The 230,686-nt window shown below is 45.4% G+C and carries 189 protein-coding genes, 1 riboswitch and 1 other annotated feature (1 of these 191 cut by a window edge); of the genes, 44 read left to right on the top strand and 145 right to left on the bottom strand.

Going from position 1 to position 230,686, the window contains the following annotated elements:
- The 3 genes from BM210_RS19190 to BM210_RS19180 form a co-directional block, all read right to left on the bottom strand.
- Positions 1 to 1,167, bottom strand: partial view of an ABC transporter permease gene (locus tag BM210_RS19190; protein WP_091171464.1) — the 5' portion only. Its footprint begins 501 nt before the window's first position; the window shows 1,167 of its 1,668 coding nt (coding positions 1-1,167); it begins with the start codon at positions 1,165 to 1,167; the stop codon falls past the left edge of the window.
- 124 nt (positions 1,168 to 1,291) lie between these two features.
- Positions 1,292 to 2,401, bottom strand: coding sequence for an ABC transporter substrate-binding protein (locus BM210_RS19185; RefSeq protein WP_256223830.1), 1,110 nt, complete (start codon positions 2,399 to 2,401; stop codon positions 1,292 to 1,294).
- A 71-nt stretch (positions 2,402 to 2,472) separates the two neighbouring features.
- Positions 2,473 to 3,438: an ABC transporter ATP-binding protein gene (locus BM210_RS19180; RefSeq protein WP_091171463.1), complete on the bottom strand. Its 966-nt coding sequence runs from the start codon at positions 3,436 to 3,438 to the stop codon at positions 2,473 to 2,475.
- 283 nt (positions 3,439 to 3,721) lie between these two features.
- Between BM210_RS19180 and BM210_RS19175 the strand changes: the two genes are divergently transcribed.
- Positions 3,722 to 4,627: a LysR family transcriptional regulator gene (locus BM210_RS19175; RefSeq protein ID WP_091171460.1), complete on the top strand. Its 906-nt coding sequence runs from the start codon at positions 3,722 to 3,724 to the stop codon at positions 4,625 to 4,627.
- Positions 4,628 to 4,685: 58 nt separating this feature from the next.
- Entirely contained in the window at positions 4,686 to 5,555 is an 870-nt protein-coding gene (locus tag BM210_RS19170; RefSeq protein WP_091171457.1) for a hypothetical protein, read from the top strand.
- Positions 5,556 to 5,670: 115 nt separating this feature from the next.
- On the opposite strand, the gene BM210_RS19165 is transcribed toward BM210_RS19170, so the two are convergent.
- The 15 genes from BM210_RS19165 to BM210_RS19095 form a co-directional block, all read right to left on the bottom strand.
- Positions 5,671 to 6,840: an MFS transporter gene (locus BM210_RS19165; RefSeq protein ID WP_177237898.1), complete on the bottom strand. Its 1,170-nt coding sequence runs from the start codon at positions 6,838 to 6,840 to the stop codon at positions 5,671 to 5,673.
- Between the two features lie 172 nt (positions 6,841 to 7,012).
- Entirely contained in the window at positions 7,013 to 7,228 is a 216-nt protein-coding gene (locus tag BM210_RS19160) for a hypothetical protein (protein WP_256223820.1), read from the bottom strand.
- 197 nt (positions 7,229 to 7,425) lie between these two features.
- A complete protein-coding gene (ald, locus tag BM210_RS19155) occupies positions 7,426 to 8,541 on the bottom strand; it encodes an alanine dehydrogenase (RefSeq protein WP_091171452.1) in 1,116 nt (371 codons plus the stop codon).
- A gap of 96 nt (positions 8,542 to 8,637) precedes the next feature.
- The gene (locus BM210_RS19150; protein ID WP_091171449.1) at positions 8,638 to 9,102 is read right to left on the bottom strand and encodes a RidA family protein; all 465 of its coding nucleotides are present in this window, start codon (positions 9,100 to 9,102) and stop codon (positions 8,638 to 8,640) included.
- 42 nt (positions 9,103 to 9,144) lie between these two features.
- The gene (locus BM210_RS19145) at positions 9,145 to 10,221 is read right to left on the bottom strand and encodes a mandelate racemase/muconate lactonizing enzyme family protein (protein ID WP_091171447.1); all 1,077 of its coding nucleotides are present in this window, start codon (positions 10,219 to 10,221) and stop codon (positions 9,145 to 9,147) included.
- Positions 10,208 to 11,290, bottom strand: coding sequence for a serine hydrolase domain-containing protein (locus tag BM210_RS19140; protein WP_091171445.1), 1,083 nt, complete (start codon positions 11,288 to 11,290; stop codon positions 10,208 to 10,210). Before BM210_RS19140 ends, BM210_RS19145 begins: the two co-directional genes overlap by 14 nt.
- Before the next feature lie 4 nt (positions 11,291 to 11,294).
- Complete coding sequence (locus BM210_RS19135) at positions 11,295 to 12,455, bottom strand: M20 family metallopeptidase (RefSeq protein WP_177237897.1); 1,161 nt, start codon at positions 12,453 to 12,455, stop codon at positions 11,295 to 11,297.
- A gap of 57 nt (positions 12,456 to 12,512) precedes the next feature.
- Complete coding sequence (locus BM210_RS19130) at positions 12,513 to 13,766, bottom strand: threonine synthase (RefSeq protein ID WP_091171440.1); 1,254 nt, start codon at positions 13,764 to 13,766, stop codon at positions 12,513 to 12,515.
- Between the two features lie 138 nt (positions 13,767 to 13,904).
- Positions 13,905 to 14,741: an ABC transporter permease gene (locus tag BM210_RS19125; RefSeq protein ID WP_218184946.1), complete on the bottom strand. Its 837-nt coding sequence runs from the start codon at positions 14,739 to 14,741 to the stop codon at positions 13,905 to 13,907.
- A gap of 27 nt (positions 14,742 to 14,768) precedes the next feature.
- Positions 14,769 to 15,686: an ABC transporter permease gene (locus tag BM210_RS19120; protein ID WP_256223818.1), complete on the bottom strand. Its 918-nt coding sequence runs from the start codon at positions 15,684 to 15,686 to the stop codon at positions 14,769 to 14,771.
- A gap of 26 nt (positions 15,687 to 15,712) precedes the next feature.
- Positions 15,713 to 17,257: an ABC transporter substrate-binding protein gene (locus BM210_RS19115; RefSeq protein ID WP_091171438.1), complete on the bottom strand. Its 1,545-nt coding sequence runs from the start codon at positions 17,255 to 17,257 to the stop codon at positions 15,713 to 15,715.
- A gap of 100 nt (positions 17,258 to 17,357) precedes the next feature.
- Positions 17,358 to 18,458, bottom strand: a complete 1,101-nt coding sequence (locus BM210_RS19110; protein WP_091171435.1) for an amidohydrolase/deacetylase family metallohydrolase — start codon at positions 18,456 to 18,458, stop codon at positions 17,358 to 17,360.
- Entirely contained in the window at positions 18,455 to 19,441 is a 987-nt protein-coding gene (locus BM210_RS19105; protein ID WP_091171434.1) for an ABC transporter ATP-binding protein, read from the bottom strand. The genes BM210_RS19110 and BM210_RS19105 overlap by 4 nt, the downstream gene beginning before the upstream one ends.
- 17 nt (positions 19,442 to 19,458) lie before the next feature.
- On the bottom strand, positions 19,459 to 20,424 hold the full coding sequence (locus BM210_RS19100; protein WP_091171431.1) for an ABC transporter ATP-binding protein: 966 nt from the start codon (positions 20,422 to 20,424) through the stop codon (positions 19,459 to 19,461).
- 110 nt (positions 20,425 to 20,534) lie between these two features.
- Positions 20,535 to 21,200: a helix-turn-helix transcriptional regulator gene (locus BM210_RS19095; RefSeq protein ID WP_091171430.1), complete on the bottom strand. Its 666-nt coding sequence runs from the start codon at positions 21,198 to 21,200 to the stop codon at positions 20,535 to 20,537.
- 391 nt (positions 21,201 to 21,591) lie between these two features.
- On the opposite strand from BM210_RS19095, the gene aroC reads away from it, so the two are divergent.
- Positions 21,592 to 22,647 (top strand): chorismate synthase, encoded by a 1,056-nt coding sequence (aroC, locus tag BM210_RS19090; protein WP_091171427.1) that lies wholly within the window; start codon positions 21,592 to 21,594, stop codon positions 22,645 to 22,647.
- A gap of 168 nt (positions 22,648 to 22,815) precedes the next feature.
- Here the strand turns inward: aroC and BM210_RS19085 are convergent, their stop codons facing one another.
- The 5 genes from BM210_RS19085 to BM210_RS19065 all read right to left on the bottom strand — a co-directional run bounded on the left by BM210_RS19085 (position 22,816) and on the right by BM210_RS19065 (position 29,618).
- Positions 22,816 to 23,772 carry a D-2-hydroxyacid dehydrogenase gene (locus BM210_RS19085; protein WP_091171425.1) on the bottom strand — a complete coding sequence of 319 codons (957 nt, stop codon included), beginning with the start codon at positions 23,770 to 23,772 and terminating at the stop codon, positions 22,816 to 22,818.
- 175 nt (positions 23,773 to 23,947) lie between these two features.
- Positions 23,948 to 24,613, bottom strand: a complete 666-nt coding sequence (locus BM210_RS19080; RefSeq protein ID WP_091171423.1) for a Rossmann-fold NAD(P)-binding domain-containing protein — start codon at positions 24,611 to 24,613, stop codon at positions 23,948 to 23,950.
- Positions 24,614 to 24,632: 19 nt separating this feature from the next.
- Positions 24,633 to 27,266, bottom strand: a complete 2,634-nt coding sequence (locus BM210_RS19075) for a PAS domain S-box protein (RefSeq protein WP_091171419.1) — start codon at positions 27,264 to 27,266, stop codon at positions 24,633 to 24,635.
- 228 nt (positions 27,267 to 27,494) lie between these two features.
- Complete coding sequence (locus tag BM210_RS19070) at positions 27,495 to 27,881, bottom strand: VOC family protein (protein ID WP_091171416.1); 387 nt, start codon at positions 27,879 to 27,881, stop codon at positions 27,495 to 27,497.
- Positions 27,882 to 27,995: 114 nt separating this feature from the next.
- Complete coding sequence (locus BM210_RS19065) at positions 27,996 to 29,618, bottom strand: sensor domain-containing diguanylate cyclase (RefSeq protein WP_091171414.1); 1,623 nt, start codon at positions 29,616 to 29,618, stop codon at positions 27,996 to 27,998.
- 127 nt (positions 29,619 to 29,745) lie between these two features.
- On the opposite strand from BM210_RS19065, the gene BM210_RS19060 reads away from it, so the two are divergent.
- Complete coding sequence (locus BM210_RS19060) at positions 29,746 to 30,519, top strand: sulfite exporter TauE/SafE family protein (protein WP_091171411.1); 774 nt, start codon at positions 29,746 to 29,748, stop codon at positions 30,517 to 30,519.
- A 140-nt stretch (positions 30,520 to 30,659) separates the two neighbouring features.
- Here the strand turns inward: BM210_RS19060 and BM210_RS19055 are convergent, their stop codons facing one another.
- The 8 genes from BM210_RS19055 to BM210_RS19020 form a co-directional block, all read right to left on the bottom strand.
- Positions 30,660 to 30,947, bottom strand: a complete 288-nt coding sequence (locus BM210_RS19055) for a hypothetical protein (protein ID WP_091171408.1) — start codon at positions 30,945 to 30,947, stop codon at positions 30,660 to 30,662.
- A gap of 88 nt (positions 30,948 to 31,035) precedes the next feature.
- Positions 31,036 to 33,933, bottom strand: coding sequence for a GAP1-N2 domain-containing protein (locus BM210_RS19050; protein WP_091171406.1), 2,898 nt, complete (start codon positions 33,931 to 33,933; stop codon positions 31,036 to 31,038).
- A complete protein-coding gene (locus BM210_RS19045; protein WP_091171405.1) occupies positions 33,933 to 35,198 on the bottom strand; it encodes a TRAFAC clade GTPase domain-containing protein in 1,266 nt (421 codons plus the stop codon). The genes BM210_RS19050 and BM210_RS19045 overlap by 1 nt, the downstream gene beginning before the upstream one ends.
- 67 nt (positions 35,199 to 35,265) lie before the next feature.
- The gene (locus BM210_RS19040) at positions 35,266 to 35,901 is read right to left on the bottom strand and encodes a hypothetical protein (RefSeq protein ID WP_091171402.1); all 636 of its coding nucleotides are present in this window, start codon (positions 35,899 to 35,901) and stop codon (positions 35,266 to 35,268) included.
- A gap of 79 nt (positions 35,902 to 35,980) precedes the next feature.
- Positions 35,981 to 37,258 carry a vWA domain-containing protein gene (locus BM210_RS19035; RefSeq protein WP_256223815.1) on the bottom strand — a complete coding sequence of 426 codons (1,278 nt, stop codon included), beginning with the start codon at positions 37,256 to 37,258 and terminating at the stop codon, positions 35,981 to 35,983.
- A gap of 370 nt (positions 37,259 to 37,628) precedes the next feature.
- The gene (locus tag BM210_RS19030; RefSeq protein ID WP_256223814.1) at positions 37,629 to 39,983 is read right to left on the bottom strand and encodes a hypothetical protein; all 2,355 of its coding nucleotides are present in this window, start codon (positions 39,981 to 39,983) and stop codon (positions 37,629 to 37,631) included.
- A 925-nt stretch (positions 39,984 to 40,908) separates the two neighbouring features.
- Positions 40,909 to 44,298, bottom strand: a complete 3,390-nt coding sequence (locus BM210_RS19025) for a tubulin-like doman-containing protein (RefSeq protein ID WP_091171401.1) — start codon at positions 44,296 to 44,298, stop codon at positions 40,909 to 40,911.
- A 139-nt stretch (positions 44,299 to 44,437) separates the two neighbouring features.
- Positions 44,438 to 46,186: a VWA domain-containing protein gene (locus BM210_RS19020; protein ID WP_091172512.1), complete on the bottom strand. Its 1,749-nt coding sequence runs from the start codon at positions 46,184 to 46,186 to the stop codon at positions 44,438 to 44,440.
- 254 nt (positions 46,187 to 46,440) lie between these two features.
- Between BM210_RS19020 and BM210_RS34885 the strand changes: the two genes are divergently transcribed.
- The 3 genes from BM210_RS34885 to BM210_RS19010 are packed head-to-tail and all read left to right on the top strand — an operon-like array spanning position 46,441 to position 49,344.
- On the top strand, positions 46,441 to 46,593 hold the full coding sequence (locus BM210_RS34885; RefSeq protein ID WP_177237896.1) for a hypothetical protein: 153 nt from the start codon (positions 46,441 to 46,443) through the stop codon (positions 46,591 to 46,593).
- Positions 46,583 to 47,521 (top strand): hypothetical protein, encoded by a 939-nt coding sequence (locus BM210_RS19015; protein WP_091171398.1) that lies wholly within the window; start codon positions 46,583 to 46,585, stop codon positions 47,519 to 47,521. The genes BM210_RS34885 and BM210_RS19015 overlap by 11 nt, the downstream gene beginning before the upstream one ends.
- 53 nt (positions 47,522 to 47,574) lie before the next feature.
- The gene (locus BM210_RS19010) at positions 47,575 to 49,344 is read left to right on the top strand and encodes a hypothetical protein (protein ID WP_091171397.1); all 1,770 of its coding nucleotides are present in this window, start codon (positions 47,575 to 47,577) and stop codon (positions 49,342 to 49,344) included.
- 161 nt (positions 49,345 to 49,505) lie between these two features.
- On the opposite strand, the gene BM210_RS19005 is transcribed toward BM210_RS19010, so the two are convergent.
- The 3 genes from BM210_RS19005 to BM210_RS18995 all read right to left on the bottom strand — a co-directional run bounded on the left by BM210_RS19005 (position 49,506) and on the right by BM210_RS18995 (position 53,231).
- Entirely contained in the window at positions 49,506 to 51,179 is a 1,674-nt protein-coding gene (locus BM210_RS19005) for a ribonuclease J (RefSeq protein ID WP_091171394.1), read from the bottom strand.
- A gap of 118 nt (positions 51,180 to 51,297) precedes the next feature.
- Positions 51,298 to 52,698 carry a DUF4179 domain-containing protein gene (locus BM210_RS19000; protein ID WP_091171393.1) on the bottom strand — a complete coding sequence of 467 codons (1,401 nt, stop codon included), beginning with the start codon at positions 52,696 to 52,698 and terminating at the stop codon, positions 51,298 to 51,300.
- The gene (locus BM210_RS18995; protein WP_091171390.1) at positions 52,695 to 53,231 is read right to left on the bottom strand and encodes an RNA polymerase sigma factor; all 537 of its coding nucleotides are present in this window, start codon (positions 53,229 to 53,231) and stop codon (positions 52,695 to 52,697) included. The genes BM210_RS19000 and BM210_RS18995 overlap by 4 nt, the downstream gene beginning before the upstream one ends.
- Positions 53,232 to 53,475: 244 nt before the next feature.
- Between BM210_RS18995 and BM210_RS18990 the strand changes: the two genes are divergently transcribed.
- Positions 53,476 to 54,915: a hypothetical protein gene (locus BM210_RS18990; protein WP_091171387.1), complete on the top strand. Its 1,440-nt coding sequence runs from the start codon at positions 53,476 to 53,478 to the stop codon at positions 54,913 to 54,915.
- 170 nt (positions 54,916 to 55,085) lie between these two features.
- On the opposite strand, the gene BM210_RS18985 is transcribed toward BM210_RS18990, so the two are convergent.
- From BM210_RS18985 to BM210_RS35745, 7 genes are all read right to left on the bottom strand, one after another.
- Entirely contained in the window at positions 55,086 to 55,886 is an 801-nt protein-coding gene (locus BM210_RS18985; RefSeq protein ID WP_091171385.1) for a M48 family metallopeptidase, read from the bottom strand.
- 208 nt (positions 55,887 to 56,094) lie between these two features.
- Positions 56,095 to 57,396, bottom strand: coding sequence for a serine hydrolase domain-containing protein (locus tag BM210_RS18980; RefSeq protein WP_256223813.1), 1,302 nt, complete (start codon positions 57,394 to 57,396; stop codon positions 56,095 to 56,097).
- Positions 57,397 to 57,562: 166 nt separating this feature from the next.
- A complete protein-coding gene (locus BM210_RS18975) occupies positions 57,563 to 58,699 on the bottom strand; it encodes a sensor histidine kinase (protein ID WP_091171382.1) in 1,137 nt (378 codons plus the stop codon).
- A gap of 29 nt (positions 58,700 to 58,728) precedes the next feature.
- A complete protein-coding gene (locus BM210_RS18970) occupies positions 58,729 to 59,304 on the bottom strand; it encodes a chemotaxis protein CheB (RefSeq protein WP_091171381.1) in 576 nt (191 codons plus the stop codon).
- A 35-nt stretch (positions 59,305 to 59,339) separates the two neighbouring features.
- A complete protein-coding gene (locus tag BM210_RS18965; RefSeq protein ID WP_091171378.1) occupies positions 59,340 to 60,170 on the bottom strand; it encodes a CheR family methyltransferase in 831 nt (276 codons plus the stop codon).
- A gap of 2 nt (positions 60,171 to 60,172) precedes the next feature.
- The gene (locus BM210_RS18960; protein ID WP_256223812.1) at positions 60,173 to 64,084 is read right to left on the bottom strand and encodes a response regulator; all 3,912 of its coding nucleotides are present in this window, start codon (positions 64,082 to 64,084) and stop codon (positions 60,173 to 60,175) included.
- 27 nt (positions 64,085 to 64,111) lie between these two features.
- A complete protein-coding gene (locus BM210_RS35745) occupies positions 64,112 to 64,330 on the bottom strand; it encodes a hypothetical protein (protein ID WP_256223811.1) in 219 nt (72 codons plus the stop codon).
- A 398-nt stretch (positions 64,331 to 64,728) separates the two neighbouring features.
- On the opposite strand from BM210_RS35745, the gene BM210_RS18955 reads away from it, so the two are divergent.
- A complete protein-coding gene (locus BM210_RS18955; RefSeq protein WP_091171376.1) occupies positions 64,729 to 65,316 on the top strand; it encodes a TetR/AcrR family transcriptional regulator in 588 nt (195 codons plus the stop codon).
- A gap of 43 nt (positions 65,317 to 65,359) precedes the next feature.
- Here the strand turns inward: BM210_RS18955 and BM210_RS18950 are convergent, their stop codons facing one another.
- On the bottom strand, positions 65,360 to 67,186 hold the full coding sequence (locus BM210_RS18950; RefSeq protein WP_256223810.1) for an ABC transporter ATP-binding protein: 1,827 nt from the start codon (positions 67,184 to 67,186) through the stop codon (positions 65,360 to 65,362).
- Positions 67,183 to 67,752 (bottom strand): spore protease YyaC, encoded by a 570-nt coding sequence (gene yyaC / locus BM210_RS18945; RefSeq protein ID WP_256223809.1) that lies wholly within the window; start codon positions 67,750 to 67,752, stop codon positions 67,183 to 67,185. Before yyaC ends, BM210_RS18950 begins: the two co-directional genes overlap by 4 nt.
- Before the next feature lie 141 nt (positions 67,753 to 67,893).
- Between yyaC and BM210_RS18940 the strand changes: the two genes are divergently transcribed.
- From BM210_RS18940 to BM210_RS18910, 7 genes are all read left to right on the top strand, one after another.
- Positions 67,894 to 69,132, top strand: coding sequence for a glycosyltransferase family 2 protein (locus tag BM210_RS18940; RefSeq protein ID WP_091171371.1), 1,239 nt, complete (start codon positions 67,894 to 67,896; stop codon positions 69,130 to 69,132).
- Positions 69,133 to 69,619: 487 nt separating this feature from the next.
- Entirely contained in the window at positions 69,620 to 69,943 is a 324-nt protein-coding gene (locus BM210_RS18935; protein WP_091171369.1) for a hypothetical protein, read from the top strand.
- Positions 69,944 to 70,305: 362 nt separating this feature from the next.
- Complete coding sequence (locus tag BM210_RS18930; protein ID WP_091171366.1) at positions 70,306 to 71,001, top strand: response regulator transcription factor; 696 nt, start codon at positions 70,306 to 70,308, stop codon at positions 70,999 to 71,001.
- Positions 70,994 to 72,577 carry a sensor histidine kinase gene (locus tag BM210_RS18925; protein ID WP_256223808.1) on the top strand — a complete coding sequence of 528 codons (1,584 nt, stop codon included), beginning with the start codon at positions 70,994 to 70,996 and terminating at the stop codon, positions 72,575 to 72,577. Before BM210_RS18930 ends, BM210_RS18925 begins: the two co-directional genes overlap by 8 nt.
- A gap of 196 nt (positions 72,578 to 72,773) precedes the next feature.
- Complete coding sequence (locus BM210_RS18920; protein ID WP_091171365.1) at positions 72,774 to 73,265, top strand: RNA polymerase sigma factor; 492 nt, start codon at positions 72,774 to 72,776, stop codon at positions 73,263 to 73,265.
- A gap of 1 nt (position 73,266) precedes the next feature.
- Positions 73,267 to 75,156, top strand: a complete 1,890-nt coding sequence (locus BM210_RS18915) for a TolB-like translocation protein (RefSeq protein ID WP_091171362.1) — start codon at positions 73,267 to 73,269, stop codon at positions 75,154 to 75,156.
- A 233-nt stretch (positions 75,157 to 75,389) separates the two neighbouring features.
- Entirely contained in the window at positions 75,390 to 75,848 is a 459-nt protein-coding gene (locus BM210_RS18910; RefSeq protein ID WP_091171359.1) for a double zinc ribbon domain-containing protein, read from the top strand.
- A 35-nt stretch (positions 75,849 to 75,883) separates the two neighbouring features.
- Here the strand turns inward: BM210_RS18910 and BM210_RS18905 are convergent, their stop codons facing one another.
- The 21 genes from BM210_RS18905 to BM210_RS18805 form a co-directional block, all read right to left on the bottom strand.
- On the bottom strand, positions 75,884 to 77,134 hold the full coding sequence (locus BM210_RS18905; RefSeq protein ID WP_091171357.1) for an LCP family protein: 1,251 nt from the start codon (positions 77,132 to 77,134) through the stop codon (positions 75,884 to 75,886).
- A gap of 173 nt (positions 77,135 to 77,307) precedes the next feature.
- Positions 77,308 to 78,489 carry a chromate efflux transporter gene (gene chrA / locus BM210_RS18900; protein ID WP_256223806.1) on the bottom strand — a complete coding sequence of 394 codons (1,182 nt, stop codon included), beginning with the start codon at positions 78,487 to 78,489 and terminating at the stop codon, positions 77,308 to 77,310.
- 92 nt (positions 78,490 to 78,581) lie between these two features.
- Positions 78,582 to 79,328: a type I methionyl aminopeptidase gene (gene map, locus BM210_RS18895; protein ID WP_091171353.1), complete on the bottom strand. Its 747-nt coding sequence runs from the start codon at positions 79,326 to 79,328 to the stop codon at positions 78,582 to 78,584.
- A 258-nt stretch (positions 79,329 to 79,586) separates the two neighbouring features.
- Positions 79,587 to 79,904, bottom strand: a complete 318-nt coding sequence (locus BM210_RS18890; protein WP_091171351.1) for a hypothetical protein — start codon at positions 79,902 to 79,904, stop codon at positions 79,587 to 79,589.
- A gap of 97 nt (positions 79,905 to 80,001) precedes the next feature.
- Positions 80,002 to 81,459: a stalk domain-containing protein gene (locus BM210_RS18885; RefSeq protein ID WP_218184945.1), complete on the bottom strand. Its 1,458-nt coding sequence runs from the start codon at positions 81,457 to 81,459 to the stop codon at positions 80,002 to 80,004.
- Positions 81,460 to 81,463: 4 nt separating this feature from the next.
- A complete protein-coding gene (locus BM210_RS18880) occupies positions 81,464 to 81,988 on the bottom strand; it encodes a dihydrofolate reductase (RefSeq protein WP_091171347.1) in 525 nt (174 codons plus the stop codon).
- 105 nt (positions 81,989 to 82,093) lie between these two features.
- Entirely contained in the window at positions 82,094 to 82,888 is a 795-nt protein-coding gene (gene thyA / locus BM210_RS18875; RefSeq protein WP_091171345.1) for a thymidylate synthase, read from the bottom strand.
- Between the two features lie 322 nt (positions 82,889 to 83,210).
- Complete coding sequence (locus BM210_RS18870; protein ID WP_091171342.1) at positions 83,211 to 84,014, bottom strand: nicotianamine synthase family protein; 804 nt, start codon at positions 84,012 to 84,014, stop codon at positions 83,211 to 83,213.
- Positions 84,015 to 84,280: 266 nt separating this feature from the next.
- Positions 84,281 to 85,636: an MATE family efflux transporter gene (locus BM210_RS18865; protein ID WP_091171341.1), complete on the bottom strand. Its 1,356-nt coding sequence runs from the start codon at positions 85,634 to 85,636 to the stop codon at positions 84,281 to 84,283.
- 366 nt (positions 85,637 to 86,002) lie between these two features.
- Complete coding sequence (locus tag BM210_RS18860) at positions 86,003 to 87,742, bottom strand: hypothetical protein (RefSeq protein WP_091171338.1); 1,740 nt, start codon at positions 87,740 to 87,742, stop codon at positions 86,003 to 86,005.
- A gap of 1 nt (position 87,743) precedes the next feature.
- Complete coding sequence (locus BM210_RS18855; protein WP_091171337.1) at positions 87,744 to 88,700, bottom strand: sugar phosphate isomerase/epimerase family protein; 957 nt, start codon at positions 88,698 to 88,700, stop codon at positions 87,744 to 87,746.
- A 148-nt stretch (positions 88,701 to 88,848) separates the two neighbouring features.
- Entirely contained in the window at positions 88,849 to 90,555 is a 1,707-nt protein-coding gene (locus BM210_RS18850; RefSeq protein WP_091171334.1) for an extracellular solute-binding protein, read from the bottom strand.
- 60 nt (positions 90,556 to 90,615) lie between these two features.
- Positions 90,616 to 91,488, bottom strand: coding sequence for a carbohydrate ABC transporter permease (locus BM210_RS18845; protein WP_091171331.1), 873 nt, complete (start codon positions 91,486 to 91,488; stop codon positions 90,616 to 90,618).
- A gap of 13 nt (positions 91,489 to 91,501) precedes the next feature.
- Positions 91,502 to 92,425 carry an ABC transporter permease gene (locus tag BM210_RS18840; RefSeq protein ID WP_091172503.1) on the bottom strand — a complete coding sequence of 308 codons (924 nt, stop codon included), beginning with the start codon at positions 92,423 to 92,425 and terminating at the stop codon, positions 91,502 to 91,504.
- Positions 92,426 to 92,635: 210 nt separating this feature from the next.
- Positions 92,636 to 94,192, bottom strand: a complete 1,557-nt coding sequence (locus tag BM210_RS18835) for a response regulator transcription factor (RefSeq protein ID WP_177237893.1) — start codon at positions 94,190 to 94,192, stop codon at positions 92,636 to 92,638.
- Positions 94,179 to 95,987, bottom strand: a complete 1,809-nt coding sequence (locus BM210_RS18830; protein WP_091171327.1) for a sensor histidine kinase — start codon at positions 95,985 to 95,987, stop codon at positions 94,179 to 94,181. Before BM210_RS18830 ends, BM210_RS18835 begins: the two co-directional genes overlap by 14 nt.
- Before the next feature lie 537 nt (positions 95,988 to 96,524).
- On the bottom strand, positions 96,525 to 97,283 hold the full coding sequence (locus BM210_RS18825; RefSeq protein ID WP_091171324.1) for an MgtC/SapB family protein: 759 nt from the start codon (positions 97,281 to 97,283) through the stop codon (positions 96,525 to 96,527).
- Between the two features lie 162 nt (positions 97,284 to 97,445).
- A complete protein-coding gene (locus BM210_RS18820) occupies positions 97,446 to 98,189 on the bottom strand; it encodes a glycerophosphodiester phosphodiesterase (protein WP_091171321.1) in 744 nt (247 codons plus the stop codon).
- 40 nt (positions 98,190 to 98,229) lie between these two features.
- On the bottom strand, positions 98,230 to 99,603 hold the full coding sequence (locus BM210_RS18815) for an ABC transporter substrate-binding protein (protein ID WP_091171320.1): 1,374 nt from the start codon (positions 99,601 to 99,603) through the stop codon (positions 98,230 to 98,232).
- Between the two features lie 78 nt (positions 99,604 to 99,681).
- Complete coding sequence (locus BM210_RS18810; protein WP_091171317.1) at positions 99,682 to 100,506, bottom strand: carbohydrate ABC transporter permease; 825 nt, start codon at positions 100,504 to 100,506, stop codon at positions 99,682 to 99,684.
- Entirely contained in the window at positions 100,503 to 101,357 is an 855-nt protein-coding gene (locus tag BM210_RS18805) for a carbohydrate ABC transporter permease (RefSeq protein ID WP_371263504.1), read from the bottom strand. The genes BM210_RS18810 and BM210_RS18805 overlap by 4 nt, the downstream gene beginning before the upstream one ends.
- Positions 101,358 to 101,967: 610 nt before the next feature.
- On the opposite strand from BM210_RS18805, the gene BM210_RS18800 reads away from it, so the two are divergent.
- A complete protein-coding gene (locus BM210_RS18800) occupies positions 101,968 to 102,768 on the top strand; it encodes a Cof-type HAD-IIB family hydrolase (RefSeq protein ID WP_091171313.1) in 801 nt (266 codons plus the stop codon).
- Positions 102,769 to 102,863: 95 nt separating this feature from the next.
- Here the strand turns inward: BM210_RS18800 and BM210_RS18795 are convergent, their stop codons facing one another.
- The gene (locus BM210_RS18795; protein ID WP_091171310.1) at positions 102,864 to 103,577 is read right to left on the bottom strand and encodes a cyclase family protein; all 714 of its coding nucleotides are present in this window, start codon (positions 103,575 to 103,577) and stop codon (positions 102,864 to 102,866) included.
- 309 nt (positions 103,578 to 103,886) lie between these two features.
- Between BM210_RS18795 and BM210_RS35740 the strand changes: the two genes are divergently transcribed.
- Positions 103,887 to 104,021 carry a sporulation protein YjcZ gene (locus BM210_RS35740; protein WP_091171308.1) on the top strand — a complete coding sequence of 45 codons (135 nt, stop codon included), beginning with the start codon at positions 103,887 to 103,889 and terminating at the stop codon, positions 104,019 to 104,021.
- Between the two features lie 147 nt (positions 104,022 to 104,168).
- On the opposite strand, the gene BM210_RS18785 is transcribed toward BM210_RS35740, so the two are convergent.
- Positions 104,169 to 104,816 (bottom strand): cell wall hydrolase, encoded by a 648-nt coding sequence (locus tag BM210_RS18785; RefSeq protein ID WP_091171305.1) that lies wholly within the window; start codon positions 104,814 to 104,816, stop codon positions 104,169 to 104,171.
- A gap of 42 nt (positions 104,817 to 104,858) precedes the next feature.
- A complete protein-coding gene (locus tag BM210_RS18780) occupies positions 104,859 to 105,692 on the bottom strand; it encodes a CAP domain-containing protein (RefSeq protein ID WP_256223826.1) in 834 nt (277 codons plus the stop codon).
- A 5-nt stretch (positions 105,693 to 105,697) separates the two neighbouring features.
- A riboswitch (cyclic di-AMP (ydaO/yuaA leader) is annotated at positions 105,698 to 105,832 on the bottom strand.
- A gap of 226 nt (positions 105,833 to 106,058) precedes the next feature.
- Here BM210_RS18780 and BM210_RS18775 point away from each other — a divergent pair.
- The gene (locus BM210_RS18775) at positions 106,059 to 107,663 is read left to right on the top strand and encodes a hypothetical protein (RefSeq protein WP_091171300.1); all 1,605 of its coding nucleotides are present in this window, start codon (positions 106,059 to 106,061) and stop codon (positions 107,661 to 107,663) included.
- Positions 107,660 to 109,603, top strand: coding sequence for a TOMM precursor leader peptide-binding protein (locus BM210_RS18770; protein ID WP_091171297.1), 1,944 nt, complete (start codon positions 107,660 to 107,662; stop codon positions 109,601 to 109,603). Before BM210_RS18775 ends, BM210_RS18770 begins: the two co-directional genes overlap by 4 nt.
- Before the next feature lie 147 nt (positions 109,604 to 109,750).
- On the opposite strand, the gene BM210_RS18765 is transcribed toward BM210_RS18770, so the two are convergent.
- From BM210_RS18765 to BM210_RS18700, 14 genes are all read right to left on the bottom strand, one after another.
- Positions 109,751 to 110,158, bottom strand: coding sequence for a J domain-containing protein (locus tag BM210_RS18765; protein ID WP_091171295.1), 408 nt, complete (start codon positions 110,156 to 110,158; stop codon positions 109,751 to 109,753).
- 134 nt (positions 110,159 to 110,292) lie between these two features.
- Entirely contained in the window at positions 110,293 to 111,018 is a 726-nt protein-coding gene (locus BM210_RS18760) for an SDR family oxidoreductase (protein WP_177237892.1), read from the bottom strand.
- Between the two features lie 93 nt (positions 111,019 to 111,111).
- Entirely contained in the window at positions 111,112 to 111,768 is a 657-nt protein-coding gene (locus tag BM210_RS18755; RefSeq protein WP_091171290.1) for a ThuA domain-containing protein, read from the bottom strand.
- Positions 111,769 to 111,801: 33 nt separating this feature from the next.
- Complete coding sequence (locus BM210_RS18750; RefSeq protein WP_091171287.1) at positions 111,802 to 112,500, bottom strand: SDR family oxidoreductase; 699 nt, start codon at positions 112,498 to 112,500, stop codon at positions 111,802 to 111,804.
- Positions 112,497 to 113,009 carry a VOC family protein gene (locus BM210_RS18745; RefSeq protein ID WP_091171285.1) on the bottom strand — a complete coding sequence of 171 codons (513 nt, stop codon included), beginning with the start codon at positions 113,007 to 113,009 and terminating at the stop codon, positions 112,497 to 112,499. Before BM210_RS18745 ends, BM210_RS18750 begins: the two co-directional genes overlap by 4 nt.
- Positions 113,010 to 113,038: 29 nt before the next feature.
- The gene (locus BM210_RS18740; protein WP_091171282.1) at positions 113,039 to 113,500 is read right to left on the bottom strand and encodes a VOC family protein; all 462 of its coding nucleotides are present in this window, start codon (positions 113,498 to 113,500) and stop codon (positions 113,039 to 113,041) included.
- A 370-nt stretch (positions 113,501 to 113,870) separates the two neighbouring features.
- Positions 113,871 to 114,740: a carbohydrate ABC transporter permease gene (locus tag BM210_RS18735; protein ID WP_091171279.1), complete on the bottom strand. Its 870-nt coding sequence runs from the start codon at positions 114,738 to 114,740 to the stop codon at positions 113,871 to 113,873.
- Between the two features lies 1 nt (position 114,741).
- On the bottom strand, positions 114,742 to 115,701 hold the full coding sequence (locus BM210_RS18730; protein WP_091171277.1) for an ABC transporter permease: 960 nt from the start codon (positions 115,699 to 115,701) through the stop codon (positions 114,742 to 114,744).
- A 65-nt stretch (positions 115,702 to 115,766) separates the two neighbouring features.
- The gene (locus BM210_RS18725) at positions 115,767 to 117,296 is read right to left on the bottom strand and encodes an extracellular solute-binding protein (RefSeq protein WP_091171272.1); all 1,530 of its coding nucleotides are present in this window, start codon (positions 117,294 to 117,296) and stop codon (positions 115,767 to 115,769) included.
- A 165-nt stretch (positions 117,297 to 117,461) separates the two neighbouring features.
- Entirely contained in the window at positions 117,462 to 119,261 is a 1,800-nt protein-coding gene (locus BM210_RS18720) for a sensor histidine kinase (RefSeq protein WP_091171271.1), read from the bottom strand.
- Entirely contained in the window at positions 119,258 to 120,271 is a 1,014-nt protein-coding gene (locus BM210_RS18715) for a response regulator transcription factor (RefSeq protein ID WP_091171269.1), read from the bottom strand. The genes BM210_RS18720 and BM210_RS18715 overlap by 4 nt, the downstream gene beginning before the upstream one ends.
- A gap of 488 nt (positions 120,272 to 120,759) precedes the next feature.
- Positions 120,760 to 121,287: a YfiT family bacillithiol transferase gene (locus tag BM210_RS18710; protein ID WP_091171267.1), complete on the bottom strand. Its 528-nt coding sequence runs from the start codon at positions 121,285 to 121,287 to the stop codon at positions 120,760 to 120,762.
- A gap of 42 nt (positions 121,288 to 121,329) precedes the next feature.
- Positions 121,330 to 122,103, bottom strand: a complete 774-nt coding sequence (locus BM210_RS18705; protein ID WP_091171265.1) for a Cof-type HAD-IIB family hydrolase — start codon at positions 122,101 to 122,103, stop codon at positions 121,330 to 121,332.
- A 107-nt stretch (positions 122,104 to 122,210) separates the two neighbouring features.
- Positions 122,211 to 122,948, bottom strand: a complete 738-nt coding sequence (locus BM210_RS18700; protein WP_091171262.1) for a phytanoyl-CoA dioxygenase family protein — start codon at positions 122,946 to 122,948, stop codon at positions 122,211 to 122,213.
- A gap of 144 nt (positions 122,949 to 123,092) precedes the next feature.
- On the opposite strand from BM210_RS18700, the gene BM210_RS18695 reads away from it, so the two are divergent.
- Both BM210_RS18695 and BM210_RS35390 read left to right on the top strand, forming a co-directional pair.
- Positions 123,093 to 123,950: an AraC family transcriptional regulator gene (locus tag BM210_RS18695; RefSeq protein ID WP_091171260.1), complete on the top strand. Its 858-nt coding sequence runs from the start codon at positions 123,093 to 123,095 to the stop codon at positions 123,948 to 123,950.
- A gap of 508 nt (positions 123,951 to 124,458) precedes the next feature.
- Complete coding sequence (locus BM210_RS35390; RefSeq protein WP_218184944.1) at positions 124,459 to 124,584, top strand: YjcZ family sporulation protein; 126 nt, start codon at positions 124,459 to 124,461, stop codon at positions 124,582 to 124,584.
- A 206-nt stretch (positions 124,585 to 124,790) separates the two neighbouring features.
- Here the strand turns inward: BM210_RS35390 and iolB are convergent, their stop codons facing one another.
- From iolB to BM210_RS18650, 9 genes are all read right to left on the bottom strand, one after another.
- Positions 124,791 to 125,603: a 5-deoxy-glucuronate isomerase gene (iolB, locus tag BM210_RS18690; protein ID WP_091171259.1), complete on the bottom strand. Its 813-nt coding sequence runs from the start codon at positions 125,601 to 125,603 to the stop codon at positions 124,791 to 124,793.
- Between the two features lie 137 nt (positions 125,604 to 125,740).
- Positions 125,741 to 126,784, bottom strand: coding sequence for an inositol 2-dehydrogenase (iolG, locus tag BM210_RS18685; RefSeq protein WP_091171256.1), 1,044 nt, complete (start codon positions 126,782 to 126,784; stop codon positions 125,741 to 125,743).
- A complete protein-coding gene (gene fba / locus BM210_RS18680; RefSeq protein WP_091171255.1) occupies positions 126,781 to 127,659 on the bottom strand; it encodes a class II fructose-1,6-bisphosphate aldolase in 879 nt (292 codons plus the stop codon). Before fba ends, iolG begins: the two co-directional genes overlap by 4 nt.
- A gap of 69 nt (positions 127,660 to 127,728) precedes the next feature.
- A complete protein-coding gene (locus BM210_RS18675) occupies positions 127,729 to 129,174 on the bottom strand; it encodes a CoA-acylating methylmalonate-semialdehyde dehydrogenase (RefSeq protein WP_091171252.1) in 1,446 nt (481 codons plus the stop codon).
- A gap of 30 nt (positions 129,175 to 129,204) precedes the next feature.
- Positions 129,205 to 130,215 (bottom strand): 5-dehydro-2-deoxygluconokinase, encoded by a 1,011-nt coding sequence (iolC, locus tag BM210_RS18670; protein WP_091171250.1) that lies wholly within the window; start codon positions 130,213 to 130,215, stop codon positions 129,205 to 129,207.
- A 47-nt stretch (positions 130,216 to 130,262) separates the two neighbouring features.
- A complete protein-coding gene (gene iolE, locus BM210_RS18665; RefSeq protein WP_091171248.1) occupies positions 130,263 to 131,168 on the bottom strand; it encodes a myo-inosose-2 dehydratase in 906 nt (301 codons plus the stop codon).
- A gap of 37 nt (positions 131,169 to 131,205) precedes the next feature.
- Positions 131,206 to 133,071, bottom strand: a complete 1,866-nt coding sequence (iolD, locus tag BM210_RS18660; protein WP_091171246.1) for a 3D-(3,5/4)-trihydroxycyclohexane-1,2-dione acylhydrolase (decyclizing) — start codon at positions 133,069 to 133,071, stop codon at positions 131,206 to 131,208.
- A gap of 444 nt (positions 133,072 to 133,515) precedes the next feature.
- Positions 133,516 to 134,262 (bottom strand): MBL fold metallo-hydrolase, encoded by a 747-nt coding sequence (locus BM210_RS18655; protein WP_091171244.1) that lies wholly within the window; start codon positions 134,260 to 134,262, stop codon positions 133,516 to 133,518.
- 4 nt (positions 134,263 to 134,266) lie between these two features.
- On the bottom strand, positions 134,267 to 135,085 hold the full coding sequence (locus BM210_RS18650; RefSeq protein ID WP_256223803.1) for a TetR/AcrR family transcriptional regulator: 819 nt from the start codon (positions 135,083 to 135,085) through the stop codon (positions 134,267 to 134,269).
- A 267-nt stretch (positions 135,086 to 135,352) separates the two neighbouring features.
- Here BM210_RS18650 and BM210_RS18645 point away from each other — a divergent pair, with 267 nt between their 5' ends.
- Positions 135,353 to 138,370, top strand: a complete 3,018-nt coding sequence (locus BM210_RS18645; protein WP_256223802.1) for a hybrid sensor histidine kinase/response regulator — start codon at positions 135,353 to 135,355, stop codon at positions 138,368 to 138,370.
- Positions 138,371 to 138,480: 110 nt separating this feature from the next.
- Here BM210_RS18645 and BM210_RS18640 read toward each other — a convergent pair whose 3' ends face one another.
- The gene (locus BM210_RS18640) at positions 138,481 to 139,875 is read right to left on the bottom strand and encodes an MFS transporter (protein ID WP_091171242.1); all 1,395 of its coding nucleotides are present in this window, start codon (positions 139,873 to 139,875) and stop codon (positions 138,481 to 138,483) included.
- A gap of 194 nt (positions 139,876 to 140,069) precedes the next feature.
- Between BM210_RS18640 and BM210_RS18635 the strand changes: the two genes are divergently transcribed.
- Together BM210_RS18635 and BM210_RS18630 are read left to right on the top strand one after the other, a co-directional pair.
- Positions 140,070 to 140,684, top strand: coding sequence for a hypothetical protein (locus BM210_RS18635; RefSeq protein WP_091171240.1), 615 nt, complete (start codon positions 140,070 to 140,072; stop codon positions 140,682 to 140,684).
- A 164-nt stretch (positions 140,685 to 140,848) separates the two neighbouring features.
- A complete protein-coding gene (locus BM210_RS18630; RefSeq protein WP_177237890.1) occupies positions 140,849 to 141,910 on the top strand; it encodes an acyltransferase family protein in 1,062 nt (353 codons plus the stop codon).
- A 99-nt stretch (positions 141,911 to 142,009) separates the two neighbouring features.
- Here the strand turns inward: BM210_RS18630 and BM210_RS18625 are convergent, their stop codons facing one another.
- The gene (locus BM210_RS18625) at positions 142,010 to 143,326 is read right to left on the bottom strand and encodes a deoxyguanosinetriphosphate triphosphohydrolase family protein (protein WP_091171235.1); all 1,317 of its coding nucleotides are present in this window, start codon (positions 143,324 to 143,326) and stop codon (positions 142,010 to 142,012) included.
- A 244-nt stretch (positions 143,327 to 143,570) separates the two neighbouring features.
- The gene (locus tag BM210_RS18620) at positions 143,571 to 147,041 is read right to left on the bottom strand and encodes a cadherin-like beta sandwich domain-containing protein (RefSeq protein WP_091171232.1); all 3,471 of its coding nucleotides are present in this window, start codon (positions 147,039 to 147,041) and stop codon (positions 143,571 to 143,573) included.
- 470 nt (positions 147,042 to 147,511) lie between these two features.
- Here BM210_RS18620 and BM210_RS18615 point away from each other — a divergent pair, with 470 nt between their 5' ends.
- Complete coding sequence (locus BM210_RS18615) at positions 147,512 to 148,870, top strand: FAD-dependent oxidoreductase (RefSeq protein WP_091171229.1); 1,359 nt, start codon at positions 147,512 to 147,514, stop codon at positions 148,868 to 148,870.
- A 271-nt stretch (positions 148,871 to 149,141) separates the two neighbouring features.
- Here the strand turns inward: BM210_RS18615 and BM210_RS18610 are convergent, their stop codons facing one another.
- Positions 149,142 to 150,050, bottom strand: a complete 909-nt coding sequence (locus tag BM210_RS18610) for a family 43 glycosylhydrolase (RefSeq protein ID WP_256223801.1) — start codon at positions 150,048 to 150,050, stop codon at positions 149,142 to 149,144.
- Between the two features lie 35 nt (positions 150,051 to 150,085).
- The gene (locus BM210_RS18605) at positions 150,086 to 150,934 is read right to left on the bottom strand and encodes a TerD family protein (protein ID WP_091171227.1); all 849 of its coding nucleotides are present in this window, start codon (positions 150,932 to 150,934) and stop codon (positions 150,086 to 150,088) included.
- 260 nt (positions 150,935 to 151,194) lie between these two features.
- Here BM210_RS18605 and BM210_RS18600 point away from each other — a divergent pair, with 260 nt between their 5' ends.
- Entirely contained in the window at positions 151,195 to 153,300 is a 2,106-nt protein-coding gene (locus tag BM210_RS18600; protein WP_177237889.1) for a methyl-accepting chemotaxis protein, read from the top strand.
- A gap of 233 nt (positions 153,301 to 153,533) precedes the next feature.
- Positions 153,534 to 155,459, top strand: a complete 1,926-nt coding sequence (locus tag BM210_RS18595) for an aliphatic sulfonate ABC transporter substrate-binding protein (RefSeq protein ID WP_091171221.1) — start codon at positions 153,534 to 153,536, stop codon at positions 155,457 to 155,459.
- A 145-nt stretch (positions 155,460 to 155,604) separates the two neighbouring features.
- Here the strand turns inward: BM210_RS18595 and BM210_RS18590 are convergent, their stop codons facing one another.
- Complete coding sequence (locus BM210_RS18590; RefSeq protein ID WP_091171218.1) at positions 155,605 to 160,089, bottom strand: S-layer homology domain-containing protein; 4,485 nt, start codon at positions 160,087 to 160,089, stop codon at positions 155,605 to 155,607.
- 897 nt (positions 160,090 to 160,986) lie between these two features.
- Between BM210_RS18590 and hmpA the strand changes: the two genes are divergently transcribed.
- On the top strand, positions 160,987 to 162,192 hold the full coding sequence (hmpA, locus tag BM210_RS18585; RefSeq protein WP_091172497.1) for an NO-inducible flavohemoprotein: 1,206 nt from the start codon (positions 160,987 to 160,989) through the stop codon (positions 162,190 to 162,192).
- Here the strand turns inward: hmpA and BM210_RS18580 are convergent.
- Both BM210_RS18580 and BM210_RS18575 read right to left on the bottom strand, forming a co-directional pair.
- Complete coding sequence (locus BM210_RS18580; RefSeq protein WP_091171217.1) at positions 162,156 to 162,680, bottom strand: Crp/Fnr family transcriptional regulator; 525 nt, start codon at positions 162,678 to 162,680, stop codon at positions 162,156 to 162,158. The genes hmpA and BM210_RS18580 overlap by 37 nt on opposite strands.
- A 49-nt stretch (positions 162,681 to 162,729) precedes the next feature.
- On the bottom strand, positions 162,730 to 163,731 hold the full coding sequence (locus BM210_RS18575) for a Gfo/Idh/MocA family protein (RefSeq protein ID WP_091171214.1): 1,002 nt from the start codon (positions 163,729 to 163,731) through the stop codon (positions 162,730 to 162,732).
- A gap of 223 nt (positions 163,732 to 163,954) precedes the next feature.
- On the opposite strand from BM210_RS18575, the gene BM210_RS18570 reads away from it, so the two are divergent.
- Positions 163,955 to 164,536, top strand: a complete 582-nt coding sequence (locus tag BM210_RS18570; RefSeq protein WP_091171213.1) for a hypothetical protein — start codon at positions 163,955 to 163,957, stop codon at positions 164,534 to 164,536.
- A gap of 243 nt (positions 164,537 to 164,779) precedes the next feature.
- On the opposite strand, the gene BM210_RS18565 is transcribed toward BM210_RS18570, so the two are convergent.
- The 4 genes from BM210_RS18565 to BM210_RS18550 form a co-directional block, all read right to left on the bottom strand.
- On the bottom strand, positions 164,780 to 165,799 hold the full coding sequence (locus BM210_RS18565; protein ID WP_091171210.1) for an aldo/keto reductase: 1,020 nt from the start codon (positions 165,797 to 165,799) through the stop codon (positions 164,780 to 164,782).
- Between the two features lie 152 nt (positions 165,800 to 165,951).
- Positions 165,952 to 167,595 carry an anti-sigma-I factor RsgI family protein gene (locus BM210_RS34345; RefSeq protein ID WP_177237888.1) on the bottom strand — a complete coding sequence of 548 codons (1,644 nt, stop codon included), beginning with the start codon at positions 167,593 to 167,595 and terminating at the stop codon, positions 165,952 to 165,954.
- A 1-nt stretch (position 167,596) separates the two neighbouring features.
- The gene (gene sigI / locus BM210_RS18555) at positions 167,597 to 168,397 is read right to left on the bottom strand and encodes an RNA polymerase sigma factor SigI (protein ID WP_091171209.1); all 801 of its coding nucleotides are present in this window, start codon (positions 168,395 to 168,397) and stop codon (positions 167,597 to 167,599) included.
- 264 nt (positions 168,398 to 168,661) lie between these two features.
- Positions 168,662 to 169,090, bottom strand: coding sequence for a hypothetical protein (locus BM210_RS18550; protein ID WP_091171207.1), 429 nt, complete (start codon positions 169,088 to 169,090; stop codon positions 168,662 to 168,664).
- A gap of 260 nt (positions 169,091 to 169,350) precedes the next feature.
- Here BM210_RS18550 and BM210_RS18545 point away from each other — a divergent pair, with 260 nt between their 5' ends.
- Complete coding sequence (locus BM210_RS18545) at positions 169,351 to 169,563, top strand: hypothetical protein (protein ID WP_091171205.1); 213 nt, start codon at positions 169,351 to 169,353, stop codon at positions 169,561 to 169,563.
- Between the two features lie 190 nt (positions 169,564 to 169,753).
- Positions 169,754 to 171,718, top strand: coding sequence for a glycoside hydrolase family 15 protein (locus BM210_RS18540; RefSeq protein WP_091171202.1), 1,965 nt, complete (start codon positions 169,754 to 169,756; stop codon positions 171,716 to 171,718).
- A gap of 84 nt (positions 171,719 to 171,802) precedes the next feature.
- On the opposite strand, the gene BM210_RS18535 is transcribed toward BM210_RS18540, so the two are convergent.
- The 7 genes from BM210_RS18535 to BM210_RS18505 all read right to left on the bottom strand — a co-directional run bounded on the left by BM210_RS18535 (position 171,803) and on the right by BM210_RS18505 (position 178,761).
- Positions 171,803 to 172,762: a BadF/BadG/BcrA/BcrD ATPase family protein gene (locus BM210_RS18535; protein ID WP_091171201.1), complete on the bottom strand. Its 960-nt coding sequence runs from the start codon at positions 172,760 to 172,762 to the stop codon at positions 171,803 to 171,805.
- 140 nt (positions 172,763 to 172,902) lie between these two features.
- Positions 172,903 to 173,286 carry a glycine cleavage system protein GcvH gene (gene gcvH, locus BM210_RS18530; RefSeq protein ID WP_091171198.1) on the bottom strand — a complete coding sequence of 128 codons (384 nt, stop codon included), beginning with the start codon at positions 173,284 to 173,286 and terminating at the stop codon, positions 172,903 to 172,905.
- A 228-nt stretch (positions 173,287 to 173,514) separates the two neighbouring features.
- Entirely contained in the window at positions 173,515 to 174,063 is a 549-nt protein-coding gene (locus BM210_RS18525) for a peroxiredoxin (RefSeq protein ID WP_091171196.1), read from the bottom strand.
- Positions 174,064 to 174,179: 116 nt separating this feature from the next.
- A complete protein-coding gene (leuB, locus tag BM210_RS18520; RefSeq protein WP_091171194.1) occupies positions 174,180 to 175,259 on the bottom strand; it encodes a 3-isopropylmalate dehydrogenase in 1,080 nt (359 codons plus the stop codon).
- A 275-nt stretch (positions 175,260 to 175,534) separates the two neighbouring features.
- Positions 175,535 to 176,335 carry an alpha/beta hydrolase gene (locus BM210_RS18515; protein WP_256223796.1) on the bottom strand — a complete coding sequence of 267 codons (801 nt, stop codon included), beginning with the start codon at positions 176,333 to 176,335 and terminating at the stop codon, positions 175,535 to 175,537.
- 13 nt (positions 176,336 to 176,348) lie between these two features.
- A complete protein-coding gene (locus BM210_RS18510) occupies positions 176,349 to 177,128 on the bottom strand; it encodes an alpha/beta hydrolase (protein ID WP_091171192.1) in 780 nt (259 codons plus the stop codon).
- Between the two features lie 25 nt (positions 177,129 to 177,153).
- A complete protein-coding gene (locus tag BM210_RS18505; RefSeq protein WP_091171190.1) occupies positions 177,154 to 178,761 on the bottom strand; it encodes a hypothetical protein in 1,608 nt (535 codons plus the stop codon).
- A 673-nt stretch (positions 178,762 to 179,434) separates the two neighbouring features.
- On the opposite strand from BM210_RS18505, the gene BM210_RS18500 reads away from it, so the two are divergent.
- Positions 179,435 to 180,499 carry a dienelactone hydrolase family protein gene (locus BM210_RS18500; RefSeq protein WP_091171188.1) on the top strand — a complete coding sequence of 355 codons (1,065 nt, stop codon included), beginning with the start codon at positions 179,435 to 179,437 and terminating at the stop codon, positions 180,497 to 180,499.
- Positions 180,500 to 180,643: 144 nt separating this feature from the next.
- On the opposite strand, the gene BM210_RS18495 is transcribed toward BM210_RS18500, so the two are convergent.
- The 24 genes from BM210_RS18495 to BM210_RS18385 form a co-directional block, all read right to left on the bottom strand.
- Positions 180,644 to 181,444 carry an ABC transporter ATP-binding protein gene (locus BM210_RS18495; protein WP_091171185.1) on the bottom strand — a complete coding sequence of 267 codons (801 nt, stop codon included), beginning with the start codon at positions 181,442 to 181,444 and terminating at the stop codon, positions 180,644 to 180,646.
- Positions 181,444 to 182,472: an ABC transporter ATP-binding protein gene (locus tag BM210_RS18490; protein ID WP_091171183.1), complete on the bottom strand. Its 1,029-nt coding sequence runs from the start codon at positions 182,470 to 182,472 to the stop codon at positions 181,444 to 181,446. Before BM210_RS18490 ends, BM210_RS18495 begins: the two co-directional genes overlap by 1 nt.
- Positions 182,473 to 182,478: 6 nt before the next feature.
- Entirely contained in the window at positions 182,479 to 183,315 is an 837-nt protein-coding gene (locus BM210_RS18485) for an ABC transporter permease (protein WP_091171182.1), read from the bottom strand.
- Between the two features lies 1 nt (position 183,316).
- Positions 183,317 to 184,327 (bottom strand): ABC transporter permease, encoded by a 1,011-nt coding sequence (locus BM210_RS18480; protein ID WP_091171181.1) that lies wholly within the window; start codon positions 184,325 to 184,327, stop codon positions 183,317 to 183,319.
- 123 nt (positions 184,328 to 184,450) lie between these two features.
- Positions 184,451 to 186,298, bottom strand: a complete 1,848-nt coding sequence (locus BM210_RS18475) for an ABC transporter substrate-binding protein (protein WP_091171179.1) — start codon at positions 186,296 to 186,298, stop codon at positions 184,451 to 184,453.
- 193 nt (positions 186,299 to 186,491) lie between these two features.
- The gene (locus BM210_RS18470) at positions 186,492 to 187,658 is read right to left on the bottom strand and encodes a response regulator (RefSeq protein WP_091171177.1); all 1,167 of its coding nucleotides are present in this window, start codon (positions 187,656 to 187,658) and stop codon (positions 186,492 to 186,494) included.
- Positions 187,655 to 189,547, bottom strand: coding sequence for a cache domain-containing sensor histidine kinase (locus BM210_RS18465; protein WP_091171173.1), 1,893 nt, complete (start codon positions 189,545 to 189,547; stop codon positions 187,655 to 187,657). Before BM210_RS18465 ends, BM210_RS18470 begins: the two co-directional genes overlap by 4 nt.
- A 66-nt stretch (positions 189,548 to 189,613) precedes the next feature.
- Positions 189,614 to 190,945 (bottom strand): extracellular solute-binding protein, encoded by a 1,332-nt coding sequence (locus BM210_RS18460; RefSeq protein WP_091171171.1) that lies wholly within the window; start codon positions 190,943 to 190,945, stop codon positions 189,614 to 189,616.
- 289 nt (positions 190,946 to 191,234) lie between these two features.
- A complete protein-coding gene (locus BM210_RS35385) occupies positions 191,235 to 191,357 on the bottom strand; it encodes a YjcZ family sporulation protein (RefSeq protein ID WP_218184943.1) in 123 nt (40 codons plus the stop codon).
- A 101-nt stretch (positions 191,358 to 191,458) separates the two neighbouring features.
- A complete protein-coding gene (locus BM210_RS18455) occupies positions 191,459 to 193,108 on the bottom strand; it encodes a stalk domain-containing protein (protein ID WP_091171168.1) in 1,650 nt (549 codons plus the stop codon).
- A 214-nt stretch (positions 193,109 to 193,322) separates the two neighbouring features.
- Positions 193,323 to 194,879, bottom strand: a complete 1,557-nt coding sequence (locus BM210_RS18450) for a 2-isopropylmalate synthase (RefSeq protein ID WP_091171166.1) — start codon at positions 194,877 to 194,879, stop codon at positions 193,323 to 193,325.
- 193 nt (positions 194,880 to 195,072) lie between these two features.
- Complete coding sequence (gene ilvC / locus BM210_RS18445) at positions 195,073 to 196,065, bottom strand: ketol-acid reductoisomerase (RefSeq protein ID WP_091171164.1); 993 nt, start codon at positions 196,063 to 196,065, stop codon at positions 195,073 to 195,075.
- A 156-nt stretch (positions 196,066 to 196,221) separates the two neighbouring features.
- Entirely contained in the window at positions 196,222 to 196,710 is a 489-nt protein-coding gene (gene ilvN, locus BM210_RS18440) for an acetolactate synthase small subunit (RefSeq protein WP_091171161.1), read from the bottom strand.
- Positions 196,707 to 198,446, bottom strand: a complete 1,740-nt coding sequence (gene ilvB / locus BM210_RS18435) for a biosynthetic-type acetolactate synthase large subunit (protein WP_091171158.1) — start codon at positions 198,444 to 198,446, stop codon at positions 196,707 to 196,709. Before ilvB ends, ilvN begins: the two co-directional genes overlap by 4 nt.
- Before the next feature lie 418 nt (positions 198,447 to 198,864).
- Positions 198,865 to 199,236, bottom strand: a complete 372-nt coding sequence (locus BM210_RS18430; RefSeq protein ID WP_091171156.1) for a GtrA family protein — start codon at positions 199,234 to 199,236, stop codon at positions 198,865 to 198,867.
- Positions 199,233 to 200,213 carry a glycosyltransferase gene (locus tag BM210_RS18425; protein WP_091171153.1) on the bottom strand — a complete coding sequence of 327 codons (981 nt, stop codon included), beginning with the start codon at positions 200,211 to 200,213 and terminating at the stop codon, positions 199,233 to 199,235. Before BM210_RS18425 ends, BM210_RS18430 begins: the two co-directional genes overlap by 4 nt.
- A complete protein-coding gene (locus BM210_RS18420; RefSeq protein ID WP_091171151.1) occupies positions 200,210 to 201,808 on the bottom strand; it encodes an ArnT family glycosyltransferase in 1,599 nt (532 codons plus the stop codon). The genes BM210_RS18425 and BM210_RS18420 overlap by 4 nt, the downstream gene beginning before the upstream one ends.
- A gap of 5 nt (positions 201,809 to 201,813) precedes the next feature.
- Positions 201,814 to 203,925: a cyclic di-GMP-binding domain-containing protein, MshE-related gene (locus tag BM210_RS18415; protein ID WP_371263503.1), complete on the bottom strand. Its 2,112-nt coding sequence runs from the start codon at positions 203,923 to 203,925 to the stop codon at positions 201,814 to 201,816.
- 224 nt (positions 203,926 to 204,149) lie between these two features.
- Positions 204,150 to 204,398, bottom strand: coding sequence for a hypothetical protein (locus tag BM210_RS18410; protein WP_091171145.1), 249 nt, complete (start codon positions 204,396 to 204,398; stop codon positions 204,150 to 204,152).
- Positions 204,399 to 204,430: 32 nt separating this feature from the next.
- Positions 204,431 to 205,747, bottom strand: a complete 1,317-nt coding sequence (locus BM210_RS18405; protein WP_091171142.1) for a sugar phosphate nucleotidyltransferase — start codon at positions 205,745 to 205,747, stop codon at positions 204,431 to 204,433.
- 299 nt (positions 205,748 to 206,046) lie between these two features.
- Entirely contained in the window at positions 206,047 to 206,406 is a 360-nt protein-coding gene (rplT, locus tag BM210_RS18400; RefSeq protein WP_091171139.1) for a 50S ribosomal protein L20, read from the bottom strand.
- A gap of 43 nt (positions 206,407 to 206,449) precedes the next feature.
- Positions 206,450 to 206,653, bottom strand: coding sequence for a 50S ribosomal protein L35 (gene rpmI / locus BM210_RS18395; protein ID WP_076229692.1), 204 nt, complete (start codon positions 206,651 to 206,653; stop codon positions 206,450 to 206,452).
- Between the two features lie 24 nt (positions 206,654 to 206,677).
- Positions 206,678 to 207,193, bottom strand: a complete 516-nt coding sequence (infC, locus tag BM210_RS18390; protein WP_076229691.1) for a translation initiation factor IF-3 — start codon at positions 207,191 to 207,193, stop codon at positions 206,678 to 206,680.
- 20 nt (positions 207,194 to 207,213) lie between these two features.
- Positions 207,214 to 207,356, bottom strand: a sequence feature (ribosomal protein L20 leader region).
- A 45-nt stretch (positions 207,357 to 207,401) separates the two neighbouring features.
- Positions 207,402 to 208,637, bottom strand: a complete 1,236-nt coding sequence (locus BM210_RS18385) for a glycosyltransferase family 2 protein (RefSeq protein ID WP_091171136.1) — start codon at positions 208,635 to 208,637, stop codon at positions 207,402 to 207,404.
- 582 nt (positions 208,638 to 209,219) lie between these two features.
- On the opposite strand from BM210_RS18385, the gene BM210_RS18380 reads away from it, so the two are divergent.
- Positions 209,220 to 209,747 carry a phosphatase PAP2 family protein gene (locus BM210_RS18380; protein WP_091171133.1) on the top strand — a complete coding sequence of 176 codons (528 nt, stop codon included), beginning with the start codon at positions 209,220 to 209,222 and terminating at the stop codon, positions 209,745 to 209,747.
- Between the two features lie 74 nt (positions 209,748 to 209,821).
- Entirely contained in the window at positions 209,822 to 210,955 is a 1,134-nt protein-coding gene (locus BM210_RS18375; RefSeq protein ID WP_091171130.1) for an MGDG synthase family glycosyltransferase, read from the top strand.
- A 108-nt stretch (positions 210,956 to 211,063) separates the two neighbouring features.
- Here the strand turns inward: BM210_RS18375 and trmB are convergent, their stop codons facing one another.
- Both trmB and BM210_RS18365 read right to left on the bottom strand, forming a co-directional pair.
- Positions 211,064 to 211,780, bottom strand: coding sequence for a tRNA (guanosine(46)-N7)-methyltransferase TrmB (gene trmB, locus BM210_RS18370; protein WP_091171128.1), 717 nt, complete (start codon positions 211,778 to 211,780; stop codon positions 211,064 to 211,066).
- Positions 211,781 to 211,936: 156 nt separating this feature from the next.
- A complete protein-coding gene (locus tag BM210_RS18365; protein ID WP_091171125.1) occupies positions 211,937 to 212,620 on the bottom strand; it encodes a WGxxGxxG family protein in 684 nt (227 codons plus the stop codon).
- A 181-nt stretch (positions 212,621 to 212,801) separates the two neighbouring features.
- On the opposite strand from BM210_RS18365, the gene BM210_RS18360 reads away from it, so the two are divergent.
- The 5 genes from BM210_RS18360 to BM210_RS18340 all read left to right on the top strand — a co-directional run bounded on the left by BM210_RS18360 (position 212,802) and on the right by BM210_RS18340 (position 217,109).
- Positions 212,802 to 213,755, top strand: coding sequence for a tRNA modification radical SAM protein MnmL/YtqA (locus tag BM210_RS18360; protein WP_091171123.1), 954 nt, complete (start codon positions 212,802 to 212,804; stop codon positions 213,753 to 213,755).
- Between the two features lie 154 nt (positions 213,756 to 213,909).
- Positions 213,910 to 214,680 (top strand): c-type cytochrome, encoded by a 771-nt coding sequence (locus tag BM210_RS36105; protein ID WP_143101067.1) that lies wholly within the window; start codon positions 213,910 to 213,912, stop codon positions 214,678 to 214,680.
- Between the two features lie 20 nt (positions 214,681 to 214,700).
- A complete protein-coding gene (locus BM210_RS18350; protein ID WP_256223773.1) occupies positions 214,701 to 215,279 on the top strand; it encodes a tRNA 5-(aminomethyl)-2-thiouridylate-methyltransferase MnmM in 579 nt (192 codons plus the stop codon).
- A gap of 65 nt (positions 215,280 to 215,344) precedes the next feature.
- Positions 215,345 to 216,313 (top strand): type I phosphomannose isomerase catalytic subunit, encoded by a 969-nt coding sequence (locus BM210_RS18345; protein WP_091171118.1) that lies wholly within the window; start codon positions 215,345 to 215,347, stop codon positions 216,311 to 216,313.
- Between the two features lie 178 nt (positions 216,314 to 216,491).
- Entirely contained in the window at positions 216,492 to 217,109 is a 618-nt protein-coding gene (locus BM210_RS18340; protein ID WP_091171117.1) for an NUDIX hydrolase, read from the top strand.
- A gap of 134 nt (positions 217,110 to 217,243) precedes the next feature.
- Here BM210_RS18340 and BM210_RS18335 read toward each other — a convergent pair whose 3' ends face one another.
- Both BM210_RS18335 and BM210_RS18330 read right to left on the bottom strand, forming a co-directional pair.
- The gene (locus BM210_RS18335) at positions 217,244 to 219,007 is read right to left on the bottom strand and encodes a B12-binding domain-containing radical SAM protein (RefSeq protein ID WP_091171115.1); all 1,764 of its coding nucleotides are present in this window, start codon (positions 219,005 to 219,007) and stop codon (positions 217,244 to 217,246) included.
- Between the two features lie 113 nt (positions 219,008 to 219,120).
- Positions 219,121 to 219,351, bottom strand: a complete 231-nt coding sequence (locus BM210_RS18330; protein WP_091171114.1) for a hypothetical protein — start codon at positions 219,349 to 219,351, stop codon at positions 219,121 to 219,123.
- A 278-nt stretch (positions 219,352 to 219,629) separates the two neighbouring features.
- Here BM210_RS18330 and BM210_RS18325 point away from each other — a divergent pair, with 278 nt between their 5' ends.
- Positions 219,630 to 220,622, top strand: a complete 993-nt coding sequence (locus tag BM210_RS18325; RefSeq protein WP_256223769.1) for an RluA family pseudouridine synthase — start codon at positions 219,630 to 219,632, stop codon at positions 220,620 to 220,622.
- A gap of 111 nt (positions 220,623 to 220,733) precedes the next feature.
- Here BM210_RS18325 and BM210_RS18320 read toward each other — a convergent pair whose 3' ends face one another.
- Complete coding sequence (locus BM210_RS18320; protein WP_091171111.1) at positions 220,734 to 221,033, bottom strand: 50S ribosomal protein L33; 300 nt, start codon at positions 221,031 to 221,033, stop codon at positions 220,734 to 220,736.
- 112 nt (positions 221,034 to 221,145) lie between these two features.
- Positions 221,146 to 221,370 (bottom strand): DUF1128 domain-containing protein, encoded by a 225-nt coding sequence (locus BM210_RS18315; RefSeq protein ID WP_091171109.1) that lies wholly within the window; start codon positions 221,368 to 221,370, stop codon positions 221,146 to 221,148.
- 154 nt (positions 221,371 to 221,524) lie between these two features.
- Here BM210_RS18315 and BM210_RS18310 point away from each other — a divergent pair, with 154 nt between their 5' ends.
- Complete coding sequence (locus BM210_RS18310) at positions 221,525 to 221,926, top strand: secondary thiamine-phosphate synthase enzyme YjbQ (protein WP_091171108.1); 402 nt, start codon at positions 221,525 to 221,527, stop codon at positions 221,924 to 221,926.
- 96 nt (positions 221,927 to 222,022) lie between these two features.
- Here BM210_RS18310 and BM210_RS18305 read toward each other — a convergent pair whose 3' ends face one another.
- The 3 genes from BM210_RS18305 to BM210_RS18295 all read right to left on the bottom strand — a co-directional run bounded on the left by BM210_RS18305 (position 222,023) and on the right by BM210_RS18295 (position 224,838).
- Positions 222,023 to 222,610, bottom strand: coding sequence for a TetR/AcrR family transcriptional regulator (locus tag BM210_RS18305; protein WP_091172492.1), 588 nt, complete (start codon positions 222,608 to 222,610; stop codon positions 222,023 to 222,025).
- A gap of 108 nt (positions 222,611 to 222,718) precedes the next feature.
- Positions 222,719 to 223,378: a YigZ family protein gene (locus BM210_RS18300; protein ID WP_091171106.1), complete on the bottom strand. Its 660-nt coding sequence runs from the start codon at positions 223,376 to 223,378 to the stop codon at positions 222,719 to 222,721.
- Positions 223,379 to 223,482: 104 nt separating this feature from the next.
- Entirely contained in the window at positions 223,483 to 224,838 is a 1,356-nt protein-coding gene (locus BM210_RS18295) for a glucose-6-phosphate isomerase (RefSeq protein WP_091171104.1), read from the bottom strand.
- A 127-nt stretch (positions 224,839 to 224,965) separates the two neighbouring features.
- On the opposite strand from BM210_RS18295, the gene BM210_RS18290 reads away from it, so the two are divergent.
- Positions 224,966 to 226,228, top strand: a complete 1,263-nt coding sequence (locus BM210_RS18290; protein WP_091171102.1) for an NAD(P)-binding domain-containing protein — start codon at positions 224,966 to 224,968, stop codon at positions 226,226 to 226,228.
- 116 nt (positions 226,229 to 226,344) lie between these two features.
- Here the strand turns inward: BM210_RS18290 and BM210_RS18285 are convergent, their stop codons facing one another.
- Together BM210_RS18285 and tkt are read right to left on the bottom strand one after the other, a co-directional pair.
- Positions 226,345 to 226,662: a pyrimidine/purine nucleoside phosphorylase gene (locus BM210_RS18285; protein WP_091171101.1), complete on the bottom strand. Its 318-nt coding sequence runs from the start codon at positions 226,660 to 226,662 to the stop codon at positions 226,345 to 226,347.
- Positions 226,663 to 226,867: 205 nt separating this feature from the next.
- On the bottom strand, positions 226,868 to 228,874 hold the full coding sequence (gene tkt / locus BM210_RS18280) for a transketolase (RefSeq protein WP_091171099.1): 2,007 nt from the start codon (positions 228,872 to 228,874) through the stop codon (positions 226,868 to 226,870).
- 270 nt (positions 228,875 to 229,144) lie between these two features.
- Here tkt and BM210_RS18275 point away from each other — a divergent pair, with 270 nt between their 5' ends.
- Positions 229,145 to 230,257 carry a GGDEF domain-containing protein gene (locus BM210_RS18275; protein WP_091171096.1) on the top strand — a complete coding sequence of 371 codons (1,113 nt, stop codon included), beginning with the start codon at positions 229,145 to 229,147 and terminating at the stop codon, positions 230,255 to 230,257.
- 102 nt (positions 230,258 to 230,359) lie between these two features.
- Here the strand turns inward: BM210_RS18275 and BM210_RS18270 are convergent.
- Positions 230,360 to 230,686, bottom strand: a 327-nt coding sequence (locus BM210_RS18270; RefSeq protein WP_143101066.1) for an IS3 family transposase, incomplete at its 5' end; no start/stop codon positions are given.

Genomic DNA, 230,686 nt, shown 5'->3' with positions numbered 1-230,686 from the left:
AATCCGCTGCGGCCACGATTGCGACTTGCGAATCATCAGAGCAAAGTACGTTCCCAAAATTACCGCAATCGTTGCGGCTATCAACGACAAGCTGAGGCTGTTCATTAACGCCTGCATGCTTTTGGAGCCCCACGTGAGCAGGTCGATATAATATTGAAAGGTTAGATTATTCCACTGCAGCCCGACCCCGCGCAGTTTCATCAGCGAAGCGGAAATAATCGAGAAATAAGGGACGACTATCGCAAGTCCAAGCAGGCCAGCTATATATCCCCATGCCAGAAGCTGCTTCCATACGCCCATACGATATATTTTGCCCCGCACGCCTTTACCGCCAACGAGCGCATAAGTGAACCTTTGGCTAACTACTGTCTGCATATACCAGATCAGCAAGCATGTGCTTAAAAGGATGGAAGCTAGCGCCGTTGCTTTGCCAAAATCAATCGGCCAGCTGGATATATATTTATGAATTTCCGACGTCAGAACATAAAAGCCGATCTTCCTGCCGAAGGTGGCCGGTGTTCCGAATTCGGCAATCGTTTTAACAAAAATCAATAAAGCACCCATCGCATAGCTAGATAGAAGCAGCGGAATGATGATACGTCGGAAGCTGTATAGAAATCCGCCGCCGTGCACACTTGCCGCCTCTTCCTTGGTACCCCCGATTTGCAGCAGCGCGTTACGCAGAATCAAATACAGGAATGGGAATAAATGCAGACACATGATCACAACCATACCGAACATACTGAAAAATACAGGGGTGAGGAAGGCAGCCTTTGGGAGCAGCTGCTCCAGATAACCATTTTTCTGCATGAACAAAATCCAGCCCATTGATCCAATATAAGGAGGCGTCATGAACGGAATCAGCATTACCACATCCAGCCATGTATGCCTGCTTAGCTCTGTACGGGCAAATATCCAAGCCAATGGCAGCGCCAGCAAAGTCGTTCCGGCTACCACACAAATACCGAGCAGGATCGAGTTCCAAAATACCTCTGCCAGCTCATTTTCCATAATGGCCCTGATTGGAGCCAGCAGATCAAGTTCACCGCTTGGATAAACACTGGTTATAAATATGAAAAAAAGAGGGACGACCACAAGCATCGCCAGCAGCAATAAGGCAAGGGCCATCCCGAGTTTTTTATAGGAAAACGAACTAGTATGTTCCATGAGATCACTTCTCTATCTGGTTTCTGGTTACTACAGGTCGGTTATTACAGAGAAAAGGTATACCTCCGGCCGCTGTTGAAATCGCGAATTTTGAATGTATAAAGTGATATATTTGATTACATTCTTATTTAAACAGCTGCGTGAATTTCTTTGTTACAGCATCACCATTCGTGTCCATCCAGGTCCAGTCGATTTTCATCTGTGGAATTTGATCAACACCAGGACGGTTCTTGGCTTTGATATCTTTGCGTCCTGGCAGCAAATAAGTGTCAGCGATCATCGCTTGTGCTTCATCCGACAGCAGGTAGTCGATGTACGCTTTAGCTGCATCCGGGTTTTTGGACGTTTTAATAATCGATGCTGGACGCGGACTAATTACAGTACCGCTGGCAGGGTAGATCATATCGATCGGCTCACCCTTAGCTTTAGCCTGATAGGTAAGGTAATCCACACCAGCTACTACAATGCTTTTCGCGCCGGTAATAACTGGATCTAATGCTTCTTGGTTAGCGCCTGCCATAGCCACGCCATTTTTCTTATACTGCTCTAACAGCTCCCAGCCGCTTTCACCCTTGCCGCTCAAGTAACCCGTAACGAAATCAAGTGCCGAACCGGATAAGGCTGGATCTGGAATGTTTACTTTACCTTTCCATTCCTCTTTGGTCAGGTCAGCCCATTCCTTCGGAGGTGTTGGAACCAATTTCGTATTGTAGCCGATACCGAGAGCAGATGCGCTGTAGCCGAAGAAATGACCTTCTTTGTCCGACCATTCCGGAATCAGCTTATCGGCATTCTTGGCATCCTTGTATTCCAAGGTTAAACCGTTTTTCTTCAAGCCTTGTGTAGCCGGAAGTGATGCAAGAATGACAACGTCAACGACAGGATTCGCTTTCTCAGCTTCCATCCGGGACAATACTTTCCCCGTGGTGCCTTGGAACATTTCGATTTTCACGCCTGTTTTTGTTTCATAGCCCTTTTGGATCGCTTCAGCCAATTCTTTCGGTCCTGCGCTGTATACAACGAGCTTGCCGCTCAGTTTCTTTTCTTCCTTCTTCTCTTCCTTCTTCTCTGCAGGCTTCGTATCTGTGGAAGCAGCTGCTGCCGGTGCAGCCTTCGGAGCGGCTCCATTACTCGCTGTGCTTGCCGTCTGGTTCGCTGTTCCACAACCTGTAACCCCAAATCCTACCATTGCCGTTAGCAGTAATAATGCGCTGTTTTTTAACCCTTTTGTCATTTTCAATTGAATACGCCTCCTCATATTGTGTGATGAATAAGCATCGCTTAGCTATGTATTCACCGCATCGTTCATTCTGCAATTTCGTGAATATGCTCACGATTTATATACATCTCAATTTCTTCGCCTATCGGCTTGCGTTCCCTGTCATAAGCCATCCACAATCCCAAGCTGCCCATATCAAGCTGAATTTCATAACGGTCTCCCAGATAACTGACGCTCTGCACTTTACCCCGATAAGCATCTGCTGATCCATTCTGCACCCACTGAATATGCTCCGGGCGAATGAGCAGCTTGTCCTTGACCAGCCAATTTGATTTACCGATAAATTGTGCAATGAACGGATGCTTGGGTTTGTTGTAGATTTGCTCTGGAGTTCCCTGCTGCAAAATCTGTCCAGCCTTCATCACCACAATTTCGTCTGACATCGACATCGCCTCTACCTGATCATGCGTTACATACAAGGCTGTTAGCCCGATATCTCGCACAAGTCCGGTCAGCTCGATTCGCATTTCGTCCCGCAGCATCGCATCCAGCGCACTCAGCGGTTCATCGAACAAGACGAGCTGCGGCTTCATGACAACGGCCCTTGCAAAAGCAACCCGCTGCTGCTGTCCACCCGAGAGCTGATGCGGAAAACGCTGCTCCATTCCCTGCAGACGCACCATATCGACCGCTTCCTGAACAACCCGCTTAAGCTCCTTCGTCTTACCTGTGGCTCGAAGACCAAAAGCAATATTCTCGAATACCGTCATATGCGGCCACAAGGCAAAATCCTGAAATACCATGCCAAAATTCCTGCGGTGTGTCGGCCGATCAATCCGTTTGGCACTGGAGAACAAAATTTCATCCCCAAGCCTCAGCTCGCCCTGGTCCGGTGTTTCAAGCCCGGCAATCATGCGCAGCAAGGTCGTTTTGCCGCAGCCTGAGGGTCCGAGCAACGTCGTAAAGCGCCCTTGCCTAATGTTTAAGTTCGTTGTATGCAGCGCTTGAACGCGATTGAAGCTTTTTTCCAAGCCTTGAATCACCAGATCCATGCCATTACCTTCCTTTTTCCCCTTAATCCCGATACTGCTTGAATATTACTTGTTGGCGTCTTTCTAAACTCATTGTAGAGCCCAATATTCATCCAAGTGTTATCGTCACGTAAATGTTTTGTTAATTTTATCAATAGTATCTATTCAAACCTATAGATTTTATCTATACTAGTGCTCGAACCAGATCGTAAACCATAAGGGTGCTTACGATACTCGAGAATTAAAAACACTTTGAGTTCGCATGCGATCCCATCTTATAAATAAGCTCTGAGGAAGGTGTTCTATGAACCTGCTTAAATTACAAATGGTCGAATTGATTGAAAAGCATAAGAAGGTGACAACTGTTGCTGATGCAATGGGACTCAAGCAGCCTACCGTATCCTTTCACATGAAAAACCTGGAACAGGAGCTTGGCGTACAGTTGTTCGAATCGCGTTCGGGGAAGGTACACTTAACCGAGGCCGGCAGGTCGTTATATCACTACTCCGTGAAAATCAATGCATTGGCTCACGAGGCTGAGCGTGTTGTGAAGGAATATGATCAGTTGGGTCGCGGCACCTTGAAGATCGGCGCAAGCTACGTACCGGGTACGTACATCCTGCCGCGCCTGCTCAGCAGCTTTACCCAAGCTTACCCGAGAATTCAGCTGTCCCTGATCGTTAAGACAGCCCCCGTGATCAAAGATCTCCTGATCAATCACGAGATTGATCTCGGCATCATGTCGTGCGAGCCTTTTCAAATGCCGCCGCTCATGGGAGAAACCTTTTGTGAGGATGAGCTGGTACTCATCTGTTCACCACATCATAAGCTGGCAAGCTGCCCGCAGCTTTATCCAGATCAGTTGGAGGGAGTCCCTTTTCTTCTTCACAGCCCTGATTCCAGCACTCGTCAATTGACGATGAAATGGGCGCAGAGCAACCGAATCGAGCTGAACGGGCATATCGAGATGGATTCGCTGGAGGCGATTAAGCAGGTAGCCATGCTTGGCGAAAGTATTTCGTTCGTATCACGTTTGGCTGTTCTGCGCGAGGTGGAGCGTGGCGAGCTCGTATTCCGGCCGATTCCACAAAATCCATTCAAGCGTTATGTTTATTACGCCTACAATCTGGACCGCCGACAATCCGCCTTGCTGGAAGGGTTTATCCAGCATCTGTTAAATCCGGTTTACAATATCAACACAGGGCGCTAACATTCAGGTAACAATCCATCTTTATAGTCTACCTTGTAAGCAGCTGTCTATAAGGGAGATGAATATAGTGAAATCAAGCAAGTGGTTAGGCGGATTAGCAACCATGGTATGTACAGCGGTTCTGGCAGTAAGCATCACCGTACCCGCACCGGTTCAGGCAGCAAGCAATATGGTACCGGATTATGAGGTTAAGCTGCTTATGCAGCCAAGCGCAGTATTGGGTTCCGACGGCAAGCTGACAAGTGCGGTAAGAACAGCCTTCGGCATGCCGAGCACCGTCACCAAAATGAATATCGAGTTTCTCGATACCAATGCTAAGGACATCTATACGAATAACTGGATTCCTCGTATCCGCAAAACCGAAGGCGAAAGTGATTTCGAGCTTACCTACAAAAAACGTTACCCGATCGTTAACGACAACATTACGGCAGCATTGACATTGGCTAATCAGGAGGGCTTTGATTCCACTGACACTAATTACGATGCACAGATCGAATGGGGCTATTTGAATAAAACCTTAAGCATTTCCAACAAAAAAACCGGTAAAAAATCAGGCTACAGCGGCATGGACCTGCCGTCCGCAAGCGATTCTCGCAAGCTATTAAAGGACAACATTCCAGGAAAAATGGACAAATGGTTGTACACTGGCTGGGGCACAGCTATGCTGGATGCGTCCCGCGTCTATGGTCCCGTGCTGGCAAAACGCTCGATCGGCACATGGAGCGGTCTAGAAACGTATATCGAAGTATGGCCAATCAAGGATGCCGCTGGAACAGGCATTGATAACGTCGTTGAAATTTCCTTCAAAACCAACAGCAGCACAACCGCTTCAACGAAGCACGATCAGTTGATTACCTACCTGCAAAGCCAAGGCTGGTTCCTGGCACAGGATTCGTTGAAAACCCAGCTGATTATGGATCGCTACTAGAGTTATAAGAAGTAAAACCAAAAAGCCAGCATCATGCGAAAACATGATTACTGGCTTTTTATTGTATGGATGATGTGAGCCGCAGCGTTGTCTTGCTGTCCATCAATGATTTTTGTTAAAGCTGACTGATATCTGGCTTCGCAAACACGCCATAACGCCGATCCACCATATAAAAGGCTAAGGTCGAGAGTCCTCCCATTACCGCTAGCACCAAAAATGCGCTTTGAAAACCGAACTGAGCTGCATAGACGCCGCCGAGCATTCCTCCAATAATTTTGCCGACACTTAACTGAATCAGTGAATTCAGCATTTGTCCGGATGCTTTCAATTCCTTAACCACATAAGTATTCACATACTCGGCCAAACACATATAGAATAAAATATACGTCCCACCATGAAGTACCCAACTCAGTATGTAGGTAAACGGTGTTAATGCAAACGCATACAAGAACCACCTTAACGTATGGATCAAACCTGAAAAAAGTAAAATATTGCGGATACCGAAGCGATCATAAAAGCGCTGGAAAAAGATCATAAACGGAAATTGGCTGAATGAGCCTATAGCGAGCCCAATCCCGATAACCTCCATGCTGATACCTTGTTCTTTACTATAAATGGCCTGAAAGGAAAATAAAAAACCCATTGAAATGGACAAGGCTAACGTATAAGCATACAAAATAACCAACTGCCTGTTTTTGAAAATACTGACCAGGTTCACCTTCTTGCCGCCGCTTTGATGGCCAGCGACCTTCGGAATGCCCAGCGACAGCAAAAAGCAGCCAAACATAATGAGTGAGGTCACCAAAAATATCGTATTCAGATGTTCTGCGAACAACCAGCCGGCCGCCACCGAAACAAACGCATAGCCGACTGAGCCGAAGGTCCGAATGCTGGAAAAACGTACGACGCCTTTGGAGGAAAGCTCCAGTGTTATTGCATCACTAAGCGGATTAATCGCGATCTGAAACAGACTGAATAAAGCCATTGCGATTAGCAGCGGCACAAACAGGGTGCCCGCCCATGGAATGAGCCATACAGTCAGACTGGCACACAACGTACAGATCATCAAAATTCGATTTTTCGTCTTGGCCCTGTCGCTCATTACTCCCCATATCGGCTGTGCAACTAATCCGATAACGGCACCAATAGAGGTAAGGACGCCAATTTCCGAGTGCCCTATACCCGCTTCCGTCATATAAATACCGATATAAGAAGAAAACGTCCCGATACTCATATAAACAAAGGCATAAAATATCGCCAAAATTGTCACATTTTTGCTGGGCATGCTGAGCTTCCTCCCTATTCTTTTTTCTTCCATGGTACCATAGATTGGCGTGCAGCGTCATGCATTGTCTGTTCCAACACAAAAAGCTTCCGCACTGACCGACAGGGAATCAGCAGGAAGCCTTGCACATGATTAATACTCAAGTCGAATCAGGTTAACATATCTTATCGCTTTAAAATATGGGGATCCGGTATTTGTTCCCATCCATAGCATAAATATAAGCCTCCGAATCAAACAAATCAATTTTAACGAGGGGCTGTTCTATCGTTGATACGGTAAGTGTATTTTTTCTTAGCGCATTAAGTAATGAAGGAATCTGCTTTTGATCGGTACCCATTAAATTAACATTTACCAATGACTCATTGAACGTAATATCTGCTTTCTTCATAAGAAGCATTCCTCCTTAAAATAGGTTGCAAAAAAAGCATGGACTTAACATCCATGCTTCTGGTCTACCAGTCAGCTTCAATAAAACCAAGTTAACATCTATGTTTTATATGATATAAATATAATTTAACATTATTATTTCCCTCTGTCAATTTGTGGATGCGGATTATTCAAAGATATTTAATATCCTTATGCGGACTACACCGCTTGGTCAACGGGTACATAGGGAACATTGAGTTCCTGTGCTATTGCTTCATAAGTGACAAATCCATTAGCCACATTGACGCCTCTGGAAAGTGCTTTATTGTCGATAACAGCTTGTCGTATTCCTTTATTGGCAATGAGTACCGCGTAAGAAGCCGTCACATTGGTCAAGCCGAAAGTCGATGTTCTTGCGACAGCACCAGGCATATTGGCAACGGCATAATGAACAACGCCATGTTTGACATAAATGGGGTCAGAGTGAGTCGTCACCCTGTCTATCGTTTCGATCGAGCCGCCTTGATCAATAGCCACGTCTACAATGACAGACCCCGGAGCCATTCCTTGAATCATATATTCTTTTACAATCTTGGGCGCACGTGCGCCGGGAATAAGAACGGCGCCGATCAATAAATCAGCCTTGTTCACCGCCTGCTCAATATGATAGGGATCGGAAATCAAAGTAGTGAGACGCCCGCCAAAAATATCGTCCAAATAACGAAGCCGATCCGCATTCACATCAAGCAGTGTAACACGGGCCCCCGTCCCCAGCGCCATCTTGGCAGCATTCGTTCCGACAATGCCTCCCCCGACAATCACGACCTCAGCGGGCTGCACACCCGGTATACCTCCAAGGAGAATCCCCTTCCCCCCATACGGCTTCTCAAGAAATTGAGCTCCGATCTGTACGGCCATTCGTCCAGCCACCTCACTCATTGGAGTTAACAACGGAAGGGAGCGGTCATCCAGTTGGATCGTCTCATAAGCGATTGCAATCATCCCTTGATTAACCAATGCCTTCGTTAATTCCGGCTCTGGGGCAAGATGCAGGTAAGTAAACAAAAGGAGACCTTCTCTGAAATAGGCATACTCTTGAGGAATCGGCTCCTTCACTTTCATAATCATATCCGCTTTTGCCCAAACCTCTGCTGCAGTGTCCAGAATCCGTGCGCCTTGTACACGATATTCCTCATCCTGGAATCCGCTGCCGAGCCCAGCCCCTTGTTCGATATAAACCTCGTGGCCATTGATCCTTAACACTTCGGCGCCAGCAGGAGTCATCGCAACACGATTCTCATTATTTTTCAGTTCTTTCGGTATACCTATAATCATCGTTTCACCCTCCTTGGCTATATGGTAATCATTCATATGATTGCTAAAATATGAGGCCGATAGCACGAACACAGAAATGGGAGCAGCCTGTACGTCCTAGGCCTTGATTTGAACGATCATTTCAATTTCAACAGGCGTGTTAAAAGGTAACTCTGACGTACCGATAGCCGATCTAGCGTGTCTGCCTTCTTCCCCGAACAACGTTTGCAGCAGCTCCGAAGCCCCGTTAATAACATAGGGCTGATCTGTAAACCCCTCTGCACTGTTAACAAAGGCCAATAATTTAACAATTTTTTCCACTCGATCCAGATCACCCAGATGAGCCTGTAAAACACCGAGCAGGTTAATCATGGTTTGGCGGGCTGCCTGTTGTCCCTGTTCTATGGTTAGATCCTTGCCCAGCTTCCCTTCAAAGATAAGCTTTCCATTAATACGGCAGTCATTACCTGATGTATAGACCAGATTATTAACTGTGACCGCCGGGATATAAAGTGCTGCCGGAGCTCCTGGCAGCGGCAGCTCGATTCCTAATTCCTTTAATCTATCCGATATAATACCCATGATGTTCCTCCTGAAAATTCACGTTTTTATTTTCTTCGTTCTTTACCAATCGATGTCGACAATACCTATTCCCGGAGTATCGGGAAGCTTGATGGTTTTCCCATCATACATAACTCCGCCTTGAACGGCATCCCGCACCATCATAAGGGGAGTATCAAAATCGAATCGGGTTATATTCTTTTTACTCGCAGCAAAATGCACGGCTGCCGAGATGCCAATCCGCGATTCGATCATACTTCCGACCATACAGGCCACTCCACATGTTTCTGCCATACGGTTTATCGTTTCTGCACGGTAAATACCGCCCGCCTTCATCAATTTGATATTGATTAAATCGGCAGCGCGATGTTTCAATACCTCGAATGCATCCAGAGGACTGAATACACTCTCATCTGCCATAATTAGCGTGTCTACAGCATCAGTAACTTTTTTAAGACCGGTAAGATCATGAGCTTTGACCGGCTGTTCGACCAGCTCGATATCCAAACCTCTGTCTTCCATCGTACGGATGGCGCGAATCGCCGACTTGGCTTCCCAACCTTGATTGGCGTCAAGCCGCAGCTTGATCGTATAGCCGATACGATTACGAATCTCCTGAACCCGTTCCAAATCCTTATGAATGTCGTCAAGACCAACCTTGATCTTCAGCACCGTAAAGCCGCTATTCACGTAATCAACAGCATCCTCTCCCATTTCTTCGGGAGAATTAACGCTTACCGTATAATCGGTTTGGATCTCTTTGCGATAACCACCCAACAGCTGGTATAGAGGGAGCTTGCAGTATCGCCCGATCAAATCATAGAGAGCCATGTCAACTGCCGCTTTGGCGCTGTTATTTCCTACTGCTGCCTGCTGCAATAAAGGGAATACCCGTTCATACTCAAGCGGATTTTGCCCGATAAGGACCGGCTTGATGATTTGAATAAAGGCCTCGATGCTTTCCAGACTTTCTCCGGTAATAGCCATCGTCGGGGGCGCTTCCCCTATGCCCTCCAGCCCATTGTTACAGCGTATTCGAACCACCACCGATTCGGCGATATGTACCGTACGGAGCGCAGTTTTAAATGGTTTTTTCAAAGCTACGGCCAGCCGTCTAGTTTCAATCTCAGCTATCCGCATAAGCTTCTCCTTGCTTGCTCTCGGAATTTCCCATTGATAGCACAGCCAGATTGTGAAAAATGGATCGGATCCTTTTAATAGTCTGATTCGCACGTGTCGGATGTACACGATTCGTCAGAAGCACAACGAAAACGTCCGCTTCCGGGTCCATCCATATGCTTGTTCCTGTGAATCCGGTATGCCCATAGGAGGACAAGGAAAACAAATCTCCGGCCGGAGAATCATGTCGATCCCTCCCCTGCCATCCCAGCCCTCTGCTCAATTTTAAGGAGGGTGTCTCATTGCAAGTCATCATACGAACGGTCTCTGGCTGTAAAAAACGCCCTTGAGCGGTTTCACCTAACCGGAGCATCGTTTGACAAAGCAGACTCATATCATCGACCGTGCTGAACAAACCCGCATGTCCGGCGATTCCCCCCAATACGACAGCATTTTCGTCATGCACCTCACCCTTTACGACAGCATGACGCCATTCGCAATATTCGGTTGCGGCAATACGATGATGCAGGCTTTTCGGCGGATTGAACATCGTTTGACACAAGCCAATCGGATCCAACACCATTTGCTGCAAAACGATATCGAGACTGGCGCCGGCAATTGATTCTATAATGTCACCTAGAATCATATAGCCTTGGGATGTATATTCAACATCGGTACCCGGCGAATATCGTAGTGGAAGGGACCTCACAGCAGCCATCAGATCCTGTTTCGTAGGCGATGTTTGGTACAATGGCTGCTGCCCCGGTATTCCACTGGAATGCGACAGGAGCTGCCGTAACGTAATATTGGCTTTATCCGTATCTTTGTACTCAGGTAAAAAATGAGTGATAACATCATCTAAGTAACACTTGCCCTGCTCCAGCATGACCATTAATGGAAGTATCGCGATTGGCTTGGTCACGGAGGCTAGGTCCCATAAACTATCCGATTCCACGGAGGGTCCATCCCAGGAAAGGGTCCCAACCGTACCTCGCTCGACGATACCTGCGGAATTACCAACTGAATATGCAGCCCCGGAAAATGATCCGCGATCACGGGATTGCTGCAAAAAATGTTTAAGTTTACTCATAGAATCACCTACCTAAAAATTGTCGGGCAATACGCTCATATATTTGTGCCGCTTGCTCAACCTGAGCAATCTCGACAAATTCATCTGGCGCATGCGCCTGATCTAGACTGCCGGGTCCCAATATAATGGTGGGAATGCCTGCGATCGTGACCAGCTTGCTCATATCACAACCTGCTCTGAAACCATGGGCATGCTGCTGCTCCCCTAACACATGCTCCACTGCTTCAAGAGAAATACTTACGATTTCCTTGTCTGCCAAAGTTTCTGATGGAATCGTTGCCACAACGACTTCAATCGGATCTATCGTAAGCTCGGGTATCGTTTCTTGCATCACACCGAGAATTTGCTCCAGCTCACGATCAGCATCAGCATGAGTTTCACCCGGTATCAACCGTCGGTCAATGATGATTTCTGATAGATTGGGAATTGTATTTTGACGCGTTCCACCTTGTATAATCGTCACGGCTGCACTTGCCGGCCCAAGCAGCGGATGCGCATTTAGCGACAGCTTGCTGTTCAGCTTCTCATACTCAACAATAAATTTTGATGCATGGACAATAGCATTGACGCCCAGCTCCGGCCGTCCGGAATGTGCGGCACGTCCACGAAACCGCAAGCGCCGCATGTAAGTCCCTTTGTGGGCAATTGCAACGGCCAAACCAGTAGGCTCGCCTACGACAGCCCCATCCGCTTGCATTCCCTGCTGAACCAAGAATAAGGAACCGATACCTCCAGCCTCTTCTCCCATTACTGCGGTAAGTACGAGCTTGCCCTGCAAATGCTCATGCTCTTTGGCAACTTGTTCCATCGCAGCCATCATGCTGACCAAGCTGCCTTTGGCATCGCAAGCGCCAACACCATACAATCTGCTCTCATCCAGACTCAGCCTCGGTTCAAATGGGGGAGTCGACCATACTTGTCCTGACGGATCGTTAACATCCATATGAGTATTGAACACAAGACAAGGCCCTGGGCCCAAATCCAGCGTTATTATCACATTGTCTTTGCCTGGTTCCACGGTCTGCCGCACGACCTGAGCGCCAAAGTTTAATGCCCAAACCTCCAGCCAATCGGCAACAACAGCAACTTCACCAGGAGGATTCGGAGTAGGACGCGATATACATTCCATTAATGCTTTAATTACAGGGCTTGGCTGCTGCATCATAATCATCTCCAACCTCAATTTTCAAAAGACTGTGCTTTGAAACAGCTTATCCGGTATTCAAGGCCACAGTTTGGCCAACAACTTATTCAAATCATCAAAGCTTGCATTCAACTTCAGTTCAGATTCAGCTGCCGCCTGCTGAATTACCGACGGCTGTTTCAAGCCGCTTCCGGTAATCACGCATACGACGCAATCATCAGGCTGCACAATACCTTGATCCACAGCGCGCTTCAAAGCCGCAAGAGAGGCAGCGGACGCAGGCTCGGCGCAAATTCCTTCGCTGCCCAGCCATTGCACCGCTTCGATAATTTCCTCATTTGTTACGGATTCCGCGAAGCCCCCAGAATCGTAAACAGCGTTTAATACCCTACGACCGCCTTGAATGGGAGCATCAGCCGCAATACTTTGCGCAATGGTTTGCGTAGGATCGCCATACTTTTCAGCATGTCTGGCCCCTTGCTTGAATGCCCGAACAATCGGTCCTGTAGCATACGGCTGCACAGCGACCATTCGGGGGAGCGCATCGATCCAGCCCAACTGCTGCAGCTCACGAAATCCTTTCCAAGCTCCCCAAATGCCGCCACCTGTACCAACAGGATGAATCATTACATCTGGAGCCTTCCAGCCCAAAGCCTGACTGATTTCATAAGCATAGCTCTTCATCGCTTCATGCCTTGTCGGATTAATAAAGTTAACAAACTGATATAATCCGAGCTCCCGTACTGCCTGCTCAAGCATCTTAGTAATATCGGTCATGCTCTCAAAATACAATGCAGCCGTATGTGCGCCATACAAGCTTATAATCGACTTTTTTATAGGATTAGCCAAATATTCAACCAGCACCGTCGCGTCTAATCCGGCACGACTGGCATAAGCGGCAAAGGAGGCTCCCGCATTCCCAGAGCTGTAAGTAAGACCTCGTGAGATCCCAAGCTCCCGGGCAAAGCTGACCGCCAGACTGAATCCGCGATCCTTGAAGCTGCCTGTTGGCATCAAAGCATCGTTCTTGAAATAGAGCCTGGACAAGCCAAGCTTACGACCGGCGTAGACAGAAGGTAGCAGAGGTGTGCCGCCCTCACCCATCGACACCATGTTACTTGGGTGCTTCAGGGGATAAAATTCATGCCAACGCCACATCGACGGCTCGCGTGCGTTAAAATGCTCCGGCTGCAGATCAAGCTTCATCCGGTCCAGATCATAATGAATCTCCAGCAGTCCACCGCAGCTCGGGCACGTATTTAATGGTTGTGATAAATCGAAGCGCTTCGCGCAATCATCGCATGAATAATCAGTTGCATACGACCAAGCCATCTGCTTTTGTCCTCCTTAGAGCTTTCCTTAGGAAAGCTGACTTTAAGAAAAGCCTCTACGAAGCCCTTACGAAGAAGGGCATTCGTGTCTTGTCAGCTCCACTGAAAACGTATAAATTGTGATATTAGTATCGTCCGTCTAGCGACCTTTTGCCTTGGGGTTCAGGATATCTCTCCAGACATCACCCATAATGTTAATGGACAGCACAATCAGCATAATGGACAAGCCCGGAAACACCGATATCCACCAAGCCGATTCCATATACAGCTGGCCTTGATTCAGCATATTCCCCCAGCTAGGCACACTGACAGGGACACCTAGTCCCAGAAAGCTCAGTGAGGACTCGGCAATAATAGCAGATGCTACTTGAAATGTGGCTATCGTAATAACCGGTGAGAAAATATTCGGAAGAATGTGCCTGAAAAGCAGGCGAAAATCACTGACTCCAATGGTTTGCGCTGCAACGACAAAATCACTGGAGCGTATACTTAAAACCTCAGAGCGGATAACCCTTGCATAAGGTACCCATCCTGTAATTCCAAGCACAATGATTAAATTATTCAAGCCGCCGCCAATGACAGCTACGATAGCTAGAGCCAAAAGTATCGTGGGAAACGCTAATTGGATATCTGCGATCCGCATCATAATATGATCCAATGCATTATAAAATCCCGATAACAAACCAATAACCGTACCCAATACACCTGATATCACCACGGCTGCCACACCCACGAGTATGGAAACCTGACTGCCATAAATGATTCGGCTCAGCAGGTCCCGCCCCAGATTATCGGTGCCTAACCAATAGCCGGCTTCGGAGCCGCTCAGCCAAAAAGGCGGTTTAAAACGCATTAATAAATCCTGAACGTTCGGATCATGAGGCGACAACTTTGCTGCAGCCACAGCCATAATCAGAAAACAGGCAAGCACGCACATCGAAATCCAGCTAAACAGGCTGCCATACTTCCCTTTCAATATTCGATTTAACGTAGGTACTCCCCCCTATTTATATTGGATACGAGGATCAACCAGCACATAACAGATATCAACAATCAGATTAACCAATACAAAGATAGCAGCTAAAATAATGATTGCTCCTTGAACCAGTGGGTAATCGCGATTATAAATTGATTGAACCAACAGTTGTCCGACACCAGGCCAAGCAAATACGGTTTCTGTCACTACCGAGCCTCCCAATAAAGATCCGATCTCCAAGCCGACAATCGTAATAACGGGAAGCAGACAATTTCGCAGCGCATGCTTCGAAATCACAACCCGCGAAACCAGCCCCTTGGCTCTGGCTGTACGAATATAATCGGAATCGAGAGCTTCAATCAAAGATGATCTTAGCAACCTGGCCACAAGCGCCAGAAGATGTATACCAAGCGCAAAAGCAGGTAAAACCAGATGGCTGATACCGCCGATACCACCAGTTGGAAACATTCTCCATTGGACGGAGAATAATAATACTAACAGAATCCCCACCCAAAAGACGGGCATCGATTGTCCAAGTACAATTAACGACATCAATCCTTTTTCGATCACCGTACCTCTTTTAATGGCTGAGATAATCCCGGCAGGAATAGCAACGACAAGTGAAAACAGCAAGGCTGCACCAGCGAGCTGAATTGTTGCCGGCATTCTTTCCATAATAAGCTGCAGTGTGGATTCACCATAGCGTAGTGAAACTCCGAAGTTTAATTGCAATAGGTTCCAGATATAAATCACATACTGCTCAAAGACCGGTTTATCCATACCCAGAGAATGCCGGAGCGCCTGCTCCTGCTCAACAGTGGCATCGGGAGTCAGCATGATAGCTACCGGATCTCCGGTCAGCCTTGTAATAAGAAAGACGACAGTCGCTACCCCAAATAACACAAATATGGCATAAAAGCAGCGACGCAATATATAAGATAGCAATAGATGTCACCCCCGCAGCAGACAAATCATTTAATGGATGCTTTGTACATGGACAAGATGCCGACCGGATTTGGTTTCCATTCGATATTGTTACGGATTCCATATAGGCCATTAATTTGATACAAATAGATGAAAGGCGCTTCTTCTTTCAAAATTGTTTGCAGCTTTGTAAATGAAACTTGGCGTTTTTGCGAATCAATCGTTTGTTCTTCCTCATCGACTAGCTTATCAATCTCAGCATTGACAAATCTGTTATAGCGTCTGTCGCTCTTGAGGTACGATTGAAAATTACTCAGGGCATCCATCGTCCATCCAGTATTTCCGATAAAGTACATAGGTGAAGTCTTTTTAGCAACCAGATTAGCCGATAAAGTTTTGCTGTCCATCAGGTTCAGTTGAACCTTCACTCCTATTTTCTCCAGCTGGGCGGCAATGACCTGAACGTTGTTCACCTCAAGATTGTCAGCATCCAGCGTCATTGCGAACCCTTGCGGATAACCTGCCTGCGTCAGCAACTGCTTGGCTTTCTCGATATTGTATTCATACGGTGCAATAGCCGGATCGAATCCGAAGTTTTCCTTAGGAATTAAGGTAGATACACGTACAGCGTTTCCGTCCAATACAGTTTTAATCATCGTATTTACATCAATTGCATAGTTGAGCGCTTGGCGCACTTCCTTCTTGGCTAAAGGACCTTCCTTTGTATCCAATGAAATATAGAACGTTCGGATCCCAGGACTGGATACGACTTTAAGCTCTGTTTGACTTTTCAGCTGCGTAGCCACATCCGGCTTAATACCAGCTGCTATATCAACTTCTCCTGCACGGATCGCTGCTGCCATGTTGGAGGGATTTGGAATGATTTTGAAAACCAGCTTCTTGAATTTGGCTGCTCCCTGCCAGTAATCAGCATTGGCTTCCATCGTGATTTGACTATCTTTTTGCCAAGAAACGAATTTGAAAGGACCTGTTCCTACCGGATTTTTGGCAAAATTGTCATCACCTTTTTCCTTTATGTATTGAGGAGGTACTATGGTTCCGCCGAACAGCGTCATTTTGTTGGGTAGAATCGGATCAGGACCCTCAGTAATAATTTTCACCGTCTTGGCGTCAACAACAACAACCTCTTTGACGGTTTTCAGCTCAACAATCGGTGATTTGGTATCCGGATTATTAAGACGATCCATACTGAATTTTACTGCTTCTGCATTAAATGGCTCACCGTTATGAAATTTCACGCCTTCTCTAAGCTTGAATTCCCACGTAGTATCATTTACTGCCTTCCATTCGGTAGCCAGAGATGGAGCCAATTTATTGTTCTCATCGCGAGTAACCAGTGTGTCAAACATGTTAATCAAGATACTCATATCCGGTATTTTGCCCTGCTTTTGCGGGTCCAGGGTCCCTGCGTCGATTTCCTGCGCTACCGTTAACGTATCCTTGCCCGGTTTGGAGGGAGTGGCTCCGTTCCCTTTGTCAGCGACAGGAGTAGACGAACTGCCACCCGAGTTCGTACAAGCGGATAAAACGATCATCAAACACAGGGCTGCCAGAAATAGCTTCAATCTCACAATAATTCCTCCTCTAATGTATTAGCTGAATGATATTGCCTCTTCATGACTTGTCTGAAATGCAATCTGCACGCTTATATAATTACGGATCCTACAGCAGCTAGCACGCTGTATATTGACCTGCAGTTATAATCCCGGTTGGTTGAATGTACTGCTGAGGTACAAGGGTATTGCCTTGCGAATCGCGATAATCGCGTCCTTCCGGACGTTGACCATCAACACGGAATAGGGTCGCCCGCTCAATGCTGCCATCCAATCTACACCAATGATCCAGCTGTAAAATTTGCGAAGGAGCAGCCGTGACGGCGGCAATGACCTGTTCAAGCGTCATCCCACAGGCTAACAGCTTGGTCATCGTTGTCGGTAGATCATAAACGGGACCGCGGATATTGCGAATATGAACATCCGTACTGATCGTATGCGGATAGAAGCCGGCTGCCAATGCATTCTGGCATACTTCGATATTGAAGCTCGCTGCCCCATGTCCCACATCAAGCTTCACTCCCCGGTCAATGGCATTCTGCAGGGCTGCTGTAGGCCTGCCGTCCTTGTTCCAAGGGGTTCCTGTTTTCCCGTGAAAACAATGGGTGATTACATCCCCCTCATCCAAAAGATCCAGAACGCCATCGATTAGCGGGGGTGCTTCTCCGATATGGACCATAATTGGAACACCGGACTCTCGTGCTGCTAGTTTAGCCAGTTGAAGTGGCTGAAGCCCCATCGTACCTACAATAGCACCGCTTGAGCGGACTTTGATGCCGCATACAAAATCGCGATTATCCAAGACAGCTTTTACCGTTTTATCGATATCAATATGATCCAGGGTAGCCACCTCACGAAGATGCACCAGTCCAATCGAGCTAATATTGAGCCATGCCTTAATATCCGTTCGGGAGGTCGGGGCCACATATTTGCGTAGTCCGGATAACGTTGCTTCGCCGGCACTTCCTGCATCAACAACCAGATGAACACCGCTGTGAATACCAGCTGCATCGGCCGGCACACTCAGGTTGGCAACACCGTCATATACATGCGCGTGCAGATCGATCCATCCCGGACTCAAATAAAACTCCGGCTCCTGAAATGGATGGTTGGTAATTGAACGGTCAAGACGATAGCCTTCAGCCGTCTTTTTCAGAAGAGCCTTATAGGTCTGCTGCTGTATAGGGTCAATAACTTGTACCAAAATCGGATCACTCATAACTGCACACCTACCGTTTCGTATAAATGACAAGCTGTGTAATGCCCTGGCTTTATTTCCTGCAGCTGCGGCCGGGCCGTTCTGCAAACATCCATCACCTGCGAACAGCGTGTATGAAACGGACAGCCTTGCGGTGGATTAGCAGGGCTCGGGACTTCCCCCTGTAAAATAATTTTCTCCCGCTTTGCCCCTCTTTTCGTAACGGGTGAAGAGGATAAAAGCGCTTTTGTATAAGGATGAAGTGGTTCTTGGTACAAACTGTCCTTATCCCCGATCTCCACCAGATGTCCTAAATACATCACACCGACGCGGTTGCTGATATGCTTGACTACGGAAAGATTATGCGAAATGAAAATATAAGAAAGTTTAAACTCCTTCTTCAAATCCATCATCAGATTCAGAATCTGTGCCTGAATGGATACATCCAGAGCCGAGACCGCCTCATCCGCCACTATCAGCTTTGGGCTTAAAGATAAAGCCCGCGCAATACCAATACGCTGTCTTTGGCCCCCGGAAAACTCATGCGGGTATTTCCTTAAATCCTTTTCACGCAAGCCAACCAGATCCAATAGTTGATTGACCTTGACCGATGCTTCGCTGCGATTCATAATTCCATTTACGAGAAGCGGCTCTGCAATAATATCCGCAACCGTCATTTTTGGATTCAACGATGCATACGGATCCTGGAATACCATTTGGAAATTACGACGGGTGCGGCGAAGCGTGTTTCCGTGCATTTGAGTAATATCCTGTTGATCGAATAGGATACTTCCTGCTGTCGGCTCCAGAACGCGCATGATCATTCGACCCAAGGTCGATTTCCCACAACCCGACTCACCGACTATGCCAAGCGTTTCACCATAGCCTAATTGAAAGGAAACATCATCTATCGCTTTCACATGCCCTATGGTTTTACGAATGAGTCCTGCTTGAATCGGAAAATACTTTTTGAGATTGGAAACTTCCAACAACTGATTGCTCATAGATTCCCTCCTTTCTGCTAGATGAGATCACATCGGGCGAACTGTCCGGGCTTTACTTCGCGCAGCTCCGGCATTTTTTCAATACAGGAAGGCTGTGTCCACTCGCAGCGTTCCGCAAACCGGCATCCTGTCGGATACTTTGAAGAATCCGGAACCGTACCTGGAATCGAGTACAATATTTCCTTCTCTTCATCAAGCGACGGAATGGATTTCAACAACGCCTGGGAATAGGGATGAAGAGGATCCTCAAACAGATGATCGGCAGATGCACTTTCAACAACCTGACCCGCATACATAACGACAACCTGATCAGCGATTTCAGCTACCACACCCAAATCATGGGTAATCATCATCACCGAGGTTTCAAATTCATCACGCATCCGTTTCATTAGATCAAGCACTTGTGCCTGTATGGTCACATCAAGAGCTGTTGTAGGTTCATCCGCAATCAGCAGCTTTGGCTCGCAAATCATAGCCATACCGATCATCACACGCTGGCGCATGCCACCGGAAAATTGATGCGGATACTCCTTCACAATATCTTTCGCTCTCGCTACACCAACGAACTCCAGCATTTCAATAACTTTTTGAAGCGCTTGCAGCTTCGATATGTTACGGTGCCTGAGCAGCACCTCTGTCATCTGATCCCCGATCGTCAACACAGGATTCAACGAAGTCATCGGTTCCTGAAAAATCATCGAGATATCGTTCCCACGGATCGTAGACAGTTGGCTTTCCGTCATTCCCAGTAAATTCTGACCTCCGAACCAAATCTGTCCATCGACCACACGTCCATGCGGCTTCGGAACCAATCCCATAATAGATAAGGACGTCATGCTTTTGCCGCAGCCTGATTCTCCGACAATACAGACGATTTGCTTCGGGTAAATCGTGAGATCGATGCCATCTACAGCATGAACCTCTACATCCCCCTTAATAAAAAATGTTTTTAAATTTTCAACCGATAGAAGTGGCTGAACCATAGAGGAACCTCCTTTTTCCATAATTACTCAACATTCTTACTATGTAACTTATTTATGAATCAATAAACAAAGTCAAATTGCTGTATAAGGAAGGAAATGAAGCTCCCCCCTTATAATTTAGATTGAAGCATATCCTTTTGTGTGGTACGAACATCATCCAGGTAGTTGTACAAGGTGAACTTGGAAATATCAAAAAATTTACACACTTTATCTCCAGCCTTTTTGATCAAAAACGCACCTTTATTATCGAGATATTGGATTGCTTTAAGCTTTTCTTCCTTGGACATATGGGTGACAGGCTTTCCGATTTCATTCTGGCATTCCTGCAGTAAAAAATCCAAAAGCTCATTCACATCTTTTACAAATACTTCTTCTACCTCTGAGGTATTATTGCGCATCGTAATTGATTTGATCGTGTTCTCGGCCAAAATGAAATCAGAAATATCCAGATTCATACAGACGGCGCCAATCGTTTCACCTTGACTATTTTTAATATATACGGAAGAGGACCTCAAAATTTTCCCCTCCTTCGTTTGCGTCAGATAATTGTAACGGTCTCCATCCTTAACCGTGCCCCGAAGTACCTCAAGCCCTAGATTACTGCCGCAATCACCAATTCTTCTACCTGTAATATGGCCGTTTTTGATGGCAACGATAGTACTATCGTAATTTTGAGTCAAATCATGCAGAACAACCTCGCATTTATCTCCGAACTGAGCGGCGATCCCATTAATCATTGAGGTTAAAAAATCAAGTTCAAGTTTGACACTTTCCATTTCACATCACACACCTATATTAAAATTTTTTAGATGATCTAATTTTTTTTCTTTATATTAATATATATTTAAAAACATTCACAGTCAACACTTTTTTAAAAAGAAAACCCTTTCATTAGTAATTAATATAACATATATATAACACAATAATATTTATTTTTGATATAATCCATTTTTAAGTCTTTATATATCACAATACGTTAGATTATATATCATTAAAATCCAATCACGTAAGTAAATATCTCTGTAATACCATTTATCAATTCATTGTGATATTGAAATTATCTATGTCATGCCTTTAAAATTTCGATTTTATTTATCTCAGAATGGAATGGTATTATTAAGACTATCACAACAACGAGCTGCAGCCGTATATCAGGAGGTTTTAATCATGGCTGGAAATTCATTCGGCGAGGTTTTTAAAATTACGACTTTTGGTGAATCCCATGGTGCCGCTGTTGGCGTCATTGTCGATGGGGTTACGCCAGGTATTGAAATCGATGAGGCTTATATCCAAATCCAATTGGACCGTAGAAAACCGGGGCAATCCACGGTTACTTCACCACGCAAAGAATCAGACATTGTGCATATTCTTTCCGGAATGTATGAAGGCAAAACTACAGGAACACCGCTATGTATGGTGATGCATAATCACGATATGCAGTCTTCAGCCTATAACGATATCCAGCATGCTTTTCGCCCGGGACATGCTGACTTTACCTATTTGCAAAAATATGGAATTCGTGATCATCGGGGAAGCGGCAGAGCTTCGGGACGGGAAACAGCAGGACGTGTTGCAGCAGGAGCCGTGGCACGCAAGCTGCTGGAACGCAGAGGCGTCAGTATTGTTGCTTATACAAAAGCAATCGGCGGAATTCAATGTGAGACGTTTGATGAGCAAGAAATAGAGCGCAATGCCGCCCGTGCCTGCGACCCCATGGCAGCAAAAGCCATGATTGCGAAGATTGAAGCGCTGGCCGCTGTCGGAAATAGCTGTGGAGGCATTGTGGAATGCAGAATCCGTGGTGTCCTGCCGGGTATAGGAGAACCGGTGTTTGATAAGCTGGATGCCGAGCTGGCACGCGCGATGCTCTCAATTGGCGCAATTAAAGGCATTGAATATGGAGCGGGTTTCGCGGCAGCGGACATGTTAGGCAGTGAGCACAATGATCAGATGCAGACATCTGGTTTTATGAGCAATCATGCAGGCGGAATTATTGGGGGAATCAGCACCGGGGAAGAAATTGTGTTCCGTGTTGCGGTAAAACCCACCTCCTCCATTTCAGTCCCGCAGCAGACGATAAACGTTAACGGTGAAGAGCAATCCATCGTTACTGAAGGCAGACATGACCCTTGTATCTGCCCTAGGATTGTTCCTGTAATTGAAGCTATGGCTTGTCTCGTACTGGAGGATCAGTTCAAAAGACAAGCAGCTATGCACGACTAATTGGGGATGAAAGAACAAAGATCGATGATCGTCAGGCAGCCAGAACAAGTAATAACACGTTATGTTTGCGAATGAATCTATAAGCCAAGCAAGTGATGTTCTCAGCAAAAACATCCCTAACTGCTAATTGCCGCAGCCTGGGATGTTTTTGCCTTTACAGCTATTCAATTAATATTGCTGTGCCAAGTTAACCCGATTGAGCTGAGGCTCTCTGCCCTCTACATAATCCATTAGATTACGCAGAAATATTTGCATGGCCCGCTCCTCATAATATTGGGTAATCCCCGTATTGTGGGCTGAGATGATGACATTATCCATATCCCATAGCACATGATCCGCTGGCAGCGGCTCTACTTCAAATACGTCAAGACCTGCCCCGGCAATCGTGCCATGCTGAAGCGCTTCAACCAAGGCTTCCGTATCTGTCGTCCCGCCTCGTCCGATATTGATATAAAAAGCCGAATCCTTCATGGCAGCAAACTGGGCGCGTCCCATCACATGGTTCGTCTCTGAGGTGTGTGGCAATGTATTCACAATATAATCACTCTCGCGCAGTACCTCTTCCAAGCTATCCATCAATACCATACGGTCCACGTATACCGATTCGGATAATGTACGTTTAACGCCAATAACGTTCATCCCGAATACTTTGGATATTTTGGCTACCTCCAAGCCTATCGAGCCGACCCCGAGAATGCCAATTGTTTTTCCATGAATTTCACCAAGATCTTTCAGCTGTTTCCACTTATGCTGCAGCTGATTACGTATCGACCGCTGCAGCTGACGGGTTAATCCAAGCATCATGGCAAAGATGGATTCTGAAATCGGATTCGGATGTACGCCGCTGGAATTGGTTAATAGAACCCCATATTCGCCTATTGCAGTTAATGGCATTGTATCTACGCCAGCACCCCAGCTTTGTATCCAACGTAACATGGTATCCGATTGCAGACACTCCTTAGCTACTGTCGAATTCCAACCTACCACAATCTCAGCTTCCGCCAGATGAGGCAGCCACAGCTCTTGATCCTTGCCGCTGATTAGCTCCCAATCACGTGCAATGCTGCGGATCTGCTTTTCATGTGTTTCGGTAATTTCCTGAATAAAAACAATCTTACGTACCATTCTGATTCCTCCTCAAAGTTTTCGAAGAAAACTTACTTCGTAAGCATCCAGCTCCAGAGTTTTCGAAGAAAACTTACTTCGTAAGCATCCAGCTCCAGAGTTTTCGAAGAAAACTTATATCGTAAGCATCCGCGGCGCGGCCAAATATCGTTCCGCAGGCTGACGTTTCGCAGGCTTATTTAGCGGCAAGCTCTTCGATCTGCTCGTATTGATACCTATGTATTCCTCTATTACCCAATAAAGCCGTATGAAGCATTGCCTTGGCAACGGTTTTTACATGAATGGGCTTATATTTTTGCAGGCCTCCTATGAGTAAAGGTGTCACGGCAACGGATAAGACAGCTCCGATCCTTTCGCCAGTACGTACATCCGATCGTTCTCCGAGCAGCAAGGAGGGACGAAATAGGTGTAACGCTGGTAGCTGCAGCTGCTCAAGATCAGCCTCTACCTGCCCTTTCACCTGACTGTAGAAAATAGAAGATTGGGCATTAGCCCCTAAAGCTGTAACTATTCCAAAATATGCTGCATGATATGTCTTCGCCAGCTTACCCAGCCGCATCGGATATTCAAGGTCAACCTTGCGGAACTGCTCCTTCGTCCCAGCTTTCTTGATCGTAGTGCCCAAGCAGCAAAAAAGATCCGATTCCGCCATATACGCTTTGATCTCGTCTTCAAGCTGCTCGTAATTGGTTATCACCTGTATGCATTTGGGATGCACGATATGGATAGGCTTCCTCACCAAAATTACCACCCGCTCATAGGAGGGCTCGTTCATCAGACATGCAACGAGCTCAGTTCCTATCAGTCCTGAAGCTCCAGCAACGATCGCTGTTCTCCCCATAGGCTATCCTCTATCCTCCCTAATCCGGGAAAAATTTGCCAATCCTTTCAGAAATCATCTCACGCTTGTAAGGCTTGCTAATATAATCGTCCATACCTGCTTCTATACATTTTTCCCGGTCACCCGTGAGAGCATTGGCAGTAACCGCTATAATAACGGGGCAATCTCCGTTCAACAAGCTGCCTTTAATGGCTTTTGTAGCTTCAAGGCCATTCATAAGCGGCATTTGCACGTCCATAAAAATCAGGTCAAATGCTTCGAAGGTTACGGCGTTAACAGCCTCTTTACCATTTTCAACGATTGTGATGGTATGGCCCATCTTCTCCAGCATTTTTCTCAGCACCAGTTGATTGATCTCATGATCTTCAGCAACCAGGATTTTCAACGATTTTTTTATAACCTTTTCTTCCATCAACAACTCGTCTGGATCAACCTCTTTTATCGGCTTCTCTTCTTTAAGGGCAACCGTAAATACAAAGGTCGCTCCCGGGCCAATCGTAGGCTCTATCCAGATGTCTCCACCCATTTTTTCTACAAGCTTCTTGCTGATCGCGAGCCCAAGTCCCGTTCCCTCAGATTTGCGGGTCATGTAATGATCCAATTGATAAAAGGGCTGGAACAGCTGATTTATTTTGTCCTCGGGAATCCCGATTCCGCTGTCTCGGATCGTAAATTGAAGATGCAAGGAGTTCAAGGTGTGCAGCCATTTCTCAACGGTAATAGAGACACCGCCTGTGTAGGTAAACTTAACTGCATTCCCAATGAGATTCAACAGCACCTGTTTCAGACGATCAGCATCACCAACAAGTACACTTGGCACATGAGAATGAACGGAATAGGTCATTTCCAGATTCTTCTCAGCAGATTTAGAAGAGAGAACGTCTAGCGTTTCAGCTATACATTCGCGGATATCCATAGGAGCTTCCACCAGATCTGTCTTACCCGACTCGATTTTGGAAAAATCCAAAATATCATTGATGATCGACAGCAGCGAATCGCCGCTTTTTCGAATAATATCGACATAGATTTCCTGTTGGGCATCCAGTTCCGTTGTATCCTGAAGCAAATGCGTCATCCCGATAACCCCATTCATGGGGGTACGGATTTCATGGCTCATCATAGCCAAAAACTCACTTTTCGCCTTGTTTGTTTTTTCTGCGGCTTCCTTGGCAACCAACAGCTTCTTCTGTTCCGTAATATCTTTGGCAATAATATAGTAACCAACGGTTTCTTCATTAACGATAATAGGCGCTACCGTTGTTAACACTTCCATGATTTGTCCATTCTTTTGTGTAATTTTATCGATAACCTTCTCAGAACTGCCATCTCTCACTAATGCGGAAAGCTTTCTCTTGAGGTTACCGATGCCGATGAATCTGGAAAAGTTAAGTCCTGCCATCTCCTGTACAATAAAACCGGTAAATTGCTCGGCCTTTTGATTCGTATTAATGATATTACCTTCCAAATCCAGCGAAAATACGGCATCATGGTTATATTTCTTTAACGAAGTGTAGCGTTCTATGCTTTCTTGCAGCTTGAGCTCGACACGCTTATGCTCCGTAATATCCTGAATGGTTCCGATTAATTTCACTGCGATGCCGTTGTTACCCATTGTCGTAACTCCACGCACATTCAAATATTTGATCGTCCCGTCCAAATGCAAATGGCGGAATTCTTTGTCTAATTCATGCCCTTTTTTGGCATTCTCCAGTTCTTCTATGAATTGTTGTTGATCCAGAGGGTGAATCAGATTAATGAATTTGTGTATGCTGTTAGGCTTCGGATCGCGAGTCAGATTGTAAATGTTGTAGATTTCATCGGAAAACACCAATTCTTCCCTAGCAATATCCAGCTCCCAGCTGCCCAATAAAGCGATCCGTTGTGCCTCTGACAGATTCTCCTCATGCTTCTTACGTTCCGTAATATCTCGACCAATACCAAAAACCGATGTCATATTGCCTTGTTCATCCCGAATTTTTTTATATGAGGTTTCGAACCACAAATATTTGCCGTTCTTGTGCCGAACTCGGCAAGTGTAAATACCTGTTTCGGAACAGTTCTTGTCCACCTGCCCTCCCACATCGTCGGGATGGTAGATGTCCATATTAGTCTTCCCTATAATCTCTTCCGGTCTATACCCTAGTAGATCATAAATAGAAGGCGAGCAGTAGCCTATAATTCCATCTGGGGTTGAATAAGTGATCACATCCTGAGCATTGTCCAATATCATCGTATACAGTCGCTCGATTTCCGATAATTTGTGCTCGGTTACTTTTTTGTTGGTAACATCACTCAGATGTGTAACGAAATAAAGCGGTGTGCCTTCATGTTCGTCTCGTACGAGGGATACGTGCAACGAAGCCCAAATGATACTGCCGTCTTTTCGGATAAACTGTCTCTCCAGTTCATAAGATACAGCAGTACCAGTCCTTAATTGTTGAATATGATGATCGTCTATGAACATGTCGTGGTTATACAGTACTTCCTTAGAGGATCGATTGATTAATTCTTCCTCGTTATATCCCAAGATGCTGCACAGGGCAGGATTAGCTTTCAGCCATTCGCCTTGAATGGACATGATTGCAATTCCTATAGGTGCACATGTATAGACATGTGCAAAAAAAGATTGATAATCCACTTGTGCCTTCGCCACACGAAGCCCTCCTATCTAAAAAATATACTTCTATTATAAGCTTATTCCAAGCTAAGTTGCGACAAAATATGATGTTGCGGCTGTAAGATTAGTAACTCTTCTTTTATTTACACCTTGTATGCTTTCTGAAACAGCAAATATATGAATAAAATGGAATGAACAAAAACCGCCCCAAGGAAACTGAACTCAGGACGGCTTTTTTTTATAAATAGTTAGTTATACAAATATTTATTTTGCAGCGGGCTGAAAAAATTCCAAACGCTCGCCGTCAGGGCCAAAGAAGAACGCTATAAGATCACCATCCAGGATAGTTCGGGGAGTCTCGTCAAGCAGCTTGACTCCGTGGCTTTTTAACTTGTCGATCTCTACTTGAATGTCGCTCACAGTAAATGCAATATGATGAACAATTCCATTGTCCGGAAGACCATCATGGCCGCGTCCGATCAATTCTATTTCCACTTGGTCCGAATCAGGAAACGATAAGAAACCCAATTCCACTCCGTCAGCAAGCGCTTTGCGCTTAACGAGCCTCAATCCCAATACCTCGGTATAAAAACGGATCGAGGCATCCATATCCTTAACCATAACGCCAATATGCTCCAGCTTGTGAATCAACGTGAACAACACCTTTCCAAGTTATAATTCGCCTGCGGCGCACCCGCATAAGCAGGTTACGCATGAAGAATACCATGTCCGAGGGGATTGTGCAATCGAAAAAACGCTGACTGTCTAAGCTTGTATCCAATCTGAATGAGACTCTATCCGGTTGCGCCCGCTCTGCTTCGCTCTATACAAAGCACGGTCAGCAGCTTCGGCGAGACTACTTAGTCGAGTATCCGCCGTCATATCTGTTTCAGACAAAAACGGCAGCTGGGCAATACCTACGCTGGCTGTCAGAGGTATAAGAAACTCTTCTTCCCTGTAAGGCTCATTTTCAATTTTTTTACGGATCGCTTCACCTATCAGAATCGCCTCATCCAGATCGGTATGCTGCGCGAGCACTGTAAACTCTTCACCTCCGTAACGCGCAACCAAATCAGACGGTCGGGTTTGCAGCTTTAGAATTTTGGCAATATGGAGCAGCACGCGATCCCCAACCTGATGCCCGTAAGTATCATTCACTTTTTTAAAATAATCGACATCGATCATCATGATCGTACATGGCTGCTGTGTCTCGACGCATTTTTCAATGATTTTACTGCCTTCCTGTGCTAAATAACGACGATTATGCAGTTCAGTCAACGCATCAATCAAGGCATATTCTTCGAGCAGCCTAACTGTGCTTTTTAACTTAAAACTCATCATGTTGAAGGTGTCACACAATTCTTTCAGCTCGACAGGCGCATGCTTGAATACACTCGGGTCAATCCGATAATCATAATGCCCCTCGTTCAATACCTTCGTTCCTTGCTGCAAAAACTCCAGAGGTCTTTCCACACGCCGCGTTACCAGCACAATGCCATATAAGCTCGCGACTAGAAAGCACAATGTGATAAAAACAAAAACCCACATAATATTGGAGCGGGCAGCAAACACTTCACTGGTCCTCAGCTCAGCTACAATAATCCAGCGCCGATCCTTCGTCCATTGATAAGAACCGATCACCTCTTCCCCACGATAATTGGTGTAGATCGAATCGTCGTTTGAATCCGTCAATGCTCTTTGCAAAATTTCCGTATCGATTTTATCCCTGCCATATACTTTACGCATATCCAAACGCGCTTCCGTTATTAACATCCCTGAGCCGTCAATCAAATATTGCTCACCTGCTTGTCCAAAATGCACCGATCGTATCGTCCGGGAAATTGTTCCCAGCCTGACTGACCCATATATCATTCCCTGCGGTTCGCCGTTGGCATTATAGACAGGTGAGGAAAAGATGATGATCGGTTCTCCGGTAACTCTGGGAAACATGACTTCAGAAATATACATTTTCCCCTTCATGGTCTGCTCAAAATATGCCTGATTCCTGACATTCATTTTCGATTGCGGGTTCATGGCACTGATGATGATATCGCCAGACATATTAACAAAACCGAGGTCTCCGAACTCCGACTGATTTTTAATAAAGGTCAAAAAATCATTTCGCATAAGTTCCAAGTTCAGTGACTTTACATCTTGTCTTCCAGCAATCTGATTAATATCGGCCGATCTCTCATCCAGCCAACGATTAATGTAGAGAGACTGCAGTGTCAGCTTCTCAGCTAGCTGGTCGTTGACCTCTTTATGAATATTGTTGGTATAGATCCAATAAAATGCTGCATTAATAAACAAACCAAATACAACAATTATCATAATCGACCAAATCAGAAAATGCTGCTTAATCGTGCGTGATCGAAATTTGAACAACATCTTGTGTTCACCTGCTCTGGATTGGGTATTGTGCAGCCATCTAACTTTACCTATACTTGGTTATACAGGTTGTTCAACACATATTAATACAATATCAAGAATTAGCAACTTACAGAGGAGCACGACCATGGAATTTCCATCAACCGATATGCTGTTGTTTTTACTCGCAGCCGGCTTTATCGCAGCATTCATTGATTCGGTAGTTGGGGGTGGTGGGCTCATTGCCGTCCCCGCACTTCTGCTTACTGGATTATCTCCAAGCATGGTGCTTGGCACGAATAAGCTGGGCGGCACCTTAGCTTCGATGACCAGCACACTGTCTTTCTTATTTTCCGGAAAAATAAATGGCAAGCTGACGCTAGCTTTGTTTCCCTTATCGTTTATTGGCGCCATCCTTGGAACGTATACTGTGAATCTCGTCCCGTCCGCATTTTTAAGACCGTTAGTGGTTTGTATGCTCGTCCTACTGCTAATTTACACCTTAATACGTAAAAACTGGGGAGCACTCACGAAACCGCGCCCGATGACAAGGACTATCAAGCTGGCCACTGCTCTGTGCGCCTTCGCTCTTGGGTTCTATGATGGCTTCTTTGGCCCCGGAACCGGCTCATTCCTGCTGTTCCTGTTTTTGCTGCTTGGCTTTGATTTTGTTAGCGCATCGGGCAATGCCAAGGTATTGAATTTGGCCAGCAATATGGCGAGTCTGTGTGCCTTTGCGCTGCTCGGCTCCGTTCATTTCGGTTATGGCCTTCCAATGGGCATTGCTATGATTGCGGGTGCTCTTGTCGGCTCTCGTATAGCGATCCGTCATGGAGCCAGTTATGTCAAACCACTCTTTATTGCTGTCACGACCATTTTAATTGGCAAACAGCTCTATGACCTCTTCTCTTCAATATTATAAGTACGTATTTCGACAATATATGTCAAATTCCTGCCTCGTGCTGCGTTTTCCAATAACTACACAAAAAGCGATGTCCAGTCCCCTTATGAGGAGACTAGGCATCGCTTTTTTTAGATGTATGTCTAAGTGTTTTGTTTATCTCAAACGCAATAGGAAGTACGCTGACTCCAATTTTCCTGAAACACTACACGTCTCTGATTTGAAATAAACTCTCTCGCCGGATCAATAACTATATGTGGGTTACTGACATTGCGTACATCCTCCCACGCACACTCGACCCCGCGTCCGTCTGCGGTACCAGCGAACATTTTACAGCTTTTGCAAAATTGCTCTTGCTGCGCTTGATTGAGTTTCACAACCCGATTTCGTAAACAGCAGTATATGTTGTCATTCTGGTCCGTATAGTTAATATGATTAATAAGTTCCATAAGATTCATCCTTTCAGGTAAGGTATCCAACATTCTATTAGTATATAAACCAAATGTTAAATGTATGAATCTTTTTTGTTAATTTTAATCATCGTCCAGCTGACTCATATTTAATTTTTTTGAGAATCGGCTCACTCATTTTGCCTTGCTTGTTCGCTGCTTTAATTTCAATAATATTTTCTCCGGCTTTAAGCTCAATCGTTTTGCTGACACTGGTTTGCCCGACAGCCTGCCCATTCACAAAGATGGTGGGGCTTGGATCCTGAATGTCGGCGGCACCTACTTTGAGCTGGATTGAACTGTTGCGTGTTGTCTCAGGCAATGCTTCAATCGTCACAATAGGCGCTGGCATCGCATATGTAACCTGCTTCTTGACCACCTCGGAGGCCTTCCCGCCGCGGTTAACCGCCTTGAACTCAAATACATTGAGGCCATCCTTCAGATCAATCGTTGTGCTGATCTTGCCGTTTCCGATCAACTGGTCATTCACATAAAGCTTGATCTCAGGGTCGGCATTGCTCGCACTTGCTTGCAAAGTCACGGTAGAGGCAGTAGCTTCCGCAGGCAATGCTTCCACCACAATCACAGGCGCAGGTCCCAAATAAGCGATTAGCATCGAAATGGGGTTGCGGAATACGAATAGTATAATGACAAGAGTAGCGATAACAAGTCCGGTCCTGACAAGCTTACGTCTATTTTTGATAGCAAAACGAATCAGCTTGCCCGACTGCCGGAGCTTGACTGCTTTGAAAAAGGTGACAAAGCTTTCATTCGGAGTCGCCAGCAGCTTTTGTTTAACTTCTTTATCCCTGAACGCCCGGGGATCATGATTATCAAAGTATTTGCTGACCGCAGCCTTGTAATTGGCATCCATCACTTGTCTCATGTTTAAAAATCGCGTGTCTTCCGCAGACCAAACTAGAAAATCATAGATCGTATGAGAGCCTCGGGTTGTCGAGGCGATATAGTCCAGCAATCCATAGTAATCAAATTCAGCCTCATAACCGGAGGCTTGCCCCAGACTTGGTCGATAGAAGGCGTAGACGATTTTACTGAAATGCTCGGGACCGACTTTCGTAAACAGCAGCTTTTTTAAATACTCCTGAATTCTTTCGAGATCCAGCGTATCCAGCCTGTCAATGGCCTTCACAAGCTCGGAATCCTCTTTTTTGGACATTAGCAGCACTTTGTAAATCGTACTGAGCAGGTGAACCGTCTGCTTCTGACGCTTGTCGAGATGACTGTTCAGCTCCTGGTCTACTTTTTCCAGCATAAAACCCAGCTGAACGATATCCTCATACTCCAGATTGCCTGGCTGCAGAGAATCCAACAAATCCAAACGGATTTCAAGCTTCAACTGGCCGCAAAAATCCTCGTACTGCTGATTGCCTGATCGCTCAGGCAGCTCGTCAAAATATCGGTACAAGGCATTCGCTGTTTCCAGCTGCTTGTGAACGGAGTCCGTCTGCAGCAGCTTTTTCACCCTTTTCAGTACCTCATTGGCAAAAAAACGCTGCTGCACGATACTTTCACTATGCTGTATCCAGAAGCGGATTTCTTCCATAAGCGCTTTGACCGATACTGCCTTCGCCATACGGTAAGCAACATAACGTTCCGCCGTTCCAGCCTGCTGTGTGTAAAGTCCCATCATAACTGAATCAAACATTGATTCCCGTCCGAGCAATTGATCGAAAATTTGTGCAGCCTCGCTCATGCCGTCATCAGAACGATTCGCAGCCCGATTGATGAAGATCATAAAGCAGTTGTCCAGCAGCGATTTGACACCCTCATCGGCGAATGCATAATATTGGAGCAGGCAGTTCACATAATCTGGTGAAGGCAAAAACTCGCCGTTCATTAGGTCCCTGCGCGTTAGCGTGATGAATAATTGGTTCAGCCTTACCTTGCTGCTCAGTGTCTCCGCGTTCACATAGGTAACAATTCCTTGCATTGCGGCGTCACGATTGGCCTCATACAGCACCTCATTGCCCTGCTCGATTTCATACAAGGTGTACAGCTCATCATAGGTCTGTACCTTCACCGCCGTTTGACTGTTTATTCCCTGCAGCGCTTCCTCAATAAATTCAAATAAAGGATCAAGCTGATCCTGTGTATGCCGCTTCTTCCAGATCATATCTAGAAAGAAATGCTCCTGTGCCGGAAGTTCTGTATTCAAGAATCGTTGATTGGAAAAATCGAATAAGTGCTCTCGCTCCACATTGCGGTCCGGCTGCCGAATACCGCCCTTTTCCACAAAAACGATATGTAAGCCCTGCTTGCCCTCCGGCTCACTGTTAAATGTCATAAAGCCCAGCTGGCGGCGTGTTGAATAAGGAATACTGCGATAGAGCAGATCCAATAAATCTTTGGCCAGCTCCGCGCTATCCGTAACATCTGTATCCAGCACGATATATATCTTTTTCTTGTTGGCGACAGATGACATCACGGCGTATACAAGCTGTTGGAACCGGATTTGATCAATACCTAACCGGGTTAGCAGCAGCTCGGTTCGATCGATGCTGCGGCTGCGGGCAGCCTCGCGGTATCCGATATCATTAAGCTCTGGAAGCACCTTGCCCTCCCGGATGTCATACGCACTTTGAAAGCTGTTAATTTGCAGCAATCGCTCCGGCTCACGCAGGAATTCTTCCTTACGATCCTTAGGCACCACGAATTGATGCGTGAACGAAGTGCTGCGCTGTCCGGTAAAATCAACCCCAACGTAGCAGCTGCGGCTTATAACCATATCTCCATTCTCTGCGTGAAAGACGACAAGAGCTTCCGGATACAGAGCCTCATTCTCCTCATTCCGTCCCAAAAGCTCCTTTGGAGCCTTATAGACGCAGTAGGGGTTTAAGGTTGTTTTGATAAACGCAGCATCCAGTCCTTCCGACTTGGCTACGGTATCGAAGCCCTCATTCGTCCGAAAAACACCTTCGCGATCCCGTGTAAAATATTGCTGCTGTATCGGTTTACGCGACTCCATCACGTTGCATCTCTCCTAGCCACATAATCAAGCTGGTACAAAAGCCATATGAAAGGCTCATCAACCCGAATCGGATTGATCACTCCGGCAAGCTGGCTTTTAACCGGATTTGCACCTAATGCCGACACAGCGAAATAAGCTGTATTTTTGAAATAAACATCAACCGCATCCTTAAAAGGCCTATCTACCTTTTCAATAAAACGGCTAATTTCCCCATTAATATTTTCAAATTCCGTGCGGTTCAGGAACCCTTTGTGCACGACATTACGGAAGACGTTGCTGTTCGGTTTGATGTATTCACTATCCTCTTCCATCAAATGTGTCAGCATATCGCTTTTGGTCAGCACAATCGCCGTTGGAATATCCGTTTTGCTGTTATGCTGGTGGGCGATGAAATTTTCGAACAGGCTGATAACGACCTCTCGCGGCTCGTCATATCGGTTGGCAAATTCGCCTTCCCCTTCCCCAATATGGATACGCGCCTTATCACGAATACTCCGAATTTGCAGCGGATCGACCAGAAACAAAATACCTGATGAATTTTTCACATGCGCCGCATAAATATCCAGATAATCGCGTTCGACCATACCTTCGCCAGCTACATCAAAAAATACAAGCGTCAGCGGCGCCTCACGTTCATCCTTGAATACAAATTGAAAAATGAACGGCTCCTGCTGCTCATTCGGGTTCGTGGATTGCAGCATACTGCCGCGCTCGAAAATCGGTTCGTGGTAATTTTGCCTGAACTTGCGGCTGATCTCTGCACTTAGCGGCATGCAGGCCGCGTTAAAGTTGGAAGCTGTCGTATTTTGCAGCGTATGGATCAAAGACGTCATATAGACCGATTTGCCCACTTGGGAGGCACCGACAATTGAAATGATATTGCTCGGAACCTTGCCGGCCGAAATCGGCAGCTCGTTATGACAGTTCGGACAAAGGCGGCGTCTCGTTTCTTCACCATAACGATCGGTAATGGCTACCAGCACGTTCTGAATGTAGGTTTTATTCTCTTCTGGAATCGTGAGCGGGTCAATGATCGCTTCCATATCCACCTGCGACAAATTGAATTTGCGGCGCCAATCAGCCAGCTTGCGATCCTCCTGCAGCATAAAATCATCATCATGCTCCTTGACATGACTCGCTCGGAATACCACTTCCTCCGGTTCAAACTTGCTGAAGCAATGTGGGCACACAATACTGTAATAAGGAGGCCGTTCCTTGATAGGCGGCTTTTTATCAAATATTTTTTTAAAAAAATCCAACATGGCTTTACCTCCTTAGAGTGTTTGCCTTAGCAAAACTGATTTCACATGATTATATCGTAAGCCATCGCTATTCAGCGATTAGTTCATACAGCGTCCCAAAGGCTTTACCATCGGTAAAAAATAGTCGGATAAACTCATTCTTCCCAATTTCAATTTCTGGAAGCCGATGACTGCCTGCGGCAAAATCATTAAGAAAGGGGTAAGCAATACCGTCTTCCTTGTTCGCAGGCGACGCCCCCTCCTTTTTTACATAACACAGCGCGTTCTGCGGAACCGCCATTTCACAAAAAAGCTGAATCTGTACCGATTTATATTTACTAAACCATTTATTTCCATATTTAATTGAATAACGTAGACTAGCCTTTCCACCGCTAACACGCGAATAATTATCACGGTCCATTTGCTTTAACGGAACAGGCTGACCGCCTCGAATCAGGCAAGGAAATATCCGATAGCCCTGCACACCGATATGCTCGATGCGCTCCCGATAGCCTGACCTTGTTTTATATTCCTCCCGGGTAAACAGCTTCAGTCGCTTGGATTCCAGCTGCTCTGGATCCTGCTCTGTTCCGTCCCGGAAGCTGTACACATATACAGCCTCCACATGCTTCGGCCATTGCCAGGTGACGATACTCTCCCCATCCAAAGCCTGGCTAGCTGCTTTCACAATTCGGTACTGCATTTCAGGCTCTTCCCATTGCAAAAGAAATCAGCCTCCCATTTAATTACTCCATTAAAGCCATGTAACCAAGCCCACGATCCGATAACAACACAAAGACCGGTTAACGAAATTGCTTGCGTATCGTCTCACCGCCTTGGCGTTCCCCACGAATCGGCTGCTCCAAGACTGTTTTGCGAAATCCATTTCTTCCAGTTCCTGATCCGCCTGGACCCCCTATTGCTATAATAAGGGTAGACAATGAGAGCACCAAAGCGAGAGCCACATCAGCGAACACTCTGACCATATAAGGCTCTACCGATCCTTGTAAACCCGTTTCCAGCATAACGCCTGCAATCAGGCCTCCCAGAGCTCCACCAATGGCAAAGCATTTCGCCAAGAAACGATTATCGAATACGATGCCCAGCGACAAACCAAGCAGTGCGCCAATCATTAGAATCATCATGACTCGCAGCCAGCCGTAGTATCCATCTGCTGATGCACCTGCACGCTCATTCATCAAATGCCAGCGTTGTCCATTTTGATAAATTTGATCGAACGCATTGGTGACACCTTCCACCCGTTTCACATCATGAAAGGTACCCCCTGTCTGCGCAGCAATACGCTGAAGCAACTGATTACCCACTACCTCTGTGGAATCAATGCCCACGGTATGGATCTGAGTCCGCTGCTGCTGATACGGAGTAAGTACCTTGACTTCATCTATATCGCTATATCCGTCAGAAATTAAAATGACAGCTGCTTTACGATTGGCTGCTCGCTCCTTGGTCAGATGCTCCATCGCTGTATTCAGCGCTATGCCAATATCCGTTTGGCCTATCGGCGCTCCAATCGCGTTCAGCTTAGCTGTAAGCTGCGCTCGCGCTGCGGGATCCTTTAGCTTGGTCAATGGAGCAATCAATTGGGTTTGTTCATTAAATGTGAACACCGCAACCTGCTTCCCATCATCCATTTTATTAATTAAAGCTTGTGCGGCTTGAATACTTTGCTTCTGCGGATCATTCGTCTTCATGCTTTCTGACATATCAATGAGCAGAACGTAATCCTTAGGTTTGTCATTGTTTCCCAACTGTAAACCATAAACCCATTGGAACAGGACCCCCGCAGCGAATAACAGCAATAGTGTCGCAGGAACGAGAAATTTCCAGCCCTCGTTCGCATAACGCAGCCTCCAGCTTTTCCCGTTCAGCTGCGGCGAGATGATCTCGGCCAGCAAACAGCCCAAACCTACGACCAATGCAAATTGGCCGAAGTATAAACCCATCAGCAGTGTTTCGTGTATGGTTCCTGACCAGCGGTCGAGGATAAACTCTCCGATTATAAATCCGATTATACCGCTGATTAAACTGAATATGGTTAGTAATCCGTTCCATTTACGCAAATTAATTCTCCCTCCCAAACCCTCCCTGTAGGGAGGGCCCCAAAGGGCGCTGCCCTCTGGACTCCCTTTTTGTATACGCGACTTTTGTGTTCTCGGGCCGCTTTCGTCCCGTTGGGACACGCTTGATTTGTGGTGTGATGCTCGTGTGCTATACTTCCTGTTCTCGGGGCGCCTTCGTCCCGTTGGGACAAGCTCGACTTTGGTGCTTGTGCTGGTTTTGTGTGAGACTTTACTGTTCTTCAATATGGTACTAATTGACTATATCATACCAAATGTTTGTTATTCTTTGAACGAATGTTTGGTATTTGTATATGATTTGTGTCCAGATAGCGACAGCAATCGCCGAAGCGCTGTGCTAATTGAAGCTATTTTACACATTGTCCATGCTATGAAAGGCAAAACCATTTTGCAAATACGTATCGTAATAACGTTTGCCATTTCGGTAATACATCAGATCCTCGATGCGAAAGCCGCCCATAATGTTGAGCTTTTCTATACCGCTATGCTTCATTTCCTGAACACAGCCCAGCTTGTAGGCACGACTGCCCTGATCAATAGCAAACGCATAGCGAATAAATTCACTTTCGTAATCACCAAAAAAATATTTTTCAATATAACGGTGTTTATGTGTTGAATGGTAAACATCAGCACGTATGGCGGCCTCGTTCTCAAGCGTGCTGTACAAATCGCGGAACAGGTCTTCCTTGGAAAGTACCTCTCGGTTATCATAGCTGGCAGCTACGTTCGCCCGTTCCAGCAGCTCATCTTCGAATGTTTTTTGAAACAGAGGCTGCACAAATACTTCACGCCGCGCCATCGCTATCAACCGCTCCAGCAGATGGTCCTCACCTTGAATCAGCAGCTGCGAAACGTTACCCATTTGCCGCTCTTCAAAATAAAACTGCGCACCCCGACGGGTCTCCAGCTCCATTAAAATCCGCTCAACTCCATGCCTGTAGTACTCATTGATGTTGCGATTTAGATAGTCACTAGTCATCGAAATACTGTTTCGGCTTACATCCTGTAAAACTTTCTCCATTTGTTGCAGCCGCGCTACGAAGGGTTTTGCCCGTTCATGCAGATTCTCTAGCTCTTGCAGGTACAGCTTCAATAACTTCAGCTTCATTCCCTGTAGCAGCAAATCCAGCTTCAATCCATAGATCAATTCGAGCAAAGAGCGACTGAGGCTTTTGACCGAGGTTTTGTTGGCTATCCGACCCCAGAACGATACTTTGGCAAAAGGCTGAGCATCCACACGCTCCGCATACAGCTGCTCCAGCTCTTCTTGTCCTTGCTCCAGAAGCTTCGCAGCTTCCTTCACCTGCTCCTGAAGCGCATGGATCAGACTGCCATTCACACCATCCGCGGAGCACAGATAGGCAGCGTAAAACCCGTACAACGGATGATCAATCAACCGGCTATCCAGCTTCTTCTTCAGCCCTCCGCCAAAATCCCGCTCGACAAAAGCCTTTTCCAGCACTCTTACCATATTTGTATCAAAAAAGAATTGTGCATTCCCTCCATACAAAGCCGACTCTGCCTGACGAAGCGTCATCGAATGCAAATCGGACAAGGAAACATGATCATGCAAAAGACCAAACATTCCGGCTACGGCTCGCTCACGATCCGGTAATAATGAGCGAATATCGTGATCCCACCGCTGTGGCTCCAGATCAAGCAGTTCTTGAACAAACCCAGGTTCCAGCTGCGCATTCTCCTTCATCCGCTCCAGCAGGTGTCTATACATATGATAAACAACGGTCAGCGCTATCGCCGAATTCGGCCGCTTCACCTTGGAAAATCCAGCTGACGCATAAAAACGTCCGTCTCCGTCCGGCGGCGTTGCATTTTGCTTAAAATGCTGATTATTGTAAGCACCGTGCTTTGGATCCAACTCATTCATGGTTTTACGGTTTTTTAATAGATTGAGGTTGCAAATGGTTTCATAGCTGCCTTGCATCCCATGATCCGCGAATATTCCCCGTTCATCCTTATCGCTCAGCAAATATACCACATCGAATAACGGTGATGCCGAATGAACAACAGGAAGACGTACGCCTTCACCCGTCACCTGAAGCATCCCGTCAAAATGATAATCCCTGCTCTGATACACATCCAGCTCCCGCAAAAAACTGACACCTAACGAGGCTTGCAGCGCAAACTGCTCACCGACTGCTTTTTCTTCAAGCAAACCGTACAGATCGATAGCAACGGAACGGAATTGCTCTCCAAAAATCGTTTGCATCAACACCGAAATTTCTGGCAGCAATACATTGGAGGGGGCATCCAGAGAGGTCACAACAGCAATGTTCAAGCGCTGCAGGTGCGTATACATACGCCCAAACTCGGAAATCCGGCTGTTCATCCTGCGTAAAGTGACGTTCAACTCAAGCAGCTTCGTCTCGTCTGCATAAAACTGCTCATGGATCGAGGGTCTGAGGCTTCTCTTGTCTTCCAAAGAGACCGGCAAGCTCCATCCATATACATTATCCAGCGCCGCGGGAGCTTTTGTTCCTATATGCAGATAAACAACACCTGCGGAGTTATTCCACTTTGTGCTGTTCAATGCATGCACTGCCTCCAAGGCTTCCAAGGACTGATCCCCTAAAAAAACAAAAACGATAGGATGGTTGATACTGCGCAGCTCATCCTCATCGATACCCGTGTGATCCATTTGGGCCGTATATGTATTCGCGAATGAGAGCAGCTTTTCGCGTAAATTCACTGTTGTTCAACCTCCCGTCCTTACATTAAGGCTTCCTATTTCTATACTAACGGATGATTTCCCCTCAATCTGAGGCTTCTACCCTCCCAAACCCTCCCTATAGGGAGGGTCCCAAAGGGCGTTGCCCTCTGGACTCCCTCTGCCGTATGCATACTATCGTGTTCTCGGGGCGCTTATCGTCCCTACGGGACACGCTTGGCTTTGGATGTTGCTGTTTCCCAAGCTCTAGTAGGTTTGAAGCGCTTATCGTCCCTTCGGGACACGCTTACTTAAGGCGCTATTACAGACTTTGATATTGTTGCTGTTTCGGGCTAAAGCAGTTCTGGCCAATGAGCGAAAGATAGTATGGAATTGCCTGGGCTTTAGGCTAGTGTTTCTTAAAGAGGTACACCTAGTTGAGCTATACTCCTTTGTGTTGTACTTCTATGAGTTGACTTCTGTATGATGTGCTTCTTTGTGTTGTACTTCTTGGCCTCTACTAAACTGCCAATTTTCTGAGCAATACCTGTTTTTCCTCCAGCATTGCTTCTGTATTTACTCTTGTTCTCGGTTCAAGAACGCTCGGGCTCTTGGGCTCTTAAGTCTTTAAGCGCTTGCGTCTTTAAGCTCTTAGCCTTAAATGCTCTTGTGCTTTAAGCACTTTAAGCACTTAGACGCTTAACCCCTGCTCTGCTGGGTTACAGTCGCCCTTCTACCTTTTCACTAAAAGAAGTCTGTTTGAGGGATTGATTAGGTGAATATGGATTCATGGAGGTTATGGAGGGAAAGGGAATGGTATGGAAAGTGTAACGGCCGCCTTTGAAGTTCGAGTTGTTACCTCTAAACATATAATCAAAACAACTTGAACTTCAACAGCGGTGGAATACCATCCCTTTCCCGGAATAACCGCCACGATGAATCCATATTCACCGAGCCCCACAAAGACTTATTTTAAACTCTTCAAGATGTCATTCACCCTGCTCGACACCTGCTTATAGAACTGATACATCGCTTCGCCGTTGGCCAGCTCGGCACGTTCGTAATCAAGCGCGTCTTTCGATTCCTGATAAGTCTCGGCCATTTGGCGCAGAGTTTCGATCAGCAGCTTGATATCATCCGATGCGCTCAGGCTTTGGCTGCGTCTTGATGCTTTGCGCTGCAGCAGGTTTTGTTGTTTATCGGTAAGCTCACGGAGCTTGCTGTAAATCTCGAAATCGACAAATTTATTGACCTTCATCAAATTAATGAACGGCTCCCAAGGATCTTCATCGGCGTCGTGATCATATACGTAAAGCGCACCTTTTTTGGTGATAGTCGAGGTATAAATAGCTTCAATAAAATTCGTAATCAGCCTCTCCTCGTCCTTATGGGCGTTCAGCAGCTTTTCCAGCTCGGCGATTTTCGCAGCAATTTGGTCGTATTTGTGCAGCTCTTCCTTAACCAGCTTCAACAGCTCTGGTGAACGGATCAGGTTTTCCTTGGCCATATCGGAATTCACGCTGCCAAAAATATCCTTCGTGCGTTCAACTTCAAGGCCTTTTTCTAGCAGCTGCTTCAAATCGCCCACGCAGCGCTGGAGCTCACCCAGATTCGGTCTGGATGCAGCAAGCTGCAAGGAATAACTCTCCAAATAATGGTTCAGATCAAAAGGTTTCGTAAATAAACATTCATAGCGGTTAATCGTCCCGCTGTCTGCCCCTTTTTGGCGGATCACATGAAGGGTTAAAGCACGCTCGAACGAAAAACGCACCTCGGCATTGTAGTTTTTCACCCTTCCGTTCTGATACGTATCGCCCCACGATTTTTCCGGGATCGGCGATGGCAAATAGGTCCAATTGATTTTATCCGTCTGTACCAGATGCCGCCCGACACCCTCCGGCTCAAGAATGGTTCGCTCATAGCTTTCCTCGTATACCTTCATCGGTGTGTAGAGGAATAGCGGGACCCCATTTTGTGTGTTCAACCAGAATATGCGGTTTTTCACTTGGCTTTCCTTAATCGTGAAACGTGAATTGGCAATCGCATTATCCTGGAAATTACGAATACCCTTAAAAATACTTGGCGCTTTAAACGGTACGGAAACAAAACCCCATGAAGGGAAATTAAAATGTCCCGAGCTGTTGCTCAAATGAAAGACTGGCTTTGCTTCTTCATAGAGGCGGCTCGCAATTCGCTGCTCAACAAGCTTCTCGATGGAATCCTCGTGTCCATACTTGATGATCAGGTAATCCTCCATCGATTTAGTGATCAAATCGCCAAAATGATCGGTCAAAAACTCGGAGATCGAGCTGATCACGTCCACTTCCTGCTCCTTGATCCAATGGTTCGATTTGGCAAGCAGCTCACTGGTAAAGTCACGGATCAATTCATTGACGTTCTTCTCATTGGTCACTTCGCCGACTAGCGAAGCAATATCCGGAATACTGACAACGTTCCAGTAATAGGTGCGATTCCCTTTATGATCGACGGCTTCCTCACCATTGGTCAGAATACGGCCATTTTTCTCAAATATTTTATTAAGCTCATTTAACAGTTCAGAAAACACCTGATAAATCCGTGAATTTTCATCATTGATCAATTTATATAAATCCTCATAAAACTCGACCATCTGCTCCATCCGCTCACGGTCGGCATGCAGCAGGTATTCCTGAATTTTGGACTCGATAAAAGCGTCCTTTTTCCGATCCTTGGAGATGAACGCGCTGCGGGCTTCGGTCATTTTCTGCACCGACTGCTCTTCGGCAGACTCCACATCACGAGGGATCCGATAGATGCTTTCACGCAATGCTTCTATATAGGAAGAGATCAGCTTGAGTAAGCAAAAGCCTTTGTCCTGCAAAATAATCCGTGACACGTAGAAAGGGCCTTGCTCGGGATTCCCGAAAATTTTCGTCATTTGCTCAGTGAAGTTTTCCTTGATCTGACCAGGAAGCTGCTTGCGGCTCTTGATGTATTCCTCACGAGCACGTGACAGGAAGCTTTGCTCAAGCTCCGTATCGATATTCACCACCTGCTGCTTGATCACATTGGTATAGCTTAACCGCTCGCTGTTCTCATAGCCGGGAATGGGTTCGGGAACACGTTTGCCGAATTCGCGATGCACGGAGTCCGGATCTATGCCCAGCTTGTGCGCAAGCTTCTCCACTTCTTCCTGCGTGGGTCCAGCATCAAACATCTTTTCCATGCGCTGGAATACTTTATACGCCAAATATGTCGTCATTTCCTCAATCGGCAGCACCGCAGAGGACGCACCCAAAATATTGTATTGGTAGTTGGCGGCATACGTCTTCGGCATTTGATTAATATTCGTACGGATGTTACTGATATAGTCATGGATCGCAAATTCCTCACCGGAGCTTTTGTCCTCGCTGGCCATAAAGTTGGTGATATTCTCCGCCGTTACATTCATACAGTAGTCGTAAGCATTTTCCAGCAGCTTGCCTTCGAGATTGGTAGCTGAAATGAGATGCGCCAAATTAAATGGAGGCATGGGCGAATTAACGTTCAGGATACTAGCGTATTGCTGCTTGAACCGCTCACTGCGCTCATCGACATTCATCCAGTAGTCCAGTTCCTTCATCGCCGCATAGCCGTTCTTTTTAATATATTCGCGTGAATGCTCGGTCAGGCTTTTGTTGGCCAAATTGACGTCAGGCGTGAACAAATAGCCAAGCACATTGACCTTATCTACACCTGCGGAGCCGTAATCGCGCTCCATGATACCCCGTACGATATACGCGATATCGAGGAAACAGCCACTGCCTGTACCTCCGGCAAGGCCCGTCAGTAGGAATACCATCAGCTTCTTGTTCGTGCCTACGGATAGCGATTTTATTTTCCGCTCAATCGTTTGCACAACCTGTACAATTTTCGTAAACAGCAGCAAACGCCCCGCCTGTCTGACACCCGATGCGCCATTAATGCCGTCTGTGATCGTCAGCTCCGGTGACAGCCATTCACGAATGTAAGGCTCCAGAATGCTGCGGTTTTGCAGCACGCTGCCGATCTCGGCATTGGAGAGCAGCACAAATTCGGTTAGCGGATCGAGACCGATGCCTTTATATTTTTTGTTGCGGTCATGCTCATTCGTTTCCAGTGCGAGAAATTCGACATTCGCCGGCTTCTCCTTTTTCTTCTTCGTGAATGGATCCTCCGGCAGCTTGAATCTGCGATTGATCTGGTATTTCAGACGCAGCAGCGCGTCAATCCCTGTACCGCCAAGCCCGATTACGAGCATCGGATTGTCTATCGTATCGACACGAATCTTGTCGCTGATAATGCCTCCGCCCAATGACACATCCAGCTGTTGAATATGCTCTCTGACAACTGCTTTCATTTCGCTTGTCCCCCTATAAGATGACTTGTCCAAATCAGGAAAGTTCAGGATAAGGAGGTGTGTCTTCGACCGTGTCAATTGTCCACATCTCCTACTGCGATATAATGCCGCATCCTGTTTCATGGTTTGCACATGGATTTTATTTAATAAATTCAACCGTGATGGATTTATTTATATTTTGTAATAAAATTTTAATGCGATCGTTGTTTTTAAGCTCCTTGCCATTCACTGCGTCAAATACACGACCGCCTTTTTCGATAACACAACCGGATTGATTGTACAGAACGACTGTGTCACCAGGACCCGGCTTGAACACAATCTGCCTCGTTTCGGCAAATTCCGGCGCCAACTGCAGCAGCTGGTGAAGCTCCACCTTGCCCTTGAACGCATTCAGCTTGCGGTACTGCGGAGTCGTTCGCTCTCCGGTGTCCTCATCTTTGATTTCAACGACCAATTGCCCGAAAAAGCCTTTGTTCGCTTTCTTCCAGCGGGATATTGCGAACAACCCGGCAGCGATCAACACAAGCAGAATACCCGCAATCCAGGCGATAGGCCCAACTAGCGCATTAGTGCTTCCCGCAGTCGCTTCACTGCTACCAGCAGGCGGGGTCGGTGCAGGCGCAGGTGCGCTCGATCCTGCTTTTTTGGCGGATACGGTGACCGGTTGTGATTCGCGAACAAAGCTCGCATCCTCCGCCTTTACCTTGATTTCATAATCATGCGCCTCAGCAAACTTGAATGTTCCTTCTATCCCTTGAACGGAAGCGGTAAGTGGTGTTTCTGACGTTTTTTTCGTATCGAGATCGGTTACGACCAGCGCCGCCTTTAGATTTTTGTATAATTCGGCATCGGTTATCTTGGCGCCGTTGGACTCCAAAAATGCTTTAATCGGCACCGTGTCGCCAGGCTTATAAGAATTAGACGACAAAACCTCCATCGACACCTGCACATCGTAGTTATAAATTAAATTAATGTCGATTTTTTCTTTTGGTACGCCTTTAATTTGCAGCTTCCAATCGCCCTGAATCGGGCTTAACAGCTTGATTAGCGTATATGCGGAGGAAGCGGAGTAAATAATTTTGTCGGAAGGGATCGTTTGCTGCTGACCGGCCGGATTAATTAGCTTCGCCTCAACAGGCTTGGATGACATCATGGAAATGTTGGCTTCCAGCACACTCGCATTAGGAATGTTGATCGTTACATCCTGAAACTGGCCGTTCGCCGTAATGCCTGTGAGCGGCACCACCTTAAGCTTCAGGTGACTCGCATAAATTTCACTTAAGATTTGCGGCAGCTTGTCAGCCGTCGAGGTAATAAACAGCTTTCCGCCTGTGTCAGCCGAAATGCGCTCCAAAACATCCTTGTTCAACGTACCGTCTGCATTCAAGCCAATCGTGTAGATCGGTATGCCCTTATCCTTGGCTTTCTTGACAGCTTCATTCAACACTTGATCTGACTGCTGCTGACTCTTTCCGGCATTCAGTGAGTTGTTGCCATCTGTCAGCAGAACAATCAAGGGTACATGCCCAGGCTCGCTGCCACCGGATTCAAGGATTTTTACAGCTTCATTGACTCCAACAGCTATGTCCGTATAAGGTCCTCTCGTCAGCTGATCGATGAATGTTTTCAAGCTTTGCTTGTCAGCTGCACTGCCGATCTTAAGCAGCGCCTTTTCACGCAATATTTGATCTGTGTACGCCACCACACCGATCTTGTCACCCTGGACTGAAGCCATATCAATGAACATTTTCATCGCTTCATAGCTTACCTTGTTCACATCACTTTCGTTCATGGAGCTGCTGACATCCACCGAAAGCACAGCATCGATCTTCGTATCGCTGCCTGCTGCCTGAGTAAGATGCGGAAAAGCAAGCACCAACGCAAGCATGGCGGCAGCGATCGTTATGAGCGTTCTATTATTCTTCACGTTATTAATCCTCCAAAACTTTCAATTACGATTAGACTATCTACTCACCATCTTAATCTTTTAGAGCATAAAATTCCACTGTCCCATTTCTTATGATATTCTTAAGGTTACTTACAGCCCACATATCGAAAAGGAAACGAGCCTTGTCGGACGAATCATAAGGTACCGGACCGTTCAACCTGATATCTGTGGTCGATACATTGGAGGTGCATGAAATGCTGACCTATACCTTGCTCGCGTTAAGCGTTATTTTCGTTTTGAATCGATGGATCCAGTTTCATAAAAGCAAGCGGAATGAGCTTTCCCTGGACCGCATAGATGCTGAATTCAAAAGTCAATTAAATCAGGGTGACGCCCATGAAAAATAAAATCGCTGCCCATTTCCGTCCCAGCCGTCGAACCAGCCATACCTTTGAACGTTTGAAGCAATGCAAAGGTTGCGGCAGCTACTCCTCATTGTGGGACAATACCTGTATAAACTGCGGAATTGAAGGCAAGTTCACTCCACTGCTGCCCTTGCTGCATACGATTCTGAAACGCCATGCCCAAAGAGACGTATTGATTCTTGGTACGGGAGCCCTTGCAGCAATAGTGCTGGGTAAAAATCTTATGGAAATGCTGATTTCGCTGCTGGCAGGTATTGCACTTATTGTGCTGTATGTCCTGCTGCGCAAAAAATATACGCCCCATCTGGAGAAAAGCTTGCTCAACCAACTACTGCAAAGCGAAAACCGCACGATTCGTGAAGGGCTGCTGCTGGATACTGAGGATGCTGCCGCCGATTTGAAGGCAGAGAATTATAAGCAAGCTTATGAAAAGCTGCGGGAAATCGGTTATTTATTTTCCGGCAATCAAGTGAAAATTCTCAAGATCATATGCCTGAACCACTTTAATCTGCGTAAGGATATGGACCTCGAACTCAGCACGCTGCTGCCTGAAGCGTTCGATGCCGATTTTGTCCTGTATTTATTTGAGGTCAGCAAGGTCAGTCCCGAGCTTGTCAAACGTGACGCTATCGATTACGTTATCCGCTATCGACCAGAAATCGAAGCCCTGCCAGGTGGACGGGCCGCGCTCGCGCTCGTATTCACAGCAGCGTTACGCGTGAAAACTTATGTGGTTCAGTATCAAGATCAAATCGCCGATTTTATCGATGACCTGCCTCGTGAACGTTTGATCAGACTGTTGCAACTGGTCGCCGAAAGCCCGGATTCTTTTCCACAGCTTTACCCAAGACTTACAGCTTTGCTGAAACAGAAGTACGAGGCTGATCCAGAACTTCAGGGGATCATCTAGAACTGTGGTGAATATGTCCCGCTGTTGAAACATGAAAAAAGGAGGGGTGCCCATTGGCTTCTTTCATGTATAAACGCTCGAAACGATCTCGCGATGCGGCTGTTATTGTATTGGCTGCCGCATTGTGCCTGGCCGGATACAAAGGCTATATAAGCTGGCAAAAGACAGAACTATACGCCAAAGGTGTGCAGCTGCAGGCCGCGGGCAACGAGCTGGCTGCTCAGCAAGCTTACTCCAAGGCTCAGCAAATTCGTATGATTGATTATAAAGAGCAGGAAACCGCCGCGGCGCTGACTGCACTGAATCCCGCTGCAGCCCTTAAGGGCTGGTTCACTTCACTTTCCGCCGACCTGAAAGCTGCCGAAAACGTGAACGATATTACACTGCTTCTCAAAACCTATACTACATATCAAGCAAAAGCCACAGAGCTGGCGGGACTTAACGAAGCTTCGCAAAAACGTTTTGCCGAAATGTCAGCCTCCGAGCAAATGGATGAGCGTTTTACCAATGCGTTCGCCTACGCCAAACAGCTTCTGATCAAGAGTCTGGAAAGTGACATCAGCAAAAAGACATTTAATGGAGATAATGCTATCGCTTATTTACTGCAGCTGCCAGCCGCTTACTTTAAGGATGAAAATACGAAGAAGCTGGAGCTGAATAAGCTGCTCGAACGTTATGATCAAGCCCGGCTGGATGCCAGCTTCAAAACCAAAACGGTCGGGGAGGTGTTGAAGGAGGTAGCGGGTATCCGCAAGTTCTACGATGCTTACCATGTCGAGGCCGCATGGCTGCAGCCAAAGCTTGAGACCTATGCTCAATCAACACTTGCAAAGCAGGAAAAAAACGATTTGAAGGGCTTTATTGCTAACGTCCTTCTGTTTCAATCGTCTAAAGAGCTTGGCGGTCCTTCATCCAAAACAAACACTTACATTCAAACGACGATCCGCAAGCAATTTGAACGCGCCGAGCAGCTCGCTTCCACTCAAAAGTTCGCAGATGCCATAGCCTTGTATAAGGTTTTGAACGAATACAAGGACACGGATAAGGAAGTGAGTGAGCTTGAACAGCGTTGGCTCGAAGCTGATCCGCTGCAATTGCTGCGTAAAGCGGCAGGCACTGAGCTTGCCTTTACCAATGTGATTAGTAACAAAGGACAGGCCGGAGCCAAGCTGACAGCTGTAGGAGTGCTTGATAACAAAACTCTGGTGCTGGCCCGCCTGCTTCCTGATCAAAAGATCGAAACCTCGAAGACCGCTATCGATCAGGGCGTCACCATAAAATCGATTCAATGGTCAGACCGGATTGGTGCCAAAAAAGACATCTCGTCCTTATTGCTCGAAGCAGCTTCCAAAACCCGTAAGGCCCGATATATTGCCTACGAGGTTAATGCGCCAGAGCTGTTTAAAGTTCTCGATGTTGAAGCTGATAAATTGGACTACGATCCCACGGGAGCACTCCTAATCGATAATCCGACAGGTGAGGGTGCCGGACAAAAAGCTGTTTACGAGTATCGTAATGGCCGTTATGCCTTTGTCAGGGCGATAGTCGATACCAAGCCCGGTGGAGCAGCGCTGGATATTCCGTTAACCGAGATGACACTCCACAAAAACGAAAAGATCCGTTTCCAAGGCACGATCACCTCGGTTGATGATAACAAAGCGATGATCCAGCTTAATAACGGCTATGTGCTGCTGACCGGCAATGTCCGCTTCAAACAGGGGCCTGTCACGATTACAGGCATATACACAGGGAGCGAGGAAGTGAAGAAGACCCCTGCTCCCGTAACCGAATATAAGGTAACAGTTTTGGAATTGACTCCATAGGGGACTTGTTCGCGGTAGAGGAGCTGCGTAATACCAGATACATCACTATTAAGTAACCGAAAGCAAACAATCCTGCAAATGTTGCAGGATTGTTTGTGTGATATTCGAGGATTTCAAAGATTAGTGGCAATTGAGCTTTGCAGGCCGTGTTCACCGGACTTTCAAATCTCCATAATAATCGGCAGAATGACGGGACGCCTACCTGTCTGCTCATATAAAAATCGCCCTAACACTGCCTTCACATTGATTTTAAGTGAGTTCCATTGATTCACATTTTGGGCCTGTAATTGGGTAATGGTGTTTTTTACGATAAGACTTGCTTCCTCCATCAAATCCTCCGACTCACGAACATAGACGAAACCCCGGGAGATGATATCGGGCCCGGATAAAATTTTACCGTCCATTTTGCTAAGTGTAACCACGACGACAAGAATCCCATCCTCCGACAGATGTTTACGGTCCCTCAATACGATATTACCAACATCACCGATTCCCCAACCATCTACAAGGGTATTGCCTGACGGTATTTTTCGAGTTTGACGGGCCACTTGATTCTCAATGTCAACGACTTCACCGTTATCAATGATGAAAATATTGTCCTTGTCCACTCCCACAGATTCAGCCAGCCATTTATGCTGATGAAGCATACGGAATTCCCCATGAATTGGAATGAAATATTGGGGTTTCATCAAGGTAAGCATTAATTTCAGCTCTTCCTGACTCGCATGTCCGGAAACATGCATCCCTGTTACCGATCCTGACCCGTAAATTACTTTAGCACCGATTCGAAATAAATTATCTACGATACGCGCAACATTTCGTTCATTGCCTGGTATGGGTGTAGCGGCGAGAATGACGGTATCCCCAGCTACAATTTCTGCCTGCCGGTAATTAGAACTGGCCAATCGGGCTAAAGCAGCCATCGGTTCGCCTTGGCTTCCGGTACAGAGGATAGCTACTCGATCAGAGGCCATTTTATTGATATCGCCTGCTTCAATCAGCATGCCTTCAGGAATATTGATATATCCGAGCTGTGATGCGATATTAACTACATTGATCATACTTCGACCCAGCAAGGCCAGCTTGCGATTCGTTATAAATGCCGCATCTACAACTTGCTGAAGACGATGGACATTGGAGGCAAAGGTAGAAATAAACACTTTTTGCTTAGCCTTGCTGAAGGCCTCTTCAATGTGTTCACCTACAATTCGTTCCGATGGAGTAAATCCGGGACGCTCCGCATTGGTGCTTTCGGATAATAAAGCTAATACGCCATTTTTCCCAATTTCGGCCATCTGATGAAAGTCAGGATACTGCTCATTGACAGGAGTCAAATCGAATTTAAAATCTCCCGTATGTACAACTGTACCTTCTGGTGTCTGAAATACGACGCCCAGACAATCAGGAATACTGTGATTGGTTTTAAAAAAGGTTGTAGTCATGGAACCAAGCTCAACACTGGAATCCGAATGGATCTGTATGAGACTAGCTTCGGCAAGCAGACCCGCTTCTTTTAATTTATTTTGAATTAATCCAAGTGTTAGCCTTGTCGCATAAATGGGGATATTCAATTGCTTCAAAATGTAGGGGACCCCACCGATATGATCTTCGTGCCCGTGTGTAATAATCAAAGCCCGCACTTTATCCCTATTTTCCAATAAAAAGCTGATATCCGGAATAATTAAATCAATCCCTAATAAGCTTTCATCGGGAAATTTGGAACCGCAGTCGATGACTACGATGTCATTATCGTATTGTATGATGTACATGTTCTTGCCAATTTCATTGACTCCGCCCAAGGCTGCAATAGATAGCTTATTGCCTACAGTACCCAAATAAGGTCCCCCTATCCAAAACTTCTTTCACTAAGTGTGCGTAAAGTCATAATTTTTATACGCTTGCAGCAAAATCAACAGGCCCACCCATGGGAGAGCCTGACCTTAACATCGATGCTTATGGATTTGGTTTGGACGTGATATGTTCCCAGTCAAGCGGAATCTTGACTTCCATCGGCTTGGGCGGTACCTTCTTGTACTCTTCGACCATATTGACGAAGTGAGTTATGGACCCAGATTCTAGCCTTGGGAATTGTACACTATAAGCAAATTTGTCCCTTTCCACACGAATGGGACGCTTGTTAGGCCGAATTCTTTTGCCGGTGGAGTCCTCCAGCGTAAGCGTTGGAAGCTGATTCACAGCATCACTCGATTCGTAATCCACTACGGTTGTATCATCAAGAAACTGAACGCCTGTAATCTTAATGGTTCCCCCGTTATTCCCTTCCATTACTACAGGAAATATGCCTGTATAATCTGCAAAAACGTCTCTTTGTGTCCAATCACCTGCTTCCATCTGATAACTATTAATCATCATCGTTATGAATGGTGGCTTGGGATTAATCGCAGACGTGGGACCAAAGTTCAAACGATTCTCTCCATTTCCTCCCTGTCCGCCTCCAGATTCAAACTGAGTCTCCAGATCATCTTTGATCCAATAAAACAGCTTGTGATCCAAATCATCGTTTTTTATGACTAGTTGAGTGGATACCGGTGTGAAGATGATTTCATCCACAGTAAAATGTTTATCGAAATAAGTGCCCGAAATCTGAGGCCGAAATTTGGTAGTTAGAGACGCCGTCTTCTCCGTAGATAAAGGAATCGTAAAGTTCCAATTGCCCTGAATACTGCCAATTCGTTCTACCCGCATGGTCAGCCTAGGATGCTCGGGCAGTACAGAGGTATCAATCAAAGTCGTTCCCACAAAGGTATGTTCTCCGGTAATCGTAAACACATGGGTCCACATCATCGTAGGTTTAGCTTCTTCTATCTCAAGCTTGTAATACACCGCAGCATCGTCAGGGGTCAAGTTCTTCTTGCCCTTAAGAAATTCCACCTCATAATTAACCACAATTTGAATACCATCATAAAAGGCATCGGCTACAGTCAATCGGATGTCCTTATCGGTCACTGAAATGTTCGTTTGGATACTCAGGTTCTGTTTTTCAATCTGTTCAAGTCCATTGCCAAAACTAGTACCCGTGCTCTTATACAGCAGCTCTATGAATCGGGATTTTTGAAGAGCATCACCTACCGCTGGTGACAAGAGCCATGCTCCCATAATGATCACCGTACATAAGACGAATGCATGGGCAACCAAAAGCCTTTTTCTGCGTACAAGCTTGGGATTCGGACGATTCCCATTCGGATTATGGAAGTCGGACGGTTGATACCGCTGCCACATAGTCTCGAAAGAGACAGGGGGGCGTAGTTGATTCAGGCGATTCTGGACAGCATCGGCAACATCAGGTGGTAAATCCGTACCAAGGTCTTGTCTAGATTTGGAATCCAGAGTCATTTCACATTCTCCTTTACCTTAATGAAAAGATGGTGTTCCTTACTGTCCTTTCGCAATTGTTTCAAAGCTGCATGAAGCCTAGATTTGCATGTCCCCTCAAGAATCCCGAGAACAGCTGCGGTTTCGCGCAGAGACAGTCCGGTATAATAATGCATAATGACAACCTCTCTCCTTTTGCCCGACAAGAGATTAACAGCCATCCATAATTCTTCTTCACGTTCATTTTGCATAACGAGATCTTCCAACGATTGAGAGGATTCCGTCTCCGGGACCTGACCCATCCAGGTAAGCCATCGCTGCTTTCGCAGCGTACCTCTGATGATGTTCATCGTGATTCTGAATAACCACGGACGCAATGGCTTCAATGGATCATATAGATGATATTTTTGATAGGCACGGAGGAAAACTTCCTGCACGATATCATCGGCGATTGCCTTTGACTTCGTCATCATAAGTGCAATTCCGTATACATAAGGGGCATGCTCCTCATACATCTCTCTCGCTTGCTCTTCAGTTATGGGTAATCCCCTCAAATTGTTCCCTCCCTTCCCTAACACTCGTAGTAAATATGCTTTCAACAACAAAAAAGTTCGATTCAATATTTTTATAGTTGGATATTTTTACATTATTTATATTTATTGCTTAATGGAGAAATCCCATCATGGTCCTATCAGATTTACATACCCACCTTAAGGTTAAATTATCGTTTTCAATTTAGAAACTTTTTCCAGAAAGCACTCGTCTAATTAATAAAACGTCCTGTAAAGGAGAATCGGTATGCCATACCTCGATCGTCTCATTAAATTTGTTGTTTGCCTGACGCTTTTATTTACGTTTGGTTCCCAAATAGCTGCTCAGGCTTATGCAGCTCCCAAACAAGTAAAGGTGCATATTCCTACATTTAACGTTGAGTTGAATGGAGTTATGATTGATAACGAGCATCAGGAGTATCCTTTGCTGGTTTATAATGATATTACTTATTTTCCTATGACTTGGAATTACAGCCGTGCCTTGAGCTTGTCCGTTAACTGGGATCAGGAAAGCGGACTGAGCATTATGCGTAACAATCAGTTCAGGGAAAAAATGAAGCAAACTCTGGGCTCTAACAATGACTTGAACCGGGATTACACAGCAACAGTCGCTGACTACCCGATCCATGTGAATTGGAAACAGATCGATAATGCCAATGAATCCTATCCGGTTCTGCAGTTCCGGGATATCACTTATTTCCCTATGACGTGGCGCTTTACCCATGATGAATTTGAATGGGACACAAGTTGGATGAGTAAGGCAGGCTTCAAATTAACGACTATCCAGCATAAAGTTCTTTATCAACTTTTTTATGAGGAGGGTGACTTCCTCTATGCCTACGGCAACCAAAATGATGTGTATCAAATAAATAAGTCATTGGAAGGAACTCCGATTCGGCTTGCGAAAGAAGCTGGGGAAGAGATCTCTAAACATGAAAAGGATCGCTTCAAACCTTATCAGGCCGCCAACTTTGAGAAAAAGAATGAAAAAGTAGAATTGAAAGATCATACGATTGAATATAAACAGCTCGAATTGCTGTCATTTTCGTCCGGCACGGCGGATAAGCAAGAATCGAAATCCGCGTCGGTTTCCTTGAATAAAAAGGTTTTTTCTGCTGAAAGTGCAATTATCCCTGTGAGCAATGATATCACTTTTGTATTTCTCACTGTATATTATGCAGCACAGGATATTTACACGCCTCAAGACAGCTTTGCGTTTATTGTAAAAGACGGAAAAGCGGTACGCGTTCCTGAATTTAACCAAAAACCCGATTATGTGATTAACAATAAGGATGGTTCCAGTTGGCTCATTAGCCAAGCTCCCTCCTCATCTTCTGCACGTACTGCCAGACTTCGCGGGCAGATCCTGCATATTGCCCCTGACGGCGCTACGACATCTATGAACAATCAGATGCAAGCAGATAATCTTGACCTGCTGTTTGCCGATCAGGGTGTTTTGACAGTCAGAGCTTACAGTGAGAAACAAATCAAGGAAACGGATGGCATCTATTTATTGAATGGAACGGCCCCTGCGACCAAGCTGCACGATTATGTACCAGGAAATTTCTATATCGATGCCAGCCATACCTTGTATGTGGTGGACGGGATGAAAAACCGCATAACCAATTTAACAAATAATACGTCCAAATATTGGTGGGATTATGAATTGATGACTCAATTATATTAAAATGAAAACAACCACATGCATACGTGATGCTTGTATTCGTCACATTCAGGATATTTGAATTCGTCTCCAATTGTTTGAGTTCAAATAAAAATGACCCATAAGAGGGCACTTTTTTCAAAGTGTCCATCTTACGGGTCACCATTCATCGTTTGCGAAGAGACCCTCTTTCTTTATGAAGAGAGTTTCGTATCCTCAGTCTCAAATCGAATCGAATCATACCCAAATAAATGGGGATGCGCTTGGAAACGCAATATTTCGTCTATACGATTAGGCAGTGGAGGATGCGTCGAAATCAAGCGATACCACCCTATGAAAAAACCGCGCTCTTTTTCGCTCTGCTCCAAATAATCTGGGATGTTTATCTGGGGAAACAATTTCTTCCCTACAGCCAGGATCGTAAGCCCACGGACTGCTGTTTGTGCATCCCCGATATAAGCCGTAGCGATACGGTCGCACGTGAATTCGCATGCTCTGGAGTATGCATTCCCAAGAAAGGGAATCCACAATGCAGGTAAAATCCAAAGATGCTTCGTCATATGCTTTCGCTGAATATGAGCTAGTTCATGAGCCAGAACAAATGAAAGTTCATCTTCGTTTCCCTGCTCAATTAATTCAAATATTTCTGAATACAGCACTACAAAGTTACGACCAAAAAAACGCGTGGCAAAAGCATTTAACACACCACCAGATTGAACAATGAATACATCCGGCACCTGAACGATACCCATCTGTCTGCATAGATCTTGCACATGCCAGTACACCTCCGGAAACTGCCGTTCTGTCAGTTTCACACCCGAACTGCGTATCCCAGCAACCATCAAACCGTGTAAAATCAGTGTGATGATTATTCCAATGACAATGTAAATAATTCCCACCACAGAAAAGATCAAAGATATGTAGCACAATAAACTAATTACTAAACATATGACATACCATGTGGTCTCATGTTCATGCACCAACCGACTATTCATTACGTAACTTCTTCCTCTCATTCTCATTCAATCCTATCTAATTTACCACAACTTCAGCTTTCTGGAAATGATAGGGAAACAACTCATAAAACTGAGGTAAAACCCAAAACCATCGAGGTAGTAGAGACAAAAAACAAGTGGGAAGCTGCAGCTCGAATAAAACGATAACCTTTAATTATCATCTGGCAATGGCATCAATTTAATTACTTTAGTGCTTGTACACCCTGTGATTTTTCCCGAAATAATCCTTATATTCGACCTGTTCAATTTGACCTGACTTTGAATAATAAAACACAAGCTGCTCATGAATCATCTCAGTGACAAAAGTGGTTTGGATGGAGTCATGACTGACGGGAACAAGCTTGAATTTATACAACACTCCGTACATTTTAGGAACAGTTAGATACAGCTCATCATTTTTTACAGAAATGTCCAGCATCTGCTTTGTCTCATTTTCAATTAGATAACTGCCTGTCACAGATTCAATCTCTGTAAATAAGATCGGTACAGCAGGAATAGGTAAAGACACATTTTCCTCGAAAATGGTCTTGGCTATTTCTCGGCTTAAATGTGTTACAGGCGTAACATTCATATTGCTTAAAAAAATAATCGTAACTTGATCATCTGGAAATCTGAGAAAATCGCTAAAATACCCACTAATATCTCCATAATGGTGAACACATTTTCTCCCTAATATGTCCGACACCATCCAACCACAAGCATAAGAACCAAGATTCGAAGTAAACATGGTCTCCATCAGTTCCTTGCTGAGCATTTGAGACGATGTTAATGCCTGATCCCAAATATACAGATCTTCTGTCGTAGAATATAAACCGTAGCCGCCTAATGGAAATGATAAGTCCGCGTATGCGGGATGAATCGGTTCTTCCCAGAATGAATACCCCGAGGCCAAATCTGCAATGACCTTTACACCATTATCACAGCCTGTATGGACCATTCCTAAAGGGAGGCAGATGTGAGCGGATATATAGTCAGCATAAGACATGCCCGAAACGATTTCGATAATCGCTGTCAGCAGCGCGTATCCTGAGTTTGAGTACCTAAACCTGCTACCGGGCTCGAAGTCCAACTCTCGATCTTGAAATGAACCGATAAGCTGATGTAAAGTCGAAGGAAGTCTCATGGTGCGAGACCAAAAATCAGGGAAACTTGTATAATTGGCAATGCCTGAGGTATTCGTCAAGCAATGATAAATCGTGATTTGATCCCCATTAGGATAATCAGGCAAATACTTATCCATATAATCGTTTATGTGCAGCTTCTTCTTCTCATGCAATTGCAATATACACATTGCAGTGAAAGCCTTGGTCATGGAGCCGATGCGGAATTTGTTTGTAGGCGTATTGGGTATCTTATGTTCCCAGCTTGCCAGTCCAAAGCCTTTATCTACAAGTATATTCCCGTTAGACGCAATAAGTATGGAACCATTCAAATATCCGTTTTGATCATAGGATTCAATCCATTTAAATATCCGTTCCTCTAGTATCATGTGAGTTCTCCTCCTGCATAAGCACTCCATTCAAGCAACGTATTGATACCATCAGTTAAGAGTTTACTTAAGCAAACTGGCTTCGTAAGAACAATCTCGGAAGGATACTTGGCCGCGCAGCGAGACTTATTCAACGGACTTCTTGAGCGCACCAAACGGCAGCAATCTAAATCTCTTCCTTCGACACATACATTTTAATCAAAAAAGCAGTCCCTTGACCAAGTTCACTTGTGACTTCAATCGAGCCTTGATGCCGATCGATAATTTTCTTAACGGTGGCCAGTCCAATCCCGGTGCCTTCGTAACCCTTGGCATTATCGAGCCTTTTAAAGGCCGTGAAAATATGGGGAATATCTTCGCTTTTCATTCCGATCCCATTATCCTCGATCAGGAGCGTAAAAGCCCCCTCCTCCTCGTTATGTACCATGGAAATTTGAATGATCGGGGGGACTTCAGCACGATGGTATTTAATCCCGTTCCCGATAATATTTTGGAAGAGCTGATACATTTGTGTGGAATCCGCTTGAATAATCGGCAATCTCTGCCTAAGAATGATTTGCCCGTTGTTTTGTTCTATTGTACTGGATAAATCCGTAATCACATGGTTAATAACCTCATTCAAATCCACTTCTGTATAAGAGCTTGCATTGGCATTCAGCTGTGCATAAGACAGCAAATTCGTGATCAGATGGGTCATCCGCTCAGCCGTGACGGAAATTTTTGAAATATATGACTGTCCCTTCTCATTCAATTCCGAGCTGTGTCGCGCCAATAGAAGCTCACTGAGACCCGTAATGACATTCAGGGGATTTTTGAGATCATGAGAAACGACCTGAGCAAATTCCATCAGGCTTTCATTGCTTCGTTTCAGTTCGGTTTGCATCGCTTCCAGCTCGATTTTCCTCAAGTTTAGCTCCAGGAATACTCTTACTTTGCTTAACAAAATATCGGGATTAACCGGCTTGAACAAATAATCCACGGCCCCGCTCTCATAGCCTTTGAATACACTTTGGTCCTCTGTATCGCTGGCCGTTACAAAAATAATCGGAATTTGGCTGGTCTCATCGTTACTGCGCAGCAGCTCTGCAAGCTCGAATCCATCCATTTCTGGCATATTGACATCCAATAAAATAAGGGCAAAATCGTGTCTTAGCGTATACGATAAGGCTTCATTACCGGATTCAACGATAAACACCTCACAATCAAGCGCACGAAGTATTTTTTGCATGGCGAATAAATTTTCCTTGCGGTCGTCAACGACCAAAATTTTTAATGTCTGATTTTTATCATTTCGATTGTTCATAGGCTCCTCCTCTTTGTATTAGTATTAAATCACGTATTGGAAGGCTGCAGCTCCAGAAGGTACTTCCCTATTTCATCTAAAGTTAAAATGTGATCTGCCTTGACTGCACTCATTGCCGCCAAAGGCATAATATTGTACTCCGCCGTTTCGGGGTCCTGTATGATGGCTTGACCCCCGTTCATCTTGATGTTGCGCAGTCCTTCGCTGCCATCGCGATTAGCTCCCGTTAGAACAATACCCAAACACTTCTCTTGAAAAACAAACGCGGCACTGTCAAAAAGCACATCAATCGATGGACGCGAATAATTAACCTTGGGGTCAATCGAAAGACTAAACAATCGGTCATCTTCAACCAACAGGTGATAACCAGGTGGGGCCACATAGACGAAGCCGGAACGGATCGTTTCTTTATCTACCGCTTCTTTCACACGGATCCCAACCTGATCATTCAAATAATCGACAAGAAAGCTATCGCTACCCTCTAGCAGATGCTGAACTATGATGACAGGAAGGCTATAATCTACCGGGAGATAAGCTAGTATGGTTACCAAAGCCTTAAGTCCCCCTGCAGAAACACCTATAACGACCGCTTCCAATTGATCCATAACCTTATGCCTTCCTTTCCAGGTGTCTGATCCATTTACTTGGGCAATTGTTTTCGATAGATTCTCCACTTGCTTGAGAGCGCCTCAAAATAAGGATTAATCTCTGAGAATTCGATGGATTCCTTGCTGCCGACACATAAAAATCCGCGTGAAACGAGACTGCTGTTAAAGAGCTGAAAAACCTGATTTTGCAGCTGCTTATCAAAATAAATCAGTACATTACGGCAAATGATCAAATGCATTTCGCCAAAGGCTTGATCGGTAGCTAAATTATGCTGCGAGAACACAATATTCCTTTTCAAGTCCTCATTGATTTTACCCATTTGATATTTGGCGTGGTAGTAATCGGAAAAAGAGGATTTGCCTCCGCTCTTTTGATAATTCGATGTGAACTTCCGAATATTCTCCAGCGAATAAATGCCTTCCTGGGCAATGTGCAGAGATTCCTGATTAATGTCGGTTGCATAGATCTGAACACGATCATAGAAGCCTTCTTCTTCAAGCAGGATCGCCATGGAATACACTTCTTCACCCGTCGCACAACCAGCATGCCAAATTTTCACGAAAGGATACGTCATGAGCAAAGGAATAACCTGCTTGCGCAGCTCCGCAAAAAACTCCGGGTCCCGAAACATTTCAGTAACCGTCACCGATAAATCCAGCAGCAGCTGATTAGTAAATGCTTCATCATACAGCACCTTCGGAATCATATCGGAGATGTGCTGCAGGCTGTTTTTTTGTCTGACATAGTGCAATCTTCTCATCAAAGAGGAACGGGCATAATTACGAAAATCATACCCGTGGCGCTGAAAGATGGCATCGAGGAGAAGATCAATCTCAATCTTTTCCGATAGCTTATCACTCATCGTTATTGAAAGAGCCATACTCTGATTAATGATAATAATTTGTCGGTATCCACAGGTTTGGTCATGTAATCATTGGCTCCCCTTTCTATACATTTTTCCCGGTCGCCCGTCATCGCCTTTGCTGTCAGCGCAATAATGGGAAGAGATTGAAACTTGGGCATTTCACGTATTCGGCTGATCGCCTCATAGCCGTCCATCACCGGCATCATAATATCCATAATAACCAGTTCTATGCCATTCTCGCTTTCCAGCTTGTCCAAAGCCAGCTTGCCGTTATCTGCCATGACCACTTCCAGCCCGTGCTTCTTCAAAATTTTGGACAGGGCGAATGTGTTCCGAAGGTCATCATCGACAAGCAGCACTTTACGTCCTTTCAGCGTCTCATCGGAATCACGCACCATCCGAATCATTTCCTTTTGCTCAGGTGGCAGTAATTTGTGGATGCTATGCAGGAATAACGAAACCTCGTCCAGCAAACGGTCCGATGAGTTGACACCCTTGATTACAATACTGTCCGTAAAGCGGTTAAGCTCCTTAAATTCCTCTTGGCTGAGCTCCTTACCCGTATTGATAATAATAGGCGGCACTGGATTCTCCTTATCCGTGACCAGCTCTTGCAGCATCTCAAAGCCTGTCATATCCGGCAGCGTCAGGTCAAGAATCACACAATCAAAGGTCTCTGAACGCATCCGTTCTAAACCTTCTTTACCTGTATACACACTGTGGATTTCGACCTTCTTATGTTTCAACAGCTCACGAATCGCCTTTTGATTGTTGTAATCATCTTCGACGACAAGCACCTGCTGAATACGTTCGTGCAGCACGTTCTCGATCTTGGCAAATATGGAATCAAAGTCCTCCGACTCCAACGGCTTGGATAGAAAACCGATGGCTCCACGCTGCAGGGAATCCGAATTTTTATCTCTTCCCGAAATAATGTGAACCGGAATATGACGCGTTTCATTGTGATATTTTAAATGGTCCAGCACCTTGAGCCCATCCATATCAGGAAGGCCCAGATCGAGCAGAATCGCGCTCGGGATATACTGCTTGGCAATTTGCAGAGCACTGAAGCCATCTCCTGCCGCAAGACATTTAAAGCCTTTTTTCCGTGACATATCCATCATAATTTTAGCGAACTGATGGTCATCCTCCACGATCAATATCGTTTTTTCCTGAACGGGCATTTGCAGCTGCTCACGGTCATCAGGCAAAAACACTTTGATTTGGGGAACAAAATCATCCTCAAGTGCAGCGGCAGCCTGGGACTCACTCGCGCTTCGTACATTGGACTCGTATGCTGCATCCCTGATTGCTGGCTGATCAAGTCCGTCGGATTCCTCAGCCTTCGCAATGACCTCACCATTCAGAGGCAAAAATAAAGTAAAGCTGCTTCCTTTGCCCTCTGTACTCTGCATATGAATCTCACCGCCCAGCAGCTTGGCAAGCTCTCTGGAAATCGTTAACCCGAGACCCGTGCCACCATATTTGCGGCTCGTTGTACCGTCTGCCTGCTGGAACGCCTCGAAAATGGCCTTTTGCTTATTGGGAGGAATTCCAATTCCTGTGTCTGTGACCGTTAAAGCAAGAGCCCCGTTTGCAGACAAGCTGCTGTTATGATAGGAAACCTCTGTGTCTGCCAGTGCGATTTTAAGCGTAACCGAACCCGAAGATGTGAATTTGAGCGCATTGGACAGCAGGTTTTTCAAAATTTGTTCGGTGCGCTGCCCATCCGTGTTGATTTTATTGGGAACATTGCTTTCACGAATCAGCTCAAATTGTAAGCCTCTTTCTTTGGCTACAGGATTAAACTGAACCTGCAGCGATTGAAGCACCGTATCGATTGTAACTTCTTCCAGCTGAATATCTAATTTGCCTGCTTCCACCTTGGACAAATCCAAAATATCATTAATCAATCTCAGCAGATCCAAACCGCCGCTGTGGATAATTTTTGCGGACTCAATCTGGTCCTCGGACAAATTATGCTCATCGTTGGCTGCTAACGATTTGGCCAGAATTAATAAGCTGTTCAGCGGCGTACGCAGCTCATGCGACATATTGGCAAGAAATTCGGATTTATATTTGCTGGCAAGCTCCAGTTCCTTCGCTTTTTCCTCCAATTCCTGCTTGGATAATTGAATGAATTGATTTTGCTTTTCAATACCCGCTTTTTGCAGCTCCAGGTAATTGGATTTCTCCTCCAATTCCTCATTAATCGCTTGCAGCTCTTCGCTTTGGATTCTCATTTTGTCCTCGGATTGCTTAAGCATCCGGGTCTGCTCCTCCAGCTCTTCATTGGCTGTACGCAGCTCCTCCTGCTGGGTTTGAAGCTCTTCGGTCAACAGCTGGGATTCACGCAGTAATTGTTCGGTGCGCTGACGGCTGTTAACACTATGGATAACAACACCCAGAGATGCTGCCAACTGCTCCAGAAGGTCATGCTCGATAGCAGTGAAAGCTCTAAATGTGGCAAGTTCGATCACCGCCAGCACTTCGTCCTCAAAGAGAATAGGCAGCACCATAATTTGCAGCGGCTTATATTCACCAAGTCCCGAGTTAATCTGGATATAATCACTGGGCACATTCGATAACAAGATCGGTTTTTTCTCTAGAATGCTTTGACCGACTAGCCCGTCACCCGGCTGGATCCGGTTCGATATATTTTTTCTTTCTTTATACGCATAGCTGCCGAGCAGCACATACTCCCCATAATACTGGACATTTTTATTCGTTTCCTTGACATAAAACACACCTTGACCTGCCTGGACGAGCTTTGATATTTCAGAAATGAGTGCATTGACCAGCTGCTGCAGGCTTATAACGCCTTGAGCCATCCCAGTAATATGGGCTAGCTGTGTTTTGAGCCAGAACTGCTGTTCATTTTGTTCAGTCGTATGCTTCAATGAGCCGAGCATCCTTATCAAGGCTACGCTAAGCTGATCGCGATCCGAGCGCGGCACAAGGGTCTGCTCATATTCACCCAATGAGATACGGTCCGCCTGCTTAATAACCTCGCGATTGCTTGCCACCATTTGATTAAATGCATCCATTAGTTCACCGAACTCATCCTGCGAATTAACAGAAAGCTGTACGTCCGTATCTCCCAGCAAAATAAGCTCTGTCGATTTCTTTAGTGTACGAATTTGAGCTACCATCATTCTGGAGATTACAACAATAACCAAAATCGAGGCAAGCATAATAATAATATTTAATACGATGACATTAATTAATGATTGTAATGTATTTTTTCGGATCGTATCCATCGTTTGCAGTAATTCATTGGATAATCCATCCTCGACCTGCTTTAGCAGATCTATACGATCCGTGGCCACTGAGTACCATCTCTCCGGATCTATGACTGGAGGTTTCCCAGGCTCCATTTTCAATATTTGTTGAATATATCGATTGGATTCTTCAATGGTGGGACCTTTAACAATGTTTTGATATAAGCTTCGTGAAGCAGCGGTCGCACCTGTCGCGGAGACTGCATAATAAAGCTTCTGCTCACTTTCCAGCAAACTAATTTGTGTAACATCGCCCATTTCCAGGCTTCTTTCAGTAAGAGCGCTGTAAAGAGTAGCTCTCTCCTTACTGACCGCAGACTTACTGCGAGAGAATTGAATGTACGAGGATAACATATTGGAAATTTGTTTGCTCGAGCCTGACTGGTTCATACTTTCCATCATCGTAAAAAGACTGCTAACGACATCTATGTAGTACGCCTGAGCCTCAACATCTTTAATTTTATCCTGATCAATTTGGTTACGAATTGCGGTGATTTTATCCAGCTTCGCCACTGATTTAGAAAATTCCGTATAAAACTTTTCGCCTAGTGCAGCTGAATCGGTTGCTTTCAGCTCCTGCTGAATCGCAATGATTTTTTCATCCGTGGGCTTGCGCTGCTCAATCAGCATATTGAGGCGGTTAGCGGTTTTTTCCCCCTAGTATCCGGCTACAAGGCCACGTTCCTTCTGAAACTCGTGAATCAAATCATTCATGGAAACTTCTGTCGTAACCAACATCTGAAGCTTGTTGATCTCCGAAAGCTCTGTCACTTTGTCATATATAGTATTCACAGAGAAATATAACAATCCCATCATGGGAAGCGCGATCATAAAGATCAGCTTGGTATTGATTCGGACGTTCTTCATCCATTGCATCCGGTTAGTCCTCTCTATTTGGAATATGCTAGCAGCCTACTGTTACTATTTCATATTATATTATCGATAGGCTGCTTAATCCATCATTATTCGACATCTCGATTAAATATAAAAACAGGCCACCCCTTCGGGTGACTTGCTTATGTATGAATGACTTCTTGGATTTGTCAAAGCTTGCTGCACACGCCTCTATAATCTTTTCGCCGCCGTTTTTACGCCAGTCCTCGATTCGCCTTGAATCGTCAAAAACCTTCCAGAAAATGCATAGATTCGATCCATATTCAGCAAGAATACGCTATTATTGTATTACAAGGTCATATATAATAAAATGAACTTACCTAACGTTGATTAGGAGACACGCACAATAGCAAGCTACCCATTAAGGCGGTGGATACCCGATGACGGCAAATAAAATAAAAACAGCCGCACTGCGCTTGTTTGCGCAAAACGGCTATGATGCAGCACCCTTATCCGAGATTGCCAAGGAGGTAGGTATCAAAACACCCTCCCTGTATGCTCATTTCCCCAGCAAAGAGGATTTATTCCGGGCTGTATTTGAAGATGTGCTGAGCGAGCAGCAGCAGCGAATCAAAGCCCTGATTAACAGCATTCGTGACGACTCGGTCCACGATCAGTTGTTTGGTATCTGGCAGGATACGTGCCGGACGTATTTATTAAGTGAAACCAATATGACCTTTATCAAAAGAGCAATGCTTTTCCCACCCATTGCACTACAGGAGGAGCTGCGTGCCCGCTTTACGGCATCCGAAAACACGCTATCTACAGCGTTGACGCAAATTTTTGCAGAAGGCATGCAGCAAGGCATCATTCGCAGCGAACAAATCCCGGATTTGATTGCATCCTACTATTGCATGCTGGACGGCGCTTTTATCCAGCAATTTTACTATTTGCCTGATCATTTTGAGCAGCGACTGCACAGTGTGTGGCGGATGTACTGGCAGGGCATCTCTACTCTTCAATCCTGATCCTGAATGATTATGACGCATTGGCTGCGGGTTTGGATAGATTTTAAATGGAAACTGCTTTTTCAAATTGGGTCCGATACAGCCGTGCATACAAGCCGTCCTGCTCAAGCAGCTCGGTATGGCGACCAGACTCCAGCACGCGTCCAGCTTCAAGCACGATGATTCGGTCCGCCGCCAAAATGGTCGACAGGCGGTGGGCAATCACCAGCGTCGTGCGGCCGCGCATTAAAGAGTCCAGCGCCGTCTGCACATAAGCCTCCGATTCCGAGTCCAAATGCGAAGTGGCTTCATCCAGTACCAGAATGCGCGGGTTCTTGAGAATCGCTCTGGCAATGGCCAGGCGCTGTCTTTCCCCTCCAGATAGTCGATGACCACGCTCCCCAACCATCGTATCATAGCCAAACGGCATAGCTGCAATCGTTTCATGAATATAAGCTTGGCGACACGCTTTCTCCAGTTCTTCATCTGAAGCGTCAAGCTTGGCAAACAGCAAATTATCACGTACCGATGCATGGAACAGGAATGATTCCTGCGTAACGAAGGCCACCTGCTCACGCAGCGAGGATAATGTGACTGACGCAGCGTTATGACCATCAATGGTCACGACCCCTTCTGTCGGATCGTACAACCTTGCCAGCATTCCAATCAACGTTGATTTTCCCGCGCCACTTGGCCCAACAATAGCTACCACCTCACCCGGAAGCGCTGTAAAGGTGACCTCCTGCAATGCATATTGACCTGGCTGGTAGGCATACGAGACGCGATGAAACCCAACCTGCCCCTGTACGGAAGAGAGTGCCTTGGCCCCTGTCAAATCTTTAACATCAGGCTCCATATCCTCATATTCAAAAATCCGTTGGAATACACCCAGCGCCGTCTGAACCTCCACCTGCAGATTCAACAGCGTGCCAATTGGACCATACAATCGTCCCAAATAGGCAGCGAAGGCGACGATACCGCCAATCGTCATCGACCCCTCGACCACATTCCAGCCGCCATACAAGTAAATCAAGGCCGTGCCGAGCGGTCCCAATACACCCAGCACCATACCGTACCACCGCCCGACCAGATTGAGCTTCAGCTCCAGATCCATAACCCGCTGGTTCAGCACGTCAAAATCCTGCTCCTGCTTGCGCTCCTGCTGGAAGATGCGTGTCAATAATGCACCTGAGACACCAAAAATTTCACCAAGCTGTGAAGACATCTCCCCGCGTACCCGCTGCGTTTCTCCCCGCAGCCGCTTACGAATCTGCGACACTTTACGAACAGGTAAAATAAATAAGGGCAAAATAACTGTTGCCAATATCGCCAGTCGCCAATCGAGCACGAACAGAATAACGATGGTGGTCATCACAATAACACCCTGCGTGACAGCCGATACGACAATGGTCGTCACTACATTTTGCACCGCAAGCACATCGCCCGTAAGTCGCTGAATAATCTCCCCTGACTTCGCATCCGTGAAGAAGCTCATCGACTGCCGCTGTAAATTAGAGAACAGGGAGCGTCTTAAATCGCGCATAACGCCTTGACCGACTTTTGTGTTCTGGTGATTTTGCCATACACCGAGCAAGCCGCTGGTGACAGGCAGCAGCACCATCAATCCTATCATTTCGATCAGCTTCCTTTTGTCGCCCTCAGGGATCGCCGTATCTATAATTTCCTTCATCACGAGCGGCGGAATCAGTCCAATTAATGCGGCACCCAATGCCAGTACAATAATGATCACCAGCTGTGTACGATATCCGCGGAACAAGCCATAAATCCGCCGCAGCGATACTTCCTTCAAGGTCGCTTTACCTCTGCTTTGGAGGGTCTGTTTGCTTCCACCTTCCCAACCGCCGCCGCCTCCACCTTCCCTCATACTCATCCTAATTCTCCCTCCGGCGTTAGCCCTACTTCTGACTCCAATGGAAATACGGCAGCGATTGCGGCTGTAATTTCCTTGGCCATTGTCATAATCCGATACAAGGAGGTACCCTGCAAAATGGCATATTGATTCCCCTCATTATGATTAACAATAGCGGCTATCGAATAATTCCCTACTGGCGGCAGCATCCGCCCCACCGACTTTCCAGGCTCCATGGGCTGATTGGACACCTGATAGCTGGCTATGGAAGAAGACTGCCCAAGACAGGCATCAATAGCAATGAATGTCTTACTGGACTGCATAAACGGCAGGCTGGTCAGCCGGTGAATCATATTGCTCGCATCCAGCGGAAATTCCAAGGTACCGAACACCTGGGCATAACCCGCCTCCTCCAGCATGGAGCCTACCAGCGGACCGAGTGAATCTCCAGTCGAGCGGTCTGTACCGATACATAGAAACACTAGATCCTCCGTTCTCACGCCGCTCTTCCGAATGGAAAGCATAAATTCGCCAAGCTCAGGGCCCTTGACTCTTTTACGTACGTTTGGGAATGCCGCTTCCATCATATTCCTCCGATCCATTGCGCTTATTTAATAATGAATGCATTTATTGTAGCACAAATATTAGTGCGTGGCTTCTGATCTATTTGTTGAATGGTAGCAGCCAATGCTATAATGCTAAAAAACGCTTCACAGGAGGGATCATCCATGTTCATTTTCAAGCTGCTGGCCATCCTGACGCTGATATACTGGGTTGTTATGCTTGGAGATACGCTGTGGGCACGAAAACTGATGAGGCAGCTGCCTGCAAGCTCCAAGCCGGGAGGCTCCGCTTCCACTGAAGCCATTGTACCATCAGGCTTGGCCCAGCCGCGCGGTACTACAGCAAAAGAGCTTCCGCTCGTTTCTGTTATTATTGCCGCCAAGGAAGAAGAGGCCTCCATCACCGAGACCGTTAAGCATTTACTCAATCAAACATATCCAAGGTTCGAAATTATAGCAGTTAACGACCGTTCTCAAGACAGCACCGGACACAAGCTGGAGGAGCTGCGCAGATGGTCTCAAGGCAAGCGGGAGGTGGAAGTGCCCTTGACCATCATCCATGTTACGACGCTTCCCGCAGGCTGGCTTGGCAAAAATCATGCTCTATATCAAGGCTTCCTGCAGGCGCGTGGACAAATTATTTTGTTTACCGATGCAGATGTGCTGTTTCAGCCGCATGCGCTTGCCGACTCCGTGCATTATATGAAGGAAACCGAAGCTGATCATCTGACATTGACACCCAAGATCGTGGTAAACAGCTTTTGGCTGAGCGCCTTCGTCCAATATTTCTTCTTTACCTTCTCCTTATATATCCGGCCTTGGCGTGCGAATATTGACAGCCAGCACAAGCATGGGATGGGCGTCGGCGCTTTCAATATGATTACCCGACAGGCGTACGATCGTATCGGTACCCATCAGGCATTCGCCTTTCGTCCTGACGATGATTTGCAGCTTGGCATGCGGGTTAAGCAAGCGGGCCTGCGCCAGCGGTTGGCCTCAGGACGCACGCAGCTTGCGGTGGAATGGTACACGAGTCTAAGAGAAGCAGTACAAGGTTTGGAGAAAAATATTTTTTCAGGCTTTCAGTATCGAGTACTGCCCGCTGCTGCCGGCGTGATTGGACAACTGCTGATGTTCTTCTTCCCTTTTGTGGCGATCTTTGTGCTGCATGGCTGGGTATTTTGGAGCTATGTACTCTCCATTGTGCTTATGTTAACCGTCTACGGCCTGCTGATTCAATCGTTAATCGGCAAAATCGGCAAGGAGCTGCTCGTGTTTCCAGTTACCGTCTGCTTACTCAGCTATATCGTCACACGTTCCGTCTGGCTAACGCTGCGACAAGGCGGTATTCATTGGCGCGGTACTTTCTACGTGCTGGAGCAATTAAAAAAAATGAAACGCTAATCCGCTGAATCCACGTACATCAGCCAACACTTCACAAAATTTTAACACTGCAAACAATTGTGATATTATAAAATGTAACTAGAAGCGTATTCGATAAGGATCATTTTCCTGACTTCTACGCTATCCATTCATAAAGGAGAGAACTAATTATGACAACACTTTCCAACCGTCGCTTCACTTATGTCACTGGCGCTACACTGCTCACATTCGTTCTCATCGTTTCTTATCAGCTTTTTCAGGCACTGTAAGTTTAAACAAATAAATGGAGATGACAGCCTCCCTGTCTACAGCAGGACTAACGCTATTCATCTTCCCATCATACCGGAGCTGTGACTGGCTCCCTATTCAAGGATACAGCGCATCTGCTGTATCTTTTTTACTGGGTTCGATCAGGATGGATGTCGAAGGGTACCCTTGGATATTTGGGACAAAAATGGTACATTAAATGACAGCATACTTACGATATATATGAAAGAGGGCATACGCTTTGAATTCAATGGACAATAAACAGGCCGCAAGCCTGATTGAAAAATGGATCCCCTATTACGAGATGGACGAGCCGGAAGCCTGGGAGCGGGATGAATATCCGTCTGTGAAAAACGCTTGCAAAGCGATGCGTTTGGCCATCCAGGTGCTTCGTGGCAAGCCTGCAGCAGGAGAAGCGCAGCTTAAAGAGGCTGCCAAGCAGCTCGAGCAGTTTCTCGAGGAGCACTATCTGGATGACCCCGATGAATGGGAAAAAGAAAATGTTGCTTTTGTCCAGCAGGTGCTGAATGCGATTCAGTATACAATTATTTTTCTTAAGAAATAGGCATGACTGCGAGTCTGCGTGTATCCTTGATACGCTGCACTCCTGAGTACTGAAGATCGTTGCGGATCTATTCAGCCGGTTCTTATCTTCTCCTCATCTGTTCAGCTGGTCTTGATCTTGCTTCACACATGTCCTTATCAACTTCTTGAATGCAGCCTGTTGAGACCTCTCAGCGGGCCTTCTTGTTATTCCGGGTCTCACTCAGCTGCAGAGGGTGTGCATACCGCCTCCAGAAAGAGGATGCCCATCCTTATATCCACAGCCCACCCTTAAGAAATTGTTAAGGTATATCCTGCCATTTTATTAAGAACTAACGATTATAATAAAGCCATACATCAGAAAGTCAGGAGGAGGAAGCCCGTATCGCAGCGCCCAAAACTATACTGATTGTCGACGACGAGAAGGAAATTATCGATCTGTTGGAAATTTATTTAAAAAATGAAGGCTATCTGCTGCTGCGCGCATCCGATGGAGAAGCCGCGCTGCGTATTTTGGAAAAAGAAGAGGTGGATTTGATCGTGCTCGACATCATGATGCCCCGAATGAACGGGATTGAGGCTTGTCACAAAATCCGCGAACAGCAAAATATGCCCATTATTATGCTCTCGGCCAAAGGAGAGGATATGGACAAAATTATCGGTCTCAGCAGCGGTGCCGACGATTATTTGGCAAAGCCATTCAACCCGTTGGAGCTAATCGCCCGCATCAAGTCGCAGCTGCGCCGCTACACAAGACTCAATATCCCTCCTGTGAGCAAGGAGCATGAAATCGAGGTGGATGAGCTGCTCATCAATACACAGACTCACGAGGTGAAGCTGGATGGGCGCAGCATAAAGCTGACACCGCGGGAGTTCGCCATACTGGAGCTGCTCGCTCGCCATCGCGGCATCGTATGGAGTATTGAAAAAATCTATGAAGCGGTCTGGCAGGAAGCTTATTTTGATTCGGACAACACGGTGATGGTCCATATCCGCAAAATCCGTGAGAAAATAGAAGCCAATCCGCGCAAGCCCAAATATATCAAAACAATCTGGGGGGTTGGCTACAAAGTTGAGTAAATATTCCGATATGCATCCTCAGTCTCGTTTGAACCGTTTTCCCTTTACCTGGTTCCCGTTTAATTTGCTGCGCGGCTTGATCCTGTTTGCTCTAGACCTGTATCGCATGCTGAACGGACAAGTTGCTCGAAGCCTGCGCCTGCAACTGATGTTCGCCTTTGCTTTTTGTTTGGCTGCCTCGCTCATCTTCTACTCCTTAAGCTCAGCCATATTCGGCGAAATCAAGCAGGAGCCTGTGATTGATTATGAATCCGGAGTGCAGCGCATTGATAATGCAGCAGAGAGTTTGGCTCGCATATTAAGCGATGATTACCACCGCTTCAACGAGACTGAGAAACAAAGTCCTGAAGCAATGGCCCTGATCGAAAAGCAGCGCGAACAAGAATTTACGGAGCAAGTCCAGCGCGAAAGCTCCAATAACCGTTACAAAATTATGGTTACAGACCTCTCCGGCAGGGTCATATTTAAAAGCTTTAATACGACTGAAACGAGCATTGATATTCATAAAACAATCCGCAGCTCGATGGATACCCGCAGGCAGCAAAACCTGACGCGGAGGCAGGAGGCTTCGAGCCTGTATCCCGTAACATATAAGACGCAGCCCGCCTATCTGTATGTCAGCGGTATTCCTGAGCCGAATATCAGCTACAAGCACGGAGAAAGTCCTTTTACGAAAGTAGGTTCATTTATCCTATTTATCGTCCTGTTCTACTTTATAACCCAGAAGAAAATGCGTTATATCGAGGAGCTCGCCGGAGGGCTGATTACAATTGCAACAGGCAATCTGAACTCTCGGGTGGCGGAACGAAGTGACGATGAGTTGGGCTCGCTCGCCAAAAATATGAACCTGATGGCTGAGAAGCTGCAGCTGAAAATCGAAGAGGAGCGCCGGGCCGAGCGTTTAAAAAACGAGCTCGTTACGAACGTTTCGCATGACCTGCGTACTCCGCTCACGCTCATAATTGGCTATTTAAGACTGTTGAATGATAAAAATTACGAGACCGAGCAGCAAGCACGAACCTATCTCAGCATCGCCTACAATAAATCGGAAAAGCTCAATTCATTGATCAATGACCTATTTATGTACACGAAGCTGACCCACCAGGACATTCCGCTTAATAAAGAAGGCATCGCTCTTAATGATCTGCTGGAGCAGCTGCTGGAGGAATTCGTCACACCGGCCGAGGAGCAGCAGGTTATCCTCTCCCGCCACATTCCCAGGGAAAAATTATTCGTCAGCATCGATGTCGATCAGATGATCCGTGTATTCGAAAATCTGCTCGGCAACGCACTGAAGTATAGTCCGAAACCCGGGGTTATCACGGTCAGTATGGTGAAGGAGCAGCGCTACGGTATCGTCCGGATCGGCAATAAAGCTGATGAGGTGTCAGAACACGATCTCGATCAGCTGTTCGACCGATTTTTCAGGGTGGATGCATCGCGTTCCTCGGACACAGGTGGTTCAGGATTGGGACTGGCTATAGCCAAAAGTATCATCGAAGCGCATGAAGGTTCCATAGGCGTTGAGCAAAAGGACGGCGAGCTTGTCTTTACTATTCAACTCAAGCTGGCTTGAAGGCTGTATCGGAATTTTATAAAATAAGGTTAAACATGCAGGGGCTTCCTTTGAAATAAAGGGCCCCTGCATTTGATTTTTATCGGAATGTAGGGGTATGTGGTAACGTGCTAATTTTCAAATAAAAAAAATTTTTAATGCAATGATACTTTTGAGCGGTAGCTTCGTTATTTGTATTGGAGAGGGGAAGATCCAATTGCATGAAAAATTTGTAGACATGTATGATCATTATTTTGATGATGTATACCGTTTTGTTTTGTTTAAGACAGGTAACCGATGGGACACAGATGATCTGGTTAGTGAGATCTTCCGAAAATCCTTTGAAAAATTTGATACCGTTACACACCCAAATGTTAAACCTTGGCTTATGACCATAGCACGAAATACGGTAATTGACTTTTATCGCAAACGGAAGGAGTTTACCTATGGCCAGGACCCGGATGTCATTGGTTACTCACAAACCAAAGTGCTTTTCGATGAAATTGAGCTCCGTAATGATTGCTTAAAGCAATCGATCCTGACTCTAGCCCCGGACGAGAGGGAGATCATTAACATGAAATACATAGCAGGACTGAAATATAAAGAAATTAGTACAATATTGAGTAAAACCGAACAATGGCTCAAGACCAAATCACATCGGATCAAACAAAAAATGGAAACCTTTATCACCATATGCATGGAGGGTTAATATGCAGCAACCACGGTCACAGTTCGATGAAATGATGGAAGAGGTCAAGATGAGTCTGCCCGTTAATCAGGAGCTGAAACAAGAGCTCAGGCAATCTTTTGTATACAAGCGAAGGAAAAAATCTTATTCCCGGATATGGACTTGGACAGGCGCCGTGGCTGCCTTGTTGTGTATGGCGCTGCTCAGCACTGTTTTTTTGCCGGAAAAAGCGGTCCCGAGAACAGAGGCTGCTTCACTTCATATTTCAGATCAGTTTTCCTTAATTGAACAGCTAGGAGAAGAGAATAGCGCGGGAATGGCAGAAAGCAACGGTGTACTTTATTTCCCTCTACTTGGAAAAGGGCTATACGCTTATGGAAATGGACAATTTATTAAGCTCATTGATGGAAATATCAATTTTGTCCGTGTATCCCCTGATAATCAACAATTGGTGTATACAGTGGAGGGCCATGTTTATGTGTACGATCTAACAACACACACAAGCAAACAACTGCTGCAGGGAGAAACGTCAATAAGTCATGTAGAAACCCCTGCATGGTCGCCTGACGGCAAGCGTATCGCATTTGTAAATAAAAGCATTGCAAATAGCGGTCTCAAAGAAATCTGGGAACTCGATTTAAAAAAGGGAACGTCTCGAAATCTTGGAGAAGGCACTAGCCCCTCATACGTCGCTGGTCACCATACACTGTTTCTAGAAAAAAATAATCAAATTGTAAGTAAAGATCTTACAAATAATGAGGAAAAGGTGCTGGATAGCGGTAAGTATCCAAGCGTATCGCAGGATGGAGCTTATGTGGCTTATGTAAAATCGCAAGGAGATCCCGTAATGGAGGATGTATGGATTGCAGATGCGAATTTTAGTACGAAGAAACAGGTGACCGAAAATCATCTTTCTGAAGCATGGGATCAACAAACCGGTCAAATCGTCGAAGGAAAACAACAAGCTCTTAATACCTTCGAGCAGCCGACTTGGAGCCAAAATTCGCAAAGTTTGTTTGTATATAAAGTGTTTCATACCAATACCATTTGGAAAAAGTTAATGCGATTCGATCTTACCCAAAACCAAGCAACTCCAGAAGAAGTTGTTGCCAAGTCCATACAGGCTCTTATTTATCGGGATGAAAACTATGCCCACAGTTTTTTCAACTATGATCCCGGTTATTTAAAAGGAACGAATCCGCGTCAGGTTGGATACAGGATTACAGGCAGCGGACAGGAACAAGGACAACCTTTTGTGGATGCAGAAACTTATTTGTCCTATACCGCCGAGCCTTATTATCAAATCATAAAAACGCATTATACACTAACGGATGGACCCAGAGGTTTCAAAATTGCTGCGATGGACGAACAGAAAAGTATTGAAGTGAGTGGGGCAATCGGGTCTGTGTCGCTCACCGTTAATGGAAGTAAACAATCGCTGTTTACTATGAATGATATCCCCATCGATGATCAATGGATTCATGACTCATTCAACAACATAGTCTATAATGAGTCCTCCCAGACGGTTTGGTTCACTTTAAAACAGAAAAACAATCACGATTGGCGTACACAGGTTATGAGCTTTAATATGAGCACGAGACAGTTTATTCGTATAGATACAATCCAAAATGTAATATCTGAAAATGTAATTGTTGACCCCGATCAAAAGTATATGGCTATCGACATTATAAACAGGGACAGCGATTACCATACAGATACCTTGGTATATAATCTGCAAACTCATGAAAGAACGATACTGTCAGAAAAAATTCAAGGTGCCAAGCCAAGCCAAGTTCATACACGTTTTTGGAACCATGGGAAGTTAACCTTCTATGCCCATATAGATGGGCGAGATGTATTCTTCAGGTTCATTCCCGAGCTGCAAAAGCTGGATACTGACAATACGGACTAAAAGCAGTAATAAGACCGCCAGCCTAAACAGGCTGACGGTCTTATTATTTACACTCGACCTTTTTCCCACCTTCTACACTGCTGCAGAAGCTGGATCGAGAATAAAACTTATTCCCACCGATTGGTTATGCCTTAACATGATCGATAAGGAATTGAATTTTAACAAATCGTCCCTAAGTATCCATATCATGCTATAATATTCATGATTTTATCAGATATGAAAGGACAGATAAGATGGCATATAAAGTTTGCTCGAACTGTAATGAAGATAACTCGGAATCTGCAACGGTATGCAGCAGTTGCAGTCATCACCTACTCAACTCCAAGGTTTATGGAATTCCAAATAACGAAATCATATCCAAGGCGAAAAAAAGTAAGATCTGCTCTAATTGTTCAGAAAAGCTTGATGAGGATTCTTTTCATTGTAAATATTGTGGTCATATGACCGTTCCATCACCAGCGCAGGATTATCCCTATCGTCGTCACACTTACCAATCACCATCATCAGATAATAGCAGCGCAGTTATCTTATTGTTCATAGCTACATTTATTATCCCGATCGTTGGTTTAATTGTTGGGGGAATTTACGCGCTGGATGATGATCCCGATAAAAGCAGTATAGGTAAAGGTTTAGTCGTATTCGGTCTTATCATGATTGTTTTAGGTGTTATCTTGTGGAATGTACTAACCTAAAATCCTTATTCTTCTTTACCCGACCTTCTTTATGTTTATTCACCCGTCCGTTTATCATAAGTAGATTTACTAACGGTATCTTGGTCATTAGCCACTGGAGGTTTTGGACTTACAGTCGTACCGGTCGATGGCTTACTGGTTTGCGGACTTGTGCCAGTCCCGGCACTGCCATTCTTGCCTGGATTTGTACTTGTTCCTGTACTTGTTCCTGCTCCCTGTGTGCCGGTTCGTGTTTCATTGGAACTTTCCAGAGGCTTCCCTATGCTTCCTGAATTGGTTTCATTGCTGATATTTCCAGGACTTGCCTTAGGATTCATGTCATAATCCGAATTCATACCCGTATCCGTCAATCCGCCGCCATTGAGCTGCATTTTCAGTGCATTCCGTGCCTTATTGAGCTCTTCATCAGACACTACAATATAAGGACTAATCCACTCCCCGTCCAACGGCATGTACTGCACATTTTCAGGTGAGATGTCATAATAAGTACGCAGGAAATCACGCAGCTGCGAGGCTGGCACATCCGTACGAATGTGATCACCCAGTGTACCGATGATTGTCCCCAGCTTCGTGACGCCATCCACACTTTTCAGTGAGCTGAGGAGCTCGTTCAACACCTGCTGCTGACGCTGATTCCGCTCCAAATCGCTTGATTCCTCTGTATTGCGGTTGGACTTGCGGTATCTGACAAAGTCGAGTACCTTTTTGCCATCCAGCAAAGCCGTCCCCTTTTTTAAATTAATATCTGTTCCATCCTCATCATCCACATAACGCATATCCATATCGATATCAATCGTCAATCCGCCCATCAAATCGACTACCTTACGGAAGCCATCAAAATCTACCGTTACTGCATAATCAATGGGTATCCCCAGTAAATCACTGAAGATCTGCTTTGTATTCGCAAACGCCGTCTCTTTATCCTTGAGCATAAAATGAGGATAGTAATAGTTGGCTTTACGGGCTTCCAGCCCCTTCGGATCCAGCTGCAAATCACGCGGAAGCGATACCAGGGTTGCGGACTTTTTGTCCGGATTTAATGTGACTACCATAATAACATCCGAATTCAGGCTGCCGGTTTCAGGGCGGTAATCAATCCCCATCAGCAGCAGTGTAAGCGGCTTAACCTTGGCTGATTCCTTAACTGGTACAGTCACAGATGTGGGATCGCTAATTTTATTTATGGCTTCCTCCGCTTTACTGTAAATAGAGTATGTATATAGGCCCGTAACACCTGCAAGTAAAATTACACAAAGACTCGTTATTATCCATATTTTTTTTTTCATATGCAAGCTCCGTTCCAATCGTAATACCGGATATCATCGTATATACCCTTAAACTTATATACCCTTAAATAATGAAAAAGGTTGCAATGCAACATCAATTTGTTAATTTAAATTAGCTGAGAAGGACTTTTGGGAAAGGGAGCCGATGGCACGCTCATTCCTGGCCTCACCACCTATTGCAGAGCCGCAAGCAGCATCCCGCCGCCTATCGACAGGAATACCATGCACCACGAAGGCAGCTTCCAGAACAGTAGAGCCCCGAATAAAGCAAGCACCAGCACAAAGTCACCAGTCGTCCGCACCGCAGTTACCCACACCGGATCATAGAGCGCAGCCAACAAAATACCAACAACAGCTGCATTAATGGCAGTAAGCGCACCACGGGTTTGGGGCTGGCTGCGCAGTTGGTTCCAAAAAGGCAATGCCCCCAGCACCAGCAAAAATGCGGGAAGGAAAATCGCCACCGTCGCGACTACAGCGCCAAGCCAGCCATGGATCATATAACCCAAGTAAGAGGCGAACGTAAACAAGGGTCCCGGAACTGCTTGCGATGCCCCATAACCCGCCAAAAGCTGCTCCTTGCTCAACCAGCCCATCGGCATAATTTCCTGCTCCAGCAGGGGCAGCACCACATGGCCGCCACCGAAGACAAGTGCTCCTGTACGGTAGAAGCTATCGATCATTGCCAGCCAGATGCTCGGAATAAAGCTCCGAAGCATAGGTAGCACGAATAACAAAGTTACGAATACGATCAGCGAGCAGACAGCAAGCCTGCGATACGCTGGGGATAAAGCCTGCACAGGTTTTTCCATTGCCTTGCCGCTTTGCTTGTAGATCATCAGACCAAGAACACCTGCCGCTATAATGAGAGTCAGCTGTGTGTACGTAGAGGGTAAGAGAAGAGATATTGCGACTGTAACTATCGCTATTGTTGCTCTTCCGCGATCAGGTGCCAGATTTTTGCCCATTCCCCATACAGCCTGCGCCACGATGGCTACAGCAGCCAGCTTAAGTCCATGGAGCCAGCCTGTGTTCGACACATCCCAGCCCTGAGACAAATAAGCAAAGAAGGCGAGCGCCACTGCAGAGGGCAGTGTAAACCCGATCCAGGCCATAATAGCTCCAATAACTCCGCCTCGGATGAAGCCGATCCCGATGCCAACCTTACTGCTCGCCGGGCCCGGAAGAAATTGACACAAAGCGACGAGATCCGCATAACTTGCTTCATCAATCCACTGCTTGCGTTTCACATATTTTTCATGAAAATAACCAAGGTGCGCTGCTGGGCCTCCGAACGAGGTTAACCCTAATTGAAAAGAGACTGCCAATATATGAAGCCACGACTCTCGTTTCATTTTCCACTCCATCCTGTCGTATTTTGTACTTCCAGCTTATCACAAAAAAATAGCCCCGGTCTATTTTAGACGCAGGGCTGGACCACTTCGATTTAAAGTTGTGTTAAAATAACGGGGCCTTCACTCGTGATTGCAATCGTATGCTCGTATTGAGCAGATAGCCCGCCATCATATGTTCTCGCTGTCCATCCGTCGGCATCAGTCTTCGATTGGTAGGCAAATTCATTGATCATCGGTTCAATCGTAATGACCATACCCTCCGTAAACCGAACCCCTTTGCCCCTATGTCCATAATGGGGAACCTGTGGCTCTTCATGCATGGATTGCCCGATCCCGTGGCCGACAAAATCCCTCACGACCGAGAAGCCCTGGGCTTCCGCATAGGATTGAATGGCATATCCAACATCACCCATACGGTTGCCGATCTTCGCTTGCTCAATACCGCGCATCAAGCATTCCTTGGTTACTCTTAGCAGCTTATCTGCTGTTTCAGATACGTTTCCTACTTTATAGCTCCAAGCCGAATCCGCCAGCCAACCATTGAGATTAACAACCATATCGATGGTCACAATATCACCATCATGGAGCGGCTCTTTTTTGGGAAATCCGTGGCAGATGACATCATTCACAGATGCACAGGTAGCGTATTCGTACCCGTGATAACCTTTTTGCTCAGGTGTGGCACCATTTTCCTGAAGAAACTTTTCAACAAATTGATCGATTTCCCATGATGTAACTCCCGGCTTGATTCGTTTGGCTATCTCCTGATGACAACGCGCTAGGATGATTCCGGCTTCTCTCATTTGAGCTATTTCCTGCTTGCTTTTTATGATTATCACAGCTTCACCTCTTCAATACAATTCTCGGTAAACCCAATGTGACCGGGTCCCGTTAGGCATAAAACATCTTCCATACGTATGCAGCAAGTAGACATAATGTTAACATATAATTTCGTCGGCGACAAAGATTGTCAAACAGCCCGAAAACACCATGGTTTTGGCGTTCTCGGGCTGTTGAATAATGGGATGTGGCAGCAGGGATCAACAGTTGCCCTCATGGTTAGGTGGCAGCCTCAATCCCCCCTTTGTCTATTTGGATCAACGAACCTGCTTAGGCTGCTCTGAGTTGCCAATGACGACGTCAAGACTTTGTTGAGCCTGGGTCAGCTGGTCCTGAACCTGCTCAAGCACCTGCCGGTTGGGCTCAATTTCCTGCATACTGATCTGGCTTTGCGCCTGCTGCACAGTACGCATAGCTGTCTCCAACTGATCAATAGAGCTGGCTAGCTTCTGCGGGTTGGAATCAATCTGTGCGTGGCGCACCGCCATTTCCGCATCCTTGGCAACCTGAATTGCCTTCTCCGCGTTGTCGATTACATGCCGTAAGGGCATCTGATGCTGATTGACTTCAGTCATTATGGGCACATCCTCTCAGTGGTTACTTCTCCCATAAGATGCGCCAAAATCACTGCATTCATTCCTCAGCTTTTCCAAACACCGCCTGATTTCCTACTTACTTCAGATCCAAGGCTGCCCGATACAGCTCCTGATCCCAGCCGACCTTCGCTCCCAGCGTTTCACCTACAAAACGCAGAGGGATATAAATATGCCCATCCACAATAGTCGGCGCCTGATCAAGCTGGACAGACTTTCCATTAACTGTCGCTACAGGCACATCCGGGCGCAGGATGAGCTCGATGGAGCCACGCTTGGACGTCAATGCCCGTTCTTGCTCATTCCATTGGAAGTCCGCGCCAATCCGTTCAAAAATGCCTCGAAATGGGACCATCGTTACATCCTTCTTTATGAAGCCACGGAATTCATGGACGAAGCTTCCGTTTACAGTCACTTGTACCTGAGGATCCTCAAAGCGCTTCACGATGAGAGCATTGCTCAGCAGCCTTCCAGGAGTCCGCTTCATGGCCCCCTCCACATACAAGCCCGAGCTGGAACCGCCATCCATGTTCATGGCCTCTTTCAAACCAAGCTGGACAAGTGCCTGCGCCATATCAGCAACTGTTGCTGCGGAGAGTGTCCCCATCATCAAGCTGCCATTATCATCTACTCCGACAAAGCTGCGGGTATTGGCTGTACTTGTAATTCTCGGATCATCGAAACCATCCCTTGCATAATCGATATCCACCTGTCCGTCCGTCACAAGCTTCGGTCCCACACCCATTGCGGTGTCCCACGATTGCGTCAGATTTTCCGTGACTCCGCTGTTTCCATCCACGATGAGCGCTTCAATCTCTACCTCGTCCCCTTCATGGAGATGAGGCAGCAGATTGCTGTCATTATTGGTTGAATGCCCTACGTAGATCACATACCCTTGCTCAGGCACGTCTGCTGCTTGTTCGGTCATCCTTGTGATCCGTCCACCTTCGATGATAACCTTCATCCCACCCGTACGATCAATGCGCTCAGCAAAATGACGGGTATAAGCGACCACCTGATCCCGGTCCTCATCACCATAATAGGTGTTAGTTCCCCACGGTGATACGGTGTATACACTTTTATTATGCTTCACTTTGAATGCTAGGGCAGTCTCCAGTTGATGGATCAACGCCGACTTATCCGTGCGGATGCCAAGCGATACATTGTTACCTGAACGTACAAAACTGCCAGACTCCACCATCAAGCCGTTCGGATGCCTTAAGCTTTCGTCCTTCTCATACGCATCAAAAAAGGTTCCATTCACCGCTGCTACCGCATCGCTGCGATTGATCATAGCAGCGAAGCTTTCCACATGCCCGATTCCTTCAGCTGCAGTCACAGGCATCACGCGAAGATACGGGTCCAACAGGTCAATTGTTGTCCATTGTATCGTGAAGCTTTTACCGTTTGCCTGAACAACGGTTGAATGAAGCGGTAACGAACCGCTCGCGGCGGCAGCTCCATTCGGCACCATCCATCCCAGCATGAGAATAGCCATTGCTGCTGCCGCAGCTTGCTTGCTCCAGAACTTCTTCATATGATCAGCTCCGTTCGCCCGCCGGTTGGATACGCTCATAGACGACATAGTCGTGCTCGTACACATTTTTTTCATCTATGACTCCGGTTTCTCTGGCGACTTCCCGCCACTCGGCTTCATTGACTTCCGGAAAGTAGGTATCAACTTCAAATCGGTGAGCAATCTCTGTGATATACATGCGGTCCACATGCGGCATGAACAGCTTAAATACCTCGACGCCTCCGATGATAAACAGCTCTTTGCCTTCCCAGCTGCCGCCGCGTCCAAAGCGCTCCAATGTCTCTTCGACCGAATGGACCACGTCACAGCCCTCCGCGTTAAAATTCTCATCCCTGGTCAAAATAACGTTGTGCCGCTTCGGCAAAGGCTTATTACCGATTGATTCAAACGTTTTGCGGCCCATCAGGATCGTATGCTCCAGTGTCATTCTTCTGAAATAAGCAAAATCCGCCGGTAAATACCACGGCATCCGGTTATCCTTGCCAAAGCCTCTTGCTTCATCCATAGCAAAAATATAGGATATGGTCATTAAGATCCCACCACCTTGTTCTATTGTTGTTGTTAAATGAAGGGAACTGCCCTTCGTTCATTAGTGACCTTAAGGGCAGTCCCGATATGTGTTATTATTGTTCGCTTAAACTGCGATTATAGCCTTGATCCCCGGATGTGCCTCATAACCTTTAAATTCAAAATCCTCAAACGTATAGTCGAAGATCGAATCCGGTTTTCTTTTTATGTGAAGTGTTGGCAGCGGAAACGGCTCCCGGGTCAGCTGCAGCTCGACCTGCTCCAAATGGTTCAAATAAATATGAGTATCGCCGCCCGTCCAGATCAGGTCTCCAACATCCAGATCACATTGCTGTGCAATCATATGAGTGAGCAGCGCGTATGAGGCCAAATTAAAGGGAAGCCCCAAAAACGTGTCGATCGATCTCATCTGAAACATGCAGGACAGCTTGCCGTTAGCCACATAAAACTGAAATGCATAGTGGCAGGGCGGCAAAGCCATTGTCTCGATCTCAGCAACATTCCATGCGCTTACCAGATGCCGCCGGGAATCGGGATTCGTGCGAATTTGCTGGATCAGGTTCGTGATCTGATCGATTGCTTGTCCATCAAGTGCTGGCCAAGTGCGCCACTGAGCACCATAAACTCGACCCAGATTACCCTCTTCATCCGCCCATTCGTTCCATATCCTCACACCGTTTTCACGTAAATAGGTAACATTTGTGCTTCCACTTAGAAACCACAGCAGCTCATGAACAATCGATTTGATATGAAGCTTCTTCGTAGTTATTAACGGAAAGCCCTGCTGCAAATCAAACCTCAGCTGTCTGCCGAATACCGATATTGTGCCTGTTCCTGTACGATCCTCTTTACGTACACCATGCTCCATTACATCCTGTAACAAATCCAAATACGCTTTCATTGGCCACCTCATCAGTCAGATTTTCGCGCCGCAGCGAAAGATGCATAGACTTTATTATAACAGAGACCGCCCTGCTGCGAAATCATGCTGAGCTGGCATCATGGATATATCGTAATATTTACTATTATTATGCAGAGTGGACAAGGGATCCATCAGTATCACAGCATAACGAATATGAAACAGCTATGCTTGATGAATGATCTCCAGCCCGTCATATCTCTCAATATATTCCAAAAAAAGAATAGCCAGCCCCAATCGGCCGGACCAGCCCTTGGACATATTTACCACTGTATGCAGTGCTGTGGGCCCCGCTACTGTATTCTCATACTCCTTCCATTTGCATCGTTCGCTCCAGAATCATTGTGTCATAAATAGGCTCCTTGGAATCCAGACTGATTTGACTCCATTCTCCGCTTAAGTCTTCATCCAGCGGATAATTAAACAGCGATTTTAGACCATTTCCATACCTCAACATAATTTTGACACGGCTATGCACGGTTTGCTTCAGCTCATCCAGCACCTCCAGCTTATTTTTGACAAGTGAAGCAACAATGACATGAGTAGCCTCCTTGCTAAAAGCCAGTTCATTCAGCCGCTTGTGGGTAAACGCCACTCTAGATTCCAGACCGGACATCGCCGCCGTGTTTCTGCCAAGTTCCACGGCTTCCATATCGATATCCAGACACATCACCTCAGCCCCTGTTTCCTGTGCTATGGTTAACGCCGATACCGGAAATGCACCCGATCCAATAAACAGCACCTTTGATTGATGATTAATTTGCATACTTTCGAGCTCTGCTTTCACTGATTGGGATAGTCTTTCGATATAATCACTTATGTTAAGCTCATGATTGCCAATACGGCGTGATAAATACTTTTCCATATTGCATAAAGCCTTGATCGAGGTTTCTCTCAGCGCAACGGATTGCTCCTGTACCTCCATGTGTTGACTCCATACACTCCATAGCTTGATGTTTTTATTCAAGCTCATGAACTGGCATAGGCCATCCAACTTAGTTCTCAAGAGCTCAAAGCATTCACGGCACTCCTCCGAAAACAAAGTTAATTGCTTGATTTCATAATCCAGCAGCTTCAAAGCAAGAATAAATTCATATTTATCTCTCATGGCCCACCCTCCATATATCTACATGTTTACATGCATATATAACTTTCCCGCTGAAAAGTACGGGAGTGATGTTTCAAACAAGATAAATGTATTCATATATTGTTACTTTAATTCAAAAATATGGAATATGTGCACATAACTTTATGCCCTTATCGGGCATAAGCTGAAATGGCTCGTTGTTCGGTTCATTAATTGACTACAGCGATCCATGGTTTGGTATCTTTGTTCGTGCTCATCTGTAGTTCGTTTCCTTTATCCAAGTGCTCTCATTTACGGTCAAAAACGCGAATCCATTTATAGCGGTTAACCTTGACAATGGCAACAAAGCATTTCAGAATCTGATCACACTTCAGGAACATGAATGTAACCACTGGAGACAAGTCAAATACAAAAGCACAGAGTGCCGAAGCCGGCAGCACAACCAGCCACATGAAAATAAAGTCATTATACAGCACGAATCGGGTATCCCCGCCGCTTCTTACAATACCCGTTAAGACTGGCATCTGATAGGCCGTTCCAATCACGGTAATCGACAAAACCGTCATAAATTGCAGGGCAAGGGCTTTGGCGTCATAGGAAATTGCATATAAATTAATCACATAGTCCTTCGTTACAAACAGGAGAAAGCCCGTACCTATACCGATAAAAACATACAGGATTTGCAAGGTTTTGCTGTAGGCTTTGACTTTATCGAGCTGACCCTGGCCGATTGTTGTGCCGATCAGTATGGCTGAAGCACTGGCCGAAGCAAATAACAACACCGATACCAGCTGGAAAATGGTCGTGGCGATACTGTTGGCTGCTATAGCCGGTCCTCCCATATGCCCCAAAATAGCGGTTTGCACAGCCATGGCTGTCGCCCATAACGCGTTCGAAAGTACAATAGGCGAGCCGATTTTTATATATTGCTTGAACAAAAACGGGTCGATATAAAAGAAGTCCTTGAGCTTCAGTAAAATTTTGGTATCAAATCGCTTGATATACACGCAGACAATGATACATTCAATGATTCGCGCAATTAACGTGGCTATCGCAGAACCGCTTACTCCGAGACTTGGAAATCCAAAATGCCCGTAGATCAGTACATAATTCAAACATACATTAATTACTAATGTAGATAAGGATACCACCAACCCGACCTTGACCGTCTCCACACTCCTCAGGGAGGCAAGAAGAACGTTCGTTATTGCAAAAAACACGTAGGAAAAGCAAATGATTTTCAAATAAGCCATACCTTCAGAAATGACACTCTGATCATTCGTAAATAGAGACAAGCAGCCCTCTGGAAAGAAAAAGACGATTGCCAACATAATCACACTTAAAAGAATCGCGAGGCGCATTCCGATACTGATTACCTTTTTTATTGAACCCGTATCTTTGGCACCCCAGTAGCGTGACGCCATAATAACCATGCCTTCGCCCGCACCCATAACCAGCATTTGCAGTATAAACTGAATCTGGTTGGCAAGGGACACACCCGACAATGACGATTCACTGTAACCCCCAAGCATCAGGTTATCCGATAGATTAACACCAAGGGTGATCATGTTTTGCAGTCCAATCATCAACGTCAGCAGCAAAAATCTTTTGTAAAAAAATCGTTCACGTACGAATAAGCTCATCCCAGCTACCTTCTTTATCATGATATAAATTTAGTTATTGCTTAACCGAGACTACCATACAATACAATTTAGAACAATAACGGGATTAATTATGTTACTCTCTGATAGGTCTGCTTATTCAGCAGCATGAAGAAAAAAAAGACGGTCCCATAAAGGCAGCCGTCCATACGTCCATTCAAGTATGTTTTCAATTAACCATCTTCAGCAAACCGCTAAAGCTAGTGAGGAATCATGTCGATGATTTTGCCTTCAAGACGGGATCTTTCTGCCGCAAAACCAATCTGGTTTCCGCGAATAGACTTCTCCATCATAGATCTCCTTAAGTTGTGAACTTCGTGATCAAAAAGGGGCTTATTGATTATCCTCTTATAACAGCCGAATGGTGAAAATACGGTCCATTGGCGTCACCACATTGACATGCACGTATTGGCAGCCTGCAGGGTGGTCGTCATTGCGTATATCCGGCAGCCAGTGCTCATAAGCGCCTGATGAAATTTCGATTGCACTTTCTTCAGTCATGTAAGTAAATGATCCGCTTTTCAGCACATATCTCCCTTTGCCGCTATTCTCGATATCATTTCCTTGAATGCTGCCTTCCGCACCCAGAATAAAGGTAAGCTGCATCATCACATCCTCCCGCTCATCCGAACGAACATGCAATTTCCATTCCGCAGCTCCTTGTGTGATATTTACAGTTAGTAACTGCTGCTGCAAATGCGTGACCGGTCGGTGTTGATGTGGCAGTAAATACCATGGGCTAAGCTGCTTGCGATTGGGAAGATCAGATAAAAGGGATTGCGGGATCGGCCCATAGTAGCCTTTTTCCAAGGTTTGGCTTAATGTGTACACGTCTGTATTCACACTTAATTCGTCAAATTTGACTATCCCGGGAGAGAAGGCGGTGGCCAGCTTGACTCCCAGCAATCGGGCTTTTCCATGACGAAGCGAAAAGAAGGCTGGAGCATTGGCCATCATCGTGATACTATCATCAAGCTCTCGAATCCGAATCACCGAAGCTCCAAATGCCGTATGCAGGCTGCTGTGTTCGAGTTGTACCAAGTTTCCCGCTGCTTTCGCCATATTCAGATGTTCACGAATGGGATGAGCTGCATTGAAGATTTTTTTATAATGAACGGGCAGCTGTCCTCGGTCCACCCCATTCAAATCGGATGGAAATAACAGGATTCCGGTCATCGGATGGTTATTGACGCCTTCTTTGTATCTTGTCATAAGCGACGCTGCGTAATCGGACATAGCCGCAAAAAGCGGATCTCGGTCATGGGCTGCCATCAGACGGTAGATCAAAAAGTAATTGGACATATCATATACCTGGCCCAAGTCCTGCCTGCCAGAATATTCCGTAACTACTTCACCATTCGGATGAATCAAATAAACCATCATTCGCAAATTTCGCCGGACGTATTCCAGCAGGTCTGGACGGTTCAATACACGTGCGGTATGAAATAGCGAAATATCGCTCACGACATTATAAATACCGTTGCTGCGCTCGGTCCATTCCCCGTCCTCCGTAATATCCATACCTTCGGCTAACCATTCCTCAGCACGGGCGATCAACTCCGGCAGCTCGAATATTTCGTACAGTTGGGCAAGTGCCGCTGTCATTACCCAGCGATGATTAGGAGTATGACAGCCGCCGCTGAGCAGTGCAGGAATCGTACGCTCCAGAAACAGCTTTATTGAGGCTAACGATGACATTACCTCAGGCCACTCCTGCTTTTGCAGGAGACGGTAAATCTGGGCGACGCCCCCCACGACAAACGCTGTATCCGGCGGAGAATTAAAATTCGTTGAACCAAGACTGATGGTGCCGTCGGCGTGCTGACGATTCAGCATAAATACAGCAGCTCGGCTAAGGGCGCGGAGCAGCTCCGTATCGCGGAAATACCGAGAGTCTGGATTTACAAGCGCTGCCGTCCACGCTGCCACCACAGCAGGGGTACCGAGATGGTTAGCCTTCGGAATTCCGCTAAGTAGATCCATGATCCCACCATAATATTTGGAGTTAGGATCAGTAACCTGCCTATGTATTGAAGTCTCCGTCCAATCATCATTCAATTGAACCAGTTTAGTCACGATAGAATCCATATTAATTAGCCCTTTCGGTAAGAGCTGCAATTTTTTGAGTAATGAGATTATGGCTTTCATGAATTTCATCAGGCTGACATACCGCTTTTAATTCATATACTTTCGCTTTGGCCAAATCGATCACTTCAAGGAAGTGGTCAAAGAAATGCATGTCCTTGCTGTGTACATATGGACAGTAATGGTCAGACAGCTCAATCGTTTCATGAATATGGACACCATAGATATAGCGCTTAACCTCTTGCAAATCCTTAAGATTATCGTATAGACCCATCCGATCCATCATCATCGCGTGCCCAATATCGTACCATATGGAAACCGGACTTCCCTTGAGATGATCACATATCGTTATGGCTTCCAGCAGCGTCGGCATTTGATAACAGCGGGCACGTGTTTCGATGCCTATCGCTACATTCCATCCTCGCATGGCAGCATGGTCGCTCACTTCCTCTAGGCTGTCTTGAATCCGCTGCGTATAGATCGGACTCAAGCGTTCACGTCTTTCGCACATTTCACCCCACAGCTTCTGATACTCTGGTGAATCCTTACCATAATCCCTGTACAGCTTTTTCAATTCCGAGTCTATGTTATAGGCAAAAGGCACTTCTCCCGGATGCACCACGACGGCTTTCGCTCCATAACGAACCGCATATTCCATAGAACGAATCAGCAGCTCAACTGAGCGCTTTCGCTTGACTTCATCATCGTACCCGAGCAGCACCGAATCCGTATCGTAATCTTTGTCATTGATAAAAGGAAACACATTATGGACACTGGAAATGCCAATTTCCGCTTTTTCGATCATCGGCTCTATCGTTTTCAGCAGTTCTTCGGTTACGTTATAATTAAGCTCCACATTTTGAAAGCCAAGCTCTTTGATCTCCTCAATCAATTCTCTGCCTACCGTATGCCTCTTGATATTCCAACACGTAGAAAAGGAATATTCCCCTTTATTCAACATTTGATGGCCTCCATTATTTTTTAATCGGAAAGGCGATTCCGTTCACACAATTCGATAGGAGGAGCTGAGCATTCAAGCGACCACTGCCTATGCAGCCAGTCTGCTATTTCATGCCTAGCTCCTCCCTTAACGATGCCAACTATTTAAATTACTTCACTTGCTCCATTTGTTGTTTGATGATTTCATTCACGTCTTTAGCCATGAACGCTTTATCTTTATTTTCGGAATACCACTTGTTCATAAATTCCTCAAGCTTTTTGCCATCGGCTTTATCCCAAGCTGCTTGTGAATCCTTAATCGCCTGTTCCGGGCTGTACTTGCTGCCACTAATAATGGCTTTAACGAAGATATCGCCTTTTTCTTTAAGAATGGTCGTATTAATTAAATTCAGGTCGGCCGAATATACAGGCATATGGTCGCCTAAGGTAATGCCTGGATATTCTCTCTTAGGGTCGAAATATACTTTCTGAATTTCCCTGTACATGTCCATACCTGCTTTTTGCTCCGGTACCTCTGGATTAAATCCGTTCAAGACAAACGTACATTTATCCACACCTGAGGAGAAGAACATCGTATAGTCACCTGCGTAACCGACCTCATTTTTGGACTTGGCTGGGTCAATAGCCTGCGGACAACCATTTGCAGCCTTTTTCCAGTGAGTGCCTTCGTCTCCGTTAATAATTTTTAAAGCGTTTTCCGGTTTCATCATAAAATTCAGATATTGTCCAACTGCTTCCGGATTTTTGGCATTCGCGTTAATTACGGTCGTCATCTGAATCGGATTATCGATAGCTCCCGTAAATGTCCCCATTGGTGATTTTGGATATGCAAGTGGAGCTACATCAGCTCCTGGTACATTTTTCTTGAGTGTCGCAAAATCGTTCATAACAAAGTCATACCAACCACCGGTAAACTTGACGTAAATACCAATCTTGCCATTCAAAAAGTCCTGCTTAGCCTTTGCACCGTCTTTATCATTGATGAAATCTTTATCAATTAAACCTTCATCGTATAGACGCTTCTTGAATGCAAGGGAAGCCAGCTCTTTATCCCAAGCACGGACAACCTTCCCATCCTTGAGATCCCAAGCCAACAACGTGCTGGAGGAGCTTTCGCCGAATATTTCATTAATCGCTTGCTCTGAATACGTACTCATGTTCATTCCATAAGTATCTTTTTTACCATTTCCATCTGGATCTTGATCGGCAAATGCCTTAGCTACGGTCAATAATTCATCTGTTGTGGTGGGCATCGCCAGATTCAGTTTTTTCAGCCAATCGGTACGAATTAATAAAAGATGCGCAGGAGTAGCTTCTTTCACCTTGCCAATCTCGTAAATCTTGCCATCCGGTTTGGTGCCCGCTTTTTTCAGCTGCGGATATTGGGTCAACAGCTTCTGGTATTCAGGCATAGACGGTAAAATATTATCAATAGGCATCAGCTGCTTTTGATCATACAAACTGCCACGAAACGGAGTGTTATATTCGTTAATAATATCCGGAGCAGAACCGGATGCAAACAGCACGTTCAATTTTTTCGTTGAATCGCTTCGCAGGACAGGAACGAACTTCACATTCGCAGGTCCGTTTTGGTTGATCCATTTGGTCCAACGGTTTTCCTCGTAATTTCCCTCAGAAGCCGGTACGGCTCCACGGTCATACATCGTTACTGTAATATCTCCGCGTTTGGCTGGTGCTGCTGGCGCTGGTGTTGTCGCTGCTGGCTTATTGGCTGCTGCGTTATCTGTCGCCTTGTTGGCTGGCGCCCCTTCTTTATTATCGCTGCTGCAGCCAGCGATTGTGGCCCCTAACGCTACGACTCCCAAGGTCATACCCATCCATAGCTTTCTGTTCATACACAAACTCCTCCTGATAATTATATTGTAAAGTTTTGTTAAACTGGACAACCATCGTGATCAACCCTTAACGGAACCAAGCATAACGCCTTTAACAAAATATTTTTGCAGAAACGGATATACCACAAGCATAGGAACTACCAGCACGACGACGCCAACGGATTTGACCATTTCAGTCGCAACCATCTGCTGCTCATCTGCATTCAGAGAGGGGGAATTCAACAGATCGTTTTTTTGCAGCATAGCTTGAACGACTACCGTCAAATTTTGCAATTGGCTTTTGTTGATGTACATCAATACGCTCATGAACGTATTCCAATAGTTGATCCCATAGAACAGAGCCAAGGTGGCCAGCATCGGAAGCGACAACGGCAGTATGATCCGAATGAGGAGTGACACGTCGTTGCATCCGTCAATACGCGCAGATTCCTCCACTTCATGAGGGATATTTTCAAAATAACTTCGCATGAGCAGCATATTGTACGTACTGATGAACCCGGTAAGCCAGATTGCCCAGTAGGAGTCGATTAAGGACATGTTTTTGACAACGAGATAGGTAGGAATTAATCCACCGGAGAACAGCATCGTAAACACCATGGCAAGAATGAAATAGCGCCGGCCTATTAAATAACCTCTGGATAAGGGATAGGCAGCAAGCACCGTACCGAGCATACTGAGCGTAACACCAACAACCGTAATGATAATGCTATTTTTAAAAGCTGTAAAAGCTGGGCTCGTAATGAAAAAAATCTTGTAAGCCGTAAACTGCAAACCAACTGGCCAGAAAAAAACATGTCCCGATTCCACAGACGAACGATCACTTAGCGATAGAGCTATGATATGGATAAAGGGCATCAGACAGGTTAAAGCAATGACCGCGAGCAGTATGTAGTTGACGATATAGAAAATAGTTTCTCCTTTTGTCGCTTTCATGCCGTACTCCCTTCTAAAATAAAGCCTGGTCAAATTTGCGCGCAATACGATTAGCAATCAGCACAAGCGTACAGCCTATAATCGACTCGAACAGCCCCATGGCAGTCGTTAAGCTAAATTGCGAACTCCCTAAACCGATTTTATAAATATACGTACTAATGACCTCCGATACTTCGGCGACCGCTGCGTTCTGCAAGTTGTATACTTGATCAAAGCCAACCTCCATCAAACGCCCCATAGCTAAAATAAGCAGCAAAATAATCGTCGGTCGAATTCCGGGAAGTGTAATATGCCAAATTTGCCGCCACTTCGAGGCACCGTCCATGCCAGCCGATTCATAAAGGGAAGGATCAATGGTCGTTAGCGAAGCCAAATAAATAATGGTACTGAAGCCCATTTCCTTCCAAACACCTGATCCTACAAATATAGTGATCCAGGAATTGGACTCATACAAAAAGGTGATCGGTTCAATCGACAACAGCTTGAGCACCTTATTGATCGAGCCGTAGTCGGTTGCAAACAAGGATAGAACGATACCGGAAACAATGATCCATGAAAAAAAATGCGGCAAGTAAATGATCGTTTGCACCCATTTTTTAAACCAGGTCTTCCTGACCTCATTAAGCAGAATAGCCAGAAAAATAGGAACCGGGAAGCCGACAATCAAATTCAACAAGCTGAGCCAAAACGTATTCCAAATAATTTGGAGTGTATTGGTGCTGGAAAAGAGGATATTAAAATTTTTCATACCTACCCACGGACTATGCAAAATTCCATCTGCAAAATTGTAATTTTTGAAAGCGATCACAAGACCGCCCATAGGCCAATATTTGAATAAAATATAAAAGGCAAACACGGGAACCAGCATGATGAACAATGGGATATTTTGCTTCAGCCTTCTTCTTCGGTGCAGAGACGCGGCTTTTCGAATAGCCATTGTTGAATTGCGGGAGTCACCTTGGGTACTTCCTCTCACGTATGCTTCACTCCTTCATTCCTTCATTCATTCTTATAACCCTATAATAAGAGATTTAACAAAAAAAACCCTTGAAAAATTATAGAAGAATCTATAATTTCATTGGGTATGTGTAAATGTTAGGTGAAATCGGGCATTGCTATCGACTACTTTCAAGCAGTCTTCTCATGCTCACCCAGGATCCCGATAATTCCGATATTCTTTTGGCGTCATTTGATACTGCTGCTTAAACACATTCGTAAAGTAATTGGGCTCATCGAAGCCTACAGCACAAGCGATCTCAAATATTTTCATATCGGTGTTGCGAAGCAGCAGGGCCGCCTTGTCCATACGGGTACGGGTGACAAAACGAGTAAAGCTTTCTCCTACCGTCTTCTTAAACAATACACTAAAATAGCTTGCATTCAGATGAACATGTGCCGCCACATCTGTCAGTCTGCAGGCTTCATTATAATGTTCCTCTATATATTTGACGGCTCGCTCCATCAAATTGTCATTTTTGAGCGCTTGCCAGTTATTGAACAGCAGCAGGAAGTTCTTCACTTGCTCGCTTGCCCACCGAGTAACCTCATCTGGAGTCCAATGGGCCTCCGGTATGTCACTGGGGATTTTGGCCAGCAGGCTGTTTTCATCAGGATCAAATTGCTTGTGTATCGTTCCAAGCAGGGCAATGGAAAGGGACAATGCTCCTATTTTCATCTCTTCATGTGATTGGCTCGACAGTTCCTTAATGAGCCGATCCAACAGCTTCTGAAGACTGTCCTCCTGACCCATTAAAATGGCAGACATCAGTTGGACCTCCAATTCCTTGACTCGGGCCTGATTAGATGACAGTTTCATACCATAGCCGCTTTCACCCTCAGTCGCAGCGTACAGGCCTGCAGATTCGTTATCCAACCCTTTAAACCTGTTATATAAGGCCGCCAAATGTTTGGCAGCAGGTGCGTCTCCCATCGAAATCATCTCTATACGAATTTTCAAATATTGCAGTGACGCATCCCGAATTGCTGCTTTCAAGCTTACGTTCAATCCAGCGGATTCCGAAATCAGAACAAAACGATCGTGCTCAACGAGCAAAAGCCTTGCTTGAATCCCTGCTTCCTTCAGCAGCTCCTCAACGATATTGGAGAAAGCAAACTGAAGAAGACTCATATCGTTTTTCCCATAGTTGTGAATAGGTGTGTTCTCATTCATCCACTTCAGCAGCCACAATTCCTGGCCCATCAGCATGTTATCCAAACTTTTGGATATTCCCATCGGAGAAGGCAAATCTAATAACACCGCACACAGCTCTTGTTCCTGCTGCTGCTTGTGCTGTACCTGCTGCTTCTCCAGCAATGCATACTTTTCATAAAAACGTTCATACGCTTTGCTCATTACCTGATTTACATCTTGCTCTGTACACGGTTTGATTAAGAGATCAAGCGCTCCAAGGCGTACGGCAGCCTGTGCATACTCAAAGTTTTTGTATCCGGTTAAGATGACTACCAGCATATCAGGATAATGTTGACGCAAATGCCCGACGAATTCAATTCCGTCCATAATCGGCATACGAATATCAGTAAGCACCAGATCGGGTTTGACTTGATCCAAAAGCTCCAGAGCAGCCTGCCCATTACCGGCTTCACCGACAACCTGCCATCCTAACTGCCCCTCCTCAAACATTTTGGTCAATCCCATTCGAAAATTAGGCTGATCCTCTACAATTAACACTTTACCTTTCAGCATGCTCCTGCTCTCCCTTCTGGGTGTTGATGTTGGGCAAAATAAGCCGCATGGTAGTCCCGCTTCCCATGGTGCTAACAATCTCCAATCGATAAGGCGAGCCATGGATAAGCTCGATCCTTCTCACAACACTTCTCACACCAAGACTTTCCCGTCCATCTGAACGCTGTGGCAAGGATGTGCCTTCCCGCCTAAGCAGCAAGGAAATGACCGAATCGTCTATGCCACAGCCATTATCGGTCACTTCAATCTCCAGAAAACCGCTTTGGCTTCGCACTTTTATTAGGAGGATTTTGTGGGAAACTTTATTACGAAACCCGTGCACAAATACATTTTCTACAAGCGGTTGAATCAGAAAACGCATAATTTCGCATTCCAGCATTTGTTCTTCTACTTGGATGATCGTTTCCAAATCGGCCTCAAACAGCTCAGCCTGCAGCTTGACATAATTGCGTACCTGTTGTAAATCTTCTCTCACGGTAGTTAAGGTTTTAACTGGCATTAAAGAATACTTTAGCATCTCCGATATAGCAGCGATCAAGGATGCCGTTTCCTTCTCGTCCTGTAAATACAGCTTCCAGTAGATCTCGTTGAACATATTATGCAAAAAATGAGGATTCAATTGTGCCTGAAGCGCTTTAAACTCAGCATCCCGCTCGCTTAACTGTGTCATATACACTTCCTTGATCAACCGCTCCACATGCTCTGCCATATTATTAAAGCTTTCCGCGATATACGCCAGTTCGTCCTTCGTTCGAATCTGAATCCGCGCCTCGAAATCCCCAGATCGAACTTTGCGAAGTCCTTGCAGCAAATCTTTAAGTGGTCTCAACAGACTTCCCGTGGACAAAACGATTAAACCACTAGTCAGTAAAATGCTGATCAAGCCGGAGTATACAATTCTTTGGAAAATCTCCCGGTTCTTTTTCTGAATCTCCGTCAGTGAAGTACCGCTGACCAGCTTGAACGAAGTTGTTTTGGATTCACCCTGCACATACATAAAATTATGGATGACTTCCGTTTCGTTCAGGCTTCTCAGCAGTTGGAGTCTTGCTTCTGTATCCTGCGGCGAGTTGCTGTAAAGCAGCTCCTTATTGGGATTGAACAAATGAACGTCGCCTGCTCCTTCTTTCGTCAATTCTTTCAATGCACTGGAAAAAAACGATTCGTCAATCGTGATCACCAACACACCGTACGTATTTAAGTTGCTATTTTTCATCAAACGGGACGTAATAATTGTTTTTCGGAGTCCACTCGGCTCAATAGAGCTGGGTAAAGGCATATTCATCCAAATCAAATCACCATATGTATCGTCAAGCCGCGAGCGAATGATTTTAAACACATCTTGATCTAGATTATTGATCGCTGAGGTCGTGTACTTGAAGTAAGTAGAATTCCCCTCCAAATCATACAAGTACATCCCTGTAATATAGGGAGCATCGGATTTAATCTGGAAAATCTGATCCTCGATTTGTTTTTTATCATAATATAAACTAAATGCGTCAGAGTCCTCATTCGAATTGATTTGTCTAATCATCTTTTCAATTTGGGGATTAAACACCACGGTTTGCGAAATCCGCATAATCTCCTGCACTTTGAGATCCATCTTGGCCAACGCCTCTTGATTCGTGCTCGAAAATTGTTTGCTGATTTCTTCCTCAAACAGCTCCATATTGTATTGGTACGTTAAATAACCGGTTATGCCAAAAGCGAGCAATATAATGAGGGACAAGTTGAGAATCAGCTTCACTCTAAAGCTTCGGTTGATTCCTAATAATGATCGGATCCATATCGGCATCGTATTTACTCCTATTTGTCATGTTTTGCACCAAGTTCCAATAAACTGCTTACTACTATATAAGATGAACTAAACATCATGACAGCAAAGAGGCGCTGCGAAAGCAGACCCCTCTTCCAATCGCTGTTGCAGCCAGATTCTTTGTATTCTTAGCCCCAAAGGGGTAAGAATCCGTCTGCAAAGGCGAACACTTCGTTTCTCCAGACGGGACCGCTTTCTCCGCTCGGGCTGTGTGTTTCTTTGGTTCATCTTATATAGTTAGCATTCTATCACACAATTTGAATACGACTATACCGAAAAATCAGTTCGTTAAAAAGACTCTTATATCAATCATCGCTATGCTTGTCCAGATATGCGGTATGCGTTATGCGATGCCCACCTCTGGTAATAAAAATGCACTCCTTCTAAAGATGTTTCCATCGTTAGAAGTGTGCATGAAGGGTACGTATATTCAATGATTAGTCAGGCTCATCATTCACATCATCTTTGACTAATGGACCCAATCTGCTTCTGCGAGCCATCCAGTCCAACACTTGGTTACTCGGAGAATGCACTCATTTTGGAAGCATTGCTGCTCTTAATAGAAGTTATATGTTGAGACTCTAACGAAAGTACGACGTCCAGCTTGGCAATGTGCTCCAGGGCAATGACTAAATTCTCCTGCTTTTGAATTTTCAAGCTGAACAAGATTTGCATGGAGGGCAATGCTGCTGGATCATCCGGCGTATTTTCGTTCGGTATCATTTTCAAATTAACGATAGCAAGGTCGTAATCTCCCAATATGGTCGCAATCTTGCCCAGCGAGCCTGGATTGTCGATGATATGAATCCCAACTTCATGATATCTTCGGTTGCGAAGCAAATGTTTTTCCCACTTATTCAGTAAAAACAAGCTGATTAATACTAGAAATGTACACAACAAAGCTCCCATATAAAAACCGGCACCTACACTTAAACCGATTGCAGCCACAACCCATACGGATGCGGCTGTTGTCAGTCCTTTAATCATATTTCCGTTACGAAGGATCGCTCCGGCACCAAGAAAACCAATGCCGCTAATCACTTGTGCTGCCAAGCGGGCTGGATCCATTCTCACATTGTACTCATTCGCAAATTGCGAAAAACCGTAGCTGGATAAAAGCATAATAGTAGCAGACCCCAAGCAAACTAATATATGAGTGCGAAAGCCCGCTGCATGATTACTCCATTCTCTTTCAATACCGATTAAACCACCTAGGACTACGGCCAATATCATTCGAACGACCAGTTCCCAATGACTAATTTCCCAAACACTCATACAAACCAGGTCTCCTCTCTTTGTGTAACATTAATGCAACAACACTAAAAAGCCTGTGTCCAGATAAATATTGGGATCAGGCTTTTTAGCAATTTAGGTGGTTACTAACATCGTCTGCATAATAACGGCAATGTTTATTGGGTCCTGACAAAGATTATTCTTTTATTGCAAATCCCGATCTTTGTATAGGGCACCCAATCTTCCAGGAAAATCTGTAATTATTCCTGAAACCCCGATTTGAGTCAAATGAAGCAAATCGCTTTCTGCGTTCGCTGTATAAGGATAAACATAAAGTCCATTCTCTACAGCTTTCAACACATCCTCTGCGTCCAAATGTTGAAAGTAAGGGTGAAGCGAATACACATCTACATCAAAGCTGCGTGCGTAAGCAATCGGATCTAATAAATTGGCTTGGTACAGCAAACCAATCTTGGCTGCAGGCTCCATTAACTTGACTCGTCTCACACACTTATGGTCAAAAGATGAAATCACGACGTTATCCATGCGGTTTCTTTTATGGAGTAAGTCTAACAGCTTATGCTCAATTTGACCCCCGTATGCATATTTAATTTCCACATTGACCATGATGGTATCGGGCACAAGATCAAACACCTCGTTCAAGGTGGGAATGGTTTCCCCTTTGAATGAGTCTCCAAACCAGGATCCAGCGTCAAAGGTTTTGATCTCTGACAGACTTTTTTCCACAATGAAGCCTTTGCCGTTGGTCGTCCTATCCAATGTCAAGTCGTGGCAGACTACGATTTCACCGTCAGCGGTCAAATGTATGTCCAGTTCGATGCCCTCGCATCCTTGATTTAAACCGAGTTGGAAGGCCGCCAGAGTGTTCTCTGGGGCCATCCCTTTAGATCCGCGATGTGCAATAATCAAAGGTTTATGATTCGGCATACCTGTACCCTTTCCGGCAGGGGCCGCAGCCCCTGATAAATTATTTTACTGTTTTGTTGTACTGCTGAATTTTTGAACTGATCTCTTTTGAAGCTCCGTCCAAAGCTTCCTTAGGTGATTTTTTGTTATTAAGTACTTCTTCAATTGCACCCTCGACGATTTGTCTAGCTTCAGGGAATACGCCCATAACTGCGCCTTGTGTGGCTGTGTTCAGCTTGGTTTGGTGAAGCTGATCAATTGCGGTCTGGAATTGCGGGAACTTTTTCAGGTTTTCTTTTACTGTACTGTCTTCGTAAGCTTTTGTTGTAATTGGGAAGTAGCCTGTATTGATATGCCAGTAAGCTTGCTCTTTAGGAGATGTCACGAATTTAATGAAATCCCAAGCCGCTTTTTGCTCATCATCAGGTCTGTTGTTCATCATCCATAAGCTCGCTCCACCGACAACAACGCCGCCTTCTTTGGCATCTGCAGGTTTAGGCAGGAATCCGGTACCTACTTCGAACTTACCGCTTGCACTGTCTACAAGTCCTTTAAGTGCTGCAGTGGACTCCAGAATCATACCCACTTGCCCAGCTGAAAATGCTTTTTTGGAATCATCTGTTTTACGTCCCAGGTTGTTGGCCGCTTTTGTATCGACAAGATCCTTCCACCAGGTCAATGTCTTCACACCTGCATCCGAGTTCACCAATGACTCTGTAGCCTGCGAAGTTCTACCATTTCCATTGTTTACATATTCAGCGCCTTGGTTAGCGAAGAACTGCTCAATAAACCAGCCATAAATCGCAAAGTTGGCACCTGTTGCTTTACCGGATTTGGTGATAGCGTCAGCCGCTGTTTTCAATTCCTCGTAAGTCTTTGGAGGTTTTGCGGGATCAAGACCAGCTGCTTTGAATAAGTCTTTGTTGTAATAAAGAATTGGATTGGACGTATTGAATGGCATGGAATAGAGCTTGCCGCCAAGTGTATAGTAACCGGCAATATTCGGCTCCAGTTGGGTAGCATCCCATTTATCTGCATCAATGAAATTTTGCATCGGCGTAATCGTTTTGGAATCGATCATAAAGCGGCTTCCGATTTCATACATCTGCACAACGGAAGGGCCATCATTCGTGCCCATTGAAGCTTTCAGCTTACTGAGCAGGTCGTCATAGCTGCCCTGAAACACAGCCTCTACCTGGATTTTATTCTGGGATGAGTTGTAATCGGTCACCAATTGCTCTACAACCTTGGTGTTTGATCCACCCATAGCATGCCAGAATACAACCTTTTTAGGAGCACTAGCCTTGGTTTCACCTGCTTTAGGCGCTTCTGTTGTTTTTTTGCCTCCGTCGCCCTCGCCCATATTTACGTTACATGCGGCCAGAAAAATCATAATGATGGCCATTAGTACGCCCGTTAACCCTTTTTTACTCATTGTTTATTCCTCTCCTCAATCAAAATTGATTACATATATGATAGGCCTATTAATAACAGCCAGATCATTAAAGCTGGGTTATCCTTTTACGGCTCCTGCGGTAATTCCACCTACCAGCTGTTTAACACCCAAAGCCAGTAGAAGAAAAGAAGGGAGAAGAACCAACGTCACCCCTGCCAATATGAGATTCCACGACATGACCTCAGCATGTTGGAGCATACCGACACCAATTTGCACGGTTCTCATGGAAGGACGATTGGTAATTAAAAGCGGCCACAGATAGTGGTTCCAATGCGTTAGAAAAACATAAACCCCAAGGGTTGAAAGAGCCGGTCTCGACAGCGGAAGGACAATCGAGAAAAAGTTCCTAATGTGCCCGCATCCGTCTATTTTCGACGCATCGAACAACTCATTCGGGAGCTGCAGGAAAAACTGGCGAAGCAGAAATACACCAAAGGCCCCTGCCATAAAAGGTACAATCAAGCCTTGATAGCTGTCCATCCAGCCCCAGCTTTTAATCGTCAAGTAATTCGGAATAATCGTAACTTCCCATGGAATCATCATGGTCGCCAAAAAGATCGCAAACAAAGCATTTTTCCCTTTAAATTTCATGAAGGAGAAGGCGTAGGCCGCTAAACTTGACGTAATGACCTGACTCACCATAATCGCCGAAGACACGATAACGCTGTTTAAAATAAAACGGATGATAGGAAAACTTTCGATAGCCTGTTGGAAATTCCCTAAATATAATTGCGATGGGAATAAGGGCGGTGGGAAGTTGGATATTTCCTTCTCCGTCATAAAGGATGACAATACGCTAAATAAAAGCGGATACAATACCGCAAGCGCCATCAAAAGCAGCAGCAGGTACTGAATAACTGGTGTGATTCTCTTTGCAATCATTGATAATGCACCTTCTTCTCCAAAACTTTAAACTGGAACAAGGTCAAGGCCAAAATAATCAGGAACAAAATCAAAGCCTGCGCGCTCCCGATCCCAAAACGGAAATTAACGAAAGCATCCTGATAAATTGAATACACCACAACATTGGTTGAATTCATAGGACCACCTTTTGTTAAAATATGAATTTGCCCAAACGTCTGGAATGCACCAATGACGGACACGATTAAGGCAAAAAAGATCGTTGGCGTCAACAATGGCAAAACAATTTGGAGGAAGGTCCGCACAGGGCCGGAGCCGTCAATTTTGGCACTCTCATATATTTCCTCTGGAACGCCTTGAAGCCCACTCGACAATACGATAAACAGAAAGCCCATGTTCATCCATATGGTCATAAGGGAAATCGATACCAGCGCCCAGGAAGGATCCGTCAACCAAGGAATGGGGCTGATATGAACAAAGCTTAGGAAGTAATTCAGCATACCCGCAGTCGGGTGGAACAACAAAAACCAGATAATCGAACCGGTACCAACTGAAATCACAATAGGCAAAGAAAAAATAAATTGGAATACCTTCATGCCTCGCAATTTATTATGAGTGATTGCTGCCAAAAAAAGGGACCAAATGATCGAAGTAGGTACCGTTAACAAAATAAACAGCAAGCTTACTTTCAGATTCGAATAGAATTGACCTGAGGTTAACAAGTCCGTAAAATTATCCAGTCCAACGAACTCAACGACCCTGCCGCGAGGATCTGTAATCGTCATGCTAAGGTAAACAGACTTGATCATTGGGTAAAATAAAAAGGTTATAAACAGAATCAGCGAAGGGGCTAAAAACAAATAGGCTAACAGGTTTTCCCCTAACTTTTTCTTTCTTAGTAATGCACTATCCGTTTTGACATTTTTTAAAACGCTTTCATTCGACGACAAATTGCATACCCCTTTCTTAACAAAGTTACGTTTATCAGCTGTGGGAGCGTTCCCTCTTTTGTGCTGACGGTGTCTGACTCGGTCGTTCTCCCTTCCATAATCCGAGTTTCTAAGATGTAGGCTGGCATCGTTACTCAGCTTTTCTAGATAACACGGGTACACATTTAGAGAATAAAAAAACACATAAAATGCTTTGTCATGAAACAAGCAGTTTATGTGTATCTCCTATTCTCCTACACAACTATTAACTTACACATATCATACACGTAAATAATCAAATATGTCAATAAAACGTTTACAATTTATTAATATTTCTTTTTTCTTCTACTGTTATCGTTCCAAAAGCGTTTGATTTAATTGACCAGAGTCTATTTGTTTTCGTTTAACCACTACGTGTAAGTCCATGTTTATCCCGCTTTATACGGATATCCGTTACACATAAGGTTTAATCATAATTAGCTTCAGGCGAGTGCGATGTTTGCCCTTCTCATGTATAATAAGAGCCGTAGACAGACTAAGGAGTGGATATAAGATGTACAAAATGCTGGCAATCGATATTGATGATACGCTGATTAACGACCGCAAGGAAATAACCGAAGGCACCAAGCTCGCTTTGGAGAAAGCTCTCGCGCAGGGTGTTACTGTAACGCTTGCAACCGGCCGGATGTATGCTTCCGCCAAACAGATGGCTGCACAGCTGGGCTTGAACGTTCCGCTTATTACGTATCAAGGTTCATTAGTAAAAAATTCAGAGGATGGCGCAACGATCTATGAGCGCACGGTTCCCTCTGAAGCCGCGCACCATATTTTCGAATACTGTGAACGCAACAGGCTCCATTTGCAAACCTATTTAGAGGACATTTTGTATGTACAAGCAGATAATGATAAAAGTAGGGATTATGCTGCGTTGTCAAAAATTCCTTATACCGTCTACCCCGAGTTTCGTGAGCTGGCTGATAAGCCATCCACCAAGCTGTTAATCATTGATGATCCGGGTCGACTGGATGAGGTTGCGGTAGAGCTGCGCAATGAAATCGGCCATCTCGTACATATTACGAAATCGAAGCCTCATTTTCTCGAGATCGTGAACCGGGAAGGTACGAAGGGCCATGCGATCCGCTTTTTGGCTGAACGGTTTGGATATGATATGTCAGAGGTTATGGCGATCGGGGACAGCTGGAACGATCATGAAATGCTTGAGGCTGCGGGATTTGGTGTGGCAATGGGCAATGCCGTCGATTCGCTGAAGGAAATCGCCGATTACGTAACCTTGTCCAATAACGAGGATGGCGTTAAACACGTCGTTGAGAAGTTTGTCCTACAAACCATTTAACAGCTTTGCAGATATGGTGTAGATAACCGCTTAAATGAAAAGAATAAGAAAAAAAGGCGGTTCCACGAAGGAAACCGTCTTTTTATATGGTCTGGCTATTCTTTGAATGCCAGTGCCCGCATGGGAGCACCCGAGCCCTGTTTCACTTTCAACGGGGCGACGAATACGTAGGATTCTCCGATAATTTCCTCAAGCCGTGTCAGATTTTCCACAATATTGACTCCATTACCTAATAGTATGTAATGAGCAGGCGAATTCTGTGATGCCTTTCCGTCAATAGCAATCGCATCGCAGCCAACCACCTTAATTCCTCGATCTACAAGAAGTTGCGCCGCTTCACCGCTAATACCGGGCCAGGCTTTACTAAACTGTAAACTCTCCGTCCGTGGTACCCAATACTTGTCCCATCCGAAGCGAAAAAATACGATATCACCAGCCTGAATGCGTTCGTTCTCTTGCTCCCACTGTTCAATTTCCGCTGCCGACATCAAATCGTTCTCCGTATAGTGAGAGAAATCAAGTGTCAGCGCCCTCCCAAAGAATTGCGTAATCGCTGTTTCATCCATGTATTGATGTGCCGGATGACCCTCCTGAATAAAATGTGCGGTTGCGTCCATATGCGTGCCGCAGTGCTCATTCATAATCAACTGATACGCAAGTGCAATACTTCCCGTCTCGAACGAATCCCAAAGGGTATGAAAGTAGCGGGAATGCGATTGGACGACCGGCATATTTTCCTCATACGTATGGGACAAATCAATTACCTGCATCGTCGATAGCAGCGCGGATAGCTGTTTCACCTTGGACATGAGTGTACCTCCTTCTCATCTATGTTATTCCACTAATTTCCTTATATTATAGAAGATAACTTGCATTTGCGATACCCCATTTCGTACAAGAAAAAAACGGTCCCATGAAGGAAACCGTCTTTTTGGGGATTGATCTATGGGGTTGCATGGGAGCAGTTGGCGGCTTTCTCCCACATCACATCATACGTAATCCTATCCATCTTGGAACGACTTGTTCCTCCCCTACAAACGCACATTTTTCTTGAGTCCAATCCGTATGCTTCTGACCATCATAACATACAGAAGATGGGATGGAGGGAGGTTGAAACTATGGGATTCGTAGGCGGAGTTGGCGCTAGTTGTGCAAGTTGTGCAAGTTGTGGAGGTTACGGTTTGGGAACTACTACAGGTGTTATTCTTGTACTCTACATTCTTCTTGTTATCATTTTGAGAACCTTCATCTAATCAGGAATGCTTAGTATCTTTGTCTAATAACAAAATCTCCTAATCGTAGCCGAGTTGATGAAGATAGATCGTATCTAAGCTGATATCAAAAAGACAGTAACCATAAAGGGATTTGAATCCCTTCATAAGTTACTGTCTTTCAAAACCTTATTTGGCGAAAATATGATTTCCGATCGTTATTGTTTGCGGCCTGGACCAGATCCATCTGCTGGTAGCCGTTTTCGGATTGAAATAGTAGAGTGACTGATTAGTAGGATCCCAGCCGCGCAAAGCGTCCTGTGCAGCCAAATATGCGGTTTTGTCTGGAGTCAGTGCATATTGGCCGTCATCGACTGCCGTAAATGCACCCGCTTGAAACACCACATCATGAATATTGTCGGGGAATTGACCCGATTCAATTCGATTCATGATCACAGCCCCAACTGCAACCTGTCCCTCATAAGGCTCTCCGCGAGCCTCGCTATAAATCACTTTAGCCATTATGTCCAACTCGTTCTGATTTAACGAATAGGTTTTTAAGGTTTTCCACGTTTGCTCGCCTACAACTCCGTCAGGAGTTAAGCCATAGTCTTGTTGAAACTGTTTAACCGTGGCTAAGGTTTGTGAACCGAATATCCCATCGAGCACCTGCTGATCATACCCTAATGTTCTAAAACGGAACTGCATATCCCAAACATCGCCGCTAGATATCCCTTTTGTTAGTAAAGCTGACGCTTGAGCCTGATCGGTATGCAAAGTACCCAGACTCATAAGAAGCAGCACAATCCCTGTAACAAAAGTTTTTAAATGCTTCATACGTTATAAATTCCTTTCGCTTAGGCAAAAGGGGTTTCATGCTTAATTCGCAATAAATTCTTGAACCCACTCGCCGTTATAATAAGACACGCCAATTTTTGTATAATTAGGACTCATAATATTTTGTCGATGCCCTTCGCTGTTCATCCAGGCAGTCATAACATCCTGAGGAGTTTTCTGACCCATGGCAATATTTTCACCAGCATAAGAATACTGGATACCATATGTTTTCATCATATCAAATGGAGAACCGTAGGTTGGGGAATTATGATCAAAATAATGATTGTTATACATATCCTTAGCTTTATCCAATGCCATAGCTGACAAAGCGCTATCGCTTGTCAATGGATTGAGACCTGCCTTCGAGCGCTCTTGATTTACCAAGGCGACCACTTCATTGGCATAAGCTGATTCGGCTGTTGAACCCTGCTGAACCGCAGCATCTGAACCTGATCCAGTTCCAGCATTAGTTCCAGTACCTGCGTTGGTTCCTGTATTTGTTCCTGTATTTGTTCCTGTGTTGGTTCCTGTGTTGGTTCCTGTGTTGGTTCCTGTTTCTGTTCCTACGTTGTTTCCAGTTCCACCTTCATGGTTACCTGCACCTGTACCAAAGCCTGTGCCCGAACCAAAACCTATTCCTTTACCTGCACCTAGACCAGGAATATTCAAAACCATACCAGGCCAAATATTTTTATCATTAGCAATCTGTGGATTGGCTTGAATAAGGTCACTTAAGTTAATCCCTTGCTGCTTGGCGATAGTCCACATTGTATCATTACCTGTTACCGAACATGGAGCAGCTGATACAGCCGTAGCTCCAACAATCGTACCCAGAGCAAGTAAACCGGTTAATACTGATTTCTTCAAATACATGATGAACATCCTCTCTTTTTTACGGCCTATGAGGTTAGCTGACGGGTTCGGGTCAAAGAGTAATCGCCCGGCCATACATATGGCTTCACCCCAAATACTAGGTTCCCCCATGCTTCAATAAGAAGCTTCGGCCTGAATAGTTTCTCTCAAAAAAACAAGATGCGCAGCTTTAAAACTGGCTGTCTTTTTAAGAGATTCTCATCTTAACATGGGAAAAGTAGAAGCACACTGATCAAAGTTTTCCAATAGCAACTACGAATAGCTCTAAATACGCAATAGAAAAGGCATGAAGGACAAGGAATTCCACATACGATAAGATGTACACATGCAGGCAAAAGTGTAAGTCTGCTCCTGTCAGGAGGTGCGAAAATGCCAAATCCCAAGTCGCTTGTCCCCTTAAATCCGTATCTTCAAACTAAGTTGTTGGCGATTGGCTCTGGTCCCTTTTTGCTATCATTGGTTTCGGCATTGTTTGAATCAGGATGGTTCAGTTTCCATATACTAATCACAGAATCTGTGCCAACCGACCGCCAGCGGCTGAAGGAATTGATCGATTATGCTCGACAATCAGATCCCAAGGCAGAAATTAAAGAACTTTTTTTGGAGCATAACGAAAGGACTGGATGGCAGCAAGCAGTGAGCTCCTTTCATTCGATTTTGTATGTCTCACAGGACAATCATATCGAGGAGCTGCGGAATTTGCATGCTGTTTGTAGGGAGGATAAAAAGCTGCTGCTTCCGGCTCTATGCATACAGCAAGCGGGTTTGGCTGGGCCGATCATTCATCCCGACTTTGAGGGATGCTGGGAGTCTGCGTGGCGACGAATCCACCAAACTGTACTTGGGGAAAGTCCTAGCGTATCGTCTGCCTTCTCCACCTCTGCCGGAGCCATGCTGGCAAATGTGATGGTATTGGAATGGCTCAAAGCCGTTTCGGGAGTAACTGACGCTGCAGCGGAACAGGCTTTTTTTCTACTTGATCTTGAAACTCTGGAAGGCGATTGGCATTCATTTTTGCCTCATCCACTGGTTACCGGACTGACTGCTGCTCCAGAGAGAGCAGCCTATATGAATGAGCTTGAAATCCTTGACGAACTTGATGAACCATACACAGATGAAGGAGAGTCTTATGCATGGTTTACCTACTTCAGTAGGCTGACTTCATCCCAAGCAGGGATTTTTCATATTTGGGAGGAAGGCGATCTGCTGCAGCTTCCACTAGCGCAGTGCCGTGTTCAGGTAGCCGATCCTCTATCGGAAGGACCAGCCAAGCTGCTGCCTGCTGTGATTCGCTCAGGTCTGACCCATGCGGAGGCACGACGGGAAGCGGGACTTGCAGGGATTGAAGCCTATGTGTCGCGAATTCAGGAATTCGAAGGCGCTGTGCAGCCGTTTGTCGGTATAGGAACGGGTGAAACCATCTCAGAAGGCGTTTGCCGCGGATTACAATTGTGTTTGAATGACGCATTAACCAAATCGTCGACCATCCGGAAGCCTCTCATCAACCTTGTGCTGCTCGATACTGTTGAGGATGAACACTGCAAGTTTTATTTACAAGCAATAACTACCTTACAGGGTACGCCAACGATCGGTCTGGGCATAGATCAGTACGGTTTTCCTGTTGTATGGATCAGGACGAACGAAGAACATTGGTATGGTTGTGTGGGCTTGAATACGACTTTAGCCCTAAGAAGTGTGCTGCAGCTAGCTCTAATGCTCGCAACAAATAAACATCTCCAACTGCCACTGCAATGCCATGAGTCTTCGGTGAATCTGGCTAATAAGGAACCTGTGCACTTGTTCATTCCTTCAGTTCCAAAAAAAAGTTCCTCTCTAATCCTGTCTGAAGCTATGCAAATGGTGAAACAGAGCAGCCAGCAATTGCTTGTGTTTGATCTGACATTTGAGCCTTTTATGAAGGAAGGACTGGCAGGGGTATGGGGTGTGCAGCTGAAAGAGGAGGTGTCCCGATGAAATCTGTCATCGCGATTGTCGGAGAGGGACGACTTGCCGAACTTGTATTCCGAGAATTGTCCAGCTTCTATACAATCGTCCGCCAAAACGATTTCGAGAAGGGTGTGCCGGCAGGAGCGAAATTGGTTGTTGTTCTAGGAGATAAAGCGAGTTCCTCCTTTTATCATGAGATGGAGGAGGTGTTGCAGTCAACCGAAATCCCATGGATCAGTGGCTTCGTTGCAGTGGATGAAGGTGTGGTAGGACCGCTGGTACGACCCGGGTTACCGGGATGCTCATTATGTGCGAGTATGCGGTACCAGACAGCAGGACGCAGTCTTCAGATGTCTGAGCAACAGTTGAGTTGGTTGGTTTACGGGGAAAAACCACTTGAATCTGACATTTCGCATACTGGCTTATTGCAGATGTCTGGCCTGCTCACAGCGGAAGTACAAAGAGTGCTGCAGGGAAAACAGGCGATCACAGAGGGACGGATCTATTTCGTTAACCTGAAAACACTGAAAAGTTCTCTACACTCCTTTTTGCCAGACCCGTTATGTCCGGTTTGCGGAAGATTGCCCGATGATATGGCAACAGAAGCCCAGATCAACCTGCAGCCAAGTCTCAAGAGCAGTCCCCATAGTTACCGCAGCCGTTCCGTCAGCGACCTGAAAGATGTATTAATCAAAGACTATTTAGATTCTCGAACTGGACTCTTTAATGCAGCCATGCAAGATCTTGCGTCGCCTTTTTCCAGTGTACATGCGAACCTTCTTTTGTTTGCAGGAGACGAGGTGACAGCAGGGCGCAGTCATTCCTATGCCAACAGTAAACTGACCGCAATATTAGAAGGACTGGAGCGTTATTGCAGTCAGGTACCGCGCGGCAAGCGAACATTGATCCATGACAGCTATCTCAATCTGGCTGAGCAAGCACTCCATCCACTCGACGTAGGTGTATATTCGGATGAGCAGTATGAGCAGGAGGATTTTCCATTCCAGCCGTTTCACCCGAATAACCCGATCAATTGGGTATGGGGCTATTCGTTTTTGCAGGAGCGTCCGATTCTTGTTCCCGAACTGCTGGCGTATTATAGTGCGAGTTTTGGTGAAGGCTACGTCAATGAAGCCTCCAACGGATGTGCGCTGGGCAGCAGTCTGGAGGAAGCTATTTTGTATGGAATTCTGGAGGTCGTAGAGCGCGATTCGTTCCTGATAACCTGGTACGGACAGCTGCCGATCCCGCGTCTTGATCCTTATTCCGCTTGCAGCAAAGAATTGAGCTTAATGATTGATCGTTTGCGGACAGTGGCCGGCTATGAGGTTCATTTGTTCAACATGACGATGGAAAACGGGATTCCAAGCGTGTGGGTACTGGCCAAGAACAACAAGCCAACGGGAGCGAACCTCATCTGTGCAGCTGGAGCACATCTGGATCCAGTAACAGCAGCGATAAGTGCCATTCATGAGATGGCTGGTATGATCGAGTCGCATAACGTAAAGCTGGAAGCCGATCGCGAGAGCTATATGGAAATGCTCAAAGATTCATCTCTGGTGCGCCAAATGGAGGACCACTCCATGCTGTACTGCCTGCCGGAGGCTGAGGAGCGTCTACGATTTTTACTGGATGATCAACGTCCCATGCAAACATTCGATGAAGCATTCAAGCAAAAGAAAGTCCAGCATACGGATTTGACTGACGATCTGAAAGACATTCTTATGGTGTTCAAAAGATTGAAGCTTGATGTCATAGTCGTCAATCAAACTGCTCCTGAAACGTTACGTAACCATTTGCATGGTGTAAAAGTGATCATTCCCGGTATGCTGCCGATGACATTTGGAAATAACCTTACCCGCTTATCAGGTTTGGATAGAGTCCTACAGGTGCCCGTCGATCTTGGATTTGTGCAGCAGCCTCTTACATTGGAGCAGCTTAACCCCTTCCCGCATCCTTTCCCATAAATCATCATATGCCCTCATCGATGACCGGAATTCTTTTGTGTGTATTCAAATTATTATGAGCAATTTTCCTTAAGGAGATTGATTTGTTCAATTTGAAAAAGCCGCTCGATCTCGAAGCGGCTTTATTGACCATTATATGATTAGTTTTTATTTATTATTTTCCAGCATGCTCGGATAAGGGGTATACACTCCAACATCCTTTGCTCCCGCCTGGAAAGCCCAATATAACTCGGTAATCCCTACACCTACAGCGAAAATAAACACTACCAATATAATCGAATAGGTAATCTCCATCATATAATTATCCCGAATATGCTGAGCCTTTTCTTTCCATCCCAGCTCCCGAAATACAACCGGCTGCAGCGGTGCATAACCGATCAAAAAGCGGTAGGCCTCATTAATTTTGGCGAAAATAGGTTCCCCTGGTGAGGGCTGCTCGTCTGGATCAAGGTATTTGTATCTTTTCATCAGATAAAAATATCGGTCCTCAATTTCTTTCTCAATCGCATCCTCGGTTAGACCGAGGATCGCGCATGCATGCCTGCGATTCTGCATAATTTTCCCTCCTTTTGATTTAAAGGTTCTGCAATCAGAAGGAAAATTATACAAAGAAACATCTATAAAAAATTTATTTCCAAAAAAAACCACCTGCATGTGTCATGTCAGGTGATCCCACTGTATAAAGCTAATTAACGATACCAAGGGGTTACCGTTATATTATCAATATGAACTCTGGGTGGAAGGTTGACCAAATACACAACGATGCTCGCGATATCATCGGTCTTTAGCATTGTTGATCGCTCTTCCTGTGTGATCTGCTCAATTTTATGATTCCAGATCGTGCTGTCCACAGCTCCAGGGCTAACAGAAGTAACTCTGACTCCTGTACGTCTATTTTCTTCCATGATCGTTTCGGTTAAAGCACGGGCACCATATTTGGATGCTACATACAGCCCGTTCCCGGAACCACTTCGAAATGACGCCGTCGATAAAATGTTAATCACATATCCCATATCCTGCGCCTTCATAAAGGGCAAGACTTCACGGCACATCAGATAAGTACCTGTTAAATTAATATCGATCATCCGGTTCCATTCTGTAATATCTGTATCCTGTAGATTTTGTTTTTCACGCATGCTGATTCCGGCCGAATTAATAAGGATATCTATTCGCCCATAAGTGGATACCACCTGCTGAACGGCATGATGAACCTCAAATTCGTTCCTTACATCCGCTTGGATAGCTGTCACATGATCTTGATACTGAGGATCAACAGCGTTCAGAGCCTGCTTTAAGTTATTAGCATCCCTCGAGACCGCAACTACAAAAGCGCCTTCGCGCAGCAGAGCGTGCATAATAGCCAATCCGATCCCTTGACTCCCACCTGTTACCAGAGCCACTTTATCTGGAATCATCCTCATACCCCTTTCCTTCGCTGCTCCATAAAAAGGCACATTATGCCGAAAGCACTGAATTTCACTGAGGTGTTTCTTAGGTTTATTCCGCAATCACAGTACAGCCTGAACCGAGCTTTGAAGCAGCTCGATCATGCTATCGTGAAGCAGCCCCTCCTTGTTATGCGCTGGGGTTACACAGCATACCTTGCCTTGACCAAACGGATGCTGCCAGCCCGCAATGGAGCTGCCATCGATGGATGCCGACCTCAGAAAAACGCTCGTATTCGCTTCATCACAACTGACGAAGTAGTGCTCATCCATTATTTCAAATGTGATTTCCTTTGAGCCTTCCTTCGAGTTGTCTAAAGGAAGTGTCCCTTGATATCGAACCACTTGATTCTTGGGCGGATGGGAAATAAAATAGCCGCGCAGCATGTTCACAAATGCCGAATCCGGCGGGTAAGAGGCCAGACCCGAATGCCAGTTTAGGAAACCTCCCCCCTCTTCCACATAACGGACAATAGCTGCCGATATGTCCTCGGTCAGCCAACTCTGGATAATCTCGTCCTTCGGATTAATCCGGTCTTCCTTGAAGAGGATCACTGCCGCAGGCTTCGTTGCAAGCCTCTCCATCAGTTCCTCAGCCGATATGTACTCCAATGTATAGGAGCCGCTGTCTATAAGGGGCTTCATTGCTAGGTTCAGAGATTGCCTGATCGGTTCCTCGGCATGGTAATAATCTCCCACGATTGCATATATGGATTTCACTCACTGTTCCTCCATCCTTGCCAATGTCACATATTAAACCGGCATCGGCTCGCCTTTATAATTAATAAAATAGTGTTCAGGAGCAATCTCCTTTTTCATTTCCACAATATCCAGGATGCCTGCAGCGCTTTCCAAAGGATCACCAGGGGCCTTTTCCCCGCCCATATCCGTTTTGATCCAGCCTGGGTGCAGCGCATATACGCGGATATCTTTGGCTTTCACATACTTTTTCAGCTGTTTGGAGAACATGTTGATCGCGGCTTTGGAGAGTGCATACGGATAATCACCACCATAAGCATTGGACAAGCTTCCAGCTTCCGAGGATATGTTCAATATGATTCGCGGGCCTCTGTCCGGCATCAATGGCAGCAGGTGCTTGACCACTCGCATCGGCCCATACAGATTGACTTCAAAGCTCTGCGCTACATCGTCCATCGAAAGGGTTTCAAGTGTTCCCCCTCTGCCGAGCAGGATAGCAGCGCTGTTGATGATCGCATCGATAGCCTGGTCCTCTGCTTTCAGCTTCTCTGCTAACTGGGCTACCGTCTCTTCACGGGTGACATCCAGCTCCACAGCCTTGATTTGACCGGGATAACGGTGAATCAACTCAAGCAGCTGACCATCGGGACTCGCAGCGCGAATACCAGCAATAACTGTGTGGCCCCGCTGCGCCGCAATCGATGTTAGATGAAAGCCGAGACCACGGTTTGCACCTGTAATTAAAATATTCATTGTTCTTCATCACCTGCCTGTGGCATTATCGGTGTATCAAGAGGCTTGCCCAGCTCCTGCAAACCAAGGGTTACCCCGAGCTTCGCGATCGTACCAAAATAACTGTATCTGCCGCTTCCATATTCGCCTTTATGGGTTAATGGGTAGCCTTTACTTTCCACAAAATCGATATGCTGCTCAAAGCCGGGAACGGTGAACGTTATAAAATGAACACCTTGACCCTGCAGCTGTTTGAACTCGTTCCATGGTCCCGGCTCATCGTATGCTTCCAGCAGCTCCACAGTCACGGGTCCCATTTGTAAATTAGCAATTTTCACCTGACCGCGGATGAATTTGCCTCGATACCACGTATACCCGCTTTCCGTATGCTGGGGTACACGATCTGGATCGGGAATTCGAATTTTCGGCATCTCGATACCGAACAGCTCAGCATACTGCTTGGCTGCTTCTTCAATGTCGTCTACAATGATGCCAATTTTCATCAGATTATTGTTTTCTATATGCTCCAAGTCCTTAACCTCCCGATTAGATGATCGACTTAGCTCTTCTTATCATTTTCCAGTAATTCTACAATGATTTTGAGCGGCTCCAATGTATCGATATAAGCGTATCTTCCGCCTGTATATTCACCTTTTTGCAGCAAAGGCATTTGATTGCGATCCAGCTTCATGACGATCTCCTTCATACCCTCGATCCTGAACGCAATATGATGCGGACCTTCCCCATGCTCATCCAAATATTCACGCCATGTGCTTGGGTGCTCATCTGGTTCAATCAGCTCCAGCTGCAACGAACCCATTTTGAAAAATGCCAGCTTGGCTCGCGCTTCCGAGCGTTCTCCCCGATATTCCGTTTCTGCAACATCTACGGCGCCTGTTATCGCCCAGCCTGGATTTTCCACTCCAAAAAAATCGGCATACGCCTGTGAAGTCTTTTCAATATCATGAACCAGAATGCCGATTTGTGTAATAACATTAGTACCCAGTAAATTTTTTTCCATTTTGATTAGGCTCCTTTGAGTTTATGGATTGAAAGTACGGTGAATAAGTCTCGCTGCGCGGTCAAGGTGTTCCTCCGATTGCTGTTGTTCCCCTATTTTCAGATTATATAAAACATTTAGCTGTAAAAAGCGGGGAACAAAGGCACCGCTTCGCTATCTCCGAAACACCCTGACCGCTCCACTCCTATTCACCGTACTTTTTGAGTGTAGTAATATAGAGCGCTCTGAATACTCCGTTAGTATTCATCGCATTTTTAGATAGTGACCAGGATTCAGTCTTGAATTTCAACAGCGATGGAATGCCATCTCTTTTCCGGAATAGCCAGAAATATGAATGCATATCCATCGGTTTTGCATGTCGGACAGCTTCCTAGCCTTTTACCGAACCAAGCAGCATCCCTTTGTTGAAATACTTTTGCAGGAACGGATACACCACCAACAGCGGCGCTGCTGTGAATACCACCGCAGCCATACGTACGGCCGGGCTGAATTCCAGACCTTCCACAGACGCCCCCATATTTTCACTCGGTTGAATCAGCATCTGTCGAAGGAACACTTGGATAGGCAATCTGTCCGACTGATTAATATACAAAAGTGCGCTAAAGTACGAATTCCAATAATCAACCGTATAAAATAATGTAAAGGTTGCAATCACCGGCATCGAGAGCGGAATTACAATTCGCCACAGCATACCGAATTCCGAGCAGCCGTCAATCCGAGCTGATTCCTCAATTTCCATCGGAAAGTTCTGGAAGGAGCTGCGGATGACAATCAAATTAAAGGGGGCAATTGCACCTGTCAAAAACAACGCCCAATAGCTGTCAAGCAAGCCCAAGCCTCTTACAAGCAGATACAGTGGGATCATGCCTCCACTGAACAGCATCGTGAACAGGACCAGGAAATTGAGAATTCGGCGTCCCTTCAGCCAGGTTTTGGATAGTCCGTAAGCCATTAATGTCGTAAGCACCATACTAATTGTCGTACCTGTAGCTGTGATCACGACCGAATTTTGAAAAGACTTGAGAAAGTTGCGGTTCTCCATCAAATAGGCATAGGCATTAGTCGTCCAAACCTTCGGGATAAGAAAAAAGCCTCGAGTTAAAATTTCCTGCTTTGTTGCAAAGGAAGCCAGCAGCACATACAGGAATGGAACCACGGCTATTAATACAACGAGAACCAACAAAGTAAATACGACGGTTTGGTATACAGGAGCCCTACCTCTGAAATCATGTGTTTTCATCTCAATAGACCCCCTCCTCTCCGACTTTCTTGGCTATCCGATTCGCACCAATAATAAGACATAGCCCGATTACCGATTTGAACAGCCCCACTGCTGTCGTATAGCTAAAGTCTCCCTGCACAATACCGGTACGGTACACGAAGGTGTCGAATACATCCGATACTTGCAGGTTCGTTGGATTTTGCATCAGGAGGATGTGTTCAAAACCGGTATCCATTAAATAGCCGACCCTCAAGATGAACAGGATAATGATGGTGGTTCTTAAGCCAGGCAGCGTAATGTGCCACATTTGCCGCCAACGGCTCGCCCCATCCACTACGGCTGCTTCGTATAAGGTAGGATCGATGGAGGCCAGTGCAGCGAAAAATATAACGGCACTCCAGCCCGCCTCTTTCCATATGCTTTGAAATACATAAACATAACGGAAGTACCCACGATCCGTGAGCAGCTGTATGGGGTCGTAGCCCCATTCCATCAATAGCTTGTTAACACCGCCTTCTTGTACAGAGAACAACAGAATTGTAATACTAACGACGATAACCCAGGACAGAAAATGCGGGATATACACGACCGTTTGTACGATTTTGCGAAACCAAGCCTGCCTGACTTCATTCAGCAATAAAGCCAGAAGGATCGGTGCTGGGAAGAATAAAAACAAATTCATTCCACTCAAAATCAAGGTGTTTTTGAGCAGCAGCGTAAAATCCTGTTCCCCAAACAGCTTGCGAAAGTTATCCAAGCCCACCCAATCACTGTTCATAAATCCGTCGAAGGGATCAAACGACTGGAATGCAATCAGGACCCCACCCATGGGGATGTATTTAAAAATGATAAAGTACAACAATCCCGGGAAAATCATCAGATAAAGGGGAATCCCCCGTTTCCAGGCACGATAATTCCTTTTGTTCTTAACCAATGAATGAGTGCCTTCCAGCTTGCTCTCTGTACTTATCGCTTTCATACACCATTGTCCTTTCCTTCGCATGATGTCAGCTTGATCCTCTTCGGGATAGGCTTGCTCACTGCTTATTTGGTCAGCTTATACTGTTCGTTCATTTCAGCAATAATATTGTCACCGCCGTTTTTCTTCCAGGCATCTACAGCTGCTTCGATAGCATCAACAGGTTTTTCACCCATAATAATGGATACCATCTCACTCATCAGCTTCTGGTCAAGCGTAGCTCCTGATTTGGTAGATGTTTCCGAGAATAGCCCTGCTCCTTTGTCGATAACTGCATACTTCTTATTGACCTCGAACAATGCAAGCACTTTTTTCGGTTTTTCCTGATCTTCCCAAGGTCTAACTGTGTTAAGCGGGTCAAGCTTGTGGAAGAACCAGAAGTTAATTAACATTGGGCGATCCGTTTCGAATGCAGGGAGTACCTCGTATTTTTCACCTGTTTTCTTATAATGAATACCTTCTACCCCGTAAGTGATCAGTGAATGTCCTTCAGGTGTGACCATATAATCCATTAACGCCATGATGCGTTCTTGCTTCTTCTGGTCGATTTTGGCATTAATAACAACCTTGTTGGTCGTGGCATAAGTCGTATTTCCTTGAAGCCCTGTAGGTCCCTTCGGTGGTATTAGCTGAACGGCTTGTGCGGTTGGCACCAGCTTTTGCAGATTCGGAAGGCCTGTGTCATAAATATTGGTCGCAGGAACATCGGTAAAGCCAACTTTATTAGCCTCAAACTTGAAATCCGGGTCTTGTCCTTTATTGATGGCAAAATCCTTATCCAGAATTCCATCCTTGTACATTCTGCTCATATACCCTAAGAAATCTTTCAATTCCTTCGTTTGAGATTGCCATGGAATGATGGAGCCGTTCACTTCTTTCCAACTATTAGCAAGTCCAAAAGCAAAACGGATCGGATCGGCAGCGCGGCTGAAGCTTCTGTTATTCTGGATCGCAATGGAGTAGCCGATGGTATCGTCTTTGCCATTACCGTCCGGATCATTCTTGGCGAATGCCTTGGCCACCTCATACAGCTCATCAGTTGTCGTCGGTGCCTTCAAATTAAGCTTGGTCAACCAATCCTGACGGATGAATAAGGTTTCTCGGGATTCTGGTGTCCAGTTGGGTAACGCATAGACTTTCCCTTTGGGATTACCAATAGCGAACGTCTCTGCAGGTATTTCCTTCGTTAAATTCGGATAGTTTTTGAGGATAGGCGCAATATCGAGAAAAACACCCTTATCACGCCATTTCAGAAATTCAGAGCTGTTGATTCTGAATACGTCTGGAAATGAGTTGGAAGCGGCCATCACACCTAATTTTTCCACATAGTTATCCGATGGAACCCATTGGATTTTCAAATCGATATTCAGCTTTTTATTTAATTCATCGATGACAGGATGTTTGTCTGACCAAGCACCGCCTTCATAGGCGATTGACATCATGTTAATGCTAATTTTTTCGCTAAAATTGTTTGCCGACTTGCTATCTGCGGGTTTGCTTACTGCTGCTTTATCGCTTGGAGCTCCTTGCGAACATCCTGAAACGATGCTGGCAGACAGTGTAATCGCGGCGGATATTTTCATCCATTTAACCATTCTACGTTCCCCCTCAGGCAATATGAATCTTACCTAACCAACATACTGCATGGTGAAAGCGAATACATTATCCAATCCTATGATTTCTGATTCAATCTTATCCATCTGCTTATTTCAGATCCAACTGACTTGGTGACCGCTCGGCTGTTTCGTTTTCTGAGCTCCTCATTCAAGGTGAATCGGTATTCGGATCGACACAACAGCACCACGCCCTGGAAACGAGCTCAGCTTGATACCATATTTATTGCCATACTGCAGGACCAGTCTCGCGTGAACATTGGCTAACCCGAGTGAATCCTGCTGCGCGTAATTTTGCTCCACTTTGGTCGAAATCATCTCCAGCTGCTCGGTAATTCTTTTCAATTCCGCGTCACCTATCCCCGGTCCGTTATCTGCTACCTCAATGATCAGATCCCGCCCTTCGTCGTAAGCACTAACAATAACGACACCTTCCCCGCCTCTCGGCTCAATCGCATATTTCACGGCATTTTCGACAATCGGCTGCAAAATGAACTTCACAACGCGACAGCGGATAAACTTTTCATTAATAAAATAACGGCTCTGGAAATGCTTCGGAAAACGGACATGAATAATATCCAAATATTTGCGCAGCTGCCCCAGCTCCTCCTCCAAATACACTTCCATATCGGTGAATTGTGCTGTATAACGGTACACATCAGCCAGATTGCGGGCCATTCTTTCTATCACTGGTACCTTTTCCAGATAAGCCATACTCGTAATGATGCCTAACGTATTGTAGAGTAAATGCGGATTGATTTGATTTTGCAGTGCCTTGATCAAGGTTTCCTTTTGCTGCAGCAGTGCCTGCATTTCCTTCATTTGCAGGTTCGAATTCGTCACGATGAGCTCATCAAGCCGCTTGACCATAATATTAAAGCTGTGGAAAAGCTGCTGCAGCTCGTCCTGTCCTGGTACCGATTCTGTCTGCACGCTCAGATCCCCCTTGGCTACCTGTCTCATCAAGCCTCTTAAAGTCAGGATCGGATCGACAAAACGATTGGATAATAACGGAACCACCAGAATAACCAGACAGGTAATAATGACGAGCACCAGCATCATCGAAAGTCTAGCCGTGCTTAAACCTACCGCCACTTCAGCAAAAGGGACTAACGATACGATCCGCCAGCCAGTTACAGGTGAGAGTGAGCTGCCAATCAAGTAATCGTCTCCCCGAAACCGTTGAATCGCGGTCTCTCCCTTATCCGGTATCTTCAAAGCAGCAAGCTCGGTCTGTCTCTTTTGAAGCCCGTTCAGCTCTTCATTCGGATGGTACACAATAGAATCGTCACCCGCCAAAATAAAAAATATCCCCGATTTTGCCAATTGCGAGCTTTTGAAAGAACGATCGATTTCCTGTAGTGAGATGTCTACAGCTAAAGTCCCAATCAGCTCTATCGTTTCCTTATTATAGATGGGCAGCAGTACGGACATAACCGGTCGGCCATAAGCCCCTTCATATTTGGCGGTATGCGTTGGCAGTATTCGGATATTCGGCGATACAGGCCGGCCATACCAAGGCTCATCATTAAAACGGTCCAGCTTGCCGAAATACTGTGCCATCGACACAATCTGATTGGATTTGGAAATCAGAAACATGCCCTGAATTTCCGAATAATTCAGTGCCAGGTATCTTCTCAGCTCCTTCTCCACATTCTGTTTATCAAGATTCGTATAGCTTTCGCTGGTCAGCCACTCCTGAACCGTGTCATTCTGAATCAGATACTGCGTCGATTGCTGAAGCTGCTGATAATAATAATCCAGATGGTAATTCAAACGTGCTGTTGCCTCATTGGATATGGTAAAAAACTCTTTTTCAACCGCTTTGCTGTAATAATAATTAGACAGCAGGCCCAACAGCAGAACAGATAATACACTGACGCTGAGAAAAGCGAGTACCATCTTCATTTTGATCGATAATTTCCGGAGTACCAGGAAGGCCTTCATAGACCCATCCTCTTTCTATATTCCACCGGTGTAATAGTAACAATTTGTTTAAAGATCCGGTTGAAATAAGGCAGTGAGGAGTAGCCGACCATATCGGCAATCTCATAAATTTTTAAGTCTGGCTCCTGCAGCAGCTCTTTAGCTTTATGAATCCGAATCAAATTTAAGTAGTTTAGGCAGGTGTGTCCGGTCGTTTTTTTGAACAGCATACTAAAATGAGAAATGCTCATGTGCGACATTTCAGCCAGACGCGCCAGTGCAAAATTTTCAAAGTAATGGACATCGATATATTCGCATACCCGTTTAATCGAGGCATTCCCGCTATGATTGGCATATTGAGGATAGATCAAGATCCAGGCTTGTATCAGGTCAGCAAAATGCTTACGAATCGCTTGCTCATCATCGGATGCCAAGGACATCATAGCTTGCTGTGGATTAAAGGCTTGCAGCAGCTCATTCAATTTGGACGATAAAATAGCGAATAAACTTTTGCGATAGCTAGGGGTGGTTAGCCTTAGCTTGAAAATGGACGTTAATAGAGCTTGCAGCTCGGATTGTACGGTATGCTGGCTCATTTCGGGCAGATGCTCGACGAATTTTTGAATATTCATGACACCTTCGTGAATTTCGCTCATACCTTCCAGCCGTTGAATGGATCGCTTCAGAGCACCATGCAGCTCCTCCTCATCAAGCGGCTTCAATAAATATTCGGTAACCCCATAACGCATCACTTTCTTGGCATACTGAAAATTATCGTATCCGCTTACAACAACCGTCACGATAGGAAGATGCGCCTGATGGATCTTCTCGCACAGCCAAAGACCGTTTTTGTGCGGCATCATAATATCTGTGATGACGATACTTGGCCAGTGCTCCTGAATAAAATTCCAGGCTTCATCCCCGTTCCCCACTTCACCTGCGACATTAAATTGGGGAGCCAGTCTCTCGACCATTTCCGCAACCGCATCACGAATCCATATTTCGTCTTCAGCTATGAGTACCTGGAACATAAGAAAACCTCCTAAGAGCGTTCACAAGAACGCTTGCATCGTAAGCATCATCTCAGAGCGTTCGCAAGAACGCTTGCATCGTAAGCATCATCTCAGAGCGTTCGCAAGAACGCTTGCATCGTAAGCATCATCTCAGAGCGTTCGCAAGAACGCTTGCATCGTAAGCATCATCTCAGAGCGTTCACAAGAACGCTTGCATCGTAAGCATCATCTTAGAGCGTCCTTTAGGACGCTTACATCGTAAGCATCATCTCAGAGCGTCCTGGTTATCTCTATGAACTGTGTTCACTCTGCAATACCCATATCCTACTACCGGAATTGAGACTTGTCGATACATTACATCTAGGTAACTAACTTGGAACAAAAAGGATAAACACGTATCATTTCGTGCAGAAATCAACAAAAAAGCCGTGTCACTCTAGGCCATTCAGACCTAGACAGAATACGACTTTAATTTACAACAAGCACTAAAATATTCAATTCATAGCCTATAACCAGCCCATACGCTGCTTAAGTGAATCGATTTGAGCGATATGATGACGCCCATGCCAAGCGTACCTTTGGGCGGCCATATCCAGGGTCATAACACCATGAGTTGGACTTGTAAATGTAAGCCGAAAATGCTGCTGAGAAAGCGAACGAAGCAGGACGACAAATCGTTGATGCAGCGACTCCATGAGTATCAATGAAGTTTCTATAGATGCTTCTTGATAGTCGTCCAGCTCTGCCCATAAGTCTTCCCGGTAAGATCCTGCAATTGGTGCTTCCTCAGTCAAAGCTCTTTTAAAACGAATATAAGCATTCATATCGTTATCAGCCAAATGATGGACAACCTGCTGAACATTCCATCCGCCAGGTCGATAGGGTGTACGCAGCTGCTCGGTATTCAGGTTTTGTACAGTCAGTCGAAGTGTTTCTGGAATTTGGGCAATGTCCTCCATCCATGTTATTCGAAGCTCTGGAGTTGGATGCTCCTCAGGAATAAATTTACCTAACGGATACGACCATAAATCCATATGTTCACCTCTACAATCTATGTATGATGTAAGAATGCGGGTTTACAGAATCCCGTACTTTTTTAAAGCAAACTCGATCCCGTTTTCACTTGATTTTTTAGTCACGAAATCTGCTGCTGCTTTCAATTTGTCGTTCCCATTTCCCATCGCTATACCAAGCCCTACTAATTCCAACATATCTATATCATTCTCACCGTCACCAAACGCGATAGCTTCTGAATGATCCATGTTGAAATACTGTAGAACCTGTATAATAGCTAAAGATTTAGATACCTCCTCCTGCAGCACATTCAATACAAAAGGATGCCATCTTTTAAAAGTTAAATGCGGAAATTGTTTCATATAGGTCTCAACGGTTTCATCAGTGGCATATAAGCACATCAAGTATACCTCTTGCAGATAAATCAATGGATCTATTGCAGGATAGTCATGTAACGACAAAGTTTCCTTCAATGCTTTTAATATTTCAATATCTTGTGCACCATTCATGCAAAAATCTTCAGTGAAAAATGACAGTCCATGATTGTGCGTGTAAGCAAATTCTAACACTTGTTGAATGTGATTTTTGTCCATGGGCACTTTATGAATCACCTGTTGATTGTGCTTCACATACGCACCATTGGCTGTGATGAAAGTATCTATCCCTAATTCTCTTATTTCTTGACACATGGACAGCGGTCTTCCTGTTGCAGCTACGACCCTTAGACCTTTGTTTTTCAATGCTTGTATCGCTTCTTTGGTACTGTTCGGAATACTCCCGTCTTCATGGTTCGTAATCGTTCCATCAACGTCAAAAAACACAATTTTGTATTCCATAAACATCCCCTTTATATAAATGATATACAAACCATTATAAGGAAAAATATCCTTTATTGCTAAAAATAGCTACACAAGCCATTATCGCTTATGTTTTCCGCTCTGGTCTACACGCTTACATAAGTATTGCCTGCTACATCCATTCCACGCGCCAGCCATATTTGATGCCTTGCGTTTTTTTCGGGAATGACCTTAGCTTCTGTTGAAAAATAACGCATCGTATAACCGCAACGACGATGACTGCTCTTATTGGGAGCAGCTCCATGAATAATCCGCGAATCATGCAGAGAGCATTCCCCGCGCTCCAGCTCAAAATAAACGGCTTTTGAATCGTCGATATGTTTGATTTTGGTAGTGAAAATATTGTCCTTCGCGTCCACTTCCTCATATTCTGAAAATCCGTTATTATGCGTTCCCGGAATAACGCGCATGCAGCCATTTTCCTTCCAGCTGCGGTCAATCGCCAGCCATACGGTAACAATTTGATCAAAACGGTCCATTCGGCCTGACCAATACGCGGAGTCCTCGTGCCATGGTGTCTGCCTGCCGGTTACAGGTTCCTTACATATAAAATGGCTGGACCAAAGTCCGATATTAGGCCCGATAATGGGTTCAACCAAATCCAGCACTTCCTTGCTCAACAGAAACTTAAGTAATCTTGCATCACGAAAATGCGGTGTGTCCAGCTCGCTGTTCAATCCCTTGCCCAGAAGCGCCCACTGCTCTTCAAAAATATTAGAAAGCTCGGTCATCATCTCCGGACCAAACAACTGCTTATTATGAACCAAATACCCATTTTCGTGATAAAAATCGACTTCCCCTTTAGCAAGTGCGGCATGTTGCATTATAAAATTCCTCCTTGATGAGATGTTAAGTTCTTATAATTAGCATACCGATATGAGCGCAGCAATTCTTGTCTTCAATAGCAGGCTTTCAAATTAATTTTTGTGCTATATTGATATCAGCCTACCATTTGGAGTGTGGTTATATTGAAACGTTTATTAGCGGCATCTATCATAGACCCTCACATAGGATATCACTATGCTTATTATCAAACCATGAAGCTTACAACTGAGGAGCATTGTCATGATTTTTATGAATTTTTCGTAACCTTTGAGGATATTGTGTTCCATTGGGTGAACGGAAAGAAACAGTCGCTGCGCGCAGGTTCACTTGTGCTAATCCGTCCTGAAGATCGACATTATTACGAGATCAACCATACCGGTAATTTGCAATTAATGAATGTTGCCTTTACCGCGGAAATCTTCGAGGCACTCATGAATTATTTGGATAATCCCTCCTTATCGGCTTTTATTGTAGATAGCGACAGGCCACCTACCGCACACCTAAACCGTCTGGAACAGAATGCGCTCAAGGCGCGGCTGCTGAAGCTCGCATTATCTGCTAAATCAAATCCGTCAATTAATCAGTTTGAATTCAAGTCGTTATTGCTTGATATATGTGTTCAATATATTTATACCTGTATGCCGATTCCGGCTTCTCCAATACCCGGCTGGCTTCTTGATCTCAAAGATAACATGCAGCAAAGGGAGAATTTGATGTTGGGGTTACCCAAGCTGTATGAGCTGAGTTGCAGAAGCCCCGAGCATGTAGGTCGGAGCATCAAGAAGCATTTTGGACAAACAGCCACAGAATGGATCAATGGCTTCAAGCTGCAGGTTGCGGCCAATCTGCTCCAGTACACCGATGGGGAAATAGTCGATATCGCTTCTGCCGCTGGCTTTGATAATTTGAGTCATTTCTATCATGTATTCAAGCGCACCTATCTGCTTTCTCCGGCTAAATTCAGAAACGCTCATACAAAGATTATCATTCCAGAGCGTTAACCATAAAAGAAATGCAAGACTTCCTGCACAGTATAGGCCTCCACCCTCTTCTAACTCCGTAACCAGACTATATAAGATGAACCAGAGAAACACACAGCCCGAACGGAGAAAGCGGACCCTTCTAGAGAAACGAAGTGTTCGCCTTTGCAGACGGATTCTTACCCCTTTGGGGCTAAGAATCGAAAGAATCTGGCTGCAACAGCGATTGGAAGAGGGGTCTGCTTTCGCAGCGCCTCTTTGCTGTCATGATGTTTAGTTCATCTAATATAGACTGAGCGATTACAACACAAATAGACGGTCCCATAAAGGCAGCCGTCTATTGGAGATTGAACTATGGGGTAGCATGGGAGAGCTGTTGGCGGTGTCCCCCACATCACATCATATGTAAATCTATCAACCGTGGAACGACTTGTTTCTCCCTTACAAAAGCACATTTTCCATGAGTCCCAATCCGTCAGGAGCCGTCCTACATAACATAAAGAAGGTTAAATGGAAGGGGGTTAGATCTATGGGATACGGAGCTGGACTTGGCGTAGGTTGTGGAAGTTGTGCAGGTTTTGGATTGGGAACTACAACAGGTGTTATTCTTGTACTGTTCATTCTGCTTGTTATTATTTTGAGAACATTCATCTAACATGAATCTGTCATTTCGTTATCTACTCATAAAGGCAGCAGCCGTAAAGGGGAGGGAAGCCCGTTAGCGGTTGCTGCCTTTTACCCCCTATCTATGAAACAGACGACCAAACGCAAAAAAAGCAGAGCTATGAGCTTCTACAAGCTGCATAGCTCTGCTTTATGGAATGAATTATACATCATATTGATATTGTACTACATAGATCATTAACGGGGTTTCGGCATGAGCCATGCATGATCGGGATCATTATGGAACTTCCAAATCCGGTTAGGACCGGCCATTACATTCAAGTAATAAACGTCATAGCCCGGAGGCGCTGAAACCGGATGATAGCCTTTAGGCACCAATACGGTCTGGCCGTCTTGAACAATAAGCGCCTCATCTAATGAGCGATCATCTGTATATACGCGCTGGACCGCAAAGCCCTGATCCGGCTGAACATGGAAATAATAAGTTTCCTCCAGCAGCGATTCATCAGGGAGCGCATCCCGGTCATGCTTATGCGGGGGATAGCTTGACCAGTGGCCGCCCGGTGTAAATACTTCCACGACCAACAAACTATCGGCTGGCTCCTGCTCAGGCAAAATATTATGAATCTGTCGTTCCATATTGCCAGAGCCGCGAGTCTCCGCACCAACCTGATCAGGTCCGATTAGACGCGCCGCGTGGTTGCCTTGTCCAGGTGCCGAGCACACAGCCAATTCTACAGCGGTCAGCGCCCGTACCTCGTAATGATCGGCATTTGGCACATAAACCGAATAAGGCTTTGTCTTTTCGAATACACTCATCCGCTGCCCGATCTCCTGCCATGCCTCATTACGTGTAGCCACATCTGCTTTTCCACTAAGCAGCACCAGGCATACCTCCTGATCACCTGTTTCTCGCTTCAGAATCTGGCCCTCCGACAGCTTCAGCACCTCAAAACCAACATATTCCCAGCCAGCCGATTGCGGTGTAACCGTCAATACGGTTCCTTCAGCGTTCGGCGCCTGATCTGGCTTAACGATTAATTTGGACATGGTGGATCCCTCCTTCAAGTTTTCGTTAGAAAACTACTTCGTAAGCGCTACTATGCTTCCGTAGGAAGCTGACTTCGTAAGCAATAACCTCAAGTTTTCGTTAGAAAACTACTTCGTAAGCGCTACTGAGCTTCAAACTATACAGATTTCAGCTGCTGCGTGAGCAGTCCTAACACTTCACTAACCTTCACTGGACGGCCCAACTGGCTGGACAGCTTGGCTGCTAACGCAATTCTTTCGGCCTGCAGACCGTCATTACCTTCAACTGGCAGCGGCTTGTCGTTCACAATACAATCAATGAACATTTGCGTCTCTTCCACATATGCGGCGTTATAGCGCTCCAGGAAAAAATGCAGCGGTTTGTCACGTGTAATCCCATCTACAGTGCTGATTTCTACCGTAGTCGGATGATCATTGGAAGCTGCTGTGCTTCCCTTTGATCCAAATACTTCAACGCGTTGATCATACCCGTATACCGCTTGACGGCTATTATCGATAACACCAAGCGCTCCACTTGCAAACTTCAGTGTCACAATTGCCGTATCCACATCGCCATACTCGGCAAACACCGGATCGACTAATACGTTGCCGATGGCATGTACTTCCTCGACTTCACTTCCTGACAAAAACCTGGCCATGTCAAAATCATGAATCATCATATCCATGAAAATCCCGCCAGATACCTTAATATAGTCAGGATGCGGCGGATTCGGATCGCGCGAAGTGATTTTCACAATATGCGGCTCTCCGATCAAGCCTGCCTGTACATGTTCCCGAACGCGTTTGAAATTATGGTCGAAACGTCGGTTGAAGCCGATTTGCAGCTTTACTCCCGCTTTCCGTACTGCTTCCAGCGCTTCCTCCGTAAATCGAATGTCCATACTTACCGGCTTTTCACAAAAAATATGCTTGCCCGCCTCTGCTGCTTGCTTAATCAGCGGTACATGCGTATCGGTAGAGGAACAAATAAATATCGCATCAATTTCCGGATTCGCAATAACCTCATTACTGTCCTTTGTAACAATAGCGATGCCTCTCTCACTAGCCCAAGCATTCAACTCGGGACCAGCAAACAAATCACTTACAGCAACAATTTCCGTCTGTGGCAGCCTAAGCAAATTATCGGCATGAATTTTGCCAATACGCCCTGCACCAATAATACCAATTTTAATTTTCTTCATGATAAGCTCCCTCCTGCTTTGCCTGAACTTCCGAATAAACGAATCTTTTCTTGTACCTTTGCCTGAATCGCTGCTTTCGCTGGAATCAGATAATTACGCGGATCATAAGCTGCAGGATTGTCGTTCAAGAAACTGCGAATTGCCTCCGTGCAAGCCATTTGATTATCCGTATTCACATTGATTTTACTCGTACCAAGTGCAATGGCCTGACGAATCTCCTCATCCGGCAAACCACTTCCCCCATGCAGCACAAGAGGCAAGCCGGTCAGCTTTTGAATCTGCTCCATCCGTTCAAAGCCGAGCTTCGGCTGGCCGCGATAAGGACCATGTACAGAGCCAAGCGCTGGCGCCAAACAATCAATACCCGTAGCGCGAACCAGCTGGGCGCAATCCTCAGGTACGGCATACATCCCATCAGCATCATCGACAACAAGATCGTCCTCGCGGCCCGTAATTCGTCCAAGCTCCGATTCTACCGTTGCGCCAAGTGCATGCGCTGCCTGTGTAACCCTCTGTGTCACATCAATATTGAACTCCAGCGAATGGTGCGAGGCATCAATCATAACGGAGGTGAAGCCTGCATGGAGCGCCCGAATGCAGAGGTCATAGGTGGACCCATGATCCAGATGAAGCGCCACTGGAACAGTTATTCCGTAGTGCTCGATCAGCGCCTTGACCATGCCCGCTATGCAAGGAAGCCCGCCCATATACGGAATGTAGGCCTCACTGACACCCAAAATAACAGGTGCCCGCTCCGCTTGAGCCGCCTGCAGAATCGCTTGGGTAAATTCCAGATTATTTAAATTAAACTGACCAACCGCATACTTTCCTTCCAATGCCTGAAGCAGCATCGTTTTCATAGAAACTAGGGCCATCTGACTAAACTCAACTCCTTCGGTAAGGCTTGCATGCACATGCTATCTGCTTTTTACTGGAAAACCTACCTACCAGCGGGCAGTAACCATTTTTTTACGCGTATAAAACTCGACTCCATCTGTACCGTTGGCATGAAGATCGCCATAAAACGAATTTTTCCAGCCTGAGAACGGGAAGAAAGCCATCGGCGCAGGTACACCCAGATTGATGCCCAGCATGCCGGATTCGATCGTTTCGCGGAACTGTCTAGCACTGCTGCCGCTTTTCGTAAACAGGCAGGCGCCATTGCCCAGCTCCGAACGATTAGCCAAATCTACAGCTTCCTCCAGCGTAGCAACTCTCACAATAGACAATACAGGAGCAAAAATTTCATCCTCCCAAATCTTCATCTCGCTCGTCACCTGATCAAAGATCGTTGGCCCGACAAAATAACCTTTGCCGCTTGCTGCCTCATCTTTACGGCCATCACGAATGAGCAGCGCACCTTCATTTTCGCCTGTCTCGATATAGGATAAAGTACGTTCCTTGTGAGGCCCACGAATTACAGGTCCCAGGAATACGCCGTCGTTCATTCCATTGCCTATCGTAAGCTGATTAGCAGCCTCGACCAGCTTGTTCACTAATGTATCACCGATTTCGCCAACGGCTACGACAACGGAGCAGGCCATGCAGCGCTCTCCCGCTGATCCAAATGCAGCATTAATAATTTCTTTAACCGAGCCATCCAAATCTGCGTCTGGCATTACAATCGAGTGATTTTTTGCACCAGCCAACGCTTGTACGCGTTTGCCATGGGCGGAGGCGGTTTTGTAAACGTACTCGGCTACCGGCTGTGAGCCTACGAATGAAATGGCGCGAATATCCTTATGCGTAAGCAATCCATTAACCACATCGCGGGCGCCATGGACAATATTGAATACACCGTCAGGCAAGCCAGCTTCTTTGAACAGCTCAGCTAATCGATTCGCCAACAGCGGCGTACGCTCGGATGGTTTCAAAATGAACGTATTACCGCAAGCAATCGCAAGCGGAAACATCCAGCACGGAACCATCATTGGAAAATTAAACGGTGTAATTCCGCCCACAACACCTACGGGATAGCGGTACATACCGGACTCCAGATTGGACGCAATATCCGGAAGCTGCTTACCCATCATCAGGTTCGGAGCACCGGCTGCAAATTCTACGCATTCGATACCGCGCTGTACTTCACCATAAGCCTCGTTATAGCTTTTACCGTTTTCCTCCGTAACGAGAGCAGCCAGCTCCTCCCAATGATCAACCAGCAGCTGCTGATATTTGAACAAAACGCGTGCCCGGCGCGGAACCGGTGTGCGGCTCCATGTTTTAAAAGCCTCTTGGGCCGTCTGCACGGCGAGGTCTACATCCTCCATCGTAGATAGTGGAACATACGCCAATATTTCTTCGGTTGCCGGATTATACACGGGCTCGCTTTGTGTGGAAACGGATTCGACCCATGCGCCGCCGATCCAGTTTTTCAAGGTTTCAGTCATGTTAATTGTTCTCCCCTCTGGTATTCAAACTTAAGATGCTGTAATTTCGCCGCGGTTGCAGCGTTCGATATAATCGTGAACTGCTTCGGCCGATGGCATTGCATCCGAGCAGCTGTGGCTGGAAATGACTATACACGCTGCTGCGCTGCCGAATTCCATACTTTTCTCGAGTGTCCAGCCTTGCATAACGCCATACAAAAAGCCTGCGGCATAAGAATCGCCTGCACCAAACGTTTTAACAACCTTGGCTGGGAAGCTTTGCGCCCGGTGTCCTTCGCCATCCTTCGTATACGCAATCGAACCATCTTTGCCATGCTTGATGATGACGATCTTGGCCGAGTAATCGAACCATTTGGATGCTGTCACATTATCGCTATGCTCCGGATTAGCTTCAAATCGCTCCATCATATCAAACTCTTCACGGGTACCGAGAATAATGTCGCATTTCTCTGCTGCCAGATTGTAATAAGCAGCCGTTTCTTCAGGAGATACCCACGTGTATGGACGATAATCCAGATCGAACACGATAACCGCACCGTGTTTTTTGGCATACTGCAGAGCTTGGAATACAGCCTCCCTAGATGGACTTTGAGCGAGCGCCGTTCCCGAGATCAGCAGCACCTTCGCTTGTGCGATAATGTCTTCCTGAACCTCTTCCGCAGTCAGTCGCAAATCAGCGGCATTGTCACGATACATCAAAATGCTGCATTCTGTCGGGCTTTTGATTTCTGTAAAAGCAAGCCCCGTCATCGCTCCGGTATGATCCGTCACAACATTCGTGGTATCAATGTTGTTCTTTTGCAAATAATCGGCAATAAACCGGCCCATTTGGTCATCGGCGATTTTACCGATAAAAGCGGTTTTCAGCCCGAATCGCGACATACCAATCGTAATATTGGCTGGTGAGCCTCCCACGTACTTCGTGAAAGTCATCGTTTCTTCCATAGGGCGATTAATTTCGTTAGCGTTCAAATCGATACACAGCCGTCCGATTGCTGTAAAATCCAGTGATTTTCCGGTTGGAAACGTTACATAGGTCATAGTTTATTTACCTTCTTTCCTAATCATTAGTTTACTTGCCAGCTTCCTTATCTATTTCCTTTAATCAAGGCTTCCATATGCTCCAAGGCTCTCTTGGCGTACTCATAAGCGGGATGTGCTGCCGGGTCCTGCTCTCCTTCGAGCATTGCCCAGCCATCATAACCACGGGTCAGCAGCTCATTCAAAATCGGTCCAAAATCGAGACAGCCATCACCCGGAACGGTGAACACGCCTTTACGAATGCACGTAACAAAATCGACTTGTTCGGCACGTGCCTCGTCCAGCACCTCCTGGCGAATATCCTTGAAATGGATATAAGCAATGCGGTCATAGTGCTTGAGCAGAACCTGTAACGGATCTGCACCTCCGTAATAGGCGTGACCCGTATCATAGAGCAAAAATACCTTTGTCGGATCGGTCAACTCCATCAAACGATCAATTTCTTCCGGACTTTCCACCGCGGTACCACCGTGATGATGATAAGTTAATTTCAAGCCATACTCCTGAGCTATAGCGCCAGCCGCATTGAGTCCCTCAGCAAGGCTCTGCCAGCCTGCTTCATCCAGCCGCAGCACCTCCTTTTCGTTCGGGGTGCGGCGTGGGTCAAAATGCAGTGATCCTCCGACCTCGCAGGTGCTGATCACCGTACTGCCCATTCCATGCAAAAATTCCACGTGCTTGCGATAAGCGGCCAGCTCCGCTTCCCGATAAGAAGGATCAGAGAAGAGCACCGATTTCCACTGCGATACGAGCTGAATCCCGCGCTTGGACAGCTCCTCCTGCAAAATCACCGGATCAGTCGGGTATTTGCGGCCCATTTCCGTTCCTTTCAAACCGAGAGCTTGTATATCATCCAGAATTTGCTCGTAGGTTGTATCGTCACCATGCTCTTTGACGTCCTCGCCTACCCAATTGATCGGATGGATGCCCAGCTTAAATGGCAGTTCCAGCATGCACAGACTCTCCTTTATTCATTCGATTAGATGAGGATTAAATCAGCTTTACCGCCTGAATGCGGGTTTTCATTTCCTGATGAGCAGCGAGCACCTTTTCACTAACCGAAACCTCGGGCACGCCCACATTCCACCACGATTCATAACCATCAGTATTCGTTCCAGCAACTACCGGAATTTCAATCAGCGTCGTTATCGTTTCCTGCTTCGCTTGCAGCAGCGCTGCGCTCAGCTCCTCCGCAGTATTCGCTTTGTACGCTTTTGCTCCCAAGGCGCGTGCATGAGCAGCAAAATCGATAGGCATCACATTTCCGGTTAAACGACCTGTATCCTCGGAGCGGTAACGGAATTCATTACCAAACCCATCACTTCCATGACCTCTTTGCAAATTATGAATACACTGGAAGCCGTGGTTGTCGAACAACAATATCGTAATTTTACGTCCTTCCTGCAGGCTTGTGACCAGCTCGGAATGCATCATCAGATAGCTGCCGTCACCCACCACTGCGTATACCTCACGCTCCGGCTCGGCAAGTGCAGATCCAAAAGCCCCGGCAATCTCATAGCCCATGCATGAAAATCCGTATTCCATATGGTAGGTTTTCGGCTCAAGCGTTCTCCACAGCCGATGTAAATCCCCGGGAAGACTGCCTGCTGCGCATACTATCACCGAAGAAGCATCTATCGTTTCATTAATGACACCAAGCGCACGAGTTTGTGATAAACCATCTTCGTGCTGGGCTGCATACAACCGATCAACCTCGCCATCCCAACGTTTCTTCAAGTCGGCAATTTCTGAAGCTTCATAACTAGTCTCGTAATGCGCGGCTGCAAGTTTTTCCTGAAGCGCTTTCAACGACTCTCTTGCATCCCCTGTAACAGCAGCCCCATTAAGCTTCGCAGAATCGAATCCATTGATGTTGATATTAATAAATTGCACATCAGGATGTGCAAACGCGGATTTGGACGCTGTTGTAAAATCCGAATAGCGAGTTCCTACACCGATGATCAGGTCAGCATCCTTGGCAAGCACATTTGCCGCTAGTGCCCCTGTAACCCCGATGGCTCCTACATTCAGTGGATGATTCCAGGGCAGCGAGCTTTTCCCAGCTTGTGTCTCAGCTACTGGAATGCCAAAGGCTTCAGCAAAGGCAGCAAGCTCTTGTGTAGCGGATGCATATAGAACACCGCCGCCTGCAACGAGCAGTGGTCTTTTCTTGCCCTTCATCAGCTCAACAGCCCTCAGTAATGAATCAGTTGCAGGCGGACGGCGATCAATAAAGTGAACCTTTTTCTCAAAAAATGAAAGTGGATAATCATAGGCTTCAGCCTGCACATCCTGCGGTAGAGCCAGTGTAACCGCACCCATTTCTGCTGGATCGGTGAGTACGCGAACGGCCTGAACCGCTGCTGTTAGCAATTGCTCGGGTCTCACAATACGGTCCCAATACTTGCTGACAGTCTTGAACGCATCCGTAGCGGAAACGGTATAATCTGCCTGTACCTCCAGCTGCTGAAGCACCGGATCTGGTTGTCTAGTTGCAAAATTATCCCCTGGCAGAAGCAGCACGGGTATCCGGTTAACCGTTGCCGTTGCCGCAGCTGTAACCATATTCAGAGCCCCGGGACCAATCGAGCTTGTGCAGGCAAAAATCTGTTTGCGATTCCTTTGCTTCGCATAGGCGGCTGCAGCATGCACCATCCCTTGTTCATTTTTTCCTTGAATATAGACAAGATCACCCGCGCTGCGTTCTAACGCTTCTCCGAGACCCGTCACATTACCGTGGCCAAATATACCCATAACTCCTTTAAAAAGCTTTGTTTCTTCACCATCCTGCGAAATGTATTGCTTATCCAAAAAACGAAGCAGGGCTTGAGCCATCGTAAGTCGAATCGTACTCATTTCAATTTTCTCCCTTCCATCGATTCTTTCAGTTAATTGTATTTGGCTTCACCGTTTGTAATGGCGTTGCGTAGAGATTCTAGATGTTGTGAGGCAAAACGTTAATCTTCTTGTAAAAAAGATTAAGCGCTTAACCTGTGAAAATCCGACGCTCAAACCTCATGAGGTTAAGCGCTTAATTGGATCTTACTATAGATTGCCAGCCCCGACAATACCTTTTACAAATTATTTGGATTGGATTATATAAAATAAATCAAACATCTGAACAGCAGAGAGACACTGCGAATTAATTTTGGACCCGTATGATGACACCCTTAACTATGACAACAATAACGATAATTATGACTTGCTTGGCCTGTAAAACCGAAATCAAATCCCCGTTGTCGAGTATTGAACTTAAATTGGAGTGCTTAAGCCCTCTGCTTAAGCACTCTACTATTCCAGCTATTTAAACGCACGTCGAAATGACTCATACTGCTCGTATGGAGAGTTCACTTCTCCTCCGTGACACACGCTGACTATCTTAGGCTTAAGCTGCTCAATGATAGAGCTGCTCTCTATCGCTTGCTGCATATCGCCTGTGAACATTGCCATAGGTTTTTTCAGCTTCCCTCTGCCCGCAGTAAACAAATCTCCCGCCAGCAGAACGTTATCTTCCTGATGGTAGTATGCAATATGACCCGGTGAATGTCCGGGTGTCAGGTAGGGTGTGAGTCCTCCTACGATATCCATTGTACATATATTGGGTGCACCACTGCCTGTAAATACTTTCTGTCCAGTATTCGATTCCCGAGCTTGCTCAAAGTCTGGAGAAAACATATCCACACAAGACGCGGCAAGCGGCTGAGCCAAGCCGATTTCCACGGAAGCCTCAGCCTTGGATCGACGCAGGTAGGGCAGCTTGCCCTCCATATATGGGATTTCATCAGCATGAGCATATACAGGGACCGGAAAATGCTGCCGAATCTTTTTGATACTGCCTACATGATCCGAATGGCCATGAGTTAGCAATATCCGCTCCAGCGGCGCATCCATTCGTTCCATTTGCTTAAGCAAGCCTCCCGCCATTAAGGGGATTCCTGCATCTACCAACGAAAGTCCCGATTCAGACTTAACGATCCATACCGTGATCGGAATAATCAACCATATCTTGCACGCCCAGATATGCTCAGAGATCTGCACGATTTTCATATACTTATTTCCCCTCCTGTTTTTTCGATTTTTTGTCCTTGCGCTTTTTATCCTGTTTTTTGTCCTGCTGCTTCTCCAGCTTCTCTTGCTTCTCCTGCTTCTCTTGCTTCTCCAGCTTGTCCTGCTTTTTATCCTGCTGCTTTTCCGGTTTTACCGTTCTCATCGGCTGAATATTGTCCTGCTTGTGCTGCATGCCTGCTAACACAACCTCAATTGCTTTGTCCAAAATAGGCAGAATCCGCTCCAACAGCGGTTCTAGTGGCTCTTCACTGTTCATATAAGTAAAAACCATCCCATACAGCATGAAAAAATAGACCCGTGATTGATCAATCCTTTCATGTTCGGCAACCACCGGCACGACATGCTCAACCTCATCAGTCAAATAGCCGAATATACGGTTGCGCAGCTGGTTCACATCCCCCACGGGGTTCTTTTCATCCACTCTCACGGACTTTGCACCAAGAATAACAGCCACCATGCTTTTGTGCGAAAGACAAAACCTCAAGAACTGTCGACTCTTCTCCTTCAGTTTCTCCGTCGCTGACCATTCCTTATTCTCCTTAATCGATAACATGAGCGCTTCCAACGACTGCAGCGGCGGTATTGCAAGCTGCTCCAGGAGTACTTCTTTATCTTTAAAATATAAATAAATGGTCGTATGGGAGCAGCCCGCATCCTTCGCAATTTCCCGCATAGTTACAGCCTCATAGCCTCTTGCTGTAAATAACTTAGCTGCCGATTCCGCAATACTACGTTTCGTTTCCTCCGCTCTCTCGCCCTGCTTACGGATGCTCTTATCGCCATTTTCCATTAAAGAAATCATCACCTCTCCACAATAGTAACCATTGGTTATAATAAATCATAACCAATGGTTACTAAAAAATCAAGCCTCATTTTCTACGTGCTATTTTCCTATTATCCAGGTGTTTCAGGTAACTACGTGGCAACAAATTTATACATAAATAAAGGAATACATTCATTTTTGTCGAATTATCTTCGAATTATGATGACAAAACGAAAAATACTTCTGATTACTTTCACATTTCTTATTATTCTTACCAGCATTCGCCTTATCTGGATTCATCACCATATGTCTCCCAACCATCCTGACGTTGTTCAGGGTCAATTGGATCTGCAAAGCTGGGACTTTGCTAAGGAGCGTCCCCTTACATTGGACGGACAGTGGACGTTCTACCCGTATATGCTTCTTCAACAAGAAGCTGACCATAAGCTTGTATGGAGTGATAAAGGTGACTTTGTTCAGGTACCTGGGAATTGGCAGTCTCATTTTTCCAACTTCCCCACCTACGAGGATTCTGCCTATGGTTATGGGTCTTATCGTTTGCTAATTGAGGTAAGTCCCGATTCAAAGCAAAACTACGGACTTCGAATTCCCAGTGTGAATAGCGCCTCACGACTGTTTGTTAACGGCCAGCTTTTGGGTGGATCAGGGCATGTTTCTTCTAATAAAGAGCAGTATGTCGCACAGAACATCCCTTATTCCGTTTCCTTCACAGCGGATCAAGGCAAAATAGATATTGTGTTAGAAGTCGCTAACTATGATAACCCCGTTAAAGGCGGAATTACTCAATCCATTAGATTTGGAAGCAGCCAAGCCGTAAACAATGAAACATGGTTTTCCATGAGCATGCAAGTGATACTGATTTCAGTACTTCTTATTCATGGCATCTATGCTGGCCTGCTGTATCTAATCGGTACACGCCAGAAAGCACTAATTTACTTTTTCCTGCTCAACTCTTTTTCCATTCTTCTGACATTGGTCAACGATGATAAACTATTATTACAATGGGTGGATTTAAGCTTCGAATGGTACTTAAAGCTTACCTATATTTCCTTTTCAGGCAGTGCGGCACTTCTGCTTTTTTTTATCAGACACCTATTGCCCGAATATGTTGAAATTAAACTCCTTCGTTGGCTTTCGAACCTGTATATCCTATTTATAACGATTATACTCTTTTTACCGATTCCCTACATTCATCTACTAGGCCTCGTGTATTTGATGATGTTCCTGCTTACTTTTTTCATCGTTCCCACACTGACCTTCCGATCAGCGGTAAAAGGTGATGAGGACGCGATTTTTTTACTTCTTGGCGCGATTGCGATTTCGGTTAACGTCGTATGGTCCTGTATCAAAAGTATGGAATGGTTCCCGCTCGGTTTTTATCCAATAGATTTCATCATTACCTTTTTTGCCTTTGCCTCAATCTGGTTTAAACGGCATTTTCGCATTACGGCTGAATCGGCAAAATTGTTCGGAAAGCTGCAAAAGGCTGACAAGCAAAAAGATGACTTTCTGGCAAACACATCTCATGAATTGCGCAACCCGCTGCATGGCATCCTCAGCATTGCCCAGGTTGTACTGGATAACGATAAAGATTCCATGAGTAGAAAAAATGCCGAAAATATGGAACTGCTTATTTCTATAGGTCGGCGTATGACCTTTCTATTGAATGATCTGCAGGACTTAACAAGGCTCAAAGAAAAGGGCATCAGCTTGCTCAGAACGAGCCTTCCTATTCAAGCCCTGGCCTCAGGCATATTTGATATGCTCCGTTTCGTCAAAGAGGGCAAACCGATCCGTTTCGTCAATAATATCCCGGAGACTTTCCCTCATGTACTTGCTGACGAAAATCGGCTTATTCAAATCCTGTTCAATTTACTGCATAATGCGTTGAAATTTACGAACGAAGGCAGCATTACGATCCAGAGCGAGCTTAAAAATGGCATGGCGTATATTCTCGTTACGGATACAGGTATCGGGATGAATGAGGAGACGCTGCAAAGAATTTTTCAACCCTACGAGCAAGGTTCTTTAGATACAGCGTCGATAAGCGGAGGCATCGGACTCGGATTAAGCATATGCAAGCAATTGGTGGAGCTGCACGGAGGTACTCTGGAAGTCAGCTCTGTTCCCGGCCGCGGCTCCATATTTACATTTACGTTGGAGTTAGCCGATCCTTCCTTGCTGCAAGAAGAGCCAACAATTACCGATCCAGCTGCAAAATTGAATAGGGTCTCAGCCTTAACCACAGAGTCGTTTGTGGCCGCTGCTTCTGATCCATCTAGGATTAGTGTTACAAAAAATAATGTCTCTGTCCAGGATAGACCGCAAATTTTGGCTGTAGATGATGATCCCGTTAACTTGATGATTTTGAAGGAAGTCCTTCCCTACGAGGCCTACGATATTGTCACTGCTGCTAGTGCTGCGGAAGCTCTGACGCTCCTGGACACTCAAGAATGGGATTTGATTATTGCCGACGTAATGATGCCGCAGATGTCCGGTTATGAATTAACACAGAGTATACGCGACCGTTTTTCCCTATCAGAGCTGCCCATATTGCTGCTCACTGCGCGTAATCGATCGGAAGATATAGAGATCGGTTTCCTCGCAGGCGCCAACGATTACGTGACGAAACCGATGGACGTGAAGGAGCTTTTATCCAGAGTTAGAGCTTTAACCGCATTAAAAAAATCAGTACGGGATCAACTGCGCATTGAAGCCGCATATTTACAGGCACAGATCCAGCCGCATTTTTTATTCAACACTTTAAACTCGATAGCTGCTTTAAGCGACATTGACACGAACCGAATGCGCGCCATGCTTGAAACGTTTGGTAATTATTTAAGAGCAAGCTTTAATTCCCACAATCTGGATCGTCTTGTTCCGCTTGCGCGTGAATTGGATCTCGTTCGGTCTTATTTATATATCGAAAAGGAACGTTTTGAAGAAAGGCTGCAGATTATTTGGGAGGTAGACGAAGATCTAACTTTGCTTATTCCCCCACTTTCCATTCAGCCGTTGGTCGAAAACGCAGTTAGACATGGCGCATTAATGCGTTCTGAAGGCGGAACGGTGACGCTCCAAATCATCGAGCATGCCGAGCATGTGGAAATATCGATCATCGATAACGGCGTGGGAATCGACGACAATACGCTGAAGCAGATCCTTGACAGTACGTCCACTATAAGGGCAGGAATCGGTGTACGCAATACAGATCGTCGGTTAAAACAAATATATGGGAAAGGCCTGCGTATTCAGACCAAGCTCGGTCAAGGCACAACGGTTACTTTTATAGCTTATAAATAAAAAAGTCACTCAAATGCTGTACTCTAATATGTTAAAATTATGGAACAGACATCAAAAAGTCCCTTCCCAGCAAGATAGCAAAATGGGAGGGGACTTTTTAAATGCCGATGTTATTGTGTTTTGAATTTCATTCTTCCATAGCTGCGGAAAAACAGGGTGCCGCCAATCGCAACTGCGACCGTGCAAACGAGCAGCAAATTGCTGTAAAGGTATCCGCCAACCTCATGCATCAACGGATTGACTGGGAAATTCATCAGCTTTTTGTCCAATACTCTGGCCACTGCCGCGGCACCTACCGCTCCCGATATAAAACCTACAAGATTAAATAAACCCATGCCGACACCGGTTTGCTCCATATTAAGCGTCAACGACACACTGTTTGCCAGTGCCGTCTGGATGAATGAAAAGCCGATATACGTGAATACCATTGCGCCGGATATAAACCAGACATTCATTCCCAGCAAGGACGATAACATTATCAGGCTGCAAGCCAATAAAGTGACTCCGATCGCAATGACGATGTTATTCCCCCTCTTATCCGCCAATCCCCCACCGATAGGTCCAAACACTACAGCGCTGATTGCACCAGGGAACAAAATCCAGCCGATAGCGCTCGTATTCAATCCTTTGAGATCACTCAGCAGCAACGGCATCACGAACATTATGCTCATCACGGTGCAGTTAAGGATGAAGCCGACAATCAATCCGCTGCGGAATAACCGATTGGCGAGCAGCGACGGCTCAATGAACGGCTGATCCACTTTACGGATGTGAACGATGAAACCGATCAGCAAAGCAGCACCGATGACAAAATAATACCACGTCGGATTCGTACAAAATAATACGAGCGAAGCGATACTGAGGCCGATCATGGCTGCACCCGGGATATCGACTTTTCCGCCGCGCAATTCATCATCCGGCAGTACCTTACGAAAAAAGGGAATCGAAATCAACGTAAACAACGGAATCAAAAATAAAAATGACCAATGGTACGCTGCAGATATAAATCCACCTAGCACAGGACCAATCCCTATCGCAAAAGCAACGGTGGAGTTCAAGATTCCAAATACCTTACCCCGGTCAGCTGGAGAGAAATATTTTGCAACCACGACCATGATCAGTGCCGGAATTGCAGATGCACCAGCTCCCTGAATAGCTCTTGCCGCTATGACCGCCGGATACCAAGCCTGACAGATGATACCCAAAATAGATCCGACATTATACACAATGATACCGATGACGATGAGCTTCTTGAGACTGTAGACGTCAGAAAGCTTGCCGTAGATGACCGAACCTATTCCGAAAAAAATAATAAAAATCGTTACAACCCAGCTAACCCCCGAAGGTGTCAAATGGTACTGCGCAGCAATACTTGGTGTGGAAACATTAAAAACCGTTTCATTGAGTACGCCGAAAAAAATAATAAAAATAATCCATGGTGCCGTTTTGCGCAAATCAAGCGATACGCCTGAAGGTGCTGGCGAATGGGATGAAGCATCCAGCATGGTAACACTCCTTTTCTCTCTGTGCCTTATCTATGAATAGATGCCTCCAACTTATCACACCAGTTTGGCTGATGACTACGGAAAGCTTTATTTCAATTAAAATTGGCAGCAGCCAGGAGAACCTTCAGGACAAGTAACATATAGGCATTTGCAGCATATGTTGTGGTGAGAACTAACATAAGGAGCTGCTGACGATGATTTCAAAGAAAACTGTTTCCAAAAAACTGAAAAAGACCCGTGGTACTACCCAGGTTCCTGCAACTGTGCAGACATCCGGCACCAGAAGCATTTCGGCTGAACCCAGAGGACTTGGCGCAGGCAGCTTTCCACAAGGTACTGGCGGGGGATTTGCTCCTCCTTATCCGGGCGGTGTCGGAGGATTTCCTCCATCAGGTGGAGGCGGAGGATTCGCTCCTCCTTTCCCAGGCGGTGGCGGAGGATTTCCCCCTTCAGGTGGAGGTGGAGGGTTCGCTCCTCCTTTCCCAGGTGGTGGCGGAGGATTTCCTCCCGGCCCACCTCAAGGAGGCGGACCTGGTGCAAGTGGCGCACCACAATCCCCACCACCGTCATTCATCCCGCAGCAGCAATCTGGTGTGTCAGCCCTAGCCGTTGACCCTGGCAGTATCCGTAGATGTGTCAATCGGTATGTGTACATCTGGCAAAGAAATGGCGACGCCTACTGGATGTTCCTCACTCATGTCGGCCGTAATTCGATATCCGGCTTCCGTTGGTATGGTATTGGCCCTGCAGGTTTTTGGTTGTTTTTTGGCATAGATCTTCAACGTATTGAGCAATTTAATTGCTTCTAAGTCTGTCTATAGGCTTCTAATCAGGGAATGGTTTTCTCCCCTTATCCATCATTTTAAGCAAACATTCAGCTAATCTTCAGGTTGTTATCACCTTATTTTCACTTTCAGATGAGATGATAGCCGTACAGGATAACATCCAAATATTAGGAGCTGAAGTTGAAATCATGGACAATCGCTTAACCATTCCCCTGATTCAAGCCGCTCGGGGTATTGCCGTTGTGCTAGTAATGCTGTTTCACACCTCTTCATTGGCACAGAAATATTTTCATATTAACTTCTTAGGGGTTAGTGGCATGGGCCAATCTGGGGGCTATGCTTATTTTTTTGTGCTGACAGGCTTTTTGATGTTTACTCTATATCATCAGCATTTTGGGAAAGTACACATGTGGGGAACCTTTATGGTTAAAAGGCTGCTGCGTATTTATCCGCTCTACTGGCTTGTGAATGCCGCTGTCATTCCGATCTATTTTATCGTCCCTGCGTTTGGTAACGGCTATGAAACCAAACCTATGGAGATATTTACCTCCTTGTTTTTACTGCCTTACAGTCAAGTTCCAATTCTCGGCGTCGCCTGGTCTCTCATCTATGTCGTGTTTTTTTACTTCATTTTTTCATTGCTGTTCGTACTAAATAAAAAAACGATCCTTGCCCTGTTCACACTGTGGCTGCTGATCGTTGGTTTAACCAATTTCGGTTGGATACATATGAAAGATAACGTCTGGCTGCACTTTCTATTTGACGGGATGCACTTGCAATTTGTACTGGGGATGTTGATTGCGTGGACCATTCGTCGCTTTAACCTTAATAAAGGTGGTTACTCGCTTGCTGCGGGCTTGATGGTTTTTCCTATCGTCTGGGTGCTTCGCTATATGAACCCTGCCTTCGCTTATCCGAATGTGCTGTACACGATTGGATCGTCACTCGTTCTGCTTGGTATCGGATCTATGCGTACAGCGGCTCCCTCATGGTTGGGTTTTGCTCAGTTTCTTGGTAATGCTTCCTATTCGATTTTGCTAACCAGCCTCGGGTTCCTGTCTATTACACTGAAGCTCGCCAAGGCAGCTCACCTCAACATAATGTTGGGTCCCACCATCACGACTGTAATCTGCTTTATGATGGCCTTACCGTTATGCTGTATCTTCTATTGGTATGTGGAGAGACCACTCATTCAGCGTCTTAAATCGATGATGACGGCACCTGCTTTTTCTGCTTCAACAACTCGTTAATTCTTATATACATATACATAACAAAGATGTACAAATATGTGGCGCACATTTGTACATCTTTATTATTTATTCATTTTACTTGCAGCCTTATCCATAAACTCAATCCATTTCATAAATCGATCCGGATTTACTGGCGAACAGCTCCGCGTATACTTTCTCGGCATAAGCGTCCGTCATCCCTGATATATAATCGGCAACCATACGCGGCCAGCTCCATTTGCTCTTATGCTGCTCATAGCTTTGGGTCCAATCCGGAGGAATAATCATTCTTCCCGTTTCATAGACTTTGAAGCTGCCCCATAGGCGCTGAAGCATAATTTCACTGCGCTTTTGCAAGCGCTGAACTCGAAAATCCTTGATCAACGTGACCCAGGCCAACTTTTTCAAAATTTCCATCGTCCGCAGCAGATGCAGATCCTCTTGACCATCACGCACGAAGGTGACTCTTTTCCAACCCTTTGCCGGATCATCAATAATCCCTACCTTTTGGGCAAACATGCTTACCCATCTTGCTTTCATTTCACGCCGTGTACGCGAAGATTCATATTTGCATTCGGCATAAATCATTTCCCATTGTGTCAAATAGTCGGCCAGCACCTGCTTGACCATGGCATGTATATCGACCTGATCCCATCCTACAGCTCCATTACCTTCATCATCGAGGATCTCCTGGATCAAATTTTCAAGCAGTCTGCTGTCAGCAAAAAAAGTCGGATTCATCAATATTTTGCCGGCCCTAATCCCATCCTCAATATCATGGGTCGAGTAAGCAATATCGTCGCATAGGTCCATCAGCTGCGCCTCTAATGTTGCACATCCCTTTGGCATCGACCATGCCTCACGCAAATAGTTGATAGCTTCCCATTCCATTGCGTATACGCCTTTAAGTCGACCTTCCTCCTCCAAGGAGTAAGGGTATTTATTAATTCCGAGCAGCACAGCCGCTGACAAGTCCAGTCCGCTGCCGCTGCCAGCCCGCTTTTCCAGGAACATCAGAATGCGGAAATTTTGGGCATTCCCCTCATAAGCGAGACCATGCTCCTCAGCCAGCAGCCGATCCAGTACCTCTTCTCCCTTATGACCAAAAGGCGGGTGTCCCAAATCATGAGCAAGCGCCGCGCATTCGACGACAGCAGGATCCAGCATTAGTCCGGGATGCTCGCGGGCAGCGAGAAAAGGATACTCCTTCTGCATCCGTCTGGCTACTTCTCGTGCAATTTGCGATACCTCGAGTGAATGGGTCAGGCGTGTCCGATAATAATCGCCGGAGCCTGCACCAAATACTTGCGATTTTCCTTGTAAGCGTCGAAAAGCAGGCGATTGGATCAAGCGTGCGTAATCCTTCTCGTATTCGTCTCGTTCTTCGCTTGAATGTGTATGTTCCGTATCATAAATTCTCATTTTTCGTAAATCCATACCATCGCTCCACTCCTTTCTCTACACAAACGACGTTCCTAAAGGGAACGCCGCTCGGTTTCATAGCTAGTCAAATCATACCTTAGTTTATGCAAAATGTCATCTGTGTGTCAGCTTAGCTCTTACATGTATCGATTTGGGCTTGCAACACTAGTTATACTTAACAATTTATCATCGTGTAAAAAAATCAAAGGACCGCTGTCGGATAGACAACGGCCCCTCTTCTTACTACTCATAGATTCAATTACTTATTGATCAGGTTCGCCTGCTGCAACAATCTTCTCAGCATTGCTGCTGTTTGAGCGCGAGTGACATTGTCATCTGGGGAAATTTTCCCGTTATCCCCTTGCATAATGCTGTTTTTCACAGCGGCTGCAAGATCATTTTTGGCCCAAGCTGGAATCTTGGATCCGTCAGTAAATAATTCTAACTGCTTGGTTACCTCATCGCCCGTCAAACCATTATTCAGCTTAGCAAGCGTCAGTGCACGTGCAACCATTGCGGCTGCTTCTTTCCTCGTAATCGTCAGATCGGGACGGAAGGTTCCATCCTCATACCCGCTAATTAATTTGTAAGAAACTCCCGTTTGTACGACACCTGCATACCAATCGGATGCTTTGACATCCTTAGGCATTTCAGTTCCCATGCCAGACTTTAATCCAAGTGCTCTAACCATAATAGCTGTAAACTCTGCGCGGGTAATGGATTTGTCAGGTTGGAAAGCTTGATCCGTCACACCTTGCACAACAAGTCTCGATGCCATATCATTCACATCTTGTTTGCTCCAGTGAGACTCTACATCAGCAAATGTTTTCGGGCTGAATACGACCGAATAACTGCTGTTCGTTAAGCTATTAATAATCGCATTTATTTTACCATCCAACGTCACTAGCTTAGTAGGCACATGAGTTAGCGTACCATCTGCATTCAGAACAACAGCTGTCGTGATCTGAGAAGCATTAACATCAGCTGGAAGGGTAATCTGGCGCTCAACATAGCTTTGGAATTGGTTAACGGCTACTGTCTTGCCATTCAAGGTAGCTGTAACTTCAAAATCAACAGGTGTGCCCACAATCGTTATATTTCCATCAGCAGCTGATTTTTGTATAGTCGCCGCTGTCGTTGGAACAGATAAAGCGATTTTGATGCTTATCTTAATATCCTCCAGCTTAATATTGCTGCCCAGCTGAGCGGAAATACTGTCGATATTAATTTGTGAAGCCGGAAGCGTGTAAGTAGCGCGATCTGTTTTAATTTCAATCACAACGTCTTTACCTTCCATCGCTTTCACTAGCTTGCCGTTTAATTCACCTACCACCACATCCGAGCTGCCTGTAACAGGAATTGTAAGTACCTTGTTGGATTCTTTTTCCAGTTTGGCTATCACTTTATCATTATCTACAGTAATGATGGTTACGCTTTGATCTCCTATCTTATCCGTTTTCGCTGTAGCTGATTGCTCCTGTACGACACCATCTACGACAATCTTCACTCCGTTTGGTTGTGATACCGTACCACTGCCGCCGCTACCAACGGTGCCACCGCCACTAGATGTTGTCAAATTCTCAGTAAACCGATTTACATTTATTGTATATGTTTTTATAGTTGTACCGTCCTGTGCGGTAACTTCGACTTTTATTGTGTTCATTCCAACATTCAACGGAATATTGAGCGAAGCAGCACCGCTTGCCGTTACAATACCATTCACACGAATCGTTGCTGTTGAGTCGTACACGATTCCAGTTACTGTGACATTATTGATACCGTTAGCTACAATTGTGTTATAGGAAGTAGTGCTGGACGCAAACGCTGGATCCAAGTTGCCTGCGCTTAAGGTCAATGCTTTGAGATCTGCTTTGTCAGAAGGTAATCGATTCGCATGAATCGTGTATGTTTTTATAGTTGTACCGTCCTGTGCGGTAACTTCGACTTTTATTGTGTTTACTCCAACATTCAACGGAATATTGAGCGAAGCAGCACCGCTTGCCGTCACAACACTATTCACACGAATCGTTGCTGTTGAGTCATATACAATTCCAGTTACTGTTACATTGTTGACACCATTAGCCACAATTGTGCTATAGGAAGTAGTGCTGGACACAAACGCTGGATCCAAGTTGCCTGTGCTTAGGGTCAATGCTTTGAGATCTGCTTTGTCAGAAGGTAACCGATTCGCATTAATTGTATATGCTTTTTTAGTTGTACCATCCTGTGCGGTAACTTCCACCGTAATGGTGTTAGGTCCTACATTTAATGGAATATTTTCATAAACGGAGCCGCTAACGGTCGTCACCCCGTTTACTTTAAGCGTAGAATTCTCATTGTATACCGTTCCAGTCACCGACAAGCTGGAAGTGCTATAAGATACCGTTGTCGTATAGGAGTTAGTGCTAGATACAAATGCTGTATCCAAGCTGCCCGGGTTTATCTCCAATGCCTTCAGGTCAGCGTTATTAGATGGAAGAATGGTTATCGATACGGTAGCGGGACTGGAATCGACCTTGCCATCATTCGCTACGAATGTAAAGCTATCACTTCCTGTAGCGCCTGCTGTCGGTGTATATACAAAAGCTTTACCGCCAGCGACGGTTTGAGTAACCGTTCCTTTATTTCCTTGAGAGATAATTCGATAAGTTAATGGATCCGATTCTGCATCCGTTGCAATCAAATCGCCAGTCAATACCGAAGTATTCATCACACTATAAACTGCATTGGAAACGGTAGGTGCAGTATTGGCTGGGGGAGCGGAATTGCCAAGATCGTCCAAAGCCGCATTCAGATCAGGGTTGAGACTTTCAATATACTCGAAAGTAACGGATTGTCCGGGCGTCAGGTCTCCAAAAGCAAATGCCATTGCAACATAACTATCAGCAGTGGTCTCAGCTTTTAATAACTTGCTCCCATCTGTGTCATATACACTCGCTGCATAAGGATCAGCTCCGCCTATACTTGCTCTAGCGCGAGGATCGGCAGAAAATAAAATAAACGGATTACCCGTAACGGGTCCTTTCGCTATAACTACAGCTTGAGCATCCAAAGGGGGATTTTTAATAACCGAATTTTTAGTATCGTAATCCCCGTGATAATCCGCATCCACATCCGGATCTACAGACCTCGCGTAGCGTGTGTCATAAAGAGTATCCGTTTCACTTACATTGGTTAAAATCACATTGACTTTAAAACCTTTATCGTTTTCCGAAAAAGAGACAGTTTGCTCAACCTTAAGCTTCCCGCTTGTGGTCGTACCTTCCGTTTTGGCAGCAAGTGTGCTAACGCTAGATATGTCTGTAGTTACACTCGGAATTTGTATTGTACCGCCTCTTTCATAATTTTGAAACTTTTTAATGGTACCTGCAGCTGAACCATCACGATACCCAACTATGAACGCTTCATAAGGTGTTCCCGGGAGAAAGTAATCCCCGCTATTCATAGGATTTCCCGTATCATAACCATCTCCATCAACATTGAACCCCAAATTTGTTATACGGGTTGGATGAAATCCCGCTGGAGCAGGACTCGCCGAGCCAAAGGAGCCGCTCTTGGAAATCCCGACTTCTATATAATTCCCTCCCAGGAAGACGTCATCGCCTACTGTAACATGTCTGGCTCCAGTGGCGGCAAACGCTTGGGCCGGGAGGATGATGGAACTAACAAGTGTTGCCAGTGTGCAAATCTTAGTTATAAAATTCAACCGTTTTCGTTTACTTTCAATCATGATCTACAATTCCTCCTCGAATACATATAAAATTAAAATGCTTTTTGAAATGGCTTTGTTTGAAATAATAAATGAAATATGTCTTCGCTCCCATCGTCCTTTCATAACAATATCGATTTTTGGGTTTGTGTGGTTTTCAAAAAGATCAATGAATTTAGTTCATTTCTACCCTATTTACATAGCTTATAATAACAGCAGTTCAAGCTTTTGAGGATACGATAATACAGAATTCGTCAAAATTTGACTTTCATTTGATTGTGATTTGAAAATTCTCATATATCGCACGGTTACCTACACTTTCTCTCAAGTCAACCGCTCCCTATCTGATTTGGGTTTATCTAAAATGATTCCATACAGTGCTATCGTCTTTTAAACTAAACTTAAACTAAACTTGTATCTTTTTTTCTTTTATAATAAGCCTATACATGCGACAAGATAGTCATTTCGTACAAAAAGGAGTGAAACAACTCATGACTCATAAGATCCATAACCAACGCATCGAGGCCGATATCGTTGTATGCGGAGGAGGGCCTGCCGGAGTTTGCGCAGCAATTGCAGCTGGGAGAAGCGGTAAAAAGACGATTTTGATCGAACGGTACGGTTTTGTTGGCGGAATGTCTACGGCGGCACTCGTCTATCCGTGGATGACATTTCATACGGTAGAGGGCAAGCAGGTGATTAAAGGCATCGGACAGGAGATCATTGATCGTTTGATGGCACAAAATGCATCACCGGGGCATCTCAGGGATACTGTCGGATTCGTCAATACGATCACCCCGTACCATCCGGAGGTTTACAAAATATTGGCGGTCGATATGCTGCAGGAGGCAGGTGTCAAACTGCTGCTGCACAGCTTTGTCGACCACGTACAAGTGAACGGCGAGCGAATCGATGCGGTCCATATCACGACGAAGTCAGGCAAAATTGAAGTGCGAGCACAGATCTTTATCGATGCGACAGGAGATGCCGATATTGCGCATTTAGCGGGTGCACCCTGCCTCTCAGGTCGGGACGAGGATGGCAAAACACAACCAATGACGATGAAATTCCGCATGCGCGGCGTCGATTTGCCCAAGGTGAAGCAGTATATGCTGGATCATCCAGATGAATTTTATAAAAAAACACCATTCAGTGAGCTTGCCGAGCTGCCACTATCCGGTGTATTGGGATTCTTCAAGCATTGGAAGGAAGCGAATTTGCCAATCAACCGTGATCAAGTATTGTTTTTTACAGGTCCCAATGACGACGAAGTGTTGGTTAATACAACGAGGGTGCAGGGATTAAACGGAACGAATGTCGAGGATTTGACAGAAGCCGAGACGCTTGGACGCAAGCAGGTCATGCTGGTGGCCGATTTCATGCAAAAGAATTTGCCCGGATTTGAGCGTGCCTCCATCTCCCAGGTGGGTGCCCAAATCGGTGTGCGTGAATCGAGGCGGATCGATGGGCAGTATGCTCTACAGCAGGAGGATGTAGTTACCGGACGTCGGTTTGATGATGTCATAGCACGCAGCGGATATCCGATTGATATCCACGACCCCTCCAATAATACAGTAACAGCCGCTTGGGTGAAGGGCGACGGCGCTTACGATATCCCTTACCGTTGCCTGCTTCCCCGAAAAATTACTAATTTACTGACTGCGGGACGCTGCATTTCCACAACTCATGAAGCCTTAGCAACCACGCGCTTGACACCCAGCTGCATGGCGACCGGACAAGCGGCGGGAACTGCAGCAGGATTAGCTGTAGAGTACGGTGTAATTCCCCAACATATCGATGTGCGGGAGCTGCAGCGTAGGCTGCGAGAAGGAAATGCCGTATTAGACTAACAACAGCCCGAGCGGAGAAAGCGGGCCCTTTTGGAGAAACGAAGTGTTCGCCTTTGCTGACGGATTCTTACCCCTATAGGGCCAAGAATACAAAGAATCTGGCTGCAACAGCGATTGGAAGAAGGGTCTGCTTACGCAGCGCCTCTTTGCTGGCATGATGTTTAGTTCATCTGATATAGAATTTGATCTACAGAATATGTGAAATCATAGGATACAAACTAAACAAGAGGCAGCCCAATTGGACCACCTCTTGTTTAGCTGCATCATGCGCTTACTTTTTTACTGATGGAATATGACCTTCCCATACAATCTCTACATTAGACAAGTACCAGGTCTTGCCCATATCATTATTGCCCTGATAGAACAAATAAGTGCGGTCCGTTGCCTCATCTACAAATACAAAAGGGTGCCCTGACTCGCTTGAGTTCCAACTTCCCTGTTCACCATTCGGAAGAAAGGGCTCGGTAAACAACCTCTCCCATCGAATACCATCGTCACTCACTGCACATCCGATTTGCTGAGGACAATTATTATATGCCCCTCCATAGAACATAACCAGCTTATCGCCCCGCTTACACGTTGCTGCAGCCTCCACACACTGACCCTCCCAAGGATACACGGGTTCCAGTATCGTGTCATCACAAGCTTGTGTCCATGCGTCACGCCCGAAACCTGAGTTTAGCGCTGCTGTTGCTACTCCCTGGATTTGAACCTCACCCTTAGGATCGCGGGTAGCAAAGTACATGAACAGCTTCTCATTAAAAATGATAACATCGGCATCAATAGCTCTGCCATTATTCCATGCTCCTGTTGGTGAAAATACCGGATTTGTCGCGTTTCTGACGAAATCAATGCCGTTATCCGAGACCGCATGGCAGATCGCATCTTTCGGACCATTACCATAAGTCTGATAAAATAAATGAATGCTGCCCTCCCATACAATAGCCCCAGGTGCGCAAAAACCATTTTTCTCGTACGCGTGCTCCGGCTTTATTTCACCGACGGTCTTCCAATTGTGCAAATCCTCACTCACAGCAATTCCGATTGCCCACCCATCCTGCTCGCGTCCATCTTCAAAAGAAGGAATGGAGTAATACATCCAATAGCTATCAAGAAACCTCACGACTGCAGGGTCCTTCGAATACGGTTTACCTCTAGAATTATCTGCAAAATGCATCATCACTCAACCCACTCCTTATTTTTTCACAAATTTCATCATGTCGGCAGCCAGAAAAGCTTTGTCTTTTTGCTCAGCATACCACTTGGAAATACGAATGTCGCTGCTGGCTGTAAAGCAAATATCGAGGACGACCTCGATTGAAAGGAAAATACGGATTTCGTTGCGGCTTTTGCTGCAAAAAACGAAACCGACTTGGCTCCATCCGCAGGAGCATCTGCAGGTGCTGATATGGGTGCAGCTGCTGCTGAGATTGGCACAGATGCCTGTCCAGATGATGCAGGCGTAACCGTAGCCGAGTTTGAGGAAGCTGCTGTAAAATTATCAGTTGGACTCGGCGCAGCGTCTTCAGCTTCATTCTCCTCATCAGCCACACTCACACCATGAGCCTCTGCCAACGGCTGCAGTCCTCCATTAAACCCTCTACCAATTGCACGCAGCTTCCACCAGCCTTGATAACGATATAATTCCAGCAATACAAGAGATGTCTCATCACCTGTTTCTTTAATTTCATACACAACCTCTGCTTCGGAGGTCCGACAGATCACCTTACAGCCATTGATAGCTTTAAAGGTTCCCCCACCATCCAGAGTTGCAGCGAATACGCATTTATCAATTCCAGATGCCAAAAGTCTTTCCAAATCAATCAAAAAAACGACAGCGTTCGCTTCTACTCTCTTATATTTTACAAGCTGTTGAGGATCAGCAGGCTGATTATAAAAAATAAAGTAGTCATCAGAAGGTACTTTTCCATTCTCACCTATCATAAAGCAGCTCAGATCCAGCTCAGCTGGAGCACTTATCCAAGAAACGGTTACTTCAAGTGAGGGTTCTTTGACCAGCGTCGTATTGGCACCTGCAAGCAGTGCCGTAATGGAATTCGCCATTCGATCTATCCTCCATATGGGTTCCAAAATAGGTAACTTACCTTGTATCTATCATACAACAAAACCCTGATCACACTCTACCTCTCCCCGAGCAGCAGATCCATTTGTAGGAATTTAAATAAATATGAATAACATTAAATCATTCCTAACCTTAAACGTACACTTCCTTAACAATATACGTATAAAATAATCCTATAAATAAGCTGCTTATGATAATATGTAGTCAGACAAAACATCTATGTATGAAGGGGACTTCTATTATGCAATGGTACAAAAACTTGAAACTATCGTTGAAGCTTTCATTAACACTCGGCCTTTCTCTTCTCCTCGTATTTGCCTCTTTAATCGCTCTGAATCTGAAGCAGTTGTACACCGTTAGTCTGGACAAGGGTTTACTAACTGCCCATCAGGCAGGGCAGGCCTTTTCCGTCTCCATGGAGGAGGATTTAATTGGCATCAGTTCTATGCTCAAAGGCTTATCTGTAGTGGCGCTTGATGCGAACACACAAAAGAAACAAACCCGTGAGGATATCATCCGCATTATGGGCAAGGAGCTAGAAAAACAACCGACTGTTCTTGCGCTTTACACACTTTGGGAGCCTAACGCTTTTGACGGTAATGATAAGGTAAATGTAAATAAAACACCTTATGACGACGCGACAGGTCGTTTTATGTCCTATATAGTTAAAAGCAGCGATAGACAAGTGATTGAACCACTAAAGGATTACGACAAGGAAGGCGCAGGGGATTATTACTTAATAGCCAAACGCACAAAGCAGATTACGATTCTCGAGCCTTATTCCTACCAGGCTGCTGGCAAACAAGTCATGATGACTTCTGTCATTCTTCCTATTCTTGATACCAAAGGGGATTTTATCGGGATATTAGGTGCGGATATCGCATTGGATACGCTGCAGCAGCATATTGAGAAGGAAAAACCATTAGGAGGCTACCTGACTGTAATATCAGGCAAAGGAATGTATGTAGCTCATGGCGGTAAATCGGATCTAGTTGCCAAAAACTATGCCGATAATCCGGAAAAACAGCAATTGTGGGAACAGCTTCAGAACGGAAAAACCCAGATGTTTTCCAATAATATCAACGGTGTAGCCTCCATTCGCGACTTTGATTTCATTACCATTCCGGGCAGCAATGAAAAGTGGTACATAGAAACAGTAATACCCTTAACGACCGTACTTGAAACCTACTACGACATCCTGTACATATCCATAGCGATTGCTCTTGCTTCATTATTGTTGCTTGGGCTGCTTATGGCCCTAATTGTTTGGAAGGTTATTGTTAATCCGCTGAACCATATAATCAGCATATTGAAAAGCTTGGCCGAGGGCGATTTCACTCATACCGTTCCTGTCCGAAGCAAGGATGAATTTGGTGTCATGGCTGAGCATTTTAATGTCATGATTCAGAAGCTTCGCCAGCTTCTTCAACTGGTTAGCGATTTATCCATGTCAGCCGGAGCTACTTCACAGGAGCTATCGGCCAGTGCCGAAGAAACAACACGCGCCACCGAAACGATTGTTGAAGCGATCCAGGAGGTTGCTACGGGTTCCGAGACTCAAGAGCAGCAGGCTTACGACTCTTCCAGAGCTATGGATGAAATGACTCAGGGCATGAGTCGGATTGCCAGTTCAACCGTCAACGTTGCAGAAGCAGCCAAAGGTATCATGGGTCAAACGGAAAAAGGAAACCTTCGCATTCATGATGCCGTTCAGCAAATGGAAGTCGTTCGTTCCACGGTCAGTCAATCGGAGGCCGCTATTACCCGTCTGAATACGAAATCAGAAGAAATCGGCAGTATTATTGGTGTCATTACCAACATCAGCACGCAAACCAATCTGCTTGCCCTTAATGCATCCATTGAGGCTGCACGCGTCGGTGAACAAGGAAAAGGTTTTGCCGTCGTTGCCGCTGAGGTCCGCAAGCTGGCGGAGCAAACGAAGCTCGCTGCAGAAAATGTATCACAGCTGATCCATGATGTGACTCAAGAAACGAGTCTGGCTATGAACGCTATGGGTCAAAGTACGCTTGAAGTCGTCAAAGGCGTAGCTTCTGTTTCTGAAAGCGGGCAGTTATTTGAAGCGATCACCAAGGAAATGAGCGGCGTCAATCAACAAATCGATGAGGTATCAGCGGCCGTACAGCAAATATCTGCAAGCTCGGAGCAGGTAGCGTCTTCTATCGACCGCTCAGCCAGAATCGCCAAGGACTCCTCGGCAAATTCACAAAGCATAGCGGCCTCATCCGAGGAGCAGTTGGCTTCCATGGAGGAAATCTCTTCCTCTGCTGAAGCACTAAGCGCGTTGGTGCAGGAGCTTCTGGATCAATTATCTCATTTCAAGGTATAGCCATCGTTGCATTCAATCTCTCATCCAGCACTCTTTATAAGCAGTTCGAATTGTTCTTACAAGCCATTTCCTCAGAGGAAATGGCTTGTATTTATTTCAATTGACAAATAAATACACGCATGATAAATTGTTATACACTTATCCCAATGTGAATACTATGCTTTATTTTATTATACCTTATATTTATGCACGTTACATGATTATTTTTTAAATATGTATAGGAGGTTGATCTCATGACACTGCTCAGTAGAAGCCTACACTTCATCAATTCATTTAAAACCATGGAAAAGGCGGATTCAGTCCAGCCCCATCATCCTGTACAAGAATTTAAAAAGCTCTACGAGACAAGTCGTACCTTATCGGATTCAACAGATTCACTCTTACATTTTGTGAAGAATACGATAGAAAATATGGAAACCGTCTCATTGTCTATTCACGAAATTGTCAACGCTGCTGAACTCCAGTCTGAAGAAACCGAAAAAAGTCTGGTCAACTCCGAAACGCTAGGTGAGGTTCTGAACACGGCCGTCGATCAAATTCAACATATGGAGACAGCTGCTGGCCAATCACTGCGTGCAGCTGAGACCGGCAAGATCACGGTTGATGTACTGGCCCAGCAATCCATACATAATAAAGAAATTTCAAATAAATTACACGCGACCATGAAGGACCTTGAGTATAAGACAGAAGCCATTTCCAAAGCGATGGAATCTATCTTTCAAGTTTCTCAGAGCATTCAAATGCTTTCCTTAAATGCTTCTATTGAAGCGGCGCACGCCGGAGAGCAAGGTAAAGGCTTTGCGGTGGTTGCCCAGGAGGTAAGAAAGCTGGCTGTCGAAAGTGCAGTCAGTGGACGGACAATTACTGAATTATTGCAAGGTATGCAGCAGCAAGTAAGAACCTTCAGCAGAACGGTAGACGAGACACGGAAATCCTCAGAAAACGTCTCTCAAGCCGTTGAAGAAACGAAGCAGCAATTCGATTTAATCCATCTTAATTTGTCTACTATCACTGAACACTCAGCTGAGGCCAGCCATCTGTTGCATACAGCCAGCGATCGCAAAGATCAGCTGATCCAGCACCTGCATACCGTGGCTTCATTAGCCCAGCAATCGTTAGCGTCCGCCTATGAAGTAGCACGTTTATCTGAAAAACAAGCCTCCTCCGTACTTACCGTTGCCGGATCGACGCAGGATCTACAAGGTATTTCTCAGGATATCAAATCTAGCGTCGTTGAGATCATCGGGGATGCCGCTCTGGAAACAAAACAAACCACACAACAAATTCGTATCGGATTTATACCGAATTTAACTCACGCTCCTGCATTGTTGGCCATACATCATGAACTATTCAAGCAACAATTTGACGGACAATTCGAAACGCGCGCTTTTTCAGCGGGTCCTGCCGTTGTCGACGCATTATTAAACAATCAGATTGATATCGGGTATACGGGACCGGGTCCGGTGTTTGAGGCTTTTTCCAAAAAACAAAATATCCAAATCATTTCCGGTGTCAATCAAGGAGGAGCAGCCCTCCTTGTTCGAGCAGACTCAAGCCTTCAGCAGGTTGGACAGTTACGAGGAAAGACCATCGCAATTCCGCAATACGGAAATGGCCAGCATATATTGCTCCGACAGCTGCTGGGTCGCCACGGTTTAAAGGACGTCTTCCGCGGAGGTGATATCCGCATTATACAAGCTAAGCCCTCCACCCTGATATCCATGTTTGCAAACAACCAAATCGATGCGGCCCTGGTACAAGAGCCATGGGTAACCCTGCTGGAAAATAAAGCAGCAGCACGCGTTCTCGTGGATTGGCAGGAGCTATACAACGAGGGGCTGTACCCCAATACAGTCATTGCCGTTAATCGGGACTTTGTTCAGAATCATCCTGAGGCCGTCTCTCGATTTCTGCAAGCACACAATATTTCCTTGCAATCCATTAGCGAGAAAAGACCGGACACCTATCACACGCTTTCCCAATCCCTTGAGCAATTGACTGGTCAATCACTATCTGCCGATGCGATTGAGCGCGCGTTAAAACGGATTATCTGGAATTCCAAAACCGATCACTCTACACTGCAGGGCTTTGCACAGCTTATTAAACAAGAAGGCTTTCTGAACAAGGACATAGACTTTGAACTCCTATTGGTCAAATAGTCTGCTGTCTGAGGGTTTCAAGCGAACACTTCGTTTCTCCAGAAGGGTCCGCTTTCTCCGCTCGGGCTGTGTGTTTCTTTGGTTCATCTTATCTAGAAATAAATAATAACCGGGCGCACATTGTATTTGCGCACCCGGTTATTATTTATTTTACATCGTCTTCAAGCTTATTCTTCCAAGTTTCACTTCCATCTTGGTTTCGATCTGATTCATGGGAAGAAGTAGCTTCCTGTACATCCCCAAAGCCCCAGTGACTTTCCACAACATCCGGGAATAATGGAGCGATGCCTTTCAACGGACCGCGATACAGCATCCTGTTGATCATAGTTACTGCTTCAACTCTGTGGATACGGTCTTGAGGCTTAAATGTCCCGTCCGGATATCCGGTAAGGAACTTGCTTCGATACAGCTGCTCAATCGAGTCTGCAGCCCAATGGTCTTTAACATCTGTGAAATATGTATCGCCAGCGGCACTGACCTTCAATTTCAAGAAACGTGCCATAACAGATGCCAACTCACCTCTGGAGACCTGAGCTTCAGGATGGAAGCTTCCGTCTTCAAAACCACTGAAGTAACCGTGCTTCGTTGCTATCTTGACGTAGTTTACCGCCCAATGATCTTCACGAATATCGGTATACGTAAGAGCATCATTTACCTTAACATTCTCAGTCAGTCTCGCAACGACAGCTGCAAGCTCCGCCCGCGTCAAAGAGTTGTCCGGAAGGAAGTTCCCATCAGGATATCCAAGTATATATCGTTGATGCTTCTGATTTCCAAAGCGCTCAGAAAATATTTTCATTTGAATCGTTGAATCGGCTTTCACTGTAGTAACCCCGTTGCTGTTAGTTGCAAACTGTACGGGAATAGTAACCTGCGTATCCGCAGCTCCAATAAGACCCCACTTCAATTGTACCTTGAAGCTTCCTGCTTCTCCTGCAGCCAAATTACTAATGCTCCAGGAAATTTTGTTTCCATCAACGGTGCCACCGTCTGCATTTACAAGCTCCGCGCCTTCTGAAATCGTAATGGAAATAACACCGGATTCCAATTTAGCGGAGGTCTGATTTTTATACTCCACTGTAATCGTTGATGTATCGCCTTCTTTGACAAGATTCTTGTCTACAGACAGATTCAATAATACATCAGGTAGAGCCGGCACATATCCAGAACCGCCTCCGGATCCACTTCCAGAACTAGTTTGATTGGAATAGATTTGCCTCATTGCAAAGTTAAAGTTTACAATATCTTGTCCCACGTGGATGATCCCATTTTGAATATAGCTGTCTGAACCGTTGACTGCAGGTGCATTTGGCTTCGTTTCCAACGTGCTGTAAATAAAATAGCCCGGTTTGCTTGCGATAATATAATAATCTCCGTCCGGATATACCATCCAAGCGTATTGCCCAGCAGCATCTGTTATTTGCGGATTATGGTTCTGATTCGGTGCAAAGCTCTGCAGCTCAGGTAAGTTGACGAGTGTATTTGGCGTACGCCCTTTTTGCTTGTTCAAATCCGTATCCGCCCAGTACAGATTTACAGTCGCACCGCTAACTATTTGTTTGGTGACTTCATCTGTCACAATTCCATAAGGATCAATTAAGGAGTAAGCAACACCCAGCTGCCCGTTTTGGTTCACATTTACGGTCATAGAGGGTCCAGCCAATAAGGTTCCATCCGGAGCTTTGATCTGGTACGAAATCTTATACTGACCTTGTGGAACATTGTCGAGTTCAAAGTTTCCGTTAGCATCAAGCGCAATGGTTGAAATGATAGTATTGCCGTTCATGTCTTTGATGATTGCACTAACATTCCCGTTTCCGAACAAGCTGCCTACGGTTGGCTGTGAAGTCTGTTTAGAGGAAGCAGCAATGAATAACTGTCCGCTAATTTTATTCGTCGAATCAATTTTCTGACCTACAGCATTCAATGTGCCTACAGCTGCCGTTTGGGTTCTATTTAATGTTACCGTTTGATTTCCGATTTGTACCGACGTTTGAATATTCATAGTATAGTTGAAATTACCGCGAGGTACACCGATATGATAAGAACCATCCGGTCCAGTCGTTACAGTCGAAGAGAAGTCAATAATTCCGTCCCCGTCAAAATCGGCAGTCACCTTAACAGTTGAATTTGCAGCGGGTTTTCCCGTTACCTGGTCAATTACTATACCTTGTACAGAAGCGGGCAAATAATCAATCGATGTACTTTGCTGTGTGGACAATCCGGATTTTGGATCTACCGCCGATGCTGTAATCACTTCATTGACAGGCCTCGTACCTTGAAGGGTCGGAGTCGTATACTCAATGGAAGCAATGCCCTGTTCATTCGTAATGGCTGTAACATCATTCGCTGGATTATTTCCGAAGTGGAACGTGACTGGAACTCCGGCAACTGGACTACCATTTTTCGAGACTGCACGGGCGGTCAACGTTACCTTGGAGCTGCCGTCTCCCACAACAGATTCTGGTGATGCGCTCAAAGTTACGTTAAACTGCGGAACGCTGTCTTGAACCACGATCGTTTGTGTGGTGGTCTTTCCGTCATAGGTTACCGTAATCGTTGTTGTTCCAGGTGCTATGGCTGTAATTAAACCATTCGCATCAACAGAAGCAACACCAGGATTGGAAGAGATGTATGTTGCCTGTTTGGTCACATCCTTTACACTTTCATCCATAAATACTGCACTCGTCTTCGTTGGATGTGTGGCTCCAGTGAGCAAGGTATAGCTGGCCGGATCTACTTTCAAATCACGTATTGCCGATGTGGTTACACTTGATCCGCTTGATTGTGTTGATTCTATATGATTGCTAACAGCACTTACCGTAAAGTTGTGCACGGTTCCAGGTACAAGTTCTGTTACTGTGTAACGAGTATCGGTCACACCCGATTTAATCAATATTCCATTGTCATAGATGTTATACGACTGGGCGATGGGAACCGCATTCCAGCTAACCGTCGCTTCTGTTGTTGTTACATTGCTGGTTGCCACACCTGTTGGAGCATCAATAGGTACTGTAACCGTAGCTTGTACATACTTTCCACTATAAACGGCCGTGATTACAGTTGTTCCCGCTCCAACAGCCGTGACAACTCCACTTGAGCTGACTGTCGCAATTCCAGAGGCAGCAGAACTATAATTGGATGAATTCGTTACATCTCCGTTTCTAGTTGGATCTGAATACACAGTTGAAACAACGGTTTGATGTGTTGATCCTGCAGGTAATGAATAAGCTATGCTATCCAATGCAAGAGCTACCAGGGAAGGAATCGCCACGAGATTAGATGTAAGGGTACCCACTCCGTTCTTTATTGCCTTTACTGTAAAGGTAGCGTCAATTCCCGGGGTAAGGTCGGTCAGTGCATAGGTGACACCCGTAACACTAGCCTTGTACAAAGCTCCATCCTTATACAGATCATAGTAGTCTGCACCGGTGACTGAGCTCCATGTAAGTGTGGAAGCTGTCTCTACCGTTGTTCCTGTAGATAATATCAGAATCGGAACGGATTGATAGGCTCCTCCGATAGATGCTGCTGTTACAGCTGCTTCACCCGCAGGAGAAGCTCCTCCAAAATCAATAACAGCCGTTGCCTGTCCATTATTGTCTGATTGCAAACCTGACAGTGGATTACCAAGCTGATCGACTACATTGCCCAGCGGTTTTGTGCTCAGCTTAACCGGAGCATCTGATACCGGGTTTCCATCGACGTCAAGCAGTGTTGTCGTCACGTTGAATTTGCCTGGTTGTCCTGTCGGTGTAGCACTAACGGTTACTTGGGTGGGAGCTTGTCTATAGGTATACTTTAATGTATCGATCGGATCCAGATCGTTGACAAAATACCACGAGATAATATCGTGAATCTCCTTGGAGCCGCCGGTTGCCGCAGTGAATCCTGCATAAACACCTGATTTGCCGCTAAAAATGTTCTCCAGATCAATGCCATTCACATCCAGCACAGGAGAAGTCGGTCGTGTAAGACTGTTACTGATATAAACCTTGACATTGTTGCTGCTTCCATCATAGTCAATCCAAGTGTAATGGTCATTGCCGTCAGCAAGCTTAACTGAATTCAGGTTTGTTGTATACCAATTAGCATTCGTATTATTAACGTTACCGTTTACGGCTAAGCCGATATAGTTGTTCGACGGATCATTAACGGGAGATTCGTTCTTATAGGTATCGTATTTAATTGCAAAACTCGGGGTAATCCCTCCGTATCCAATACCTTGTCCTACCGATCCTGCACTGTTTGACTGGGCTTGAACGGTAAAGGTGATTCCGTCCGCAGGGCTGCTTTCATGTGACGAATTCAAGTTAAATTTAAAAAACGTACTGAATGAATACTTATTCCCGGGAGCTATCAGCTTCTTGTTAAAAGCCGTACCAAACAAGTTCCCGGTTGCAGGTGTTAAACGCAGCACCTTTCGACTCTGATTATCTGTAACAATGGCTGTGCTGCCGTTTAGCGAGAACAGATTAACTTGATTGGCATTTGAGAAATCATCGTTCTTGTAAGTAACCCATTTTGTAGCCTCTGCTGCATAAGCAGGCACGGTTAGCGGCTGCATCATGGCAATCATCATGCAAACCATCATCACCCATGACACCAATTTTGCTGGATATCGTTTCATTTGGTTCAGCTTCTCCTTCACGTATGGCTCATATAATCACATGTACCATCGATTCGTTTTTTATATTGCAAAATGACAGTCCGTTCTTGCCCCCTATTGATCTGCCTTATATTTCAAAAGAAAGAAGTTACGACATTTTTTTACTATAACAACCGGTTTTGAAAAATATCTGAACAAATTCGACTACAATCTATAAAACATGTCCTATTGGCCCACGGCGTGAAAAAGTATTGTAAGCATAAGACGCTTTGAAGTATTGGTTCGTTTCATTTCGGGTAAAGTCTTCGATAAGATAGGTCCCCAAGAGGCTCAGCTATAGCTACTTTCTACAATTTATTCGATATTGGAATCGCGGCAGGTTCGGTAATGCTCGGCATGGTTGCCAGTAGGACTGGATATGGGATGATGTACCGGCTCTCAAGAAGCATGAATATCTTACACCGATTCAATACCGGGAAACGAACCAGCATAAATAACGGCAACGGTCTGAACTAAGCTAACATTATCTCGATTTAACCCATATGAATACTATGATCTGACTTCATTTGTCTTTGTCTCAGGGATGTTAAATTGACCAAAGGAACGATAGACCAAAAACCAGCTGACAAAGTTAAGTTATCTTTGTCAGCTGGTTTTCTGGTTTCTTTATATATGGCAGCAAGACCGGAAATCGCAGCCGAGATCTGGCTCCATCTCAGCTGTGATAGCTGCCTACGTAACCTGCTTTGCTTAAAATATAACTCATGTTTTTCACGACAGCTTGGCCCCAGCTTTAATATCTCTTTTAGACTTATCCACAAATTGTTCCTATTTGATGTGATTCCAATCACAAGCCTGCTGAACCGTATTGTTTATACTGGGTCCATATCCATTAAACCCAAAGTGAGGCGAGCTAATATGTTAAGTCAACAAACCATAGCCATCATCAAATCCACTGTACAGGTTCTGGAAGTGCACGGAACTGAAATTACGACCACATTCTATCAGTCCTTGTTCAACGCCCATCCTGAGCTGCTGAACCTATTCAACCATGCGAATCAAAAACAAGGAAAGCAGCAGGCCGCACTGGCCAACGCTGTGTATGCTGCGGCGCTTCACATTGACAGGCTGGAAGCGATTTTGCCTGTTGTTAAACAAATTGCCCACAAACATCGCAGTCTGGGTATCCTTCCAGAGCATTATCCCATCGTGGGACAACATTTGCTGGGTGCGATCAAGACTGTGCTTGGTGATGCGGCAACGGACGATATGATTGGAGCATGGGGCGAAGCCTATGGAGTCATTGCAGATGCATTTATTGGAATCGAAAGCGAGATGTCAGTGCAAGCTGCAGAGCAAGTCGGAGGATGGAGCGATTACAGAGCTTTTCGTGTGGAGCGTAAGGTTCAGGAAAGCGATGTGATTACATCCTTTTATTTGGTCCCGCAAGACGGGCAACCGTTAGCGGCTTTTGAACCGGGACAGTATGTCAGTGTGAAAATGACAATTCCCGGCGAGACGTATACGCATATTCGTCAGTATAGTCTTTCGGATGCACCCGGCAAGCCTTATTATCGGATTTCGGTTAAAAGAGAGGCGGCGCTTGAAGGAAGGCCAGCGGGGAAAGTTTCAGTCCACCTGCACAAAGACATTCAAGAAGGCAGCACGCTCTTGTTATCTGCACCGGCAGGCGACTTTATTTTGGATCCAGAGGACACCAAACCTATTGTGCTCATTAGCGGAGGCGTCGGCTTGACACCCATGATCAGCATGCTAAACACGCTTGCTGAAACGGAACCCAACCGGCAAGTAACCTTTATCCACGCGGCGCATAATGAACAGTCACATGCCATGAGGGAGCATGTAGAGAAGCTTGTCCACGACCACTCTCAGCTATCTGCCTATTGGTGTTATGCACAACCAGCGGGTCATCCCTCCACTTATCATAAACAAGGCTATCTGGATTTACCTTGGCTAACGAGCATAGTGCCATCGAAGGAAGCGAGCTTCTATTTCTGTGGCCCCACACCCTTTATGAGAGTGGTCAATGGTATGCTGAAAGCGTGGGGAGTTTTGGAGTCCGATATTCACTTCGAATTTTTTGGTCCAGCCGATACTTTGTGAGTCCTTAGTAAACGATTCACCGTTTCACGGCGGATGCCGATAAACTGGCCAATCTCGTCCTGTGTCAGTACATCCGTGATAACAACTGAGCCCATATATAGTTGAAACCAGCGCTGCAGCTTGCCAAGCTTATCGGCAGGCGCAGCCGCAGTAAGCTGGTCAATGCGCTGCTGCATCATGCGTAATTTATTCTGCAGTTGAAGTGCGATAGTACGATATCGCTCAGGATTCTGTTCTAATTCCCGATACCATTCCGCCGCTGGCAGCACTTCGACCTCACAGGTCATCAGAGCAATCGCCGTTCCATGATAAGGATTTGGACTCATCAAGGAATGGTGCGGAATGATTTCGTCAGGAACGATAATATTCAACAAAATCGAGTTACCGTCCTCATGAACACGAACGATTTTCAGCAGCCCACTTTTCAAATGATACAGTGAACCCGATTCACCTTGAAGAAACAAGGTCTCTCCCTTATGAATGATCATCATAGCCTCCTAACTCAAAGGTACATACCGATCACTTTTATCCATATTCTCATTTCGGAACTTCATGTGAGGTACAAGCCAAGCGCTCCACAAGCTGATGTACGGGAAGCACCTGATCCGCACGGATCGTGCAAGCCTCAGGCTGATCCAGACAGCTTAGAAAATGCTGAACGACTCCGGTAAACCCTCTCCGCTGAAGAATCGTATCCCAGCTTCCAAAGCCTGCAATCTGCGGATCGATGAATCGCTCCGATAGGACGGCAGATTCCATATTAAGCACTTCGGCAGAGCGGTACGCGCCATGCAGCTCCAGCTTTTCCAAATCCGCCCCCGCTCGACGCACCATACTGAATTGCCCGATTCGACCCTTGCTAGAGTCAGTCTGAATGGCTGCATGTTCATCCGATTGTTTGGGAGCGTGTTCACGGGTGAATAACAAACTCCCCGCTCCAACCAGCAGCTTTCCAGTCTCATCCACGCGCTCCAAATAGTGCCCCACCTCATGTTGATCTCCACCCAGCCAAAGCAGCAGATCGAGCATATGGATCAGATCATCATATAACGTATGTTTGGCACTATGCGACTGCAGCTTTACTCGGTGCTTATGAACCTCACAAAGCTCAAAGCCTCCGGCCTCTTCCAGCCAAGATCTTGCTTTTATATACATAGGCGCAAATCGACGGTTAAAGCCTACAGCTAACAATATGCCCTGTTCTTGAGCAAATTGTGCCATCTCCTCAGACTCATGCAGATCATAAGAAAGCGGCTTATCTACAAATACAGCTATTCCCTTTTTCAAGCAGGCCATGACCACATCATAATGGGTCTCCGTTGGCGTATGTACAAATACAGCATCAGGTTTGACATCCAGCAGCTCATCCAACGAATGAAATCGCCCGTTTATCCGGTACTGATCTGCAATCCTGTCTACCGTAGCTGCCGTGCGACTCGTAACGCCGACAAGCTCAACCTGCTGATCAGCAGCTAACAGCGGCAAATAAACTTTTTGCGCAATATCACCTAAGCCAACCAAACCTATTCTTTTTTTCATCTGCAGGCCTCCCTTTTTTCTGAACTACATATTTCTGAACTACATATGATGATACTGCTGAACATACCGATAACAGCTATTGGAAGCAAGCAAGGGATTATTCAATAATTAACAAAACCTGCATATAAAGAAACTCCTATTAACTTGTAGTGTGCATTATGGTAAGATAGAAGCAACATGTCGTAATACTACTCTATCATTCATCTGGGGGATTGCTGGTTCCATGTCAAAAAAGCAAAAATGGAGTTTGGTAAGTGCCGTTTTTTTATTTGTCGCTCTTCTTGGTTTGGCCCTGTTGTTCGAATCCGAGCTCTTCATATATGCAGCAAGTGCGATTCCTATTCTCATCGTCATGACACTGCCTGATATCAAACAACACCAATACATTCAACGAAGCAAAGCTCAAGGCGATATTCAGGTTTATAAGGTTGCTAATGGGGATGAACCACTTCTCGTCATTTCCTTTCAACCTGGTTTTGTTCGTTGGCACTGCAAAAAGCTCTATTTTGACATAAATGAGCTTCATGCAGAGTCAATTGAGACCCTGCCTGCTGACGGGGACGCCGCTTCGATTCCTGTATTGTCGTTCGATCTGTCTGCTCATCCACGCCGCACGGGCTGGTTCGGCATTAATCTTGCCCAATTGTCCCAGCGGACGGTGAATCTTTCTTATACTACTCAGGAAGTGAACCGTTTTATCGTTCATATGAAGGACTTGGAGTCCATTGCACTAACCATGATGACTTCAGCTACTCCATTAGTTACCAATAATAGCAGTAACAACAGCAACAGTCTTTCTGCTTAAGTCGGCTGACACTTACTTCCGTTAAACTTGGTATGCTGCCCGCCGCTTTATTGCGCGAGGCAGCATTTTTGATATGTCCTAGCACTTGCCACTATAAGGTTCCCTCATTCTGGTGTCCTCCCGCTGTCATCCTCCTTGACTTCCCGAAGTACACTCGAGTTGTGTGAAGCAAATCCGAACGGTTTCACCCAGAGTTCATTCCCCTAACAGTAGATCACCTAAATTATTGACCACACGAGTATCTTATGCTCCAAAGTAAGAGGCAGACTCCATGACAACCTTACGCATCGGTAGATGATAAGGACATTTTTCTTCGCATAGAGGCCGCTCCTTACAGGGCTCATAATCCGCACAGGACATAATATTCCCCTTTTGACGTTCATAAAATCCATCGCCCTTAGGCAGCAAGCCAAATGTACTACGAATCTGGCTGGATATCATAATATCAGGAATCGTCACACCTATCGGACAGGAGCAATAGTTGCAGCGGCGGCAGTTATGGCTGCCCAGTTCGGTAGCCAAATTTTCCAGTTCAACACGCTCGGCATCTCCGACCTCATGCTCAAAAGCAGCAAGATTTTGCTTTACCTCATCCACGCTGATCATTCCTGATATAATGACGTCTACATTTTGACTGTATGGGTAGCGAAGCGCTTTTTCCACAGGTTGAATGAATCCGCCTGATAATGGCTTCATCGCAACTTTACCCATGCCCATCTTCGTTGCCATAGGAATCAGCTCTTCGAGAGAAAATGGCTGTGCCAGATTCAAATGAAACAATACCTGGGCAAACTGCCCTTTACTGATCCACTTGGCAAGCAGCTCGGGACGATGACCGGTAATTCCAATATGCTTTACCTTGCCTTTGGCCTGCATCTCCAGAGCCGCCTCATATGCACCTTCGTTTTGCATGGCTGCCTTATATTCACTTACATAATTTACGTAGTGAATTTGCAGCAGATCGATCACATCAGTCTTCAGCCTGACAAGGCTCCGCTCGATTTCTTCCTTAGCCTCGGCATAGCCTCTTTTATTCGTTTTTGTTGCCAAAAAATATTCATCACGGCGATGCGAAATACTTTCCCCGATAATTTCCTCACTATTGCGGTAGCCCGCAGCTGTATCGATATAATTAATACCATGATCAAGCGCATAATTAAGCGTTTCCCTTGCCTGCTCTAATGGAACCCCTGGCAAATTCATCGCTCCGAAACCTAATGCAGACACCTGAAACCCCGTTTGACCGAACGTACTGTATCTCATTGCTCTGTTCCTCCTCAGCTCTCTCAACCTATAATTCTACCATCTGATCTCTTTGATATTATAGAACAACAACTCATAAAAAAACAGCCTATACGGTCCACCCGCACAAGCTGTTCGCTTACATTATACAAAGACTCTAAACCTTCTACACCTTATCTTTTACTTGTATCATCACGCTTGGAATCATCCGCTTTTGAAGAATCAGCGTCCTTCTTGCTGTCGCTGTCTTTGTTTCGATCATCTGTTTTACTAGAGGTGTCCTTCTTTTTATCGTCCTCGTTCGTTTTCTTGTCCTGCTCTTTCTTTTTATCCTCTTGCTTTTTGAGCTCTTCCTCACGCTTTTTCTGATCCGCCAGACGCTTGGCTTCCTCTTTTTTACGTTCCTCTTCAGCGAGCTTTTTCTTATCGTCGGCTTTTTGAAGATCATCGAACTTTTTTACATCATCATCTTTCTTTTTATCATCGACTTTTTTCTTGTCATCATTTTTCTTGTCATCATCTGTCTTGTCATCATCTTTTTTCTTGTCGTCGTCCTTCTTCGAATCCGTCTGCTTGCCATTGTCACCAGGGCGTGTAGCACCGTTGTTGGTCGTTCCAGGCTTAGCTCCACTCTGGGTAGTTGAAGCAGGAATGTTTGGTTTGACTATAGTCGTAGACGGTTTCTTATCATCGTTTTTATCCTTGCTGTTACTGAAATTTGAATTATTGTTATTATTACTGTTATTATTATTATTGTTGTTATTGTTCTTGTTGTTATTACTGTTGTTGTTATTATTGTTGTTGTTATTATTATTGTTGTTATTATTATTGTTGTTGTTATTGTTTCCGCTGCCTGACCCGGTTGTATTCGAATTACCGACCTTTTTAGGGTCGTTTTTATTCGCATTGCTATTATTTTTGTCGTTATTTTTGGCTAGCTGCTCTTTCTTTTTATCGTCCAGCTTCTTATCCAATTCTCCCGACTTCTCTTCTTCCATCAGCTTCTTCATCGATTCCTTGGTCGGCACCCGGTTAGGCTGAATGACGGCGGATTTATTATCCACATCATCCTTTGCGTTATTCTTGACGATCTGATGAATCGATTCTTTCTTTAAATCATCGACCGTAACGGCGACACCATTGTTTTTGGCATTCAGATAAACTGAGTATTTCCCCATCGAAACCCCGCTCTTATTCGCTTCCTCGCGAACTTCTTGAGGCGCCGCAAACGCTTCAACCTGATAAGCACTGACTTGATCAGGATGTGTTTGCTTAATGTGATCAGTTACCTGCTGACGAAGCCTTTCAGCAATTTTCGTGTCATCTACGCTGCTTTTGTCCAGAACGACCGTGCTTGCGATGACGATATCGCCTTCACCCTTGGCTAAAGATTTCTCCTCTGCTTTGTTCAAAAGCGATGCTGTAACGCTCTCTAGTGTCTTCCCCTTAAAATTCATCGCTTCGATCAGTTCCGCCCCATCATGATTTAAGCCGCGAAGCTCGAGCACCTGTTCCTTTTCATCGATGCCCATTTCGATAGAGGGATTGATGTCGAGCGATACGTAAGCAACGACCTCGGAGCTGCCAATTTTACCTGCGAAGCTGGCCATAACCACCAGGCAAAAAACAACTGCCGCTACTACTGCTGAGCGGCCGGCTATAGACGGACTTGCCCATTTGAGTCTGGTGTCAGCATATATAATCTCTTCACCAAGTTGGCAAGAATGCTGTTGACGCGAGATTTTATCGAATCTGCCGTCTTCACGCATCACAATAATGTATTTGTCCGTCAGCTCCATGACGATGCCTTTATTCATGCTACTCTCCCCCTTTGCTAGATTCCTCTTTGATATGCAAATAATCACGGAGGTATGGATAAGGCCCATTGTAAATTAAGGCTACAGCAATAATAAACTTACGGTTTCTCTCCAGTGTCTTGCGCGAGACAGTGACTACAGCCATTAATTCCTTGATGGGCAGTACTCGCTTGGTGAGCATAGCCCCCATAAATTCCGCGTTTTCAGACAACTGCTTGCCAATAGCAAACAAAGCTTGTCTAGAATCATCATGTTTCGGAGATGCATCAACCAAATCCGAAAACCGAACGCCAAAATCAGCTAAACACCGATTCAAATCCATAATTTCGCTGGCCCGCTCCTCCATGCCTTTTTGTTTTTCATACTGCTCCATCGCCTGATGGATTTCTACGGGATTGATGATATTATCCTCTTCATCCTCCACATCAAAAGTGCTGTACGGTAGCTGCTGTGAAAAACGCTGCTCCTTACGCACATAATCGATCAGGCGCCGGCGAATAACCTGCTCGGAAAATCCGAGAAATGAACGCCCGGACTCCGTTGAAAACTGATTGATAGCCTCATTAAAAGCACCTAAAGCAATACTAAATTCATCATCTCTAGCAGGATCTACATAACGCTTGCAAAAACGACTTGTTACTTTTGCTACATACGGCTGATAGTCTGTTATGAACTGGTTTCTCAGCCGCAAATCACCCTCTTGAATTCGAATCACCAATCGTTCAGGCGGTTGTGGTTCCGCAGAATCCGGGTGGGGAGATTGACGTTTTCCAAGAAATTTCTTAAATAAAACGAGCAGCAATCTTTTCCACCTCACACTATATAATTTCGTTATTAGGACGTAGGTTAGGGGGGTCGGGATAGGACTTATTTCACAAAATATTACAGCCATTTAACGCCATATCCTATCATTAATTCCTAATGTAATCATCCCTGGCTTTCGTGCAAACAAATAAACGTCCCTCTACTAGAGACGTTGGTTTGTGCCAATATGTTGTGCTTGACCCTTCCAAACTTCTCCCCGCAGGAAGTGTCTCCAAGGGCTTTTGCCTCTGGACTCCAATTATTAAACTGCTCCTTTGGACGTTTTTTTACTGTTCAGCTTCGCTTTGCGTTTGCTTAATGTATTGAGCCGCTTCTTAAGCTGCTCTTCCCACTCGGCATCCTTCAGCTCCTTGGCTACAATCAGCAGATCCAGAGACATATCGATCTGACAGCGAACAACGTCCATCGGGTCTTCATCTTCATTATTGACACAGTTCTCATATAATTCCGCTTGGCTGCGGTTATCTACATATTCATGAAAATCCACCTCGGACGCACCATCTCCATGCGCGTATTCGGCCAAAATTCCATATTCGTTTTCTACCAGATGGTGAACTTCAACACGATGACAGACTGGGCAAAACAATATCGGTACATTATGAATTTGCGTTCGGATATACTTTAGGGTTCCTTTAGTTCCAATCATACTGGCGCCGCAGCAAAAACTCATATGATCACGCCTCCTCATTTAACCTGCAAAAGCGATACTCTATAGCATATTCGACCTACAGTCCTATAAATCCTCTTTTTTGTGTCTGACAAAACCTTTGGAACGTTTTCTCAGCTACCCTTCCGTTCATTCTAAAGAAGAATAATTTTGCATAAACTCAATTAGATTAACGAATATTCGGTTTCTTCATCCACTATCATACCTATACACGTTTTATGTGCTTAAATCAATTCTTATTCACAAAGAAGGAGTGGATTCATTTGCAGCATATTCCGATCAGCTCCAAACAAATCACTTTTGTCAGCTACGATGGTCAAAACGGGCAGATGCATATTCAATTCCATACCGGTGTAACCAAAGTGTGTGGAGGCATCCACCAAGACCAAATCCAACAGCTTTTGCTTTCTGGAAATCCTTACGATTCCATTATGGAATTAACCCGTAAGCTTGATGAAACCACACAGCAATCATAGAAATCAGGAATCTCCGCCTTCGGGCTGGGGATTTCTCTTATTTTAACGTAATTTGACATTAAATCATGAAAATTTATACAAAAAATTACACGTATCCGCTTTCAACAATGCAGCGGGATTGACCGTCCATAAAGAAAAAGGTACTCTAGGGAAAGAAGTAAACTCCAGCTAGAGGGAAGGATGTGGGTGGATGCCGCGCCAATTAGTCATCGGGAACGGAAAGTTTTTGATCAACCTAGATAATCATACTTACATGCGAGATTTATATTATCCCTATGTGGGGCAATTAAACCATGTTGGCGGTTATCAATGCAGAGTAGGCATATGGGTCGATGGTGACTTTGCTTGGCTCAGTGATCCTGAATGGGATTTCAAGCTTTCTTATGTGGAAGAATCCCTGATTACAGAAGTAACAGCCACAAACCCCCGCTTAGGTATTACCTTATTGATCAATGATGGCGTCCATCAACGGGAGGATATTTATTTAAAAAGAATCAATATCCACAATAACCGGGATACCGTACGCGAGGTTCGCGTCTTTTTCAATCAGGATCTGGTCATCAATGAAACCGAGGTTGGCGATACTGCTGCCTATTATCCCGCTAACAATACCGTTTTCCACTATAAAAAAGATAAATATTTTATGTTCAGCGGCACTACCGGACCTGAAGGCATCTTTCAATACACGACAGGTGTCAAACGGTTCTATAATGCCGAAGGAACATGGCGTGATGCTGAAGACGGACATTTAATGGGCAATGCCATTGCGCAGGGCTCTGTCGATAGTACGATAAGCTTCAAGCTGCACGTACCGCCGAATTCCGATGAAACGATGTATTATTGGATGACCGCAGGCAAAAACCTGGAGGAAGTCAAAAAGCTCGATGGATACGTAAATGACAGCCATCCCGGCAAGCTGCTGGATCGCATTAAAATATACTGGCAGCGTTGGGTAAACAAGTCAGAGCAGGATTACGGCGATCTGCCTGCCGAGGTTATCCGCATGTACAAGCATAGCCTGCTGATTGTCCGTACACAGACAGATGTCAACGGCGCGATTATCGCGGCTAACGACTCCGACATCATGCACAGCAACCGGGATCATTACAGCTATATGTGGCCGAGAGATGGCGCATTAATCGCTTATGCCATGTCCATGGCTGGTTATCAAGGTATGATTACACCTTTCTTCCATTTCTGTGCTAATGTGCTGTCGCCGGAAGGCTATCTGCACCACAAGTACAATCCTGACGGGACTGTAGGCTCGAGCTGGCACCCTTATATTCATGCCGGTAATGAGCAGCTGCCTATTCAGGAGGATGAAACCGCACTTGTCCTGTTCGCGCTTTGGAAAGATTTTGAGAAGCATGGTGTGCTTGAGCTTCCACAATCGCTATATCGGACATTGATCCGCCGCGCGGCACGTTTTATGTCCAGCTACATTGATCAGGACTTGAATCTGCCTAAGCCCAGCTATGATTTATGGGAGGAACGGTACGGTATATTTACTTTTACGACTTCCGCAGTGTATGGCGGTTTAATCGCCGCTGCCAACTTCTGCAGCCTGTTCGGTGACGAGGAGCGCAGCAGCCGTTATCGGCACACTGCCGAGCGGATCAAATCAGGTATGCTCAAACATTTGTGGGACGAAGAAGAGCAGCGTTTCGTACGCGGTATGCATCTGGAAAATGATCAATGGGTCAAGGATCTTACTTACGAGAGCAGCGTCTACGGTATATTCGAATTTGGAGTGCTTCCAGCTGATGATGAACGGGTCGTCAAAACGATGCTGTCCAATAAAGAGAAGCTGACGATCAAAACCGATATCGGCGGTGTAGCCCGTTACTATCACGATTACTACTTCCAACGCTCCTCCGACATTGAAAAGGTGCCAGGCAATCCGTGGATTATCTGTACGCTTTGGATCGCGGAATGGGAGATTGAATGTGCTAAGACGTTAGCCGAGCTGGAAGCTCCACGCCGCACCCTTGAATGGGTAGTTAAGCATGCGATTGAGAGCGGCATTTTGCCAGAGCAGTTGGATCCATTCGATGGCAGTCCGGTTTCTGTAGCACCTCTTACTTGGTCACATGCCACTTATGTATTGACTGTCGTCAAATACAGAGAGAAGTTTAAAAAGCTATCTGAAAAATAAAAACAAGGAACTTAGGGAATCTTGCCCTTGGTTCCTTGTTTTTATGTGGTTCGAGCTTAAAGCTCCGCTTACTTGAAATCAAGCCTATGGATACTTTTTCAGCCGGTTCATCATAGGCTCGTCAATGCTGATATTTGCCATTCCCATAGCCATCAATACCGCACCCATAGTGGGTGACATCTCTGGCTTCTTGACCTGATAGCAACGGATTGTCTCACTCCTCAGCTCTTTGTTTATCCCACTGGTGATATAAGCGCTTTGGGCAACGCTGCCAATTAATGCTACTGGTATAGTCTCTGCGGTAAAACTTGTGCCAATAACACGAATTCCGATGCTGATCTCGCGAGCCGCGTTATCGCACACTGAACAAGCGAGAGGCATTCCTTGCAGTGCTGCTTCGGTAATAAGAGGGGCCATTCCTCCAAAACGATGGTTCCGCTCTTTGGAATCGGTAATAAATCCACGTTTGGCGAGCTTCGTCAAATCTGTAATATGTGCCGCTTGCCAGTATAGCAGGATCTGATCAATCAGGAGCTGATCCTCTTTCACTACATCTCCGGCTATAATCCTGAACATCGTATTATAAGCTAAATGACGAGCGGCTGTTGCTGCATAATGATGGTATTCATAATTGCGTACGTGCTCCCCAGCCTCATTAATACCAAACACCACCGAGCCCGTACCGCAAATCACAATAATTCCCGTCTGATTACGCAGGGCGCCAATGTGCGCAATCACTGCATCATTAACTGCCTTACGAGGGCAGGTCAAGCCGTTCTGATTAATGTAATGTTCTGCCCATATTTCATCTTCTGCCCTATCCAAGCCCGCAAAACCTGCTGCCAGACTGACCACATCCTGTGGTGAACAGCCCGCCTCAGCTATGACAGCTGCTATTGCACCTTGAACGTTTTCTTTGGCATCAGGGTTGTGATTAGGATTAGCGCCTCCGCGTTCAACATAAGCAACCACCCGTCCGGTTATATCTACCGCTATTGCTCTTGTATGACTGCCCCCTCCGTCCAAGCCAACAACTATCTCCATTTGAACCTCCTAAGGGGCTTCGAAAGCCCTACTTCGTAAGCATAAACTGAGCTTATGTTGGAAACTTAATTTGTAAGCATAGGCTCGGCTTCTTCTTCGGATTTGGCAAAGAACCTGGTTCATCAGCGGACTCGCTCTATTTATGATCGTATGTAGGTATCCTGATATTTGTCATAATCCCATAGCTGATCAAGCTCTGCCTCGTCAGCAATCTCAATTACAATCATCCAACCGCCATCATAAGGCGCTATGTTGATGGCCCCGGGATCCTTTTGCAGCTTACGGTTAATATCTACGACTTTACCCGATAGAGGTGCGTACATTTCCGATACGGTCTTGATCGATTCCATACTGCCAAACGGCTCGCCTGCCTTCACCAGGTCACCGATTTCTGGAAGCTCCACAAATACGATGGTACCCAGCTCCTCCTGGGCAAAATCTGTCATGCCAATTACTGCCAATTTTTGCTCGATACGAACCCACTCGTGATTCTCACTGTACTTCAATGTTTGCTCTATTTCCATTTTTCTGTTCCTCCTATAAGTTTTGCTATGCAAAACTTTCTTCATAAGCATATGCTATACGTTTTACATAACAAAACTCTATTCATATTTATATGCTATGCGTTTTGCAAAACAAAACTCTCTTCGTAAGCAGATGTCGTTTCATATAACCAAAAATCCCTTTGGCTGCAGTATAGCAGACTAAAGGGATTTTTTGAAATGATGCGTAAGTATGTCCGGGTCGTGAGCTTAATTAGCAACCAAATGCTTGTCGCCTTTTTTCCAGTTCATCGGGCACAATCCGCCGGATTGCAATGCTTCCAGTACACGGAAAGTTTCTTCCACGCTGCGGCCTACATCATTATGGTTAACGACTTGATACTTCAATTCGCCTTCTGGGTTGATGATGAATAGGCCGCGAAGCGCGATACCTTCTTCTTCGATCAAAACGCCATAATCGCGTGCAACTTTTTTCGTAATATCTGCACCCAATGGGAAATTCAACTTGCCAAGACCATTGCTGTCCACTGGTGTGTTGATCCAAGCACGGTGGGAGTGAATGCTGTCAATGGATACGCCTAATACGTCAGTATCCAATTTTTTGAAATCTTCATAAGCATGACTCAGAGCGGTAATTTCCGTTGGGCATACAAATGTGAAATCGAGCGGATAGAAGAACAATACCAACCATTTACCCTTGTAATCGGCCAAAGAAGCTTTACCGAACTCAGCACCATCGCCTGATACGGTTTCTAGTGTAAAATCAGGAGCTTGCTTACCAACTAAACGTTCTGCCATCTTCTTATTACCTCCCGGAATTGTATGATTTTTCACTTAAAATCGTAACATTTGACTTGTCCAAAGTCAACATTAAAACAATTATTAATTTATAATAATTATAATCTGTGACAGAATTATTTTCTAATTGCGTTGATGATTAAATCACCCATAGCCGTTGTACCAATTGCTTTACTCTTATCGACAGCAATATCACCTGTACGGTGTCCTGCATCCAAAACTTCTTTAACCGCACGTTCAATAGCTTCCGCAGCATCGTGGTATCCAAACGTCAACCGGAACATCAAAGCAACGGAAAGTATAGTTGCGATTGGATTGGAGATGCCTTGACCTGCAATATCAGGAGCGGAGCCATGTACCGGCTCGTACAAACCAAATGCGCCTTCACCCAGCGAAGCGGATGACAGCATACCGATTGAACCCGTCAGCATCGCTGCTTCATCGCTCAAGATATCACCAAACATATTTTCGGTAACGATAACATCAAAGCTCGAAGGGCGGCGCAGCAGCTGCATCGCACAGTTATCAACCAAAATGTGCTCCAGTTCTACATCCGGATAGTCGGCGGAAATGCGATTAACGGTCTCTCTCCATAGGCGGGATGTTTCCAACACATTCGCTTTATCAACCGAAGCCAATCTTTTGCTGCGGGTTTGGGCGATTTCGAACGCTTGACGGGCAATACGCTCGATTTCCATTACATTATACGCACAAGTATCTACGGCTTCTTCACCGTTTGCACTTTCGCGGCGGAATTTTTCACCAAAGTAAATACCACCCGTTAATTCACGAACAACGATCAGGTCAGTTCCTTCCAGAACTTCCGGCTTCAAAGTTGAAGCATCTTTCAAGCAATCGAAAATAACAGCAGGACGAATATTTGAAAATAATCCAAGCTCCTTACGGATACCCAAAAGTCCTGTTTCCGGACGCAATTCCTTGGAATTATTGTCCCATTTCGGACCACCTACAGCACCCAAAAGCACGGCATCGGCATTTTTACAAAGTTCAAGAGTTTCCTGCGGAAGCGGGGTTCCCTTTTCATCGATTGCGATACCGCCGAACAAGCCATGCTCGGTTTCAAAACGGTAACCAAATACTTCCTCTGTCTTTTTCAATACTTTTTCTGCTTCGGCGATAACTTCAGGTCCAATACCGTCTCCAGCGATTACTGCGATTTTTTTTACATCTGCCATTGTAGGTTCACTCCCATAATTCATGTATTATACTCTTCTTTGTACCATATTCAGCCCTCTATTACAAAGATATAAAAGCTATGATCTTCATAGGGAAATCTTATAAGGATTAAAAAGGTACAAGTAGATTACTTACTACTATATAAAGGTTTCCACTTTTATTAATCCGCTGCATGAAGGCAACATTGGGGTTAATATTCCTCCTGCAATCGCTGTTTCCGCATATGCGTTTGTCGATGTATTCATGCAAACAATGCCCTGCATCAACTTCGTCGCTATAACCCTAAATACTGGGTTCCGTCCTTTTCCATACCCAAATATTCAAAGAAACGGACAATCTCCATGTCCCAAAACTCCCAGGTATGCCCCATCCCTTCTGCCTCATGATACTGATAGTCATAGGGATTACCTTCGAGCCCATCAAAGAAATCCCGCATCATTTCGTTTAAATCAAGCCATGGATCCACGCTCCCGCAAGCATGATATACCCTTGGAACAGTTGTCCCCATCTTGAGAGCTTCACGGCCCAGGTACATCAAATCGTTGTCCGTATTTGTCAGACTGCCGTCCCCAAACAAAATGATACGGTCTCGAGAACGCGTGGAGCCATCGTTCACAAAAGGCACATCGGCCTTGTTTCCTGCTGAAAAGGCACCTATGGCTGCATAAAGCTCAGGCCTTGCAAGTCCCACCCTTAGACAGCCGAATCCCCCGTTGGAGAAACCCGAAATGTAATTGTCCTCACGCAAGGCAGACAAGCACGGTAACAAATGTCGAAGTATGTGAGGCAGCTCATCGGCAATATAAGTAAAATACCGTCCACCATGCTCCATATCGGTGTAGCACGAATTCATCCCACCAGGTACCACCACCGCAATGCCGTATCGGAGCGCGTAACGCTCGATACTGCTCATTCGCAGCCATGCCGTATTATCGCCTGAACCGCCATGCAAGAGCCACAGCACCTTAAGCTTTCCATTGCCCGCATAAGGCTGTCTCTCCTGAGGCAAAATGACGTTAACCTCCATGTCCATACCTAATATTTCAGAAAAAAAATGAGTCTCAATCAAAGCCACTTTTACCCCTCCTTTATCCCTTTATGGATTTACGAAGAGGCAGCCACTGAAGCATGCGCTCCAAAGCCATATCCCAGTATTTCCATTGATGGTCTCCTGGGCCCTCTTCATAAGTTAGAGTAAGTCCCAGTTGACGTGCATATTCTTTGAACCGTGCATTAGCTTCATATAGAGAATCCTCAGTTCCGCACTGCATGTAAAGCTCAGGCTGTTGTTGATCCGATTGAGACAGAGCCTGTGCCGCTGCAAAAAGATCGTTGACGCTGCCTTCCAGGGCGTCTTTGTTTCCGAATATGTCGGTGGCAAGCTTTAGGTCCAATCTATTAAAGGCGTTCGTGACATCCATTTCACCGGAAAAGGAAGCGGCTGCGCCGAATATATGCGCAGCTGCCAACCCCGCTTTCATAGCGCCGTATCCCCCCATGGATGCCCCGGCAATAAATCGATCCTCACGTACGTTGGATAAGGGAAACATTCTCTCGCATAACATGGGCAGCTCTTCCGTAATAAACTTAAAATAATTCCGTCCATACACCATGTCGGTGTACCCTCCAAGATGTCCGGCTGGCATGACTACGGCAAGAGGAAGACCCTCGACGTACCTTTCTACACTTGTGCGCCTCATCCAAGCCGTATGATCCTCGCTCATTCCATGCAGCAGATAAAGTGTTTTATAGGGACCCGGATCAAGCATTTGTCGGGAGCCTCCCGATACATGCTGTGGCAAGAGCACCTCCATCGGTACAGGCATGCGAAGCGTTTCGGAATTATAATGCACATGAAGCCATGCCATCGGTATACCTCCTTGTATTATTCAATCAAATTGATGCTATTGCAGAGTAAAACAGCTGTTGATCCGTCATATGACCCATGCCGTCATAGGCAGAGCCAAAGAACGCGCTGCCACCACAATAAGCAGGAAGCTGATCACGAGTACCGTACATCTCTGCAGCTAGATGAAGCAGGGCAAGAGGGGCTATGCTGTCTAACTTCGCATACAAATGCTTCTCGCTGCTTACGAATAATCCATGATGGTACCCCTGCCGAATTATATTGTCCCCGACAACTTCAGCAAGCTCTAAGTACTCTTTATGCTCAGTGGCTCGGTACAGCTCCAGCAGCGCAAACACAGTATAAGGATTGGAGTCGAACGTTTCCTTGTTGACTTGGGTCGTCCCGTTCATTGCCTCGTCACCAAAATCCCCAAGCCCGCAACCTTTGGCGATTCCGCGCACAATCGACCACAGCAGCGGATGCTTGGAAAGGCGATATCCAAGCGCATAGGACCATAACAGCAGCGCATCGGCCGGCATGGCCTGAAGGGCATCTCCCTTTTTGCCGTAATAACCGTCCCTCTCCATGACAAGCCCGGTTAAGCGGGTGCCGTCTGTGAGAACAGGATGCATAAGGTTCGTCGTCTCTTCATATGAATACTTGCCGTAGGCAAGAAGATCTTTTAAGGCGGTGTTAGCGAATTCCTGCCCTGCTGCTCCAAGACTCTCCGACAGCACCATTCTGCATAAGCCAGCTTTTCCGATGATCGTATGAATTTGACGAGTCACCGATAGCGTCCCCTCCAGAGGGCTATGAGCTTGAAGCTGCTGACCGAACTGCTCAATGGCGCGGTCTCCCCTCACCCCCGGAAGCACTGAAATGCTGAATTGATAGCCGCCTAGACCTGTCGTAGGATTCCGTGTATCAGAATACCGTTCGTTCAATCTTTTAGCCCACTTCAACGCCTTCTCGTCTCCGGTAAATAGATTCAACATACCAGCCGCATAATAGAGGTCGCTGCCCGCATTAATGAAGGTAAGCCCTTCGCCGATAAAGAAAGGTGCTCCACCCTCATACTCCCTATCCCATACGCTTCCCGTTTTCGGCTCCTCAACCGGCTTCCCGTGGCGGCTAAACTCAAGATTCGCCCAATTAACCACATGACTTTCCCAGAAGGCTTCGATATATGCCCTCGTTTCATCGCGGTCCACCTCATTCATCAACTCATAAAACGGATAATGGCATTTCAGTTCATGCTGTGGACCTTTATCAGGAGCGTAAACACACTGTTGTCCCGTCAAATCGTAAGCCATATGGCCGCCCCACTTCAGTAACTGGCCGTAGCGCAAATGCTTGAAAGCAAAACTTACTGTATCCGCAGCCATCGACCTATAATGGTCATCACCGGTTACTTGGCTTAAAGCACAGAGAGTGCGCAGCCAATTTTGTTGGCTGGCCAAATTAGATAAGGTCCATCGCTCACCTTCGCACAGCCATTGAACAGGCTCGAGGGTTTCGACGTTAAAGCCATCCGCAAATAAGGGACCACCTTCTTCGCCAAAATGAGACTTGTGAAGCTCTATAATATGATCAGTGTATTGTTTGACGGTTTGTACAAACCGATTTGAGCTGGTAATTTGAGAATTTATCATGAGTGCATCGCCTTTCTTTTTTAATTATTCTAAAGTGAAATCGGAATCGTAAATCTGCTCTACATGAATACTGAAATCCTGCAAAATAATCTCCAAGTCGTTCAATAGACGATCAAAGAAATTTGGCAGTTATTCCGGTTACGCTCCTTTGTCCGGCGTAAGGCCATGTGGAGTCAGGCGGAGTGTTCTATCATTATTAATCTATCATTTGTCCCGCTAATTAAACGAAATCACATCGAAAACTGTAGTATTGTTGGACTCAAGATTTCCATTTTTTTCGCGAAAGCTATGATATAATTGAAATTACCGCAATAGAATCGCACCCTGCATCCTGTATAAAGGTAGAATGAGAACGTTACCATAACCAAAACAGGCAGCACGCATACTGACCAATCGAACCGAATCATTGTGCTAAAGATGCTTATCAGCCCCCGTGTCATCTCCTCCCGTTCATTCAGCAATCTCCAAAAAGACATCCCCCATTTTATAGAAGTAAGTCATTGAAGGCAATAATCACTTTCCTAAAAATAATCATCATATCAGGTTTATTCGTATGAGCCCATTTGTGCGGCCATTTCGAGTCATGAGATCAATTAATTATTATCATAATTTTATTTCCCGCTATGTTCATAGGTAAGAACACATGTGACTTAAAAATAGGAGGAACGATTTTATGCGGAAACCGGATGCATATTTAAATCAGATTTATGATCAATTACAACACAGTCGAGAAGAAATAGTCGAGTCTTGGGAGGATAAGAAATTACGCCTGAAGGCTCAGCTACAAGAATCTCTGGGCCCATTTGATTTACCGGAAGGTGAGGAGGCTCAGTTCGATCCCGTTCTGCTGGAAAGAGTAGAGCTGGATGAAGCGATTCGCGAACGGGTCGAATTTACAACACTTGGCGGGCTTCGTATGCCTGCTTATGTGATGATACCCAAATCGCTTAAGATCGGAGAGAAACGTCCAGCTGTTCTGCTCTGGCATGGGCATGGTTATGGAAGCCGTTCCGTCGTAGGTTTAAATGAGGATGGAAGCTCCAAGCCTCCTTCAGAACAACCCTCTACGAACATTGCATTGGAACTGGTGCGTAGAGGGCTTATAGTAATTGCGCCAGAGGTCGTGGGATTCGGTGACCGAAAGTTGGAAAGGGATGAAAAACAGGAGCCTAACCTGGGCAATTCATGCTATAACCTGTCCGTTTCCTTGTTGATGAGCGGTAAAACCACTGCTGGTCTGCGGGTATATGAAGCTATGCGAGCAGCCGATTATTTGACTACCCGGGAGGAAGTTGATGCCAATCGTATAGGTACAATGGGACACTCGGGAGGAGGAGTCATCGCTTCACTGTCCGCTGCATTAGACGAGCGTATCAAAGCTTCTGTAATCGCGATCTACCCGAACACGTACAGGGGCAGCATTTTGGCGATGCGTCATTGTCTTTGCAATTATATTCCGGGTATTCTTCCGCATGCGGAGATGCCAGACCTTCTCTCACTTATTGCTCCAAGGGCGCTGTTCATCGAAGCGGGTATCCGCGATCCCATCTTTCCGATTGAGACAACGCAAGAGGCGGTGAAGCAGTTAGACCATTTGTATGAGAGTTTAGGTGTAAGTGCTCACTTGGAAAGCGATTTGTTTGATGGAGGCCATGAAGTCAGCGGCAGGAAGTCGTTCGATTGGCTGTCCCATATGTTGAAAGATAATTGTGCCACTGACGCTGCAGCTAAACATTAAATTCGTTTTTTTAAATAATCCACCGTACCGTCGAAAATGTACCTATGTTCTTTTCAAAAAGCAGAAAAGTACCCAAGATCTTGTCATCACAAATGACTAGAGCCAGGGTACTTTTGCTTATCCTACTGTATGCTATCGCTGTACTCAGGCTAAATTCCATTCCTCGTGGATTTTGGGAACATCCGAAATCAGCTGTTGGGTATACTTATGCTGGGGATTCAAAATCACCTTCTCGACATTGCCGCTTTCTACGATTTTCCCTTTTTCCATAATATAAATCGTATCGCTGACGTAATAAGCCAGTCCGACGTCGTGGGTAATGAAAATAATGGTCATATTGTTTTCATTTCGCAGCTTCATAAGCATATCGAGAATCGTGGAACGGGAACAAGCATCCACCATCGATGTTGGTTCGTCGGCAATTAATACCTTCGGATGCATCATGAAGATCCTCGCGATCATCAGACGCTGCATTTGCCCCCCTGACAGCTCAAACGGATATTTATTAAATAATTCCTCAAATTTCAAATTGACGAAGGAGCAGGCCTCTCTCATTTTCTCAAACTGCTCATCCTTCGTTAGCTTGAGCCCCTGCAATTTGATACAGTCCATTAATAATTTATCTACTTTATGAAAAATATTAAAGGAAGAGAACGGATCCTGGAAAATCGCCTGTATATCTTTCCAATACTCTTTTCTATCCTTATGGCTTTTAAGCTTTCTTGGTTTGCCTTTATATTCAATTTCACCGCTGGTTTCCTTCAATAATCCCATAATGACCTTGGCTAATGTCGTTTTTCCGCTGCCGCTTTCCCCAACGATGGAAATAATTTCGCCCTCATGAAATTTAAAGCTTACGTCATTGACGGCCGTTGTCTTGTTTAATCCGTAGCCGAACACCTTGCTCATGTTTTTGCCGCTGATCAGAACATTATTCCGTATCATTATGCAATCACTCCCTTGACTTCCTGCTCCTCTTCATACCATTTCCGCAAAGTCTTGGCGTCATAAATACAGCGATAAATCCGCTCATCCACGTATTTATTGTCGATTTTCCCCTCTTTGCAATCTCTTGTTGCGTAAGTGCAGCGGTCAGCGAACCGGCAGCCTGGGGGGACATTTTTCAGATTCGGCGGTGCTCCTGGAATTGCCTCAAGCTTGTGGCCCTTCATCCCCTCTTCGGGAACGATGATCGAGCCCATCAGCTTTTTCGTATAAGGATGCAAAGGATCAAATACCATTTGCTTGGCTGTGCCTCTTTCAACAATTTCTCCGGCGTACATGACGACAATATCGTCCGTCACATGATACAACAAGGGCAATTCATGGGTGATGAACACAAGGGATCGAATATACTTCTTATCCAACAAGTCCTTCATCAGCTTAATGACTGCCTTTTGTGAGGTTACATCAAGTGCTGAGGTCGGTTCGTCAGCAATAAGCACCTTTGGATTCAGAATGGATGATATGGCAATGACCGTTCTTTGCTTCATGCCGCCTGACAATTCATTGGGATAGGAGTTCAGGACCTTGGACGTCAGATTTAACGTTTCGAACCGTTCGGCAGCCATGTCCCAAACCTGTTTCTTGGATAATTCCGGCCGATGCACCTTCATCATATCTTCAATGAAACGAATAATCTTGAGCGTAGGATTCAATGCATTCATAGCCGCTTGAGGAATATAAGCGATTTCTCTTCCCAATACCTGTGTCCGCAGCTGGCTTGTGCTCAGCTTCATAATATCAGTGCCATCAATAACAATGGAGCCGCTGTTATAGTTGAGCGGTGGCAAATAAAAACCCATCAAGCTTAAGGCCAAGGTCGATTTTCCACACCCGGATTCCCCAGCAATTCCTAATGTTTTACCATCCTCCAACACAAAGTCAACTCCGTCAACGGCATACACATTTTCTTTGAGCCTGGTTTTATAATAGGTTTTGAGACCTTTTACTTCCAAAATATTGTTGTTCATGGCCCGTCAGCTCCTTATTTTGGGATTGAAAATTTCGTCCATCCCTGTATTCATCATAAAAAGCGAAAAGGTGATGATCGCAATGGAAAACGCAGCCGGAATGAATGCCCACCAGGCACCAGCCACCGGAGCTTCAAAGGTCAACGCCCAGTTCATGATAATGCCAAGAGAAATCGTATTGTAAGGTCCCAATCCCAACATGGAAATGGAAGCTTCTGATAAAATTCCAGAGGCTGTCTGCAGGACGAAGGCCATCACCACATAAGACGCAATATAAGGGAGAATTTCAAAAATGATGATCCGCGTTGTGCTGTGACCGGAAATTTTCGCTATATTTACATGATCCCTGTTTCTTAAGGAAGTGGTTTGCGCTCGAACAGCTCTTGCTGTCCAAGGCCAGCTCGTAATTCCGATAATGATTGCGGTCACTAGCGAGCTTCGAGAATTGATGCTTACGGAAATCAATATCAAAATAATAAAAGAAGGAATAACGATAAAAATATTAGTGACAGCTGTGAGGATATTGTCGACCAAACCACCAATATAACCCGCTAACAATCCCATGACCAAACCGATCACTGTGGCAAAGATGCCCGCGATTAGACCTACTCGAACAGATGTCCGAATGCCATACATAAGCTCCAAGAACAAATCTCTGCCAAAGTTGTCCGATCCGAGAAGCAGGTTGGAATCAGGAGGCTGGAAAGCCAATGCGATCATCTCCAAAGGATCATTTCTATTGATCAATGGATAGATGAGCACAAGAGCAAGCATCAGCAGCAAGGCACTGGTCCCAAAAACAAACTTAGGCGACTTCAGCAATATTTTCGCAGAATGATTCATATTAATTTTCCTCCATTTGAGCCGCCTTGATTCTCGGGTCAACAATGCCATACACGATCTCTATCAGGAAGTTCGCCACCAGGACCGTAAAGGCAATAATTAATGTGCAGCCGGAAATCAATGGATAATCCAATTGCCGGATCGCAGTAAACAGCCAGGTTCCAATCCCCGGATAGCTGAACACAATTTCACAAATCAATGAACCGCCGACCATTGTCCCAATCGAAAGTGCCAATCCGGTAATTTGAGGCAGCATCGCATTTTTGAATACATATTGTGCAATTTTGGAGTCGCGAATGCCTAATAATTTGCTATAAAGAACATAGTCCGCATTCAACTCATAAATCGACATTTCTCTCATTCCTATCGCTTGACCGCCAATGGTGACCAACACGATAGACAAGAACGGAAGTGTGTGATGTCGAAGGACGGAGCCAATAAAATCCCAGCTAAGTCGAGGGATCATCTGGAAGTCATATCCCCCGTGTAAAGGAAACCATTTGAGGTTTAGAGCAAATACATAAAGCATAATGATTGCCAGTGTAAAGAAAGGGATCGAGTTGACAAACAACGCAATGGGAAAAAGCGCTTTGTCAAAAACACCTTTTTTATAAGCCGCCACAGCTCCAAGAATATTGCCTATGATCCAACCGGTCAGGATGGCCGGAAGCTGCAACGCCAAGGTCCACGGAATAGCGGACGCCAAAATATCAGTTACTTTCTTAGGATAAAGCCCAAAAGAGGTGCCCAGATTTCCAGTAAACAGATTTTTGACATAGATCAAAAACTGCGTACCCAGAGGCTTGTCGATACCAAACTCAATCGTAAAGGTTTCATATACCTTTTTTATGGTGTCGCTGTCCGTCATCCCCTGAGTCATTTGGGATGCGATAAGGCTAACAGGGTTTCCCTGCACCAATCTTGGCAAAATAAAATTCAATGTAATCGCAATGACCAATGTAAGAAAATACCAAAAAAACTTATTGACAAAATACTTGGTGTAAGCGTTCACAGTTTACACGCTCCTCGGCGGTTGTTATTCATATTGAGATCGGTTAGAAAGAAGCCTATATTCGGGTTGTTCAACCAAATATAGGCTTCCAGCATATGATGTTGCCTCAAACCTAATTAGCGTTTAGTTGTGAATTTGATACAGAGCTTTTATGCCCGCTCCGTCCATCGCGATTTGCGGAGGAATGTTAGTACCATCTCCTTGGGACGGGAAGCCTTTCCATATCGATTCGTTGACGGTATGGAACACCCATGGTCTGTACATCAAAGGAATCGATGGGATATCCTTCAGCCAGATCTTGGTGAGCTCCGTATAGAGAGCCTTAACTTGTGCTTCATCCGAGATTGTTGGGATTTTGTCGATAATTTGATCCGCTTGTTCGTTTTTGTAACGTCCCCAGTTCCAGAATGCCATTTCACCAGCAGCAGCAACACCTTTGGAATACATGATCGTTCTTGCACGGTTCCACGGTTGACTTGGGCTGACTCCCCCTGCCGGCGTGTTCATGATGATATCGAATTTACCGGTTTGCAAATCGTTATTCCATACAGGCTGTTCCGGGAATTTGGTTCTGATCTCAATACCAATCGCTTTCGCATTTTGCGCAACAATCTCAAGTGAAGCGTTCCAGTCCGACCAGCCGTAAGGACACTCGACATCATAAGGTCCAAGTCTGGTGCCGTCCAGTACACGGATTCCATCTGCACCCTTTTTGGCGCCGATTTTATCCAGCAGCGCATTGGCGCCAGCTACATCCGTTGTCCATTGGAGTGACTTGATTGCGTCTTGATCGACATATTTCTTCTCAGCGTCAGCATCCAATGTTATCGATGGCTTCATCGCAGCGGAATAACCGCTCATCGCCAGATCGGATACCTTTTTATAATCGATAGCCATTGCAATGGCTCTTCTTACATCCACATTGTCGAGACCTTTTTTCGTCATATTGAAGAAAATCGAAGGCATGGAGCCCGGCAAGTAATAAGGCGCATCCTTCATGTAGGTCTTGACGGGAGCTCCGTCCTTCCACATGTTCCAAACCTGTGGAATGAACTGCTGGGAAACGTCAACCTGACCACTTTTGAAAGCCAGATCCCCCGCAGCATTATCCTTGAAAATCACGTGAGTGATATACTTAGGTGCAGCCAGCTTCCCGCCGAACAATGCTTTACCCCAATAATTATCATCTCTGGCAATGGTAATCTTCTGATCATTATAGAAATACATCTTATAAGGACCAGTACCTACAGGACTTGCATTGAATTCTTTCCGGATCGTCGCCAGATCATTGTTGGATTTCTTTTCGATCTCTTCCCATATATGCTTAGGAAGCATCGGAATCATGTCAATACTGTCCAGTACAGTAAGTTTATTCGGATTATCTTTCTTTAACTTAATGTTGAAAGCATTCGGCCCATCGGCAACAACGTCCTCAAGGTATGTCCAAAAGCTGCTCCAGTTCACCTGATACTTCTTGCCAAGCTGGTACGTGTAAACGGCGTCATCGGAGGTAAATGGCTTCCCGTCACTCCACTTGGCGTCCTTGTTCAATTCGACTTTCAAAGTCAAATCATCAGTCCAGCTATATTTGCTTCCAAGCAACGGCTCCAGCTTGCCATCAATCATGTTGATCATAAACAAGGTTTCGTAAATCAGTTCCCGAGAGTTGCCGTAGTTGATCGGAAAGGCAGGATTACCGCTCAATAGATTGAAGTTGGTAGGCGCCCCCCACTGCAGACCATTAATATACAAAGTCTCATTTCGTGGCGTCTCCTTGGCGTCCCCGCTTGGAGCAGCTGCTGCTGGAGCTGGTGGTGTGACCGCCGGTGTTGCAGGTGTTGCGGGTTTTGGAGCTTCCTGCTTGGCAGGCTGGCTTACAGCCGCTGGTGGTGGTGCTGCATTACAACCGACCAAGAGAACCGGCGTGAGTACGAATGCACAGATCAAGCTGGACATTTTGTTGAGCCTCATTGATTTCCCCTCCGCACTTAATTTTTGAAAGCGCTATTATTTACAAATAAGATTGTAAATACCATATTAACACCTTCATTGTTATTGTAAGGGAACCCTCCAGCTTGGTATAGGACACAAAATAAAGGAGTTTGGTTTGTTTTTTCAATGTTATTTCTCGTTGCTTTGAACGGGCTTGACCTGAAATTTCCCCTTATGTGAGTCCACCTCGATATTCAGTTGGCGAACACTGATAATTTTTGCGGAATACTTGTGTAAAATGTCGCAGATCGTCGTAGCCTACGAGTTTAGCGACATCCGTGACTCTTAGACCCCGATTAGCAAGAAGCTCCTTGGCTCTTTCCATTCGAAGCTGTGTCACATAATCCTTATAGCCGATTCCTATCTTTTGCTTGAACAGTTGGCTAAAATAAATCGGATTTAAATACACAATGGATGCGACTTTTTCAAGTGACAAAGTGTCCTGAAAGTGCCCTCGAATGTATTGAAGAGCTATATTGACAGTTTCATCGTTTTTGCTCGCTGACGCATCCTTTTTCAAGGCGGAGAATCCGGTTAACTGTAAATTTTTAATTTCGTCGGGAATGGTGTGGAAATCCGTCAATAACCGACTAACAACCATCTGATACGGAACCTTTAAGCATTGGTCAAGATGAGTTCTTGCTCCCTCTTCAAACGCGCGGATTCCAGCATCCTCCCGAAGTGTCACGACACCCACCAGGATATTCCCTTCCAGGCTCACGATAAATCCGTTACCATTCATCTCAAACCACTCGGATAATACATTTTCGATTACAAAATGCTTTAAGGACACATCCTGATTCGTTTCCAATTGCACAAATACGAGATGAAATTGAGGATAGCTTTCAACAAAGCGCGATACGTCAAATCTGCCGATATCCAGTCCCCGCACCCAACGGCGAAAGACAGCCTCTCTCAAATAATTTAAATTTAAATGAATCAAATCCTTTTCCGATAAATCTCTCATTTCTTCTATCCATTCGTTTTCCAGCATAGAAATGATCTTGATCAACGGTTCCTTGCCTACCGGCTTTACCACATAATCCTTAACCCCTAAGCGTAGTGCTTCTTGTGCATAGGCGAACTTGGAATGGGCCGAAATAATCACCACTTTGGTGCCTAGGTGCGATTCTCGCAGGGCAGCCAACAGCTCCAGCCCATCCATAGCAGGCATCATAATATCAAGCAGCAGGATATGAATCCGTTCGCTCAGAAGTGTAATAATCGCTTCCTGACAGGATTCTGCAGTCATAATGTTCATATGAGGATATGCCTTATCGAGTGTCCTCTTAAAACCTTCACGAATCGACCTTTCATCATCCACAACAAGAATATTCATAACGCACCTCCGCTTCTAATAGGATCATTAACCATCGACACTGACTTACATTTAGGGAGCGCAATAGTAATGGTCGTCCCGCTGCCCTGTTCGCTTGCAATTTGCAGACCGTATGAGGCTCCGAATTTTAGCACAAGCCTACGATGCACATTCACCAAACCGATTCCCGCGCTGGCCGCTCCGACCGGATTTGTTTGCTCCATAATCCGATAATTTTTCTCTTCCTCCTCAAAGTGATGCATCTCAAGCAGCATTACTTTCTCAAGTGTTTTTTGCAAATCAATGAGCTTGGGATTGGGTATCCCGCTTCCATTGTCTTGAATTCGTATGAATAAATCCTGCTCGCTGATTTCCATATGCACGCAAATAAACCCAGATCGATCTAATTTTGAAAGGCCATGAACGACGGCATTTTCAATCAGCGGCTGGAGCGTCATTTTGGGAATCTGAACATGCAGCCACTCGTCAGGTATATCCAGGTGAATTTGCAAACGTCCTCCCGAGCGGGCTTGAATGATATGTAAATAATGATGGGTTTGATCCAATTCTTCTTGCAAGGTAACGTCAGAGTGATGCCATTCGCTGCTGTAGCGAAACATTTTCGAAAGCGCAAAAATGACATCCCCTAATTTATCATTTTTCGTGTCATCCAGTTCCCAATAAATCATATCCAATGTGTTATATAAAAAATGAGGGTTTACCTGTGATTGAAGTGCATAGAGCTGAGCATTTTTTTCGCTTGCTGTCACAATACGCACTCTATCAACGAGCTGTCTGATCCTGCTAACCATTTGGTTAAAGTTCGACACTAAATAATTCATTTCTTCAAAGGAGCGTATTTCGACAATCGTATTTAAATTCCCACGTTCTAGAGCCTTCATTTCACGAACCAGCCGAATAATAGGAGCTGAAATGGATCGTGACATAATAGTCGCCAGTATGACGGCGGCCAGTAGCAAAAGACAGAGAACGATTAGGAAATAACGATTCGCTTCTTGCAGCTGTACCTGAAAATTCGATTTGGGTGTGACACTGCCGATCGACCATTTCAAGTTGGGCTGATCCTCCATGACGATCAAATGGTCTGTTTCGGTCTGAGGAGTGAAGCGAGCTGCTTGTCTGTCAACTAACAAACGATCCATTTCCGGAGATAGCCCATGATCGGTTTCTCCCGTTTCAGCCAATATTTCGTTCCTATTAGGGACTTCCTGGTATCGCGGATCACGTAATGTCATGATAAAGGCTAAACTACCCGCCCCCATATGCAAATTGCTTAAAGTCGAGAGTATAGGTCGGGGACTTGCTTCAATAAGCAGCACGCCGATAGGCTCACGCGAATATAGATCGTATATAAGTCTACCGAATGAAAAGACCGGCTGCTCTTGTATGGTTAATGTTGGTTTTTTCATGCCAAACCATAACATCTCTCCTTGAGAATGGCGGATTTCATCGTACCATGCGCTTTCTACGAAATTAGACTCGTAGGGATGGGTTGCCGCTTCGTAGCTATACACTTTACCAGAATTAGTGATGATATGAATGCCAACCAGATCATTCCTGCTGTAAAATGCAGCCTCCAGTACATTAATAATCGTTCGGCTGTTGATGAGCTGCAGAGCTGGCGTCGTTTCGTCTTCTGTAAGAACCCTCTGCACGTCGGAGCTGGCTGTAATCGATTTGGTCAAACTGTTATAACCTTGTGCCAGCAAATTAAACGTATCAGCAGCTTGAGATACATTTTTCCTTGCAATTTCAGCAATTCTCAGACTCATTTGATTGGTGCTGTATGTATAAAATATGCTAGTTAATAACAGAACAAGGAATAGTGTAGAAAAGAGGAACCAAATGAACAATCTTACGCTGATGGTGTTCCAGCGAAACTTTTTCAATGAGAGGCCCCCTAAGAGTTTTCGTAGAAAACTTACTTCGTAAGCATAGAACACATCTACTCTATGTTATTTTCGTTTCGTATTGAGTTCCCAGGAAATCTGATGTTCTTTAGCCACTTCCTCAGCCTTCACATGCTGCACAAAAAGATTTTGCAATTGATCCAAATGAGTTTGAGCAACAGCTGGAATGATCACATTGTCAAAATTCATTTCTCCACCTTTAATATCCTTAAACATATTCAAGGTTTCGATTTGCAATTGCGAATAGCTAGCTGCTTTAAAGTCACCCTTCACTTTTTGACTGAGACCTACTGCCGCGTTCATCTTGAAAGCAACTGTCGGATAATTCATCATTAGATATTTCAAAAATTGTTTACTCTCTTGCAAATTCTTGCTTTTGGCAGATAACGTATATGCTGTTCCAGGAGCAATCATGAAGTCATTCGGATCGCCTTTACCCTCAACAGTAGGGAATTTCATGAACCCCACTTTCTCTTTATCTGGCCAGGTTTCTATCTTGGGAACCTCCCAGGTACCTATGTAATACATAGCGGCCCTGCCGCTTCGAAATAAATTGGAGGCTGTGTTAGAGTCGATAGACGTCACCCCTTCATCAAACGCACCAGCCTGAATCAAATTTTGCAGCTTCTGCACGGAATGAACAAACACAGGATCATTAAAATTTCTTTTATTAGTAATGACATCCTGCAAAAAACCGGGACCGCCGTTAAGTCGTTGGAGTATGTTCATAAACAAAAAAGAAGTTGTCCAACGGTCTTTTGCACCAATCGCTATGGGAGTGACCCCTTTTGCCCTGAGCTGCTTGGAGACCTCGATCAAATCCTCGAAGGTTTTGGGAAAGCTCAACCCCGCTTTAACAAAAATTTCTTTATTATAAAAGATACCGGCGATATTCAAATTATATGGGAGCGCATATACTTTTCCGTCAAACGTATAGTAGCTGAGCACACCGCTTTGAAATGTGGCTTTTAATTCTCCATCCAATACGTCGTCTAAAGGGGCTAATACCCCGCTGTCAACAAACGGCTTCATTTGAGCTCCCGGATTCACCATCGTAATATCGGCGACTTCACCGGAGGCAGCTTGTGCTTTGAGTTTATTTTTTTGCTGCTCCGTATTCAGACGATCGAATTCAATTTTAATATTGGGATGGATTTGCATGTAATCGTTAACAATTTTTTCTTCAATTATGTAAGCAGGGGAAGATTTTTCAGACTGAAGTGTTTGGAGCGACAGGGTAATTACACCTTGGTCAGACCTATGATCGGTTCCGAAACCCTGACCCATTGAAGAAGCATCATATTTGTTTCCGCAAGCCGCAACCATACTTGTCAGGGATACCGCCAGAAACAAAACTAAATACTTAGTGCTGTACATTCTTCAACTCTCCCTCTACATTCAGTTTGATTTCATTCTAAGCTTATCATTGCAGTATGGTATAGACATAAAAATAAAGAATTTATGTTTAATTTTTCAAGGTTAAGCTGCAACAAAAAGCATACCTCTCCCCTTTATTATACAAGAATAAATTCAGAAAACATGCTATATTTTCCTTAATTTTACACAAAATATCATATGAATAATACGTCAATCGCATTTCGATGATAAGCGAAGTACATAGAAAAGCCCCCGGTATCCCCAGGAGCTTTTACATACGTTATTAGGACTATAAACAACTGCGAGTGATGATGACCTGTAAAATGAATAATACTAAAATCACGCCTGTGCTCGTACGAAGACCGCCAACAACTGGACCCACTCCACAACCTGCTCCTGCTACCAAACCCATCGATTTCATCCTCCCCTCATACAGATCTAAGATAAGGTATATAGGTGGATATTGTTAAGATTGGGCGTACAAGCAGATTGAGTATTTGGATGGTGCCTGGACTAGTATGTGATTTTTACCGTCCGGGTTGCCTCCATATAATCGACTTTTGCACCTAATACCTCTGCCAATAGACGAACAGGTACCATTGTGCTTTCTCCAATCAGTTTTGCCGGTGTGTCTGTTTGCCCGGTTGCTCCGTTCAGCTCATACTCGTTTTTTGTTGTATACAATGTGACTTTCAAACCCTTCTTCGTATACACGGCTGCACGTAATTGATCGTTCCACTCCACGTTGGCCCCTAGAGCTGCAGCCAAATCGCGAATATATAAATAAGAGGACCCATCCACGATAACAGGCGACAGATTCATCGGAAAGTCAATCCCATCAACCTTATAGCTGCTGGCATTCAACCCAAAGCTGGCTGTGTGCGCAATCGGATTCAGTGTGAGGTATGCCTGCTTGTACTCCGCTGCATTTTGGTGCAGCTTCTTCTTGCCGATTTGAGCGGCAGGCTCCGTTGTAAAATCCCATTCCTTGACTTCCGTCTTCGTGCTGCCATCGCGATGAGTCACTTCAAGATTAAGCTTCACATGGTAGGTCGAATCCGACTGCAGCGGTTGGCGAGGCAGGACCATGACTCCGTTAGACAGATCACTATCGTTGTCTGGTGTATTCATCAGCAGAGCAACTGGAGTTTTATTGCTGTCTACTAGCTCTGCGCCAAGAAGCTTAACCTTCTTCACTTCAGAACCGTAATATTGTGCCATGATCGGATATCCTACAGGATATACCTCGCTCTGATGAATTCGCAATGGATCGGGCTGTTCATCACCATTAAACGAGGTAGGCACATACCTATCCCCTGCAGCGGGTGATGTGACAAGTGCGTCAGGAGTGTCCGACTCTGAACTAAATTCAATAATCGTATAATCGCCTACCTTGCCAACCCCCACCTCTTTAATATAAGGGTTCAGAAACGGATTCCTATGGTAAGGAGCATCAAATAAAACATCAATGACTTGACTAATGGGACCGGAATAGTAAGCCGCATCTTCACCTACAGCAGATGTGTAACCAAAGTAAGCGCCGCGCTCCAATGGTGTTTTACCAAAAAAGCCTTTTTTGGACGAGTTCTCTTCATGTAAACTGTCCATACTATCTTGGCTTTGCTGAATTTTATTGTCATATAAATATTTGGCATGCGCTGTAGCGCTGGCATTCAAGCGACCATTCATCTTTACGGTAGGCAATCCATAAAGCACCCGGTAATCATTGAGCGCAGCGAATCCGTCCAACTGCTCCGGGTCCGCGGCAGTAAAGTCGCTTATCGCATTCTCTGCGACCGTAAAAGTCCATGATACATCGATGGGCTGAAATCCTGTATAAGCAATCGACATCCGCACCTTTTGAGTACCTCGCTTCAAATTATAATCAGGCGTGAAAGTGAACGTACCTTTAGCCTTATCATAAGATGCTGCCACAGGCTCACCATTCAAATACATCGTGTACACGGGTATGGCCGTCAGGGTCGTATCAAAATAGAAGGTGATCGTCGGCTTGGTTACGCCTACGATATTTTGAGGAGCTGTCTCATAACCGTATGAGGCAGCATGAGCATGCTGTAAGGGAAATGCCAGGCTGGCACAGGTAGTGAACAAAACCAGGGAAAGCAGCAGCATATATTTAAAAAGATTCGTTTTTGGTTGCAAGGTACAATTCCTCCTCCAATGTATCTATGTGGATTCGACATTCTGTACTCATCCAATTCGGCAATGATAAAAAGAATCCTGCTTTTAAATATTTCCATGGGCTCGCTATAACTGACTTGAGCCGTATAACAAATAAACACTCTGCTGCATGCCATAGGGCGCTGCAGCAGAATGTTATGAGATCTGTTTGCTGTTAGTGATTACCTACTGAACTTTAAATCAAGGTTACATTATCACGGCTGTTCCGTGTGCGGGCAGGCGTTTTGCGTTTTTCAATCAATCGGTTAATGGCATCAAGATATGCCCGGGCGCTCGCTTCGAGAATATCTGTACTGACCCCGCGGCCCTGAACAGAGTAATCTCCCTGACGCATCAGAACGTGAACCTCGCCCAGTGCATCCTTGCCTTGGGTAACCGATTTGATCGAATAATCTTCCAATTCAACCTCTTCCTTGGTTACCTTATCAATAGCCTTGTAGATCGCATCAACTGATCCGTTGCCAACAGCTGCCTCTTCCACAGCGCCGCCATCCAAGGTAGTGACACGAATAGTAGCCGTTGGCACCGATTGATTGCCATAAGATAGCTGAAGGTTATCCAGAGCGAATACTTCCGGTGTTTCGATCAGCTTTTCTTCGATCAATGCACGGATGTCTTCGTCTGATACTTCTTTCTTTTTGTCGGCTAAATCTTTGAATTTAGAAAACGCGACATTCACTTGATCGTCCGACAGCTCATAGCCGATATCAATCAGCTTTTCACGGAATGCATGACGGCCGGAATGTTTGCCCAGCACAAGCGTGCTTTCTTTCAGACCGATCATTTCAGGCGACATAATCTCGTAGGTGGTCTTTTCCTTAAGCATGCCATCCTGATGAATACCCGATTCATGAGCAAAGGCGTTAGCCCCTACTATCGCTTTATTGCCAGGTACAACCATACCCGTCAGCTTGCTGACCAGACGGCTTGTGCGGGCAATTTCTCCGAGAACCAGTGAAGTTTTCGCTTGAAAGAAATCCTGGCGCGTTTCCAGTGCCATAGCAACTTCCTCCAGTGAGGTATTGCCGGCACGTTCTCCGATACCATTGATCGTTCCTTCAATTTGATCAGCGCCATTCAGTACAGCTGCTAATGCATTCGCAGTAGCCATCCCCAAATCGTCATGGCAATGTGCACTCAATTGAATCTTTTCAATATCCGGCACATTCTCCTTTAACACTTTGAAAATATTGCCGAACTCACTCGGATTCAGATAACCAACCGTGTCCGGAATATTGACAACCGTTGCACCTGCACGAATCGCCATAGCCGTAACCTCACATAGGAAGTCTAGCTCTGTACGGCCTGCATCCTCAGGTGAGAATTCGATCTTGTCAAAATATTTCTTTGCATAACGGATGGCCTTATCTGCCGTTTCCAACATCTGTTCTTTACTCATCTTCAGCTTATACTTGCGGTGGATAGGAGAGGAAGCCAAAAACAAATGCAGACATGGGTCTTGAGCACCCTTCAGTGCCTCACGCACGGCATCAATATCCTGCTCACGGGAACGAGCTAAACCGATTACTGAAGCATTCTTAATTGCACGAGCTACTGCGTTCACACCCGCCAAGTCACCGGGAGATGCCGCAGGAAATCCAGCTTCAATTCGATCGACACCCAGCCTTTCTAGCTGCTGCGCGATTTCCAGCTTCTCCTGCACGTTCAGGTTCACGCCTGGGGATTGCTCTCCATCTCTTAGCGTCGTATCGAATATATAAATTTTTCTCATGGGTGGTCACCTCCTAAGCATTTTTGAAGAAAATTGACATCGTAAGCATCAACCGACCATTTTGAACATGCTCTTTAAGCAGAAAAAGGTACGGCCCGAAGCTGAGAAAACCGGTGGATTTACCTCCGTGAATATTCCCATTATCTTCAAGCCGACCTCAGTTATCTGTATATGCCAATCAACAAACGATTACTTACTTTTTAATCCAGTGCATCAATTCGCGCAATTGGGAACCGACTTTTTCAATCGGGTGCTCGGACTCAATACGACGAGTTGCCGTCAAGAACGAACGACCGGATTGGTTTTCCAAGATGAAATCGCGAGCGAATTTACCTTGTTGGATGTCAGTCAATACACGCTTCATTTCTTTCTTCGTTTCTTCAGTCACAATACGAGGTCCGGTTACATAGTCACCGTACTCAGCTGTGTTGGAGATGGAATGTCTCATAGTAGCCATTCCGCCTTCATACATCAAGTCAACGATCAGCTTCAACTCGTGCAAGCACTCGAAGTAAGCAATCTCAGGCTCATAGCCAGCTTCAACCAGCGTTTCAAAGCCAGCTTTAACCAATGCAGTTGTACCGCCACAAAGTACTGCTTGCTCACCGAACAGATCCGTTTCAGTTTCTTCACGGAATGTAGTTTCGATAAGTCCTGCGCGTGTGCAGCCAATACCTTTTGCGTAAGCCAGACCAAGATCTTTGGCTTTACCGGAAGCATCTTGATAAACCGCGATTAATCCAGGAACGCCAAAGCCCTCTACGTATACACGGCGAACCATGTGACCCGGGGATTTAGGTGCAACCATGAATACATCTTTATCAGCTGAAGGAACAATTTGTCCAAAATGAATGTTGAAACCGTGTGAGAATACGAGCGCAGCGCCCTTTTTCAGGTTTGGTTCAATTTCATTGTTGTACGTGCTAGCTTGTGTTTCATCCGGCAAAAGGATTTGTACTACATCTGCCAATTTAGTAGCTTCGGCAACTGTAAATACTTCAAAGCCGTCATTTTTTGCTTGATCAAACGATTTACCTGGACGAAGTCCGATAACAACTTTCAGACCGCTGTCACGCAGGTTTTGCGCTTGTGCATGGCCTTGGCTTCCGTAACCGATGATTGCGATTGTTTTACCTTTTAGTGCGCCTAGATCAGCGTCTTTTTCATAATACATTGTAACTGCCATGGATATGATTGCCTCCTTTAATTTAAAACCCTGTGAGTGGGCGATCAAACGGACAATCCGCTGCAAATCACGCGCCGCCCAATCAAGTCATCCACTTGATCCCCCACTCACAAAGTTGTTTTCTTTTAATTTATATAATTTAATCTATATAACCAACTACTTGACGATCCCGCGAACCATAGCCGTAATACCTGTTCTTGAAAGCTCACGAATACCGTAAGGCTTCAACAGCTCAGCCATAGCTTCGATCTTAAGAGCATCCCCTACAACCTGAATAATTAATGAAGATGGACTAATATCGACAACCGATGCACGGAACGTTTCCACTAATCCGAAAATTTCCGGACGCAAGCTAGGATCTGCATTGACTTTGATCAAGGCCAGCTCGCGTGCAACCATCGGGTTGGAGCTCAAATCAATAACTTTAATGACATCAATCAGCTTATACAGCTGCTTGGAAACTTGCTCCAAAGTTTTATCGTCTCCGGTTGTCACAATAACCATGCGCGATAAGCCCTGCTCCTCGGCTTCACCTACGGAGATACTTTCAATGTTAAAGCCTCTACGTCCGAACAAGCCGGATACACGCTGCAGTACGCCTGGTTGATTATTCACTAAAACGGATATCGTATGTTTGTGATTCATTCCGAATCCCCCATTATCATTTGATCTATCGTCGAGCCTTGTGTAACCATTGGATACACGTTCTCATCCCTGCGGACGAAAAATTCGACGAGTACCGGACCTGGGGTGTCCAGTGCTTCCTGCCACATGCTTTGGGCTTCCTCTTTATTCGTTGCCCTCAAGCCCTTAACACCGTATGCTTCGGCAAGTTTGACAAAATCAGGACTGCCTGCCAGATCAATGTGACTGAACCGGTTGCCATGAATGATTTCCTGCCACTGGCGTACCATACCCAACACCTGATTGTTGATTACAACAATTTTAACAGGTATTTGGTTAATTGCACAAATCGCCAGTTCCTGCGAACACATCTGCATACCGCCATCCCCATTAATGGATACAACCATTCGATCCGGGTTAGCTATCTGAGCGCCAATCGCTGAAGGGAATCCGAAGCCCATAGTGCCCAAACCTCCGGAGGTGATCCAAGAGCGCGGCTTGTTGAATTTATAGTATTGAGCGGCCCACATTTGGTGCTGTCCTACGTCTGTCGTTACAATCGCGTCACCGTTTGTTGTTTTATGAATCATCTCGATGACATATTGGGGCTTAAGCTCTGTATCCGAATCAATATAGCGTAGCGGGTGATTGGCTTTATCCGCTTGGACATGCTCGATCCACGCAGAGGATTGTGACTTCTTCGCTTTTAGGTTAGCAAGCTGCAGGACAGCCTTGATATCACCAACAACAGGGATATGGGTTTCTACAATTTTACCGATTTCCGCAGGATCTACGTCGATATGAACAATCTTCGCTTTTGGAGCAAATCCGTTTACCTTCATCGTTACCCGGTCATCGAACCTTGCACCGATCCCGATGAGCAAATCGCAATTTTGCAGCGCATGGTTAGCCGCGTATGTTCCGTGCATGCCCGGCATCCCCAACCAAAGAGGATTTGCGCTTGGAAAACCACCTAATCCGAGCAGCGTAGTCGTAACCGGAATTTGTGTTTTTTCAACAAACTCCAGCAGTTCCTTGGACGCATCCGCGTACACAACACCGCCGCCTGCCAAAATCATAGGACGCTCAGCTTCAGCAATCGCCTCCAGCATCCGGTCCACCTGCAGCTTGTTCGGCTGAACAGTCGGATGATAACCGCGAATTTCTACCTTATCCGGATAATAAAACGGTGCCTCTGCATTGGAAACATCCTTGGGGATATCGATCAATACCGGACCTCTACGTCCTGTAGAAGCGATGTGGAATGCCTCTTTAATGACACGCGGCAAATCCTTTACATCCCGAACCAGATAGCTGTGCTTCGTAATCGGCAGTGTAATCCCTGTGATATCCGCTTCTTGGAAAGCATCCGTTCCAATCACAGCCGTAGATACATTACCTGTTATAACGACGAGCGGCACCGAGTCCATATAAGCAGTGGCAATTCCCGTAACCAGGTTCGTAGCTCCAGGTCCGGAAGTCGCGATACAGACACCCACCTTGCCGGTAGAACGCGCATAGCCGTCTGCTGCATGAATAGCTCCTTGCTCATGACGGGTTAACAAATGCTTGAAATCAGAATTGCCGTGCATGGCATCATAAATATATAATACGGCTCCACCGGGGTAACCAAAGACGCAATCCACTTCCTCCAATAGCAGGCTGCGAAGCAGCATTTCCGATCCTGTAATTACATCCGGCTGAAGCAGTTCCTTGTGCAGTTGTTCTTTTGACTTTTTGGTTGTTTGAACGATCATGATTTGTCCTCCTCTCGTATATTGAAAATACCTAAAAACCCCTTTCATCCCAAACGCCAAATAGAGCGCCTGAAGGGACGAAAGGGGTTCTAATCTTCCGTGGTACCACCCAGAGTTTGTTACTTGCCTCACAGCAAATAACCTTAGCAGGTACGCAGCAAATTAAATATAGCTGTTATACCTTCAGCACGATAACGTGTGCTATTCCGTTTTTCCCTAATAGCTATGCTCTTGAATCCAATGAACATACTTTTCAGGAAAACAGCTCCGAGGTGAGCTCGTACATAAGGGATTAATGGCATTGGTTTCAGCAAATCCGCTGCTCTCTGGATCATAAGGGCCCTTATAACTTCGTCCTCATCATTGCAGTTACATCTGTTGTACTTTTACAATATTATATGCCGAATCGTTGTAAGAGTCAAGTACGGAAGGTCCAATAATAGTTAAATAAAAAATTGGAGGCAGGAACCGCCACAACGACCAAACATTGTCCGAGCAAATAATTCCAGTGCATCCATTCCACAACTGCATACATAATACCGCTATTGAGCAGCAGCCCTGTTAGGGACACGACCGTATATTTCACAAATGGCTTCCAGCCTGATGGCGTGTCCTGAAATGTCCACCATTTATTAAGCACATACGAAATAAACAGGACGAGCAGAAAACCAAGCGTAGAACTTGTAACAGGCTGAATACCGAATGCTTCAACCAAGACATACAAGGAAATAAAATGAATCAACGTTCCTAACAAGCCTACGATCCCATACTTCAACAAAAGTTTCTTCATAAAGCTTTGCTTACCTTAAAGCCCAATTCATCTGGCACTTCTGTGCTGTTGATTTTTTGACTGACCAAATATCGCGGCCTCCCCTTTACCTCATTGTAAATGGATGCGATATACTCGCCAATGATACCGAGCGATATCATGATCACGCTGCCCACAACAAGCAGCAGCAGGATGACCGTTGTAAATCCAGTCACAGCATCGCCAACAAATTTTTGATATAACGTCTGGATACCTAGTATAAGAGCACCGAACAGAAAAGCAAATCCAAACAGGCTGACAAAACGCAATGGAATTGAGGAAAACGAAACAACGGCACTAACTCCAAGTCTAAGCAGGCTATGAAACGGCCACTGGGTTTTTCCGCCTGCACGCTCCGCCACCTCGAATGGAATCTGCGCCTTTTCATATCCCAACCAAGCTGTCATGCCACGAAAAAACATGTTCCGCTCAGGCATCTCCCGCCATGCTTGAATAACCTTTTGATCCAGAAGCTTGAAATCTGAAGCACCGCTCAGGTCGAATCCGGACAAGCGATTCAGCACTTTATAGAAAATGGCAGAGCTCAGTGATTTGTTCAATGATTCCTTTCCACGATCTACCTTGACACACTCTACGATATCCTTACCTTCTTCACGCCATAAACGAATCATTTCAATTAATAAGGAAGGGGGATGCTGCAGATCGGAATCCATAACGATTACAGCTTGTCCACTCGCATGCTCCAAACCAGCGCACAAAGCAAGCTCCTTACCGAAATTACGGCTCAAACGAATGCCTGTAAAATGCGCTGATTGCTCACGCACCAATGTCAACTGCTGCCACGTGGCATCTTTGGAGCCATCATCAATAACAATAATTTCATAAGAATAAGTAATTCTCTTTAACTCTTCCTCAATTAATTGCAAAGAATGAGCAATGTGAACGGCCTCATTGTAAACTGGGATCACTACAGATATTTCCGGAATGGGCTGATTCATTTATTTCCACCTCCGTCTACTGGCCGAATAATTTTATACAATCTCCACTTGCCTCCGAATTCCTTATACAACTGTGTCCATGAGGTTCCTTTTTCGTAAAAATTAAGATAGGTTGTGTTATCTGCACTGAGCGCTGAGCTTTTGTCAGGCTTCGGACTGAGAATAAAATCCACTCCGGTACCCACCGGATCCTTCAGAGAAGCTCTAAACGCGAAATCACTGGTTATTAAAAATTTATTGGGTGCCTTGCTATTCAGAATAATGGCATATGCGGAATAGGAATCCATCAGAATATTGTAGCCGTCGAGCTCTTCATCCAAATAGGCAGCAATTTCTTTCTCCACCTGTTGACCAACAGCATACTCCTTAGCATGCAGAAATTTATTCTCATCTGGAGCAATCACGGGGCTCATTAAAGCTTGAGTCAGGATATAACCGCTTATTATCATGCCAACCAACACAATACTGTAATTGACAACAGATCGCTTAACACGAGACAGCTCGTAAGGCAGCCATGCTACTGTGATCGGTAATACATACATGAAATATCGGAACCAACCGTAGGAGGTTCCTTTCATCAACAGCAGAAATTGCAGCGCAATAATGGAAGCATACAAACAAAGGAGCACGACAAAATCCCACACTAACCATCGTCGGTTCCACAACCTGAGCACAATGATGCTTACTAAAGGAATGGAGTAATACATCGTCTTTTTGGCTACAAATAGGAGACCCAGCAGTGGATTGCCTTGCATATCAAGGAACTGCTGATCCGTGCCAAGTCCCTGGGCCTGTGCAACGTTAGAGTATTCAGAATTCAAAAAATAGAGGGCATTGTCCATAATCAGGTAGTTCAGCCAAATCCACATCAATCCTGAATAAATCACAGGGGCAAGCATCAACGCCCACGTACCCTCTATTTGAAATAATTTAAACCTCAGATTACGCTCCATTTGTTGCTCGGCTTTCGAATCACTGGCAGGAATCCAGAATACAATCAATATGACAGCCAGCGCCAAAGCTGCTCCAAGCGGCACAGCTTCATACCTCGTCCAAAAGGCTAACGCCAGCATAAAGCTTATTCTAATCAGGCTTCCTACCCGTCGACCCTGAATCCAATGGCACAAGTGGATAACTGCCGACATGATAAAATAAATAAAAGGAGCATCGCTTAGCCCATTGGCGCCGAATAAAAATATGAATGGATTACAGCTGAAGGAAAGACTCAGTACAACCGCAAACCAGCGAGACAAGCCAAACTCCACAGCGGCACGAGCTAACATTACCGCAGTCAACCCTGCAAATAAGCTGCTCATAATCACACCAGCCAAAGCTGAAGAGGCAAGCTCTGGAAACCAAGGATACGGCAGCAGGAGTAAGAGCTCCATCAAGCTGGGCAGCGGGTTCCACACAAAACCTATGGCTCCCAAATGCGGGTCACGGCTGTACAATACATAGAATGCATTCGCTACACGGCTCATGGAGTCGGAATGTACATAACCTATAACATGACTGACGTAATAGCCCGCAGAAAACTCCAGCGTAAACAACAGAAGAAACAATACCCAATATACACTTCTATGCATGCTAGGCATTGCCTCTACCTCCCATCCTGAATCGTATTATTGGCTGGTAATGTACGGGGAGGGGCTTTAGACAAGCCATGGGTAGTTTTCTCCCAATAGAATGGCTTGGTAATTAACTGCCACGCAGCTTTAACTGCCGCTAAACTCATGAGCACCCAATAAGCAGGAGTTAAGAGCGCATATTTAACAAGACTGTAAGAGAAAACATTTTCCTTACGCTGCTCTAAATCATGAATAACCCAATATATACCTGCCACATTACCAAATACGAATAAAAAGTTTCCTATTAAAAACTCCATAGAAGCTAGATAATAAATCGGGCCAGGGAAAAATTGCGGTATCCATTGTGCCTTCCATGCATACCACATTACGATCATAACCCAGTAAAACGGGTTGAGAAGCGGCAACATGGGTGTGGCCAACACCATAACTTGAAACCCCATAAAACCTTTTAAACCAAGCTCTTTATACAAACGGAATGGATTGCGCATATGAACGAGCCATGTCTGCATATAGCCTTTAATCCAGCGTGAGCGCTGCCGAATCCAGTTACCTACACGACTGTTGGCTTCCTCCCATGTACGGGAATCTACGATAGCGGTCGTATAACCCGATTTGTATAGGCGGATACCTAAGTCTGCATCCTCGGTCACGTTATAAGGGTCCCACGCATTAATTTCCTTTAGAACCTTCATTTTAAAATGATTGGAAGTCCCACCCAAAGGGATTGGGATATTCAATTGCATTACACCAGGTAGCAGAAGCTCAAACCACATGCTGTATTCGTGAGTAAACCATCGAGTCAGCAAATTCTGATCACTGTTAAAATAATTCAGCTTTGCTTGAATACAAGCGCAATTATCTGCATTTTTGACAAAAGCCGCATGAACCTTTTTAAGCTGATCCGAATCGGGGCGATCCTCGGCATCATAGATAACGACATATTCACCACGTGCACGGATTAAACCATAGTTGCAAGCTTTAGGCTTCGTTTTGGGCAGGCTGTGCGGGACCACAATCGTCGTATAATAAGGAGGCAGGTTCATTTCCTTCAATAGCAGTTGGGCTTCCACATCGTCCTGTTCAATCAGAAGCCTTACGTCAAGCTTGGATTTTGGATAATCAATCTGCTCTATGTTATCCAGCAAATGCGGGATAACCTCACTCTCCTTATACATAGGAACAAGAATGGTATACACCGGTAGCGTTCGTTCATCAATAACGTCAATCTCTTCCTTGGTAAACCGCATCTGGGCATTATTGCGTGTTCCAAACATGACGATCATAAATTTAAATACAGTCATTGAAAAATAAAAAATTTGTACAGCCACATTCATGAAAATCAAGGTATGATACCAATCGATTACTAGACTTACAAGGAATACAAAGAGACAAATCACGGCTGTCGTTAATTGAGGCTTGGTAAAGGTAACATGTGCCGAATTTTGCGGCTGCTCATTAACCAGCTTCTGGGTACTTTCTACCATCAGCTCGGATGGATAGACTTCCTTCCAAAAAAACTCCATCTCATCACGAGTTGCCAGAACCTGCTCAATTGGCATGCCGAGTAGTTCCTCAATCTTGGCGGTCACGTCATCCGACAAAGGCCCCCCTACAGCAACCAAAAAACGATTTAAATCCTTATTAATGACCACTGCATCATATTGTCTGGCCAAAGCCTCCGGCAGCTTGTTAAGCGTATCCTCAAATGTATACTCGGTTCCGATGCGTCCAAGATTGTTTTGCGTTGCAATCTCACGGTACAGCTTCTCAGGATCGATAGAACGCAGGGACATCAGAATATCACCCAGCATTCCGCCGCTTTTCCGTTGAATACCTAAGGCTTCATTGAGCTGGTGTTGAGTAATGGCACCCGTTTCGACGAGCATATCGCCCAAACGGCCTTTTTGCGATTGCTGGCTAATAATGGCTCCAACAAGCTCTTTCGTGGTGAACCCCATTTCTACAACAAGATCACCCAGACGGCCACCAAATGTTTTCTGTCGTTCCATAGCCTGACTCAATTGCTCCTGAGTGATCAATCCCTCAACAACCAGTAAATCGCCCAGACGCAGCTTTTGTTTGGCCTGATCTTCGTAAGATGGCTTAAAGCTCTTCCGTCCCATGATGCTTAGCTTCTGAGAAATAAGCTGTTCTATGAACTGTTCGCGGTCCTCAATTTCCTTTTGCAAATATTGTTTCTGACGTATAAGCTCTTCCAACTGAACCTTTCTTCGCTTTTCTTCCTGGTCATGATGCTTTCTAAGCTTGGACAACTGCTCATCCATTTCTTTAATTCGTTCGTTGGTCCAGCTTTTACGGAGGCCCAGCCAAGCTAAACCGAGTGCTTTTACTGGTTTCGTTGAATCCATTGTTTTAAACTCATTTCCATTTGTTCGAGTTCAAGGGCCTTCTTTTTCAAATTATCCACATCATTAAGCAGCTCTGTGCTTTGAATCATATAGGCCTGATGATCTTCCCGACGTCGTCTCTCCAGAGATTTGATTTCCAGTTGCAGAGAATGGATATAGGCTTCTACTTTTACAGGATCATACCCGATCAGGGATCTCTTTTCTCTTGCAACAGCTCTCTCTTTCATCGTAGTCATCCACCTCCGGCTAAAGTCTCTATTTATTGTTTTGTAATGGTTGTTATTTCCAAGAGATCAACATAACCCAACGCTTGAATAACTGCCTTATCACAATTTTCCAATACAACATTCCAACCACTCGATACCACGATATCTTCATTATTTTTAATTACCCTCGGACTTCCGTGCATAACCGTCCAGGAAACAATTTGCTGTCTGCCATCTGTTAGGGGTTCAAACGATTGTTCCATCCCCGGCCTCAAATGAATCTTTTTCGTGGTCACTATCGTACCATCTGCAAACACGGAGCGATCAACCAACCGACTGTGAGCCTCCATGCCGTCACTCTTTGGCAGCGTGCTTTCCTTCAGTAGATGAATGGCGTCTTTAAGCTGCGCATCTGATCCTTTTTGACTTACCAAAATTCCTTCTTTACTCGCGGCAATCACTATATTTGAAAGTCCAATTGCGACAATTGGAATATCTAATTCATTCATAATATGAACCTGACTGTTATCGCTGCCGAGAACGCCTTTGCCCACCAGCGGCTCATTCAGCTCCTCCGTCAATGTGCACCAGGTCCCCATATCCTTCCACGAACCCGTGTACGTGATCGCTGCAATGTTCTTCTCCCGTTCTACAACCGCATAATCAAAGCTTAGTGACTCTAGCTGGGAATATACAAGCAGCAGCTCTTCATACGTTTCGGGAAGCCCCATACTAGCTAGTAAGTCCAGAAGAAAACCTACCTTAAAGCAGAAGACACCACAGTTCCACAACGCGCCACGCTCTATATAAAGTGCTGCATCTTGAGCATTTGGTTTTTCATAAAATTGTTTTATGGTCATGATCGACGAATTGTCTGTGTTTGCCTCCGGTAAAATATAGCCGTACTTTTGAGATGGGAATGTAGGCTTGACACCCAATAATGCTACATGAGCTCTTGTGCTGTCCAATGCTTCGGGAAGCTTGAGAAGCGCATCGTAGAACGAATCGTCGACTCGGCTATCAACAGACATAACAGCAACAGGTTCATCTCTGGAAATACCTTTATGGGAGTATAAATAAGCAACAGATAATAAAATGGCTGGGAACGTATCACGCTTCTCGGGTTCAAGCACCAAATCGACTCCACGACCTATTTGCTCTCGTATCAGCTCCTGCTGACCGACCGAGGTCGCAATAACGGTAGATTTATGTAGGTTGCGATGTTTGAGCTGGCTCCACACATGCTGAAGCATCGATGCCGGCTGGCCGCTTGAGTCTTTGAAAAACGGAACAAATTGCTTGGGACGCTGTTCACTAGAAAGTGGCCAAAGCCTGACTCCCGAACCGCCGGATAGCAATATGATATTCATAGCCACTCACCTGATTTCTTTAAAATCATATACATAAAATCCATAATAAAGATCAAATCCATTATTTAGGTAATTTTCTCTATGCAACACCATATATTTATGATATCATATATAGTTTTTAAAATAATTAAGCAAATATTAGAATATAGTTAAGTTACAATGGATTCATGATCAGTTGTTAAAAAAGTATGAATATCCTTCTCTTTTTTAGAGCTAACGATCAGGTTCTGAAACAACAAAAAAAAACGCGTTTCCCCAAATCAAATTTAGGGAAACGCGTTTTAAATTAATGGTATGAATTAAGCATTCGCTTTTTGTTTAGCTGCAGTAGCCAAATCGTTAAATGCGTTCAGATCGTTAACAGCCAGATCAGCCAGCATTTTGCGGTTGACTTCGATACCGGAAAGCTTCAAACCGTGCATGAACTTGCTGTAAGACAAGCCATTGATACGAGCTGCAGCGTTAATACGGGTAATCCAAAGTCTGCGGAAGTCACGTTTTTTCGCGCGACGGTCACGGTATGCATACAGCAAGGATTTCATTACTTGCTGATTTGCTGTTCTAAATAAACGATGCTTGGAACCAAAATAACCTCTTGCCAGCTTCAAAATCTTTTTATGACGACGACGAGTTACGAACCCGCCTTTTACTCTTGCCATATTTCATTACCTCCAGAAATTTAAGTGGGATAAAGATGCAGAACTAGCCTTTGATGTTGCCCAATTGCTGTTTCAAACGTTTTACGTCACCAGCAGCCATAACCGGATTCGTGCCCAATACGCGTTTTTGACGATTGGATTTTGCGGACAGTAAGTGGTTTTTGTGAGCTTTGTATCTCATTACTTTACCTGTACCTGTGATCTTAAAGCGGCCTTTAAGGCTGCTGTGTGTTTTCATTTTCGGCATGATGTGTGGAGTCCTCCTTCAAATTTATGCTTGCTGCTTAGGTGCCAAAATCAGAATCATACTGCGACCTTCAAGCTTAGCTCTACGCTCGACGATAGAAAGTTCCTCAACTTCGGCAGCCATCCGCTCCAGCACCTTTTGCCCTATGCTTGCATGGGCAATTTCACGGCCACGGAAACGAACACTCAACTTCACTTTATCGCCTTCATTTAAAAACTTCACAACATTGCGCTGCTTCGTTTGAAAGTCATGCTCATCGATTGTTGCACTCAAGCGAACTTCTTTAAGTTCAACGATTTTTTGATTTTTACGGGCTTCCTTTTCTTTCTTTTGTGTTTCATAGCGGAATTTCCCGTAATCCATAATCCGGCAAACCGGCGGTTTAGCCGTTGGAGCAACATTAACTAAATCCAAATTGGCATCCTGTGCGATCTGAAGTGCTTCGCGAATAGGTTTGATTCCGAGTTGTTCTCCGTCCCCACCGATTAAGCGTACTTCCTTCACTCGAATATCCTCGTTAATTAAATGCTCTGTACTAATAACTTGCCACCTCCATGGATTAAAATTAAAAAAGACGCGGGCAGCGAACGCCCACGTCTGTTAAAGTTTAAGTGATCAAACACCAAATTCACATTCACTCTAGCTTTATAACCAGCCAACTCAAGGTCAGTCAGGTGAGAAGCGGGCGCCTCTTCTTTTTCAACTAGGTCATCATAACATATTGCTCATAGTAAAGTCAATTGCTTAATTAGCTAACCTGCTTGCTCTGAACTTCCTCCAACCGAATGACACGCGTATGCTCGGTATGGCTCCATTGCTTGTTATTTTGCGTGAAGAACGCATAGACGGTAATTGGCCACCAAGATAACATAAACAGCGGAAACGGAATCAAGTACAGATAGGTTTTCCAATTTGCTTTTTCAATAATAAGCGCAAGCGGGAATTGAATAAAGCTTAATATCCCGATCGTCATAAATACCGGTGGCGAGTAATCGAATAATGATTTGAGGAAGGGCATTCCCGGCATAATTCTATCAGTCCACAAAACTATAGTTACCACCGAACCGATCAGCACATTATATACGTTTAATGCATATAAGCCTGTATCAAGCTTCGACCAGCTGCCTTCCTTCAGACCCTGCCAGAGCAGAGGAAAGGAATAACGGCGTGCTACATCAAAATGTCCTTGCATCCAACGAAGACGCTGTTTGGCGGAAGCTTTGAACGTCAGCGGCTTCTCATCGAATACCTTTGCATCATAATTAAACGTAGGGTTAATTCCGCGCTGTACGCAGCGCATAGTAAACTCCAGATCCTCAACCAGACTGGTAGCTCCCCAGCCTATTTCCTTTAGCAGCTTGGTCTCAAAGCACATTCCTGTACCACCCAGGAAGTTAGCCAAGCCGAGATTTTGGCGCGGAAGCTGCCAAAGACGATTGCAATACCAATAAGTTACGGCATAAGCAGCTGTAATCCATGAATCATTCGGGTTCTTCGTATCCAAATAAGCCTGAATAACCTTAGAGCCATTGCACAAATCATTGTTCATATGGATCAAATAATCCGGGTTGACCAGATTGTCCGCATCGAACATGACAATAGCATCATAGTTACGGGGCTTCTTCCAAAGCTCCTTCAGCATCCATTCAATCGCATAGCCTTTACCGCGAAGCTTCGGATTATGCCGTTCACATGCATAAGCCCCCATACTGCGTGTAATATCGGCTGTGCGGTCTGTACAATTGTCGCATATAACGAATACATCATATAATTCTTTCGGATAATCGAGATTTTTCAAGTTATCGATCAGCGCACCGACCACTTGTTCCTCATTATGGGCGGCGACCAGTATTGCGAATGATTTTTGTGGTGCAAATTGCGGCTTAGCCTTGGCCTTATACCAGCCAAAGCACGTCAAAAAGAGCTGATAAACCCCAATCAGCGCCAAGACAACCTGAATAGCCAGTATGACATTGTCCAGCATTTTAAATCCCCCTTTTTTGTTATGTACCCCAAAGTTTTCTCTGTCTATCATGCTTAGGCATGTATAAGCTTCGTTGGTTTATATTTTTTTCCAGACGACCGAATATGATTTTCCTCTCTTTCCTATACTTTGTCAAAAGCACCTTATAGCCGGAATACGCCGGATCTTATGAATTATGAGTGATTTATAAGGAATTAGGGTCGTGTTCTTTGTCATCCATGCTTTATTCCAGCTTTTCATCGATTATCAACGATTTTCATTTTGTTTATTGACCAGATTGCAGCTTTTCTCAAGTTTTTTCAGGGCGCTGTCCTGCGATTTGGGGTGGATATACAGCTTTCATGATACAATAATTCTACTGCTTGCACAAATTTTGCACGTCTCCCATTGCTCCGCGCCGCCCCCCATTTGTTTAAATGGTGTTTATATGAGGTTAATACTCCATTAACAAACGAAGTTTATACTAAGGAGTAGATATGTATATGCTGATAATAAAGGTTATTCAAAAAGTCCCCTTTTTGATCTTGAGTCTTACCTCTCGATTGGGGCATCCTATATACTCTTAAACAGGAGGTGACTAGAATGAATCGCATTGTGTCCTGGCTGCAGCAGCACGAGAACCGTTTGTTTCTATGGATTAACAAAAGGATGCGACGCACCTATCTAGACCGCTTCTTTAATTTGATTACCCATTTAGGAGGCGCGACCTTTACAATAATTGCCGCCCTTTCCTTAAGCCTGTTTGGTCAAAACAGCTATCGTCTGGCAGGTCTGCAGAGCTGTATCGCCTTAGCGGCAAGTCATGTGCCGGTTGCCCTTTTCAAAAAAAACTACCCGCGGCTTCGACCTTATCTTGTTCTCAAGGATACGAATACATACAACAATCCATTAACGGATCATTCGTTTCCTTCAGGACACACAACTGCCATCTTTTCCATCACAATCCCGCTTTTCTACGCTAACGCTTGGTTAGGCATGATTTTACTGCCTATTGCATCATTAGTGGGCATATCGCGTATGTATCTGGGCCTGCACTATCCATCGGACTGTCTGGTAGGCTGTATCATTGGAACCGCTGCAGCATTTGGAGTTGTCGTATTATTCACATAGTTGCTTTTTGGATTCAAAATGATTAATGTTAAAATTGTGTAAATCCAATTGTCACAAGGTATGGTGAAACGCATATGCGTAAAAAAAGGGTCTTGTTATTATCCGAAGGCTTTGGAGCTGGGCATACTCAAGCTGCTCAGGCACTTTCAGTCAGTCTCCGTATGCTCTCACCCGATATCCAGACACGTGTACTGGAGCTCGGCTCCTTTCTCAATCCAACTTTGGCTCCTTGGATACTTACTGCTTACCGCAAAACCGTCACCACACAGCCCAAGCTGTATGGGATCATGTACCGTTCCCAGTATAAAAAGTCTTTAAACCGTTTTGCTCAATTGGCTCTGCACCGAATTTTTTATGCACAGACAGCTGCTGTTGTTCATCAGCTTCGGCCCGATGCGATCGTTTGTACGCATCCGATTCCCAATGCAGTGATCTCACGATTAAAGCGAGCTGGCTTAAATGTTCCTTTGTGTACAGTGATTACGGATTATGATGCGCACGGTACTTGGATAAGCTCTGAGGTTAACAAATATTTGGTATCCACCTCTAACGTTAGAGATCAGCTTTTGCAGCGTGGTGTGCAGCCTGAAGCTATTCAGGTGACGGGTATCCCTGTCCACCCGAATTTCTGGGAGCCTCACAATCGTGAAGAGCTGCGTTCTCAATTTGGCTTAAAGGCTATGCCGACAGTTCTTGTTATGGGTGGCGGTTGGGGATTAATGAACACGAAGGATTCGTTGAACCACTTCACGGGCTGGCGGGAAAAGATCCAGTTGATTATTTGTCTCGGCAGTAACGATAAGGCGCTTGATGAATTATCCCATGATGAGCGGTTTCAGCATGAAAATATTCGATTGATGGGTTTTACGCGAGAAGTCGATAAATGGATGGAAGTTTCCGATTTACTAATTACAAAACCCGGGGGAATGACCTGTACCGAGGGATTGTCCAAAGGGATACCGATGTTATTCTATCAACCGATTCCCGGACAGGAAGAAGAGAATATGGATTATTTTACCCAGCATGGGTACGGAGAACCAATTAAATCGGACGCCACCATTGATCGATGGTTTCAACAGCTGATTGATCGGTATTCCGAGCTGTCCAAAGCTCGCTCGAACTCTGCCTCACATAGCCACGACTATCATCCAGCCGATTGCTCACAAGCTATTATGGAGATGCTGCGGGTTAACGTGAGTCCTACCTAAATATGTTCTCCTCCAGCTATAAAAAGCATGCACGTTCTCCTTGATGGAGAGTGTGCATGCTTTTTATATCCTGCCTATGTGCATAATCGCTGCCAGGAGGCTATGTGGCTACTCCTCAGTGCGTTCCAGCTCAGCCAATTGCTGCAGATGACGCTCCATTGCCTGTTTCCCAATAACCACTTCCAGCCGATGAATAGGGACACCTTGTTCGGAAAATTTGGTTTCGTATTCGGTTAGTACCAAATCGGTACGAACCCCTTCACCATGCAGATTGAGCGAAATGTTGCGCATGCGCAAGCCCATGTCGGCAAAAGAGTTTAACGAAAACTCGAATAGAGAACGTGAATCAGTTTTGAAATGAATTTCACCCTTTTCGTTCAATATCTCGATATATTTGCGAACAAATCCAGCATGTGTCAATCGGCGGCGGGCGTGTCGTTTCTTAGGCCAAGGATCGCTAAAATTCAAATAAATACGCTCCAGCTCATTGCTATCGAATATTTCCTCGATTTTTTCAATATTAAATAAAGCCAGCTTCAGGTTATCCAGATTGCCTCCATCAGCGGCACGTGCCAGCTCTGCCTTTTCACCGGCCCTGCGCAGCAGCTCATCGTACATATCAACACCTATGTAATTGATATCGGGGTTTTGATAGCTCAATTCGCTAATAAATTTGCCCTTGCCCATCCCAAGCTCAACATGAATCGGATTATTATTGCCAAATAACGAGCTCCATTTTCCCTTATAAGTGGCAGGCTCCAGAATAATCAGTTCGGGCTGTGCAATTAATGCTTCTCGAATTCCTTTTCTTCCACGTAAACGCATAATCATCCTCCGGCTGTAAACTTACGATTATCTTGCATCACGAACTTAACCGTTCAGGAATGATTATACTCTAAATAGATCGTTTATGAAAAGACGGCTGCCCTCAGCTATGAAGGCAACCAGTCTTCTCGTGTAAGATCTTATTTCATGTCATTATTATTTAATGTCTGATTCATTACGATTGCTGCCGCGCATCCCAACCAGACCTAACAAACCAAGCAATCCCAACCAGCCCCAGTTTGTTCCTTTCGTTGTTGTATCTGCATTGGCCCGATAACTATAAGTATCATAATTGCCGCCATATCCATTGGTGTTCGCATTGGTATTGCTGTAAGTGTTCATTCGGTCGAGCAAATGATGTGCCTTGTTACTCACTTTGTTGCCTACCGTATTGCCATCATAATTGGTAGTGCCTGTACCTGTTGTATTTGTCGTGCTTCCATCTGTTCCATAAGATCCATAAGAACCGGTAGTTGTGCCTGTTCCAGTCGTTCCATAACTTGTTGTGCCCATTCCGGTTCCATAACCCGTTGTGCCTGTTCCATTAGTTCCATACCCTGTCGTACCCGTGCCAGTTGTGCCCGTTCCATAGGTTCCGGTTGTGTCAGTAGTCGTTCCCATCCCCGTCCCATAGGCTCCTGTTCCGGTCGTAGTTCCTGTTGTTGTTGTCCCCGTTCCGTCAGTACCTGTCATTGATCCCGATCCATAAGCATTTAATGTACCGGTACCGCTGTTGCCTGTGGTCGAGCTGTTGACTCCCATTTCAGCAAATGCCTGAGTACCGAACCCCATAGTTGAAGTCAGGGCCAACACCATTACCAGCTTGCTAAACTTGTTCATCGAGTGATTCTCCCTTCAAACTGTTTTGTTTGGTACAAAGGTAGCATGGTCGATTAGAGCATGAAGTATTCTTTGATCGTGCAGGGGGCTTTTGCTATGGGAAATGTTCGCAAACCAGTTCAATATGCGTTAAAATAAAGCTGATTGAATTTATGGATTTGCCCAGAAGGAGTCTTATAGTATGAATCAAATTCAGGAAACAGCGTTCCCGGTTCAATGGGGAGACAAACGTTTTCATACATGGAATACAGAAATGCGCCGTCAGTTTGGCACCAAGGTTTTTAAAGTAATGCTTGACGCGGGATTCACTTGCCCTAACCGGGATGGTGGGATTGCCACAGGAGGTTGTACTTTTTGCAGTGCACGTGGCTCCGGAGATTTTGCAGGAAGCCGCCGCGATGATCTGGTTACTCAATTCAACAAAATTCGCGACCTTCAGCATAAAAAATGGCCTGAAGCGCAGTATATCGGTTATTTTCAAGCTTATACCAACACCTATGCGCCTGTTGACGAGCTGCGGGAGTATTATGAAGTGATTTTACAGCAGCCTGGAGTTGTCGGCTTATCGATTGCGACAAGACCCGATTGTTTGCCGGATGATGTTGTGGAATATTTGGCTGAGCTGAATGAACGCACGTATTTATGGGTAGAAATGGGCCTGCAAACCGTTCATGAATCGACCTCAAAGCTGATTAATCGCGCTCATGATACGCAGTGCTACACCGACGCAGTAGCCAAACTAAAAAAACACAACATACGCACCTGCGCCCATATTATTCATGGCCTTCCAGGTGAAACACATGAGATGATGCTCGAAACCGGTCGAGCCGTCGCAGCTATGGGCGTGGAAGGCATTAAAATCCACCTGCTGCATCTCATGCGCAAAACGCCGATGGTGAAACAGTATGATGCAGGGCTGCTGCGGTTTTTGGAAAAGGACGAATATGTCAAGCTTGTGGTTGATACGTTAGAGCTGCTCCCCCAAGATATGATTGTTCATCGGCTTACGGGAGATGCGCCGCGCGACTTGCTGATAGGACCGATGTGGAGTCTAAAAAAATGGGAAGTGCTTAACGCTATTGATGCGGAGCTGCGAAATCGGGATACGTACCAAGGGAAAAAATTCCTTTTATAAGAAACGTGATTTATAAATAAAATCCACCTGCTCCTAGCATTATTTACATGTGAGGTTGAACCGAATAGCACCTGCTGAACGTTACGTAAGTAGGCACTATGGTTACAGGTTCCAACCTGAACATGAATTTAATAACTTGTGAGGAGCAATGTGGATGAATAAACGAACCTTGTTTGTCTGGACATGTATGCTTGCCGTATTGGTTATTGGCGGTTGCAGCAGTAACAAGCCTGCCGCACAGCAGCAGGCAAGCTCTACCCCGAGCGCAGCAACCTCAAGCGCGGCTGTAACGCCGCCGAAGGCTGAGGCCGAGGTTAAACCGCCAGCCGGCACGCCAAGCGGCGCAAGCACAGGCAGTGCAGCGGCAAGCGGCACACCTGAGGTTCCGAAGGTACCCGCGGCACCAACGCCGGAGTCTGCAAAGCCAGCCACGCCGGCGGTCGAAGCCAAGCCAGCACCAGCTGCGGCACAAGAGCAGCCGAAGGCAGCGACACCTGAAGCGGCCAAACCAGCCGCGACACAAACGCAAGAGGCCAAGCCAGCCGCTCAGGAACCAGCGAAGCCGGAGAACGGTGCAGCTGTGAAGAGCGAAGCTCAGCCCGTGCAAGAGCAGCCCAAAGCGGCGCCTGCACCAGCTCCTGCGCCTGCGGAGACCTCTAAGCCTGCTGCGGAAACGAAGGCACCGGTCGTCGTCGCTACTGCGGCAAAAGCAGAAACGTTGTTTAAGGACAACTGTATGGCCTGTCATGGTGATCAACTGCAGGGTGGTATGGGACCCAATATTTCCGCCATAGGCGCTAAAAAAAGCAAGGATGAATTAATCGCCAAAATCAATGGAGGCGGCAAGGTAATGCCAGCCTTTAAAGATATGATCAAAACCGATGAGGTCGAAGCATTGGCAAGCTGGCTGGCCAGCAAAAAATAATTCATGGAGGCGGGTCAGGTTTGTTATCTATTTTTAACTATTCCCACAAGCTGGTCGAGCAGCTTGTGCAACCCGGAGAAACGGTAGTCGATGCGACCGCCGGCAATGGGGGCGACACGCTTTTTCTCGCCAAGCTTGTAGGCAATGAAGGCACTGTACATGCCTTTGATATCCAACAGCAAGCGATTAACGCAACTAAACAACGCTTAGACCAGGAGCAGCCGGACTATTCACATGTCCGGCTGCATTTGTGCAGTCATGCGGAGCTGGAATCCCGGGTGCCAGAAGCAGCTCAGCGCAGGATTGGAGCGGTTATGTTCAACCTCGGTTATCTGCCTGGAGGCGATCATCAGGCAGTTACTGCACCATCCGCTACAATCCCCGCACTGCAGGCTGCCGCGGCGTCCTTAAGAAAAGGCGGCATCCTGACAATCGTGCTTTATACGGGACATCAAGGCGGCGAGGAAGAAGCTGCTGCCGTTCGCTCCTGGGCGGAACAGCTGCCGCAAAAACAGTTTCAGGTGCTGGAGTATCGTTTCATGAACCAAAGAAACCATCCACCCTATTTGGTCGCGGTAGAAAAGCTGAAGCTGGATTGATATAATGCATGGTAGGCTACATATCCATATATAACAGAAGTCATGCGAGAAAGCAGGAAATCCAAATGAAACCATATCCTTTATTATTTCAACCGGAATTGAAAGAACGTGTGTGGGGTGGCCGGGCACTGGAGCAATTCGGATTAACATTACCGGAAGGCCCTATTGGAGAAGCTTGGGCAATTGGCGATCATCCCAACGGCACGACCCAAGTTATTAATGGTCCTCTAAAAGGCCTAGGCCTGGATGAAGTTCGTGAACAATACGGTCAGGCTTTTTTTGGCAGTAAGGGATTTTCCGAGAAGAACGGCCGGTTCCCTCTGTTGATTAAACTGCTGGATTGTCAGGACGACTTGTCCGTTCAGGTTCATCCGAACGATACTTATCAAGGGCTGCCGCCAGGGGAGCTTGGCAAAACGGAAATGTGGTACATTTTGGACGCAAAACCAGGAGCCAAAATTATTTATGGCATGAACGAAGGGGTTACCCGTGAGCAGTTGGCCCAAGCGATCAGCGAAAACCGCATTATGGATGCCCTGAATGAAATTACAGTTGAAACCGGCGATTCCTTCTACATTCCATCAGGTACTGTACATGCGTTGGGTGCAGGCGTATTAGTCGCAGAAATTCAGCAAAATTCCGACAGCACGTACCGCTTGTATGATTACAATCGTTTGGGTCTGGACGGCAAGCCTCGTGACTTGCATATCGAGGACTCCTTGAATGTCATTGCTTATACAAATTCTGGAGCTACTTTTATGAAAACCGCTTTGGAATCGTCCAATCAATGGCTGACCTTGGCTCAATCCCCATTTTTCATTACGGAGAAGGGCAAGGTTGAACAATCATGGAAGCTGCAAACCACTCCAGAAAGCTTCATCATTCACGTGATCTGCGAAGGAACGGGAACGATCCAATGGGGCGAGGAGGAGCAGCAGCCAGTTAAACCGGGTGAATGTTATCTGATACCTGCCAGCTTAGGCGAATATACGCTTACGGGATCCATGACGGTTCTAAGAAGCTACCTGCCTTAATTCATATTTATGTATTCAAAACAAACAAAACATCTGAATGGCCTCTTGTACATGGCTTTCAGATGTTTATTTGCCTTGGTTATATACGGTTTAACAAATTTCGTTATTCTGAATTATGATCTTTTATTTGTCTTTTAGAAGGCATTACTACATTATGGGATAATGTGAGGTGTATATAATGAGCTTACAATGGCTGGATTGGGCAAAAAGAATACAATTTTTGTCTCAAGCGGGATTAACCTTTTCAAAAGATCCCTTTGATCTTGAACGGTTCACCGAGCTGCGAAATATTAGTGCAGAAATTATGCAAGCCTATACTGGACTACATATGGAAAAAATCAACGACTTATTTACGAATGAAACTGGCTTTCAAACACCAAAAGCAGATGTTCGCGGAGTCGTCTTTAAAGATGAGCAAATTTTAATGGTAAAGGAAAGCAATAATGATAGATGGTCGTTACCCGGTGGTTTTTGCGATATAGGACTATCGCCCTCTGAAAATGTGATAAAGGAAATAAAGGAAGAGTCTGGATATGAGGTGAAGACTACGAAATTGCTAGCTATCTTTGACAGCACCAAACATCCGCATCCTCCTCAGCCTTACCATTATTATAAAATCTTTATTCGGTGCGAGATCGTTGGAGGAGCTCCAACGACCGGAATAGAAACGACTGGCATCGATTTTTTCCCCAAAAATCAGCTGCCGAACCTTTCTACTGATAGAAATACGGAGTCCCAAATTAAACTGATGTTTGAATTTCTAACCAATCCCAATCTGCTTGCGATATTGGAATAACAACGCAAAAAGCAGTCTGAACCTGAAGTCCGGTGAAGAAGTCACGCTGCGTTCGTTCTTCACTGCACTTGCTAGTTTTGACTGCCTTTTATTGATCGTATTGGTCGTATTGGTTATAAATAACGGATTCCTGCTTACATCGCTTGCGCCGATGCTAGCGATAACGTAAAGTGCATCGCACGAGTTGAAGTATCCGGCGGGAAATAAATGATGAGCAGCTGCTCGGCATCAGTGATAAGCTCGCCTGTTTCCAGATACGTATCCAGTCGGAACGGAAGCACCTCGATCATCACATGCTTATGAATGTCCTTTTCCCCTATACCAAGCGCCGCATAAGCATCGGAAACAGCTTCCGGATTAAGGACAAGCTGACGTAAGTAATCACTTTGCGCTGCTTTGTTTAGTGTGAATTCCCACCAAATTTTACGAGGCTTGTACTTGTGGTTGAGGAAATAATCCAGCTTCATTAACCCCTCTATGACATCCATCCGCTGGGTTCCCCGATGAATCAGGAACGCACGCAGACGGGTAAACAAATCCTCCAGCTGGTGGCCGATTTTTTGCCAGCCCCTGGATTCCCAATAGTCGCCAAACTGCTGGAAGAAATCAAATGCCGACGGGAACTGCTCCCGGATTAAATAGTTCACGGTATGATCCAGACGGTGGGAGTTCCAATATTTTTCAAGCACATCCTCAACCCGTTTAATCCGAACGAGATCGGAGAATGGCAAAATATCGTTGCCAAGAATTTCATAAGGTGCGTTATCCATATACATATAACCGTACTTTTCGGCATCGGCACGCATGCCTGTACCCCGAAGCATTTTCAAAAATCCGAGCTGTAGCTCCTCAGGTCCGAGTTCAAACACATCGTTAAATGTTTTGCGAAAGGAATTATAATTCTCCTCAGGCAAGCCGGCTATCAAGTCCAGATGCTGATCGATCTTGCCGCTTTCCTTAACCATTGTCACCGTTCGAGACAGCTTAGCAAAATTTTGTCGCCGCTTCACAAGCCCATTGGTCAAATCATTCGTGGACTGTACGCCAATTTCAAAACGGAACACACCCGGCGGTGCATTTTGCGCCAAATATTCCAATACCTCTGGCCGCATAATGTCCGCTGTAATCTCAAATTGGAACACACAGCCCTGATGGTTGTTAATAAGAAATTCAAAGATGTCCATCGCATAATCGCGTTTGATATTAAAGGTTCTATCGACGAATTTAATCAGCTTCGCACCAGATGCAATCAAATACAGAATGTCGCTTTTGGTCCGGTCGATGTCAAAATAACGAACGCCTACTTCAATCGAGGATAAGCAAAACTGGCAGCTGAACGGGCAGCCGCGGCTGGTTTCAAAATAAACGACACGATTCGCCAAGCTAGGAATATCTTCGGCAAATCGGTGCGGTGACGGGATATCATCCAGCTTTAGCTTTGGGCGCGGCGGATTGATCAGCACTCTTCCCTCTTTGCGATAAGCCGTTCCAAACACACTATAGAAGGCACGATCTCCGCTAATTTCCTTCAGCAAATGATGAAAGGTTTCTTCACCCTCACCCATTACGATATAATCTACCTGTGGCAATCTCTCCATCCAATAATCCGTATCATAAGAGACTTCAGGACCACCCAAAATAATAATAAGCTGAGGATTAATCTTCTTCAGCATACTGATCACGGTAATTGTTTCTTCGATATTCCAGATATAACAGGAGAAGCCGACCACATCAGGCTGACGTTGAAATAAATCCGAGACAATATTCATCGCCGGATCTTTGATCGTATACTCCGTAATGTCTATGTTAAAATCGTCTCCGCAAAAAGCTTTTAAATACCGGAGGGCAAGCGATGTATGGATGAATTTGGCGTTAAGTGTCGATAATACGATTTTCATGCGAAATAACCTCTTTTACTTTACAGGATTCATGCAACCCTATTTTACACGGAAAAGATGCTGAACACAAAAAAAAGAAATGGAACACCTCGTAAGGTACATTCCATTTCTCGCTACAAGCCTGCTGTATTTGTTTGAATGCCGCCAACCTCAGGAACCATCGCGCTTAACATGAACTCGTCATTGCCTTCTTCTGCCCAGTAGTTCGCCTGCGTGATTAGCTGAGCTTCAACCTGCTCTTTTTGCGTTACAAGCTGTTCAGCCATAATGCCCTCGGATTGCTCAATCGTATGCTGGAGTCGCTTTCTCTGCTCCATTCTTTTGGCCATTTGATATAAAATCATTAATTTCCCTCCTGTTTCATGCTGTTGTCTACGTACTAAGTTTAAGCTACCAAGATGAAGACAGTATTAACTTAGTGTGAACACTCTGTTAACTTAAATTTCTTTTACCGCTTTCCATCTATCTCTATGATTCCCGGTAAAGTTTATTCTATGCATAGAGAGCGTGCATTATGTCAAAAAATGATACAACTATGCAGATGCCTTCTCCCGCCCTGCCGAACATGGTATAGTAATGGAATAAACGGAATAAACCAATGAATCGGAGCGACAACAACCAAATGAGTAAACCACCCAAAGCTAATCGAAGTGCAAGTCGGAATCCCCGTCCAGCTAACCAATCAAATATCCCTAAAAAGCAGACTGCTTCACATAAGGGCCCATCCAAGCCTATCGTCTTCAAGGTTGCGGAGCCAGCAGAGCTGCTGACTTTTCTATTAGAGCACCTCTCCCATATGGGACGTAATTCAGTTAAATCCCTATTGGCCCGTGGACAAGTATCCGTAAATGATCGGACCTTAACCACCTACAATTTTGCACTCAAGCCCGGGCACATCGTAAGTATTAGTAAAGATAAATCCGCACAGGCTTCGCCTATATTGGGACTCACCATTTTGCATGAGGATGAAGATCTCATTGTCATTAACAAGGATTCCGGGATTCTGTCGGTTTCCGCGACACACAGAGAGGACGAGGTCACAGCCTATCGCCAGCTTACCATGCATGTTCGTGAGGAAAATCCGCGCAACCGGATCTTCATCGTTCACCGACTGGATCGGGATACTTCAGGCGTGATGGTATTCGCGAAGAGCGAGAAGGTTCAGCAAACCTTGCAAAATGCTTGGCAGGATATGGTCAAGGAGCGTTCTTACACAGCTCTGGTGGAGGGCAAAGTTCGAAAAATTGAAGGCACGATTACTTCATGGCTCAAAGAAAGCAGCACGCTTAAGATGTACTCCAGCCAATACCCCAATGACGGACAACAGGCCATAACCCATTACCGATTAATCCAGACCAACGGTAACTTTTCTTTATTGGATATTCATCTGGAAACAGGCCGTAAAAATCAGATCCGTGTTCATATGGAGGACATCGGGCATCCGGTTGTCGGTGATAAAAAGTACGGTTCCAAATCCAAAATCATCAGCCGACTCGGTTTGCATGCACGTGTTTTAGCTTTTATACACCCGACCAAGGGGGAGCTGCTTCGTTTTGAAACAGCGATTCCTAAAATGTTCATGCACCCTTTCCGCCCCTCTCCCCATAACAACTAATAGTGTTAACTAATGAGCCCATAATGATGGGTTCTTATTTTTGTTCTGGCAGGTATTCATAAAAAAACCTGGTTGCCTCCATATGGAGGCCGCCAGGCCTATTCAATAATTTTAGAAGAAAAAAGGATTGCCTCCGTACCCGTACCCTCCCCCATACCCCCCGTAGCCGCCGTAACCACCATAACCACCATAACCTGCAAAAGGGGCCGTACCGACAGCTAACAAATCGAATAATACAAGTGGTATTAACGCCGAAACTCTTGCTTGCTTGCCTTTTTTCGGAGCCACGATCAAATGGTTTCCGCTAATGCGGACCAGCTTGCCGCTTACGGCTGTACCGTCTTTTTTGATTGCGTAGATGTTCTTGCCCAGAAGCTTTTGAACATCCTTCTTGAGAATCGTTGGACGCATGTGCATCTACCTCCATTCTTTGGCCATACCCGAGTTTGCACGGCTTTACCGCGTCTCAGGCTACGCTATAGAGTATGGAAGTCAACACCCACTTGCTTGTACAGCTGTCCCCCTACGCCTTACGCAAACGGCCTAATTCGACGGTTATCGCTTCGATTTCACTAATGCTGAATTGCGATTTAGCAGCTACCATTTCGTACAGGTCCTTTAAATCCTCATATTGATTGTCGTTCAATGAGGATGCTTTCAATGCAGCTCCTGTTGCCATTCGCAGCTTTCTTTTAATTTCCTCCATCATGATTTCCGTGTTTGCCAACGTATTTTCCGTTAAATCCATAGCTCTTGTCACCCTTTCCCGACTTAGCTCACCAGTAGGCTAACCTGTCCTCTTGTAGTCATTCGTTTATTATACCACGTTTTGTGATGATACCGAGGATCGTTTATAATGGAAATTGAACACGCATGACAAAGGCTAACAAGGAGGAGATTGTTTGATTCATACCTTACATCTTCAAACGAATCACCGCGACGAAATAATCGAGATGACTACACACATAGTCAAGCTCTTAAAGCAAGAGGCGATAGAGGATGGTACCGCTATCATTTATTGCCCTCATACCACCGCAGGCATTACGATTAATGAAAACGCCGATCCTGATGTAAAAAGAGACGTGCTCATGCGTCTTAATGAGGTCTATCCGTGGGAGCATCCCCAGTACCACCATGCCGAAGGCAATACGGCTGCGCATCTCAAGGCAATCACTGTAGGCTCTTCACAAACCGTGCTTGTCGCGGGCGGCCGTCTGATTCTGGGTCGTTGGCAAGGTATTTATTTTTGCGAATTTGATGGTCCTCGTCAACGTAATGTGCTAGTCCAATTTACACGTACGTAAAAGACAGCTGTGCCTGCGCAGTCGGAGTGTCTGGATAAGAGTACTACGTAGCGGAGACAACGGCTGTCCTGTAGTTTTATTCACTATTTGAAGGGTCTAGCTTAACAAGCCTTGACTCAAAAACTTTACATGCTGCTCAGCCAGCTTTTTAACATCCTCATAGGACTGCTTGTAATGAATATTATAAGAAATGAATCCATGCATCGACATAAATAGACTCCAGGGCAGGCTGTACATCTTCGATTCATTATTTGGCTGACGGGAAATAACGGAGCGCACCACTGTCGCGAATAATTCCAGACATTCAGCCTGCTCGGTACGCGAATATTTTTGCATCTCCGGATCGTTTATCATAAACATAATTTCGTAATGATAAGGATTCTCAAGACCAAACCTGATAAACTCCTGCATCAGCTTCTGCAATTGCCCGAGATCACCCATTCGGCTGCGAGCCAGCATCTCCCGCTGACGGTTCAGCAGCATATTAAAATCCTCATTGACTAATGTGTAAAATAAATCCGCTTTTTCTTTAAAATGATAATACAACGCCCCGTGACTATATCCCATGGTTTGGGCAATACTGCGCATTGTCAAAGTTTGATATCCGTGTTCAACAAAAAGCTGCCGTGCTCCATCCAGAATCCTTTCACGACTAAGCTCTTGCGCTACTGCTTTTCTGGCCAACACATTCACTCGCTCTCTATGGATACTTTCAGGAAACTATTAACAATTCATAGTTTATCATTTAATTAAGGTAAAGCAAGAACAAAAATCGACAATGAGGTCTAATCCCTATGTGAAGTCCGCCTCATCTTGGGACCCTGCTGGATGCTCTATGTAGCGTTCTTCTCCCTTTGTAATCAGGCTTTGACCTTGCGTAACATCCTGTAGCCAGCCTGCAAACAGATCCGCTTCGCCAGCGGTCGGCAGACAGATCAGCGTCACCTTGTCCGTAAAAAGTGTGTCCTCAACAAGTACTTTACGGCCGCGCAGCTCGTTCTCCACCTTGCCATGCCATGTATAATCGATCTCCACCCGTATTTCCCGATGCAGCACCTGATAGACCGGGACGGCTGCAGCGATGCCGATAACGGCTCCATCGGTATACGCACGAATCAGTCCGCCTGCCCCAAGCATAATACCGCCAAAATAACGGGTAACCACAACAGCGACATTTTTCAAGCCCTGATTCTTAATGACCTCCAAGATCGGTCGACCACCTGTCCCACTTGGCTCCCCATCATCAGATTGCTTCTGAATCTCATCCCGCTGCCCGACCATGTAAGCCGAACAGTTGTGGTTAGCCAGCTTGTGCTGCTGTTTGATGCTTTCGATAAACCGTACCGCCTCTTCCTCCGAAGCTACTGGCCTCGCATGTCCAATAAACCGGGATTTCTTGATCACCATCTCATCGACTCCCGGCCCTCTGACCGTTTTATACTGAGCCAGCATCAGCAGACTCCCTCCTTCTTATTGCCTCTTGGCCCACTTTGCAAAAAAGCAGCACACCCATCAATAAGCTAAGGGTGGGCCGCTTGGTCCATATCATATAAACACTACTTAGTCAGTCTTGCTTCCAATTCTGCTTTCTCTTTCTCGTATCCAGGCTTGCCAAGCAGGGCAAACATGTTCTTCTTATAAGCTTCAACTCCCGGCTGGTCAAATGGATTCACACCCATCAAATAGCCGCTGATTGCGCATGCTTTCTCGAAGAAATAGACCATGTATCCGAATGTATATGCACTTGTATCCGGAAGCGTGACGATCAAATTCGGTACGCCACCATCCGTGTGCGCCAGCATTGTACCTTCGAATGCTTTTTTATTAACGAAATCCATCGTCTTCCCGCTTAGGAAATTCAGGCCATCCAAGTCATTCTCGTCCGTACCGATCGTAATTTGCTCCGCTGCTTCTGTAACCTGAATAACAGTTTCAAACAGCGTACGGTTCCCCTCTTGTATGAATTGCCCCATGGAGTGCAGGTCCGTTGAGAAATCAACAGCCGCTGGAAAAATCCCTTTGTAGTCCTTGCCTTCGCTTTCTCCGAACAGCTGCTTCCACCATTCCGATACGAAATGCAGGGAAGGCTCGTAATTAACCAAAATTTCCGTTGTTTTGCCTTTACGGTACAGTGCATTACGAACGGCTGCATATTGGTAGCTTTCATTTTCTTCCAGCTTTGGATTACTGTATACTTCCTTGGCGTCAGCTGCGCCCTTCATGATCGCTTCGATATCCACACCGGCAGCAGCAATAGGAAGCAGGCCAACCGCAGTCAACACCGAATAACGTCCACCTACATCATCAGGAATGACAAAGGATTCATAGCCCTCTGCTGTTGCCAGCTTCTTCAGCGCTCCTTTGGATTGATCCGTTGTTGCATAGATCCGTTTGCGGGCCTCATCAACACCGTACTTCTTCTCCAGCAGCTCACGGAAAATACGGAAAGCAATAGCAGGTTCTGTGGTTGTACCTGATTTGGAAATTACATTAACCGAAATATCCTTGCCCTCAAGCAGCTGCAGCAAATGAGTCACATATGTTGAACTGATGTTATTGCCTACAAAATAAATTTCAGGCGTTTTGCGTTTGCCCTTAGGCAGCAGGTTGTAGAAAGAATGGGTAAGCATTTCAATCGCTGCTCTTGCTCCCAGATATGAACCTCCGATACCAATAACAACAAGCGCATCAGAATCGGACTGAATCTTCTTAGCCGATTGTTGAATACGAGCGAATTCTTCCTTATCATAATCAACCGGCAGATCAATCCATCCCAGGTAGTCGGAGCCTGCACCTGTTTGGTTATGTAATTGATCATGAGCCAATCGAATGGGATCAGTTAAATAGTCAACCTCATGCTGTTGGATAAAAGAAAGAGCTTTGCTGTAGTCAAACTTAAGCTTGTTACTCATTGGTCATCCTCCTGATAATCATTATCATTTTATAAAGATAGAATACTGTAAGTGTGATCCAAATTGCAAGTCCATCATTCCCTCAATCAGCTTGAAATGCTACAATAAGAGCTGAGGTGATTAGCTAATGAGGGTAGGATTTATTGGTCTGGGCACTATGGGTAAACCCATGGTAATGAATTTATTGAACAAAGGTTATTCTGTAAAGGTTTACAATCGTACCGCTGACAAGGCCGCAGAGGTGGTCGCTCTGGGTGGCGTTGCTGTAAGCACAGTGGTTGAAGTTGCTCAGGATACAGACGTCATTATGACTATGCTCAAGGACGACGCTGCCGTATTGGAGGTCATTCTAGGTGCGACAGGAATTGTTCACGGTCTGTCCGCTGGCCAGACGGTTATCGATTGCAGCACGATCTCGCCAGAAACGAGCCGGAAGATTCATGATGCTTTGTTGGAGCGCGCCGTTGATTTTATTGACGCACCAGTCACAGGCAGTAAACCCGCAGCCGAGAATGGCACACTCGCCTTTATGGCAGGTGGCAGATTGGCGGCACTCGACAGACAACGTTCGTTATTTGAAGCTATTGGAACGAAGGTCATTTATATGGGTCCCACAGGCTCCGGCTCCTCAGCGAAGCTCGCTCACAACACAATAGCTGCAGTCAATTTGCTCGGATTTATCGAAGGCCTGGCGATAGCAACCAAAGCAGGATTGAATCCTGAGCGTTTTGTCGAAGCTGTACTCGCAGGCGGCGCATCCAGCAAGCAAGCCGAATCCAAAAGCGACAAAATTATTAACCGTGACTTCAGCACGCAATTTTCACTTCAATTAATGCTTAAGGATCTACTGCTCGCAGGTGAACTATCCAATAGCTATCAGCTGCCCTTGCCATTGCAGAAAACAGCGACAAGCTTGTTCCAGATCGGTTTATCCAAAGGATTCGGTGATCAGGATATGAGTGCAATCGTTCAATGCTACGAAGAATGGATGCAAACGCTCGTAATCAAACAGGCATCCGGATATGAACGACGCAAAAAAACACGTTTGCACATCGACATTCCGCTTATTCTATCGGTCCATCAATGGGAGCAGGAAGGCTCCTTTCGCGGACAAACCATAGAAGGCAAACTTTATGATTTATCAGAGAGCGGTATGCAGATCATATCCTCGTTCCCGCTATCAATGGACATGTTCGTCGTCATCCACTTCCCGCAGGAGGCCGATCTTCCTCCAATTACAGCTCGGGTCATTCGGATCGATAACGACAACGGAAGCTTCCGTTACGGATGTATGTTATCTGGGTTGGCTCCTTATGTACGTCTAAAAATCGAAGATTACATCGCTATTTATCCTTACATATCCGGAGATTACGAATCCGCAGACAAATGATCCTTCATCCTGCAACGTACGATTCCAAAAACACCCTGTCCGAACGCCCATTATGTGCGCGACAGGGTATTTGTTGTTATTTTTTAACTTAAGAACGACTAGCTTGTCCCAAGCTGTTATTCGGCAATATACGAGCAAATATAATCTGTAGCTGTTTTGACTTCCAGCTTGAATTTGGCATTGGCCGGAACCGTAAATTCACCTGTACCGTTAATTTGCAGCCATTCTGTCGTACCCGGCAGCAGTACGCTAAGCTCTCCTGCTTGAATCTCCATGATTTCCTCGGCATCGGTTCCAAATTCATATTCACCTGGCAGCATGATGCCAAGCGTTTTTTTGGTACCATCCGCGAATACGATAGTACGGCTCGTTACTTTTCCGTCAAAATACACATTCGCTTTTTTAATTACGTTCACTTGCTCAAATTGTGACATCGGTTAAATTCTCCTTTATAAGCAAATAAGGTGCTGTTCGATGGAAATAAAGCCGGTAAATATGAATACATACAAGCAGTTATTTGGGGAAGAGCTGACACAAAGCCGCAGCCCCTCCTCATAAATAATACCTGTATGTATCCTGATTCACCAAAGCTAACAATCAATCCTTCAAACAGAAACCCTTGTATATCCTATAACTATCTTATTTTAACAGGTTCTTAACACGCGCTACTACATTCTCAACTGAGAAGCCGTACTCTTTAATAACAATCGGGCCTGGAGCTGAAGCGCCAAAGCGGTTGATGCCGAGTACATCGCCTTTATCACCCACATAACGATCCCATCCGAAGGAATGTCCCATTTCAATAGCAAGACGTGCTTTAACGCCAGGAAGAATAACGGAATCTTTGTACTCCTGGGATTGCTTGTCGAACAGCTCCCAGCTTGGCATGCTGATGACACGAACCGCAATTCCTTCTGCAGCCAATTCCTTCTGAGCAGCAATAGCCAGTTGTACTTCTGTACCCGTAGCGATCAATTGCGCTTGTGGTTGGCCATCCGCATCGGACAATACATAAGCACCGCGGCTAAGCGAATCCTTCGCTTGTACACTTCCTTCAAGTTTTGCTGCTGCTTGACGGGAGAAGATCAAGGCTACAGGGCCTTTTTTGTTCGCAACCGCATAACGCCAAGCTGCCGCTGTCTCGTCTCCATCTGCTGGACGGATTACGGTTAGACCCGGGATCACACGAAGTGCAGCTAATTGCTCAATCGGCTCATGCGTAGGACCATCTTCACCAACACCGATACTGTCGTGGGTAAATACATAAATGGCCGGTACTTCCATGATGGAAGCCAGACGAATGGCTGGACGCAGGTAATCCGAGAATACGAAGAACGTACCGCCGAATACTTTTAAGCCTCCATGCAGCAGCATGCCGTTAACCGCAGCACCCATACCGAATTCGCGAACACCATAATAAATGTTTTGACCGTTATAATTTTTTGCTGTAGCTACGCCTAGATCCTTCAAATGCGTCATCGTAGAGGACTCCAGATCAGCGGATCCGCCTACAAGCCAAGGTACATTTTTGGCAATCGCATTCAACACGATTCCGGAAGCTGTACGAGTTCCTTTATCAGCAGGCGCACCTTCTGGAATATCCTTATCCCATCCTTCAGGAAGATCGCCGCTAATGGCCAATTCGAATTGCTTCGCCAGCTCTGGGTAAGCCTGAGCGTATTCAGCAAACATTTTTTCCCATGCAGCATTCGTTTGAATACCTTTTTTCTTTACTTCAGCAAAATGTTCAGTCACAGCAGCCGGAATGAAGAAATCTTCTTCTGCTTCCCATGCATATGCTTTTTTGGTTAATACGACTTCTTCAAGTCCAAGCGGGGAACCATGCGGTCCCAAGTGTCCGCCTTTGCCGCCTTTATTCGGGCTTCCGTAACCAATTACTGTTTTCACTTCAATTAATGTAGGACGATAGTCGGTATGAGACTCATTGATAGCCGCTTGAATAGCATTCAGGTCATTACCATCGTCTACACGAAGCACCTGCCAGCCATAGCCTTCAAAACGCTGCATAACATTTTCGGAGAACGATAGGTTCAACTCGCCATCCAACGAAATATCATTGGAATCGTACAGAACGACCAGCTTACCCAGCTTTAAATGTCCAGCCATTGAAGCTGCTTCAGAGGAAAGACCTTCCATTAAGTCGCCGTCGCCGCAAATCACGTATGTATAATGATCTACTACACGGAACTTGTCTTTATTATAAACAGCACCCATTTGTGCTTCAGCAAGCGCCATACCAACAGCCATACCTAAGCCTTGACCCAAAGGACCCGTTGTTGCGTCCACACCCGCTGTATGTCCAACCTCAGGGTGACCAGGAGTTTTACTTCCCCATTGACGGAAATTCTTAAGCTCTTCCAAAGGAAGGTCATAACCGCTTAAGTGAAGCAAACTGTATAGCAGCATAGATCCGTGACCCGCGGATAATACGAAGCGATCGCGGTTAATCCAAGTCGGATTTTCTGGGTTATGATTCATAAATTTTGCAAACAGCTCGTACCCCATTGGTGCAGCACCCATCGGCATACCAGGATGTCCGGATTTTGCTTTTTCAATCGCATCAATCGACAACGTACGAATCGTATCAATAGACAATTGTTCGATCGCTTTATTAATAACCGCCATAAATAAAATACCTCCTAAATTTGTTGGTGCAATTTGGACTCCACACAGTTAAACACCTATGTTAACGTGTGCATAGAAGCCTTTAACGCTAAAAAGCTCACTCGCACCATTTTACCATTGTCCGTTTCGGTTTGCCAACTGAAACCTGCGAACAAATAAAAAAATCATTTTTTAAAAGCAAGCTGCACACGAAGGATTTCTCATTGTGCTGACGAATATGTAGTATTCGGATTTAGTATTCAGGGTTAATTTGAACGATGGGAGTCGATCATGAATCAATTATTATTGGAGTTGGCCAACAAAAGCCTAACCTATCGAAAGATGCTCAACTTATATTGGATAACGATCGTATTGACCATACTGCTGGAATTTCTGATTCACCGTCTCGAAACGTTCTCGGCTCCCTATACGTTTCTCTATATATTGGTCATGCAGACCTTGGTGCTGTCAGCCATTACCGGAGTCGTCGAAATACTGTTTCGCTTTCGCAAGATTCATAACGATGATCTTCTGATTCTAACCGGGATTATTTACGCCTCCAGCATTATTTATATGAACCCGACGATTGGCATCGTACCCGCTATTTATATATTCCCGATCCTCACGTCCGTACTCTCCTTTAACAAGAACCGAATTTTACTTGCTTATTGTCTGGTCATTCTCAGCTTTACGGTTTTATATTTGCTTTCCCCGACTCTCCGCGAAAGCATGCTAACTAACGAGATTATTGGTATCCTGTTTCTCTATGTCGGGGTAACCGTTATTGCATTGACGATTACAAGCAGCGGCATTGAACTTCTTAACAATCTGAGACATACCACTCAAACTAAGCAGGAGCTGCTCGTCAAAACGATTATTATGGACAAGTTATCCAAGATGGATGCTTTGACCGATCTATATAATCATAAAACCTTTCATGAATATTTGGAAAAGCTGATCGAACAAAATGAACGCAATCATCTTCCTCTGCAAGTAGCTATTCTCGACATCGATAATTTTAAACATATTAATGATACCTACGGACATTGGGTGGGAGACATTATTTTGCAGCGGGTTGCCTTGATTATCAAGGAGACCGTCACTTCCAACGATTTCGTTGCCCGATATGGAGGCGAGGAATTTGCCGTTATTTTTGCCGATAAATCGATGGATCAATCGTATTTAATAGCTGAGCAAATCCGCCAAAAACTATCTTTAACGCTGCATCCCGAGTTGGATTCCAAAGCTGCCACGATTAGTATAGGCCTGCAAAATTATGCCACAGGAGATGGCAAGGAAGCTCTGTTCAGAGGAGCAGATGCTGCGCTCTATATCGCCAAGCGATCTGGCAAGAACAAGACAGTCGTTCAAACGCCTGTGCCACAGCTAACCTCAAGATCTTGATTCAAGAACCGCTACAATTTTCAAGATTCATATAAGCCAAAGAGACTGACCTTAAAATGAACTGCACCCCGTCAAGTAGACATAACAAATAATAAAAATCGGTTAAGCGGTCTTGGTCCTGAATTCTAATGGACTGAGGCCGTTTAGTTTTGCCTGCAAACGCTCGTTATTGTAAAAATAAATGTACGCATCCATGTCCTTTTGAAGTTCTTCGAAGGTTGGGTAGGTACGACGCAAATAATACTTCTCGCATTTAAGAGTTCCCCAGAAGGATTCCATGGGGCCGTTATCAATGCACCTGCCCACTCGAGACATACTCTGTACGATCTTGCCCTCTAAGAGCTTCTTGAAGCTTATCGAGGTGTACTGAAAACCACGGTCACTATGAAGCATAGGCGTGCTGGTCGGGGCCGTTAGTAAGGCTAATTT

It is taken from the genome of Paenibacillus sp. 1_12 (genome assembly GCF_900114475.1).
GTDB lineage: Bacteria > Bacillota > Bacilli > Paenibacillales > NBRC-103111 > Paenibacillus_S.
Note: the sequence above shows the minus strand (reverse complement) of the source record. Positions and strands in the feature narration are given on the sequence as shown.

Coding starts and splice junctions, on each gene's coding strand:
- BM210_RS34345 (WP_177237888.1), bottom strand. CDS start 167,595: ATGAATAAAGGCATCGTCATGGAGCTGACGGACAAATACATTATTGTG.
- BM210_RS18855 (WP_091171337.1), bottom strand. CDS start 88,700: ATGTTGAATAAAGGGGAATATTCCTTTTCTACGTGTTGGAATATCAAG.
- BM210_RS18290 (WP_091171102.1), top strand. CDS start 224,966: ATGAGGGTAGGATTTATTGGTCTGGGCACTATGGGTAAACCCATGGTA.
- BM210_RS18905 (WP_091171357.1), bottom strand. CDS start 77,134: ATGAAAAAAAAAATATGGATAATAACGAGTCTTTGTGTAATTTTACTT.
- BM210_RS18825 (WP_091171324.1), bottom strand. CDS start 97,283: ATGAGTGTTTGGGAAATTAGTCATTGGGAACTGGTCGTTCGAATGATA.
- BM210_RS18950 (WP_256223810.1), bottom strand. CDS start 67,186: ATGAGTATGAGGGAAGGTGGAGGCGGCGGCGGTTGGGAAGGTGGAAGC.
- BM210_RS19130 (WP_091171440.1), bottom strand. CDS start 13,766: ATGGCTTGGTCGTATGCAACTGATTATTCATGCGATGATTGCGCGAAG.
- BM210_RS18600 (WP_177237889.1), top strand. CDS start 151,195: ATGCAATGGTACAAAAACTTGAAACTATCGTTGAAGCTTTCATTAACA.
- BM210_RS18970 (WP_091171381.1), bottom strand. CDS start 59,304: ATGGATCAATTGGAAGCGGTCGTTATAGGTGTTTCTGCAGGGGGACTT.
- BM210_RS18330 (WP_091171114.1), bottom strand. CDS start 219,351: ATGATTTTATATCAAATGGCCAAAAGAATGGAGCAGAGAAAGCGACTC.
- BM210_RS18490 (WP_091171183.1), bottom strand. CDS start 182,472: ATGAACAACAATATTTTGGAAGTAAAAGGTCTCAAAACCTATTATAAA.
- BM210_RS18830 (WP_091171327.1), bottom strand. CDS start 95,987: ATGCCGATATGGATCCGATCATTATTAGGAATCAACCGAAGCTTTAGA.
- BM210_RS18870 (WP_091171342.1), bottom strand. CDS start 84,014: ATGAGAGATAAATATGAATTTATTCTTGCTTTGAAGCTGCTGGATTAT.
- iolB (WP_091171259.1), bottom strand. CDS start 125,603: ATGTCCAAATTAATCGTTAAGCCAGATCAGGCGCCGAACGCTGAAGGA.
- iolD (WP_091171246.1), bottom strand. CDS start 133,071: ATGAGTACGATTCGACTTACGATGGCTCAAGCCCTGCTTCGTTTTTTG.
- BM210_RS35745 (WP_256223811.1), bottom strand. CDS start 64,330: ATGCAATGGATGAAGAACGTCCGAATCAATACCAAGCTGATCTTTATG.
- BM210_RS18725 (WP_091171272.1), bottom strand. CDS start 117,296: ATGGTTAAATGGATGAAAATATCCGCCGCGATTACACTGTCTGCCAGC.
- BM210_RS18865 (WP_091171341.1), bottom strand. CDS start 85,636: ATGAGCTTATTCGTACGTGAACGATTTTTTTACAAAAGATTTTTGCTG.
- BM210_RS18985 (WP_091171385.1), bottom strand. CDS start 55,886: ATGAATAGTCGGTTGGTGCATGAACATGAGACCACATGGTATGTCATA.
- BM210_RS18840 (WP_091172503.1), bottom strand. CDS start 92,425: ATGGCTATTCGAAAAGCCGCGTCTCTGCACCGAAGAAGAAGGCTGAAG.
- BM210_RS18460 (WP_091171171.1), bottom strand. CDS start 190,945: ATGTACAGCACTAAGTATTTAGTTTTGTTTCTGGCGGTATCCCTGACA.
- BM210_RS18700 (WP_091171262.1), bottom strand. CDS start 122,948: ATGCAACATGCCGCACTTGCTAAAGGGGAAGTCGATTTTTATCACGAA.
- BM210_RS18495 (WP_091171185.1), bottom strand. CDS start 181,444: ATGATACGGAATAATGTTCTGATCAGCGGCAAAAACATGAGCAAGGTG.
- BM210_RS18845 (WP_091171331.1), bottom strand. CDS start 91,488: ATGAAAGCGACAAAAGGAGAAACTATTTTCTATATCGTCAACTACATA.
- yyaC (WP_256223809.1), bottom strand. CDS start 67,752: ATGATGGAAGCGGCATTCCCAAACGTACGTAAAAGAGTCAAGGGCCCT.
- BM210_RS18505 (WP_091171190.1), bottom strand. CDS start 178,761: ATGATAAATTCTCAAATTACCAGCTCAAATCGGTTTGTACAAACCGTC.
- BM210_RS18815 (WP_091171320.1), bottom strand. CDS start 99,603: ATGAGTAAAAAAGGGTTAACGGGCGTACTAATGGCCATCATTATGATT.
- BM210_RS18385 (WP_091171136.1), bottom strand. CDS start 208,637: ATGCTGGACAATGTCATACTGGCTATTCAGGTTGTCTTGGCGCTGATT.
- BM210_RS18655 (WP_091171244.1), bottom strand. CDS start 134,262: ATGAAAATCGTGCAGATCTCTGAGCATATCTGGGCGTGCAAGATATGG.
- BM210_RS36105 (WP_143101067.1), top strand. CDS start 213,910: ATGAATAAACGAACCTTGTTTGTCTGGACATGTATGCTTGCCGTATTG.
- tkt (WP_091171099.1), bottom strand. CDS start 228,874: ATGGCGGTTATTAATAAAGCGATCGAACAATTGTCTATTGATACGATT.
- hmpA (WP_091172497.1), top strand. CDS start 160,987: ATGTTAAGTCAACAAACCATAGCCATCATCAAATCCACTGTACAGGTT.
- BM210_RS18405 (WP_091171142.1), bottom strand. CDS start 205,747: ATGAATATCATATTGCTATCCGGCGGTTCGGGAGTCAGGCTTTGGCCA.
- BM210_RS18410 (WP_091171145.1), bottom strand. CDS start 204,398: ATGAAAGAGAGAGCTGTTGCAAGAGAAAAGAGATCCCTGATCGGGTAT.
- BM210_RS18915 (WP_091171362.1), top strand. CDS start 73,267: ATGCAGCAACCACGGTCACAGTTCGATGAAATGATGGAAGAGGTCAAG.
- BM210_RS35390 (WP_218184944.1), top strand. CDS start 124,459: ATGGGATACGGAGCTGGACTTGGCGTAGGTTGTGGAAGTTGTGCAGGT.
- BM210_RS18640 (WP_091171242.1), bottom strand. CDS start 139,875: ATGCTGGATGCTTCATCCCATTCGCCAGCACCTTCAGGCGTATCGCTT.
- BM210_RS18760 (WP_177237892.1), bottom strand. CDS start 111,018: ATGATTCCAGATAAAGTGGCTCTGGTAACAGGTGGGAGTCAAGGGATC.
- BM210_RS18715 (WP_091171269.1), bottom strand. CDS start 120,271: ATGTTCCAGGTACTCATAGCTGAAGACGAAATATGGATTCGTGATGCG.
- iolC (WP_091171250.1), bottom strand. CDS start 130,215: ATGACCTATGTAACGTTTCCAACCGGAAAATCACTGGATTTTACAGCA.
- BM210_RS18615 (WP_091171229.1), top strand. CDS start 147,512: ATGACTCATAAGATCCATAACCAACGCATCGAGGCCGATATCGTTGTA.
- BM210_RS18450 (WP_091171166.1), bottom strand. CDS start 194,879: ATGAGAAAAATTTATATATTCGATACGACGCTAAGAGATGGAGAGCAA.
- BM210_RS18880 (WP_091171347.1), bottom strand. CDS start 81,988: ATGACCATATCCTATATTTTTGCTATGGATGAAGCAAGAGGCTTTGGC.
- BM210_RS18475 (WP_091171179.1), bottom strand. CDS start 186,298: ATGAGGCTCAACAAAATGTCCAGCTTGATCTGTGCATTCGTACTCACG.
- BM210_RS18765 (WP_091171295.1), bottom strand. CDS start 110,158: ATGCAGAATCGCAGGCATGCATGCGCGATCCTCGGTCTAACCGAGGAT.
- BM210_RS18535 (WP_091171201.1), bottom strand. CDS start 172,762: ATGGAGATAGTTGTTGGCTTGGACGGAGGGGGCAGTCATACAAGAGCA.
- BM210_RS18470 (WP_091171177.1), bottom strand. CDS start 187,658: ATGAATATTCTTGTTGTGGATGATGAAAGGTCGATTCGTGAAGGTTTT.
- ilvB (WP_091171158.1), bottom strand. CDS start 198,446: ATGATCGTTCAAACAACCAAAAAGTCAAAAGAACAACTGCACAAGGAA.
- aroC (WP_091171427.1), top strand. CDS start 21,592: ATGGCTGGAAATTCATTCGGCGAGGTTTTTAAAATTACGACTTTTGGT.
- BM210_RS18315 (WP_091171109.1), bottom strand. CDS start 221,370: ATGGATTTAACGGAAAATACGTTGGCAAACACGGAAATCATGATGGAG.
- BM210_RS18810 (WP_091171317.1), bottom strand. CDS start 100,506: ATGATTGCAAAGAGAATCACACCAGTTATTCAGTACCTGCTGCTGCTT.
- BM210_RS18740 (WP_091171282.1), bottom strand. CDS start 113,500: ATGGAAAAAAATTTACTGGGTACTAATGTTATTACACAAATCGGCATT.
- BM210_RS19110 (WP_091171435.1), bottom strand. CDS start 18,458: ATGAGTGATCCGATTTTGGTACAAGTTATTGACCCTATACAGCAGCAG.
- BM210_RS18775 (WP_091171300.1), top strand. CDS start 106,059: ATGCCAAATCCCAAGTCGCTTGTCCCCTTAAATCCGTATCTTCAAACT.
- BM210_RS19025 (WP_091171401.1), bottom strand. CDS start 44,298: ATGAAAGCAGTTGTCAGAGAGCATATTCAACAGCTGGATGTGTCATTG.
- BM210_RS18625 (WP_091171235.1), bottom strand. CDS start 143,326: ATGGATTTACGAAAAATGAGAATTTATGATACGGAACATACACATTCA.
- BM210_RS19045 (WP_091171405.1), bottom strand. CDS start 35,198: ATGTTGGATTTTTTTAAAAAAATATTTGATAAAAAGCCGCCTATCAAG.
- BM210_RS18285 (WP_091171101.1), bottom strand. CDS start 226,662: ATGTCACAATTTGAGCAAGTGAACGTAATTAAAAAAGCGAATGTGTAT.
- BM210_RS18910 (WP_091171359.1), top strand. CDS start 75,390: ATGGCATATAAAGTTTGCTCGAACTGTAATGAAGATAACTCGGAATCT.
- BM210_RS18430 (WP_091171156.1), bottom strand. CDS start 199,236: ATGAAGAAACTTTTGTTGAAGTATGGGATCGTAGGCTTGTTAGGAACG.
- BM210_RS19050 (WP_091171406.1), bottom strand. CDS start 33,933: ATGGAGTCGCGTAAACCGATACAGCAGCAATATTTTACACGGGATCGC.
- BM210_RS19055 (WP_091171408.1), bottom strand. CDS start 30,947: ATGGAACTTATTAATCATATTAACTATACGGACCAGAATGACAACATA.
- BM210_RS18415 (WP_371263503.1), bottom strand. CDS start 203,925: ATGGGACGGAAGAGCTTTAAGCCATCTTACGAAGATCAGGCCAAACAA.
- thyA (WP_091171345.1), bottom strand. CDS start 82,888: ATGAAAGCGTATTTGGATTTGTTACAGGATGTAATGGAGCATGGTGTA.
- BM210_RS18635 (WP_091171240.1), top strand. CDS start 140,070: ATGATTTCAAAGAAAACTGTTTCCAAAAAACTGAAAAAGACCCGTGGT.
- BM210_RS18575 (WP_091171214.1), bottom strand. CDS start 163,731: ATGAAAAAAAGAATAGGTTTGGTTGGCTTAGGTGATATTGCGCAAAAA.
- BM210_RS18675 (WP_091171252.1), bottom strand. CDS start 129,174: ATGACTGAAACCTTGAAAAACTGGATCGGCGGCGCATGGGTCGAATCC.
- iolG (WP_091171256.1), bottom strand. CDS start 126,784: ATGAAGAAAATTAAAATTGGTATTATTGGTGCAGGGCGTATTGGCAAA.
- BM210_RS34885 (WP_177237896.1), top strand. CDS start 46,441: ATGCTGACCTATACCTTGCTCGCGTTAAGCGTTATTTTCGTTTTGAAT.
- BM210_RS18885 (WP_218184945.1), bottom strand. CDS start 81,459: ATGAAGAAGTTCTGGAGCAAGCAAGCTGCGGCAGCAGCAATGGCTATT.
- BM210_RS18770 (WP_091171297.1), top strand. CDS start 107,660: ATGAAATCTGTCATCGCGATTGTCGGAGAGGGACGACTTGCCGAACTT.
- BM210_RS19080 (WP_091171423.1), bottom strand. CDS start 24,613: ATGGGGAGAACAGCGATCGTTGCTGGAGCTTCAGGACTGATAGGAACT.
- iolE (WP_091171248.1), bottom strand. CDS start 131,168: ATGCTGGAACTGCCATTTAAGCTGGGCATCCATCCGATCAATTGGGTA.
- BM210_RS18550 (WP_091171207.1), bottom strand. CDS start 169,090: ATGAGTTTTTGCTGCGGCGCCAGTATGATTGGAACTAAAGGAACCCTA.
- BM210_RS18365 (WP_091171125.1), bottom strand. CDS start 212,620: ATGAACAAGTTTAGCAAGCTGGTAATGGTGTTGGCCCTGACTTCAACT.
- BM210_RS18800 (WP_091171313.1), top strand. CDS start 101,968: ATGTACAAAATGCTGGCAATCGATATTGATGATACGCTGATTAACGAC.
- BM210_RS18980 (WP_256223813.1), bottom strand. CDS start 57,396: ATGATACTAGAGGAACGGATATTTAAATGGATTGAATCCTATGATCAA.
- rpmI (WP_076229692.1), bottom strand. CDS start 206,653: ATGCCGAAAATGAAAACACACAGCAGCCTTAAAGGCCGCTTTAAGATC.
- BM210_RS35740 (WP_091171308.1), top strand. CDS start 103,887: ATGGGATTCGTAGGCGGAGTTGGCGCTAGTTGTGCAAGTTGTGCAAGT.
- BM210_RS19085 (WP_091171425.1), bottom strand. CDS start 23,772: ATGGTACGTAAGATTGTTTTTATTCAGGAAATTACCGAAACACATGAA.
- BM210_RS18525 (WP_091171196.1), bottom strand. CDS start 174,063: ATGGCAGAACGTTTAGTTGGTAAGCAAGCTCCTGATTTTACACTAGAA.
- BM210_RS19000 (WP_091171393.1), bottom strand. CDS start 52,698: ATGACTCTGGATTCCAAATCTAGACAAGACCTTGGTACGGATTTACCA.
- gcvH (WP_091171198.1), bottom strand. CDS start 173,286: ATGGAAATAGAGCAAACATTGAAGTACAGTGAGAATCACGAGTGGGTT.
- BM210_RS19100 (WP_091171431.1), bottom strand. CDS start 20,424: ATGGTTCAGCCACTTCTATCGGTTGAAAATTTAAAAACATTTTTTATT.
- BM210_RS18420 (WP_091171151.1), bottom strand. CDS start 201,808: ATGCCTAGCATGCATAGAAGTGTATATTGGGTATTGTTTCTTCTGTTG.
- BM210_RS18275 (WP_091171096.1), top strand. CDS start 229,145: ATGAATCAATTATTATTGGAGTTGGCCAACAAAAGCCTAACCTATCGA.
- BM210_RS18990 (WP_091171387.1), top strand. CDS start 53,476: ATGCCATACCTCGATCGTCTCATTAAATTTGTTGTTTGCCTGACGCTT.
- BM210_RS18645 (WP_256223802.1), top strand. CDS start 135,353: ATGTCTCCCAACCATCCTGACGTTGTTCAGGGTCAATTGGATCTGCAA.
- BM210_RS18540 (WP_091171202.1), top strand. CDS start 169,754: ATGCCGCGCCAATTAGTCATCGGGAACGGAAAGTTTTTGATCAACCTA.
- BM210_RS18425 (WP_091171153.1), bottom strand. CDS start 200,213: ATGAATCAGCCCATTCCGGAAATATCTGTAGTGATCCCAGTTTACAAT.
- BM210_RS18570 (WP_091171213.1), top strand. CDS start 163,955: ATGTCAAAAAAGCAAAAATGGAGTTTGGTAAGTGCCGTTTTTTTATTT.
- BM210_RS18820 (WP_091171321.1), bottom strand. CDS start 98,189: ATGCCGAATCATAAACCTTTGATTATTGCACATCGCGGATCTAAAGGG.
- BM210_RS19015 (WP_091171398.1), top strand. CDS start 46,583: ATGAAAAATAAAATCGCTGCCCATTTCCGTCCCAGCCGTCGAACCAGC.
- BM210_RS19170 (WP_091171457.1), top strand. CDS start 4,686: ATGAATATAGTGAAATCAAGCAAGTGGTTAGGCGGATTAGCAACCATG.
- BM210_RS18795 (WP_091171310.1), bottom strand. CDS start 103,577: ATGTCCAAGGTGAAACAGCTATCCGCGCTGCTATCGACGATGCAGGTA.
- rplT (WP_091171139.1), bottom strand. CDS start 206,406: ATGGCAAGAGTAAAAGGCGGGTTCGTAACTCGTCGTCGTCATAAAAAG.
- BM210_RS18580 (WP_091171217.1), bottom strand. CDS start 162,680: ATGATCATTCATAAGGGAGAGACCTTGTTTCTTCAAGGTGAATCGGGT.
- BM210_RS18295 (WP_091171104.1), bottom strand. CDS start 224,838: ATGAGTAACAAGCTTAAGTTTGACTACAGCAAAGCTCTTTCTTTTATC.
- BM210_RS18485 (WP_091171182.1), bottom strand. CDS start 183,315: ATGAATCATTCTGCGAAAATATTGCTGAAGTCGCCTAAGTTTGTTTTT.
- BM210_RS18705 (WP_091171265.1), bottom strand. CDS start 122,103: ATGGAATACAAAATTGTGTTTTTTGACGTTGATGGAACGATTACGAAC.
- BM210_RS18720 (WP_091171271.1), bottom strand. CDS start 119,261: ATGAAGGCCTTCCTGGTACTCCGGAAATTATCGATCAAAATGAAGATG.
- leuB (WP_091171194.1), bottom strand. CDS start 175,259: ATGGCAGATGTAAAAAAAATCGCAGTAATCGCTGGAGACGGTATTGGA.
- BM210_RS35385 (WP_218184943.1), bottom strand. CDS start 191,357: ATGGGTTTGGTAGCAGGAGCAGGTTGTGGAGTGGGTCCAGTTGTTGGC.
- BM210_RS19020 (WP_091172512.1), bottom strand. CDS start 46,186: ATGCTTGCGTTGGTGCTTGCTTTTCCGCATCTTACTCAGGCAGCAGGC.
- BM210_RS19160 (WP_256223820.1), bottom strand. CDS start 7,228: ATGAAGAAAGCAGATATTACGTTCAATGAGTCATTGGTAAATGTTAAT.
- BM210_RS18375 (WP_091171130.1), top strand. CDS start 209,822: ATGCGTAAAAAAAGGGTCTTGTTATTATCCGAAGGCTTTGGAGCTGGG.
- BM210_RS18860 (WP_091171338.1), bottom strand. CDS start 87,742: ATGGATTCTATCGTGACTAAACTGGTTCAATTGAATGATGATTGGACG.
- BM210_RS18380 (WP_091171133.1), top strand. CDS start 209,220: ATGAATCGCATTGTGTCCTGGCTGCAGCAGCACGAGAACCGTTTGTTT.
- trmB (WP_091171128.1), bottom strand. CDS start 211,780: ATGCGTTTACGTGGAAGAAAAGGAATTCGAGAAGCATTAATTGCACAG.
- BM210_RS19185 (WP_256223830.1), bottom strand. CDS start 2,401: ATGACAAAAGGGTTAAAAAACAGCGCATTATTACTGCTAACGGCAATG.
- BM210_RS19105 (WP_091171434.1), bottom strand. CDS start 19,441: ATGAGCAATCAGTTGTTGGAAGTTTCCAATCTCAAAAAGTATTTTCCG.
- BM210_RS19140 (WP_091171445.1), bottom strand. CDS start 11,290: ATGAGTAAACTTAAACATTTTTTGCAGCAATCCCGTGATCGCGGATCA.
- BM210_RS19145 (WP_091171447.1), bottom strand. CDS start 10,221: ATGCGGATAGCTGAGATTGAAACTAGACGGCTGGCCGTAGCTTTGAAA.
- BM210_RS18325 (WP_256223769.1), top strand. CDS start 219,630: ATGAGTAAACCACCCAAAGCTAATCGAAGTGCAAGTCGGAATCCCCGT.
- BM210_RS18565 (WP_091171210.1), bottom strand. CDS start 165,799: ATGAGATACAGTACGTTCGGTCAAACGGGGTTTCAGGTGTCTGCATTA.
- BM210_RS18750 (WP_091171287.1), bottom strand. CDS start 112,500: ATGAATATTTTAATTACAGGTGCAAACCGTGGTCTCGGCTTTCATCTA.
- BM210_RS18650 (WP_256223803.1), bottom strand. CDS start 135,085: ATGATTTCTTTAATGGAAAATGGCGATAAGAGCATCCGTAAGCAGGGC.
- BM210_RS18340 (WP_091171117.1), top strand. CDS start 216,492: ATGAGCTTACAATGGCTGGATTGGGCAAAAAGAATACAATTTTTGTCT.
- BM210_RS18510 (WP_091171192.1), bottom strand. CDS start 177,128: ATGGCATGGCTTCATGTGCATTATAATTCCGAAACGCTTCGCATGCCT.
- BM210_RS18360 (WP_091171123.1), top strand. CDS start 212,802: ATGAATCAAATTCAGGAAACAGCGTTCCCGGTTCAATGGGGAGACAAA.
- BM210_RS19060 (WP_091171411.1), top strand. CDS start 29,746: ATGGAATTTCCATCAACCGATATGCTGTTGTTTTTACTCGCAGCCGGC.
- BM210_RS18850 (WP_091171334.1), bottom strand. CDS start 90,555: ATGAACAGAAAGCTATGGATGGGTATGACCTTGGGAGTCGTAGCGTTA.
- BM210_RS19065 (WP_091171414.1), bottom strand. CDS start 29,618: ATGTTGTTCAAATTTCGATCACGCACGATTAAGCAGCATTTTCTGATT.
- BM210_RS19180 (WP_091171463.1), bottom strand. CDS start 3,438: ATGGATCTGGTGATTCAAGGCTTGGAAAAAAGCTTCAATCGCGTTCAA.
- fba (WP_091171255.1), bottom strand. CDS start 127,659: ATGGCCCTAGTTTCTATGAAAACGATGCTGCTTCAGGCATTGGAAGGA.
- BM210_RS18785 (WP_091171305.1), bottom strand. CDS start 104,816: ATGAAGCATTTAAAAACTTTTGTTACAGGGATTGTGCTGCTTCTTATG.
- BM210_RS19135 (WP_177237897.1), bottom strand. CDS start 12,455: ATGATGCAGCAGCCAAGCCCTGTAATTAAAGCATTAATGGAATGTATA.
- BM210_RS18345 (WP_091171118.1), top strand. CDS start 215,345: ATGAAACCATATCCTTTATTATTTCAACCGGAATTGAAAGAACGTGTG.
- BM210_RS18730 (WP_091171277.1), bottom strand. CDS start 115,701: ATGAAAGCGATAAGTACAGAGAGCAAGCTGGAAGGCACTCATTCATTG.
- BM210_RS18960 (WP_256223812.1), bottom strand. CDS start 64,084: ATGCTGATTGAGCAGCGCAAGCCCACGGATGAAAAAATCATTGCGATT.
- BM210_RS18955 (WP_091171376.1), top strand. CDS start 64,729: ATGACGGCAAATAAAATAAAAACAGCCGCACTGCGCTTGTTTGCGCAA.
- BM210_RS18610 (WP_256223801.1), bottom strand. CDS start 150,050: ATGATGCATTTTGCAGATAATTCTAGAGGTAAACCGTATTCGAAGGAC.
- ilvC (WP_091171164.1), bottom strand. CDS start 196,065: ATGGCAGTTACAATGTATTATGAAAAAGACGCTGATCTAGGCGCACTA.
- BM210_RS19150 (WP_091171449.1), bottom strand. CDS start 9,102: ATGGGTATTATATCGGATAGATTAAAGGAATTAGGAATCGAGCTGCCG.
- BM210_RS18595 (WP_091171221.1), top strand. CDS start 153,534: ATGACACTGCTCAGTAGAAGCCTACACTTCATCAATTCATTTAAAACC.
- ald (WP_091171452.1), bottom strand. CDS start 8,541: ATGATTATAGGTATACCGAAAGAACTGAAAAATAATGAGAATCGTGTT.
- BM210_RS18835 (WP_177237893.1), bottom strand. CDS start 94,192: ATGCTGAAAGGTAAAGTGTTAATTGTAGAGGATCAGCCTAATTTTCGA.
- BM210_RS18965 (WP_091171378.1), bottom strand. CDS start 60,170: ATGAGTGATAAGCTATCGGAAAAGATTGAGATTGATCTTCTCCTCGAT.
- BM210_RS18890 (WP_091171351.1), bottom strand. CDS start 79,904: ATGACTGAAGTCAATCAGCATCAGATGCCCTTACGGCATGTAATCGAC.
- BM210_RS18590 (WP_091171218.1), bottom strand. CDS start 160,089: ATGAAACGATATCCAGCAAAATTGGTGTCATGGGTGATGATGGTTTGC.
- BM210_RS18500 (WP_091171188.1), top strand. CDS start 179,435: ATGCGGAAACCGGATGCATATTTAAATCAGATTTATGATCAATTACAA.
- BM210_RS18630 (WP_177237890.1), top strand. CDS start 140,849: ATGGACAATCGCTTAACCATTCCCCTGATTCAAGCCGCTCGGGGTATT.
- BM210_RS18320 (WP_091171111.1), bottom strand. CDS start 221,033: ATGCGTCCAACGATTCTCAAGAAGGATGTTCAAAAGCTTCTGGGCAAG.
- BM210_RS19165 (WP_177237898.1), bottom strand. CDS start 6,840: ATGCCCAGCAAAAATGTGACAATTTTGGCGATATTTTATGCCTTTGTT.
- BM210_RS18605 (WP_091171227.1), bottom strand. CDS start 150,934: ATGGCGAATTCCATTACGGCACTGCTTGCAGGTGCCAATACGACGCTG.
- BM210_RS19095 (WP_091171430.1), bottom strand. CDS start 21,200: ATGGAAAGTGTCAAACTTGAACTTGATTTTTTAACCTCAATGATTAAT.
- BM210_RS19175 (WP_091171460.1), top strand. CDS start 3,722: ATGAACCTGCTTAAATTACAAATGGTCGAATTGATTGAAAAGCATAAG.
- BM210_RS18335 (WP_091171115.1), bottom strand. CDS start 219,007: ATGAAAATCGTATTATCGACACTTAACGCCAAATTCATCCATACATCG.
- ilvN (WP_091171161.1), bottom strand. CDS start 196,710: ATGAATCACAAACATACGATATCCGTTTTAGTGAATAATCAACCAGGC.
- BM210_RS18940 (WP_091171371.1), top strand. CDS start 67,894: ATGTTCATTTTCAAGCTGCTGGCCATCCTGACGCTGATATACTGGGTT.
- chrA (WP_256223806.1), bottom strand. CDS start 78,489: ATGAAACGAGAGTCGTGGCTTCATATATTGGCAGTCTCTTTTCAATTA.
- BM210_RS18300 (WP_091171106.1), bottom strand. CDS start 223,378: ATGCTGGCTCAGTATAAAACGGTCAGAGGGCCGGGAGTCGATGAGATG.
- BM210_RS18975 (WP_091171382.1), bottom strand. CDS start 58,699: ATGAACAATCGAAATGATAAAAATCAGACATTAAAAATTTTGGTCGTT.
- BM210_RS18710 (WP_091171267.1), bottom strand. CDS start 121,287: ATGGATTTATGGTCGTATCCGTTAGGTAAATTTATTCCTGAGGAGCAT.
- BM210_RS18620 (WP_091171232.1), bottom strand. CDS start 147,041: ATGATTGAAAGTAAACGAAAACGGTTGAATTTTATAACTAAGATTTGC.
- BM210_RS18735 (WP_091171279.1), bottom strand. CDS start 114,740: ATGAAAACACATGATTTCAGAGGTAGGGCTCCTGTATACCAAACCGTC.